Source organism: Dolichospermum sp. UHCC 0406, from assembly GCF_009712025.1.
Taxonomy (GTDB): Bacteria; Cyanobacteriota; Cyanobacteriia; order Cyanobacteriales; family Nostocaceae; genus Dolichospermum; species Dolichospermum lemmermannii.
Window position 1 is genome coordinate 57,672 of record NZ_VILA01000026.1, and the last position, 230,686, is coordinate 288,357.

217 protein-coding genes, 3 tRNA genes, 5 pseudogenes and 1 riboswitch (2 of these 226 only partly in view) are annotated in these 230,686 nt (G+C 38.3%); of the genes and pseudogenes, 126 read left to right on the top strand and 99 right to left on the bottom strand.

Annotation, left to right across the window (positions count from 1 at the left end; translation table 11 throughout):
* The 20 genes and pseudogenes from FJR09_RS20455 to FJR09_RS20555 form a co-directional block, all read left to right on the top strand.
* Window positions 1–525, top strand: the 3' portion of a protein-coding gene (locus FJR09_RS20455; RefSeq protein ID WP_015080501.1) for a DUF2887 domain-containing protein. It extends 459 nt beyond the left edge of the window; only the last 525 of its 984 coding nucleotides appear in the window; its start codon lies off the left edge, out of view; the stop codon is at window positions 523–525.
* A 734-nt stretch (window positions 526–1,259) separates the two neighbouring features.
* Window positions 1,260–2,123, top strand: a complete 864-nt coding sequence (locus FJR09_RS20460) for a DUF2887 domain-containing protein (protein ID WP_168654178.1) — start codon at window positions 1,260–1,262, stop codon at window positions 2,121–2,123.
* A gap of 955 nt (window positions 2,124–3,078) precedes the next feature.
* Window positions 3,079–4,086, top strand: coding sequence for a glycosyltransferase family 2 protein (locus FJR09_RS20465; protein ID WP_168652929.1), 1,008 nt, complete (start codon window positions 3,079–3,081; stop codon window positions 4,084–4,086).
* 11 nt (window positions 4,087–4,097) lie between these two features.
* A complete protein-coding gene (locus FJR09_RS20470) occupies window positions 4,098–5,357 on the top strand; it encodes a glycosyltransferase family 1 protein (protein ID WP_168652930.1) in 1,260 nt (419 codons plus the stop codon).
* Window positions 5,358–5,694: 337 nt separating this feature from the next.
* Complete coding sequence (locus FJR09_RS26270; RefSeq protein WP_168652931.1) at window positions 5,695–6,822, top strand: glycosyltransferase family 1 protein; 1,128 nt, start codon at window positions 5,695–5,697, stop codon at window positions 6,820–6,822.
* A 9-nt stretch (window positions 6,823–6,831) separates the two neighbouring features.
* The gene (locus FJR09_RS20480) at window positions 6,832–7,470 is read left to right on the top strand and encodes a methyltransferase domain-containing protein (protein ID WP_015080512.1); all 639 of its coding nucleotides are present in this window, start codon (window positions 6,832–6,834) and stop codon (window positions 7,468–7,470) included.
* A 34-nt stretch (window positions 7,471–7,504) separates the two neighbouring features.
* The gene (locus tag FJR09_RS20485; RefSeq protein ID WP_168652932.1) at window positions 7,505–8,566 is read left to right on the top strand and encodes a glycosyltransferase family 4 protein; all 1,062 of its coding nucleotides are present in this window, start codon (window positions 7,505–7,507) and stop codon (window positions 8,564–8,566) included.
* Window positions 8,567–8,576: 10 nt separating this feature from the next.
* Window positions 8,577–9,947, top strand: coding sequence for an O-antigen ligase (locus tag FJR09_RS20490; protein ID WP_168652933.1), 1,371 nt, complete (start codon window positions 8,577–8,579; stop codon window positions 9,945–9,947).
* On the top strand, window positions 9,944–11,134 hold the full coding sequence (locus FJR09_RS20495) for a glycosyltransferase (protein ID WP_168652934.1): 1,191 nt from the start codon (window positions 9,944–9,946) through the stop codon (window positions 11,132–11,134). Before FJR09_RS20490 ends, FJR09_RS20495 begins: the two co-directional genes overlap by 4 nt.
* An 11-nt stretch (window positions 11,135–11,145) precedes the next feature.
* Window positions 11,146–11,547, top strand: coding sequence for a Uma2 family endonuclease (locus FJR09_RS20500; protein ID WP_083881460.1), 402 nt, complete (start codon window positions 11,146–11,148; stop codon window positions 11,545–11,547).
* Between the two features lie 217 nt (window positions 11,548–11,764).
* Window positions 11,765–12,577, top strand: a complete 813-nt coding sequence (locus FJR09_RS20505) for a Uma2 family endonuclease (RefSeq protein WP_015080516.1) — start codon at window positions 11,765–11,767, stop codon at window positions 12,575–12,577.
* Window positions 12,578–12,598: 21 nt separating this feature from the next.
* Entirely contained in the window at window positions 12,599–12,883 is a 285-nt protein-coding gene (locus tag FJR09_RS20510) for a hypothetical protein (RefSeq protein WP_371260406.1), read from the top strand.
* A gap of 388 nt (window positions 12,884–13,271) precedes the next feature.
* A complete protein-coding gene (locus FJR09_RS20520; protein ID WP_371416391.1) occupies window positions 13,272–14,621 on the top strand; it encodes an acyltransferase family protein in 1,350 nt (449 codons plus the stop codon).
* A 44-nt stretch (window positions 14,622–14,665) separates the two neighbouring features.
* Window positions 14,666–15,469, top strand: a complete 804-nt coding sequence (locus FJR09_RS20525) for a glycosyltransferase family 2 protein (RefSeq protein WP_168652935.1) — start codon at window positions 14,666–14,668, stop codon at window positions 15,467–15,469.
* 5 nt (window positions 15,470–15,474) lie between these two features.
* Entirely contained in the window at window positions 15,475–15,735 is a 261-nt protein-coding gene (locus FJR09_RS20530) for a DUF2281 domain-containing protein (protein WP_174782883.1), read from the top strand.
* Window positions 15,732–16,118 (top strand): type II toxin-antitoxin system VapC family toxin, encoded by a 387-nt coding sequence (locus tag FJR09_RS20535; protein ID WP_015080521.1) that lies wholly within the window; start codon window positions 15,732–15,734, stop codon window positions 16,116–16,118. Before FJR09_RS20530 ends, FJR09_RS20535 begins: the two co-directional genes overlap by 4 nt.
* Window positions 16,119–16,321: 203 nt before the next feature.
* Window positions 16,322–16,501 (top strand): annotated as a pseudogene (locus FJR09_RS25555) (glycosyltransferase family 2 protein); the annotation flags it as partial.
* Window positions 16,502–16,513: 12 nt separating this feature from the next.
* On the top strand, window positions 16,514–17,149 hold the full coding sequence (locus tag FJR09_RS20545) for a YdcF family protein (RefSeq protein ID WP_168652937.1): 636 nt from the start codon (window positions 16,514–16,516) through the stop codon (window positions 17,147–17,149).
* Window positions 17,097–17,672, top strand: a complete 576-nt coding sequence (locus FJR09_RS20550; protein ID WP_168652938.1) for a WcaF family extracellular polysaccharide biosynthesis acetyltransferase — start codon at window positions 17,097–17,099, stop codon at window positions 17,670–17,672. Before FJR09_RS20545 ends, FJR09_RS20550 begins: the two co-directional genes overlap by 53 nt.
* 312 nt (window positions 17,673–17,984) lie before the next feature.
* Window positions 17,985–20,228: a polysaccharide biosynthesis tyrosine autokinase gene (locus FJR09_RS20555; RefSeq protein WP_168652939.1), complete on the top strand. Its 2,244-nt coding sequence runs from the start codon at window positions 17,985–17,987 to the stop codon at window positions 20,226–20,228.
* 505 nt (window positions 20,229–20,733) lie between these two features.
* Here FJR09_RS20555 and FJR09_RS20560 read toward each other — a convergent pair.
* From FJR09_RS20560 to lipB, 5 genes are all read right to left on the bottom strand, one after another.
* A tRNA-Leu gene (locus tag FJR09_RS20560) sits at window positions 20,734–20,817 on the bottom strand.
* Window positions 20,818–20,882: 65 nt separating this feature from the next.
* Window positions 20,883–21,980: an alpha-hydroxy acid oxidase gene (locus FJR09_RS20565; RefSeq protein WP_168651745.1), complete on the bottom strand. Its 1,098-nt coding sequence runs from the start codon at window positions 21,978–21,980 to the stop codon at window positions 20,883–20,885.
* 23 nt (window positions 21,981–22,003) lie between these two features.
* Window positions 22,004–22,879, bottom strand: a complete 876-nt coding sequence (locus FJR09_RS20570) for a M48 family metallopeptidase (protein WP_015080526.1) — start codon at window positions 22,877–22,879, stop codon at window positions 22,004–22,006.
* A 127-nt stretch (window positions 22,880–23,006) separates the two neighbouring features.
* Window positions 23,007–23,672 (bottom strand): peptide-methionine (S)-S-oxide reductase MsrA, encoded by a 666-nt coding sequence (gene msrA / locus FJR09_RS20575; RefSeq protein WP_168652940.1) that lies wholly within the window; start codon window positions 23,670–23,672, stop codon window positions 23,007–23,009.
* A 28-nt stretch (window positions 23,673–23,700) separates the two neighbouring features.
* A complete protein-coding gene (gene lipB, locus FJR09_RS20580; protein WP_168652941.1) occupies window positions 23,701–24,408 on the bottom strand; it encodes a lipoyl(octanoyl) transferase LipB in 708 nt (235 codons plus the stop codon).
* Between the two features lie 933 nt (window positions 24,409–25,341).
* On the opposite strand from lipB, the gene hpf reads away from it, so the two are divergent.
* Window positions 25,342–25,977 carry a ribosome hibernation-promoting factor, HPF/YfiA family gene (gene hpf / locus FJR09_RS20585; RefSeq protein ID WP_015080529.1) on the top strand — a complete coding sequence of 212 codons (636 nt, stop codon included), beginning with the start codon at window positions 25,342–25,344 and terminating at the stop codon, window positions 25,975–25,977.
* A gap of 49 nt (window positions 25,978–26,026) precedes the next feature.
* Here the strand turns inward: hpf and FJR09_RS20590 are convergent, their stop codons facing one another.
* The 5 genes and pseudogenes from FJR09_RS20590 to FJR09_RS26280 all read right to left on the bottom strand — a co-directional run.
* Complete coding sequence (locus FJR09_RS20590) at window positions 26,027–26,485, bottom strand: peroxiredoxin (RefSeq protein WP_015080530.1); 459 nt, start codon at window positions 26,483–26,485, stop codon at window positions 26,027–26,029.
* 24 nt (window positions 26,486–26,509) lie between these two features.
* Window positions 26,510–27,139 (bottom strand): hypothetical protein, encoded by a 630-nt coding sequence (locus FJR09_RS20595; protein WP_015080531.1) that lies wholly within the window; start codon window positions 27,137–27,139, stop codon window positions 26,510–26,512.
* A gap of 20 nt (window positions 27,140–27,159) precedes the next feature.
* Window positions 27,160–29,544, bottom strand: coding sequence for a cadherin domain-containing protein (locus FJR09_RS20600; protein WP_051155186.1), 2,385 nt, complete (start codon window positions 29,542–29,544; stop codon window positions 27,160–27,162).
* A 554-nt stretch (window positions 29,545–30,098) separates the two neighbouring features.
* Window positions 30,099–31,730: a dockerin type I domain-containing protein gene (locus FJR09_RS26275; RefSeq protein ID WP_371416392.1), complete on the bottom strand. Its 1,632-nt coding sequence runs from the start codon at window positions 31,728–31,730 to the stop codon at window positions 30,099–30,101.
* 1,410 nt (window positions 31,731–33,140) lie between these two features.
* Window positions 33,141–34,118 (bottom strand): annotated as a pseudogene (locus FJR09_RS26280) (choice-of-anchor L domain-containing protein); the annotation flags it as partial.
* Window positions 34,119–34,659: 541 nt separating this feature from the next.
* Here FJR09_RS26280 and FJR09_RS20610 point away from each other — a divergent pair.
* From FJR09_RS20610 to FJR09_RS20620, 3 genes are read left to right on the top strand one after another with little or no spacing between them, the layout of a single operon-like run.
* Entirely contained in the window at window positions 34,660–35,007 is a 348-nt protein-coding gene (locus FJR09_RS20610; RefSeq protein ID WP_168651048.1) for a helix-turn-helix transcriptional regulator, read from the top strand.
* 17 nt (window positions 35,008–35,024) lie between these two features.
* Entirely contained in the window at window positions 35,025–35,636 is a 612-nt protein-coding gene (locus tag FJR09_RS20615; protein ID WP_371260407.1) for an NB-ARC domain-containing protein, read from the top strand.
* Window positions 35,637–35,660: 24 nt separating this feature from the next.
* Window positions 35,661–36,791 (top strand): acyltransferase family protein, encoded by a 1,131-nt coding sequence (locus tag FJR09_RS20620; protein WP_015080534.1) that lies wholly within the window; start codon window positions 35,661–35,663, stop codon window positions 36,789–36,791.
* A gap of 51 nt (window positions 36,792–36,842) precedes the next feature.
* Here the strand turns inward: FJR09_RS20620 and FJR09_RS20625 are convergent.
* Window positions 36,843–37,112, bottom strand: a pseudogene (locus FJR09_RS20625) (Uma2 family endonuclease); the annotation flags it as partial.
* 166 nt (window positions 37,113–37,278) lie between these two features.
* Between FJR09_RS20625 and FJR09_RS20630 the strand changes: the two are divergent.
* Together FJR09_RS20630 and FJR09_RS20635 are read left to right on the top strand one after the other, a co-directional pair.
* Complete coding sequence (locus tag FJR09_RS20630) at window positions 37,279–37,719, top strand: HEPN domain-containing protein (RefSeq protein ID WP_015080535.1); 441 nt, start codon at window positions 37,279–37,281, stop codon at window positions 37,717–37,719.
* Entirely contained in the window at window positions 37,716–40,397 is a 2,682-nt protein-coding gene (locus FJR09_RS20635) for a P-loop ATPase, Sll1717 family (protein WP_015080536.1), read from the top strand. Before FJR09_RS20630 ends, FJR09_RS20635 begins: the two co-directional genes overlap by 4 nt.
* A 38-nt stretch (window positions 40,398–40,435) precedes the next feature.
* Here the strand turns inward: FJR09_RS20635 and obgE are convergent, their stop codons facing one another.
* Window positions 40,436–41,464: a GTPase ObgE gene (gene obgE, locus FJR09_RS20640; protein WP_168651050.1), complete on the bottom strand. Its 1,029-nt coding sequence runs from the start codon at window positions 41,462–41,464 to the stop codon at window positions 40,436–40,438.
* Between the two features lie 77 nt (window positions 41,465–41,541).
* The gene (locus tag FJR09_RS20645; protein ID WP_015080538.1) at window positions 41,542–42,216 is read right to left on the bottom strand and encodes a Mo-dependent nitrogenase C-terminal domain-containing protein; all 675 of its coding nucleotides are present in this window, start codon (window positions 42,214–42,216) and stop codon (window positions 41,542–41,544) included.
* Between the two features lie 248 nt (window positions 42,217–42,464).
* On the opposite strand from FJR09_RS20645, the gene FJR09_RS20650 reads away from it, so the two are divergent.
* Window positions 42,465–43,565, top strand: coding sequence for a glutamate--cysteine ligase (locus FJR09_RS20650; RefSeq protein WP_168652944.1), 1,101 nt, complete (start codon window positions 42,465–42,467; stop codon window positions 43,563–43,565).
* Between the two features lie 87 nt (window positions 43,566–43,652).
* On the opposite strand, the gene FJR09_RS20655 is transcribed toward FJR09_RS20650, so the two are convergent.
* The 3 genes from FJR09_RS20655 to FJR09_RS20665 all read right to left on the bottom strand — a co-directional run bounded on the left by FJR09_RS20655 (window position 43,653) and on the right by FJR09_RS20665 (window position 46,818).
* Window positions 43,653–45,485, bottom strand: coding sequence for a penicillin-binding protein 2 (locus FJR09_RS20655; RefSeq protein ID WP_168652945.1), 1,833 nt, complete (start codon window positions 45,483–45,485; stop codon window positions 43,653–43,655).
* Between the two features lie 56 nt (window positions 45,486–45,541).
* Window positions 45,542–46,213, bottom strand: coding sequence for a hypothetical protein (locus FJR09_RS20660; RefSeq protein WP_041458056.1), 672 nt, complete (start codon window positions 46,211–46,213; stop codon window positions 45,542–45,544).
* A 308-nt stretch (window positions 46,214–46,521) separates the two neighbouring features.
* Window positions 46,522–46,818 carry a hypothetical protein gene (locus tag FJR09_RS20665; RefSeq protein WP_015080542.1) on the bottom strand — a complete coding sequence of 99 codons (297 nt, stop codon included), beginning with the start codon at window positions 46,816–46,818 and terminating at the stop codon, window positions 46,522–46,524.
* A 357-nt stretch (window positions 46,819–47,175) separates the two neighbouring features.
* Here FJR09_RS20665 and FJR09_RS20670 point away from each other — a divergent pair, with 357 nt between their 5' ends.
* From FJR09_RS20670 to glgB, 3 genes are all read left to right on the top strand, one after another.
* Entirely contained in the window at window positions 47,176–47,853 is a 678-nt protein-coding gene (locus FJR09_RS20670) for a glutathione S-transferase family protein (RefSeq protein ID WP_168652946.1), read from the top strand.
* A gap of 60 nt (window positions 47,854–47,913) precedes the next feature.
* A complete protein-coding gene (locus tag FJR09_RS20675; protein ID WP_168652947.1) occupies window positions 47,914–48,228 on the top strand; it encodes a hypothetical protein in 315 nt (104 codons plus the stop codon).
* 185 nt (window positions 48,229–48,413) lie between these two features.
* Window positions 48,414–50,705 carry a 1,4-alpha-glucan branching enzyme gene (glgB, locus tag FJR09_RS20680; protein WP_168652948.1) on the top strand — a complete coding sequence of 764 codons (2,292 nt, stop codon included), beginning with the start codon at window positions 48,414–48,416 and terminating at the stop codon, window positions 50,703–50,705.
* A 213-nt stretch (window positions 50,706–50,918) separates the two neighbouring features.
* Here the strand turns inward: glgB and FJR09_RS20685 are convergent, their stop codons facing one another.
* Window positions 50,919–51,158: a hypothetical protein gene (locus FJR09_RS20685; protein ID WP_254433172.1), complete on the bottom strand. Its 240-nt coding sequence runs from the start codon at window positions 51,156–51,158 to the stop codon at window positions 50,919–50,921.
* Between the two features lie 186 nt (window positions 51,159–51,344).
* Here FJR09_RS20685 and FJR09_RS20690 point away from each other — a divergent pair, with 186 nt between their 5' ends.
* From FJR09_RS20690 to FJR09_RS20705, 4 genes are all read left to right on the top strand, one after another.
* Entirely contained in the window at window positions 51,345–51,824 is a 480-nt protein-coding gene (locus FJR09_RS20690) for a hypothetical protein (RefSeq protein WP_168652949.1), read from the top strand.
* Between the two features lie 3 nt (window positions 51,825–51,827).
* On the top strand, window positions 51,828–52,730 hold the full coding sequence (locus FJR09_RS20695) for a GUN4 domain-containing protein (RefSeq protein WP_168652950.1): 903 nt from the start codon (window positions 51,828–51,830) through the stop codon (window positions 52,728–52,730).
* A gap of 124 nt (window positions 52,731–52,854) precedes the next feature.
* Entirely contained in the window at window positions 52,855–55,410 is a 2,556-nt protein-coding gene (locus tag FJR09_RS20700) for an SPFH domain-containing protein (protein WP_168652951.1), read from the top strand.
* A gap of 93 nt (window positions 55,411–55,503) precedes the next feature.
* Window positions 55,504–56,781: a DUF4407 domain-containing protein gene (locus FJR09_RS20705; RefSeq protein WP_168652952.1), complete on the top strand. Its 1,278-nt coding sequence runs from the start codon at window positions 55,504–55,506 to the stop codon at window positions 56,779–56,781.
* A gap of 109 nt (window positions 56,782–56,890) precedes the next feature.
* Here the strand turns inward: FJR09_RS20705 and FJR09_RS20710 are convergent, their stop codons facing one another.
* Window positions 56,891–57,064, bottom strand: coding sequence for a copy number control protein (locus tag FJR09_RS20710; RefSeq protein WP_152608816.1), 174 nt, complete (start codon window positions 57,062–57,064; stop codon window positions 56,891–56,893).
* Between the two features lie 608 nt (window positions 57,065–57,672).
* On the opposite strand from FJR09_RS20710, the gene fba reads away from it, so the two are divergent.
* Together fba and FJR09_RS20720 are read left to right on the top strand one after the other, a co-directional pair.
* A complete protein-coding gene (gene fba, locus FJR09_RS20715) occupies window positions 57,673–58,746 on the top strand; it encodes a class II fructose-bisphosphate aldolase (RefSeq protein ID WP_015080551.1) in 1,074 nt (357 codons plus the stop codon).
* A 131-nt stretch (window positions 58,747–58,877) separates the two neighbouring features.
* Window positions 58,878–59,351: a DUF29 domain-containing protein gene (locus FJR09_RS20720; RefSeq protein WP_015080552.1), complete on the top strand. Its 474-nt coding sequence runs from the start codon at window positions 58,878–58,880 to the stop codon at window positions 59,349–59,351.
* Window positions 59,352–59,395: 44 nt separating this feature from the next.
* Here FJR09_RS20720 and FJR09_RS24830 read toward each other — a convergent pair whose 3' ends face one another.
* Entirely contained in the window at window positions 59,396–59,632 is a 237-nt protein-coding gene (locus tag FJR09_RS24830) for a hypothetical protein (protein WP_217361136.1), read from the bottom strand.
* Window positions 59,633–59,715: 83 nt separating this feature from the next.
* Window positions 59,716–60,513 carry a hypothetical protein gene (locus FJR09_RS20725; RefSeq protein ID WP_015080554.1) on the bottom strand — a complete coding sequence of 266 codons (798 nt, stop codon included), beginning with the start codon at window positions 60,511–60,513 and terminating at the stop codon, window positions 59,716–59,718.
* A 124-nt stretch (window positions 60,514–60,637) separates the two neighbouring features.
* On the opposite strand from FJR09_RS20725, the gene cobU reads away from it, so the two are divergent.
* Both cobU and FJR09_RS20735 read left to right on the top strand, forming a co-directional pair.
* Window positions 60,638–61,225 (top strand): bifunctional adenosylcobinamide kinase/adenosylcobinamide-phosphate guanylyltransferase, encoded by a 588-nt coding sequence (gene cobU / locus FJR09_RS20730; RefSeq protein ID WP_015080555.1) that lies wholly within the window; start codon window positions 60,638–60,640, stop codon window positions 61,223–61,225.
* 316 nt (window positions 61,226–61,541) lie between these two features.
* Window positions 61,542–61,919 carry a hypothetical protein gene (locus FJR09_RS20735; RefSeq protein WP_015080556.1) on the top strand — a complete coding sequence of 126 codons (378 nt, stop codon included), beginning with the start codon at window positions 61,542–61,544 and terminating at the stop codon, window positions 61,917–61,919.
* Window positions 61,920–61,927: 8 nt separating this feature from the next.
* Here FJR09_RS20735 and FJR09_RS20740 read toward each other — a convergent pair whose 3' ends face one another.
* Window positions 61,928–64,981, bottom strand: coding sequence for an Eco57I restriction-modification methylase domain-containing protein (locus FJR09_RS20740; protein WP_168652953.1), 3,054 nt, complete (start codon window positions 64,979–64,981; stop codon window positions 61,928–61,930).
* Window positions 64,982–65,010: 29 nt separating this feature from the next.
* The gene (locus FJR09_RS20745) at window positions 65,011–66,252 is read right to left on the bottom strand and encodes a lipid-A-disaccharide synthase (protein WP_168652302.1); all 1,242 of its coding nucleotides are present in this window, start codon (window positions 66,250–66,252) and stop codon (window positions 65,011–65,013) included.
* 258 nt (window positions 66,253–66,510) lie between these two features.
* Here FJR09_RS20745 and FJR09_RS20750 point away from each other — a divergent pair, with 258 nt between their 5' ends.
* Window positions 66,511–66,657: a hypothetical protein gene (locus FJR09_RS20750; RefSeq protein WP_158310534.1), complete on the top strand. Its 147-nt coding sequence runs from the start codon at window positions 66,511–66,513 to the stop codon at window positions 66,655–66,657.
* A 580-nt stretch (window positions 66,658–67,237) separates the two neighbouring features.
* On the opposite strand, the gene FJR09_RS20755 is transcribed toward FJR09_RS20750, so the two are convergent.
* A tRNA-Ala gene (locus tag FJR09_RS20755) sits at window positions 67,238–67,310 on the bottom strand.
* A gap of 422 nt (window positions 67,311–67,732) precedes the next feature.
* Here FJR09_RS20755 and FJR09_RS20760 point away from each other — a divergent pair.
* Window positions 67,733–68,743, top strand: coding sequence for a class I SAM-dependent methyltransferase (locus FJR09_RS20760; RefSeq protein WP_168634480.1), 1,011 nt, complete (start codon window positions 67,733–67,735; stop codon window positions 68,741–68,743).
* A 53-nt stretch (window positions 68,744–68,796) separates the two neighbouring features.
* Here the strand turns inward: FJR09_RS20760 and FJR09_RS20765 are convergent, their stop codons facing one another.
* Entirely contained in the window at window positions 68,797–69,156 is a 360-nt protein-coding gene (locus FJR09_RS20765; RefSeq protein WP_015080560.1) for a rhodanese-like domain-containing protein, read from the bottom strand.
* A 30-nt stretch (window positions 69,157–69,186) separates the two neighbouring features.
* Here FJR09_RS20765 and FJR09_RS20770 point away from each other — a divergent pair, with 30 nt between their 5' ends.
* Complete coding sequence (locus FJR09_RS20770; protein ID WP_174783359.1) at window positions 69,187–70,884, top strand: DUF3352 domain-containing protein; 1,698 nt, start codon at window positions 69,187–69,189, stop codon at window positions 70,882–70,884.
* A gap of 201 nt (window positions 70,885–71,085) precedes the next feature.
* Window positions 71,086–71,838 (top strand): serine O-acetyltransferase, encoded by a 753-nt coding sequence (gene cysE / locus FJR09_RS20775; RefSeq protein WP_015080562.1) that lies wholly within the window; start codon window positions 71,086–71,088, stop codon window positions 71,836–71,838.
* 24 nt (window positions 71,839–71,862) lie between these two features.
* Here the strand turns inward: cysE and FJR09_RS20780 are convergent, their stop codons facing one another.
* Entirely contained in the window at window positions 71,863–72,444 is a 582-nt protein-coding gene (locus FJR09_RS20780) for an Npun_F5749 family FMN-dependent PPOX-type flavoprotein (protein WP_168653286.1), read from the bottom strand.
* Between the two features lie 237 nt (window positions 72,445–72,681).
* On the opposite strand from FJR09_RS20780, the gene FJR09_RS20785 reads away from it, so the two are divergent.
* The 10 genes and pseudogenes from FJR09_RS20785 to FJR09_RS20830 all read left to right on the top strand — a co-directional run bounded on the left by FJR09_RS20785 (window position 72,682) and on the right by FJR09_RS20830 (window position 83,281).
* Window positions 72,682–72,927, top strand: coding sequence for a hypothetical protein (locus FJR09_RS20785; RefSeq protein WP_168652306.1), 246 nt, complete (start codon window positions 72,682–72,684; stop codon window positions 72,925–72,927).
* An 84-nt stretch (window positions 72,928–73,011) separates the two neighbouring features.
* On the top strand, window positions 73,012–73,311 hold the full coding sequence (locus tag FJR09_RS20790; RefSeq protein WP_039202596.1) for a hypothetical protein: 300 nt from the start codon (window positions 73,012–73,014) through the stop codon (window positions 73,309–73,311).
* 116 nt (window positions 73,312–73,427) lie between these two features.
* Window positions 73,428–73,817, top strand: coding sequence for a hypothetical protein (locus FJR09_RS20795; protein ID WP_168652307.1), 390 nt, complete (start codon window positions 73,428–73,430; stop codon window positions 73,815–73,817).
* A 16-nt stretch (window positions 73,818–73,833) separates the two neighbouring features.
* Window positions 73,834–74,190: a hypothetical protein gene (locus FJR09_RS20800; RefSeq protein WP_015080565.1), complete on the top strand. Its 357-nt coding sequence runs from the start codon at window positions 73,834–73,836 to the stop codon at window positions 74,188–74,190.
* A 258-nt stretch (window positions 74,191–74,448) separates the two neighbouring features.
* Window positions 74,449–74,847 (top strand): annotated as a pseudogene (locus FJR09_RS20805) (ribonucleoside-triphosphate reductase); the annotation flags it as partial.
* Window positions 74,848–75,582: 735 nt separating this feature from the next.
* A complete protein-coding gene (ltrA, locus tag FJR09_RS20810) occupies window positions 75,583–77,247 on the top strand; it encodes a group II intron reverse transcriptase/maturase (RefSeq protein ID WP_235082041.1) in 1,665 nt (554 codons plus the stop codon).
* 106 nt (window positions 77,248–77,353) lie between these two features.
* Entirely contained in the window at window positions 77,354–80,365 is a 3,012-nt protein-coding gene (nrdJ, locus tag FJR09_RS20815; protein WP_371416420.1) for a ribonucleoside-triphosphate reductase, adenosylcobalamin-dependent, read from the top strand.
* A 299-nt stretch (window positions 80,366–80,664) separates the two neighbouring features.
* Window positions 80,665–81,948, top strand: coding sequence for a valine--pyruvate transaminase (locus FJR09_RS20820; protein WP_168653287.1), 1,284 nt, complete (start codon window positions 80,665–80,667; stop codon window positions 81,946–81,948).
* A 5-nt stretch (window positions 81,949–81,953) separates the two neighbouring features.
* Complete coding sequence (gene rimM, locus FJR09_RS20825; protein ID WP_168653285.1) at window positions 81,954–82,664, top strand: ribosome maturation factor RimM; 711 nt, start codon at window positions 81,954–81,956, stop codon at window positions 82,662–82,664.
* Window positions 82,665–82,861: 197 nt separating this feature from the next.
* Window positions 82,862–83,281: a hypothetical protein gene (locus FJR09_RS20830; RefSeq protein WP_168654179.1), complete on the top strand. Its 420-nt coding sequence runs from the start codon at window positions 82,862–82,864 to the stop codon at window positions 83,279–83,281.
* A gap of 18 nt (window positions 83,282–83,299) precedes the next feature.
* Here the strand turns inward: FJR09_RS20830 and FJR09_RS20835 are convergent, their stop codons facing one another.
* The 4 genes from FJR09_RS20835 to FJR09_RS20850 all read right to left on the bottom strand — a co-directional run bounded on the left by FJR09_RS20835 (window position 83,300) and on the right by FJR09_RS20850 (window position 87,327).
* Complete coding sequence (locus FJR09_RS20835; RefSeq protein ID WP_015080571.1) at window positions 83,300–83,734, bottom strand: bacterioferritin; 435 nt, start codon at window positions 83,732–83,734, stop codon at window positions 83,300–83,302.
* 180 nt (window positions 83,735–83,914) lie between these two features.
* Window positions 83,915–84,943, bottom strand: a complete 1,029-nt coding sequence (locus FJR09_RS20840; RefSeq protein WP_015080572.1) for a helix-hairpin-helix domain-containing protein — start codon at window positions 84,941–84,943, stop codon at window positions 83,915–83,917.
* A 308-nt stretch (window positions 84,944–85,251) separates the two neighbouring features.
* Entirely contained in the window at window positions 85,252–86,256 is a 1,005-nt protein-coding gene (locus FJR09_RS20845; RefSeq protein ID WP_015080573.1) for a multicopper oxidase domain-containing protein, read from the bottom strand.
* A gap of 495 nt (window positions 86,257–86,751) precedes the next feature.
* Window positions 86,752–87,327: a Uma2 family endonuclease gene (locus FJR09_RS20850; protein ID WP_168652617.1), complete on the bottom strand. Its 576-nt coding sequence runs from the start codon at window positions 87,325–87,327 to the stop codon at window positions 86,752–86,754.
* Between the two features lie 158 nt (window positions 87,328–87,485).
* Between FJR09_RS20850 and FJR09_RS20855 the strand changes: the two genes are divergently transcribed.
* The 3 genes from FJR09_RS20855 (at window position 87,486) to FJR09_RS20865 (ending at window position 90,010) form a co-directional block, all read left to right on the top strand.
* The gene (locus tag FJR09_RS20855; RefSeq protein ID WP_027403169.1) at window positions 87,486–87,755 is read left to right on the top strand and encodes a hypothetical protein; all 270 of its coding nucleotides are present in this window, start codon (window positions 87,486–87,488) and stop codon (window positions 87,753–87,755) included.
* Window positions 87,725–88,171 carry an HNH endonuclease gene (locus tag FJR09_RS20860; RefSeq protein ID WP_168650514.1) on the top strand — a complete coding sequence of 149 codons (447 nt, stop codon included), beginning with the start codon at window positions 87,725–87,727 and terminating at the stop codon, window positions 88,169–88,171. Before FJR09_RS20855 ends, FJR09_RS20860 begins: the two co-directional genes overlap by 31 nt.
* Before the next feature lie 477 nt (window positions 88,172–88,648).
* A complete protein-coding gene (locus FJR09_RS20865; RefSeq protein ID WP_168652618.1) occupies window positions 88,649–90,010 on the top strand; it encodes a hypothetical protein in 1,362 nt (453 codons plus the stop codon).
* Window positions 90,011–90,272: 262 nt separating this feature from the next.
* On the opposite strand, the gene FJR09_RS20870 is transcribed toward FJR09_RS20865, so the two are convergent.
* A complete protein-coding gene (locus tag FJR09_RS20870) occupies window positions 90,273–90,560 on the bottom strand; it encodes a type II toxin-antitoxin system ParD family antitoxin (RefSeq protein WP_168652619.1) in 288 nt (95 codons plus the stop codon).
* 84 nt (window positions 90,561–90,644) lie between these two features.
* On the opposite strand from FJR09_RS20870, the gene FJR09_RS20875 reads away from it, so the two are divergent.
* The 7 genes from FJR09_RS20875 (at window position 90,645) to FJR09_RS20905 (ending at window position 96,954) form a co-directional block, all read left to right on the top strand.
* Complete coding sequence (locus FJR09_RS20875; protein ID WP_168650520.1) at window positions 90,645–91,007, top strand: hypothetical protein; 363 nt, start codon at window positions 90,645–90,647, stop codon at window positions 91,005–91,007.
* Between the two features lie 5 nt (window positions 91,008–91,012).
* Window positions 91,013–91,444, top strand: coding sequence for an HNH endonuclease (locus tag FJR09_RS20880; RefSeq protein WP_168652620.1), 432 nt, complete (start codon window positions 91,013–91,015; stop codon window positions 91,442–91,444).
* A gap of 243 nt (window positions 91,445–91,687) precedes the next feature.
* Entirely contained in the window at window positions 91,688–92,611 is a 924-nt protein-coding gene (locus tag FJR09_RS20885; RefSeq protein WP_168652621.1) for an energy-coupling factor ABC transporter permease, read from the top strand.
* Window positions 92,604–93,263 carry an energy-coupling factor transporter transmembrane protein EcfT gene (locus FJR09_RS20890; RefSeq protein ID WP_168652622.1) on the top strand — a complete coding sequence of 220 codons (660 nt, stop codon included), beginning with the start codon at window positions 92,604–92,606 and terminating at the stop codon, window positions 93,261–93,263. Before FJR09_RS20885 ends, FJR09_RS20890 begins: the two co-directional genes overlap by 8 nt.
* A 10-nt stretch (window positions 93,264–93,273) precedes the next feature.
* Window positions 93,274–94,038, top strand: coding sequence for an energy-coupling factor ABC transporter ATP-binding protein (locus FJR09_RS20895; protein WP_015080578.1), 765 nt, complete (start codon window positions 93,274–93,276; stop codon window positions 94,036–94,038).
* Window positions 94,039–94,116: 78 nt separating this feature from the next.
* Entirely contained in the window at window positions 94,117–94,611 is a 495-nt protein-coding gene (locus FJR09_RS20900) for a hypothetical protein (RefSeq protein WP_168652623.1), read from the top strand.
* Window positions 94,612–94,935: 324 nt separating this feature from the next.
* A complete protein-coding gene (locus FJR09_RS20905) occupies window positions 94,936–96,954 on the top strand; it encodes a hypothetical protein (protein ID WP_168652624.1) in 2,019 nt (672 codons plus the stop codon).
* 41 nt (window positions 96,955–96,995) lie between these two features.
* Here the strand turns inward: FJR09_RS20905 and FJR09_RS20910 are convergent, their stop codons facing one another.
* The 4 genes from FJR09_RS20910 to FJR09_RS20935 form a co-directional block, all read right to left on the bottom strand.
* Window positions 96,996–98,438, bottom strand: a complete 1,443-nt coding sequence (locus tag FJR09_RS20910; RefSeq protein WP_041458437.1) for an ATP-dependent DNA helicase RecQ — start codon at window positions 98,436–98,438, stop codon at window positions 96,996–96,998.
* Window positions 98,439–98,688: 250 nt separating this feature from the next.
* Window positions 98,689–99,633, bottom strand: a complete 945-nt coding sequence (locus tag FJR09_RS20915; protein ID WP_168652625.1) for an isoaspartyl peptidase/L-asparaginase — start codon at window positions 99,631–99,633, stop codon at window positions 98,689–98,691.
* A 367-nt stretch (window positions 99,634–100,000) separates the two neighbouring features.
* Window positions 100,001–100,156, bottom strand: a complete 156-nt coding sequence (locus FJR09_RS20930; RefSeq protein ID WP_015080582.1) for a DUF2256 domain-containing protein — start codon at window positions 100,154–100,156, stop codon at window positions 100,001–100,003.
* Window positions 100,137–100,307, bottom strand: a complete 171-nt coding sequence (locus tag FJR09_RS20935; RefSeq protein ID WP_162471197.1) for a hypothetical protein — start codon at window positions 100,305–100,307, stop codon at window positions 100,137–100,139. Before FJR09_RS20935 ends, FJR09_RS20930 begins: the two co-directional genes overlap by 20 nt.
* Before the next feature lie 113 nt (window positions 100,308–100,420).
* Between FJR09_RS20935 and FJR09_RS20940 the strand changes: the two genes are divergently transcribed.
* Window positions 100,421–101,560: a quinone-dependent dihydroorotate dehydrogenase gene (locus FJR09_RS20940; RefSeq protein ID WP_168652713.1), complete on the top strand. Its 1,140-nt coding sequence runs from the start codon at window positions 100,421–100,423 to the stop codon at window positions 101,558–101,560.
* A 195-nt stretch (window positions 101,561–101,755) separates the two neighbouring features.
* Here the strand turns inward: FJR09_RS20940 and FJR09_RS20945 are convergent, their stop codons facing one another.
* Window positions 101,756–102,496, bottom strand: a complete 741-nt coding sequence (locus FJR09_RS20945; protein WP_168651547.1) for a hypothetical protein — start codon at window positions 102,494–102,496, stop codon at window positions 101,756–101,758.
* 341 nt (window positions 102,497–102,837) lie between these two features.
* On the opposite strand from FJR09_RS20945, the gene mreD reads away from it, so the two are divergent.
* Both mreD and ribD read left to right on the top strand, forming a co-directional pair.
* A complete protein-coding gene (gene mreD / locus FJR09_RS20950) occupies window positions 102,838–103,455 on the top strand; it encodes a rod shape-determining protein MreD (protein ID WP_015080585.1) in 618 nt (205 codons plus the stop codon).
* A 5-nt stretch (window positions 103,456–103,460) separates the two neighbouring features.
* Window positions 103,461–104,642 carry a bifunctional diaminohydroxyphosphoribosylaminopyrimidine deaminase/5-amino-6-(5-phosphoribosylamino)uracil reductase RibD gene (gene ribD / locus FJR09_RS20955; protein WP_015080586.1) on the top strand — a complete coding sequence of 394 codons (1,182 nt, stop codon included), beginning with the start codon at window positions 103,461–103,463 and terminating at the stop codon, window positions 104,640–104,642.
* A gap of 17 nt (window positions 104,643–104,659) precedes the next feature.
* Here the strand turns inward: ribD and FJR09_RS20960 are convergent, their stop codons facing one another.
* On the bottom strand, window positions 104,660–104,878 hold the full coding sequence (locus tag FJR09_RS20960) for a hypothetical protein (protein WP_015080587.1): 219 nt from the start codon (window positions 104,876–104,878) through the stop codon (window positions 104,660–104,662).
* 393 nt (window positions 104,879–105,271) lie between these two features.
* Here FJR09_RS20960 and FJR09_RS20965 point away from each other — a divergent pair, with 393 nt between their 5' ends.
* Entirely contained in the window at window positions 105,272–107,461 is a 2,190-nt protein-coding gene (locus FJR09_RS20965; protein WP_041458060.1) for a DNA phosphorothioation-associated putative methyltransferase, read from the top strand.
* 10 nt (window positions 107,462–107,471) lie between these two features.
* Here FJR09_RS20965 and FJR09_RS20970 read toward each other — a convergent pair whose 3' ends face one another.
* Window positions 107,472–108,050 carry a hypothetical protein gene (locus FJR09_RS20970; protein WP_015080589.1) on the bottom strand — a complete coding sequence of 193 codons (579 nt, stop codon included), beginning with the start codon at window positions 108,048–108,050 and terminating at the stop codon, window positions 107,472–107,474.
* Between the two features lie 184 nt (window positions 108,051–108,234).
* Between FJR09_RS20970 and FJR09_RS20975 the strand changes: the two genes are divergently transcribed.
* From FJR09_RS20975 to FJR09_RS21005, 7 genes are all read left to right on the top strand, one after another.
* Complete coding sequence (locus FJR09_RS20975) at window positions 108,235–108,804, top strand: pentapeptide repeat-containing protein (RefSeq protein WP_015080590.1); 570 nt, start codon at window positions 108,235–108,237, stop codon at window positions 108,802–108,804.
* Between the two features lie 218 nt (window positions 108,805–109,022).
* Complete coding sequence (locus FJR09_RS20980) at window positions 109,023–109,775, top strand: winged helix-turn-helix domain-containing protein (RefSeq protein ID WP_168651551.1); 753 nt, start codon at window positions 109,023–109,025, stop codon at window positions 109,773–109,775.
* A 53-nt stretch (window positions 109,776–109,828) separates the two neighbouring features.
* Window positions 109,829–111,148 (top strand): cell wall metabolism sensor histidine kinase WalK, encoded by a 1,320-nt coding sequence (locus tag FJR09_RS20985; RefSeq protein WP_168653056.1) that lies wholly within the window; start codon window positions 109,829–109,831, stop codon window positions 111,146–111,148.
* Between the two features lie 138 nt (window positions 111,149–111,286).
* Window positions 111,287–111,955, top strand: a complete 669-nt coding sequence (phoU, locus tag FJR09_RS20990) for a phosphate signaling complex protein PhoU (protein WP_015080593.1) — start codon at window positions 111,287–111,289, stop codon at window positions 111,953–111,955.
* Between the two features lie 217 nt (window positions 111,956–112,172).
* Window positions 112,173–113,849: an iron uptake porin gene (locus FJR09_RS20995; RefSeq protein ID WP_168653057.1), complete on the top strand. Its 1,677-nt coding sequence runs from the start codon at window positions 112,173–112,175 to the stop codon at window positions 113,847–113,849.
* A gap of 264 nt (window positions 113,850–114,113) precedes the next feature.
* Window positions 114,114–115,400 (top strand): FAD-binding oxidoreductase, encoded by a 1,287-nt coding sequence (locus FJR09_RS21000; protein ID WP_168651554.1) that lies wholly within the window; start codon window positions 114,114–114,116, stop codon window positions 115,398–115,400.
* A gap of 64 nt (window positions 115,401–115,464) precedes the next feature.
* Window positions 115,465–116,814, top strand: a complete 1,350-nt coding sequence (locus FJR09_RS21005; RefSeq protein ID WP_015080596.1) for a (Fe-S)-binding protein — start codon at window positions 115,465–115,467, stop codon at window positions 116,812–116,814.
* A 95-nt stretch (window positions 116,815–116,909) separates the two neighbouring features.
* On the opposite strand, the gene FJR09_RS21010 is transcribed toward FJR09_RS21005, so the two are convergent.
* The 3 genes from FJR09_RS21010 to FJR09_RS21020 all read right to left on the bottom strand — a co-directional run bounded on the left by FJR09_RS21010 (window position 116,910) and on the right by FJR09_RS21020 (window position 118,206).
* Window positions 116,910–117,233 carry a DUF5615 family PIN-like protein gene (locus FJR09_RS21010; protein WP_015080597.1) on the bottom strand — a complete coding sequence of 108 codons (324 nt, stop codon included), beginning with the start codon at window positions 117,231–117,233 and terminating at the stop codon, window positions 116,910–116,912.
* A gap of 1 nt (window position 117,234) precedes the next feature.
* Window positions 117,235–117,453, bottom strand: coding sequence for a DUF433 domain-containing protein (locus FJR09_RS21015; RefSeq protein ID WP_168651556.1), 219 nt, complete (start codon window positions 117,451–117,453; stop codon window positions 117,235–117,237).
* Between the two features lie 90 nt (window positions 117,454–117,543).
* Entirely contained in the window at window positions 117,544–118,206 is a 663-nt protein-coding gene (locus FJR09_RS21020; RefSeq protein WP_168653058.1) for a class I SAM-dependent methyltransferase, read from the bottom strand.
* Window positions 118,207–118,355: 149 nt separating this feature from the next.
* On the opposite strand from FJR09_RS21020, the gene FJR09_RS21025 reads away from it, so the two are divergent.
* From FJR09_RS21025 to radC, 4 genes are all read left to right on the top strand, one after another.
* Window positions 118,356–119,576: a S8/S53 family peptidase gene (locus FJR09_RS21025; protein ID WP_168653059.1), complete on the top strand. Its 1,221-nt coding sequence runs from the start codon at window positions 118,356–118,358 to the stop codon at window positions 119,574–119,576.
* On the top strand, window positions 119,566–122,130 hold the full coding sequence (locus FJR09_RS21030) for an NACHT domain-containing NTPase (RefSeq protein ID WP_168653060.1): 2,565 nt from the start codon (window positions 119,566–119,568) through the stop codon (window positions 122,128–122,130). Before FJR09_RS21025 ends, FJR09_RS21030 begins: the two co-directional genes overlap by 11 nt.
* 116 nt (window positions 122,131–122,246) lie before the next feature.
* On the top strand, window positions 122,247–123,185 hold the full coding sequence (locus tag FJR09_RS21035) for a phosphoribulokinase (protein ID WP_168653061.1): 939 nt from the start codon (window positions 122,247–122,249) through the stop codon (window positions 123,183–123,185).
* Between the two features lie 246 nt (window positions 123,186–123,431).
* Window positions 123,432–124,163 (top strand): DNA repair protein RadC, encoded by a 732-nt coding sequence (gene radC, locus FJR09_RS21040; protein ID WP_015080602.1) that lies wholly within the window; start codon window positions 123,432–123,434, stop codon window positions 124,161–124,163.
* A gap of 5 nt (window positions 124,164–124,168) precedes the next feature.
* On the opposite strand, the gene FJR09_RS21045 is transcribed toward radC, so the two are convergent.
* Entirely contained in the window at window positions 124,169–124,330 is a 162-nt protein-coding gene (locus FJR09_RS21045) for a hypothetical protein (protein ID WP_174783358.1), read from the bottom strand.
* Between the two features lie 266 nt (window positions 124,331–124,596).
* On the opposite strand from FJR09_RS21045, the gene FJR09_RS21050 reads away from it, so the two are divergent.
* The 7 genes from FJR09_RS21050 (at window position 124,597) to FJR09_RS26015 (ending at window position 129,198) form a co-directional block, all read left to right on the top strand.
* Window positions 124,597–124,851 carry a SemiSWEET transporter gene (locus FJR09_RS21050; RefSeq protein WP_015080604.1) on the top strand — a complete coding sequence of 85 codons (255 nt, stop codon included), beginning with the start codon at window positions 124,597–124,599 and terminating at the stop codon, window positions 124,849–124,851.
* 16 nt (window positions 124,852–124,867) lie between these two features.
* Entirely contained in the window at window positions 124,868–126,490 is a 1,623-nt protein-coding gene (locus FJR09_RS21055) for a radical SAM protein (protein WP_168653062.1), read from the top strand.
* Window positions 126,490–127,314, top strand: a complete 825-nt coding sequence (locus FJR09_RS21060) for a DUF2887 domain-containing protein (RefSeq protein ID WP_168653063.1) — start codon at window positions 126,490–126,492, stop codon at window positions 127,312–127,314. Before FJR09_RS21055 ends, FJR09_RS21060 begins: the two co-directional genes overlap by 1 nt.
* Window positions 127,315–127,331: 17 nt before the next feature.
* Window positions 127,332–128,132, top strand: a complete 801-nt coding sequence (locus tag FJR09_RS21065; RefSeq protein ID WP_015080607.1) for a PhzF family phenazine biosynthesis protein — start codon at window positions 127,332–127,334, stop codon at window positions 128,130–128,132.
* Window positions 128,133–128,448: 316 nt separating this feature from the next.
* Complete coding sequence (locus FJR09_RS21070; protein ID WP_015080608.1) at window positions 128,449–128,889, top strand: DUF4332 domain-containing protein; 441 nt, start codon at window positions 128,449–128,451, stop codon at window positions 128,887–128,889.
* An 18-nt stretch (window positions 128,890–128,907) separates the two neighbouring features.
* Entirely contained in the window at window positions 128,908–129,054 is a 147-nt protein-coding gene (locus tag FJR09_RS25560; protein ID WP_174783361.1) for a hypothetical protein, read from the top strand.
* Window positions 129,055–129,069: 15 nt separating this feature from the next.
* Entirely contained in the window at window positions 129,070–129,198 is a 129-nt protein-coding gene (locus FJR09_RS26015; protein WP_256370278.1) for a hypothetical protein, read from the top strand.
* Here FJR09_RS26015 and FJR09_RS21080 read toward each other — a convergent pair.
* Window positions 129,184–129,798, bottom strand: a complete 615-nt coding sequence (locus FJR09_RS21080; RefSeq protein ID WP_015080609.1) for a TetR/AcrR family transcriptional regulator — start codon at window positions 129,796–129,798, stop codon at window positions 129,184–129,186. The genes FJR09_RS26015 and FJR09_RS21080 overlap by 15 nt on opposite strands.
* 150 nt (window positions 129,799–129,948) lie before the next feature.
* On the opposite strand from FJR09_RS21080, the gene FJR09_RS21085 reads away from it, so the two are divergent.
* Together FJR09_RS21085 and FJR09_RS21090 are read left to right on the top strand one after the other, a co-directional pair.
* Entirely contained in the window at window positions 129,949–131,526 is a 1,578-nt protein-coding gene (locus tag FJR09_RS21085; protein WP_015080610.1) for a pitrilysin family protein, read from the top strand.
* Window positions 131,527–131,692: 166 nt separating this feature from the next.
* Window positions 131,693–133,198: a pitrilysin family protein gene (locus FJR09_RS21090; protein ID WP_015080611.1), complete on the top strand. Its 1,506-nt coding sequence runs from the start codon at window positions 131,693–131,695 to the stop codon at window positions 133,196–133,198.
* 217 nt (window positions 133,199–133,415) lie between these two features.
* Here the strand turns inward: FJR09_RS21090 and FJR09_RS21095 are convergent, their stop codons facing one another.
* Window positions 133,416–134,873, bottom strand: coding sequence for an ammonium transporter (locus FJR09_RS21095; RefSeq protein WP_168652484.1), 1,458 nt, complete (start codon window positions 134,871–134,873; stop codon window positions 133,416–133,418).
* 519 nt (window positions 134,874–135,392) lie between these two features.
* Here FJR09_RS21095 and FJR09_RS21100 point away from each other — a divergent pair.
* Complete coding sequence (locus tag FJR09_RS21100; protein WP_015080613.1) at window positions 135,393–135,746, top strand: hypothetical protein; 354 nt, start codon at window positions 135,393–135,395, stop codon at window positions 135,744–135,746.
* Window positions 135,743–136,990 carry a hypothetical protein gene (locus FJR09_RS24845; protein ID WP_217356968.1) on the top strand — a complete coding sequence of 416 codons (1,248 nt, stop codon included), beginning with the start codon at window positions 135,743–135,745 and terminating at the stop codon, window positions 136,988–136,990. The genes FJR09_RS21100 and FJR09_RS24845 overlap by 4 nt, the downstream gene beginning before the upstream one ends.
* 35 nt (window positions 136,991–137,025) lie before the next feature.
* Here FJR09_RS24845 and FJR09_RS21110 read toward each other — a convergent pair whose 3' ends face one another.
* Both FJR09_RS21110 and FJR09_RS21115 read right to left on the bottom strand, forming a co-directional pair.
* Window positions 137,026–137,253, bottom strand: coding sequence for a type II toxin-antitoxin system HicB family antitoxin (locus FJR09_RS21110; RefSeq protein WP_168633284.1), 228 nt, complete (start codon window positions 137,251–137,253; stop codon window positions 137,026–137,028).
* The gene (locus FJR09_RS21115; protein ID WP_168633285.1) at window positions 137,250–137,474 is read right to left on the bottom strand and encodes a type II toxin-antitoxin system HicA family toxin; all 225 of its coding nucleotides are present in this window, start codon (window positions 137,472–137,474) and stop codon (window positions 137,250–137,252) included. The genes FJR09_RS21110 and FJR09_RS21115 overlap by 4 nt, the downstream gene beginning before the upstream one ends.
* A 186-nt stretch (window positions 137,475–137,660) precedes the next feature.
* Here FJR09_RS21115 and alaS point away from each other — a divergent pair, with 186 nt between their 5' ends.
* A complete protein-coding gene (gene alaS / locus FJR09_RS21120; RefSeq protein ID WP_168652485.1) occupies window positions 137,661–140,303 on the top strand; it encodes an alanine--tRNA ligase in 2,643 nt (880 codons plus the stop codon).
* 55 nt (window positions 140,304–140,358) lie between these two features.
* Here the strand turns inward: alaS and FJR09_RS21125 are convergent, their stop codons facing one another.
* Window positions 140,359–140,574, bottom strand: a complete 216-nt coding sequence (locus FJR09_RS21125) for a type II toxin-antitoxin system HicB family antitoxin (RefSeq protein WP_015080616.1) — start codon at window positions 140,572–140,574, stop codon at window positions 140,359–140,361.
* Window positions 140,575–140,741: 167 nt separating this feature from the next.
* Here FJR09_RS21125 and FJR09_RS24850 point away from each other — a divergent pair, with 167 nt between their 5' ends.
* The 6 genes from FJR09_RS24850 to FJR09_RS21150 all read left to right on the top strand — a co-directional run bounded on the left by FJR09_RS24850 (window position 140,742) and on the right by FJR09_RS21150 (window position 145,247).
* Entirely contained in the window at window positions 140,742–140,960 is a 219-nt protein-coding gene (locus FJR09_RS24850) for a hypothetical protein (protein ID WP_041458062.1), read from the top strand.
* The gene (locus FJR09_RS21130; protein WP_015080617.1) at window positions 140,960–142,243 is read left to right on the top strand and encodes a hypothetical protein; all 1,284 of its coding nucleotides are present in this window, start codon (window positions 140,960–140,962) and stop codon (window positions 142,241–142,243) included. Before FJR09_RS24850 ends, FJR09_RS21130 begins: the two co-directional genes overlap by 1 nt.
* A 124-nt stretch (window positions 142,244–142,367) precedes the next feature.
* Window positions 142,368–143,528 carry an ATP/GTP-binding protein gene (locus FJR09_RS21135; protein WP_168652486.1) on the top strand — a complete coding sequence of 387 codons (1,161 nt, stop codon included), beginning with the start codon at window positions 142,368–142,370 and terminating at the stop codon, window positions 143,526–143,528.
* 2 nt (window positions 143,529–143,530) lie between these two features.
* Window positions 143,531–144,169, top strand: coding sequence for a DUF3226 domain-containing protein (locus FJR09_RS21140; RefSeq protein WP_168652487.1), 639 nt, complete (start codon window positions 143,531–143,533; stop codon window positions 144,167–144,169).
* 153 nt (window positions 144,170–144,322) lie between these two features.
* Window positions 144,323–144,907 (top strand): Uma2 family endonuclease, encoded by a 585-nt coding sequence (locus FJR09_RS21145; protein ID WP_015080620.1) that lies wholly within the window; start codon window positions 144,323–144,325, stop codon window positions 144,905–144,907.
* A gap of 79 nt (window positions 144,908–144,986) precedes the next feature.
* The gene (locus FJR09_RS21150; RefSeq protein WP_015080621.1) at window positions 144,987–145,247 is read left to right on the top strand and encodes a hypothetical protein; all 261 of its coding nucleotides are present in this window, start codon (window positions 144,987–144,989) and stop codon (window positions 145,245–145,247) included.
* Here the strand turns inward: FJR09_RS21150 and FJR09_RS21155 are convergent.
* Both FJR09_RS21155 and FJR09_RS21160 read right to left on the bottom strand, forming a co-directional pair.
* The gene (locus tag FJR09_RS21155) at window positions 145,244–146,140 is read right to left on the bottom strand and encodes a 1-aminocyclopropane-1-carboxylate deaminase/D-cysteine desulfhydrase (RefSeq protein WP_168651209.1); all 897 of its coding nucleotides are present in this window, start codon (window positions 146,138–146,140) and stop codon (window positions 145,244–145,246) included. The genes FJR09_RS21150 and FJR09_RS21155 overlap by 4 nt on opposite strands.
* A 72-nt stretch (window positions 146,141–146,212) precedes the next feature.
* Entirely contained in the window at window positions 146,213–148,960 is a 2,748-nt protein-coding gene (locus FJR09_RS21160; protein ID WP_015080623.1) for an efflux RND transporter permease subunit, read from the bottom strand.
* 90 nt (window positions 148,961–149,050) lie between these two features.
* On the opposite strand from FJR09_RS21160, the gene FJR09_RS21165 reads away from it, so the two are divergent.
* Window positions 149,051–149,752 carry a phosphorylase gene (locus tag FJR09_RS21165; RefSeq protein WP_168633297.1) on the top strand — a complete coding sequence of 234 codons (702 nt, stop codon included), beginning with the start codon at window positions 149,051–149,053 and terminating at the stop codon, window positions 149,750–149,752.
* 35 nt (window positions 149,753–149,787) lie between these two features.
* On the opposite strand, the gene FJR09_RS21170 is transcribed toward FJR09_RS21165, so the two are convergent.
* Window positions 149,788–152,691 carry a DUF4114 domain-containing protein gene (locus FJR09_RS21170; RefSeq protein ID WP_168651210.1) on the bottom strand — a complete coding sequence of 968 codons (2,904 nt, stop codon included), beginning with the start codon at window positions 152,689–152,691 and terminating at the stop codon, window positions 149,788–149,790.
* Window positions 152,692–153,581: 890 nt separating this feature from the next.
* On the opposite strand from FJR09_RS21170, the gene FJR09_RS21175 reads away from it, so the two are divergent.
* On the top strand, window positions 153,582–154,019 hold the full coding sequence (locus FJR09_RS21175; protein WP_168654174.1) for a hypothetical protein: 438 nt from the start codon (window positions 153,582–153,584) through the stop codon (window positions 154,017–154,019).
* Here FJR09_RS21175 and FJR09_RS21180 read toward each other — a convergent pair.
* A complete protein-coding gene (locus tag FJR09_RS21180) occupies window positions 153,963–155,132 on the bottom strand; it encodes a glycosyltransferase (RefSeq protein ID WP_168653377.1) in 1,170 nt (389 codons plus the stop codon). The genes FJR09_RS21175 and FJR09_RS21180 overlap by 57 nt on opposite strands.
* 153 nt (window positions 155,133–155,285) lie before the next feature.
* On the opposite strand from FJR09_RS21180, the gene shc reads away from it, so the two are divergent.
* Both shc and FJR09_RS21190 read left to right on the top strand, forming a co-directional pair.
* Entirely contained in the window at window positions 155,286–157,199 is a 1,914-nt protein-coding gene (gene shc / locus FJR09_RS21185; protein ID WP_168653378.1) for a squalene--hopene cyclase, read from the top strand.
* A gap of 113 nt (window positions 157,200–157,312) precedes the next feature.
* The gene (locus FJR09_RS21190; protein WP_168650929.1) at window positions 157,313–157,738 is read left to right on the top strand and encodes a cobalamin biosynthesis protein; all 426 of its coding nucleotides are present in this window, start codon (window positions 157,313–157,315) and stop codon (window positions 157,736–157,738) included.
* On the opposite strand, the gene FJR09_RS21195 is transcribed toward FJR09_RS21190, so the two are convergent.
* The 4 genes from FJR09_RS21195 to FJR09_RS21210 all read right to left on the bottom strand — a co-directional run bounded on the left by FJR09_RS21195 (window position 157,735) and on the right by FJR09_RS21210 (window position 161,566).
* Window positions 157,735–158,088, bottom strand: a complete 354-nt coding sequence (locus FJR09_RS21195; RefSeq protein ID WP_015080630.1) for a phage holin family protein — start codon at window positions 158,086–158,088, stop codon at window positions 157,735–157,737. The genes FJR09_RS21190 and FJR09_RS21195 overlap by 4 nt on opposite strands.
* 21 nt (window positions 158,089–158,109) lie before the next feature.
* Window positions 158,110–158,880 carry a peptidoglycan-binding protein gene (locus tag FJR09_RS21200; protein ID WP_168653379.1) on the bottom strand — a complete coding sequence of 257 codons (771 nt, stop codon included), beginning with the start codon at window positions 158,878–158,880 and terminating at the stop codon, window positions 158,110–158,112.
* A gap of 158 nt (window positions 158,881–159,038) precedes the next feature.
* On the bottom strand, window positions 159,039–160,310 hold the full coding sequence (locus FJR09_RS21205; RefSeq protein ID WP_168633302.1) for a pitrilysin family protein: 1,272 nt from the start codon (window positions 160,308–160,310) through the stop codon (window positions 159,039–159,041).
* Between the two features lie 14 nt (window positions 160,311–160,324).
* Entirely contained in the window at window positions 160,325–161,566 is a 1,242-nt protein-coding gene (locus tag FJR09_RS21210; RefSeq protein ID WP_168650941.1) for a pitrilysin family protein, read from the bottom strand.
* A gap of 206 nt (window positions 161,567–161,772) precedes the next feature.
* On the opposite strand from FJR09_RS21210, the gene FJR09_RS21215 reads away from it, so the two are divergent.
* Window positions 161,773–162,507, top strand: coding sequence for a class I SAM-dependent methyltransferase (locus tag FJR09_RS21215; protein WP_168633692.1), 735 nt, complete (start codon window positions 161,773–161,775; stop codon window positions 162,505–162,507).
* Window positions 162,508–162,796: 289 nt separating this feature from the next.
* A complete protein-coding gene (locus FJR09_RS21220) occupies window positions 162,797–163,090 on the top strand; it encodes a hypothetical protein (RefSeq protein WP_168653380.1) in 294 nt (97 codons plus the stop codon).
* 19 nt (window positions 163,091–163,109) lie between these two features.
* On the opposite strand, the gene trmFO is transcribed toward FJR09_RS21220, so the two are convergent.
* Both trmFO and FJR09_RS21230 read right to left on the bottom strand, forming a co-directional pair.
* Entirely contained in the window at window positions 163,110–164,432 is a 1,323-nt protein-coding gene (gene trmFO / locus FJR09_RS21225; protein ID WP_015080636.1) for an FADH(2)-oxidizing methylenetetrahydrofolate--tRNA-(uracil(54)-C(5))-methyltransferase TrmFO, read from the bottom strand.
* Between the two features lie 42 nt (window positions 164,433–164,474).
* Window positions 164,475–164,660, bottom strand: coding sequence for a type II toxin-antitoxin system HicA family toxin (locus FJR09_RS21230; protein ID WP_083881465.1), 186 nt, complete (start codon window positions 164,658–164,660; stop codon window positions 164,475–164,477).
* Between the two features lie 199 nt (window positions 164,661–164,859).
* On the opposite strand from FJR09_RS21230, the pseudogene FJR09_RS21235 reads away from it, so the two are divergent.
* Window positions 164,860–165,087, top strand: a pseudogene (locus FJR09_RS21235) (ISKra4 family transposase); the annotation flags it as partial.
* Window positions 165,088–165,426: 339 nt separating this feature from the next.
* Here FJR09_RS21235 and FJR09_RS21240 read toward each other — a convergent pair.
* Window positions 165,427–165,503, bottom strand: a tRNA-Met gene (locus FJR09_RS21240).
* A gap of 60 nt (window positions 165,504–165,563) precedes the next feature.
* Window positions 165,564–166,517, bottom strand: coding sequence for an asparaginase (locus FJR09_RS21245; RefSeq protein ID WP_015080638.1), 954 nt, complete (start codon window positions 166,515–166,517; stop codon window positions 165,564–165,566).
* A 100-nt stretch (window positions 166,518–166,617) separates the two neighbouring features.
* Here FJR09_RS21245 and FJR09_RS21250 point away from each other — a divergent pair, with 100 nt between their 5' ends.
* Window positions 166,618–166,779 carry a hypothetical protein gene (locus FJR09_RS21250; protein WP_254433175.1) on the top strand — a complete coding sequence of 54 codons (162 nt, stop codon included), beginning with the start codon at window positions 166,618–166,620 and terminating at the stop codon, window positions 166,777–166,779.
* Between the two features lie 4 nt (window positions 166,780–166,783).
* Here FJR09_RS21250 and FJR09_RS21255 read toward each other — a convergent pair whose 3' ends face one another.
* The 5 genes from FJR09_RS21255 to FJR09_RS21275 form a co-directional block, all read right to left on the bottom strand.
* A complete protein-coding gene (locus tag FJR09_RS21255; protein WP_168653381.1) occupies window positions 166,784–167,284 on the bottom strand; it encodes a CGLD27 family protein in 501 nt (166 codons plus the stop codon).
* Window positions 167,285–167,289: 5 nt separating this feature from the next.
* Window positions 167,290–167,727 (bottom strand): ribosome silencing factor, encoded by a 438-nt coding sequence (gene rsfS, locus FJR09_RS21260; protein WP_015080640.1) that lies wholly within the window; start codon window positions 167,725–167,727, stop codon window positions 167,290–167,292.
* A 365-nt stretch (window positions 167,728–168,092) separates the two neighbouring features.
* Entirely contained in the window at window positions 168,093–169,142 is a 1,050-nt protein-coding gene (locus FJR09_RS21265) for a sugar transferase (RefSeq protein WP_168650935.1), read from the bottom strand.
* A gap of 1,077 nt (window positions 169,143–170,219) precedes the next feature.
* The gene (locus FJR09_RS21270; RefSeq protein ID WP_015080643.1) at window positions 170,220–170,861 is read right to left on the bottom strand and encodes a DUF3318 domain-containing protein; all 642 of its coding nucleotides are present in this window, start codon (window positions 170,859–170,861) and stop codon (window positions 170,220–170,222) included.
* A 78-nt stretch (window positions 170,862–170,939) separates the two neighbouring features.
* Window positions 170,940–171,497 (bottom strand): hypothetical protein, encoded by a 558-nt coding sequence (locus tag FJR09_RS21275; protein ID WP_015080644.1) that lies wholly within the window; start codon window positions 171,495–171,497, stop codon window positions 170,940–170,942.
* A gap of 265 nt (window positions 171,498–171,762) precedes the next feature.
* On the opposite strand from FJR09_RS21275, the gene glpX reads away from it, so the two are divergent.
* A complete protein-coding gene (gene glpX, locus FJR09_RS21280; RefSeq protein ID WP_015080645.1) occupies window positions 171,763–172,800 on the top strand; it encodes a class II fructose-bisphosphatase in 1,038 nt (345 codons plus the stop codon).
* Window positions 172,801–172,899: 99 nt separating this feature from the next.
* On the opposite strand, the gene FJR09_RS25565 is transcribed toward glpX, so the two are convergent.
* The 5 genes from FJR09_RS25565 to FJR09_RS25570 form a co-directional block, all read right to left on the bottom strand.
* Window positions 172,900–173,097 (bottom strand): hypothetical protein, encoded by a 198-nt coding sequence (locus FJR09_RS25565; RefSeq protein WP_254433176.1) that lies wholly within the window; start codon window positions 173,095–173,097, stop codon window positions 172,900–172,902.
* Complete coding sequence (locus tag FJR09_RS21285) at window positions 173,042–173,185, bottom strand: hypothetical protein (protein WP_254433177.1); 144 nt, start codon at window positions 173,183–173,185, stop codon at window positions 173,042–173,044. The genes FJR09_RS25565 and FJR09_RS21285 overlap by 56 nt, the downstream gene beginning before the upstream one ends.
* 32 nt (window positions 173,186–173,217) lie before the next feature.
* On the bottom strand, window positions 173,218–173,361 hold the full coding sequence (locus FJR09_RS21295; RefSeq protein ID WP_168654175.1) for a hypothetical protein: 144 nt from the start codon (window positions 173,359–173,361) through the stop codon (window positions 173,218–173,220).
* 32 nt (window positions 173,362–173,393) lie between these two features.
* The gene (locus FJR09_RS21305; protein ID WP_158310537.1) at window positions 173,394–173,537 is read right to left on the bottom strand and encodes a hypothetical protein; all 144 of its coding nucleotides are present in this window, start codon (window positions 173,535–173,537) and stop codon (window positions 173,394–173,396) included.
* 296 nt (window positions 173,538–173,833) lie between these two features.
* Window positions 173,834–173,977: a hypothetical protein gene (locus FJR09_RS25570; protein WP_168654176.1), complete on the bottom strand. Its 144-nt coding sequence runs from the start codon at window positions 173,975–173,977 to the stop codon at window positions 173,834–173,836.
* A gap of 94 nt (window positions 173,978–174,071) precedes the next feature.
* Between FJR09_RS25570 and FJR09_RS21325 the strand changes: the two genes are divergently transcribed.
* Window positions 174,072–175,358: a glutamyl-tRNA reductase gene (locus FJR09_RS21325; RefSeq protein WP_015080646.1), complete on the top strand. Its 1,287-nt coding sequence runs from the start codon at window positions 174,072–174,074 to the stop codon at window positions 175,356–175,358.
* A gap of 142 nt (window positions 175,359–175,500) precedes the next feature.
* The gene (locus FJR09_RS21330) at window positions 175,501–177,219 is read left to right on the top strand and encodes an asparagine synthetase B (RefSeq protein ID WP_168652555.1); all 1,719 of its coding nucleotides are present in this window, start codon (window positions 175,501–175,503) and stop codon (window positions 177,217–177,219) included.
* A 5-nt stretch (window positions 177,220–177,224) separates the two neighbouring features.
* On the opposite strand, the gene FJR09_RS21335 is transcribed toward FJR09_RS21330, so the two are convergent.
* The 4 genes from FJR09_RS21335 to FJR09_RS21350 all read right to left on the bottom strand — a co-directional run bounded on the left by FJR09_RS21335 (window position 177,225) and on the right by FJR09_RS21350 (window position 182,125).
* Complete coding sequence (locus FJR09_RS21335) at window positions 177,225–178,532, bottom strand: hypothetical protein (protein WP_168652554.1); 1,308 nt, start codon at window positions 178,530–178,532, stop codon at window positions 177,225–177,227.
* Window positions 178,533–178,629: 97 nt separating this feature from the next.
* Window positions 178,630–179,844, bottom strand: a complete 1,215-nt coding sequence (locus FJR09_RS21340; RefSeq protein ID WP_168652553.1) for a decarboxylase — start codon at window positions 179,842–179,844, stop codon at window positions 178,630–178,632.
* Window positions 179,808–181,502 carry an asparagine synthetase B gene (locus FJR09_RS21345; protein ID WP_168652552.1) on the bottom strand — a complete coding sequence of 565 codons (1,695 nt, stop codon included), beginning with the start codon at window positions 181,500–181,502 and terminating at the stop codon, window positions 179,808–179,810. Before FJR09_RS21345 ends, FJR09_RS21340 begins: the two co-directional genes overlap by 37 nt.
* A 2-nt stretch (window positions 181,503–181,504) precedes the next feature.
* On the bottom strand, window positions 181,505–182,125 hold the full coding sequence (locus FJR09_RS21350) for a DUF3859 domain-containing protein (RefSeq protein ID WP_015080653.1): 621 nt from the start codon (window positions 182,123–182,125) through the stop codon (window positions 181,505–181,507).
* A 254-nt stretch (window positions 182,126–182,379) separates the two neighbouring features.
* On the opposite strand from FJR09_RS21350, the gene bchD reads away from it, so the two are divergent.
* The 3 genes from bchD to FJR09_RS21365 all read left to right on the top strand — a co-directional run bounded on the left by bchD (window position 182,380) and on the right by FJR09_RS21365 (window position 185,305).
* The gene (gene bchD / locus FJR09_RS21355; protein ID WP_168652551.1) at window positions 182,380–184,401 is read left to right on the top strand and encodes a magnesium chelatase ATPase subunit D; all 2,022 of its coding nucleotides are present in this window, start codon (window positions 182,380–182,382) and stop codon (window positions 184,399–184,401) included.
* A 218-nt stretch (window positions 184,402–184,619) separates the two neighbouring features.
* Window positions 184,620–184,886, top strand: coding sequence for a ribbon-helix-helix domain-containing protein (locus FJR09_RS21360; RefSeq protein WP_028082199.1), 267 nt, complete (start codon window positions 184,620–184,622; stop codon window positions 184,884–184,886).
* On the top strand, window positions 184,883–185,305 hold the full coding sequence (locus tag FJR09_RS21365) for a type II toxin-antitoxin system VapC family toxin (RefSeq protein ID WP_028082198.1): 423 nt from the start codon (window positions 184,883–184,885) through the stop codon (window positions 185,303–185,305). The genes FJR09_RS21360 and FJR09_RS21365 overlap by 4 nt, the downstream gene beginning before the upstream one ends.
* 52 nt (window positions 185,306–185,357) lie before the next feature.
* Here FJR09_RS21365 and FJR09_RS21370 read toward each other — a convergent pair whose 3' ends face one another.
* Window positions 185,358–187,238, bottom strand: a complete 1,881-nt coding sequence (locus FJR09_RS21370) for an AAA family ATPase (RefSeq protein ID WP_168652550.1) — start codon at window positions 187,236–187,238, stop codon at window positions 185,358–185,360.
* Between the two features lie 497 nt (window positions 187,239–187,735).
* Window positions 187,736–188,737, bottom strand: coding sequence for a transaldolase (locus FJR09_RS21375; protein ID WP_168652549.1), 1,002 nt, complete (start codon window positions 188,735–188,737; stop codon window positions 187,736–187,738).
* Window positions 188,738–188,769: 32 nt separating this feature from the next.
* On the opposite strand from FJR09_RS21375, the gene FJR09_RS21380 reads away from it, so the two are divergent.
* Window positions 188,770–188,949, top strand: coding sequence for a hypothetical protein (locus tag FJR09_RS21380; RefSeq protein ID WP_148764746.1), 180 nt, complete (start codon window positions 188,770–188,772; stop codon window positions 188,947–188,949).
* Here the strand turns inward: FJR09_RS21380 and pyk are convergent.
* The 3 genes from pyk to FJR09_RS21395 all read right to left on the bottom strand — a co-directional run bounded on the left by pyk (window position 188,908) and on the right by FJR09_RS21395 (window position 191,896).
* Window positions 188,908–190,338: a pyruvate kinase gene (pyk, locus tag FJR09_RS21385; RefSeq protein WP_168652548.1), complete on the bottom strand. Its 1,431-nt coding sequence runs from the start codon at window positions 190,336–190,338 to the stop codon at window positions 188,908–188,910. The genes FJR09_RS21380 and pyk overlap by 42 nt on opposite strands.
* Before the next feature lie 144 nt (window positions 190,339–190,482).
* Window positions 190,483–191,508, bottom strand: coding sequence for a type I glyceraldehyde-3-phosphate dehydrogenase (gene gap, locus FJR09_RS21390; protein WP_015080659.1), 1,026 nt, complete (start codon window positions 191,506–191,508; stop codon window positions 190,483–190,485).
* Window positions 191,509–191,734: 226 nt separating this feature from the next.
* Window positions 191,735–191,896 carry a hypothetical protein gene (locus FJR09_RS21395; RefSeq protein ID WP_168633705.1) on the bottom strand — a complete coding sequence of 54 codons (162 nt, stop codon included), beginning with the start codon at window positions 191,894–191,896 and terminating at the stop codon, window positions 191,735–191,737.
* 63 nt (window positions 191,897–191,959) lie between these two features.
* On the opposite strand from FJR09_RS21395, the gene FJR09_RS21400 reads away from it, so the two are divergent.
* A complete protein-coding gene (locus tag FJR09_RS21400) occupies window positions 191,960–193,159 on the top strand; it encodes an RNA-guided endonuclease TnpB family protein (RefSeq protein ID WP_015080660.1) in 1,200 nt (399 codons plus the stop codon).
* A gap of 119 nt (window positions 193,160–193,278) precedes the next feature.
* On the opposite strand, the gene gmk is transcribed toward FJR09_RS21400, so the two are convergent.
* From gmk to hetZ, 5 genes are all read right to left on the bottom strand, one after another.
* Window positions 193,279–193,893: a guanylate kinase gene (gene gmk / locus FJR09_RS21405; protein ID WP_041458067.1), complete on the bottom strand. Its 615-nt coding sequence runs from the start codon at window positions 193,891–193,893 to the stop codon at window positions 193,279–193,281.
* Window positions 193,894–194,156: 263 nt separating this feature from the next.
* Entirely contained in the window at window positions 194,157–194,423 is a 267-nt protein-coding gene (gene remA / locus FJR09_RS21410) for an extracellular matrix/biofilm regulator RemA (protein WP_015080662.1), read from the bottom strand.
* A gap of 446 nt (window positions 194,424–194,869) precedes the next feature.
* The gene (locus FJR09_RS21415; RefSeq protein WP_254433178.1) at window positions 194,870–197,206 is read right to left on the bottom strand and encodes a DUF3488 and DUF4129 domain-containing transglutaminase family protein; all 2,337 of its coding nucleotides are present in this window, start codon (window positions 197,204–197,206) and stop codon (window positions 194,870–194,872) included.
* A gap of 261 nt (window positions 197,207–197,467) precedes the next feature.
* A complete protein-coding gene (locus tag FJR09_RS21420) occupies window positions 197,468–198,262 on the bottom strand; it encodes a PatU (RefSeq protein ID WP_168652546.1) in 795 nt (264 codons plus the stop codon).
* Between the two features lie 176 nt (window positions 198,263–198,438).
* Complete coding sequence (hetZ, locus tag FJR09_RS21425) at window positions 198,439–199,626, bottom strand: heterocyst differentiation protein HetZ (RefSeq protein WP_015080665.1); 1,188 nt, start codon at window positions 199,624–199,626, stop codon at window positions 198,439–198,441.
* A gap of 211 nt (window positions 199,627–199,837) precedes the next feature.
* Between hetZ and FJR09_RS21430 the strand changes: the two genes are divergently transcribed.
* Window positions 199,838–200,311: a hypothetical protein gene (locus FJR09_RS21430; RefSeq protein ID WP_041458069.1), complete on the top strand. Its 474-nt coding sequence runs from the start codon at window positions 199,838–199,840 to the stop codon at window positions 200,309–200,311.
* Window positions 200,312–200,440: 129 nt separating this feature from the next.
* On the opposite strand, the gene sds is transcribed toward FJR09_RS21430, so the two are convergent.
* Entirely contained in the window at window positions 200,441–201,412 is a 972-nt protein-coding gene (gene sds / locus FJR09_RS21435) for a solanesyl diphosphate synthase (RefSeq protein ID WP_015080667.1), read from the bottom strand.
* Window positions 201,413–202,239: 827 nt separating this feature from the next.
* Here sds and FJR09_RS21440 point away from each other — a divergent pair.
* Window positions 202,240–202,437, top strand: coding sequence for a hypothetical protein (locus FJR09_RS21440; protein ID WP_015080668.1), 198 nt, complete (start codon window positions 202,240–202,242; stop codon window positions 202,435–202,437).
* A 58-nt stretch (window positions 202,438–202,495) separates the two neighbouring features.
* Here the strand turns inward: FJR09_RS21440 and murI are convergent, their stop codons facing one another.
* Window positions 202,496–203,350 (bottom strand): glutamate racemase, encoded by an 855-nt coding sequence (gene murI, locus FJR09_RS21445; RefSeq protein WP_015080669.1) that lies wholly within the window; start codon window positions 203,348–203,350, stop codon window positions 202,496–202,498.
* A gap of 13 nt (window positions 203,351–203,363) precedes the next feature.
* On the opposite strand from murI, the gene FJR09_RS26020 reads away from it, so the two are divergent.
* Genes FJR09_RS26020 through FJR09_RS25580 form a run of 3 tightly spaced genes read left to right on the top strand, consistent with a single transcriptional unit; the run spans window position 203,364 to window position 203,725 of the window.
* Complete coding sequence (locus FJR09_RS26020; RefSeq protein ID WP_256370279.1) at window positions 203,364–203,498, top strand: hypothetical protein; 135 nt, start codon at window positions 203,364–203,366, stop codon at window positions 203,496–203,498.
* Complete coding sequence (locus FJR09_RS25575) at window positions 203,443–203,586, top strand: hypothetical protein (RefSeq protein WP_235081852.1); 144 nt, start codon at window positions 203,443–203,445, stop codon at window positions 203,584–203,586. The genes FJR09_RS26020 and FJR09_RS25575 overlap by 56 nt, the downstream gene beginning before the upstream one ends.
* The gene (locus FJR09_RS25580; RefSeq protein ID WP_168652343.1) at window positions 203,531–203,725 is read left to right on the top strand and encodes a hypothetical protein; all 195 of its coding nucleotides are present in this window, start codon (window positions 203,531–203,533) and stop codon (window positions 203,723–203,725) included. The genes FJR09_RS25575 and FJR09_RS25580 overlap by 56 nt, the downstream gene beginning before the upstream one ends.
* Here the strand turns inward: FJR09_RS25580 and FJR09_RS21455 are convergent.
* From FJR09_RS21455 to FJR09_RS21475, 5 genes are all read right to left on the bottom strand, one after another.
* Window positions 203,691–205,559, bottom strand: coding sequence for an N-acetylmuramoyl-L-alanine amidase (locus FJR09_RS21455; RefSeq protein WP_015080670.1), 1,869 nt, complete (start codon window positions 205,557–205,559; stop codon window positions 203,691–203,693). The two genes, FJR09_RS25580 and FJR09_RS21455, sit on opposite strands and share 35 nt — an antisense overlap.
* Before the next feature lie 241 nt (window positions 205,560–205,800).
* Window positions 205,801–207,654, bottom strand: coding sequence for an N-acetylmuramoyl-L-alanine amidase (locus tag FJR09_RS21460; RefSeq protein ID WP_168653521.1), 1,854 nt, complete (start codon window positions 207,652–207,654; stop codon window positions 205,801–205,803).
* Window positions 207,655–208,076: 422 nt separating this feature from the next.
* Window positions 208,077–209,495, bottom strand: coding sequence for a cation:proton antiporter (locus FJR09_RS21465; RefSeq protein WP_168653520.1), 1,419 nt, complete (start codon window positions 209,493–209,495; stop codon window positions 208,077–208,079).
* Between the two features lie 401 nt (window positions 209,496–209,896).
* On the bottom strand, window positions 209,897–210,418 hold the full coding sequence (locus FJR09_RS21470; RefSeq protein WP_254433179.1) for a hypothetical protein: 522 nt from the start codon (window positions 210,416–210,418) through the stop codon (window positions 209,897–209,899).
* Window positions 210,419–210,450: 32 nt separating this feature from the next.
* Window positions 210,451–210,756 (bottom strand): hypothetical protein, encoded by a 306-nt coding sequence (locus FJR09_RS21475; protein ID WP_168653519.1) that lies wholly within the window; start codon window positions 210,754–210,756, stop codon window positions 210,451–210,453.
* A 197-nt stretch (window positions 210,757–210,953) separates the two neighbouring features.
* Here FJR09_RS21475 and FJR09_RS21480 point away from each other — a divergent pair, with 197 nt between their 5' ends.
* Both FJR09_RS21480 and FJR09_RS21485 read left to right on the top strand, forming a co-directional pair.
* The gene (locus tag FJR09_RS21480) at window positions 210,954–211,274 is read left to right on the top strand and encodes a hypothetical protein (protein ID WP_148764726.1); all 321 of its coding nucleotides are present in this window, start codon (window positions 210,954–210,956) and stop codon (window positions 211,272–211,274) included.
* A complete protein-coding gene (locus FJR09_RS21485; RefSeq protein ID WP_168653518.1) occupies window positions 211,267–211,734 on the top strand; it encodes a type II toxin-antitoxin system YhaV family toxin in 468 nt (155 codons plus the stop codon). The genes FJR09_RS21480 and FJR09_RS21485 overlap by 8 nt, the downstream gene beginning before the upstream one ends.
* Before the next feature lie 85 nt (window positions 211,735–211,819).
* On the opposite strand, the gene pruA is transcribed toward FJR09_RS21485, so the two are convergent.
* The 4 genes from pruA to FJR09_RS21505 all read right to left on the bottom strand — a co-directional run bounded on the left by pruA (window position 211,820) and on the right by FJR09_RS21505 (window position 218,870).
* Window positions 211,820–214,804, bottom strand: coding sequence for an L-glutamate gamma-semialdehyde dehydrogenase (pruA, locus tag FJR09_RS21490; RefSeq protein WP_168652356.1), 2,985 nt, complete (start codon window positions 214,802–214,804; stop codon window positions 211,820–211,822).
* A 541-nt stretch (window positions 214,805–215,345) separates the two neighbouring features.
* Window positions 215,346–216,578, bottom strand: a complete 1,233-nt coding sequence (locus FJR09_RS21495; protein ID WP_015080676.1) for a tetratricopeptide repeat-containing serine protease family protein — start codon at window positions 216,576–216,578, stop codon at window positions 215,346–215,348.
* A 134-nt stretch (window positions 216,579–216,712) separates the two neighbouring features.
* On the bottom strand, window positions 216,713–217,900 hold the full coding sequence (chrA, locus tag FJR09_RS21500; protein WP_168653517.1) for a chromate efflux transporter: 1,188 nt from the start codon (window positions 217,898–217,900) through the stop codon (window positions 216,713–216,715).
* Entirely contained in the window at window positions 217,893–218,870 is a 978-nt protein-coding gene (locus tag FJR09_RS21505; protein WP_168653516.1) for a glycerophosphodiester phosphodiesterase, read from the bottom strand. Before FJR09_RS21505 ends, chrA begins: the two co-directional genes overlap by 8 nt.
* A gap of 62 nt (window positions 218,871–218,932) precedes the next feature.
* Between FJR09_RS21505 and ligA the strand changes: the two genes are divergently transcribed.
* From ligA to FJR09_RS21535, 6 genes are all read left to right on the top strand, one after another.
* Window positions 218,933–220,978, top strand: a complete 2,046-nt coding sequence (ligA, locus tag FJR09_RS21510; RefSeq protein WP_015080679.1) for an NAD-dependent DNA ligase LigA — start codon at window positions 218,933–218,935, stop codon at window positions 220,976–220,978.
* A 101-nt stretch (window positions 220,979–221,079) separates the two neighbouring features.
* On the top strand, window positions 221,080–221,628 hold the full coding sequence (locus FJR09_RS21515; RefSeq protein ID WP_015080680.1) for a fasciclin domain-containing protein: 549 nt from the start codon (window positions 221,080–221,082) through the stop codon (window positions 221,626–221,628).
* Window positions 221,629–221,887: 259 nt separating this feature from the next.
* Window positions 221,888–222,028, top strand: a riboswitch (cobalamin riboswitch).
* 24 nt (window positions 222,029–222,052) lie between these two features.
* Window positions 222,053–222,835 carry an energy-coupling factor ABC transporter permease gene (locus FJR09_RS21520; protein ID WP_015080681.1) on the top strand — a complete coding sequence of 261 codons (783 nt, stop codon included), beginning with the start codon at window positions 222,053–222,055 and terminating at the stop codon, window positions 222,833–222,835.
* Window positions 222,822–223,124 carry an energy-coupling factor ABC transporter substrate-binding protein gene (locus tag FJR09_RS21525; protein ID WP_015080682.1) on the top strand — a complete coding sequence of 101 codons (303 nt, stop codon included), beginning with the start codon at window positions 222,822–222,824 and terminating at the stop codon, window positions 223,122–223,124. The genes FJR09_RS21520 and FJR09_RS21525 overlap by 14 nt, the downstream gene beginning before the upstream one ends.
* A complete protein-coding gene (gene cbiQ / locus FJR09_RS21530) occupies window positions 223,121–223,933 on the top strand; it encodes a cobalt ECF transporter T component CbiQ (RefSeq protein ID WP_015080683.1) in 813 nt (270 codons plus the stop codon). The genes FJR09_RS21525 and cbiQ overlap by 4 nt, the downstream gene beginning before the upstream one ends.
* Window positions 223,908–224,738 carry an energy-coupling factor ABC transporter ATP-binding protein gene (locus FJR09_RS21535; protein ID WP_015080684.1) on the top strand — a complete coding sequence of 277 codons (831 nt, stop codon included), beginning with the start codon at window positions 223,908–223,910 and terminating at the stop codon, window positions 224,736–224,738. Before cbiQ ends, FJR09_RS21535 begins: the two co-directional genes overlap by 26 nt.
* 8 nt (window positions 224,739–224,746) lie before the next feature.
* Here the strand turns inward: FJR09_RS21535 and FJR09_RS26025 are convergent, their stop codons facing one another.
* The gene (locus FJR09_RS26025; protein ID WP_256370280.1) at window positions 224,747–224,881 is read right to left on the bottom strand and encodes a hypothetical protein; all 135 of its coding nucleotides are present in this window, start codon (window positions 224,879–224,881) and stop codon (window positions 224,747–224,749) included.
* A 208-nt stretch (window positions 224,882–225,089) separates the two neighbouring features.
* Between FJR09_RS26025 and FJR09_RS21540 the strand changes: the two genes are divergently transcribed.
* Entirely contained in the window at window positions 225,090–225,869 is a 780-nt protein-coding gene (locus tag FJR09_RS21540; protein ID WP_015080685.1) for a hypothetical protein, read from the top strand.
* 210 nt (window positions 225,870–226,079) lie between these two features.
* On the opposite strand, the gene FJR09_RS21545 is transcribed toward FJR09_RS21540, so the two are convergent.
* The 3 genes from FJR09_RS21545 to FJR09_RS21555 all read right to left on the bottom strand — a co-directional run bounded on the left by FJR09_RS21545 (window position 226,080) and on the right by FJR09_RS21555 (window position 227,868).
* Complete coding sequence (locus FJR09_RS21545) at window positions 226,080–227,105, bottom strand: serine hydrolase (protein ID WP_168653515.1); 1,026 nt, start codon at window positions 227,103–227,105, stop codon at window positions 226,080–226,082.
* A gap of 371 nt (window positions 227,106–227,476) precedes the next feature.
* Complete coding sequence (locus FJR09_RS21550) at window positions 227,477–227,749, bottom strand: nucleoside recognition domain-containing protein (RefSeq protein ID WP_041458070.1); 273 nt, start codon at window positions 227,747–227,749, stop codon at window positions 227,477–227,479.
* Window positions 227,746–227,868 (bottom strand): FeoA family protein, encoded by a 123-nt coding sequence (locus FJR09_RS21555; RefSeq protein ID WP_148279055.1) that lies wholly within the window; start codon window positions 227,866–227,868, stop codon window positions 227,746–227,748. Before FJR09_RS21555 ends, FJR09_RS21550 begins: the two co-directional genes overlap by 4 nt.
* Before the next feature lie 359 nt (window positions 227,869–228,227).
* On the opposite strand from FJR09_RS21555, the gene pyrE reads away from it, so the two are divergent.
* Entirely contained in the window at window positions 228,228–228,845 is a 618-nt protein-coding gene (pyrE, locus tag FJR09_RS21560) for an orotate phosphoribosyltransferase (RefSeq protein ID WP_168653514.1), read from the top strand.
* Window positions 228,846–228,935: 90 nt separating this feature from the next.
* Here the strand turns inward: pyrE and FJR09_RS21565 are convergent, their stop codons facing one another.
* Together FJR09_RS21565 and FJR09_RS21570 are read right to left on the bottom strand one after the other, a co-directional pair.
* A complete protein-coding gene (locus FJR09_RS21565; RefSeq protein ID WP_051155189.1) occupies window positions 228,936–230,246 on the bottom strand; it encodes a tetratricopeptide repeat protein in 1,311 nt (436 codons plus the stop codon).
* 96 nt (window positions 230,247–230,342) lie between these two features.
* A protein-coding gene (locus FJR09_RS21570) for a plasmid replication protein, CyRepA1 family (RefSeq protein ID WP_168653513.1) crosses the window boundary here: on the bottom strand, window positions 230,343–230,686 show its final stretch. 2,755 nt of this gene lie beyond the right edge of the window; the window shows 344 of its 3,099 coding nt (coding positions 2,756–3,099); its start codon lies off the right edge, out of view; its stop codon occupies window positions 230,343–230,345.

The window sequence follows — 230,686 nt, forward strand, 5'->3', positions numbered from 1 at the left end:
CAAGCTGCTCAAAACCTACTAGAAAGTAGTAAAGGTCAACCAGAATTTAGGCAAAAACTAGATTTAGTTGAAGCTATACTAGTAAATAAATTCCCTAACCTAAGTTTGGAGGAAATATTAAAAATGTTAAACCTAAAAACTGCTGATATTACCCAAACGCGTTTTTATCAAGATGTTTTTCAATTAGGTATTCAAGAGGGTAGACAGGAAGGTGAGCAAAAAGGTAGACAAGAGGGTGAGCAAAAAGGTAGACAGGAGGGTGAGCAAAAAGGTAGACAGGAAGGTGAGCAAAAAGGTAGACAGGAAGGGGAATTGAACCTGATTATCCGCTTATTAAACCGTCGTTTGGGAGTAGTTACCCCAAATCAAGAAAACCAAATTCGCAGCTTATCCCTTCCTGGACTAGAAGCATTAGGAGAAGCACTCCTAGATTTTACCAACCCCACGGACATAGATACCTGGTTAAATACCCACAGGAAACTGAATCCTCAGATACCCGACACATTCCCCGAAAATGATAGTTGAACAAGGCGTTGCTGAACTTCCCGCCTTGGCGTGAGGTAAAATCTTTATTAACTTTCTGCTGGAGTAAATTTAGAAGAGGAAAGTTTAGCTCAAGGAAGAAATAAAGAAGATGTGAAAAAATTTGGATACCGTTTTCTGGAAATTGCTAGAAACAGTCAGAAGTGAAAATGAGCGAAAATTGTCGAGCGATAGACAACTAAATTTTCGCCTTTAATCTATCCCCTAAGGCCAACTTATAATCGCCTGAGATATACTTTAGTTGATCTTGAAAGCGATCGCTAATTTATGAAATCTCAAATTAGTCCTTGGGGAAATTCTTTGGCCTTCACTCTATAAATAAAAGTAAGAAAATCAGATCCCCGACTTCTGAGAGAAGTCGGGGATCTGAAACTGTTGATCTTGAAAGCGATAGCGAAGCGCTGCTGCAAGCAGTTCGCTTGGTTAAATGAAACTATTATACTCAAAACGGGTAGAAGCTGGACTTTTTTATCATACAAAGAATAAGGTTCAACGCCTCTCCCTTACCCTCTTCTAAGAGGAGAGGGAAAAGGAATAACATTTAATACTGGAGAGGTTTACCAGAGGGGTTTCATATTTGGTTAAACTATGAACCGTTTGCAGTATAAAAGCTAATTAGCTCTTTACTATTTTGTAAAAAAATAACCTCTAGTATAGATTTAAAGGAATTATGAAACTGCTTAGTTAAAAAAATATTGTGAAAATTAGTTATATAAATGAAAACAGATAAATTATTTTACAGAATTTTCTTAAATCAACCAGATTTAATAGCAGAATTAATTCCTGGTATTCCTAGTGATTGTGAATTTGAGTATAGCGCACCTGTACTCAAAGAAAAAGAAACTAGGTTAGATGGGTTATTAACACCGATTAGTAATAATTCTGATGTACCGCTAATATTTCTCGAAGCACAAATGCAGCGAGATCCAAAATTTTATAGTCGCTATTTTCAGGGAATATTTAGCTATATTGACCAATATGAAATTAGCAGAAATTGGTGCGGATTACTAATTTTACTGAATAAACGTTTGGAATTAGGTTCAGAAATTCCACACAGGAACTTACTTAATAGTCAAGTAGAAAGGTTATATCTAGAAGATTTATTACATCAAGATGATTTAAGTCCTAATTTAGCTCTACTAAGATTAATAGTAACGCCTAAAGACCAAGCAGGATTAGCAGCTAGGAAAATTTTAAACAGTGTCAGCACAGAAGCAGAATTTCAGCTAAAATTAGATTTAGTAGAGTCCATATTAGTCAACAAATTTACACAACTAACCCTAGAGGAGATTCAAAAAATGCTTAATCTCAAAGAGGCTGATGTTACTCAAACACGGTTTTATCAAGAGGTGTTAGAAATTGGTGAGAAAAAAGGTTTACAACAAGGTTTACAACAAGGAGAAGCAAATCTAACTATACGCCAGTTAAAACGCCGTTGTGGTAATTTAACTGCTATTCAAGAGCAAAAAGTGCGATCGCTCTCCATTTCTCAATTAGAATCATTAGGAGAGGGATTATTGGATTTTCAAAGTATGTCAGATTTGGAAAATTGGTTTCAAGATAATCGCCGTTTATCTTGAAAGCGATCGCTAATTTATGAAATCTCAAATTGGTCAGTGGAGAAATTCTTTAGCCTTCACTCTATAAATAAAATAAGAAAATCAGATCCCCGACTTCTTAGAGAAGTCGGGGATCTGAAGCTCTAGAGTGGCGGCAATTGAGATATACTTTGTTTATCTTGAAAGCGATCGCTAATTTATGAAATCTCAAATTGGTCGTTGTTTATGATAAAATAAACAATTAAGGGGAAAAAATGAGCGAAAATTGTTGAGCGAACTGCTTGCAGCAGCGTTTCGCTATCGCCCTTAAAGAATATACTTGAGAAATGCCAGCAAGAAGATATATAGAACTATACCAACAGGTGAGGCGATCGCTTCCCTCGCAGTAGGCATCGCAACTGAATATATAATGTGATTATAGCCTCTAGTTCAACCCAGTACAGGCGATCGCTCAAAGACTTGAAAACCATCCCCGAATATTCATTTAGTCTATCAAATACCCTTTTGTCGTCTAGGGTGGCGGTAATTAAGATATGCTTTGTTTATCTTGAAAGCGATCGCTAATTTATGAAATCTCAAATTGGTCGTTGTTTATTTTAAGATAAACAATTAAGGGGAAAAAATGAGCGAAAATCGTTGAGCGAACTGCTTGCAGCAGCGTTTCGCTATCGCCCTTAAAGAATATACTTGAGAAATGCCAGCAAAAAGATATATAGAACTATACCAACAGGTCAGGCGATCGCTCCCCTTGGAGTAGGCATCGCAACTGGGTATATAATGTGATTATAGAGTCTATATCAACTAGTACAGGCGATCGCTCAAAGACTTGCAAACCATCCTCGAATATTCACATAAACCATCACGGACAATAATTAACAATATATTTTTCCGCGAGATGTGCCAGTAAAATCAAATTTCTTTTGAGAACAGTTGTAAGTCTAAAAGTTTTAATTCTAATAAGGAGTATAATAAGTATATGCGTTGTCCCACTTTAAGCGAACTTCCACCACCCCCAAGCGGTAAGACCGGCTGGCCTTGGACCCAAGCAAGTCCCCAACCACCTGATCAAATGCCCGATGGTGCAGAATGGCCTAAAATTAGTATTGTCACCCCTAATTATAACTATGGACGGTTTATAGAAGAAACTATTCGTTCTGTGTTGCTGCAAGGTTATCCTAATTTGGAATATATTGTGATTGATGGGGGGAGTACGGATGATTCAGTGGAGATTATCAAAAAGTATGAATCTTATCTAACTTACTGGGAAAGTAAACCTGATAGGGGACAAACTCATGCTATCAATAAAGGCTTAGAAAGAGCAACTGGTGAAATTTTCAATTGGATTAATTCTGATGATATTTTAATGCCGGGTGCTTTGCTTGCTATTGCCCAGGGTATTCCAGATTATGATGCTTTTGCAGGTGTGGTCAATAATTTCGATGAAGCAGGAAATCAAGAAAAAGTATTTCCACAAAATATCACCCCTGAAGGTTTATTAACTAGATTTAATACTACAAATAAACCAAGCAAAAGAGATACTGTTTATCATCAACCAGGATTTTGGTTTAAGACTCAATATTTAAAAAACATTGGTAACCTAAACGAAAATCTACATATTCAATTTGACTTTGATAGAGTAGTTAGATACCTATCTCACTATCCTAAAGTTAATTATTCTAAGCAAATATTAGTTAATTTTAGATGTCATCAAGAACAAAAAACCGCTCCGAGTAAGGTAAAACAAGAAGGTCAATATATTGTGCAAAGTCTTTTTGATGAACCAGAATATCAAAATTTACATAAACCTGCTAAATTATGGCTAGAGCGGTTACTATGGTATGAAAATCTAGCTAAAATTCATCAACAATCTAAAACAAATCGAATTATTAAAGTGTTAAAAGCACTGATTCTATCATGCAATAATCCCCAAGCTTATTGGACAAGATATACATTTGGTAGTATTCGTCAATTATTAATTAGATAGTATATAAAATCATGAAAGTAATATTTGATATTTCTTCGGTTGGTGATAACCCGAAAACAAGAACAGGTGTGGCTCGTGTAGCTTGGACATTGGCTAATTTCTTGCATCAAAAACTAGGAGACAACCTAACTTTTTCTGCTACTGGCTCTATAGAAGCATCACTTCAAACAGAAAGGCTACTTAATTCTGATCCTGATCTTCGTTCTGCTATATATCCAGTTAACTCCATTGCTAGAAGTGTCAACCAATTGAATACACAATTCAGTAAAAACTATTCTGGTAAGAGTATTTTTCAGAAAACCCAGCAGTCAACTTTAGTTAATATTTCTAGATTATTTAATATAATTAGGCAACCAATCGCGCCAGAAATACTAGCTGAAGCAGACATTTTTCATTCTTCTTACCCTCGTATTCCCAAGCAAGTGAGAAAAGCTCTTCCCAATCGTCATTTACAAACAGTTTATGACCTAACGCCTTTAATTTTAGATGAAAAATATTTTCTTCCAGGTCAACGTGGTATTACTAAAAGACTTATAGACACTATCCAGCCTGATGATTGGGTAACGACGATCTCAGATGCTACCCGTAATGATTTATTAAACAGACGACAGTTAAATCCTGAAAAAGTCGTTACAATTTATCTAGCTGCCTCTCCTGAGCTTTTTTACCCTGTTTCAGATAAATCCATTATTCAAGCCGCAAGGGAGAAATATCATCTTCCTGAAGGAGATTACTTTCTCTCTCTTCATTCTCTTGCTGCTCATAAAAATATGGATCATTTAATAGCCTGTTTTAAACAAGTTATTATGCAAGAAAAAAAGAAAGATTTACATTTAGTAATCTGTGGAGGTAATAAAGATGCGGCACTATCTATGATTAATGCTAATCAGTTAACAGAAGCTGAGTTAAAATTTATTCACTTTACAGGATTTGTAGATGACAAGGATTTAGCTGCAATATATAGTGGTGCAATTGGTTTTATTTTTCCTTCTCTTTATGAAGGATTTGGACTACCAGTTTTAGAGGCAATGCAATGTGGATGTCCTGTCATTAGTTCTAATACATCATCTTTGCCCGAAGTTGTGGGAGATGCTGGATTTTTAGTTTCACCCACGGATAAAGATGCTCTTTGTGAGTCTATACTCAAACTATATTGCAACTCTGACTTACGTGCCAAATACTCTCAGTATAGCGTGCATAGAGCGGCTCTCTTTAGCTGGGAAAAAACAACAAGTGAGACTTTAAAGTTTTATAGAAGTATAAGAAGCTAATCAGCATTTAATTTGCATACTAAGAAATGTTCTTGAATTATGCAATTTAAATATGTTTTAGCTTACAACATAACACCAACAGTTTATTATCTTAAACAAAAACAAAGGTAAATATGAATTTTTTCAAAAATGAATGATTGAGTATTGTGGCGACGCTTTAGAACTACAAGGTATAACCTTAAAAAGCTATGTTGATTCAATTATGAATTTTGGTTATATCCCAGTTCATTTTAACTTAGACAGGATTGAAAAAGCAAAAAATGGAACTTATCAGGCACAAAAAGAGATTTAAAATCTTCTTTTTGAAAAAAACACTTAATACATTTAATTTTTATTCGTGAACATTATCTCCTATATCCATCCCACCCGTACCTATTTACCCTGTACAGGTGCGGGAAGACATATCAACAACACTTTGCTGGGATTAGCATCCCAGGAGTCAATAAACTTACAGTTGCTATGCTCCCAACAATGGTTACAAGCAGATGGTAAACTTGATTTACGTTCTCCCCTGCGAGATATACCATTAAAAACATTCCCTTTACCGGAGAACCTCACCGAACGACTGTGGAAATTAACTCAATTTCCTAAAATGGATAAATACCTTTCTCCAAACACAGATTGGTTATTTACACCAATGGAAACCTATATTCCAGTTTCACGCTGTCCAGTAGCAGTTACAATCTACGATATTCAAGCATTTGAGACTGATTTACCTTGGTCAAATACCCGTCAACATCGTTGGTTTCGTTATAAATGGAGTCAGTGGATTTATAAGGCCTTAGCCAATTATCGTGCTATTTTTACTATTTCTGAATTTTCTAAACGCCGGATGGTTGAATTACTGGGAGCAGATGCAAATAAAATAGTTGTTGTCGGTTGTGGTGTAGAACAATCTTTTTATGATATTGCCTCAATTGATCCACTGAAGCTAGAAAAACCTGTCAACAATTCTTACACCTTCGTCATTGGTGGTTTAAGATTAAGAAAAGGTGCAGATTTTGTCCTCAATGTAGCCAAAGGTTTACTAGATACAAATTCTGATATCCAGATTGTCGTAGCTGGAGATTCAGAACCAGAATATATTGCAGCAGCTAAAGATTTACCTAATGTAAAACTATTAGGAATAGTACCAGATAATGATTTACCTCGGCTGATGCGTTGTGCTTCCTCACTGTTGTTTCTTTCCCATTATGAAGGTTTTGGCATTCCGGCAATAGAAGCAATGGTCGTAGGTACTCCCGCAGTAGTCAGTAACCGCGCTTCTTTACCAGAAGTAGTAGGAACAGCAGGTATTGTTGTTGAACCAGAAGATACAGCAGCCATTGTTGACATCCTCATCCAACTTGAGGAAAATTCACAACTGCGACAAGATTATAGTCAGCGAGGAAAAGAACACGCAAAACAGTATACTTGGTCACGCTGTGTTGATCTTGTCCAGAAAGCATTTTATGAGTATAACTAGGTAAAATATATGTTATCAGCCACAGAAGCTCGTTTTACTCAATTTGGTTGTGGACTTTGCGCTCCACCAACATGGTTAAATTTTGATGCTAGTCCAGCTATGCGCTTGCAAAAATTACCTGTTATCGGCAAGTTGGTTCCATCTGGTCCTTTTGGGCGCTATCCAGCAAATGTTAAATATGGTGATATCGTTCAAGGTTTACCAATTCCCGATGAAAGTATAGAGTTATTGTACTGTTCTCATGTTTTAGAACATATCAGCCTAGAAGAACTGCGTTATGCCTTAGCTAATTGTTATAGATATCTTCAACCAGGAGGTATTTTTCGCTTAGTAGTTCCAGACTTGGAAATTATGGCAAAAACTTATGTTAACTCTAATACTCCTGAAGCAGCCCATGAATTTATGAGAATTACTTGGTTGGGTAAAGAGCATCGGCAAAGAGATATACTTAGTTTTATCAAAGATTGGTTAGCTGGTAACACTCATTTATGGATGTATGATTACAATTCATTGTCTTTAGAATTGAACAAAGCCGGTTTCCAAAACATTCGCAGGGCTGAATTTGGTGATTCTGGGATTGATTTATTTAGCGATGTTGAAGACCCAGAACGTTGGAGATCAGAACTTGGTATTCAATGCCAAAAGTGATTAATTTTAACCCTTACATAACTATATATTATTCATGACTAAAGTTATTTTCTGCTGGTCTGATATTTCAGGCTACATGACAGCTTGCTGGCGAGCATTGCAAGATATACCTGAGATAGAAGTATTTGTCATTGCTTTTCAAGCTCGGACTCAAACTGCTTTTGCTGATGACTTAATGCAGGGTATTCCTCACCGTCTTCTAGATTTACAGGAAAGAGATAAACCAGAATTAATAGAGAAATTGGTAATTCAACACAATCCTGATGTGGTAGTTCTGTGTGGATGGTTTCATTCACCCTATCGTCAATTAGCTTTCTCATCTCAATTGCGCCATATAAAATTCATTATGTGTATGGATACTCCCTGGTGGGGTACTTGGAAGCAATATTTAACTCGTTGGATGTTGCATTCTTATTTACAGCGTATGGCTCATATTGTAGTTAATGGAGAGCGTAGTTGGCAGTATGCTCGCCGCTTGGGAATTCCATTGAAAAACATTTCTCCTTTGGGTATGTGTGGAATAGATTATCAAACTTTTTCTCCTCTTTTAGCAGCAAGAAACCAGTCATCTTGGCCACGTTCATTTTTATTCGTAGGACGGTATAGCCACGAGAAGGCAATAGATATTTTAGTAGCAGCATATCAACAGTATCGCCAAGCAGTTGAAGACCCTTGGAATTTGATTTGTTGCGGTAAAGGTGAATTAGAATCACATCTACAATCGCAACCAGGTATTGAAAACCGAGGCTTTGTGCAACCCAGCGAGATGAAAGATATTTGGCTCAATGCTGGGGCTTTTTTATTACCTAGTCGTTTTGATCCCTGGCCGTTAGCACTGGTTGAAGCTGCCGCAGCGGGTTTACCTGTTGTTTGCACTCAAGTATGTGGTTCATCGGTAGAAGTCATCCGTTCTGGATACAACGGTATAATTATTCCGGCTGATGATGCTCAAGCCTTAGCCCAAGCTTTACTCAAGATACATAATAATTATAATGATTTGCCAATCTGGGGACAACGCGCCCAACAATTTGCACAACCCTATGGAGCAGAAATATGGGCAGAGCGCTGGTTAACCATCATCAAATCTGTGCAGTAAGTAGGCATATATGAATTTTGTCAATCAATTACTTAATTTTATTGTCACACCTTTGGGTTTTATACTCTTAGGTGGTGGTTTATTCTTAGCTTTACAAGCGAACCAAAGTAGCCCCCGTTTGGGCTGGTTTCTGGTAGCTATCTTTGGTTTTGCTGCTTCCCTCAATAAATTTGCCAACGAATTTATCAGAGAACCCCCAGCCTTAGTTTTTCCCCTCCAGCAAATTCGTGAATTGGGACGACCATTAACGATAGTTTTGCTGGTGTTATTAATATTTATTGCTTTAAAGGCAAAGAATATCTGGCGGAAAAAAATCATGCCTCAGCCGCTTACTTATCTTATCTTAGTTCAAAGTGTAATTTTCTTCAAAATATTAGTTTATGGGAATTTAGGTTTTGCTTTTTTAAGTGCTGCTACCTTTGGGGGATTAGTGTTAATGGTGATTTTGGGTCCATCAAGATGGCTTCAGAATGAAGAGAATTTTCAACTAGGGGTATGGTCAATGGCTATGGTAGGGGTGATATTTGGTGTTGCTAATGGTTATCAGGCATTAATTGACAAATATGCCATTACATTCATTCATGGCTGGTTTTTGGGGACTACGGGCAATCCTCATCACGCAGCCATTTTGATTACTGCTACTATACCTGCCTTCTTATTCCTATTCTTTCATAATGAAAAACATTCCTGGATTAAGTGGATCTGGGTAGGGTTTTTAGCTTTGGCAATCTTCGGCTTATTGATGACCGCATCCCGCACAGGTACAATTGTGGCTGTTGTTTCAGTGCTGATTTTTTTCCGCCGTCAGGGTGGAAAATTATTGCAAATAGTATTGATTTTCGCAGTAATTGCAGCATTTGTTCTACCCTCCCTCAGTCCCACAGATCTAGATACACCAGGACTATTATCCGCAACCTCTTCCAAGTGGTCTAACTTAGACACCAGTACCCGTGACGGGGTTTGGAGTGGCTATTGGCGAATATTTCTAGAGTATCCCCTATTTGGAGCGCCCTTTGTAGGCGATCGCCTGCGCTTTGGCGAAAGTTCATGGCTGGGTGTCTTGGGAAGCATGGGTTTAGTAGGTGCGATACCAATGTTTATGTTTGGTTGGACTAGTTTACAAATGATATTCAAGCTGGATCATCTCTCCAAAATTAGACCAGACTATTATCTAAAATGCAGTGTAGTTATGGCTGGGTTGCTTTCTTTGTTAGTTGGTGGTATATCAGAAGCCTATCTATTAGGTAATTTGACATTCTCACTCCTTGCGGTTTTCTTATATCTTGTTCTCGGTAACTATTTGATTGAATTTGCACAGCGAGAGTATAATTCCTCAATCTCTCAGTATTACCACAATCATAAGCTTTCATTTAAATCATGAAGATTCTTCATGTCATTCCTTCCGTCGGTTCACACCGTGGAGGAGCAAGCCAAGCCGTCTTGGAAATGCTGCAATCTCTCAAAAATACCAAAGTTAACGTAGAATTAGTAACGACTAATGACAACGGAACTGATTTGCTAGATGTTCCATTATGTCAATTGACTCAGTATCAAGAAATTCCTACTAGGTTCTTTCCCCGCTTCTCTCCCCAAGTCTCTTTTGTTCGGGAATTTGCCTTTTCTTGGGAGTTAACCAAATGGCTATGGAAACATATTCATGAATATGATTTAGTACATATTCATGCTTTATTTTCTTATGCCTCAACTGTAGCAATGATAATTGCTAGATTTAAGCAAGTACCTTATATTAATCAACCACATGGTTTACTGTGTGAATGGTCTTTACAACAGAGTCAACTGAAAAAAAAGATATATTTATCACTGATAGAAAAAAGTAATCTTCAACATAGTCATATTTTACAACTAACTTCCACAAAAGAAGTTCAAGAAGTTGAACTGTTAGGGTTAGGAGTTCCACCCGTTATTATGCCATTAGGATTACAAATTCCGGCAGATATTCCCCAAGCTCGTCAAAAATTACGGGAAATGTTTAACATACCTCCAGAGCAAACAATTATCTTATTTATGTCACGGTTACATTATAAAAAGGGATTAGATTATCTAATTCCGGCTCTGAGTAAAGTAAAGAGTAAAGAGTTTACATTCATCTTAGCAGGTAATGGTTCTCCAGATTATGAAGCCGAAATCAGTGAAATATTGATTAATAATCAACTTGATCATTGCACCCATCGTCCTGGATTTGTGACAGGTGAAATGAAAGATATTTTACTACAAGGATCTGATATATTTGTTCTGACTTCTCATTCTGAAAATTTTGGAGTTGTTGTCCTCGAAGCAATGGCAGCAGGTCTAACTACTATTGTCACTCCTGGTGTTGCTTTAGCTTCTATGATTCAGGAGAATGATGTTGGTTACGTTCCCGAACTAGATATTGTAGAAATTACCAGCGTGATTGAACATTGTCTGAATCATTCTCAAAAATCTCAAGAAATGGGCGATCGCGCCCGGCAGTTTATATTAGAAAATTATACATGGGATAGGATAGCCCTAAAAATGATTTCAGTGTATCAAAATCTAATTAACTTTTCAAATTCCTCTAATTCTTAGAGAGGGTTAGGGTGGGTTCATATTTCAAAAATGAATGTATAATAAAACAACCTTATGGCAAATGGTATTTTTATGAGCAAATTTTAAGAATTCCTGTATATGTAATTTTCCATCCCCAAACAGGGACATTAGGTGTTTACCATTTAGTAGACGGTAAATATGAACAACAATCCCCAGATGAAAATAAGCGATTTTATTTAGAATCCTTAAACCTATTTCTAGGTGTATGGATCGGAAAAAAAGCGGAAATGGAAACCTCTTGGTTACGTTGGTGGGATAAATCAGGAAATTTATTACTTTGGGGAAGTGAATTAGTAGCACAAGAACGTCAAAGGGCTGAGGAAGCTGAACAAAAAGCTGCTAAATTAACTGAAAAACTTCAATCTATGGGGATTAATTCCGAGGAGATTTAGTAACCCTCAAGTTTAAATTTTCAGAATTTCTTAGATCATCCTCAATCAGCTAAAAAAAATGGGCGATTCCTAGGTCGCGCTTCGCTATCGCGCTCGTCAGTTTATATTGAATAATTATACATGGGATAAAATAGCATTAAAAATGGTTTCAGTGTATGAAGATATAATTTTTATATCCCCGACTTCTTGTTAAGATGAAACACAGGAGATAGTCATCATGTATCAAAGTGAAGCACCTCCGCACAAAAACCTGCCCACCATGTATGATTTACCCAGTGAGGATATTAATGAAGAATTAGACTCCACAATTCATCCCCGTCCACCATGGGAAACCATGCCAACCATGTATGACTTACCTAGTGAAAATCCAGAGAAGCCATGGTTGCCAGACGAATTTCATGACTTTCAACCGCAATTATTACGGGAAACCTGTCAATCTCCCGTTTATCCCAGGGAGGAAATGTTCATTGGTACAGATTTAAACTTATACTATGATCCTCGCCATTATTCATGGTATAAAAAACCAGATTGGTTTTTAGTGTTAGGAGTGCCTGCTTCTGAAAAACAGGAGGATATGCGCTGGAGTTATGTGATTTGGCAAGAAGGATTATTTCCATTTTTAATAGTAGAATTATTATCACCAGGTACGGAAGCAGAAGATTTAGGACAAACATTAAGAAGCGCGAATAAACCGCCGACAAAATGGCAGGCTTATGAACAGTATTTGCGATCGCCATATTATGTTATTTTCGATAGATATGAAAATCGTCTCCGAGTATTTCAACTATTTGGGACAAAATATCAAGCAGTGGAACTGTTAGAACCAAAATTCTGGTTTCCTGAGTTGGAATTAGGAGTAGGAGTTTGGGCGGGAAAATATCAAGGTACAGAAGGTTTGTGGCTACGTTGGTATAATCAAGATGGTGATTGGATTCCTACTTTTGCCGAAAGAGCAGAACAGGAGAAACAACGGGCAGACAAATTAGCTGAAAAATTGCGGGCTTTGGGAGTCAATTTAGATGAGATCTAAATAAAATTAACTGAAAAAAGCATTTCTGCAGGTATGCCAAAAGCGGAAAATTGGCATGAACAACTATTGTTACAAATGGCAGAAATTGGTGGAGAAAATCGTCCTCCTTTATGGCAAGGTTCACTATTATTACAATTAAATGATTCTCGCAAATTTAGACACTTAGCACGTCATAATTATAATCTGCAACTGCGAAAAGAAAGAGTATTAGAACTAGCCAAGCAAACAGAAGTAATTGTAGCAAAAATCCCAGCAGCGATCGCTCTTTTTAATCAATGGTTAGAATCTCCAGTAAAAGACTTGTAAGTTACCGAAACCAAGAATCCAGTTTACTTCAGGGGACTGAAAATTAATCTTTAGTCTACTTCAGTAGACTTGAGCTATTAGACAGGGAATTAATTCCCTGGCGGATTATGGGATAATCAGAAAGATGTGAATAAAAGACAAACATAAACCATCATAGCAAAAATCCCAGCAGCGATCGCTATTTTTAATCAATGGTTAGAATCTCCAGTAAAAGACCTAACTTACCAAATGATCTATTCAAACAAATGACTAACACACCTAACCAATACGAATATTCTTATCAAGATAGTCAAGCTGGACATCATCATGGTTATTTGCTAAAACCACTTATGGAAATAATGTCAGAAATGCTACCCCCCCCAATAAACAAAAACCTCGGATTTTAGATATTGGTTGTGGTAATGGTAGTTTAAGCAATTTCCTAGCACAACAGGGTTATGAGGTTGTTGGTGTTGAAGAATCTGAATCAGGTGTAAAATTGGCTAATCAAAGTTTTCCCAATTGTCACTTTATTCAAGGTAGCATTTACGATTTACCATACTCCGAACTAGGAGACAACTTTGATATTGTGATTGCTGTTGAGGTAATTGAGCATTTATTTTATCCTAAAGAATTAGTCAGAAGCGTAAAAATGAGTAGCCAAAATACTACATACGATCCCAATATTCGTCCCTATCAATTCCTCGATGTAGTTAAGGGATTAACTATTATCTGGATTTGCTGGTATCATATAGACCAGCTTATGTCTCCGGTAAGGTCAAATATAGCAAAATTTGGTTATTCGGGAGTAAGTGTTTTTATTATTTTAAGTGGATTTGGCTTAACATTTTCCATGCTGAAAAATGATATTTTATCTTCCAGTTTTAATAATAGATTATTAACTAACTGGAAGAATTTTACTTGGAAAAAGTTCTTCTTTAAAAGGTTTTTCAGAATTTACCCATTGTATATACTTGCCCATATTGTATTTTTGATAACTGGGTTTATTATGCGTAAATATGAAGATATGCCTTTAAATATAGGTCTATTACTAAGTATAACAGGCCTAAGAGTTTTTTTTAAAGATTATTTTTGGTATGGTCCTGATGCTTTTTGGTATGTTGGTTTGATAATTCAATTTTATGTACTATTTCCTTTTTTATTCTTTTTAATTAAAAGAATTGGCAATGTACGTTTTTTGATTTTAAGTGTAGTGTTTTGTTTAATATCAAGAATAGTTACAATTAGCTTGCCTGAACATTATACCTTAATGTTGGGTCTTTCACCTAATCGTCTGATGGAGTTTAGTTTGGGAATGGCTCTTGCATATTCAACCTTAATGAATAAAAATATGCAATTAAATTCTCTCAAAAATAAATATATTTATAGCGTTATTTTTTCTGGTACGTTAATCATAATCTTCCTAAATTTCCAAACGAATTTGTTGCTCAGAGAAATTTTTATAGATCCTATTATAGGTGTAGTAGCATTCGCTATTTTAACAATTATCTCTTTGTTGATAATGAAAATTAAAATAGTAAGTATTTATTTTGTATTTATGGGTAATATTTCTTATTCTTTTTACTTGCTTCATAGTCCTCCAATTCGTCCAGCATTTGCTGCATTTATGAAACTAAGTATTGATAATTATTATTTAATAACATTTCTGTACATAACAATTATTACAATAGTAAGTTTTGGTACTACATGGTTAGAAAGTAGACTCTTAAATATGTTATATTTTAAGAATAAAAATTAAAATTTACGAAACTTCGAGATTAAGTTTAAAGGATAATTATTTCAATGTTTTTTTTATCAATATCAGAATCAGAACAAATTACCCCCCTCATCCTTACCTATAACGAAGAAAATAACATTAATCGTACCCTGGAAAAACTTAAATGGGCAAGTAAAATCATTGTTATTGACAGTTATAGCACAGATACAACATTAGAAATTTTGTCTTCCTACCCTCAATTAGAAGTATTTTCTAGGAAATTTGATTCCTTCGCTAGTCAATGCAATTATGGACTGTCAAAAATTACATCAGAATGGGTACTATCTCTAGATGCAGATTATATATTAACCGATGATTTAATTCGGGAAATTACATCTTTGCCAATAGAGTCAGATATAAATAGTTATAGTGTCAGGTTCAAATACTGTGTTTTTGGTAAACCCTTACGTGGTACTTTGCTTCCACCCCGCAAAGTCCTTTATAAAAGAGAAAAAGCAATTTATCAAGATGATGGACACGCTCATAAAGTGATTGTACAAGGTAAATCCAGTCAACTATCAGCATACATCCACCACGACGATCGCAAACCATTGAGTCGTTGGTTATGGGCGCAAGATCGTTATATGGTAATTGAAAGTAAAAAACTTCTAGAAACACCAGAGCATGAACTTAGTATAGGCGATCGCCTTCGTAAACGCAAAATCCTCGCACCTTTAATAATCTTCATCTATTGTCTCATCCTCAAAGGCGGTATTCTCGACGGTTGGCATGGATGGTATTATACATTTCAGAGAGTATTGGCAGAAATATTGCTGAGTATACATATAATAGAAGCAGAGAAAATAGATATTGAGCGAACCCAAAAATAAAAAACATGAACCCCGACGGTAATATGACAACCCAAATCATCCCTAAGCCAGAGATACTACTCAACAAGATCCAAGCACTTCCTCCCGAACAGCTTCAGCAAATTGAAGACTTCATTGAATTCCTTACCCAAAAATATGTCCACCCAAACATTAAAGACATTATTCCCCAACCACCTCGGATTCTCGGACTTCAAGAAGGCAAAGGATGGATGAGCGAAGACTTTAACAATCCCCTCCCGGATGAATTTTGGCTAGGTGAAGAATGAATCTATTGCTAGATACCCATTCTTTCATTTGGTGCGGCATCTGTCCAGAGAAACTCTCTACAAGAGCCAGTAGCCTGATTTTAGACCGAAGCAATATCCTTTTCCTGAGTATAGCCAGCATCTGGGAAATGCAAATTAAACTCCAGTTGGGTAAACTCCGCTTTGATATGACCTTATCCGAACTGTTAGCCGTCCAGCAGCAGATTAATGACATCCAATTGCTGCCTCTTGAATTAGCCCATATTTGGACTTTAGGTAGCCTTCCCCCCCACCATCGAGATCCCTTTGATCGGATGCTCATAGCTCAGTCCATAGCCAGCCAAATGCCAATTCTCAGTGTAGATTCTGCCTTCGACAGCTACTCAATCCAAAGATTGTGGTAGACACAATAATTTGATCAGATTTTCCCTGTCGAGGTTTATTGTTGAGCGAATGAATCTTTCCAATTAGATACTTGCTTTAAAGTTTTTCTTGGGAAATGCGATAGCGTATCCCTGACGGGACTCGTTCGCATAGCGTTCCGAAGGAATAGAGATAGCGCGACCTAGGAATCGCCAAAATAAGATCATAACAGAAATCTAAATTAATCAGCGATCGCATCCGCAAAAAGAAAGTTTTAGCACCTTTAATAATTTTAGTCTATTGTCTGATTATCAAAGGTGGTATTCTTGACGGTTGGCATGGTTGGTATTATACATTTCAGCGAGTATTGGCAGAAATTCTCCTCAGCATACATATAATTGAAGCAGAGAAATTGAAACTTTAAGTAATATCTCTAATGAAATTGTTGCATTGCAAAATTGCAAAGTATGTAGTTTTTGCCTCCACAGGCTTGATCATGATATTTCTAAGTATTATACCCATCCGAATAGCGATCGCTTCCTACCAAGCCCCCTATCCCCAAGTTATCTTTACCCTTGGTGGTGGTTCAGACCGGGAAAAATTTACCGCAGAATTTGGTCAAAACCATCCCAATTTAGATATTTGGATCTCTAGTGGCGCTCCCCCAGCCCAAGCTTTTTCCATTTTCCAAGCTGTAGCTATTCCCACTTATCGCATTCACCTTGACTACCGTGCTGTTGACACTGTTACTAATTTTACTACGCTCGTTAAAGATTTCCAACAGCGCCATATTCAACATATTTACTTAATTACCTCTGATTTTCATCTGCCCAGAGCTAAAACTATTGCTACCTTAGTTTTAGGAAGTCAAGGTATTACTTTTACTCCTATCTCTATTCCCACTCAACAAGCTAGAGAATCTATACTTCGCATTGTTCGTGATAGTGGACGTTCCCTGTTGTGGATTGTCTCAGGTCGGACAGGAGCCAGCTTTAACCCACGTTTTCGCCCCCCATTTTATGCGTTTAGACAATTACACAGTCGGCAGCTACACACCCGGAGCGACATATAGTCAACAACTTTTATGGTACTTCATCGGTTCACCATTAGTTGAAAGTTATTGGCTACCTATCTCATCTATAAAAGTTTCGATACTGAGGCTTTTTGGAGCTAGTATCGGCAAAGGTGTGAATATCAAGCCTGGAGTCCGCATTAAGTTTCCCTGGCGCTTGACCATTGGTAATCATGTTTGGATTGGAGAAAATACCTGGATTGACAATCTAGCAACCGTAGTCATCGAAAATCATGTGTGTTTATCCCAGGGCGTTTATCTTTGTACTGGTAATCATGACTGGAATCATCCCAATTTTAAACTGATTCCTGCCCCCATTCATATTCAAGAAAGCAGTTGGATAGCAGCTAAATCAGTTATCGGTCCTGGTGTCACCATTGGTAGGGGAGCAGTTTTAGCATTAGGTAGTGTCACAGGAAGATCCTTAGAAGCTAATATCATCTACTCAGGAAATCCGGCTCAACCAATCAAAAAAAGGACAGAATGGGAAGATATTGCATCTCCCACCACCAAAAATGAATAGTTGCAAAAATTAGTATATAAAAAAATACTGTCTGTTTTGGCAATATATACAAATACTGGATGAGTAAGAGTATAATGTGCAAATACATTGTTTTTGGTATTCCAGAAGCTTAAAATAGTGGCATGACCTAATTATCTCTAAGTTTATACAAAATCTCAGGCATGAAAATTATACCAAGGTTTGGTTTATGACAAATTCCATTTAAGTATATCTTCCAGCTTAATTGAGTTGTTGAATTAACAAATAGCAATTTCTTCACAATAGTAAAAACGTTTATATATCATTCCCTTACCACTTACACAATAGAAATCAATGCTTAATAAGCAAATTACAAACCAGACCAATTCTATCAATAGCATCATTCCTACATCTGGATCATTTCCAGATTCTACATTTTCTCAGTTTGCTGAACAGGAACAGTCTGATGGTCTAAGTTTTAAGAGCTTTTTTGAACTTTTACAACGCCGAGCAATTATCATTGTAGCGGTTATTTCTGCTGGTATGACTGGTGTTACTTATTCAACACTGAATCAAGAACCTATATATCAAGGAAACTTTCAAATCTTAGTTGAACCTGTTAATAATGATGATCAAGTAGGGAAAATAAACCTGGAGGTAGAATCTACTTTTTCTAAACCTGGACTAGATTACGAAAGTCAAATTCAAGTTCTCAAAAGTTCAGAACTGCTAGAACCAATTATTAAAACATTGCAACAATCATATCCTGAAATTACCTATAATTCCCTTGTTTCAAGTTTAAATATTCGTCGTGTTGGAACAACAAAAATCATCGAAATCAGCTATCAAAGTAATAATCCTCAAGAAATTCAGTTCGTCTTGAATACATTTTCTCAATTCTATTTAAAATACAGCCTAGACAAGCGGCAAACCAAACTAAGTCAAGGCGTTAAATTTGTGAATCAACAACTACCCAATATCCAAAATCGGGTGACACAGTTGCAAAAAGAAATGCAAATATTTCGCCAAAAATACAATTTTATTAGTCCAGAAAGCCAATCTGGAATAATTACTGGAAAACTCCAATCTTTTGCACAACAACGACTATCTGTAAATCAACAGTTAGCCGCTGCTAAAAATAATTATCTGAGATTGCAGACACCAGAAGAACAATTGGCCATTCTCAATGATGCTCCTCTTTACCAACAGTTAATTGCCCAACAGCGCCAATTAGATACTCAAATATCTGGAGAATTAGCTCGATTTCAAACTGATAACCCAGTTATTCAAACCTTACAAGAGAAAAGAAACAATCTCTTACCTATTATCAATGCAGAAGCAAAACGAATTTTGAACACTAGAATAGCTCAAGCGGCTGTTCTCGTTCGGAAAGTAGAAGTAGATAATCAACAACTGACACAAGCAGAACAACAATTACAAAGCGAATTAAAACAACTACCAATTCTCTCTAGACAATACACTGACATTCAACTGAATTTACAACTAGCAAATGAGAGTTTGACGAGGTTTTTAGCTAAACGTGAACAATTACAAATAGACGTAGCACAAACAGAACTACCTTGGGAATTAATCCAAGCATTTACTCTACCAAGATATCCAATTTCCCCAAATGTTCCCCGGAGTTTACTATTGGGATTTGTGGCTAGTTCTTTGTTGGGCATAGGTGCTGCTTTTCTCAGAGAACAGACTGATGATACCTATCACAGTATTGAAAATGTCCAGGATAAGATGGGAGTGCCTTTATTAGGATCTCTTCCCTTTAATAAAAACTTAGTTGGGAGTCGATCTTTCAACCTGAGAAAGAGAGGAAAAGATCAAGAACCAGAAGTAGTTGTAGACCCTCTTATGGTAAGTGATGAATCTAACACTTCTCCTCGTCGTCCTTCCCGATCCAGCTATTATTATGGACAGGGATCATTTTGGGAATCCTTGCAAGTTTTATATAGTAATATTCAACTGCTTAATTCTGATCGACCAATTAAGTCTTTAGTTGTTTCCTCTGCTGTCCCCGGAGATGGTAAAAGTACGGTGGCATTTAGCTTGGCAAAAACAGCCGCGGTCATGGGGAAAAAAGTATTACTTGTAGATTGTGACCTCCGCAAACCCAAGGTTCACAAAATATCAAAATTAAATAATCTGTGGGGAATAACTAGTTTAATTTCTTCAGATATAGATGTAGAGCAAGTAATTCAAAAAGTGCCTGGATTTGATGATTTATCTGTGATTACCGCAGGTCCTGTACCACCCGATCCTGCCCGGTTGCTCTCATCAGATAAAATGAGTCAACTAATGGACTATTTCACCGATAATTTTGATTTAGTGATTTATGATACTCCTCCTTTGTCAGGATTAGTAGATGCTAGATTGGTAGCAGTTCATACTGATGGTGTGATGCTAGTTGTAAGAATTGATAAAACAGATAAATCAATCGCAAAGCAACTTGTTCATACGCTAAAAGCATCTCCCATCAATTTACTAGGATTAGTAGTCAACGGCGACAAATTCCGAGGACTCGGATATAACTATAATTATAGGTATAGTTCATATTACTATACTAAGAGTCAAGCGGTTAGTTAGGTTTGCTGATAGCGAGGCGTGGCTTAAGCCATGGGTGGGGAAATCTTAACTGTTTCACCTATCTGGATATCCTCAATTTCCTAGATCCGACAAGGAAAAATGCAACTGTTTTGAGACACCATAAACCAAAACTTTGCATTTTTTTGTTCTAAAAATCCACGAAACGCTTTTTAATAAACGGCTTTATACTAAACACGGTTGGGACATGGACTTTTAGGAAATTATGAAAAACCTAAATTTGTAGGGGTTTAGCACTGCTAAACCCCTACCCACAGAATCAAATGAATAAGCCGTGTTGAGTATAGCTTTATTCAGCCAGCCCTACTTAATTTCGGAATTATACAGCACTTCCCGGTGCTATGAGGTACATATCTAGCGGCTAAGATGCCCCCACCACCTTTGTACATCATAAGAGCGGAAACCGCTGTATTAAGCAAAGAAATATTCACGAGAAACCAGTCACAGACATTATTTCGTATCTGTGACTCGAATTTATTTTTCTAAATGGGCAGGAGGAGAATCGAACTCCTATGACCTCACGGCCGCCGCATTTTGAGTGCGGTGCGTCTACCAATTCCGCCACCCGCCCTTGGGTGTCACTTTTGTAAGTATAGCCTATTTTTTTTAGTTTGGCAAGAGGTAATTAGATTTAATTTAGAAATTTTTTGGTAATTGGCTCACCAAACTAGAATCAATATCCCCCAAACTGGCACAACCACTCAGAGCCATTGCCAAATTTAACTCATCTTGTAGTAAGGAAATGATGTGAGATACGCCAATTTTTCCAGCTACCGCTAATCCCCATAACACCGGACGGCCAATGAGTACGGCTTTAGCACCGTAAGCTAAGGCTTTGAGGATATCTGTACCCCGACGGATACCACCATCCAATAGGACTTCGGCTTTACCGTCTACTGCGGCGATAATATCAGGTAAAGCATCCAAAGAAGCGATCGCTCCATCTAATTGTCTACCACCGTGATTAGAAACTACAATTGCTTGCGCTCCATATTCTACAGCCCGCACAGCATCATCAGCCCGTAAAATTCCTTTCACTACCAAAGGTAGGGGACTCAGAGATTGTAACCATTCCAAATCCTTCCAAGTGACTGCGGGGTTAATTTGTTGAGCAAAATAAGTCAATAAACCAGATTCTCCTGATGCTTGGGGAATGTCCAAACCAGAGATATTAGTTAAATTAGCGGGATGCAAGCCAGGAGGTAAAGTGAACTCATTGCGCTGATCTCGTTCTCTTTTTCCCAACATAGGCGCATCTACAGTCAGACAAATTGCTTTGTATCCTGCGGTGTATGCTCGTTGCACCAAAGCCTGAGTTAAACCCTGATCTTTATGGATGTAAAGCTGAAACCATTGCAAACCATTGGCAACTGTGGCAACTTCTTCTAAACTCTTGGTAGCAAGGGTACTCAACACCATGCCCACACCTGCATCAGCCGCAGCTAAGGCTGTAGCAATTTCTCCTTCTGGATCAGCCAGACATTGAAAAGCCATGGGTGCGATTAATAGGGGTAATTGCAAAGATTCCCCTAAAACCTGGGTAGTGAGGTTAATGTTACTAACATCAACTAACATTTTCGGACGAAGTTTCACTCTTGTAAAAGCAGCGAGATTATCCCGCAAGGTCACTTCATCCCATGCACCACTGCTGTAATAATCAAAAGCCATCTGGGAAAGATGCTCTTTTGCTAGTTGTTCATATCCAAATAAATTAATCGCTGATAAAGAATTCATATCTTGATTGACTCTAGCAAAATCTACCAATTCCTCCATCCACCTTGAGATATAGTTTCACTTTTGTGATTAATGCCGTGATTTTGCACTAATTTTTGGTACTCTTGACTACCTGCCCAACGGTCAATTTCCTTCGCTCGTAATACGGGGACAGGATGACTTAATTGGGCTGTGCGGGCGGATTTGACCATTTCTCCCAATTCCGTTTTACTAATGTCATCATAGGCACGAGCTTGGTCAACAAAGGCATCTAAATTGAGTTGGGGGGCTAAACTGGGAGAACCGCCGGCTAACTTCATTAATACTGACATGACAACTTTCGGATTTTGGGTAGCTAACAAAGCGGCGCGATCGCAGGTAAACTCAGCACAGCGGACCCATTCTAATAATTGTGACTGAATAGCTTGAGCCAAAACAGCACCGACATTTGGGACAATGGCAGCAGCTAAAATCAATAAATTCACAGGTGTTAAATACACGCTATGATCACATTTAAGATGACCTAATTCATGGGCAATTACAGCCTGTATCTCTTCAGGGGTGAGGATTTCAATCAAGGATGTATGAATAACCACAAAAGGCTGTTTACCTCGCATGGCAAAGGTGTAAGCGTTAGGGGCTGGATGTTGACGCACATATAACTGAGGTGGATCAATATCCAGAATTTGACAAGCTTCTAATAGTAACTTGTGTAAATCAGGAAGTTGTTTTTCTCCTACCAAAATACTAGAAGCGATATTTTCCACATAGAAAACCTGTTCGGCCATGGGACCGAGCAAATTTCGCACCATCATATCTAAACCGGGAATTTGTTTGAGAGTTTTGGTGGCTTCCAAGTCCAGAGGATGACGGAATGAGTCTGCTTTTAAGCCTGTAAGCGAGGTTTTGAGTAAGGACATAGTATTTAAATTAATCAAAAATGTGAATTCTAGTGTTTTTGACATAACAAAATCCAAGATGATCGAGGATTTTGTTGGGTTTCCTTGCGTCAACCCAACCTACGATATGATTTTGATTTCTGGGGTTCTAACTAACTTGTGCTTCAGGAATACCTACGGGACAAGCTACGTTAGTACCACCTAAACCACAATAACCACCGGGGTTTTTAGCTAAATATTGCTGATGGTATTCTTCAGCATAATAAAATTCTGGTGCATCTAAAATTTCTGTGGTAATTTTGCCATACCCGGCACTGCTGAGGGCTGGTTGATAAGCGTTCTGTGATGTTACTGCTAGTTCTTTTTGCTCTTGTGAATAAACGTAAATTCCTGAACGGTATTGAGTACCAGCATCATTACCTTGACGCATTCCTTGGGTGGGGTTGTGACTTTCCCAGAACACTTTCAACAGTTGGGAATAAGTAATGATTTTGGGGTCAAACACTACTAATACTACTTCATTGTGACCGGTCATGCCACTACAGACTTCTTGATAGGTGGGGTTGGGTGTGTAACCAGCCGCATATCCTACCGCAGTGGTGTAAACTCCTTCTTGTTGCCAAAATTTGCGTTCTGCTCCCCAAAAACAGCCTAAACCAAACATGGCGGTTTCTAAGCCTTGGGGAAAAGGTGCTTGAAGACGATTTTTATTAACATAATGTTGTACTGATACTCGCATTACTTCTGCGCGTCCTGGTAAGGCTTGCTCAGGTGTAGGTAGGGCTGACTTTTTGCCAAATCCGAATATTCCCATGATTTTTAATTTGTATTATGTATGATTGCTATTCTTTTTTATTGTAAAGATTTTTGTAGCTAGTCGGAGATTTATCAACCTCAAATTCCACACCAAATACTTCTGCAAAACATTGATTGACAAAAGGACGGACTTGGTTACAGGTAATGTCAGGAATCCATTTGGCTAAACTGCTGACTGGTTTATCAATAATACCACAGGGGATAATTTGTTTAAATCCTGTCATGTCTGGACAAACATTTAAGGAAAAACCGTGCATGGTAATCCATTTACTCACTTTTATGCCGATGGCAGCAATTTTGTATCCTTCTAGCCAAACTCCGGTAAAACCAGGAATCCGTTCTCCTTTCAAGTCGTAATTTGCTAAAACGCGAATTAATACTTCCTCAAGTTGACGCAAGTACCAATGCAAGTCTTGACGGTAATGACGTAAGTTTAAAATGGGATAACCTACCAATTGTCCGGGACAATGATAGGTAACTTCGCCGCCTCTTTCAATGCGATGCACATCATAATCACTTTTGTCAAGATTAAATTTAATAAATTCTGGATTTGCTGCTGTCCCCAAGGTGTAGACGGGGGGATGTTCTAGTAGAATTAAGACATCATCTAGTTCTGGATTGTGAATGCGTTCTGCAACGAGCGATCGCTGCCACTGATGAGCGGTTTCATAAGGCATTACGCCAACATTATATAGTAAACAACGGTACGGGTTCAATTGAGTGCTAGGAATCATCAGTGAATAGGTGATAAGCAAGAAAGAGGCAAGAGGGAAGACACCCGATAAGTAAGTGGGCGTTAAAAAATGTAAAAATATAATATAAACCTAACCCCCCAACCCCCTTCCCTACCAGGGAAGGGGGAGTCAAAGCCTCTCCCCTGGTAGGGGACAGGTTTGGAGAGAGGTTTTATATTTAATTGTGCCAAGCTACTTACCTCTTATTTCCCAAAAATATAACGAACAAATGTCAAGCTATGCAAAGGATCTTAAAGGAACGTCAAGGAAATATATTTTATAAACCACAAGGTGCTAGTTTGAATATATAACCTGAATGGGCGTTGGGAGAAGAGCATTAAGCTAAGACAATACCAGCTAATTTACTGACTGATGGCAACTTAAAAATTTATTTGTATCAATCAGGATCAAATTTCCCAAAATGGTTGTATTCTCTATACAATAGTGAACAAGACTGGGGGACAAGAAAAGGGTTCCTTTTAGGAACTACGGTCAGAAACGGTAAGTTCTACCGAGATTGCCTGTGGAGCGGAAAAACCTCTTAGAAGCCATTCTAAGACCGTGATGAAGCAGGAAGTAAACACTAAGGTTATCGCTGTCCAGATGTGTCTAGACTTTGGTAATTTTGGGTAAGTTTTATAGAACGGCAAGCACTCCTATTTTGGTAAAGTTCCATAGAAGTAGGCGTTTAAAAGAAATATATCTCAAAAGGCCTAATTCAATAGTTTTGCTTCAAACAGCCAATTCCTTGGTAAACAGTTGGAAACAAGACGATAAATAGCGCAAACATGAAGATGTAAGAAGTGTTAAAAATGCTAAAAGGCAATGTCTTAGGGATAGGTGGCGATTTATGCTGGTGGCAGTGATAGGCCTTACCGCAATTTCTATTCCTAACTGAAAACATCACATATAATATTGAGCGGGAGAGTTTACATGAAGCTTGTCATCCACGGTAAAAATATTGAAATCACTGATGCAATTCGTGAATATGTGCATCAAAAGATTGAAAAGGCAGTTAGTCACTTCCAGAACATCACCAATCAAGTGGATGTCCATTTAAGCGTAGCTCGCAATCCCCGAATAAGTACGAAGCAAGCGGCAGAAGTAACTATTTATGCTAATGGTAGTGTTATCCGTGCGGAGGAAAGCAGCGAAAGCTTATATGCAAGTATTGACCTAGTTGCCGACAAAATTGCTCGGCAATTACGGAAATATAAGGAAAAAAGGCAGGATCATAAAACTCAACCTATATCAACTAACGAAGTAGTAGCGCCCGAAACAGTTGCAGCGGATTTAATAGGCGATCGCACCGCTGAATTACCCCAAGAGGTTGTTCGCACCAAATACTTCTCCATGCCACCAATGACATTGGCAGAAGCGCAAGAACAACTGCAACTGGTGGGACATGACTTTTATATGTTTCATAATGCAGAAAGTGGAGAGATTAACGTCATTTATGAACGTAATCACGGCGGTTATGGAGTAATTCAACCTCGTAATAACGGTAACGGCAACGGTAAAAATGGCAAATCTGCTCATGTTGGTGTAGCAGAAAAATCTAGAGTTTAATTATCGAGAGTCAGATCCCCGACTTCTCTGAGAAGTCGGGGATCTTAATTTATGCTGCTAGTTGTTGCAGGGTTTTCAATGCTTCTTCAACGTGGCCTTTAAAGTTCAACATGGAATCAAGTACATACTGAACCACACCATTTTTGTCAATCACATAGGTGACTCGGCCGGGAATAAAACCAAAAGCGGTAGTTGCACCATATTGTTTTCGGACTTTATCACCTTGATCACTTAAAAGTGTAAAAGGTAAATTGTATTTATTTGCAAACTTTTGATGAGAGTCGCTAGAGTCACCACTCACACCAATAACTTCAGCGCCAGCGGCTTGAAATACTGCATATTGATCTCGAAAAGCGCAAGATTCTATAGTACATCCTGGTGTATCATCCTTGGGATAAAAATAGAGAACAACGGATTTTTTACCCCGAAAGTCTGCCAAGCTAACATTTTCGCCGTTTTGGGTAGGTAGACTAAAATTAGGCGCGGTATCTCCAACTTTGATAGACATATTAAAATTATTAATTAGGGAGTGTCAAGATTTAGAATTGTCAGTGTATTTACGTTTAGCCCAAACACCAATACCAAAAAGAATTGTACTACCTAATATTGGTAGGGTATCAGTTTCCCAAGGAACAGCCTGAATTTGAGCATTACTTAGGGTGAGAGTTGATTGACCTGTTGAATCATTAACGTCAACAACCCCAATACCAACATTATAACTTCCCGGTGAAGTGAAGGCATAGTTATAAGTACCATTATTACCAGTTAAGGGTTGAATATTATTGGCAATCGTTACAAAAGCTTGATCTTGATCTGTGCTTGTAAAATCCCAGTTGAAGCTAAACACATCTCCAGAATTGATGTTAGTGAAGGTACTTTTAATGGCTGAACCATATTGATTGTCTGGAATAGCATTTGAAAAATTGTTCGGATCAATACTCAGAAATGCCTCTAAACTATCAGTACCACCACCAGTAATAACCGTATTCAATAAACCTGAGTAAATAACTGTTTTGTTACTACTAACATCTCCAATGGAGTTAAAAGTGTTTAAATTAACTAAGGTGATAGAGTAAGCAGGAGCAGAGATTGCCATGAAACTGATACCAGTGGACAAGGTTATACCGATGGTGATCAGAGGGTTTTTAAGTTGAGTCAACATAGAGGTCCTGATAGAAAATGTTAAAAGACAAAGTTATCAACGTTATTTAACTGGGTGGTAGTGATGTTGTCAATCTGAAGGAAGTTCTTAAATATGGCACTACCGGAAATCCCATCCCGATCAATTTGCAAAAAGGTACTACCAGTATTACTACCTGTTCCCGCTACAAATCTGATGTATTGATCCGCAATAGGATTAGTGCCATTATAACTTATACTACTGATTAATTTAGTAAGAACAATTTTGTCTGCTCCCACAGTAAAATCCGTAATCCGTTGTCCCACATCTCGAAGATCGGTAAATACGAACAAATCATTACCCGCACCTCCGGTAATGGTTTTTGCCCCTGGACCGCCTATAATGTAGTCAGAAACAGCAGTTCCTACAATTGGGTTACGTCCATTGTTAATTGAAGGATTACCAATAATTTCATTGAGATCATTAACACCAATAGTTAATTGTTTTTCATGACTTAACCCCCCTTGGTCTGTGGTTTTGACACGGATGCTGTAACTATTCTTAGTTTCAAAATCGGGAGAAGCATTAATTTTTAGTTGATTGCTACTAATGGTAAAGACATTATTATCCGTGTCTCCTGCACCGTTTACCAGGCTATAACTGAAGGTATTACCCGTATCAATATCCGTGGTACTGAAATCTCCGATTACAGTCAGAAGGGCAACATTTTCGTTAACACTGGTATTACTAAGGATGAGATTTGTTGGGGTTTCGTTAACATTATTAACACCAATAGTTAATTGTTTTTCATAACTTAACCCTCCTTGGTCTGTGGTTTGGACACGGATGTTGTAACTATTCTTAGTTTCAAAATCGGGAGAAGCATTAATTTTTAGTTGATTGCTACTAATGGTAAAGACATTATTATCCGTGTCTCCTGCACCGTTTACCAGGCTATAGGTAAATAATGTGTTACCTGCATCAGGATCTGTGGCGCTGAAATCTCCGATTACAGTGAGAAGAGCAACATTTTCGTTAATACTGTTATTGCTAAGGGTTAGACTTGTTGGGGCTTCGTTAAGATCATTGACCCCAATAGTTAATTGTTTTTCGTAACTTAACCCCCCTTGGTCTGTGGTTTTGACAAGGATGCTGTAACTACTCTTAGTTTCAAAATCGGGAGAAGCATTAATTTTCAGTTGATTACTACTAATAGTAAAGAGATTATTATCAGTGTCTCCCGCACCACTTATCAGAGTATAGGTGAACGTATTACCCGCATCAACATCCGTCGTGCTGAAGTTTCCAATTACAGTCAGAGGGGCGACATTTTCGTTAACACTGTTATTGCTAAGGGTTAGACTTGTTGGGGCTTCGTTAAGATCATTGACCCCAATAGTTAATTGTTTTTCGTAACTTAACCCCCCTTGGTCTGTGGTTTTGACAAGGATGCTGTAACTACTCTTAGTTTCAAAATCGGGAGAAGCATTAATTTTCAGTTGATTACTACTAATAGTAAAGAGATTATTATCAGTGTCTCCCACACCACTTATCAGAGTATAGGTGAAAGTATTACCCGCATCAGGATCTGTGGTGCTGAAATCTTCAACTACAGTCAGAGGGGCGACATTTTCGTTAATATTGGTATTGCTAAGGGTTAGATTTGTTGGGGTTTCGTTAACATTGGTAACTTGTATATTCAGTGCAGAGACAGTTAAACCCCTCAGAGTAGTCGTTGCCGGTTCCCCAAAATTATCGTGGGCTGTAATCTGCACCTCATAAATATTATCTTGATTACTATCAATGGGATTTTCAAAATCAGGAATACTATTAAACGTGAGTTGACCCGTTGTGGGATCAAGAGTAAATAAAGATTGATCCGCTCCCCCTGTAATAGCAAAGGTTACAGTATCTTGTGGATTAGGGTCAGAAACAGTGAGAATAATATTATTACTATTTTCTAAAAAAGCCCCTGGGGTGGGAATCAGGGGTGCATTATTTACATAATCATCGGTAAAAGCCAAGCCCGATAGATTAGGAATCAGGACAAAATCTGAAGCGGTAACATCTGCTTCGGCTAAAAAGTGAAGAGTAGCAAAGGGTTCTAGTTTATCAACACCTATTGCTTGACCGAAATCAAATGCAGGTAAAGCCCCCGCTTCTAAATCGCCAATCCGCCCAACAGTGTTATCTAAAGTACCACCAAAAACGGCGGGAAAGTTTGAGGTAATAACTTCATCAGGGTTAAAAGGATCATCCAAAGATTGTAGAATATTTGGATTCCATTGTATGGAAGACAAAAAACCAATTAATCCGACTGCATCACTACGGAAGTCACCAACTAAAATTTGTGCATAAAAACTGTTTCCAGCCATAACGCTATCAACAGCATCGCTGATAAGACCGTCATTATCAGCAAATAGTTGGATTTTAATACTGAATGCCATAATATTTTCTTCGACTTGTCTAAATGAATTCTGACAATAACTGTACACAACGGTGTCTTGACACTCTGCGGACTGAAGACACCTTAATTTATTGAGGTTTTCGGTTTATCGAGCAAGCCCTAAGTAATAGACATCTCCGGTAAAGATTGTAGAGACGTTCCATGGAACGTCTTTACAATGGTTTCAAACCACGCCCATTTAATTTTCGGAGATAGTCTAATAGGCAGGGAATAATTTCAGGAGTTAAGAGGTTGTTTGAAAAGTTTTAGGTTGTGATTTTAGGCACTTACAGATCCCCCCTAACCCCCCTTAGCAAGGGGGGAACTAGAGTCAAAGTCCCCCTTTTTAAGGGGGATTTAGGGGGATCTGAAAATATTTGATACACCATGAGGGACTTTTCAAACACCCTCTAAGGGAACACCAAAAAATAAATTACCCAATTTTGTGGGATGGGCATCCTGCCCGTCCTTGATGGTTAGCGGGCAAGATGCCCGCACCACAAGAAATTTTTGGGTATTTTTTTAATTGGAAGTCCCTAAGTAGACACCGAGAACTTAAACTGACAATTTCAGTTTGATGTCAGCAGTCAAAGCACTTGCATCAAGGGTATTAATAAAACCATCACCAGTGATATCAGCAGTGGCATCAAAAATTCCGTTATCAAAGTTCTTTTTTGCTTGGTTCAGTGAACCTAAATCACCAGTATTAACTTTGCCATCATAGTTGATGTCTGAGTTAAAGGTGGATTTACCGGACAAGGCGACCTCGTACTGAGACCAATTAGGAATGTTGGTAAACAATACCAGACCATTAGTAAGATCAAAGTTTTCCCCAGCCACCAAAGGATCATAGGTCAAGTTAACCCGTTGGCTCGAACCCGCATTCAGGAACAGGTCTTTATCCCCTGACAAATCCAGATTCACAGTAACCCCGCTGACATTAATCTGAATATCCGAAACTACCAGAACACCTGTCCCCGTATTGGTGATGTCAAAGTATTTGGTGGTATCAGCATAATTGGGGCGGACATAATCGCTGTCTTGGTAGCCCTTACGGAACTTGGATAGTTCTGTTGTGAATTTGATACTAGAATCATTGGCATTGCCTGAATTATCAGTAATAGCCAAATCTGGAATCACAAGATCAGCTTCGGAGTATGGGCTGAAGTAGGAATCATAACTATACCCATCTGCTGTGTAAGCATAACCGTATTCTGAGCCTAGCCCAGAACCGCCGTCATAGCTATAGAGATTGGTGGTCTCACCGTAACCAGTATCACCATCTGTGTAGCTAGTCACATAGACACGATTGTTGTAGGAACTATCCGTTGTTCCAGCGCTCTCTGAGTCAATGGTATAGTAGCCAGTATTTCCTGTCTCATTGGCATAACCATCCAATACTTGACCTGCTGTATAGGTTCCTGCTGCTGCGTAGCCATAACCACTATAACTATCGCCATTACCGTAGGTGTAGGTGTAGTTGAATAGTTGGTTCTGGATGTCAGCTTCGTAGTATTGGCTGAAGTAGGGGTCGGAACTATAGCCGTTTGCGTCATAGGCATAACCGTATTCAGAGCCTAAACCATAGTAGCCAGTTCCGCTACTAAGATAGCCTGCTGCACCAAAACCTGTATCACCATCTGTGTAGCTGGTGACATAGACGTAGCCGTTATAGCCTGCGTTAGTATTGCCTAACTCAACCGAGTCAATGGTGTACTGGCCACTCTGCCCCGCACCAGGATAGGATTGAAGCTCACCAGGATAATTAGCAAAGGTCGTATTTAATAAGGTTTGACCGTCTGAAGTATTGACAGTAAATTTGTCTGGACCGGCACCAAAAGTAGTACCATTCCCATCCCAACTGTTTATAATAAACAAGTCAAACTCTACGGTGACGCTACCGTTTAGAGCGACATCATTGAGCGCTAGGCTCACCGTATCGTTACCAAATTCACCGAGGAAATTGCGGGAACCAACAGGAGTTGTGGAACGGGTCGAGCTTGACCAACCAGTTACGGAATCGCTTTCAAAGTCATTGGAGTAATTGAAACCACCAGCAGTCACTTTGACATTATCCAATCCCCAACTTTCATCAGTGATTTCCTGTAGGCCAGAGCCTATAAAATTCAGGGTTAGGGCATCGGATACATTAGTAAAGGTATAGGACAGGTGGTAGACTGAATCCATACCCCAACTAGAACCAAGAGTATTGTTTTCAACCGCTCCTGTACCGCCAGGATAAAGATTGGTTTCGTTAGCAATGCCGCCAATGGTTTGACCTGCTGTATAGGTTCCTACTGCTGCGTAGCCATAACCACTGTAACTATCCCCATTACCATAGCTATAGGTGAAGTTATATTTCTGATTAGCCAGAATATCAGCTTCGTAGTATGGGCTAAAGTAGGGGTCGGAACTATTGCCACTTGCGTCATAGGCATAGCCATATTCAGAGCCTAAACCAGAGTAGCCATAACCGCTGATATTAGTTGTTGTTCCAAAACCTGTATCGCCATCGGTGTAGCTGGTGACATAGACGTGGTTGTTATAGGAACTATCTAAAGTAGTGGAGGCAATGGAGCCAATGGTGTAATAGCCATAATTCCCCGTTTCGTTATCAATGTTGCCAATGGTTTGACCTGGTGTATAAGTACCCTCCACAGCATAAACATAACCCGTATAACTATCGAGATTATCGAGATTACCGTAGTTATAGGTAAAGTTATATTGGTTGTAAACTGAACCTATGAAAATTGGTTGGGATGTTTCCACATCTAGAGAGTAGTAGGGATTGTCATCCGCTAAAGCAGCATTATCTACTGTGGTTGTGAAATAGTAAGTCCCGGTGGAATTTTCTGTTTGGAAGCGCAGAAGAGCAAAGCGTTCTAACTGATTCACTCCTATAGCTTGACCCAGTTCAAAAGCGGGGAGAGAACCGCCACTGAGGTTGTTAATCAAACCACTGCTATTGTCTACAGTTCCATCCTGTAATAGGGGGAAATTGGCGGTGATAATGTTGGTGGGGTCAAAGGGCGTATCAATAGATTCCAGAATCAGCCCATCCCAAGCTAAGTTAAGTCCTAAACCGTTAACTCCAGCCGCATTTCCACGCAGGTCTCCTACTTGTATTTCCACAAAGAAGGAACGATTTAGTCCTACTTGGTCATTGCTGATTATTTCACCAGCTATTCCATCGTTATCTGCCAGCAGATTCAGTCGCACTTGCAGGACGGCAGGCAAATCTGCTTCGTAATAGCTGTTGAAAAGAGTGTCTCCTGAATAGTTGGCATTGTAGGCATAGCCATATTCAGAGCCTAAACCAGAGTAGCCCCACAAGCTAATACTATTTGTTGTACCATAACCAGTATCCCCATCGGTGTAGCTGGTGACATAGACGTAGTTGTTGTTGCCAGTGCCAGCATTGTCAACAGAATCAATGGTGTAATAGCCGGGGTTGCCTGTTTCATTGGTGTAACCATCCAATACTTGACCAACCGTATAGGTTCCCTGTGCAGCATAGCCATAACCAGAATAGCTATCTCCATTACCATAGGTATAGGTAAAGGTATATTGTTGGTAAGTAGGCTGGACTTGAATGGAAACCTGGGCTATGCTGGTATTGCCTTGACTATCAGCTAGGGTATATTCAAATTGATCAACCCCAGAGAACCCTGTTGGCGGCGTATAAACTAACTGGTCATCGGCTAGGTTGTCTGGCGTTCCGTTGTCTGAAAGTGTGACAGACCCGCCGTTATCACTTACTTGTTGGAAATTAGAAATGCTCGGCGTTTCACCACTAGGAACAATATCGTTACCCAAGACATTAATCGTTATTGGTGTTTCTTGATATGTATTGGCAGCATCATTAACAGACACCAAAGGCGTAGAAATAAAACCGCCATTCTTAATGAATACCGCAGAGTCATAAACACTGTCACTATTATCAGCGATCGCTAACTTAAAATGATAGGTTTGACCTGGTGTTACACTTGCAACCGCTGTTAAAGGCGTAGTTAACCCATCGAATCCTATATTAAAGGGCGTATTCCCAAAACCATAGTCACTTGGGTCGTTGTTGCGGTAATACCCAGAATTGCTTCCCAGATTAACGTTATTGATGGCGATCGGGGTGTTTGTACCGGGGATAACCGCAATATTTTGCTTATTACCCTGAGAATCGGTTATAAAGAAGCCAAAAACATCGTTGAAACTAGAGTTGACATATTCGTTATACTCTTCAGAGGCAAACACATACTGGAAACTGATAAAACTCTCCGTCGGAGTAAAGTCAAATTCCAAAACCGCCGCATCTCTAGTTGCGCTAGGAGAAACCAACCCATTTAAATCAGTATCCCCATCAGTAGCGAATGCAGTGCCAGTGGAGTCGCTATTATTGGGACCATAAATATTGGCGACGTCACCAGTGCTGAGGATGATTCCTGAATCAATACCAATTCCCAGAGAGGGATCATTAAAGATGCCTGCGGCGCGGCTATCTCCAGTATATTCAGCATTCGTAACCTCAACACCTGAGCCAATAAGACTCGAAACCAAGTTATCCGTGTTTGGTGCTGTCATAAATATGACCCTGTATATAGTTGCTTTTTTGAGTATATACTATAAATGACTAAGTTCCGTACTGACTATTACTGACTTTGTACTGACTTTGATTGCACATATATTAAGTTTTTTAACAATACGCGAAAGTCCCCAGCCTCAATGTAATTTTATGCTGGGGATGAGTAGCGGGCGGTCTCTACAATCTTTTTCACCCCACCCTAACCCTCCCCTTGCAAAGGGGAGGGAACTGGATTTTCTTGTTTCCCCCCTTCGTAAGGATTAAGGGGGGTAATTTGACTTGTGTGTACACGATAATTGCAAAAGGGAGGGGATTAGATTCCGGTTTCCCCCCTTCACAACAGAAAACTTCGGAAAAATAAAAGAGGCGATCGCTCAACACCAGCCAAAATATCCTAAAATTAAATACAGTAACGGGAATTTAGACTAAAAGAAATTAAAAATTAAAGTCATAAATTACCTAAAATAGGCGGGTTTAAGCGTAAAAATGAACCATCATCTGTACGCTTTCATCATGGGAATAACCACTTAACAGAAATCAATGCCAAGATCACTATGCCTTCGTTATGACTGTATTGACAAGGTTAGGGTGGCTGTTACACGCAGTGGATATGCTAACCAAAGAGCCTTAGCTGATGATACCGGATTATCCTTAGCTACAGTTAGTAATTTCTTAACTGGTAAACCTGTTAACTATAGAACCGTTGAAGAACTATGTCGCAAATTAAATCTAGATTGGCAAGAAATTACCACTAGCAGCGATGAAGTAATATCTACCCCCCCCCCGCAATCCGGACAAATACGCAAAAAAAAAACAATTTCAATAAATTCCAAGACTGGGGAACAGCAATTGATATTTCACCATTTTACGGACGTAGGGAAGAACTGATACAGTTAGAATCATGGATTATCCAAGATAGCTGTCGGTTGGTAGGATTGTTCGGTATCAGTGGAATTGGTAAAACAGCTTTAGCTACTCAACTAGCAAAACAGATTGGGGGTGAGTTTGATTGCGTTTTTTGGCGTTCAGTGCCTACTGTTCCATCTTTTGAGAGTATGATCACTGACTTGCTATCTTTTGTCTCTAATCACAAAGAAAGCAAATCCGACATTAATCGAGTTATCCATTATTTGCGTACTCGTCGTTGTCTGATTATCTTGGATAATCTTGACCCGGCTTCAGATGTTAATTATATAAAATATACTCAACTAACCCAAATAATTGCGGAAACACACCATCAAAGCTGTCTCATTTTCACAAGTCAATCCAAACCTGCTGAAGTTGGTTTTATGGAGAAGTGGACATTATCAGTACGTTCTTTGGGATTATTGGGTTCATCAGAAATAGCTTTTTCCCTAATCCAATCAAAACAATTATTGGGAACTGATGAACAAAAATATGAACTATGCTATCTCTATGGAAATAATCCCCTCAAAATTAAAGTGGTTGTTAGTACCATCATTGACTTATTTGATGGTGACATTGGGAAGTTTCTAGAAGAAAAAAGTACCCGTTAGACTCTCAAATAGATTATTCCGCCTATGCGTCTGAGTTCACTTGATGTGTTTCGTGGTATCACCATTGCAGCGATGATTCTTGCTAATATGGCAGGAGTCGCAGATGATGTTTATCGTCCCCTCAGTCATGCCCAATGGCACGGTTGTACACCTACTGATTTAATATTTCCCTGCTTTTTATTCATTGTCGGTGTAGCAATGACCTTTTCTTTAGCAAAATATACCGCCCAGAACAAGCCCACCAAAGCAGTTTACTTACGCATCCTGCGCCGCACTGCGATTCTGTTTATATTGGGTTTAGTATTAAATGGTTTTTGGAATCAAGGTGTTTGGACTTTTGATTTAAGTAGTATCCGCTTGATGGGAGTATTGCAACGAATTGCTTTAACTTATCTTTTTGCATCTTTAATAGTTTTAAAATTACCTCGCAAAAGTCAATGGTTAGTAGCAGGAGGATTACTAATTGCTTATTGGTTGACAATGATGTATATTCCTGTTCCTGATTATGGTGCAGGAGTGCTAACGAGAGAAGGTAATTTTGGCGCATTTATTGACAGATTAATTATTCCCAAGGCACATTTATATAAAGGTGATGGGTTTAATTTCCTGGGAGATCCAGAAGGACTTTTCAGCACTATTCCGGCAATAGTTAGCGTTTTAGCCGGTTATTTTACTGGACAATGGATTAAAGATAAAAAACAAGCTACTTCACAAACTAGCATGGATTTAGTATTGTTTGGTTTGTGTTGTTTGGTAATTGCAATTATTTGGGATGTGTCATTTCCCATTAATAAGAAAATTTGGACGAGTTCCTATGTTTTATTTACCACTGGTTGGGCGTTAATGTTATTAGCAGCTTGTTATGAATTGATAGAAGTGAGGTTAATTAAACGCTGGAGTAAGCCTTTTGAGATCATGGGATTAAATGCGATCGCTCTTTTTGTGGCTTCTGTATTCCTGATTAAAATCACTGCCAAAACCCAAATCGGTACAGGTGAAACTGCCGTTAGTATCTATAATTGGATTTACCAAAATATCTTTGCATCTTGGGCAGGAAATTTCAACGGCTCATTTTTGTTTGCATTTGTTACCCTGTTATTTTGGTATGGTGTTGCTGTTTTGATGTATCAGAAACGTTGGTTTATTAAAGTGTAAATAAAACTTTTGTGGGACAGGCATCTTGCCTGTTCAAAGTCTGTAAGAAATTCATTCTTTTACTTCAAAATCTACCTTATCATAGATATCTTCCAGCAAAATTTGACAAGAAATAGCAGCTAAATTTAAAGAATCATGACTATCTGAATATTCCGAAAAAATCCATTTGTTATGATCAGTTTTGGAATATTGTTCAACGTGCATTGTATATTGGTCAATTAAAATATATTCTTGAAAATCAGGAATAGTTCGATAAGCTGCAAACTTTTCATCTTTATCATAACTTTTGGTAGATGTTGATAACACTTCAGCAATCATCACCAGTATTTAGTATAATGATATAGTCAATTTTATCAGCAAATACTATTGAGATTCTCTACTTTTGAGTAAAATATTCTGAAGCTTATATTTCAAATACATAAGTAATGCTAGATTTTTTGTTAAAATACTGAGATTATTTGACTATTTTACATTGTAAGGTATTTTAATGGATACTTATCATAGACAGTGCCAACTAGGTGCTTCTCGTCGTCGTCTCGAAGATGCTTTAAAATTGCATGAACAAAAACGTTGGACGGGTGCTATTTATCTAGGTGGTTATGCAGTTGAATGTGCGTTAAAATCTCTAATATGTTATGAACAAGGGAAAAACCACTTTAAAGAAACAACCGTTTTCCAGAAAATACAAGGCGCTAGGTTGCATAATTTAACAAACTTACTCAATGAGTTAAAATATATTGAAAAAAGTATACAATTAGATAGAAGTGGTATTTATAAAGCTGCATGGAAATTAGTATCATCAATGTGGGATAATGATGAATTAAGATATTCTGATAAATTAGGTGATGAAGAAGATAGTGAAAAATTTATAGCAGCAGTAAAAATTTTACACACCTTTTTTCTAGCAAGGCAAAACGAGGCATCATGATAGAGAATATAAACTTAACACCTGATATTATTTATCAACACTTACATGAAAATCTGAGCCGTGAAGACGAACAAGTAGAAGTGAGTGTCAAAAGAATTTCATTAGGTTGGATAAAAATTAGGATAGTTACTCAAAAATTTGAGGGTAAATTCTTAATTGAAAGAGAACAAAAAATAGATGAATTACTAGGAAATCTTGAACCTAATTTCAATCTTGGTCAATATCCAATATCCGGCTATGAATTACTAACACCAGCAGAAGCAATAAAACAACCTCCTGAGTATGTTAAAGTACCACTTTGGTCAGATATTTTAATGGCTCCCAAACCTGATCAAGCAGTGGAGGTAGATGAAGATATTCCTACTAAAAAACCTTTAGTTGTTACCTTTTATTCTTTCAAGGGAGGTGTAGGTCGCTCTACAGCTTTAGGAGTGGTAGCAGGTATACTAGCAACCCGCAATCGTCGCGTGGTAATGGTAGATTTTGATTTAGAAGCTCCTGGAATTTCAGTTATGTTTCAGCAGGATATAGAAAATACTACTGGAGAAAATTTTGGAGTTTTAGATTATCTACATCAAAGGTCTTTAACCCCTGAAGAAAATATTCCTAATATTGCTGATTGTATCCAACAGATAAATTTACAAACTCGCGGAGAACTATTTTTAGTTCCCGTGGGAGAATATGACGAAAATTATATTCATCGGTTAGCTGATTTAGATATGCGTTCTTTTTATCGGACTGCAAAAAATCCAGTTAAGCAACTGATAGAAGATATTAAAAAGCAACTAGAACCAGATGTAATTTTAATTGATGCGCGTCCTGGATTTAATGATGTAGCTGCAATTACACTTTTTGATTTAGCCGATACAGCAATAATTTGTTTTTCACCAACTGATCAAAGTTTTCAAGGATTACGTTGGGTGATCAAGGCAATTCTGAAACAAAAACAATATCAGGGTAAACCTGATGTTAGATTTCTATTAACTCCTATTCCAACATTACCTCAATATAAAGAATTAGTAATAAAAGTTGAAAAGTGGATTGATCAAAATTGCTATGAAGGTGATTTTGCTATATCTCTAGGTCCAAAAATTGATGAACTACATCATACAATTTTCTATAATCCTATTATTACGACTTTATCTAGTTTAGTTAATGATGTACCCAAAAGTTTATTAGATGAATATATACCAATTGCTGATACTATTGATGCCAGTTTACCGGATATCAAACCCAGTATTGTTAGTAAAACTATTGATGATCGGAAAAAGATCCTGAATGAATTAAAATTGGCAGCTACAGCACAAGAACTAGAACCAGAAAATATTTCCGAAATATTTCAACGTACAGAAGATTTTCCTAAATTTTTAAGTAATAGAATCTGGTTGATTCGTGGTGCTAAAGGAACAGGAAAAAGCCTATTGTTTAGACTGTTTGTAGAACAACCAACAGCAGCAAAAGAACTAGCTCAATCGGATGTTAATTTAGATCATGTTCACTTTGTTCCTGGTCATGGTCAACCTAGAGTATCAAGCACAATTTTAGATAGGTTTGACCTTCAAAGCTACGAAGATCAAGTTGGTATAAATGACTGGCAATTTTTCTGGCTCAATTATGCTCTTTTACAACTGTGTCATCATTTATCGGAATTACGTTCACTAACTGGTTTAGATGAAAAATTAGTTGCATTAAGTAATCAAGAAACCCCTGCTCACTCTGATATTGTTACATGGATGGTAGAAAGATCCAACTCACCAACCAAGAAACCACAAGCTGCCGATGAACTGCGTTTAATTGACAGAGTATTACAAGAGAAAAATCAAGTAGTATGGTTATTATATGATGAATTAGATGCAGGTTTCGGTTCTAGCCCAGAAGATTATACTCGACGTAGAAGATCCCTAGAATCCTTACTTGCATGGTGGTTAGAAAGTGGTACAAATCTCAAACAAATTGTCCCGAAAATATTTTTACGTGAAGATATTTGGAAGCAATTTAACTTTACTAATACAGGACATTATAGCGGACGTTCACTAGAATTACGTTGGGAGGAAGTTGATCTCTGGCGACTTGTACTGCGTCAAGCTCTTACAAATTCTTCATCTCTGAGCAAATCTTTGGGAGAAAAGTTAGGAGTTACTGTTGAAAGATTAGATATAATTGGGCTGGAACAGTTACGCCAAAGTCTTTATCCGTTGTGGGGTGAGCGTATGGGCAGTGGTAATAAAGCCTATACTTATAATTGGGTGATCACTCGTATTACAGATGGCCAAAAAAACTGTTTTCCACGCAGTTTAATATTACTTTTAGAAGAAGCTGTGAAAATTGAAAAAGGATTTTCTACAGAATATTCTTTAGATATAACATTACGTCCAAAAGCTTTAATTAATGCTTTTCCTAGTGTTTCTCAGCAGCGTGTAGATGAGGTACGTAATGAATATCCTGAATTGAAAGATTTTCTAGAAAGACTTCAAGGAGAACGCTCTCCCATTAATGAAGATAGGTTATCTGAGATATGGAATTTGCAGGGTGGTGAATTATCACTTCGTATTCAGGATATGGTTGACGCTGGTATTTTGACAGAACGCTCTCGTCCCAAAGATCCTCCTCCTCGCGTCTATGCAGTTACTGAATTGTACCTGTATGGACTGGGGATGGTTCGTAAGGGACAACGATAGCGAAACTGTACTTAAAAAAAACAAAATCAACCCATCAACTAAACCACAACCTCTTCCGCTTCCAACACATTAATCTCATCTAAAATCCGCCAAATTTCCTGCATCATTGCATCTAAACCAGTGCGAGTTACCGCAGAAATTATAAAAACTGGCGCTAAAGCCAGATGATTTAATTGCATAGCTAAAGCTTCCAAATCAACAGTTTCTCTATCAACAGCATCTATTTTATTTAAAGCTAAAATCTGCGGACGTTTAGCTAAACCGCGTCCATAAGCTTTCAGTTCTTCTTGAATAGTATGAAAATCAGCGATGATATCTTCACTTGTCGCATCAATTAAATGTAATAAAACCCTTGTCCGTTCAATGTGACGCAAGAAATCATGACCTAAACCCGCACCATGAGAAGCACCTGCAATTAAACCGGGAATATCAGCAAAAACAGTACCATCACCCGTGGGTTTTTTTACCACACCCAAATTAGGAATTAAGGTAGTAAAAGGATAATCAGCGATTTTCGGACGTGCGGCTGATAAAGAAGAAATTAAAGTAGATTTACCCGCATTTGGTAAACCAATAATTCCTACTTCTGCTAGCAATTTCAACTCTAAACGTAATACCTTTTTTTCTCCTTCCAATCCGGGAAGGGCATATTCGGGGACGCGGTTGCTATTACTCAAAAAATGTTGGTTTCCTAGCCCACCTTTACCACCTTTAGCAACCTGAAAACTTTGACCAGGTTCAACTATATCGCATAGTAAAGCACTCGTTGCCGCATCATAAACAGAAGTACCACAGGGAACTTCAACAATTAAATCTTTTCCACCTGCACCGGTACAATTATTCGGTCCACCACGTTCTCCATTTTGCGCCTTAAACAAATGCTTATATCGAAAATCTAACAAGGTTTGGAGGTTGCTATCACCTACAAAAATGATTGAACCGCCTCTTCCGCCATTACCACCGGAAGGACCACCTGCTGGTACATATTTCTCTCTGCGGAAAGCAACAATACCATCGCCTCCGTCACCTGCTTCTACTTCAATTACTGATTGGTCTATAAATTGCATAATTTAGTCAGTTGTCAGTTGTTAGTTGTTAGTTGTCAGTTGTCAATTACGCTAACAATTGACTACTAACAACTAATTTAAATATAAGGTGTAACATCCTCGCCACAGTCGTCTGCTAGGTAGGAAAGGGCGCGAAAGCGTAAACCTACCATTTGTTCATAAAGGGGGTTAATTTTACACAATGGCGGAATATGAACTATTTTCCGCCCGAATAGAGTTACATCTCTTTCAAAGGGACACTGGGAAGGAATCATCTTACACAAAAATTTCGCCAATCTGGGGTCTTGAATATCTAAACCGTCTAACCACTGACGCAAGGGACGTAAAGCGTCTGGGTGTGGGGCTTGAAGTCCAGTAGAGGGGAAATTGTTTGTTTGTGAGGTATCTTCTAGGGTCTGACGTAAAGCCGTGAGTAAACTTTCTTGCAGTTCTAATTTTTGACACAATTGCTGAAGTAGGTCATCTTCACTAGGTGAGTATATACCATCAGCGATCGCTACCATTACCGCTGTCCGCAAGAAATTTTCCGCTACAGGCGTACCTTTACCCAATATAGCCGCTAATTCATCTGGTTCAATTATCTCTAGAGTATTCCAATCAACAGCAGGGGCTAATTCATCTTTGGTCAGATTAGTAATTAATTCCTGTTCTTGAGTATCAAAGTTACCATCAGCCCAAGCAATAGTCAGTAATCCACGTAACCAAGCAATAATTTGTTCGCTACTGTAAGGAGTTTGAGCAGTAGTTGTCATAAAAACTCAGTCCTGTAATTTTTATTAGTCAATATTAAGTTACCTTGAAGATAACTAAATTTCTGTACATTTAATTGGTAAAAATAAAGTAAATGTAGTCCAACATGATCAGGAATTTTGTTGGGTTTCCTTGCTTCAACTCAACCTCCGAGATCAGGACTTTTTAGCCTGAACTAAGCAGTATTGATTCACAACGGCATAAAATATGGATATAATTGATTATATTTATCATTAATTAGGTATAAAGTATGTTCTCCTTTGGTATTGAACATGAAGTTGCTTTTCTCAATCATCAAGGAAAATTCGCAGATTTCCAGAATACAAAATTTGCAGATTTTCAGCAAATTGTTGACAAATTACCTATCTATCCCACTGACTACCCACAATTAAGAGTTGGTGATGCTGGGATTAAGAAAAAGCGGTGGTATATTGAAGGATTTGAAAGATTTAGCGACTCTGAAGAAGTAATTGACTGTGTAGCTAAAGGTATTGAAATTAGAACAACTATCCACTCTACTATTCAAGGAGCAATTGATGAATTAACCGCAAGTTTTATTTTATTACGTGATGTTGCTGCTAACTTTGGGTTTTCACCTGTTTTAGCCAGTTTTAATCCCTATACTTGCGTATTTAAACCACAACCCCCATTAAATGATTTTGAAATTAGGCAATTACAAGCTTATCCAGATGAACAAACTGCTCATATTTATATGGTTTCCTATGGACCAGATTTAAATATTTCTATGGCAAATTTATCTACTGAAAGGTTAATTGACATTGGTAAAAAGTTAACTTATTACAGCCCTTACATCATTCCTTTTAGTTATAGTTCTCCTTTTTATAATGGTGGTTTATGGGAAGGTTTATCAGTGAGGACATTTATTAGAACAGGAAAAAGATCCGCAACATTAGTTTTTTTAGAAACAGCAGAAGAACTGATTAAAAGTATTCCCTCATTAACAAAAGTTGCCCGCATTCCCTCAGAAGTAGGACGGATAGAATTTAAAGCTTGTGATAGTTGTGATAATTTCGCTATTTATGCAGGTTTATTAGCTTTATTAAAAGGTTTAGTATTAGATGAAACTTTACCAGGTAGAGCTATGATACCTGATGCTAATTTACACCAAATTTCGGCAAAATCAGGCTTTGAAAATGAAGACATTTTCGTTAACTCTTACAAACTTTTACAAGTTGCTGAAATTGCCCTGAAAGATGATCCTGATCTTGAATTTTTAACTCCATTAAAAGTCATTTTATCCGAGAAAAAAACAAAATCTCATGAATTAATTCAGTTGTTCCAAAATTTAGGTTCAATTGAAGCCACTCTCAAGAAAAGTTATAACAGGTAATAGGTAATATTTACCAATCACCAATCACCAATCACCAATCACCAATCACCAATCACCAATGACCAATCACCAATCACCAATGACGAATTACTTTTTCTTTTCCTCCTTTTCCTGACTAGGAGGAATTTGTTCAATAGGAATTAGTGATTCCATCACAGTTTTCACAATTGGTGCAGCTACTGTAGAACCATAGGCATTTTCTCCCTTTGGTTCATCCACAACTGCAAACACTACATAGCGAGGAGATTCCACGGGCAAAATAGCGACAAAACTGGTAATTCTTGCACCCTTAATATATCCACCATTAGGACTAGCTTTTTGGGCCGTTCCCGTTTTTCCACCAATGCGATATCCGGAAATTTTTGCAGCTTTACCAGTACCCACATTCACTACTGTTTCCATCATTTCCACAACCTTTTGAGTAGTTGTAGCTGAAAAAATTTGCCGTGGTTCTGGGAGAGTCAGTGAATAGTGCGTTACTCCTTGACTATCAATTAATCCTCGGACTACATGAGGTGTCACTAATTTGCCCCCATTAGCTAATGCACCATGTAGTTGTACCAGTTGTAATGGAGTTAGAGAAAAACCTTGTCCAAAAGATGTTGTGGCTGGTTCAATGGCTGAAGAGATAAATTGTTCTTGACTTTTTAGTTGACCCATAACTTCAAAGGGTAAATCCGTTTCAACTTTTTGTCCTAGTCCTAAACGTTCTAGCCAGTTGTAGTATATGGATGGTTTTAATCGTTGAATGATTCTCACCATGCCAATGTTACTAGAAGTTTGTAAAATCTCAGGAATAGTTAATCGGCGATAACCAGTTTTTTCGGCATTTTTGATCGTATGTGTCCCGATTTTAATCGAACCAGGATCTTCAAAAGTATCGTCTGGTTTGATTGCACCATTTTCTAGAGCGATTGCCACATTTACAGGTTTAAAAGTTGATCCCGGTTCATAAAGATCAGCCACAGTCCAATTTCTAAACAGAGAAATATCAGATTTAGCATATTGATTTGGGTTATAGGTAGGTTGGGAAACCAAAGCAAGTATTGAACCATCAACCGCATCCATGACAACCACTGCGCCCCGTTTGGCACTAAATTTAGTCATTTGTTCTTTTAATGCCCCACGGGCTACCCGTTGCACACGGCTATCAATAGTTAATTGCAGTTTTAAATCATCAAAATGCAGAAATCCCTCAGTCGCATAATCCGGCATCAATGACCCATTACCAGACTTACTCATCCGAACTGTTTGTCCAGAACGTTCTAGTAACTTCTCCTGACTATATTCCACACCAGCCTGACCACGACGGTCAAGATTAACATAGCCCACCACATCTGCTACCAAATCATCTTGGGGATAAAATCGAGAGTATTTTTGAATAAACTCGAACCCATTCAAGCGGAGTGATATCAACTTATCAGTAATATCTTCAGAAACACCAGAAGCTAGTAAAATTCCACTGCGTTTACTTTGGAATATTTTAACTAAATCAGCCTTTTCTCTGCCAATAACTGGAGCAATTTTCTCAGCAATTTCCTCCTGGGATAGATCAAATAACTTGGGATGGCTATAGACATTATAAACAGGACGGTCAATAGCCAATATATTATTACCCCGATCTACTACCGGACGACGGGGCATATAAGGGCGTAAATTGACCATTTGCTGGTTTCGTGCCTTTTGAGTCAGCTTTTTTCCCTGAACAATTTGTAACTGATATAAGTTAAATGCCAACCCTAGCATAGCAATCATTAACACACCCCACACAGCCAACAATCGTAATTTAATATTGGGTGGGTTTTCCGGTATTTTCGGATCAATATTTCCTATTTGAGTTTGTTTAGAGAACTTTCGTTGTCGTCTGAATTCTAAATTACGTAAATTTCTCAATTTTGTTTTAATTGATGACTTCACCATTAGAGCAACATATAAGTTAGGGAATAGGAAATAGAAAGAATTTGACCAATTACCAATTAATATCCTAATGGAGAAGGAGGTTCAGGTTGTAATTCTGGTTGAGAAGTTGAAAATGACGATTTGGGATAATTATTAGATGTTGGTGGTAAGAAAATTGTCCCTTCAGAAGTTGGTGATACCATTTCCGTCCCAGGCTGTTCGGCTTCCTGTGCCATTTTGCTAGTCAGTGTCGCATTGGCAGTATTTAACTGTCGCTCATGACGTTGTAAGCTTTGTAGTTTACGGTACGAGTCACTCCAAAGCTCTTGAGAATATACTGTACAACCATAAACTATTAATGTCGCTACCACTAATAAAAATGTGAAAACGGATGAATAGCGATTAACTGTATACATACGTAGCAACCATGTTGGCATAGTCGCAGCATTACTCATTTTATTTAGAGTAGCAGTTGATTGTTTATCGGTCCCGGTAGGTTGTTTTTTACTCGTTTCTAAGCTGGAAATGCGGGTTGCTGTCTTATTTCTGCGAGAACCTAAAAAATTTAAATTTATCCAAGCATTCCGGGAAATAGGTGATTTAACTGCTATCGGTTCACTCAGAAGTCGGGAGAAATTCTGTGTCTTTTTATTCGGACTTCGAGAACGTCGTCTATTCAATGACAAAGGAAACTTGCCCCATAACCAGGCATTTTTTGGGGAAACTGCTGATTTACGTTCAAAAACCATAATTTTTCTGATGGTAAATACTTTATTTTTGACTTGATTGAATTTTACAAGAAAGACTGGGAAGTTTGAAAGCCCCTGAATAAGCATTGCGTAGCAATGCCTTATATGCTTTAGACAGGGGATGAAAAACGACTCAGGTGGTTTTAACCTAAAGTTGCATTAATTAGATCAAGAATTTGAAGCTATTCTAACTCTTAATCATGATCTATTCGTGTTACATATAATCTACAAAAATGTTACAAAAAAGAATGAGTTGAAATATGTAATCAAAAAGTCCTAAAAAAAAATCAATAAATAAGGTATCTTATTCAACAGGCTGCATATTTTATTGCCACAATTGGTGAAAGAGGAGTTATGAAGACAAGAATTTTTGGTTTGGCTCTAATGTTAAGTCTGGCTACCATGCTTGGAGCTTGTGAAGGTGGTAGTGAACCAGCAGGTACTACCAGTTCTCCAGCAGCAACCACAGGTGGCGAACCAGCAGATACTGGTGCTACCCCTGCGGCGACAACCTCTCCTGCGGCGACAACCTCTCCTGCAGCGACAACCTCTCCTGCGGCGACAACTTCTCCTGCGGCGACAACCTCTCCTGCGGCTACTCCCAAAAAACCTTAGTATAGGGTAATACATCGCCCTCGTGATTAGTTGACTCTTTAAAAATTATTTTTCACAAAACTCTACTGAGAAAGTTAGGATAATTTGTGGATAAAGACTAAAGATTCAACTGCCTAATGGTATCAAGTTGGGTAAAAAACAGGAACATTCATCAGGTTTTGCTTCTGGGCTAGATTCAGTTCTCGCCCAGTTTGATTTTTTTTATGTTCGTTTTCACTTAGTCTAGAACCTAAAAGCTCTCCTTACGAGTAAGGTCAATCAGAGAGCGAATTATCAGCAATTAACGCTGTTTGACCAAGGTTAAACTACGTTACTTGTGTATCTCATTAACCAAGTAAGATCAATGTATGTTGTTACTGCAATTTAGTACATCTCATTATTGTCGCAAAGCCCGATTGGCATTGGGTTATAAGGGAATTAGTTATCAAGTTGAAAATTTAACTCCAGGGCTGCATATTTTAAAGGTCAAGCCCTTAACTGGGTTAACAACACTACCGGTACTGTTACCCCAAATTGTCGGACAACCCCAAACTATTGCTGACTCTACAGAAATTTTCAAATTTTTAGAAAGCTATCAACCTGAACCTGCTCTATTTCTACCCAATTCAGAACAGCAAACTCAAGCTGCGATGTTGGAAGATTGGTTAGATGAAAGTATAGGAACAGCTACTAGGTTTGTATATTATCAATTTCGCGCTAGTGAAGGTAAGTCAATTGACCCTTCGCTATTTAGCCAAATGGTGATTAAAATAGTTAGACAACAATATGGTATTAATGATACTACCGTTGAATTAGCGCGAAAAAGACTCGCCAATGCTTTGTTAGTATTATCTGCATATTGGCAAAAAAGTGATTATTTAGTGGGTAGCCGCTTGAGTATAGCTGATATTGCGGCGGCGGCTTTATTGAGTCCTTTAGCATTGATTCCCGATTATCGTCAGGAGTATCCACAGGTTTTTGAACGAATTATCAATATCCACCAGCTATGTGCTGAACCATTACCACCAGGACTTGAGAAATTATAGCAGGAGTCAGGAGTCAGGAGTCAGGAGTCAGGAGTTAGGAGTTAGGAGTTAGGAGTTAGGATGAAACGGATACTGCTGCTTATTTTGGGCGTTACTACTAGCATTTTAATCGTATTAGTGGGTCATAGTGGTAAAGCAGTGATGGCATTACCACCACAAGAAGATATACCAGAAGAGATATTGCGGACAGAGATTATTCTAACAGTGCGATCGCCCATTGATGGCAGAATCCTCACGCCCGCAGAATATGCCGAATTGCAAGCACAAATCCAAATAAGTCCACCACCACGTTTAGCTTCTGGTATCCGCGATAAAGTATTTTTGCTGCAACTACGCAAAACATTATTACAACTTTTCCCATTTTTAAGTATTTAATTAGGCAAGAGGGAACAGGGAACAGGGAACAGGGGAAGTTGGGGAAGTTGGGGAAGTTGGGGAGGAATTTATTTCTGACAACTGACAACTGACAACTGACAACTGACAGTGGCGACAAAGATGCAAGAATATGAATAGTTAAAAAGTAGATTTAGTTAATCACCATATATCACATAGGTAGCTTCATGTCCACAACCACAGTCGCCCCTGAACAGGTTAATCGCATTGTTGGCAATCAACATCACGATCCCTTTGAAATTCTGGGTTCTCATCTCATCGAGCAAAATGGTAAAACTGTCTGGGCTGTGCGAGCCTATCTCCCAAATGCCAGCGCTGCGTGGGTAGTAGTTCCAGAGGAACGGAAAGAATACCCCATGGATACAGTGCATAATCCACACTTTTTTGAATGCACCATTGAAACCCCAGAACTAAAAAATTATCAGTTACGCATTAAAGAAGGGGAACATGAGCGGGTAGTTAATGATCCCTACGCTTTCCGTTCTGCCAAATTAACAGAATTCGATCTACATTTATTTAGTGAAGGCAACCATCACCGCATTTACGAGAAATTGGGAGCGCACACCACAGAAGTAGATGGTGTCAAAGGCGTTTATTTTGCCGTTTGGGCCCCCAATGCCCGCAACGTTTCCTTATTGGGAGATTTTAACCTGTGGGATGGACGCAAACACCAGATGCGGAAAGGACACACAGGCATTTGGGAATTATTTATTCCCGAAATAGGTGTAGGAGAACATTACAAATACGAAATCAAAAATTTTGAAGGGCATATTTACGAAAAATCCGATCCCTACGGTTTCCAGCAAGAACCCCGGCCAAAAACCGCATCTATTGTCACTGACTTAAATTCCTACACCTGGAAAGACGAAGACTGGCTGGAAAAGCGGCGACACAGTGACCCCTTGAGTCAACCCATTTCCGTTTACGAAGTCCATTTAGGTTCTTGGTTACACGCTGCTAGTGCTGAACCTGCCAAATTACCCAATGGGGAAACTGAAGCTGTAGTTGTCGTTTCTGAACTAAAACCCGGCGCTCGGTTTCTGACTTATCGGGAACTAGCAGATAAACTCATTCCCTACGTTAAGAAATTAGGATATACCCATTTAGAACTCCTCCCAATTGCCGAACATCCCTTTGATGGTTCTTGGGGTTATCAAGTAACTGGTTACTTTGCGCCTACTTCCCGCTTTGGTACACCTGAAGACTTCATGTACTTTGTGGATGAATGCCATAACAATGGTATTGGTGTCATTGTAGATTGGGTTCCTGGCCACTTCCCCAAAGATGGTCATGGTTTAGCCTTCTTTGATGGTAGTCACTTGTATGAACACTCTGATGCTCGCAAAGGTGAACATAAAGAATGGGGGACTTTAGTTTTTAACTACAATCGCCATGAAGTCCGTAATTTCCTAGTGGCTAATGCCCTGTTCTGGTTTGATAAATACCACATTGACGGAATTCGTGTTGATGCGGTTGCTTCCATGCTTTACCTTGACTACTGCCGAAAACCAGGAGAATGGTTGACTAACGAATATGGTGGTCGAGAAAATTTAGAAGCGGCAGATTTTTTACGTCAAGTTAATAGCTTGTTATTTAGTTATTACCCTGGTGTGCTTTCCATTGCGGAGGAGTCCACATCTTGGCCAATGGTATCTTGGCCTACCTATACGGGCGGATTGGGCTTTAACTTAAAGTGGAATATGGGCTGGATGCACGATATGCTGGATTACTTCAGCATGGACCCTTGGTTTCGCCAGTTCCATCAAAACAATATTACTTTTAGTATGTGGTATAACCACAGCGAGAACTTCATGTTAGCTCTGTCCCACGATGAAGTGGTACATGGTAAGAGTAATATCATCGGCAAAATGCCCGGTGATGAATGGCAGAAGTTAGCTAATATCCGCTGTTTGTTTACTTATATGTTCGCTCACCCCGGCAAGAAAACCATGTTTATGAGCATGGAATTTGGTCAGTGGAGTGAGTGGAATGCTTGGGCTGATTTGGAATGGCATCTATTACAGTTTGAACCACACCGACAGTTAAAGGATTTTTTCCAGTCTCTTAATCATTTTTACCGTTCTGAACCAGCTTTATATACTCAAGATTTTGATCAAGCCGGGTTTGAGTGGATTGATTGTACCGATAACCGCCATAGTGTGGTTTCCTTTGTCCGTCGTGACAAGAATTCTGACGATTTTATGATTGTGGTTTGTAACTTTACACCTCAACCCCATTCGCACTACCGTATTGGTGTGCCAGAAAAGGGTTTCTACACTGAGTTGTTCAATAGTGATGCGCGTCAGTATGGCGGTAGTAATATGGGCAATTTAGGTGGTAAGTGGACTGATGATTGGTCTTTGCATAATCGTCCTTATTCCTTGGATTTATGTTTACCTCCTTTGGGTGTGTTGATGCTCAAGTTGGATAAACAGAAATCTGCACAGGTAATGGAATAATCCTGTAGGGTGGGCATTGCCTACCCTATATTGTTTTTATGATTTACAGCACTTCTCGGTATTATGAGGTATAAGAACCGCCCCCTAACCCCCAATTCTGGGGGAACAAGAATTTGAAAGTCCCCCAAACTTGGGAGATTTAGGGGGCGAAATAGGCACAAAACGAAGATAGATAGGACTTGTGTGTACACCGTAGCTTAGAAAGGGGGGAAATTAATCAAATGAACAAACTCCCAGTAATGTGCTGTTGGGCAAATGTACTAATCTTCCTCCACTCCCAACTGGTGGTGTCATGATATCGGATAATGCTTGAGGAATGGTTTCTTTAGATTCTGGGGGGTATTCTGTATAGTTAAAGTTTGCCCATTGTTGATCTAGAGTGTGGGTTTTTAGTTGTTTGATGGTGCGATTTAGAAAGAATTCGTTTTCACCAAAGTATAAGTATGTTGGCATGGTAGTACGGCAATTGTATTGTCGTACATGAGCGTTAGCTCTAAATCTATTATTTAGATTTTATTTCATAGCAAATCTCGATATGCGATCGCTCTTAAAGGCATATAAGGTGCATAATTCCTGTGTGGGAGAAAATGCGGAAGGTAGATTATACTATGATTAATAAACTTTACAGTATTAATGTCCATGACTGATCGCCAACGGTTAGTAGATTTAAAGGAACTCTTGGATCTGCTTTACGAAAAGTTAGGGGAGTTTCAAAAGGAGCTAATTGTTAACTCTCATACTCCTGCTAAATTTGAACTAAAGCAACATATTAAACGAGATATTTTACCTAGTATTCGCCAATACGAAGCTGAATATTGGGATATTTACCCAAAAGAAGCAATTGTAATTTCTGATGAAGAGGCTATAACTCAACTGGTTCATCTAGAACAAGCAGTCGAGTCTATTGAGTGCGTTTCCCCTAGTGAATACCCTTCCGAACTGATTCCATTATTACAAGACATCAGAACCAAGTTAAATGATTTGGACAAAACAGCCTCAGCTAAGTTGAAACTAACTTTACCGTTAATTCCGGCGATTGCTTCCTATGAATTGGAGATGGATACAGAGGGATTGATGGATCAAACTTGGAAGGCAATTCAAAGATTGGTTAGGAGATAGAGAATGTCAAAGGAAAGGCTAGAACAACTTTTAAGGGAGTTAGAGGAAGCTAAAATTACCAATTATGGAAAAATTGCCTCTTTTCAAAAGAAATTAGCATATATTTCTAATGCGCCTCAAGAATTTGAACTAAATCAAGAAATTAAGCTTGCTGAAAAAAAAATTCAGGACATAGACATCCAAATAGAGTCTTTGCGAAAAGAAATCGGGGATATGGAGGAGAGATTACGATCTCGAATTGTAATCCCTCCACTTCCACTTCCACCTCCAATTGGAAGTAGTACAATTTTGATTGATAGAATTACTGGTGATAATTTAACAAGCCCAAAAAAAGAGGAAAAATTTGAAAAAAAGGATGAATTAGATCACGAAATAGAAGATGGACGCAATCCATATCCTCTATATTCGGAGGCAAATAATCATATTAATTTGAGGGGTAACTACGATAAACTTAGTCATCTTCTTTTAAAAAAAAAAGAATGGAAAGCAGCAGATGTGGAAACAATGCAAGTCATGCTCCAAATTGCCAAAAAAACCAAAGAAGGCTGGCTAACATCGAAAGATATCCTCAACATTCCATCTGAAGACCTGAGAAAAATAGATTGTCTGTGGTTGGAGGCAAGCAACCAAAAGTTTGGTTATAGTGTGCAAAAAAATATCTGGCTAAAAATTCAAGCTGAATCTAAAAATTTTGATATTTCAATAAATTACAACCCTTCTTTATTTCTTAAATTTGCCGATCAAGTCGGTTGGCGAGTAAATAATAATTTACTGATGAATTATGATGAATTTGATTTTTCCTTAAACGCTCCTGATGGACATTTACCTACTTTTAGGTTTCCTTCCAGTACCGAGAAGTTAGGTAAATGGAGAGACAGTTTGCAATTCTTTTTACCTCGGTTGTAAAAATTGGTTAATAAAAAGGAAAAACAAAAAATGTTTTTTAGTAATGGACAAAAATTGAGGATGAATGATTTTAATTAAAACATAAAATAAAAAACTAGAAAAATAAAATAAGGAAGCACACACAATGGTTTTCATTGATATCAAAGAAGATGAAATTGGAATTATTTATAAAAGATTTGGTAGTCCCCTTCCTATGGGTCGCCGAGTTGCAATCAATGGAGAGATTGGTTTACAAGCTGATATTCTTCCCCCTGGACTCCATCTTAATTTGCCTAATGTTGAAATTCGCATAGTTAAGGCAATTGTGATCGCAGCCGATGAAGTTGGTCTAGTTGATGCCAGAGATGGTGCAAGTTTACCCCCAGGTGAAAACTTTGGAAAAGCAGTCGACTGTAATGATTTTCAAGATGCTAAGGCATTTATCAAGAATGGTGGACAAAAAGGAAAACAGCGAGCAACCTTAACTACTGGTACTTATCGTATCAATACTGAGTTATTCTCCGTTGAGATAGTGAATGTTATTCGTATACGCGAAGACGAAATAGGTCTCATTGAGGCCAGAGAGGGTAAACCCCTGCCGCCAGGTCAAGCTTTTGGCAAAGTCGTAGAATGCAATAACTTTCAAAATGCCCAAGCTTTTGCTGATAATGGTGGTCAAAGCGGTAAACAGTTAGCGATCCTAACCTCTAATACCTATCAAATTAATACCAATATTTTTAAAATAAAAAGAGTAAAGTCTGTTCGTATTGCAGAAGATCAAATAGGTTTGGTTCGGGCTACAAGTGGAAAGCCTCTACCAACAAGTCGAACTTTTGGTAAAGTCATAGAATGTAATAACTTTCAAGATGCTCAAGCTTTTTATAATCAAGGTGAAAGTGGTAAACAATTAGCCTTTTTAACACCTGGTACTTATCAAATTAATACCGATCTATTTGAAGTTAAGATTGATTCGGTCACGAAAGTTCCTCAAGGAGAAATAGGTTTAGTTGTTGCTAACGATGGTTTAACCAGACCTGAAGATAGAAACTTAGCTAAAGTTGTTGAATGCCATAATTTTGAAGATGCTCAAGCTTTTATTGAAAATGGAGGTGAAAGTGGCAAACAGTTGGCAATCCTACCGGCAAGAACTTATCAGATTAATACTGATCTGTTTACTGTGATTACTTCCGCTAATGCCGAAAAATACAATGTAAAACCTGAAGAGTTAAAGGTTTATACTGTAGGCAAAGACAAAATTGGTATTGTTACAACACTTGAGGGGAAAACACTTCCAGAGGAGGAAATTGCTGGGGCTATAATTGAAGGTCACAACAATTTTCAGAACCCGCAAAAATTTATCGAAGCTCAAGGTTATAAAGGTTTACAGCGAGAATTTTTGCAAGAAGGTTCTTGGACTTTAAATCCCTGGTTTGTTCGAGTTGAACAAGTTCCTCTGGTTGAAATTCTTGCCGAGCAAGTTGGCGTGATTATTTCCTATGTCGGCGAAACAGTAGATGACAAGTCGAAAAATGACTCTCGACTTGTAGAAGAGGGGTACAAAGGAATACAACGCAAGCCTCTTCCACCAGGAAAGTATGCGATGAACAGAAGGATTAAAAGTGTTCATGTTGTTCCCACCAACGAAATTATTTTAAATTGGTCTAAGTCGGAAGGGAAATCAGAAGAAAACTACGATAAAGTTCTTGAACCGTTGCAACTTCGATCTAACGATGGATTCGTGTTTCAGTTGGAATTAACTCAGACTATCTGCATAGCGGAGAATGATGCCCCTAAAATGATTCTTAAAGTCGGCGCTCAACCTATTGATTCTTTGAAAGCATACAATTCTAACCCTCTTGATGGTAACCCTCTTGATGGTAATAGTCAGAAAGTTGTCAAATCTCCCGCCATCAAAAATTTAGTAGGTAAAGTTCTAGGACCTATGATTGACTCTTATTTTCAGGTTTCGGCTCAAGGATATGACGCGCTTGATTTCTTTAACAAAACAGGCGAAATTCAAAGCAATGCAGCAGACTATATTAGAGAAGCTCTTAAATCTTATGGTGTACAGTCAATTCAGACTTTGATCACAGAAATTGATTTGCCGGATGAATTAGAGGCTCTATTAAGAGACCGTCAAATTCTGCAACAAAAAGCTGAAAACTATAAACAAGAAGAGTTAACAGAGCAACAACGTCAGAGTCTCATAAAACAACAGGAAATTAATAAAGCTCAGGCTGATGTTATAAAAGCCCAACAGAATCAGGAAATTACAAGTTTTAATACTCAAGCCTATCTTATCCAAGCACAAGCAGAAGCACAAGTACAACAAATGAACAATCAGGTTGACTTAGAGCGACAACAACAAGAATTGGATATGAAAGCTGCTTACGAGAAGCAACTTAAAGACATTAGTATTAACGAGTTTGCCGAGAAGGTTAAGATTCTCAGTCCTGAGATTTATGCCCAATTGGAATCAGACAGTAAATGGGCTGAGGCGTACGCTAACACCCAAATTACACTTCCAGAAACATTCATTAGTGGTGGGGGCAGCGGCGATAATTCTAGTGGAGGTGGAATCGTCGAAGCTAGTGCTATGCAGATGGCATTCTTAGAAATATTAAGAGAGAAATCAAAAAGAAGAAATGATCAAATTGGTATGTCACGAGAAAATGAAGCTTTACCTCCCGCTGATGACTGATGTTAGTAAGTGCTGGTGTTTCACTCATTATCTACTGTAGTGAGTGGGATTCAGTTTAATTTAATTATTCTAGTTTCCAATAAGGATATAAATGTGTCAAAAAAAGCCAATTTGAATACTTTACAAAAATTTTTAATCTGGTCTGCTGGTGCAGATCATGAAATCTTGGCGCGAGAAATTTGCTTAACAGAAAGATATAAATATGAATCAATTGGCACAACTGTCGTCTTAACCTCAATAATGGCTTTCTTCTCAGGAGGATATGCAATTTTTACTGTTTTTAGTTCTCTTCCAGTTTCAATTGCTTTAGGTACTGCTTGGGGCTGTACAATTTTCAACCTAGACCGTTTTTTTATACTAACTGCAAATCAGGAAAAATCTGCTTCAAAACGGCAGTTTTTCATGGCATCTATTCTTCGGCTAAGTATAGCAGTTTTATTAAGCTTGGTTGTTGCCAAACCCCTTGAATTAAGGCTATTCGAGAGAGAAATCAACCAAGAATTACAACAAGCAGAAATTCAAAGACGAAAAGAAGCAAGGCAGAACCGTCAAAAAGAATTGGAGGATAGTACGGAATCTCGAAGAATAAATCAAATAAATGTAGAAATTCAGTCTTTGATGGAAGAGGAAAAGCTGCGATCAGATCAGTTTTACAAAGCACGTTCAGATGTTATTCAAGAAGTAGAAGGTTCAGATGGAACACGTAAACCTGGACGAGGTAGTATTTATAAAGAGAAAGATGAGCTTAGGAAAGAATTAGAGCAAAAAATTAATATTTTAAGGACTAGAATACAAAAGCTAGATAGGGAAAAGGAAAATCTTATAAAACGGCGAGATTTAAGATTAGGAGAATCTGTAACTCCTTTGAACATTTCTTCGCCGCAACTGCCAGAAAGAAATATAACAATTACTGGTAGTCTTTTAGATAGACTTTCCACTTTAGAGAAATTATCCAAGAGAGATCCCACAGTTGCTTCAACAAACCTATTGATAACTCTTTTATTTATTATAATTGAAATTTCTCCTATTCTGGTAAAAATGCTCTCTAAGCAAGGACTTTATGAAGAACTTATTGAAACAGAAAATAAATATAAAACTAACCAAGAAAAACTTCATAGAATTAAAGAAAAAGAAATCTTAAAATTAGAAGAATTGAAGAATTTGGAGTTAAAAGTCGAGGTTCTAATTATAGAATATCTTCGACTCAAAGAAAGAAATAAAGAGAAGCTAGAAAATATAGGAATTGATGACATTCAAAGGATTAATAAACAGCATGAGCAATACAATACTATGTTTATTCAAATATGTAGAGATAAACTAGAGCATTATAAATATCTTGCGGATGAAGTTTTAGGTTCAGACATTGATTAAAATATTGTCCTAAACAGGTTTTGCTGAATAAAGCGAAACCTATTTAGTATAATCCCTCACTCAAAACAGACTCAACTGCTTTCCCACATCATCTTGAGGTTGGCGATCGCTAAATTTTCCCTGCTCTTTTTAATTCAGTTTCAACTAACTCAGTTATACGCTTACTCATATCCGTATTTTGTTCGGTGCAATATGCCTTAAACAGCCTACGGTAATCTTCTGGTAAGCTAACGCGGACTTGTACCATATCTGTTTTATTGACTTTCTCCTTGTTTTTATCCATAAGGGACTTCCAAGAAATAAATTATCCTGATTAACGAACCACAGAGGCGCAGAGGACACAGAGGAATAAGGGTTTGAGAGATTTTTGCATTAGGTTGTTGAGTATTTTTTTATTTGGAAGTCTCTAAGTATTTTCCTATATAGCCACTATAGCCACTAATTTCCAAAATAGCATTAGTGGCTACATAGCATTTTATTACCATTTAGCCAATAAAATATAAGAATTGTCTATATATCCACTATGGGTAAAACTGGATATAGTGGCTGTATTGAATATAAAGCCAATTAACGATTTATTACTGATTAATTAAGACTAGGAGTTACGCATTGACAAGAAACTTTAAATGACTGGTTTGTTGTATACGTTTGAACTGCAAATTGCGATCGCCCGGTAAATGCACAGGCTAACACTTAGTTTCTAGCTTTACAAAAACATTACATAGCCTAAGAATATCAGCCGATAAATTTTCTCAACAAAAGCACCCACTACTAGATATAATTTTCTGTAAGTTGAAAAAAACATTAAGATTAGCGTAAAAATTACATTAAAATAAAGATTACGCTTCTATTAAACTGACTAGCTAAATACCCAAATTAGGAGGAATATATATGGCTCTCGTACCAATGCGGTTGCTTTTGGATCACGCTGCTGAACACGGTTATGGTATCCCCGCTTTTAACGTCAACAACTTAGAGCAGATTCAAGCAATCATGAAGGCTGCGGTGGAAACAGATAGCCCCGTAATCTTACAAGCTTCTCGCGGCGCTCGTAACTATGCCGGGGAAAACTTCCTCCGTCACCTGATTTTGGCTGCGGTAGAAACCTATCCTGAGATTCCCATTGTCATGCACCAAGATCATGGTAATGCTCCTTCTACCTGCTATTCAGCTATCAAGAACAACTTCACCAGCGTGATGATGGATGGTTCTTTGGAAGCTGACGCTAAAACCCCTGCCAGCTTTGAATATAACGTGAGAGTTACCAGCGAAGTTGTCAACGTTGCTCACTCTTTGGGTGTCAGTGTTGAGGGTGAATTGGGTTGTTTGGGTTCTCTAGAAACCGGTGCCGGTGAAGCTGAAGATGGTCACGGTTTTGAAGGGACTCTTGACCATTCTCAACTATTAACTGACCCTGATGAAGCTGTTGACTTCGTAGAAGCAACTCAAGTAGATGCTTTAGCTGTTGCTATCGGCACAAGTCACGGTGCTTACAAGTTTACTCGTAAGCCTACAGGTGAAATCTTGGCTATTAGCCGCATTGAAGAAATTCACCGCCGTTTACCTAACACCCACTTGGTAATGCACGGTTCTTCTTCTGTACCTGAAGATTTATTGGCACTCATTAACCAATATGGTGGCGCTATTCCTGAAACCTACGGTGTACCTGTGGAAGAAATCCAAAAAGGTATCAAGAGTGGTGTGCGTAAGGTAAATATTGACACCGATAACCGTTTGGCTATTACTGCGGCTGTGCGTGAAGCGTTGGCTTCTAATCCCAAGGAATTTGATCCTCGTCACTTCCTCAAGCCTTCTATTAAATATATGCAAAAGGTTTGTGCTGACCGTTATCAACAGTTTGGTACTGCTGGTAACGCAAGCAAGATTAAGCAAGTTTCTTTAGAAGATTATGCTGCTAAGTATGCTAAAGGCGAATTAGCAATGAGAGCGGCTGCTAAAGTTTAATTTGGCAGTATGAGAATTAGGGCATAGCATTGCTATGCCCCTACAAGAATAAACCAGGTAACGTTAATGTTTCCTGGTTTTATTAATTAATGTGATAGACTTAAGTAATGGCATAAATAAGGCTATCTGTTATGACTACCAATTTACAATCTACATCCTTGAGTAGTTATCTTTATGAGCAGGATTATTGTTCGTGGCTAGAAACGACAGCTAAGTTATTGCGTAATCATCAATTAGATCACGTTGATTTTGAGCATTTGATTGAAGAAATAGAGGACATGGGGAAAGAGAAAAGACGTGAACTTAAAAACCGACTCATAGTTTTACTCATGCACTTACTCAAGTACCAATATCAACCTAAAAAACGTTCTTCTAGTTGGGTGAGGACAATTTGGGAACAATTTTATCAAATTGAGTCTTTATTAGAAGATAGTCCTAGCCTCAAACCTTATTATTTAGAAATATTTTCTGATTGTTATTTAAAAGCAGTTCGTGCGGCTAATACAGAAACTAAATTACCTATTGATTCTTTTCCCACAGAGTCTTCTTTTCTCCCTGATGATCTGACTAATCCTGATTTTATCACCATGCAATTAAGTTCATAAATTTAATCGCAAATCCAGTTTCTTTAATTGATTGCCTAAAGATACTAATAATAGTAAGATGTGAAATTTATTGATTGCAATGGGCAATAAATCTGTTGGGGAAAAAAGGCCAAAAAATAGGGGGAAGTTGAACTTTCCCCCTGTTTATCGTTGTGATGATCATTTGACTTTTGATTTTCTTTGAGTTTCTGTCTGAGCATCTGTCTTTGTTTTTTTAGTTGCCATTTTCTTGCAGCACCACCTCGGCCTTTATCGTTTCTGCCCTTGTAGAGACGTTCCATGGAACGTCTCTACGATTTTTTTCGGAGATGTCTACTGTATTTTGGATTCAGTGAGAAAATATTTCAATCTGCAAGTAATTGTTTTAATTTTGTTGAATATGACTATGTAACATCACCAAGGTTTCCGCTAATTGACTCAAGCGATTTTCTAGGTCTTGTTTGCGTCCTAAGAGTTGCCTTAATATTTGGTGACGAGCGATCGCTATACTGACACTAGGAACTTGTTCGACTGGACAGGGACGAGACCAGACCTGACCGGCTTTATCTACTCCACATAGTCGGTAGTCAGTATGTAGTGGTTTATGAGATTCTTTTTCACCATTAGCACAAATTTCTTCTACATAGTCCATGAGACGCTCTACTTCTGCATGGCGTAATGCTGCTGTTCCTACTGTTTCTGGCTCTTGGGCATTGGATTCCAACCAGCCATTAATAATTGGACCTTCTAAGTAAATATCTTGAATATTTTGGACTATTCTTTGTAATTCTATTTGCCAACTAGCAACTTTTTCTTGGATTTCTTGGAGCATATTCATCGCTAGGGCTGGGTTAGCGCCGTGACGATGATTGCTGAATGATGGAGTTTTAAATTTAGGCAGAGTTGGCGTTTTTTCTCCATTGTCTTGGGCTGGAAAAGCTGGGACAGAATCATGGTGGGGAAATAAATTTGCCTCTGGAATTTTATGATTAACTGGATCTGCTTCTAAGTTATTATTGGTTTGGGCGGTAGTTGGGGAATTTTCTGTAGATTCCTGGGGACGGATACTAATGCGAAAGGAAAAGGAACGTTTGGTTTCATCACCTATTTCTGTGGTGACTTCATCATTGCGAGTTCCTAAATCATGTAATGTTGCCTCGATCCGTTTTAACCCTGGTTTCATAAGAATATCCTCAAATTTATGGTCTTGATCAAGAAAGAATTCAGGAGTACAAAAAGGTGGCGATTGTGGGGATACTTGATTTAACTCGTGTATTCTTTCTGTTTAAATATTATATGATCAAATGATGAGTAAAGTGATTTTGGTGACTGGTGCAGCCCGTTCTGGTAAAAGTGAATGGGCGGAAGATTTGGCGATAAATTCCGGCAAAACTGTAGTGTACATCGCCACGGCTACACAAAATCCAGATGATCAGGAATGGCTTGCACGGATTCAAAAACATCAACAACGTCGTCCTCAAGATTGGATAACTCTGTCTGTACCTGGGGAACTGACTGCTGCGTTGGCTCAATCTCAGCCTAATACTTGCCTGTTGGTTGATTCTTTGGGAACTTGGGTGGCTAATTTTCTGGAAGAGGATGATTTAGTTTGGGAAAATACTGTGAGGGAGTTCCTGGAAATTCTGCCGTTAGTTGCGGCTGAGGTGATATTTGTGGCAGAAGAAACTGGTTGGGGTGTAGTTCCAGCTTATCCTATGGGGCGCAAATTCCGCGATCGCTTGGGTGCATTAGTTCGACAGTTAGGGACAATTTGTGAACCTGTTTATTTGGTTACGGGTGGTCATGTTCTGAATTTGAGTTTATTAGGTGTACCGTTACCAGCAAAGAATAGGACATTAAATCTTCAGACATCTATTGACATTTCTTCACAATAGGTTCATTATATTAAATATATACGAGAGTTTTGTAGTTAGTTAATTTAAAGTCAATAAATATTTTGAGTAACTATAATGGTTCCGAATAGACTTGAATGGCTACAAAGAAAATAAACCTTTCTTTTTGAAAACTTGGTAGTTCTAGAGAAAATTTGCGTATTGAACTCGTTGACAGACAATCAAGAGCCTGAGAACATAATTCTAAGGCATATAGGATACCACCTTCACTAACTCAGTTGGTGATGTTGTACTAGATATTCACGACATCTCAGATGTCGGGGAATGTCCCGGTTAAAAGTATCAGTTAACCCATGCCATGTTTGACATATTGCCTTTTCGCGTTGAATTAGATACAGTTGCCATCGCTGGAGCTTGTTTATGGGCTTTAGCATTATATTTGAGTTTTTCCCAAGTTAGAGAATGGGTAACGACACAACTCAATCGCTGGTTCAATTTTGCTGAACAGTCCCTTTATACCAGTCAGTCAGAATTTGAAAAGACACGCAAAGCCAGAGAAGCGCAAAATTCCTTCTATGCTTCACTGTTTAGCATTTTCCCGTTTTTAATATTTGGTGGTTTATCTAACTGGATTTTAGATATCAGTTTAGGTAATAGTTGGGGAATTAGCATTGGGATACTTGCTTGTATGGGTGCTGGTGTTTATGAACTAGGACGCAGACAAGGGGAAGAGTAAATTTAAGTTTATGTACTTTGAATACTTTCAATCATAGTTATTTCTGCATCAGTTAATTCATAGAGTTCATAAACTAATTGATTGATTTGTCTATCAGTGGCTTGAATTTGTTGCTGAATCATTCTCTTGGCTGGGGGTGTGTTTGCTTGATTGAGTTGTTGATGAAGATCAAGTATTTGTTGTACTAAATTAACAATTAAATCATGTTTTTGCTTTTCTGAAATTTGAGAATTATCAATAATTTTAATAGGAAGATTGCGAATAAACCGAGATTCAAAACTATAGTAACCACCTCTCATTGATGTAGATGATTTTTTGAGATAAAATTCTAGGACTTGACTATTTAACAATCCTAAAATGTATTCCCATGAATAAATAGATTTAACTAAAATTCCATATCCTCCAGCGACACCACCCGTAAAAAATATCTCCCCTGTTTTATCCCATGTAAATGATGAACCAGTCGCAATATCAGGAGTAAATATTTTTGGTAAAGCCATGACATTTAAAGCTTGAAATCTACTATATCCATACCAATTTTCTCCTAACATTTTACTATTTTCTCTACTTTCTAAATAATCTTTATTATCTAGTAAATAATTCCGGGTTAAAGGATATTCTTTTTCAAAGGTATTCATAGAAATTAATTCCATTGAACCATTATTTTTAAGCATATAGGGAAAAATAATCAACTTATTAGTTTTAGACAAATAATATCTTTTACTATCACCACCTTTAATCAAAGGATGTAGTAAATTAGATTCTAACCAGTATGTTATTTGTTTTTCTTTTGAAAAAACCTGGATTAAATTATCTTCCCGTGATAATTCTTCGACGATATATATTTTATCAGCACTGGTTTTAATTCCTTGAAAAATCCTTTCTGTTACATCTTCTAGTCTAGATTTAATTTGTTGTAATTTTGCAAATAAATTAGCATCTTCTCCCAAAATAAAATTCCATGCTAACCCAGAAACTAACGAATGATTAATAATTCCTGTTTGACTATTATGATTATTTTTCCAATCTATTAAATCAGTAACTTTTTCCATTTCTAAATCAGATTGTTGTGATTTTCTCAAGAAAAGCAAACAAGTATAAGTTGAAACTTTTGGAAACACTTGTTGATCTCCAAAATGCACTATTTTATGAAGATATTTACCTTCAGCAATTAATTTTCTGATAGATTCCCCATATTGAGCATTAAAAAACTTATGGGGTAAAATAAAACCTAAATAGCCATCTTTTCTTAATAGCTCTAATCCCTTTTCCACAAAGACAATATAAATATCATAGTTTCCCTTACTAGCAGAAACATACTGTTGTTTATAAAATTCAACTTCTAAAGCAGCCCATTCTTTTAAAGCTTGGATTCTAATATAGGGAGGATTACCAATAACTACATCAAAACCACCTCGTTTCATAATAACAGAAAAAGCCGATTTCCAGTCAAAAATATTAACTCTATAAGCCGTATTTTCGTCTAAAAAATTTAATTGAGTATGTTGATAAAATTCTGCGTCTATCAAGGTATTACCACACTGAATATTATAATCTAAATCAGGTAAAGCCCTTTCCTTAAATAGCTGTAATTGTCTGCTAATTGTTTCTCCTGATTCTCCTTCTAATACCTTTAATAATAAAGATAGTTTAGTTGTTTCTACCGCTTGTTGATCAATATCAACACCATAAATATGAGTTAATAAAATTTGCTTTCTCTCACTTGCGGTTAAACGCCATTGATGATCTGAAATTTGATAGAATTTATTTTTGTATTTCTTGGGATTTTGTAAATATTGTTCTAAATACCAATCTAGGAGAAATTGATAGGCCACAATTAAAAAAGAACCCGAACCACAAGCAGGATCAAGAATTGTTATATCTTGGATTTTATCTGGTTTCTTATTTTCTAAAACCTTACCAATAGTTTGTTTAATAATATAATCAACAATATAACTAGGAGTATAATAAACACCTCCAGCTTTTCTTACTTCCGGTTTATCTTCAATAACTGCTTGACGACTTGCAGATATTTGAATGACTTTACCTAAAAATTGTTCATACACTTGTCCTAAAATTTCCACAGGAATCACAGAAAATTCATAAGGACTTTCTGGAGGATAGAGTTTTCTAATAATTAATGTTAAAATAGCATCATCTATAGTTAAATTCAAAGTAAAATCATCAGGATTTTCTCGTCTTTTTTCACCTTGAAAATGGAATAAACCCGAATTATAGCGATAATCTGCATTGATAAATAACCGCCCTAATTCTTGATAAAAATTTTCAAACTTTAATAAATTATATAACTGTTGATAAGGTTCAATTCCTCTATCTTCACAAATGCGTAAAAAGACAATTCTATTAATCGTCATTTGGACAGCAAAATTTAACTCTCTTTGTTCAATTTGGGGATTTCTCCAAACAATATTAGCAGCTAAATTTTCTCGCCAAATTTCAATTTCTTGGAGAAATTTTTGATCAACAGTAATCCCAGCTTTAACTTTAGTTTCCGCAAATCTTTCTAAAGAACCATTTAAGACAGCTTCCTTAGAAAAAAGATCATAAATCTCTTGCCATTTTTCCACATATTTTGTATAATTAAAATGTTTGATTCTCGCTATCAATGGAGAATCATTTTTATTTGGCATAATTCGACAATCATAAACTGCAAATTCTTCAAAATCTGTTAAAATGCTTAAAGGTAATTTTGCAGACCAGCCATAACGTCTGACTTGAAAGGCTGCACTCATATTATTACCAACATTAACAGCGGGTTTTTTCGCTTCCACAAAAAACTTTCTGACTCCACCAACCCAAAAACTATAATCAGGTGCTTTGGCTTTGTTTGCGTCGCTAATTTTTAAAGAATCTTCATGAACAACGTCTTTATAAATATCAGAAATTTGTCGTTCATTATTAATATCCCACCCTAAAGCAGCAAAGAAAGGATTGATAAATTCAATTCTAGTTTGTGTTTCATTAATTCCCCCTGCACGATACAATTCTATCGAAGAGTGAAAATGTTCAACAAGTTTAATAATGGTATCAGGTGCTTTCATATTTGAAAAAATGTTAGTTTTATATAAATCTATAATAACTCTTTTTTGACCAAAATTGCCAACTTTTCCGCAGCCCCACCTTCACCCCTAACACTGCGTAACTTATCCCGAATAGCTGCTAATTTTTCGGGATTTTCTAACAAATCTAAAACCATTTTTCCCACAGTTTCGGGTTGCAATTTACCTACCAATTCTGGAACAATTTCTGCTTGCGCCCAAATATTCGGCCAAGCTAACAAACCCTTATTTTTTATCATCCACCAATTAATTAATTTAGCAAAACTAGAACCTACTCCCGGTAAATTTGCTAATATTCCTGGTAAACCATCCCAAGAACGCATAGCATCTAATTGTTGAGTTGGTAATAGGACAATCATCGGGACAGCTAATGCACCTAATTCTGCGGTATTTGCACCAACTGTAGTCAAACAAATAGAACATTGAGATAATAAATGATAAGCGGGATTTTCTGATTTTAATGCTACTATTAAACCTGTAGAAGTCACCAAATTATCACCTATTAAATCAGCACCTTGAAAGTTAAAAGCTTTAGCCAATGGGTTATTTTCAGGTTTAGCAAAATCAGCTAAAGTTGATAAATCTAAAGTTGGTGCAACAGGAATAAAAAACTTTGTTTGGGGTAATTTACTGTGAATATATTCAGCAATAGCTAAAGTTAAAGGTACACCTTGGGTTAATTTTGCTGCTTTTGAACCTGGTAAAATGCCAATAATGTTAATTTGGGATTTGGGATTTTCAATTTTAGATGTTATTTCATTCTCTGCTGCTTCTAACATTAAATCACCAACAACAGTGAATTTATCTATATATTTAGGAGAAACATTTTTCGCAACTTGAGCTTTCATAATTGCAAATTTATCTATAAAATTGTGCCAACGCGCTGACCATTCGGCGTAAACTACTGTTTTATATCCTAACTTCTTACCAATAATAACGGGAAAAAGTTGATCACCACCTAAAAATACCACTGCACCTTGATTTCTCCAATCCCAATTTTCTGCGGTTTTTCCCCATAGTAAAAATTGCCAAAAATCTGCTGCTGCTTGAACTCTATCAACCTCTGGGTAGCCCAACGCTATAGCAGTTTCTTTTCCACTAGCATGGGGACAAGGTGATAATATTACAGAAATTCTTACTTGAGAAATATCATGTCCTAATTGTTCTCTCAATGCTTTGACAACAGGACGTACCCAAGTTGTAACTTCTCCTGGTCCATTGGAAAGAATGAGAATATCTACCGATGAAGTCATTTAATTATTACCTGATAAGTTATAAAATTCGATTATACCGATATAATGAATGAAGAGAATAAAACAGAATCTAGAAGTGAGCATCTCAATTAAATCTAGTAACCGGGTATCTAAAGTTTTGTATCATAGTTAATTAAATTAATAACAAAATCAAATAACAATGTATCATGGTGGTTAGTAGTGTAAATGTTTAATGCTTTCCTTGCTGTTTTCAAAGGGTATCAGGTAAGCTACGCCCTGATTTACCAATAGCAGAATGTGGAAGCTTTAACGGGTAAACTTAGTTGGGTAATACTGATGTCTAAGGAAAAAAAAGGTAATAAAGAAACTAAAAAGCCTAAGAAAGATGCCAAGGACAAAAAAGAGAAAAAAGACCCAAACAGATATGATGGTTTAGGCAAGTAAGAAATAGCAAGCAAATTCCTGAGAATTTCTTGTAGGTATAAAGCGGTATGCACTTGAATGAGATACTAATTTTAATCACGGAGTCCCACAATATAAGGGTTTTACTCCTGACGGCTGACCGCTGAAAGCTAAAAGCTGCTATAACAAGGGTTTTGGCTTAACCGACAGAAGCCCCACGTCTGACCCGATAGGGCAGCGGGGGATGAATGGCGCGTGAATTGACGACGGTTTTCCGACCAACGCGACAGCAAGGAAGGAAAACATGGAGACAATTCACAAAATTTGTGTTATGAATTGAATATCTCGGCAAGGCGAGAGAATAGCGATAACCAAGCTAGATACATGATCATTTTTGTTGATTAACCTTGATTTTGCCTTTGGAACGAGGGGTCAGCCTATCGCCTTAACATCAGTCTTGTTGTTCTCGAAGAGCAAAAAGCTGTTAACTGGGTAGGAAGCCTATACTTACCCGCAAGGGAAGTGTAGGTAGTTCACGTTTATATGGCTAACTCCACGCTAATGAGTTAACCCTAAATAGACTTCAACTCTAACTACTAAACTTCAAAATATTATAATCTAATGGAGCTAAGCGGATTCGAACCGCTGACCCCCTCAATGCCATTGAGGTGCGCTACCAACTGCGCTATAACCCCGAAATTCCAATGCAGTAAGCTTTTTGGCTTATTGGTTAGTTTTTTTTATTTGTCTCTTTTGTGATTATACATTAATCTATGTCAATTCAGTCAAGAAAGTTATATTAAGAAATATTAAGCAGTAAATTAACCTTGACACCGATAAACCAAAACAAAAAAATAGATGTGGTTTTCAACCTAATTAATCTCCAACCGCCTAGAATCATGCTGGAGAACATGAAAAAAAGGCTATTACCGCAGTGCGGAATTAAAAATTAAAAATTAAAAATTAAAAAAGCAGATTACACAAGCTTTTGTCAAATTTTTAATGGTTGATTGACCTACGCCATTGTGTACTAGGGAAATGTTTATTTGATAGCTGAATGCTGACAGTTACGCAATAGGACTGCTATAGTAATTTAATCATATTTTTGCAAATACTTATGGCAGCAAATAAATTCTTGAAAAATATCATTATTAAACTACTGACTGGGGGATCAAAACCAGAGTATGCTCCACAGACTAGTCAACTAACTTTAGCAGATGCGATCGCCAAAATTGACGGGCTTTTTGATTGTGAGGCTGTTTTAAAAGAATTTGATGCAGATGCTACCATATCTTACTACACCCAAAGCGAGTGGGGTTATCAAATCTATCACTCTGGACAAGATGCTATCCACATGGCATTAAACCCTGATGGTATATTTGATCCAGATGGTTATTATGCTCAACCACGAGTAGTTGCTGAACAAATTCGTAAACTTGATGCCAAGACCGTTTTAGAATTAGGATGTGGTAAAGGATTTAATAGCTGTTTTTTAGCGCAGCAGTATCCAGAAGTACATTTCACTGGCATTGATTTAACACCATCGCATATTAAAATAGCACGTCGCAAAGCCGATAAATTTTCTAATCTATCTTTTCAAGAAGGTAACTTTAATCGCCTAAACTTCTTAGATCAATCCTTTGATATTGTTTTTGCCTTTGAGTGTTTATGTCACGCCTCTGAAGCAGAAACACCACTGGCAGAAATTTTTCGGGTGCTGCGTCCAGGTGGACAATTAATTATCTTCGATGGTTATCGTAAAATTAAGTTTACACAACTCCCTAAATTACTGCAAACCGCAACTCAACTTGTAGAAATATCAATGGCAGTTCGTCATGGATTTTCAGAAATTAATGATTGGAATGCTATCGTCCAATCAATTGGCTTTCAAATTCAAACTATTGAAGATATTTCTTTAGCAATTCAGCCGACATTATTAAAATTACAAAAATTATCCTGGAAACTTTTTTCCTTGTCTTGGCAAGTGAAAATACTTATTTATTTGTTACCTAAATATTTAATTAGAAATTCAATCGCTGGTCTTTTAATGCCTTTTACTGTCAGTCCTAAAGGGGAAGCTTTTGGATATTATAAATTAATCTTAGAACGACCTTTAGAAGAGAGTTAAACTCGATGAATTTGAACTTTGAGCGCAGATAATTCCTGCGCCCCTACAATTTCCTAATATTGTGGCACAGAAGGATCAACTAAAATCGAATAAGCGGAAATTCCACCCTTAATATTTTTAACATTTGTAAATCCTTGAGTAACTAACCACCCACACATCTGAGCAGAGCGGATACCATGATGACAGAGAACAAGAGTTTCTGCATGAATATCAAAGCGGATAGGCACTTGTTCACTCCATTGCTCATATTCACTCAAAGGAAGATTGACAAAACCATCTAGCCGTGATAAAGCAATTTCCTGGGGTTCACGCACATCTATTAACTGAAGCGTTCCTTCATTACTGGAAAGACGTTTGGCTAGTTCCTCAACAGTAATTTCGGAAAAGGGTTGATCAAATGATGTATTTGTCATGCAGTTTTTCTAAAAAATCCTATACTATTCATGTTTGCAGAAAAACTAAAAAATATAAAGAATGTGAACAGTCAACACTTAACAAAAAATATTAAACTTGGTTTCCTTATAGCTGGCATAATCACGCTTGTGCTAGTTTGTGTAGCTAAATTCTCCTGGTTTTCGGGGAAAAGTCCAGTTAGTCTTGTCGTTCGCAACTCTCAACCCGCTGCGGCTATATTTGTCTCCAAGTCTTCACCAGCAATGGTATCATTATTGGTCAATCCCGACGGGTTACAGACAATAGCAGCAAAAGGAGAATTTTCTCAACTCAAAAATAGTCTATTGGCAAAAAATAATATAGATTATTCAAATGATCTTAAACCCTGGTTGGGTGATGAAATTACCCTAGCTGCAACTACCATAGATATAGACCGTGATCCAGACAACGGACTACAAACCGGGTATTTAATGGCACTTGCAACTACAAAACCAGAGAAAAGCCGTGAGTTTTTGGAATTATTATTTTCTAACCGGGCTTTTAGTGGGACTAATTTAGGAATTGAACGTTACAAAGGTGTCAAGGTTATTTCTGATCATCCCGAATATGCACCAGACTTAAAAAACCAAAATAGTTTAGCAGGTGCAGTTGTTAATAATTTTGTTTTGCTGGCTAATCATCCTCAAGTTATCAAAGAAGCAATTAATAATTTACAAGCACCAGATTTAAACTTAATTAGTTCTCTAGAATATCAAAAAGCTACTCAACAAATCTCTAAAAATGCTGTAGCTGTGACTTTCTTAAATTTGCCCGAAGTTGGTAAATGGCAAGGATTAGAATTGGCAGAATCAACTTATAATAGCCAAATTCTCTCCTTCGTTTTAAATTCCCAAGGGTTGCTCACAGAAAGTACATTTTTAACAAATTCCCCAGTTGTACCTTCATCTTTACCCCTATCTCAATCTGTAGGAGCATTACAGTATATTCCAGAATCAACAGCTTTAGCGATCGCTGGCACAAATTTGAATAAATTAGGTAATAGCGATATAGCAAAACTGTGGAAACAAGTAACAGCAAGCATTTACGGTTCTAGTGAAGAAGGGATTTCTCGATTACTACAACCCTTCGTAAAAATCCAAAACAATTGGAATTTAAACTTTAGCGAAGATATTTTCAATTGGATAACAGGAGAATACGCTTTAGCCTTATTACCCAATTCAGAAAATACAACCCCTCATTGGTTATTTGTCATCGAAAAAACCCCAGAATTAGCAGCAGGAATCACACATTTAAATAATATTGCCAGTAGAAGTGGTTTTAACGTTAGTTCCCTAACTTTAGATCAACAAAAAATAGCAGCTTGGACAAAAATTACAGCCACAAGTGAAAATAACACATCTATTAATGTTGACACAAAAGTTAAAGGAGTGCATACAACCTTAGATAATTATGAAATTTTCAGTTCTGATTTAAAGACGCTAACAGCAGTTTTGAGTCAAAAGCAAAAATCTCTCCTAGAAAGTCCTCAATTTCAAAATAGTATTGCGACAATTCCCCAACCCAACCAAGGGTATATTTATCTAGACTGGGAAAATAGTCAAAATCTTCTCAAACGTCAACTACCCTTGCTTAAACTTGCAGAAGTATTGGGTAAGCCACTTTTTGATAATTTAAAATCCCTGACAGTGAGTAGTTATAGCAGCGAACCAGGAACACTTAAAGGTGGAGTATTCTTGCAACTGCATTAAAAAATCAGAATTAACTACACTTTAACAGTCCAGAAGCCTTAGATACTAAGGCATAGATGATTTAGTCCCCAATTAACAATCACCAATCACCAATCACCAATTACCAATCACCAATTACCAATCACCAATTACCAATCCCTAATTACCAAGTCACGATAATATGAGAGAGTAGCTTGTTGTGCTATCAAGGGTACTATCTCAATGTTCTCTAGACTCCGTACCGATTTTCGCATCATCTTTGAACGTGACCCCGCAGCCCGGAATTGGTTGGAGGTTTTGTTTTGCTATCCAGGTTTGCAAGCCCTAGTTTTCCACCGCTTTGCACACTGGTTGCGTCGTCTTGGTCTTCCCTTTTTCCCCCGCTTGATTTCTCACATTGCGCGGTTTTTAACAGGTGTAGAAATTCACCCAGGGGCTACAATTGGTGAAGGCGTATTTATTGATCACGGAATGGGAGTAGTAATTGGGGAAACAGCCATTATCGGTAACTACGCGCTGATTTATCAAGGTGTCACCCTGGGGGGAACAGGTAAAGAAAGCGGTAAACGTCACCCCACATTAGGCGAAAATGTCGTCGTTGGTGCCGGTGCAAAAGTTTTAGGAAATATCGAAATTGGTGATAATGTCCGCATTGGTGCAGGTTCAGTGGTGTTGAGAGATGTACCATCTAGTTGTACCGTTGTCGGTGTTCCTGGTCGCATTATCTACCGTTCAGGAGTCCGGGTTGCACCTCTAGAACACAGCAATTTACCAGACTCAGAAGCCCAAGTCATTCGCACCTTAGTTGACCGCATTGAAGCCTTAGAAGCACAAATTCAAGCTTTACAAACTCCCGCCAAAACTCCAGTTTTAGTTGGTAAATTCCTTCCAGAAGATGAATTACCAAAAGAACACAATTTTTGTAATATCCGAGATAAACAGATTCAGGAATTTTTTGATGGTGCGGGAATCTAGGAAGTTAAACACTAAAAATTAAAATTAAGGGTTTATTGCTTCAGTCAACCATTCTTGGTTTTCATTGCGGTGATAAACCCATCTATTTTGTGGTTCACCCCGCAATTGTAAATGATCTACTCTTACTGGTTCAAGTAATAATAAACAAAAATTTTCTAACGGTTGAATATTGTCTGGTGCTGGTGGTGTAAAAGCTTCCGGTGTTTGTACTCTCATCTCACCAGGAATAGGCCAAGCAAATTGTAACCTAGCTGCATCACTTAATTCTTGCCACATTTTAATTCTCGCAGGTTGTAAATGTGGGTGAGAATCAGCACTTATTAATATTAATTCTCCAGTAATCCGAAATTGTTCTCTAGTGTTGGGAAAATACCAGCAAATTTCCGCTGCGGATTGTTTTGATATTTGTTCAGCTTTTTCACTACGAATATCGGTAATAAATTTTAGCTGATTGGTATCGTCTAGAAAGCCGCGAAACACGACGGTACGATTAGCAGGAAAACCATTTTCCCGCACTGTTGCTAGTTGTACATAGCGGGCATAAACGAGGCTGCGATTTTTATGTAGGGCGCGGGTAATCAGACTTCGCCAAGGTGCTAGTGTCATTTTTAATTAATACCAATCAGTGAAAAAATTAAACAAATGACAGTATTACACAGATAGCCTATTTTCCTAAACCTATAGGTAAAACTTTGAGACTTTACTATCCTGGCAATGTACTTTCAGGGTTTTATACTTAACCAAAAAATTAGTTGTAATTTATACAAATACAGGCATGGTACTTTAATCCTAAATTTACTTGGCGTATAGTCATAGTTTGTCCGCAACTAATCATACTTTATCATGGTTCAATTACTTGAACGTCAACGTCAGGGTGCAACTTTTCCAGAACCTGCTCCAGCAGCCAATCCAGTGCTTTTTAGAACCTACAGCCGTCGGACAGAGACAGGTTTAAGAGAAACATGGGAACAGGTATGCGATAGCGAAGCGCTCAGTAGGAATCGCACTTTACGCAGTTTAGTAGAACTGGGAAAACTCTCCCGTGAAGAAACTGCCATTTTAGACAAGATGCAGCGCACTCCAACCTAGTCTTACTTTTCCAACGATACGCAAAAAAATTCCCTAGCTTCTGATCAAAGCTAGGGTCATTAAATACAAAATTCACCCATCATTATGAACCAAAAACCTGCCAATCAGACTGGAATTTTCCAGCCACAACTTCCGAATGTTAAAGATCAGTCATCTAGTATCATTGTTCAAAATACGCTGAACACCCCGCAAAAAGTGGACAATCGGCTGATAGCTGCTAATTCTACAAATACTCCTATACAACCCAATGCAGGAGAGATAATACCTGTACTCACCTATGGAGGTGTGTCTGTAGCAGTGATTATTGCAATGACTTGGTTCGTGAAGATATTGCTTGCCTCTATATCTGAATTACTGGAAGCAATGTCCAAACCTAAGAAATAATTTAATTTTGAGTAAGGGTTTAGCACTGCTAAACCCCTACCTCTACGCATCAAAAACTTTTCAACAGCAGTAGTAATCGCATTTGACAAACTCAAGTAAATAATTTAAGGAAAAAAATGAATAGTGCCGAAAAATCAGCCTTGATTGCCGAACTTGTCCAACTTGGCATTAAACATACTCCTGAAAAAATAGTTAAGATTGCTAAACAAGCTGACGGCAAAATAGTCTTTTTAGAAGAAGGAAAACCTGGTAAAAGAGGAAGTGGACTATTACACATTTTGGATAAACATCAAGAAGACTTTGCCAAACGGGGAATTTCTGAAGATGAAATTGCCGATGTTGTTATGGCTGCTGTAATCAGTGGAATGTTTCTTGGTTATCAAGGAACAGTAGAACCTCGAAGAAAAATCTATGAAGTAAACTTTAATGGAAAAAAGCAGTATATAGCAGTGACAGTAGGCGATAATGGTTATATAGTTGGAGCTAATCCAGCCTCATTACCATAATTCCACCGTAGTAGCTATGGCAATAAAAATTAAACTAATGGCTGATTATGGGTGCGACCCTTTATGGTGGGCAGATGCTGACAAAGTTGGTAACATTGACCCAGCCAAACTGCCCCTCAGCCAAGAAACCATTAACCATTTGAGAAAATGGGCAACTGCTTATAATGCCACATTAAATTGGCAAGATCCTGGTAATTCACCAGATTTGAGTCCAGAAGCAGCAGCAGCTTTTGAACAGGAAGGAATTAGTTTGTGGAAACAACTACAAAAAGAACTTGCACCTAATTATGAAGTTATCTATTTCAGTGAGCAATTAAATCAAGTTGTAACTAATACAAATGAATTGGCATCTTTACTTACTATCTCTGCTTGATGAATAGTCAACGCAAAAATTACACAAACAGCACTATTACATAGATAGCCTATTCTACGAAAACTGACAGATAAAAAGTTGAGATTCTATTACCCTGATAATGCACTGTCGGGGTTTTATACTTAAACAAAAAACAAAAATATAGTTATAATTGGCACAGACTAAGCTATAGCGCAAAGTAGTAAAATTTTCAATCTTTAATCTTAAATCTACTTGGCGTATAGTCATAGTTTGTCCATAAGAAATCATACTCAAATTATGCTTCAAGAACTTGATAGCCTGCGTGACGACGTAGGAGTCATACGTCAACGTCAGGGTGCAGCTTTTCCAGAATCTGCTCCAGCAGCCAATCCCGTGTTTTTTAGAACCTACAGCCGTCGGACAGATGCAGGTTTGAGAGAAACATGGGATCAGGTGTGCGATCGCACTTTACGCGGTTTAGTAGAACTGGGAAAACTCACCCGTGAAGAAGCTGCCATTTTAGATAAGATGCAGCGAAACATGAAATCCCTCCCCAGTGGGCGCTGGATGTGGGTTGGTGGCACAGATTGGTTAGCCAAACCCAAAAACTTCTCCGGTGCTTATAACTGCACCTCTACCAACCTTTTAGACTGGAGTGCCTTTGGGTTGATGATGGATCTAGCCATGATGGGCTGTGTGCGATTCGTTGGCTAGAAACTAAGCCCAGCAAGGGTTTTAGAGGATTAGCCGCAAGGTAACTTTACTCAAAAGGTAAGAGCCTTGACAACTTGATAGTCATGTTGGTGACATTGGATTATCAAAAGTTAGTACAGATAAATCATAGAAATATTCAATGGTTTGTTTGAAAAGCATAATAAAATCTGATGAATTCCAACCCCCTAAGTGCAAGGGTGAAAGCACTTTCCCCACGGTAGCGACTAGCCATCAATCCGTGAAGCGGGAATGAACGGTGGTAAGAAGCCAGTCCAGGCTTCGACTCCAACCAGCAAGAGAATATGGTTAGCGAAAGCAAATCTACGTCTGAATCATCGTGAACATATAAAACAGCTTAGTGGACTAACAGGCTGTGCCAAAAGGCAAGGGCAGAGTGACCAGAATACAACCGTCTGGTCTGCACCACTCGTAACCCCGGTGAACAGTAGAAACCTAAATTCTCAATCAATGACTATCAGGAACGAAGTAACCACATAGATTCTCTCAGGAAGGTCGATCCCTGAGTAGGTGCTAACCGGATGAACTATGTGGCGAGATTGAGTCAGAAGCTAACGCCTACGGTAATGCGTAGGATACGCTGACGGACTCACGGAAAACAGATATATGTAGGTACAATTAGCAATGAAGACGACTAAAACGAGTTTCAAGACTACGGTGGTATGGAACAACATCAACTGGAAGAAAATCCAGCGGATGGTGTTTAAGTTGCAAAAGCGCATACATAAAGCTGCTCAACGTGGTGATGTCAAAGCAATGCGAAGACTCCAGAAAACCTTAATGAAATCCTGGTACGCCAAGCTACTAGCAACGCGAACTGTTACCCAAGACAATAAAGGCAAGAACACGGCAGGGGTGGAGGTCGTAAAATCTCTTGGATATGCCCAACGTCTAGAATTAGCCAACAGTCTAGGAACTACTAGGAAGGTAAAGCCAACCCGTAGAATCTGGATTCCAAAGCCAGGAACAGACGAAAAGCGACCCCTAGGAATTCCCACAATGTCAGACAGAGCTAATCAGGCATTCGCCAAATTAGCCTTAGAATCAGAATGGGAAGCCAAATTCGAGCCAAATAGTTACGGGTTCAGACCAGGACGGGCAGTACATGATGCCATCGAAGCCATTTACTTAGCAATACACTGTAAAGCTAAATACGTGCTAGATGCCGACATCTCCAAGTGCTTTGACAACATTGATCATCAAAAGCTATTGAGCAAACTAAACACATACCCATCCATGAAACGGTTAATTCGTAGCTGGTTAAAAGCTGGTTTTATGGATAGGCGCGATTTATTCCCAACAAAAATGGGAACGCCACAAGGTGGAGTTATTTCCCCACTACTGGCAAACATTGCCCTTCACGGTATGGAAGAGGTCATTAAGGAATACGCCAATACCCTCCCTACTCGGAGGAACTATGGCAGAAAACAAAACCGCAATGCCCTCAGTTTAATTCGCTACGCAGACGACTTTGTGATTATTCACGAAGATATCAATGTTGTGTTAGGGGCAAAAGCTGTAATCGAAGGTTTCTTAAAAGACATTGGTTTGGAACTCAAACCAAGCAAGACCAGAATTTGTCACACCTTTGAAGAATATGAAGGGGAAAAACCTGGATTTGATTTTTTAGGTTTTAACATTCGACAATTTCCAGTCAACAATGGGATGAGCGCAAGGACATCAAGAGGAAAAACCCTTGGTTTCCAAACAATCATCCAACCAAGCAAGAAAGCGATACAAAGCCACTACAAAGTTATATCCGATGTTATTGACTCCCATAAGGCAGCACCACAAAAGGTACTAATCCAGAAGCTTAATCCTATCATTCAAGGATGGGCTAATTACTACTCATCTGCTTGCTCAACAGATGCTTTTAGAGACTTAAATAATAAGATTTATCTCAAGTTGGCATCATGGGCAAGATACAGACACCCCAATAAAGGGGCTAAGTGGGTGGTACAGAAATACTGGACGACCGTAGGTGGAGATAACTGGGTGTTTGGTTACATGAATCCGGACACCGAAGAAAGATATATTCTCTCAAAGCACACTTGGACAAAAATTGTCCGACATACTAAGGTTAAAGGCGAGGCCTCACCATTTAACGGTGATTTCGTTTACTGGGGAGCAAGAACTGGAAAAAGTAAAGAGATTCCCTCTCTACTTGCAAAAACCCTTCACAAGCAGAAAGGTAAATGTGTCCATTGTGGTCTAACGTTTACAACAGAAGACCAAATTGAACTAGATCACATTCTACCAATCAGCTTGGGCGGGAAAAGAAAGTTCAATAATATTCAAGCATTGCATAAACATTGCCATGACAAAAAGACAGCCACGGATGGCAGTCTGAGTAGTTCCTTTTGACAAGGGTATGTTTTCTGAGGAGCCGGATGAGGTGAAAGTCTCATGTCCGGTTCTGGAGACGAGTAGCATTCGTGAGAATGTTGCTTAGTTTAATGGGACAGGTGCGATCATCGAACCACAATATATTAATCAACTTCCCTCTATCCGTAATCGCCTCAATATCACCATCATAGGTGAAATTGGCAGCACACCCCAAGCACAGCGTCGTGAATTTACACAAACCCATATAGAAGCTAACACCGCTACTATCCACGTTGGAGACAGCCGGGAAGGTTGGGTAAAATCCTATCAAACCCTTTTAGAACTTTCTACGGATGAACTTTTTACAGGTGACGTTCAGGTAATTGTTGATATTAGCGATGTCCGCCAATCTGGGGAAACTCTCAAAGGCTTTGGCGGTATGGCTAATCCTGTGAAGTTGCCTGGATTGTATCAGCGTTGCGCCTCTATTCTCAATAAGGCAATAGGCAGACAATTAAACTCAGTTGAATGTTGTTTGTTGATTGATGAAGCTGCTGTAACAATTGTAGCAGGCAATATCCGTAGAAGTGCGGGCATGAGACAGTTCCTTTCTGAAGATGGACAAGGTGCGACTGCTAAAGATAACCTCTGGCAACAAGACGCACAAGGTAACTGGCGTATAGATCCAGAACGCGATTCTCTGAGAATGGCCAACCATAGCCGAGTCTTTCACCACAAACCAACCTTAGAAGAATCCATTGTGGCTGTACGTAAACAATACTATAGCGGTGAAGGGGCAATTCAATGGGCTGGTGAAGCAGTTGCTAGAGCGAATGTTGATTTATTAAATACACCAGAACTCAAAAAAGAATTTTTACAAGCTTATGAGCAAGGAAAAGTCGAGCAATGGATACAAGAACGCCACCCAGAAATTGATTCTCAAGAATTAGAGCATCGTTTGGGTAGATATGGCTTAAATCCGTGTCATGCAGGTGATACATTAGTATCTACTAATCAGGGATTAGTACCTATTAAAGATTTAGTGGGTAAACCATTTCAAGCATTAGTTGACTTACGTTCTGTAGGATTAACTGGAGTCAAATTAACTGATGCGATCGCCTTTTCCACAGGAGTACAAACAACTCATATAATTACCCTAGCAAATGGCCAGCAAATGAGATGTACTGCTGACCATCAACACTTTACCAATCACGGATGGGTAGCAACCAAAGATTTAACATCTGAGCATCATATCTATATCCAAAAAGGTGCGGGATATTTTGGTGAATCTACTATCACAGTTGAACAAGCGCAAATGCTTGGTTGGTTATACGGTGATGGCTCAATTTATCAAGGTTCAAGAGGATTAGACGCTGTATTTTACATCAATCAAAATGAATACGAAACCGTCTTTCCTATTTTGACTTCTGCTGTGGAATCTTTGACAGGCTACAGTCACAAGCCAAGCCTAGTTAAAGGTGTTTATACATTCCATAGTGGTTCACGTTTAATGGATTCATTTTTCAATAAACTAGGTGTACAGTCAAAAGACTGTTTACCAGATAGATTTTTCGCTCAATCAAAAGAGGTAATTATTGCTTTTCTACAGGGATTATTTTCCGCAGATGGTTGTGTCAATGTCAAAGGTAGAAATATAGAACTGCGTAACCGTTCACGGCAATTACTCAGTCAAATTCAGATCATTTTACTTAATTTAGGAATCAAAAGCAGCCTCCTAATCAAAGAAAAGCCAGGAAGTAAGGGAGTTCCATACACATTAAAAGATGGAACTCAAAAAGTCAGTCAAAATCGGGGTAGTTGGAGACTAATAATTTATTCAGGAGAGGAAGCCAGAAAATTTTGGGAATTCATAGGTTTTCCTCTAACACCTGATAAGCAAGGACGTTTAACAACACTGGCTACCAAACAGTCTTCAAGAAAATACAGCGAAGCTATTGTTAGTCGTAGGTTCAGTTCAAAGGTTCAAAGCATAGAAGAATTTGGAGAAGAGCCTGTTTATGATCTTCATGTTCCCCTCACTCATTCCTTTATTGCTAACGGATGTATTACTCATAACTGCGGGGAGATACTAGGTGTTAATTTTCACTGCAATCTTTCAGAGGTACACTTAAATCAACTCGACCCCGACAACTATAAAGAACAAAAAGAGGCATTTACCGCTGGTGCGCTTTCCGTCGTCGCCCTGTTAAATCACCAATTTCTCGAACCCCGCTATCAATACAGCCGGGAACTTGATCCCATTGTCGGTGTATCATTTACCGGTTTATTTGACTTCTTTGTTCATGCTTTTGGTACAGATTGGTTACGGTGGTGGGAAGCAGGAAGACCCGAAACTCCTGAAGGACTGATTTTTAAACGTGGTGAACAAAAATATCTCAACTTCTGGAAAGATGTAGTTCATAAAGTAGTGTGGGAATATTGCGATCGCCATCAGATCAAACGCCCCAACCGGTGTACTACCGTGCAACCAGCCGGCACCAAATCCCTCTTAACAGGAGCATCTCCCGGTTGGCATCCCCCCAAAGCTCAAAGATTCATTCGTCGGATTACCTTTGGCAAAAATGACCCCGTAGCCCTAGCTTGTATAGATTATGGTTACAACGTCATTCCTTCCCAATCTGACAAAGATGAAAACGGCAACTTACTTAATGATCCTTTTGATCCTCGCTGTACAGAATGGTTAGTAGAAATACCCGTCGCTGTATCTTGGGCTGATTTACCCGGTGCTGATGTCATTGATGTATCTCAGTTTTCCGTTTTAGCCCAACTAGATTTTGTGATGCAAGTCCAAAGTCATTACGTCACCCATAACACCTCAGCCACCCTAGAACTCCGTTCTGAAGAAGTTGAATTATTGGGAACACGTATCTATGAAGCTATCCAAAATGATGAAGGCTATATTTCTGCTGCGCTGTTAGCCCGGTTTGACGATTTGCAATCATTCCCCCGTCTTCCCTTTGAACCCATAGACAAAGCCACTTATGAACGCTTATCTAAAGAAGTCAAAGCCCGACGCAGAACAGATGATTTCTGTGGGGCGCTAAGTCGTTACGACTTGGGAGAATTATCAGAAGCAGGACCGAGTGGTTGCGACTCTGATAAGTGTATGTTCCCAGAACAGCCACCCACTTCATAAAATCCGTTTTCAAAGAAACAAGAATCCCCGTCCCTCTATAGGGCGGGGACTATCAGCAAGCCTAAATAATTGCTTGTTAACTCACCCAGCATATAGTACATTAGTACCTAATACAAAAGAAATCTCCCATTCTTGAAGGTGAGGCTTTATTGACTATCAGATTTTGTTAAAATCGCATTCACTGGTTTAAATTAGTTAAAGGCAGTGGCTGTTTTGGCAACTATAATAAATTTTGTCTTAGCTGCAACTACCTTTTAATTTAACCACTTTTGCGATTAATTCAGTCTGTAACAAACATGATAAAACCTGCCCTTACTAAAATTGGCGCTCAAATGTCCAACTTAACTGGCGTAAGAGCGATTATGAAAGATATTAATGAAACCCTCAGAGCTAGTAAGGGACAGGAATTATATAATTTGAGCGCTGGCAATCCGTTGATTTTACCAGAGGTAGAACAGTTATGGCGGGATTGTACGGCAGATTTATTAGCCAGTTCTGAATATGGTGAAGTTGTTTGTCGTTATGGTTCAAGTCAAGGTTATTCACCATTAATTGAGGCGATTGTTCAGGATTTTAACCAGCGTTATGGGTTAAGTTTAACTGAGCGGAATATTTTAATTACTGCGGGTAGTCAAACTATCTATTTTTACGCCGCTAATGCTTTTGGTGGCTATACTGAAGATGGCAATTTGAAAGAAATTGTGTTGCCGTTAAGTCCAGATTATACTGGCTATGGTGGTGTTTGTTTGTTCCCAGAAGCTTTGGTTGCTTATAAACCTACTCTGGATATTGATACAGCCGCACATAGATTTAAATATCGTCCTGATTTTAATCAACTTGCGATTACAGAAAATACCGGTTGTGTGATTTTTTCCCGTCCTTGTAATCCGACGGGTAATGTTTTGACTAATGATGAGGTAAATAAAATCACTGATTTAGCTGCACCCCATCATGTACCTGTATTGATTGATTCGGCTTATGCACCTCCTTTCCCAGCTTTGAATTTTACAGAAATGACTCCGATATTTGGGGAAAATATTCTCCACTGTATGAGTTTATCAAAAGCAGGTTTGCCTGGAGAACGGATTGGGGTAGCCATTGGAGATGAAAACCTGATTCAAGTTTTGGAATGTTTCCAAACCAATGTGGGAATTCATTCTTCTCGATATGGTCAAGCGATCGCAGCTAGAGCGATAGAATCAGGTACATTAGCAAATATCGCGGAAAATGTGATTCGTCCTTTCTATCAGCAAAAGTTTGATGTCTTAGAAAGTACCCTAGAAGCAGCTATGCCTAAGAATATACCCTGGTTCTTACATCGTGGTGAAGGGGCGATTTTTGGCTGGTTGTGGTTGCAAGATCTACCCATGACTGATTGGGAATTTTACCAGGAATTAAAGAAAGTGGGTGTAATTCTTGTCCCTGGTAGTAGTTTCTTCCCTGGTTTAAAGGAGGACTGGGAACACAAACACCAATGTCTGCGAATTAGTTTAACTGGTAGTGATCAGGAAATTACTATTGGTATGCAGCGTTTAGCAAAAGTTGCTGAACGGGTTTATCAAGTTGCGGCTGTGAGAGCGTAAGATAAATGAACCACGAAGAAGCGAAGAACACGAAGAAGAAGAAGGAAGGAAGCAGGGTGCAGGGTGCAGGGGGAAAAGCTCAAAAAGTACCTGTTCCTAATCACCAATCACCAATTCCCAATCACCAATTCCCAATTCCCAATCTTGATGATTGGTTGGAAATTGGCAAAATTGTCTCACCTCAAGGTTTAACTGGGGAGTTGCGGGTTTATCCTAATACGGATTTTCCTGAACGCTTTGAAGAACCGGGAAAACGCTGGTTGTTACGTCCTGGGGAAACGGAACTGCAACCTGTGGAGTTGTTAAATGGGCGATATCTTGAGAATAAGAATCTTTATGTGATTAAATTGAAGGGAGTGAGCGATCGCCATCAAGCTGAAAATATGCGTGATTGTCGGTTTTTTGTGCCTGTGAGCGATCGCCCAGAATTGGCAGAAGGTGAATTTCATGTGTTAGACTTGCTAGGGTTGCAGGTCTTTATGCAATCATCTGGGGAATTTGTGGGAACGGTGGTGGATATCTTACCTTCTGGTCATGATTTATTGGAAGTTAAATTTGATCCTGCTTTTATCACTAATAACGAAGAGTTGACAACTGATAAAGTACAAAAAACTGTTTTAATTCCTTTTGTGATGGAAATTGTTCCTGTTGTTGATTTAGAAAATCGTCGAGTTGAAATTATTCCTCCCCCCGGTTTATTGTCAATTAATAATTAGGGCTTGCGGAAAAAGTGGGAAAATGCCAGAAAAAAGATGACTAAGTAATTAGGAAATGTTAACTAGTACACTGTGGCGTAAGTGAACGAAGCATTTTCAAGCCTTGTAATCAATCAAATTTTCGGAGCTTTTAATGGTCATGTTATTTACGCCAACTTCTACTAGTTAGTTGTCAGTTATCAGTAGGGGCGAAGCATTTGGAAGATAAATTATCGGTCATTGCCAAAAATAGTTCTCCAAATGCTTCGCCCGTACAGTTGTTAGTAGCCGCGAAGCATTTGCAAGATAAATTATCGGTCATTGCCAAAAATAGTTCTCCAAATGCTTCGCCCGTACAGTTGTTAGTAGGGGCGAAGCATTTGCAAGATAAATTATCGGTCATTGCCAAAAATAGTTCTCCAAATGCTTCGCCCGTACAGTTGTTAGTAGGGGTGAAGCATTTGCAAGATAAATTATCGGTCATTGCCAAAAATAGTTCTCCAAATGCTTCGCCCGTACAGTTGTTAGTAGCCGCGAAGCATTTGCAAGATAAATTATCGGTCATTGCCAAAAATAGTTCTCCAAATGCTTCGCCCGTACAGTTGTCAGTTGTAGATTTTATTTCTCCTGAATTCTGACTCCTGACTCCTGCTTTATTAGCTAAAATCGCGTAACATTTTCTTGAGTTCGAGATTGTGCATCTCTTCTTGTCCGATCATACCACGGCTGAATTCTTCTAAATAAATACTGGCATTGTTGACAACTGCTAGAAGACTTTTGTACATATCTAAAGCTTTCTTTTCATGGGATAAACTTTCTTGCAAAATATCCTTAACGTTATGTTTGAAAGTTTCTTCCATTGGGGCGATTCTCAAAGTAGGATGTCCTTCTAAGCCTGTGAGAATTTCTCCTACTTGTTGAGCATGAAGTAAGGATTCTGTGGCTTGCGCTTTGAAGAATGCCACAATAGGTATACGATTTGGACCTGTTACCATTAAGGAATAATGGGTGTAGCGCACTACCCCTGCTAGTTCAAATTCCATAATGGAGTTGAGAATATCAATTGTTTTTTGGTGGTCGAGTTCTTGCATTAGTTGTTAAGTTGAGCAAAATTACATCAGGAGAGGATTTAGCTACCAATTATTAGTGAGCAGTTATACTTTTTTTAGGGTTTGAAAACCCAAACTATTCTCACTCTTAGTTTTTAACTATTTGCTCTCTTGTCTACTATTTTAAACTTCTTTTTCTGTACCTCCAATGGTGTGAAAATACTAACTTTGTGCTTTAGTGCTGGTTTTTTCTCGCACTTTTTGGGTATTTTCCTCGATGGTTTTCACTAGCTTGGTAACATCTTCTGGAGTGCTAACTGCTTGCGCTGGGGGGATAGCAGTAGGCCAAACTTTCACCAATTCCACAAAAGCTGTATCTATGGCTTTGTGTGCTTGAGGATGTTCTTGGGTCATTTGGCTAGAAATACTTTTATATAGCTCCTGAGAATAGACGACAAAGCCACGAGAATCTTGATATTCAATGGGGGCAGTAATTTTGCCATTCGCAATTGCTGCACCATATTCTGAGTTGGCTGCGTCTAGTAAACTGGTGATTACTTGCAGAACAAATTCGGGTTTACTGCGTTGTTCGGCTGGTAAAATTGCGATCGCACTATCCACAGCTTGCACAGAAGTGGTAAAGTTAGTTTTGATTTTGGCATCCTTGGGATTAGATTTCACTAAATCAGTTAAACTGACCAAATTACTTTTAAATTCTTTAACTTTGCGCTCATCTAATTGTTCTTCAATATCAATATAAATCTCCTCAACTGGATGTCCAATATGGGGTTGAGCTTGTTTGGGTTGATTTTGATCTAATAATTCTTTGGCTACTAAAAGATGTCCTTTCATTAACCCCAATTTGGTCATGTAGTCAATATCTTTAGCTTCACCTGTAAGTACCACTTCCTCAACTGTCACCATGTCTTTAATTTGGTTAAACTGTGGTTGAGTAATCACTTTTTTACTGACTAAATCCGTGGGATTAGCGTAGGGACGATTAGCTTGGATTTTGTTGGATAAAGCCGGAATTCCTAATGTAGCTTCTAATTTATCTAATTGGGATAAAATTGCATTATTGATATTAATTTTAGCTTTACCACTATGACCGCTATGGGCGCTGGTTTCTGCAACTTGGGCTGTACTTGGTGTTGATTTAACGTCTGCTGTCGGTGTATCCTGGGTACAGGAACTCAGGGAAATCATCGCACAAGCCGCGATAGATAAGAATAAATAACGGAATTTGATCATTTTTACTCCTGGTAAATTGAATAGTTCTAACTAGCTTAATAGCTTTTTTAATAACCTCTTATTTTGATCTATCACAAATGAGAGATTTTATCAAATAATTTATCTAGGATTCTAAATTATTTGCCTATATACTTATATTATTTTTTTACCAAAGAGCGTGTTTTTATGAGCATTGACGAAACAACTTGATGGATGAAAAAAGATGCAATTTTTACTAGTTATATAATATGGATATATAGAATAACTGATAAAAATTCTCAATACATAAACAAAAAAATAGGTTGAAGATCTAATGACCAAAGATTTATTTAGGTTTGCTTCTGGGTAATGACTTCAAACTGTCCCATACACCCGCTTTCAGCGATCGCATCTTGGTGAGGATGAAACATATATTTTCCTGGATAGCGAAAAGCAAACTCTAAAATGTGCCTTTCTGCGACACCCATTGTTAAAACATCGGTTTTTTCACTGGGAGTAATTGTCATTCCCGAACGATAAACATTAAAGAAATTAGCGTGAAGGTGAAACGTCACAGCAGGATCGAATTCAATAATATTAAGAACATAGACTCGAATTAACTGATTTTGATAAATTTGAATGGGATGGTGCATATAATGATGCGGCATACCATTAAAAGCATAATATTCATTGCGATTATCATCATTTATGTCATACCCAGACATGATTAAAACAATTTCATCAGCAGGGGGACGGGGTTTAGGAGGGTCAATAATAAACATCCCATATAAACCTTTAGCAATATGACGAGTAACCGGAGCAATGTGACAATGATACAAATGAACGCCATAGGGTTCGGCATCAAATTCGTATATAGTCGCTTTACCATTACCCACGGGTTTTATTCCATCCATTTCAGCGGGATGAACTCCGTGAAAATGCAGAGAATGGGAATGTCCAGCATTGTTGAGAAAAAGTATTCTTATTCTTTCCCCTTCTTTAGCCCGGAGTGTTGGTCCAGGAATCCGCCCATTTAAATCCCAAATGTTGTAGGAGACAGCACTATTAAGCTGAATGGTGGAAGTACCAGCAGTTAGCTGAAATTCGCGGACTGTACGCCCATTTTCCTGCTTAACTGTCCCATAATCAAAATCACGTAATACTTGCATGGGGTTAGTAGCACCATTAGATGCTGCCATTTCCATCGGTGGGATTCTAACACTGGCATGATCTTTGACATTCAATATCTGCCAAATTGCTCCCGCACCAATGACTCCAGCCCCGGATAATCCCAGTTGTAGCAATTGGCGACGACTCCAAATTTTATCTTTACTGAAAGTAAAGTTGTCAGACATGAGACTAATAGGGATATGGGTATGTAGGGAATTGTAAATAATTTGCAATTAGCTTTAGGTATCCTATCGAACTTAGAAATTATTGTCAATAACTTGGAAAAATAATTTTTAGGGGTTTTTGGTAGTGCGGGCATACTTCGACCCTTCGACAGGCTCAGGGCTTCGCTTGCTCAGTACAAGTCTTGCCCGCGTGAGCGAGACGCTCACACTACAGTCCATCATTTTTATCTTGACAAACTACTAGTACAGTACAGTGTAAGTAAGATAACCATTAAAAATCCCTAAAAAGGTTATACAATCTGCTTTTTTAATTTTTAATTGTTAATTTTTAATTCCGCCCTGCGGTACTAGTAAATGAAATAAGGTGCTAGGATCGCTCAGGTAAGTAATAAATTAGACTCAACTCAACTCCATTTACTTTAACTATAGCGGTTATCGGTTGAATGAAATACAGTTATAATATCCTGTAAATCCTTAAATCCTGGATATCCTGATTTAGACAAGAGGTAGCATCTGGGAAACTACAATTTCTAAATCAGGAAAATCTAAAGGAGATATGTTTTGATGTTCTGTGATAGTTTCTCGATTTTGATAACCTTCTTCTGTGGGATTTCTAAATACAATTAATTCGCGTTTCACTACATCTAATACCCAATAATCCTTAATTCCTGCTTGAGAATAAGCTTTAGCTTTGATTTCTGTATCTAGTTTTAAACTACTATCTGCAACTTCGATAATTAAATAAATTTCTGTTGGGGTAGGATGATGATCTGCATAGTCTAGCGGATCTATTTTCACTACAGCAATATCTGGTTCTGGTTCAGACCTTTCATTTAATTTTACAGGGTCTTGAATAGCTATACAAGCTTTATGACCAACTCTGTTTTCCAATAACTTATATGTTCTACCCACTGCTGAACGGTGGGCTGTTCCTTTAGCAATCATCCAGATTATTTTCCCCTCTAATAATTCTACCCGTTCATTTGGTTCAAATATTCCTGCTTCAGCCATTCTGTGGTATTCATCAACAGTCCACAGCCGCAATTGTAAGGGTGATTCTGTGGTTTGCATAGTTAATTAAGGTGAATATTTATTCACTATTATATGATATTTTTTTGTCTGATAGCGTAGCGTGGCGCAAGCCATATCAGGATATCCAGGATTTCAGGATTTCAGGATTTACAGGATTTTTTATGAGATAATAGAAATAAAGACACTGTGAACATACAATGGCTACTCAATTAATGGTTCAACCTTCGTCTTTAATATCTTCTGGTATGAAGATGAGTGAATTTGGTAATATTTATCTATTTAAATTTACCGAGGAACTACAGATACGTTTTGAAGAACTATTAGCAAAGAAAAAATCTGATAAACTGACTTCTGAAGAGGAAGCGGAATATGTAGGTATATCGGAGTTACAGCGAATATTTACCTTAATTAATGCTCAACTAGCGGCTAAAAGTAAATGGTGTCCGAACCAACTCGACGACTTATAAGAAAACGAGCTAAATTCTTATGTGAATATTGCCACTCTCCTGAATATCTGAGTCCCGACCGGTTTACCATTGATCATATTATGCCGCAGTCTTTGGGGGGTTCAGATGAATTGGATAATTTAGCTTTGGCTTGTCATCGCTGTAATGAGCGTCATTATAATTTTATAGTAGCTACTGATCCTAAAACTCAAGAGAAAGTTGCTTTATTTAACCCTCGTCGGCAAGGATGGTCAGAGCATTTTATCTGGACAAAAGATGGTATAAAAATTGTAGGTACAACGCCTACCGGGAGAGCTACTAGCGATCGCTTTGATTTCAATGATGAACGACGTGATGAGCCTTCTATTCAAGTTGCTCGGCATTTTTGGGTAGAAGCAGGTTGGCATCCACCACTATTAGATCCACGTCAAGAATAAAAATCAATTTCCTTAGATGTTGACTCTGACAGAACAGGAAAGACAAAAAAAGGAAAGATTGATAGAACAATTAAGGTTGTTAGGTGTTGAACCTGATATTTAATTTGTCTGAATCAGGATGTCCAGGATTTCAGGATTTACAGGATTTTTTATGAGATTATACAAATAAAGACACTGTGAACACACCATGACTACTCAATTAATGGTTCAACCTTCGTCTTTAATATCTTCTGGTATGAAGATGAGTGAATTTGGTAATATTTATCTGACGCAGCTATTAAGGATGTTGAATTGCGAGTGAAAGCGATCGCTTTGGACGATAATTTGATGGTGTTTGTTAACTTAACCTAAAAGCCTTGTAAAAAATGGGTTTCATTGTTCTCGTTCGCATACAGAATATGGGGACGATATTAGGAACATTACTTTAACATATTTATTGCGGCTACCGCCCCAGATTCATAGAATATCTAACTGAAAATGGTTTTTATTACATCACTAACTGAGAAGCTTGTAGGACGTGAGTTTGAAATAGAATGTTATGATATTGAAGTACACGGAATTGTAGATAACTGTCCTCCGTTATTTAAGGGACCAGGTGTTATCACTGGACAAAAAAAAGGAGCAATTTCATACAGAGTTCATAATCAGATAGAGATTTCAGCAGAAGCACGCCCCATAATTTTCAAGCAAGTAAAACAAGGTGAAGTTACGCAAGTAAGAATTTTTGCAAAAGATTACGATAATATTCATTGGACAGGAGGATGGTCTATCCCAAATGTTGAACTATCAACATCAGGAAAGTGTATAGTTCACGGTCAGTTTGACCAATTAGCTACAAGAGTTCAAAGACATGAAGCCAATAATCTAAATAACATTACTGAGTTAGTTTTCTCAAGTATTCCCGATCTACCACTCACTGAATTAGTAGAAGAAAAAATATTGCATCGTGGAGAACAGATATTTTCTCGATCATGGTATGACAGGCATGAACTAGAGTTTAATAAATCGAAAATTCATTTTTATAGCAGTAATTCTAGTAATTTGTTCTATGTTAGTGCGGAAAATAGTGAAAAATTTTCTGCACCGTATGTAGAGAATTGGATTCCAGAAGCTTTAACTCTCATAACAGCATCTCTAACATATCCGAGAATGGTAGTACGCCATTTTAAAACTGATGCTTTAATCTTTTTAAGAAATACGCCATCTGAAACATCGTCTAAAATGCTTCCAGCAATTATTGGATTTCCCAACTTGAGGAAAGAACTCTGGAAGATATTTACGACATATTTAGATGAGTGCGTAAGGTGTAATCAATTTGAACAGCTTGTTACAACAAAAATTTTTTCTGAAGTTATCATTGCAAGTACCGGAACGCTGCAAGCTTTCGTCTTATCTCTATCAGTATGTGTTGAGAATTTGGCAGGACAGTTAGCTGATGAATTCAGTATTAAAACTCTCGATAAAGAAGAGTCTAAAGCTCTGAAGACCTATTTGGAACAGTGGCAAGGAGATGAGGATATAAAAAACAGAGCTATTGGACTTTTATCAATGCTTGGCACAAGGTCGACATCTCAAGTTTTAAAAGCTTTAAAAGAAGAGAATGTGATAGGAAATGAACACATCAAAACTTGGAACAAAATCAGAAATTCTCTAGCTCATGGAGGAATAATAGAGTTTCCCGTAGATGAAGATTTTTGGCAAAAGCGAAATCTTTTAATTTCAATGGTCTACAGACTGATTTTACGCAAAATAGGTTATAGGGGACTGATAACTGATCATGCGTCCTCAGATATCAAATCAATCGACTTCCAATGGGAAAGAAAATGCCCAGTAGAATAATTAAAGTAAGAGTATTTACGTAGCAAGACGCGCATCATGTACTTGAATACCTGATAAGTTTTTACGCAGCTAAATTTACATCCGTTTTTTGTAGCTGGCCTTGTAGAAACATTCCAAAACTCAGCACAATTTTGGGGAGTAATTAACATTATATTTCCATCATTTTTCAGCTTTCTAACTGCATTTCTAATCACGGGATTTAATGGATCATTACGCTGCACAAGACGCAATAAAATATTCGTATCTACTAAATATTGCATTTTTAATCATGATCCTCATAAATACTCTGACGACTAACAGCATAATCTGACAAAATAGGCGCATTTTCACCCACCGAATCTGCAAAATTATCAGCTAATTCATCTAAAGTCTTTTCAAATTCTTCCTGAGTTATCAAAAACTCCTCTAAACTTGCTTTATTTTTCCTTTGTGCTTCTTGAATAATTAACTGTTGTAAATATTCACTCGCTGAACTATAACCACCTTCAACAATTTGGTGATCAATAAAACTTTTCAGTGATTCAGGTACAGAAATATTAATATTGGTCATAGTTTTGAACTTAGGTTTCACTAGGTTGCTTGTATATTAACATTTTAGCGTTACAATAAAAGAGAACAGTTTCATTTTATCAAAATGTCTGAAACTATCACCCTCCAACTACCGGAAACACTGGTGCAAAAAGCCAAAGAAATCGCTGCTTTCAGCCATCGTCGCCTTGAAGATGTATTATTAGAATGGATTGACCGTGCCAGCAATGAATTACCTGTAGAATCATTACCAGATGAGCAGATTTTGTCATTGTGCGATTTACAAATGGAAACTCAACAACAAGAAGTTTTTAGTGATCTTTTAGCACGTCAACAAGAAGGACAGCTAAATGATATAGAAAATAGCCAACTAGATGAACTTATGCAAGTTTACAGACATGGTTTAGTGCGGAAAGCAAAAGCCTTAAAAGTGGCTGTTGAACGTGGTTTGATACCTGCAATTAATTAATAGTCATGGCTCGATCTTATATTCCTATTGAAATAGAACGTCGTGTTCGGAAAGATGCTCAAAATCGTTGTGGCTATTGTTTGAGTCCTCAACGTTTAGTAATGGCACGTTTGGAAATAGAACATATTATTCCTATAGCGAAATGTGGTAGTAATAATGAATCAAATTTATGGTTAGCCTGTCCTATTTGTAATAGATATAAAAGCGATAAAACTACAGGTATTGATTCAGAAACAGGTGAGATAGTTAAATTATTTAACCCGCGTACTCAAGTTTGGTCTGAGCATTTTTTTTGGACAAAAGATGGATTGCAAATTGTGGGTAAAACACCAACTGGGAGAGCTACTGTTAAAGTTTTGCATTTAAGTGATGATGCAGATGCTTTAGAAGTTCGCAGTTATTGGGTACTTGCTGGTTGGCATCCTCCAGAAAATTAATAAATTCATAATCATGAACAATTATGAGAATATGTCATAAAGATTTATAAATGTTAACAATTCAAAAAACAAATATATAATTTGACGTATTTTTTATTAAAAAATTATCCTAAATAAAATCCCAAAAAATCCACCCATAGGGTATTGTCAAAAGAGATAAAATTTAGTTTGCTATTAATTTTGTTAGTCGTTATATTACTTACAATTAGTCTGCAAAAAACACATTAAAAAAACACCAATCTCATGCACATACCCGATGGATTTATTTCTGTGCCAGTTGCAGCCGCCACCAGTTTAGCCAGTGCAGCCGCCTTATTTGTAGCTTTTGAGCGATCGCAAACAGCCTTTGGCATTCGTCGCGCTCCCATTCTTGGCTTAACCACAGCCTTTATTTTCGCCGCCCAAATGATTAATTTTCCTGTAGCGGGGGGGACCAGCGGCCACCTATTAGGAGGGGCTTTAGCTGCCATTATTTTAGGTAGTCCTTGGGCGGGAATGCTATGTATTGCCACAGTTTTAATTATTCAAGCTGTGCTATTTGCTGATGGTGGTATCACCGCCTTGGGTGCAAATATTTTAAACATGGGAGTAATCGGCGTGTGGGTAGCGTGGGGATTAACCCAAACCTTACAACGACTATTGGGCGGTTCTCAACGGCGTTTACCCCTGGCAGCAGGCATAGCAGCCGGAGTGAGCGTAGTTGTCGCCGCTGTAGCTTGTGCCATTCAATTAGCCCTGTCTGGAACAGCACCAGCCAACATAGTTTTACCCACGATGGCAGGTGTACATATTTTGATTGGTATTGGAGAAGGATTAATTACCGGGGGTGTATTAACCTATTTAGCCACAGCCCGTCCAGATTTGTTACCAGGTGAAGAACACAAAGTTAGAGGCTGGTTAGTTCCCGTTGTCAGTATTTTGCTAATTTCAGGTGTGTTGTCTCTATTTGCTTCTGCTTGGCCAGATGGTTTAGAAAAAGTAGCAGAAAACGTGGGTTTTATCAACTTAGCTGAAAATGTGCGGGTAATTGTACCGACACCTTTGGCTGACTATGAGATTAAAGGTTTAGGACAAATTGGGACAAGTATTGCTGGTTTAGTGGGTTCTACAGCTTGCTTTGCTGTGGCTTTTGGAATTGCCAAAGTGATAAAACCTAAGAATGCTTAAAATTTCCTTGCCATTACGCTTGCAGTTATCCCTGATCATTGTGATTGGGGCAGCTTTTTTAAAACATCATACTTGGTCTAATTTACTAGTATATGGGGCGATCGCCCTTATTTGGGTTTGTATCTTACAAGTACCCATTCGCAAATTAGGCGGATTACTCGGTGCAGAATTAATTTTTCTATCATTGATGGCTTTACCATTGGGATGGGAACGAGCTAGTTTTTTGCTGCTGCGTTCCCTAATTTGTTTAATTGCCATGAATGGTTTTTTATTAACCTTACCCCCCCACAGTTTGGGTATCGCCCTCAAAAGCTTACCAATACCTGCACCATTAAAGGAAAACCTGATCTTAGCCGCGCAATATTTAGAAATATTACTTTTAGAAGTAACGCAAATGCAGCGCAGCGCCCAATTACGTGGTTTAAATGGTGCAGCAGGGTGGCTACGCTATGCCAGTGCTTCAATGATTGGGGCGTTGTATCTCCGCACCTTAGACAGAGCCGAAAGAGTTTATGCTGCTATGGTAGCCCGTGGATATAACGGACAATTACCCCTAGATTCCCCCCTCAAACCAAAAGAACGTTTTATCTTGTTAATAGCTGGGGTGACAGCTACTTGTTTAACCCTAAGTTCCTACCTTACTGTTATTTGAGTGGTGAATCTTGACATCATTAACTTCTAATCCCCAAATTTCCCTTTGTCAACCGCATACAAATGTCGTTGAAGTCCAAAATCTGGTATATGCCTATTCGCACCAGCAACCCGTGCTACAAGAAATTTCTTTTAGCCTACAAACAGGCGATCGCGTCGCTTTAATGGGCGCTACAGGTTCAGGTAAAAGCACCTTACTAGAAAACCTCATTGGCTTAAAACATCCTCAAAACGGCAAAATCTGGATTAACGGTATCCCCTTATTACCAGATACTTTGCCAGAAGTACGGCAACAAATTGGTTTTACGTTCCAAGATGCTAACGACCAATTATTTATGCCCACAATCCTCGAAGATGTTACTTTCGGACCTCTTAATTATGGTGTCTCATCTATAGCCGCTAAAGATAAAGCCCATCAACTATTAGCGGACTTTGGATTAGAGTCCTACGCCCATCGTTCCGCCCATGAACTTTCTGGAGGACAAAGACGTTTAGCCGCCTTAGCCGCAATTTTAGCCCTAGATCCTGCCATTCTCATCTTAGACGAACCCACCAACGGACTTGATCCAGCATGGCGACGACATTTAGCCCAAGTATTATTAAAATTGCCTGTTAAAGTCATGTTAATAGCTTCCCATGATCTCCAATGGCTAGGAAGAGTCACCCAACGGGCTTTAGTCCTCTCTACTGGTAAAATCCAAATAGACAGCGACATCCAACCACTGTTGCAAGATGGCAAAACCTTAGATAAATTAGGGTTGCCAGTAGATTGGTAAACTGCTCAATACAGAAATTCGTAATTGCGAATTAATGATCAATTGGCTTAATATTTAGGGGATTTTATTGCTCTTGGGATGTTAATGTTGTTTTCCCGTTATCCAGTTATTGCTCCTGTTAGTCTGAGCATTGCTTTGTTAATTACTAGTTGCAGTGAGACTAAAACCTCCCAATGTCAGCGATTAGTTACAGTTTTCAATCAGGGTACATCACTGATTGATATTAAAAAAGGTCAGCAAGCATCAACTAGCTTGCAATTATCCAAAGACTTGAAAAATGTCACCAAATCCATTCAGGAATTAAATTTAAAAGACCCCAAACTGCAAGAATTTGAAACCAGTTTTATCAAAATCTTTGATCATCTTAGTGAAGCCATAGCCAAGGCTTCTCAAGCTCTTGCAGATACTAAGAAAGCAGAAGCATCATCAGATGGTAGAGTAAAAGTTGAAAAAGCTAGAAGAGAAATTGATTCCGCACTGACAACCGCAGCTAAAACTGCTGGTAAAGAATCAGATGCTTTAGGCGTTCAATTAAATAAATATTGTAGCCAAGCAGAAGCAGCTAAGAATTAAAAATTGAGAATTAAAAATTAAAAATTCAAGAGTTAGATTCTTCACTCTTCTTTTTTTAATTTTTAATCTTGCTAAGACCTACAGACTGTACAAATTAATCATCCAGACAAATTTATCCGCATTACGAAAAGCATTAATATATTGTAGTGTGTTTTTGTATAATATTTAGGCACTTACTGTTGAAGTAAATGTATGGTAAGCTAGATCGAAAATGAGAATTTAAAAAGAAATGCTAAGTTAATTTAAATATCTAAACACATAAATAAATTTGTATATAGTATAGTAGAATGTAACAGATACGTAAATAACTAAACCCATTAAGTCATGGACATAAGTTTAGAAGGTAGAATTAACAACACTCCTTTAGCTGAGAATAAATGTTTATTGCCATTGTTTGAGTGTGTAGTAAATTCAATTCATTCTATTGAGGATTCAAAAATCAATAATGGATATATTGACATTATTCTTTTAAGGGAAGGTAATCAAACAGAACTCATAGAAGATGGAAATTTATCTCCAATACAAGGTTTTGTTGTTTTAGATAACGGAGTAGGATTTAATTATATTAACTATACGTCTTTTTGTACTTCAGACAGTACATATAAAAAAAGCAGAGGCTCAAAAGGAGTTGGTAGATTTTTATGGCTTAAAGCTTTTACAGAAATACTGATTGAAAGTGTTTTTGAAGAAGAAAATAATTTTTACAAACGTAATATAGAATTTAGCCTTTTTTGCAAAGGAGTTCAAGAAAATTCTAACCAGAAAATAGAATTAAATAATAAACAAGAATTTTATACAAAAGTTGAACTTAAAAATTTCTTAAATCCATATAAAGTAAAATGCCCTCAAAAATGTGAAACTATAGGCAAGCAAATTCTAGAACACTGTATTTCATACTTTATTTTAGAAACACCACCCAAAATTAGAGTAGTTGATGGAAAAAAAGAATTCAACATTAATACATACTTTAATGAAAATTTAGAATCATTCTCGGATAATGATGTAATTAAAATAAAAGAACATACTTTTAATCTTAAAGGAATTAAATATTACAACTCATCCGATTCAAGTCATAAACTTTTTTATTGCGCTAATCATAGAACCGTTATTTCTGAAAATTTACACAACTATATCCCTAATTTAATTGAAAAAAGAAAAATTCGTGACAGAGAAGGAAGGCTTTTTACCTATCTGGCTTTTGTTTCTAGTGAATGTTTAGATCAATATGTCAATCAAGAAAGAACTGATTTTAACCTAATTCATAATCATGAGGGTTTTACAGAAGATATTGGACTTATTTCCTATAAAGAAATACAAACTGAATTAATTTCTGTAATATCTAATAATCTTTCTCCATTTTTACAAGGATTACAGGAAGAGAAACAGAAAGAAATCCAAAAATACATTATAGAAGAAGCTGTAGAATATCGTCCGTTACTAAAATATGCTACAGATAAATTAGAGTCTATAAAACCTGGACTTCCTCCAGAAAAACTAGAAATAGAACTTCATAAAATAATGTCGAGCTATGAACTATCCCTGAAAGAAACGGGAGTAAGAATATTGAAAACTCCCCTAGAACACTTTGAGAGATTTCCTGAGTATAGCAAAGAATATTATAATTTTCTTGAACAGTATAATGATCTAGGGATGTCTAAGTTAGCAAAATATGTTATTCATAGAAAAATCATAATCAGTCTGTTTGAAAAAAATCTAATTCTTGATTCAGATGGAAGATATAGTCTTGAAAAAGATATACATGAAATAATTTTTCCAATGAGAACATCTTCTGATGAAATTAATGTTTTTGAGAAACAAAATCTCTGGATAATAGATGAAAGATTGTCTTATCATGAATATCTTTCCTCTGATCAATCCTTAAAAAGACTAGAAAGTTTAGATTCAGAAAGTAATGATAGACCAGACCTTTTAGTTTTCAACCATCCTATTGCTTTTGTACCAGATGAAGAACAGCCTTATTCTTCCGTCGTAGTAATAGAATTTAAACGCCCAATGAGAGAGGGATATTCTGCATCAGAAAATCCTATTGCTCAAGTTTATTCTTATATACGCCAGGTTAGATCAGGCAAACACAAGAATAAAGATGGTAGATTAATATCTCTTCGTGAAGATACACCTTTCTATGCCTATATTATTTGTGATTTAACAGAAGAAATACAAACTTTTGCTGTTAATTCTTCTCTGACTTCAACACCAGACCTTCAAGGTTTTTTTGGTTTTAACCCTGGATTAAAAACCTATATTGAAATATTATCATTTAACAAACTTGTTAAAGAGGCAAAACAAAGAAATAATATTTTATTTAAAAAATTAGGCATATAATCTAGGAATATCGTAATAATTATCTTTCCAGATTGTGTTTATTAATTTCCACAATTATCACAATGTCCACAACGCCAATTAGTCGTTGTTTCAAACCCAAAAGCATTTAATAAAAACTGCCAACGACATTTTTTAGTAGTAAGATATTCACTCATTTGTTTAGCAGCTTGTAATTGTGTTTTTGCTGGTTTTCCTGACGGCAAAGACATAGAATAATGAAAAGGATCAAGCCATTCTAGTTGTCCATTACTATGGAGAAGAGAAAGTGCCACAGCACTATTAGGAAATTCTTTAATTACAGTATTTATTTCTCCTTGGGGTGGTAATTGTTTCGCTAATTGTTGGGCTTTTTGTTGTTGCAATTTCATTTGTTCTTCAAAAAATTTCCGTCTTTGCTTATCCTCAGCATCTAAAAATCCCGTTGGTTCACTTACTAAAGTTAAAACATCAGCGGGTTTTCCATCTCTTCCAGCCCTGCCTATTTCTTGCACATATTCAGATAATAAATAGGGCGCATGAAAATGGACAACCCAGCGGACATCCGATTTGTTTATCCCCATGCCAAAAGCACAAGTACACACCACAAAAAGGATTTTTCCACCTAACCAACTAGCTTCAATATTCCGGCGTTCTCCTGGACTTAATCCTGCATGATAACTAGCAGTATGAAAGCCATTTTCTGTTAACCATTCCGTTAAATTTTCACTATCTCTTCGAGTCCGTACATAAATTAAACCAACTTGATTTGGTCGTTTTTGAATAAACTTTAATAATTGTTGTTTTCTCCCTTTAGGAGTCCAAGCAATTCGGACAATAGGATTTAAATTTTCCCGATAGGGATTAATCCGAAAAATCTCAGGTTTGTCTAATTTTAAAACTGTAGAAATAATCTTTTGGGCTAAAGGATCAGCCGTGGCTGTAAAAGCTGCTATACTAATTTTTGTTCCCGGTGGTTTTGATTTTAGTAACGCTTCACGCACAGCCCCTAAACGCCGATAAGCTGGACGAAAACTATCACCCCACTGCACTAAACAATGGGCTTCATCCAGAATTAAACCATTAATTTGCAGTTGGGGATTACATAACTTCTTCCACACTGCTGGACTGAGTAAGGTTTCTGGTGATAAATACAATAATCTTAATTGCTGTTTTTCCAAAGCTTGCAAAGTTGCCTGACGTTGAGATGTCGTTAATTCACTGTGTAAAAGTGCTGCTTTTTGTGACAGTTGACGTAATTCCTCAACTTGGTTTTCCATTAAAGCCACCAAAGGAGAAACTATTAAAGTTAATCCTGTTTGTAGTAGGGCAGGAAGTTGAAAACAAATTGACTTCCCCCCACCTGTGGGCATAATAATTAGTGAATCTTTTTGTGATATTAAACAGTTAACAATTTCTTTTTGAGGAGGACGAAAATCGTCATATCCCCAAATCGCTTTTAATGCTGCGCGAACATCTTGCCAAGATTGTGTTACTGGGAGATTCATTTTCTTATCACAAAAGCACAAAAAAGAATAAATGGGAAAATAAGGAAAATATTTATCTTTACTCTTCCCACTGACAACTGACAACTGTACGGGCGAAGCATTTGGAGAACTATTTTTGGCAATGACCGATAATTTATCTTCCAAATGCTTCGCCCCTACTGACAACTGACAACTGTACGGGCGAAGCATTTGGAGAACTATTTTTGGCAATGACCGATAATTTATCTTCCAAATGCTTCGCCCCTACTGACTACTGACCAATTAGTTCTTGATTATTCCATTCCAAAGTATCACCAATGCTTTCTCCATTATGGTAAGCAGCCAGTAATACTTCGCAGGTTTTACCATAGGATATCGCACCAGTGGCATCAAGAGCGATCGCTCCAAAATCCCGATTATTCCTCTTAGCTTCCGTAAATGATCGCTGCATAGCCTCCTGTAGTGACATTCCATCAGTAACGCGCACCACAACCTTAGCTGCTAAACACTCATCAATAATATCTTCCCCAATGCCCGTACAACTAACTGCTGCATGACTAGTTGCATAATTACCCGCTGGCATCGCCGAATCACTGACTCGCCCAATGCGTTCAAAGCCTTTACCACCTGTGGAAGTACCAGCAGCTAATTTACCATAGCCATCTAAAGCCACAACACCAATAGTCCCCCTACCAGCACTTTCCGCCATTTCTGGTTCTGCTACTACCCCAGCCATGGTTCTTTTAAAGTTATCCTGACGTTCTAGAGTCCACTCTTTCAAGCGCAAATCAGTTAGAGCATTATAACTAGGAAGTTGCAACTCCCGCGCCAACTCAGCCGCACCGTAATCAGACAAAACCCGATCATCAGCATCTTGTAAAAACAGCGCCATTTCAATCGGATTCTTCACCCGTGACACATTAATCACACCACTGAACCTCCCAGTCGTTCCATCCATCATGGAAGCACTCATGCGGATTTGTCCATCAGATTGCAGTACAGAACCAGTACCAGCATTAAACCGGGGTTGATCTTCCAACATCTGACAACCGCGAACTACTGCTTGAGCCGCAGTTGCACCCGTCAGCAAAAGAGCATAGACTTCCTCAACAATCTGAGAAAGAGAATTGCGGACTGCGATTAATCCCCCCTTACCTTGGAGAGAACTACCAGCACCACCATGAATAATTAATTTAGGTTGTATTTGTAATGTCATGTTATTTTGTCAGTTGTTAGTAGGGGCGAAGCATTTGGAAGATAAATTATCGGTCATTGCCAAAAATAGTTCTCCAAATGCTTCGCCCGTACAGTAGTCAGTTGTCAGTAGTGGCGAAGCATTTGGAAGATAAATTATCGGTCATTGCCAAAAATAGTTCTCCAAATGCTTCGCCCGTACAGTAGTCAGTTGTCAGTAGTGGCGAAGCATTTGGAAGATAAATTATCGGTCATTGCCAAAAATAGTTCTCCAAATGCTTCGCCCGTACAGTAGTCAGTTGTCAGTAGTGGCGAAGCATTTGGAAGATAATTATCGGTCATTGCCAAAAATAGTTCTCCAAATGCTTCGCCCGTACAGTTGTTAGTTGTTAATTTTTTGCGTGAGAACGACGACGACGACAACGTTCTGAGCAATATTTCACTTCATCCCAGCAATCTTGCCATTTTTTCCGCCAAGCAAACGGACGTTGACAGACTACACAGATTTTTTCTGGTAAATCAGATTTAGAACGAACACGCCCCATCATAATCAATACAAAGTTCAAACCATTCTTGAGGATAAGCAATAGTAGTTTTAATTAGTGAATAAAGTCTATCATCTTCTCTCAAATTTTGGATAAGTTGCCCCAAAGATATAATTTGTTGTTCAGCATCTTTAATTTTTTTTGCTGCCAATTTTGATCATTGTTTGACATAAGTTATAGTAATATATATGAAGATACCTGGTATACATTCCTAATAGATTTTAGCTTTGGTATCTGTTAATAATTGATAGATGTTACCCTAAATTGGATATTTATAAAGCATTAGTTAGTCATGTTCTATTTACTCTGGTAAAAACCGAACCGGAGTGGTTGCACAAACAAACCATCGGTAGTCTAAATTGGCTGTCGAAAGCCAGTTATTATCCTTCTACTAAATGGTTAAATAGCCTATTTCAGCAATATCTGTGTCTAAATGATCCGCGATTAGAACAAACCATACTGGGAATGAAATTTCCCAATCCTTTGGGGTTAGCGGCTGGATTTGATAAAGACGGTATTGCTGCTAATATCTGGCATAATTTTGGGTTTGGTTTTGCTGAATTGGGTACTGTTACTTATCACCCCCAACCGGGAAATCCTCCTCCTCGGTTATTTCGTTTGCCTTTAGATCAAGCGGCACTTAACAGGATGGGTTTTAATAATGCTGGTGCTGTCGCAATGGCCGCAAGATTAACAGAGGCAAAACAACATTTAATTTACCCAATCCCCCCAATACCGATAGGAATAAACTTAGGTAAGTCTAAGATAACATCCTTGGAACTAGCAGCGCAGGATTATCTAGAGAGTTTTCGATTACTGAAGGATTTGGGTGATTATTTTGTAGTTAATGTTTCCTCTCCCAATACACCGGGATTGCGATCGCTCCAGGATGCTACCATGCTCAGTCAAATCTTGGATATGCTACAGCAGGAAAATACTGCACGAAAACCCATATTTGTGAAGATAGCCCCCGATTTAGAATGGGAAGCAATATCTGACATTATTGCTCTGGTTAAAACCTACCGAATTGCTGGTTTAATCGCCACCAACACCACGATTAGCCGGGAAGGACTCAAAACCCAAATTATTGAAAAAACTGGTAAATCCCCCCAAGAGGAAGCGGGAGGAATTAGCGGAAAACCAGTGAGAGATCGCTCCACAGAAGTAATTCGCTTCATTTACCAACAAACCCAAGGGCAGATGCCTATCATTGGCGTAGGTGGCATATTTACTGCTGAGGATGCTTGGGAAAAAATCACAGCCGGAGCTTGTCTTATTCAAACTTATACAGGCTGGATCTATGAAGGACCAATAATGGTACGCCGCATCCTCGTCGGTTTATTAACCAAGCTAGAAGAAAGCGGACTAACATCCATCAGTCAAGCGATTGGGATTGGTCAGTAGGGGCGAAGCATTTGGAAGATAAATTATCGGTCATTGCCAAAAATAGTTCTCCAAATGCTTCGCCCGTACAGTAGTTAGTTGTCAGTAGGGGCGAAGCATTTGGAAGATAAATTATCGGTCATTGCCAAAAATAGTTCTCCAAATGCTTCGCCCGTACAGTTGTCAGTGGTAAAACTGCTCCCTGCTCCCTGCCTCCTATTCTTCCATGGGGAAAAACTCCTTAGACTTACGAGAATAGGACCAAGCAATACCATCAGGATCACGGCTACGACACCACTGGGCAAAATCTGGGTCATTGCGTCGCTTGTAAACCGTACTGGAATAGACATTTAGCCGTTTGGCTAATTCCGATTGAATCAGCGAACCAAAAACTAACTGTTCTTCTAGAGGTTTTCTCACTTCCTCGTGGGTAGGAACAGATTCAGATTTGGATTCAGACTTGGATTCAGATTGCGCTTCCTCCTCCTGGGGAATAGGAGGAGGTGGAGCTAAAAAAGAGCGGGCAATTTTGGTAACTGGTTGCGCGGGAAGTTTTTCTACCAATTCACTACTATCAAGAATATCGCCGAGAATACTGGCATTAATAAAATAGTACAATTGATCTTCTTTTTCCGAATCTAGGACACTAGCGCCAAATTCCTTAGCTTTACTATCTAAATAGCGTTTTGCCACCTGTCCCGAAAAATTACCCTTGATTGCCAAGTCCATGGGTCTAATTTGGCCATGATTTTCCTCAACTAATTCATAAAAGAGTGGGTTAACTTGGTTGCACCACTTTTCCCATCTAGATTGCTGCCAAAGGTTGAAAACCATTAATAGCCCTAAGATTACCAGTAAAACTTTCCAGGTATTAACCAGGAAAACAATCAAAAACGATATCGGCAAAATTAGAACGAGAAAACTTTTGCCTGGGCTTTCTATGGTTTTTTCACTCATACTGATTTTTGCCAAGGGAATTTTTACAAAATAATATCTCTATCTTGGCAAAAATTTGGCCATTTGTTTGTATCTTTCGGCAAAATTGTCGCTAATTATTCGGCAAAAGCTACTGATGCAATAAAAAAGTAACCAATTGTCTCAGTATATTTTTTCAAGCCTTTGAGAAATTGGTGTGTAGTCAGATTAGGTTCACAAAGATTAAAATTAAGCGATGATATAGCGGTATGCACTGGAATGAGATTCTAATTTTCACCCCAGAGGCTTACACCGAAAGGATTGTACTCCTAATTGCTGACCGCTAAAAGCTCCTATAATCATCAATCACCAATTACCAAACAATGAAGATACCTGGATTTCCTGGTGACAGAGATAAAAAATCAACTTCAACCGGACGAAAATCCTATTTTTTGATTCCCCCATTAGCACTTTGGCATCCTTGGTGGCATCAATTTATGGATTGGATGGTAATATTTTTAACTGTCATGTTATGTTTACTAATGTTGCCAACTCGTCTCCCCGGAATGGAATTATTAGGCATTGGTCCTAATTGGCTACTCATTTGGGTAGTGGCTTGGAGTGTCAATCGCTCAGTATTTTCTGGTCTGCTGTCAGGGATCATTTTGGGGCTATTACAAGACGCAATGACATCACCTGATCCAACTCATGCCTTGAGTTTGGGAATTGTGGGAATGTTAACAGCCCTGATGCAAAAACAGCGGTTTATTCAAGAAGACTTTATTTCCATTGCTTTAATTGTATTTGCGATGGCTGTAGTGGCAGACACTATTTTTGCTTTCCAGTTATCTTGGGTAGGAAATCGTCATGCAGCCAGTATTTGGACATATTACCAACGGGCTACCTTAGCTTCGGCAATTCTCAGTAGTTTGTGGGCGCCTGTGGTTTATTATCCTCTTAATCGCTGGTGGCAGCAGATGAAATTAATTCGTAATTCGTAAGTCAAATGGATAATTTTCCGGGAGTCTCTCCCAAATCTGCATCATTACCTCAAGATCCTCAACTTCTAACACAGCCTGTAGTCCCAGAAATAGTAGGTGATGACTTTGACTCTCGCATGATGGGAAGGTGTGTGGAATTAGCCCGGACTGCCTTAGGACGCACTTCACCAAATCCCTTGGTGGGGGCGGTGATTGTCCAAAATGGGGAGATTGTGGGAGAAGGATTTCATCCTTGTGCTGGTGAACCTCACGCCGAAGTTTTTGCCCTGAGAGCAGCGGGAGAACGGGCGCGAGGAAGCACTATTTATGTGAGTCTTGAACCTTGTAACCACTATGGACGCACTCCTCCCTGTTCCCAAGGGTTGATTAATGCGGGTGTGTCTAAGGTGGTAGTAGGGATGGTTGATCCTAATCCCTTGGTAGCAGGTTCTGGAATTGCGCGGTTACAGGCTGCTGGGATAGAAGTGATAGTTGGAGTAGAGGAAGCGGCTTGTCGGCGATTAAATGAAGGTTTTATTCATCGTATTCTCTATCAACGACCTTTAGGGATTTTGAAATATGCTATGACTTTAGATGGTAAAATCGCCACTACTGTCGGTCATAGTGCTTGGGTAACAAATCAAGATGCTCGCACTGAGGTTTATCAATTGCGAGCCGCTTGTGATGCGGTGATTGTTGGTGGGAATACGGTTAGAAAAGATAACCCTTATTTGACTAGCCATCAAGTTGAGGCTCATAATCCCCTGCGAGTGGTGATGAGTCGTAGTCTGAATTTACCAGAACAAGCTCGGCTATGGGATACTCAGGAATCTCCAACTTTGGTTGTAACGGAAGTTGGTAGTTCACAGGCTTTTCAAAAAATGCTGCGCGACAAAGGGGTGGAAGTGGTGGAATTTAGCTCACTCACCCCAGAAGCAGTCATGAGTCATTTATATGAGCGCGGGTTTTGTAGCGTGCTATGGGAATGTGGTGGTATTTTAGCAGCTAGGGCGATCGCTCAAGGCTCTGTCCAAAAAATTATGGCATTTATCGCCCCCAAAATTATTGGTGGAGATCATGCTCCTACACCTGTGGGAGATTTGGGTTTGACCAATATGACTGAAGCGTTACTTTTAGAGCGCGTCAGTTGGCGTGTTGTTGGTAATGATTGCTTGGTGGAAGGTTATTTACCACCCAAAATAAAATAAATAGCACAGATACTCAGCTATGATTCTTGGCGTTCATAAGCTAAATCACGAATCAGAGTTAGCCGAGATTGAATGTAATCACAGAGAAAATCAATTTCATGGGCATCTAAAAAGGCTTGATTCGTGATTTGTTTAACTAACCACTGTACCAAACTAGTATCATCAAGCTGCAAAAGCGTTACTGTGTGAGTGGCTTCAACGATAGACCAAAACTGACGCATGATTGTTGGACTCATTCGGCCTCTATTTAATCATTAATTTAGTTATTTTCAGATTATACAGTTCTGATATTAATTAACTGCCTAAATCTACAACTAGATATAACTATTATTAAAAATTTAATAAATGGGCAAATATTTTGCTGAAAATGAAGAAATGTCAAGTTATATGAATTAACTTAATTTTACTTAACTAAGATCACAATTGGTAATTGGTAAAAGTTTTTTTTGTTGTCTTTTACTCTTTTCACAAAAAGAAGGGAACAGGGAACAGGGAACAGGGAACAGGGAAAAATCAGAGTTTGAGCGGTTTTGGCTGGGAGATTAAAGTTTATTAACTTCCAATTTCAGATTTTTTGTATTAAAGTAAATGTAACCAGGTTATCTATATTTTTACAAGATGACAAAGTAATGGTTCAACCTGATAACATAAGGAATGCAGTTGCGGAAAACCCCCCAACGTTTCATTCTATTGATCTAAATAGTATAAATCAATATTGCCAAAACAATCCTGTTGGCAAAATGTTACCTGATGCGTTTTACATTCATATTTTAGCCTTACATACTCTTGACCCTTGGCTTCAGGAATATGAAAACCGCGCCCGTACTTGTACTGAGCGAACTTGTACTGAGCGTAGTCGAAGTAGTCGAACTAGTGCCTTACTTAAAGTTCAGTCTGCAACTTTAGTTAAATTTAGCACGAATAAACCCAAGATTTCCTATCTATTCTATCCTGATTTTGATACTGATCCTCATCCGGCTTTACAAGCTAGTATTCAGGTTGACGTAGAAACTCTAGAAGTTGGTTATCGGGATTACAGCGATTCGGAAAATCCCCCCATTCTGCACCGCAAAGAAACTTTTGTAACTCCAGAATATCCCCTCTATGAAGAGTTTGCAGCTTTAACTCGCGCTCAAGTCGCTTTAGGTTTACTTAATCATACTAGGGGAATTGGTACTAAGTTGGGTTGGGAACAACGGCTACAAGTTTTTGGGGTGGAGGTACAAGGACATAGCTTGATTAAACGCGAAAGCAGTTCTACAATTACAAATATAGTTCCCAAAATAGAACGCCACAAAGCCGCTATTATTCGTCCTGATTTATCCCGTCCTGTGCGTTTAGCCTTGGAGTCGAGCTTATTTAGTCCAGAAACTACCTTTTTTGATTATGGTTGTGGACATGGTGGAGACGTTACCCGCATTGCTGAACAGGGTTATACAAGTTATGGCTGGGACCCTTATTATTCTGCACATACACCGAGAATCGCTGCGGATATTGTGAATATTGGTTTTGTGATTAATGTCATTGAGCATCAAAGCGAGCGCCGGGAAGCTTTAATTCAAGCTTGGGAACTGACTCAAAAGGTGCTGTTAGTAGCCGCCCAAGTATTGATATCTGATATTAAGCGGGGTGTAATTGCTTATGGCGATGGCATCATCACTAACCGTAACACATTTCAGAAATATTATGAACAAGAAGAATTAAAAATTTACATTGACCAAGTATTAGGAGTTGACGCAATTCCTGTGGCTTTGGGGGTTTATTTTGTGTTTCGAGATGATGCTGAAGCGGAGTTATTTCGCGCTTCTCGGTTTCGTTCCCGGGCGACTACTCCCAGAATCCGTCTTTGTGTAAAACGGTTTGAGGAACATCAGGAATTATTAACGCCGTTGATGAATTTTCTGACGGAACGGGGAAGAATGCCTGTTAAGGGAGAATTACCTCAAGCAGCGGAAATTGCTGAGGAATTTGGGAGTTTACGCCGGGCTTTTAATGTCATTATACAGGCAACTGACACAGAAGAATGGCAAGCGATCGCTGACAAACGCCGTCAAGATTTGATGGTTTATTTAGCGCTGTGCAATTTTAGCCGTCGTCCCCGATTAGGACAATTATCCCCAGCAGTCCAAGAGGACATAATTGGTTTATATAGTAGTTATAAACAAGCTTGTTTAGATGCTGACCAAATGTTACGCAGCTTGGGAAATACAGAACTCATTATTAAACGCTGTCAAGAAAGCAAGGTTGGTAAAAAATTACCTAATTCCCTTTGGGTGCATATTTCCACACTACAAGCAGTTGACCCTTTATTACGCCTGTATGAAGGTTGCGCTAGTCGGACTCTGGGAAGATTAGAAGAAGCAAATGTGATTAAATTCCATCTGAAAACACCTAGGATCTCTTATTTATTTTATCCTGATTTTGATATTAATCCTCATCCCATTTTATCAAAAGTGATGACAATTGATTTGCGAGATTTGCACGTTACTTATCAGGATTATGATTTAGAAGATGATCCACCAATCTTACACCAAATAGATGCTTTAGTTACTTCTGATTATCCCCAATATGAGAAATTTGCTAAGTTAACTCGTCAAGAAGAAGATAGAGGACTTTTAGATAATTGGCACAGTATTAGTCATGTTTCTGGCTGGAAAAAATGCTTACAAGAAAATTGTACTGTTATTGATGGTTATAGGTTATTTTGGGTTAAAGATGCAGATGCTTATAAGTTGAAAGCACTTAAAGCAGCTTTGAGAACTAGACAAAGAAGGAAGAATATTTCTAACGAGTCACAGAGACACGGAGAGGAGGAATAGAGAGGTTTTTTTAAGTTTGTTTTGCTAGTTTTATCCAGTTTTCGATTCCTTTTTTTGTGGGGATTCCTGAGTTATTAAATGTCCAAATATCTCGTTTATGTTGTTGTCCATAACTAATGTGAATTGGTTGGTGGGGACTGTAAAAATACAGGGAATCAAAGGGTAGTTTTGTTTGTAATATCCATTCTACTAGTTCTGTGCTGGGTAAGTCTGTAATTAGAAAATCACAAGCTGCACCTAATCTTTTACAGTAGTATGTACCATTTTTGTTGATTTCATGGCTAATATGTTGGTCGAGATTGGGGGCTACACGTCCATTTTTTTGACCTGTAACTGGGTCTTTTTTCTCAAGATACTTTTTTAGGTCTGGAGAACAAAAACCGTAGGTAAGTTGAAATTTTTCTCTACTAAAATAATCTATAATTGGGTCAATGATAAATTTATTTAAATCCTGTAATGCGGGAATTACTTCTGGTAGATTTTGTGGATATGGGTTGATCTTTTGGGCATATTTATGATAGGTTTGTGTGCAGGTACAAAATTCTTCTAAGGTTAGATATTTTCCTAATTTTAAATTGTGAGTATTCATAAATACTGGATAGCAATGAGGCTGGTGATTTTATTGTAGCATTTGCTAAAGTTCTGGTTCATTAATTGCCCAGAAGTTAGAAAATGTGAATAAATTTATGTTTAGTTTAAATAAACAACAGGATTAATCAAGATTTAATTATATTTTAAATTTTGTCCGACTACTTACCAAGGTCTAGAAAAGTATGAATGTTCAAGAACTTTTAGCTAGATACGCGACAGGAGAAAGAAGCTTTACCTGTATTGCTTTACCAGGAGCAAATTTGCAAGGAGTCAATTTGGGTGGGGTGGACTTCGGTAGAGCAGATTTAAGAGGAGCAAACCTGACAGCAGCTTCTTTGAGTGGAGCTAATTTGAGTAAAGCGAATCTTCAAGGAGCAATATTGGCAAGAGCGCATTTATCCGAAGTTATTCTCTGTGGTGCTGATTTAACTCAAGCTACATTAACAACTGCTCATTTAAATGAATCAGACCTCAGTGGTGCATTGTTGAGTGGTGCTAATTTATGTGATGCTAATTTACACATGGCATCAATTTCCGCCGCAAACTTACAGGGTGCAAATCTCAGTGGTGCAAAAATGGGAGGTGTGAGAATGTGGAAAGCAGATTTACAAGGTGCGGACTTGAGTGGTGCTGATTTAAGCGAGGCTAATTTGTGCGAAGTAAATTTAACTGGAGCTAATTTAGATGATACAGATATGAGTGAAACTTTCTTAACTGGGGCGATTATGCCTGATGGTAGCATTCATAGTTGATGTTTGGCATTACTGATGCTGATCATTTCGCTTTTAGATAACTACTGGCATAAAAATTAATATTTACTCTTCGTGACTCTGCGCCTCTGCGTGTTAGCGAAGCGGGGCGAAGCCCGACAAATTCTTCTTCTTCACCACCAAGTCCAGAAAAACAAAATAAATCTATCATTGGTATGATTTCTAATATACTAGACTTTGTTATACACTGAAAAAAATTAATGTATACCAGTGAATTAGCTAAATATTCTGTGAGAACGGACATTGGACAAACCAACCGTATCCTCATAGTGGAAGACGAAGAACTGATTCGGGAAATGTTAGTTGTGGCCTTGGAAGGGGAAGGCTATGAAGTAATTACCGCTAGTGATGGCCGAGCAGCGATAGAATATCTGAAAAGTTGTGAAGATAATTCTGAAGAACTGCCTTTAGACTTGGTGTTATTAGATTTGATGTTACCGCAAATTAATGGCCTAGACATTTGCCGTTTTTTACGTCATCAAGGCAACTCAGTGCCAATTTTAATGTTGAGTGCTAAAGGTAGTGAAACTGACCGAGTCCTGGGCTTAGAAGTGGGTGCTGATGACTATTTGACAAAACCATTTAGTATGCGAGAATTGGTGGCGCGGTGTCGGGCGTTACTTCGTCGTCAACGTTTAAGTGCATTGCCACAAGTTCCGGTTCTGAAGCACAAAGATATAACTTTAAATGCTCAAGAGTGTCGGGTTATAGTCCGTGGAGAAGAGATAAGTTTGTCTCCCAAGGAGTTCCGACTCTTAGAATTATTTATGAGTTATACCCGTCGGGTATGGTCACGAGAGCAATTATTAGATCAAGTATGGGGTCCAGATTTTGTGGGGGATAGCAAAACTGTGGATGTTCATATCCGCTGGTTACGGGAAAAGTTGGAGGAAGATCCTAGTCATCCAGAATATATTGTAACTGTGAGGGGTTTTGGTTACAGATTTGGGTGATTGGTGAAAATAGTTGTTAATTTTGAGTAATAACACACCAACTAACGACTTCAATGCTTTTACTGGGATTTTCGCTGGGTTTAGCTGTCGGCCTGGGTTTTTGGGTTTGGCAACAGGTTCATTTGCACTGGTATTTAGAACAATTACTACAATCGCCAAGTTCTAATTTGCATAAAATTACCAATATTAAACTGCTGCTAAGACCTCGCTTACGGCAGGAAATATCTATGGTGAATAGACAGCAACAAAATTTGCAGCAATCATTGTCCATGTATAAGGAATTACTGGATTTTGCTCCGCTGGGATATTTGCAGGTAGACGAGGAAAATCAATTGTTGTGGTGCAATCAACAAGCGCGGGAAATCTTATATCTTCAAAGATGGCAACCTGGACAGGTGCGTTTGTTGCTAGAGTTGGTGAGGTCTTATGAATTAGATCAGTTAATTGAACAAACTCGTGATTGGCAAAAACCCCAGGTGCAGGAATGGGTTTTTCATCCCGCTTGTGAAGATGCTAAGGTGATGACAGAATTAAAGCCCATGTTTCTGCGGGCTTCTAGTTTGCCATTACCAACGGGACAGGTGGGAGTATTTTTGGAAAATTGCCAATCTGTGCTAGATATGAAGCAAGAACGCGATCGCTCTTTTTCCGATTTAGCCCATGAACTCCGCACCCCGTTGACGGCAATTCGTCTCGTGGTGGAAACTCTGCAAACCCGTTTAGAACCACCTTTAGACCGTTGGGTTAATAGGCTGATGCAAGAAGTTGACCGACTGATTAATTTAGTCCAAAGTTGGTTGGAGTTGACGCAAATGCAAAACAATCCCACCATGCAGTTAAATTTGGAAATGGTGGAAATGCGATCGCTCATCATCTCCGCATGGGAAACCCTAGAACCAATTGCCCAGAGTCATTCTCTCAGTATTAACTATTCTGGACTAGACAGCATCTGCATTCAGGCAGATAAATCTCGACTTTATCAAGTATTCGTCAATTTGCTAGATAATAGCATCAAATATAGTCCAGCCACCACAACTATTGACATTGAGACTAAAATAATCTCTACTGATAACGGTCAAATGTTGGAAATAAATATTATTGATTTCGGTGTTGGCTTTGCTGTTGACGACTTACCTCATGTATTTGAAAGGTTTTATCGCGGAGATAAAGCCCGGTATCGTTCACCAGTCAATGAAGTAAATTCGACAACGGGAATTGCTGGTAGCGGTTTAGGTTTAGCCATTGTCCAGCAAATAGTCATGGCTCACGGTGGTGTAATTAAAGCCATGAACCATCCAGAAACAGGTGGTGCTTGGATACAAATTCAATTTTCTCAAGTTATGACAAATTTACCTAGTAGTTTGTCAAGATAAAAATGATGGACTGTAGTGTGAGCGTCTCGCTCACGCGGGCAAGATGCCCGCACTACCAAAAACCCGTCAAAATGTCTTTGACAGACTACTAGTCAAGACTATAGTTAAGAAAATATACACACTTTTAATATAACCACTGTGAAAACTGTATTTGATCCTCCCAATCACGAAATACTACCAATAGAACGCTCCATTAGGCGTTTAGAACGGGATTTATTACGTATGGGGGCTTTAGTAGAACAATCATTTCGGCTGAGTCACCAAGCCCTATTTGCCGGGGACTTAATCGCAGCGGAACAAATACCCCGGTTAGATAAAAAAATTGATCGCTTTTATCGGCAAATAGAATCAGACTGCACAACTATTATCATTCGTCAAGTACCCACAGAAAGAGATTTGCGCTGTATAAGTGCTTTTATGCAATTGGTGCGTGACTTAGAACGAATTGGGGATTATGCCGAAGAGTTAGGGGAAATTGCCATTAAACTCTTCCCTTATCCTCAACATAGTTCCTTACCAGAAATTGCAATTATGTCCCAGCACGCCCAAGCAATGTTAGCAACTTGTTTAGTCGCATTGGCAGATTTAGACGAAACCAGTGGACAAAGAATGAAGCAGTTAGATGATGCTGTAGATAATGCTTATGAGCATCTTTATCAAACCTTTGCCCAACAGGAAAATATTTCTGGCGTAATTGAGCCAATTCTCTTGTTAACTTTAGCAATTCGTTGTTTAGAACGCATGGCAGATCACGCAACTAATATTGCTCAACGAGTTACATATATTGTTACAGGTCAGCGATCGTAAATTGGATATTGATCGCCATCAATACATACCATAGACAGGGTATAATCTCAAATTTATCAAATAATAAATAAATCATAACCTTGTATAAAAATTTTGATATTTAGTTGTTTTAATTGCCATTAATGATGTAGAATCACTAGAGAACATTTATGTATAAGTTCCCTTGGGACTTTACCATAGACTGGATTCATTATAGGTGTGAGAGAGATTGAAATTTATGAAAAAAGCTTTTTGGAATATCCTCAAGGTTAGCCCCGTCCTAGCTTTGACCTTACTAACTGGTAACAGTGCCTTTGCTGGTGAAGCTAACGAAAAAGTGACAAGTGTTGCTGAATTATCCCAAGAGTCCAACAGCTTGGGTCAAATAACATCCGTTTCTCAGTTTTCCGACGTACAACCCACAGATTGGGCGTTTCAAGCTTTACAATCTTTATTTGAACGTTATAGCTGTGGAGTTAGTGGTTATACTAACGGTACTTTCCGTGGTAATCGCGCCTTGAGTCGTTATGAATTTGCGGCTGGTTTAAATTCCTGCTTAGACCGCGTTAATGAACTCATTGCTACCGCAACTGCTGACATGGTAACCAAGCAAGATTTAGCTACCTTACAGCGCTTGCAAGAAGAATATTCCACTGAACTAGCAACTATTCGCGGTCAAGTAGATGCTTTAGAGGCTCGTACTGGCGAATTAGAAGCTAATCAGTTCTCCACCACCACCAAACTATCTGGAGAAGCGATTTTCAACTTCTCCCAAGCCTTTGGGGACAAGCAAGCAGTTGCTGACAGCCTTAATGCTAAGGATAACCCTGACTTAGACTCCAACGCTACTTTCTCTAACCGGGTGCGGTTGACCTTGAACAGCAGTTTCACAGGCACAGACCAATTGCAAACTCGGTTGAATGCGATAAATATCAACCCAAATAGTGTAGGTACTGGTGGTACTGGTACTGGCATGACTCGTTTAGGTTATGACGGTAGCACCACTACTGCCAATAATAATAACAGCATCACCATTGACAAACTCAACTACTCCTTCAACTTGAGCAAAGCAATCCGTGTCAAGATTGATGCTACTGGCGCTGAGTTAAACGAGAACGTCAATGTTTTCAACCCTGACTTTAGAAGTAGTGGTTCAGGTTCTTTATCTCGTTATGGACGTTTCAGCCCGATTTATCGTCTTGCAAATGATGGCACAGGTATAACTGTTAACGTTACACCTAGTGATAAATTTACTTTGAGCGCGGCTTATTTTGCCAGAGATAGAAATAGTGCTGCTGACCCCGAGTCTGGAAGCGGACTATTCGATGGTAGCAATACCATATTTGGTCAATTAGCTTTTAAGCCTAGTAAAGCCATTAACATTGGTCTAACCTACGCCCATAGTTATCAAAGAGGTGAAACCAATTTGTTTGGAGGCACAGGAAGTGCATTGGCTAATGCTGGGACTACTGATGACGATAGTAGAACTGAATCTAACAACTACGGTATCCAAGTTAGCGTACAACCTACCGCAAAAATTACATTAGGTGGTTGGGCAGGTTATACAACAGCTAGTTCCTTAGTCGGTACTCCTTCTAGTGCTGAAATGTTCTACTGGGCTAGTACATTGGGTATCAAAGACTTCGGTAAAGAAGGTAATACTTTAGGTTTGATCTTCGGTCAATCACCTAAAGTCACTGAAGTTACGAGTGAAGGGAAATCAGTTTTCAAGGATCTAAAAGATACGTTGAATTTGGAAAGAAGCAATTCTTATCATGTAGAAGGCTTGTACAAGGTGAAGCTTTCCGATAATATCCTTGTTACTCCTGGTGTATTGGTAATCTTCAATCCTGAGAATAACGACAAGAATAGCACCGAGTACGTTGGTACTTTACGGACTACCTTCACTTTCTAGAATCAACTGAGATTAGTAGTTGGGATTTAGCGAGTTTAGTCGCATGGTTAGGGGTTTAGCAGTGCTAAACCCCTACACTTATTTGTGAAATATCTCTCGTTCCCATACTCTGTATGGGAATGAATTCTATAAGGCTCTGCCTTTAATAATACAATTAGGCAGAGCCTACATCATGGCATTCCCAGTCAGAGACTGGGAACGAGATAACCTCTTAGCTTTACGCAAAATATAATTCATATTAAATTAAGAATAAAAAAGAGACTAATGAATTCAATAGCATCTACCTTAACTTCTATTCTCAGCACCGAAAACGCCGTTATATCCTGGGAAAATCTCAGCCCCACCCAACAGCATAATATCCAACAGGGAATAGACCCCAAAAGCCAGCCTAGTTGTGTCATTTATCCCCATAGCCAAGCAGAATTAGCCGCCGTTATCACCACTGCCCACAGTCACAAATGGCGTGTTCTAAGCTGTGGTAGCGGTAGTAAAATCAATTGGGGTGGTTTAGCTAAAAATATTGATATTGTTGTCAGCACCGAACGCATTAACCAACTCATAGAACACGCTGTAGGTGATTTAACTGTCACCGTCGCAGCAGGGATGAAATTTGCCCAGCTTCAGGAGATTTTAGCTAAACATCACCAATTTTTAGCACTTGATCCCGCTTTTCCTAATTCTGCTACTATTGGTGGTATGGTTGCTACTGCCGATACGGGTTCTCTGCGGCAACGTTATGGTGGTGTGCGTGACCAACTTCTAGGTATAACTTTTATCCGCGCAGATGGTCAAATCGCCAAAGCTGGGGGACGAGTTGTAAAAAATGTTGCTGGTTACGACTTAATGAAATTATTTACTGGTGCTTACGGGACATTAGGAATTATCAGCCAAGTCACTTTTCGAGTTTATCCCATTCCTGAAACTTCGGGAACAGTAATATTAACTGGTAAACCTGAAGCTATATCCCAAGCAGTGAGAACTTTACAAAGTTCGGAATTAACACCAACTCAAGTTGATTTATTATCAAGTAAGTTAGTTACTAATTTAGATTTGGGAACAGGAATAGGTTTAATTACCCGTTTTCAAAGTATTAATGAAAGTGTCCAAGAACAGTCAAAACGACTTTTAGCAATTGGCGAAAAGTTAGGTTTACAGGGGGTAATTTATTTGGGAAATCAAGAAGCTGATTTATGGCAACGATTACCAGAACAAATACATTCTCATGTGACAGAATCTACAATTACCTGCAAAGTAGGAGTATTACCAACTGCGGCTGTGGAGATTATCAATCAAATAGATATTGGTTTAATTCATATTAGCAGTGGTTTGGGTTTAGTCCGTTTAGAAAATCAAGATCAAATTTTGCCTTTGCGGAATTTATGTCAAGCAAATTCTGGTTTTTTAAGTATTTTATCAGCACCTGTTGAGTTGAAGGAAAGGTTTGATGTTTGGGGGTATAATGGTAATGCTTTGGCAGTAATGCGGGGAATTAAAACACAGTTTGATGGTAATTTTATTTTAAGTCCCGGTCGCTTTGTGGGTGGGATTTAAGTTTTAATTAAAAACGAACCGCAGAGGCGCAGAGGTCACAGAGGTTAAGAGGGGAGAAATATAAATGCAAGTTTCGGAAGGTTCGGTGAATAATACTGCTAGTATTAAGAATTTGCAGGGTTTTGATGGAAGTCATCCACCTGATCCTAAGTTAATTGATAGTTGTGTTCATTGTGGTTTTTGTTTGTCTACTTGTCCTAGTTATCGGGTATTAGGTAAGGAGATGGATTCTCCCAGGGGACGGATATATTTAATGGATGCTATTAATGAGGGTGAAATTGCTCTCAATACGGCTACTGTTGAACATTTTGATTCTTGTTTGGGTTGTCTAGCTTGTGTTTCTACTTGTCCTTCTGGTGTGCAGTATGATAAGTTGATTTCGGCTACTAGACATCAGGTGGAAAGAAATTATAATCGCAGTTTACCTGATAAGTTGGTTCGACAATTGATTTTTTCTCTGTTTCCTAATCCTGATCTTTTAAGAATTTTACTTTTTCCTTTATTAGTTTATCAAAAGTTAGGAATTTCTCAGGTATTGCAAGCAACTGGGTTAATTAAAGCCATATCTCCCCGGTTAGCAGCTATGGAATCTATTTTACCGGAAATTACTCTTAAATCTTTTCAGGATAATTTACCAGATATCATCCCAGCGAAGGGTGAAAAAAGATATCGGGTGGGTGTAATTTTAGGATGTGTGCAACGTCTGTTTTTCTCTGGTGTCAATGAAGCGACGGTGCGGGTTTTAACTGCTAATGGTTGTGAGGTGGTAATTCCTAAGTCTCAAGGTTGTTGTGCGGCGCTTCCTGAACACCAAGGACAAACGGAACAAGCGAAGGTTTTAGCAAGACAAATGATTGATAGTTTTGCTGATACTTATGTGGATTTTGTGATTATCAATGCTGCCGGTTGTGGTCATACTTTGAAGGAATATGGTCATATTTTAGCAGATGATCCAGAATATGCGGAAAAAGCTAAAGTATTTGCCGCGAAAGTTAAGGATTCACAGGAGTTTTTAGCTAATGTGGGTTTAACTGCAAAACTTTCACCTTTGACTGATAAAAATCTGACTTTAGTTTATCAAGATGCTTGTCATTTATTACATGGTCAAAAAATTAGTGTCCAACCTCGTCAACTGTTAAAACAAATTCCCGGTGTAACCTTAAAAGAACCTATAGACGCGGCTTTATGTTGTGGTAGTGCGGGGGTTTATAATATGTTACAACCGGAAGTTGCGGAAGAATTAGGTAAACAAAAAGCCCAGAATTTAATCAATACTGGTGCAGATTTAATTGCTTCTCCTAATCCTGGTTGTAGTTTGCAAATTAGTAAATATTTACAGGGGAAAACTATTTCTGTCATGCACCCAATGGAGTTATTAGATTATTCAATTCGGGGTGATAAGTTGGAGATCTAGAAAATTATAATATCCAGATCCCCGACTTCTGAGATTAATTTATAATGTATTTACAAGATCCAGAAAGAAGTCGGGGATCTTATTTCAGTTCATTATTATTCAAGACTAACAACTACAGCTTGACCTTTCACTAATGTAGATAAAATATCTAAAATCTTAGGAACTAAAGGTTTTAAATCAATTAATCTATTAGAAGATGCTTGTAAAACAACTACAGCAATATTAAACTGAGACAAATTTTGCTGAAAAGATAAATTTCTATCAACCGTAATAAAAACATCAAATTCCTGTTCTACTAAAGCCAGTAGTTTACCATTTTTAGTTCCCGCCCATCCCATTTGGGGAACTGTTTTGATTTCATAACCTACAAATTCCTTAGTTAACTTGCGGTCAATACATTCATCTAGAAGCAGTTTCATTTTAAGCTACCTTGTTAATCATTTCTTTTCCTGCTTCTTCTAAGAATGTAATGACTTGTTCCCTAGTAACAGTGGGAAAACCATCTAAAAAATCATCTATTGAATCTCCTGCTGTTAAATAATCTAAGAGTGTTTGTATAGGAACTCTTGTTCCCGTGAAAACAGGAGTACCACTCATAATTTCAGAAGAGACACTTATAACTGAAGGATGATTGGACATTGTAATTGTATTTGATATTTTCAAGTTATATTCCTAGTTTAGCTATAAATAGGAGTAAGCGTGATTCCTGCGCTGCGCTATCTATTCGGGCTAATTTTTCATAGCTAAGGTTAATCCGTCTGCTATGGGAACTAAACTCAGGGTAATTCGGGAATCTTCATGTAATTTGTGATTCAAATCCCGAATTTTGTTAGTTTGATTATCCTGTATTTCTGTGTCTGCAACTTTACCTGACCACAACACATTATCAATGGCAATTAATCCACCGGGACGAATTAATTCAAGACATTGCTCATAATAATTATCATAGTTACCCTTATCAGCATCAATAAACGCAAAATCAAATGTCCCCGCTTCCCCCACTGTCAATAACTTATCTAATGTTTCCAATGCTGGGGCAATATGCAGGTCAATTTTATCAGCTACTCCCGCTTCTTGCCAATAACGTCGAGCTACACTGGTATACTCTTCACTAACATCACAGGCGACTATTTTGCCATCTGCGGGTAAAGCCAACGCTACTACTAAGGAACTATAGCCAGTAAATACACCTACTTCTAAAGTTTTTTTTGCTCCTATCAACTTAATTAATAATGCCATAAATTGCCCCTGTTCAGGAGATATTTGCATGATAGACCTGGGCATTTGAGCGGTTTCTTGACGCAGTTGGGTTAAAATAGTTGGTTCGCGCAGGGAAACTGAAAGCAAATAATCATATAGGCTTTGTTCTAAGCCTAGTGTTTGTTTTGACATGATTTATATTAATTATTTTATGATAGTTCTTCCTTATCAATTTTATGATAACAAATTTAAAATCGAATGTCAACCCCCAAATCATCTTTTAAACCGACCGCTACCCTAGTAATATCTTTGTATAGCGATTTTCAGGTAAGGGGTTTTTGATGACTGTTTATATTATTCGTCCTAAGACGACATCGGTAGCACGTTCTTTAAAATTAGCATCGAGAAAATTCACTCCCGAAAGTCGTCCCTCACAAGTTGCAGAAGTGGTGAATTTTTGGCAAGAAGATTCTGGATATCAAGAAATAATTAGTTATTTGGAAGATACAGATACAATTAGCGAATATCCAACTTATTCAAATATTACAGGTGCTAAAATTGTTGATATACCTGATGAAGAGGTTGAACAACTACAGCAAGATTTACCTAATGCTTTAATTTTACGGGATTTGCCAATAGAATTAATTAAACCAGAAAGAAGTATAGCAGGTGCTAAAACCACTCTGACAACAGATGATCTTTGGCATTTAGAAGCTATATCTCTTCTTAAAGCCCGTCAGCAAGGATTTACAGGCACAGGTAAAGGAATAACTGTTGCAGTTCTCGATTCTGGTATAGACGCAAACCACCCAGAAATAAAAGGTAAAATAATTGAATCTTATAGTTTAAATCCCAGAACACAAGAAATCCAACCCGTACCATTTGAAGATACACATGGACATGGTACTCATGTTGCCGGGTTAATTTGTGGAAATAAAGTTGGTGTTGCACCCGAAGCAAAAATCATCAACAGTATTATGTTTCCGAACGGTATATGTAATTTAACAGATTGGATATCTTGGTTTAATTGGTTAGCACTACAACCAGAAATTAATATTATCAATCTTTCTGCGGGTGAACTTTCATTACCATCAGGTTATTTTGAGCTATTTAGTTCCTTAATTGATGACTTAATAACTGTAGGTGTACTTCCTATTTGTGCGGTAGGTAATGAAGGATTCAACCGTTCTCGTACACCTGGTAACTGTAAAGGTTCACTTTCTGTAGGTGCTATCAACAATAGACATCAAGTTGCATCTTTTAGCGGTAATACTACTATGACAATTAACTATCAATCTTATAATGTTCCTTATTTAGTTGCACCGGGAGAAGGTGTTTATTCATCGGTTCTAGGAGGAGGTTATGAAGCTTGGAATGGTACATCAATGGCAACTCCTATTGTTTCTGGTGTGGCTGCGTTAATATTAGAACGGTATAATAAAAGTATGTCGGTGCTAGATTTATTAAATGAAATTTTGACATCTTGTCAAGACTTGGGACTGGATAAGGAACGTCAAGGTCAAGGTTTAGTTCAAATACCAACTACACTATATGAACCTTAAAGAAGACCAAATTAGTAAAATTGACCCTTTGCTGGAAGAGGCGTTAATGAATGCAAGGGGTGATGAAAAGATGCGAGTAATTATGACTTTAGGTGATGAAAATCAACTCAGGAATAACCAAGCCTTACCAATGCTTGAACCTGCAAATTTTCCTTCACCTATTGCTTATAGACAAGCATTAATTGAACGGCGAAAAAATCAACTTTCTGAAGTTATAGGTAATACAATTCAAGAATTACGAAACTTGTCTTTAAAACCTCTAGGTGGAACAATGAGCCGTGTTGTATTTGTGGAAGGTTCAGCAACAGATATATTAAATTCATTAGAATTATCTGGCGTAAATAATGTTAGTTTAGATCAATTAGTGGGATTACCGGAAGTTGCACCTGATGAAGCAGTTAATCATTTTGCTCAATTGTATATTAAAATTTTAGGAAGTGACTTAGATCAGAAAACCAAAAAATTAATTTATCAAGCATCTAAACAATATATTCTTAATTATCAAAAGCGATATAATCGGTTGCGAGTTTTGGGAATGTCACAATCTGTAAATTTAGATGATATTTATACAGAAGTCCAATGTTTACAAACTGATGATATTCGCAATTTTGAATCAGTAACAGCATTAGAAGAAAATTATCGCCAAAATGGTAGTCGCAGATTGACTAATGAAAAATCTGCAAGACAAAATGGAATAACAATTGCTAACCAATATGCACATTTAATGATATTGGGACAACCGGGTGCAGGTAAATCTACTTTTCTAAGGAAAATAGGACTAGAAGCACTCAAAGGTAAATCTGGTCAAGTTGAAGGTGAATATATTCCTGCTTTACTAGAACTAAAACAATTTATTACAGATAAAGTTGATATTTACGATATTATTCAGCAAGAATTTATATCATGTCAATTGCCAATGGCAAAAGAATTTACTAATCAAGTATTACGACAAGGTAAATTATTACTTTTATTAGATGGCTTAGACGAAGTATCGAATAAAAATTTTGAACTAGTGATTGATGGGATACAAAATTTTGTTAAGCAATACAAGCAAAATAAATTTGTAATTTCCTGTCGTACTGCTGCCTATCGTCAAAAGTTCAATAACTTCAAAGAATTCATTATTGCAGATTTTGATGATCAACAAATTCAACAGTTTATTAATAACTGGTTTTATTCAGAAGTTGATAAACAATTAGGGACTGGGGAAAAATGCTGGAATAAAATAAACAGTGAAGAAGCTACTAGAGAATTAGCCAGAACTCCCTTATTATTAACTTTTCTTTGTTTAGAGTATGATGAGTCTCAAGATTTACCAAAAAAGAAAGCTACATTATATGGTAATGCCTTAGATATTTTATTGAGAAGATGGGCATCTGAAAAAAGATTACCTTATGAACCAATTTATCGTCAACTAGGCATTGATTTAGAAAAAATCATGTTGGCTGAAATTGCTTATGATAATTTTGCAGCAGATAAGTTATTTTTCTCCCAGCAAGAAGTTTTAAATCAAATTCAAAAATTTCTATCTAATAATGATAATGCACCGAAAAATTTAGATCCTGGGAAAATATTAGATGCTATTACTATTGAACAGGGAATTTTAGTCGAACGTGCTAGAGATGTATTTTCTTTTTCTCATTTAACCCTACAGGAATATTTAACAGCCCAATATATTGATGATCATCGTCTAATTGAAAAATTAGTGAATGAACATCTGACAGATGAACGTTGGAAAGAGGTATTTTTGTTAGTTGCGGGAGTCATGCGGGGTGGTACAGATGATTTGTTGTTATTCATGGAAAAGGAAGTACAAAAATATATCAATACCGGAAAATTACAGGATTTATTAAATTGGGCGGAAAATGTCACAGTAGGATCTCAAGGTGATTATAAACCAGTTGGGAAACGTGCAGTTGCGATCGCCTACGCCTACGCCTACCCCAACGCCTACGCCTACGCCTACGCCGTCGACTACGACGACATCACCTACGACAACGCCAACGCCCTCGCCAACGCCAACGCCCTCGCCAACGCCTTCGCCCTCGCCAACGCCAACGCCTTCGCCAACGCCCTCGCCAACGCCAACGCCTACGCCAGCGCCTTCGCTATTATTGAATCTATTAAATACAACGCCTTCGCTATTATTGAATCTATTAAATACATTGAGGAGATAGAAAAATTAAAAATATATAATCAAAACCTCAATTTAACTGCGTTACTTACTGAATTAAACCTCAATTTAACTGCGTTAATTACTGAATTAACCAGAATAAATGAATTAACCACAATACAAGCTACTATTCCTGATAGAAACCAACCGCAACAATCGTATCAAGATTTTGATTTTGCTGAAAACTTGATAGAAACCTTACTCAAAAGTTTTAATCTCACCCCAAAAATGGTTAATTTATCTGAAGAAGAAATCAAAGACTTAGATAAATACCTCTACGCGAATTACTTAATTATCCAATGCAAAGAAGCGGCGGTGCGGGTATCACCAACAACATGGGAAGGAATAGAAGCGCGGATGTTGTTGGTGGGGAATAATTAAAATCCAGGGAGTTTGTGTAGAGATGTTGCAAAGATAAGATTTTCTGAAGAAAGTGCTTATTGCCCTCTAAAATTGAAGATTATTCTATAAACTTACTCGCGTCAGAGGGGGTATTCATGAGCCGTCCAATTATTCTGGGTATTGTTGGTGATAGTGCTGCGGGGAAAACAACTCTGACTAGAGGGATTGCTCAGGTACTAGGTCTTGAAAATGTGACTATTATCTGTACAGACGATTACCACCGTTACGATCGCACACAACGGGCAGAAATCGGCATTACGGCACTCCATCCTGATTGTAACTATCTGGATATCATGCAGCAACATTTATCGCTGCTACGGACAGGACAGGCGATTCTCAAGCCGGTTTACAGCCACTCCACAGGCACATTTGAACCGCCGCAATATATCAAACCCACTAAATTTGTGATTATTGAAGGGTTACTAGGTTATTCTACCCGTGCAGCCCGTGATGCTTATGATGTCAAGGTTTATCTTGCCCCTCCTGAACCACTTCGCGCTGATTGGAAGGTGAAACGGGATACTCAAAAACGCGGTTATACTCCAGAACAGGTATTAGCGGAGTTAGATAAGCGCGAACCAGATTCAGAACAATATATCCGTCCTCAGCGGCAATGGTCAGATATTGTGGTCAGTTTCTATCCTCCCAATGATGAAATTGATAACACTAGTGGGCGTTTAAATGTGCGCTTGGTGTTGCGTCCTTCCATTCCTCACCCTGATTTTACGGAAATGATTCACGCTGGTCGTAGTGATTCCCAGTCAGCTATCCGCTTAGGATTGGATAGAGATATGGGAAAACCGGTGGATGTTTTAGAGGTTGACGGTCATGCTACTTTGGAACAGGTGAATAAAATCGAACGGATTATGTGTAACGATATGCCGCATTTAAATAGTGTGTGCGATCGCGAAAGTAATCCAGAATTGGGTAAAATTGCGGGTACAACTGGAGAAACACTGCAAAGTTATCCCCTCGCTCTAACTCAGTTAATTATTACTTACCATATGCTCAAAGCTACGCAAATTTACCAGTAAGTAATTCCGGGTAGTATCTACAAAAATTAAAGATATTGTCAAAAAGGAATAATTGTGTCCAAAAATAAGGGATAAATAATGAGTTAGCATTCAGCCCCCAGTCCTCAGCAATCAGCCTTAAAATCTGAAATACAGGTAATTAAATCAATACCCCCTCTTCTTTGCTATTTGCTATTTCTGCTTTTCGCTGATAGCTGATAGCTAAATGCTATGACAATTATTCCCAATTCAAAATTCCCAATTGGTATGACTTATTGCCTGAGAATAGCCGACTTACCGGAAAATGAACGCCCCCGTGAAAGGTTAATGACTCACGGACCGAAGATTTTAGCTACAGCGGAATTAATCGCTATTTTGCTGGGTACTGGACAAGGCCCTGGTAAATTATCCGCAGTTGGTTTAGGGCAATATATATTACAGCAATTAGGTAAAGGTCAGTGTGACCCCTTAGCTGCTTTACGAAATGTCTCCCCCGCTGAATTAATGGAAATTCCCGGTGTGGGACCAGCAAAAGCGACAACTATCCTCGCTGCAATTGAATTGGGTAAACGGACTTTTTTATCTCGTCCCTCCGACGGAACAGTAATTGATAGTCCTATTGCTGCGGCTGCGGTGCTGAGTCAAGACTTGATGTGGCAAAATCAAGAAAGATTTGCCGTATTATTATTGGATGTGAAAAATAAGTTATTAGGCACAAAAGTAATTACAATTGGGACGGCGACGGAAACGTTAGCCTCTCCCCGTGATATCTTTCGAGAAGTTATTCGTCAAGGTGCTACCAGGGTAATAGTTGCCCATAATCATCCTTCAGGGAGTTTAGAACCCAGTGAAGCAGATATAGAATTGACTCGGCAATTATTAGCCGGTGCGGAACTGTTAGCTATTTCCATTTTAGATCATTTAATCTTAGGTAATGGCACTCATCAGAGTTTAAGAGAAATTACAACTTTATGGGATGATTGTCCGCAAGTTGATTGATATTTCTACCTTTTTTGCTCTAGGTCTTCTACTGCTTTTTCTGTGCGGGTATTGGGGGTTTTGGGACGCTTAATATTAGGAAATAAGTCAATAGCAAAATTATTCAAAGCTATCCGGGTTTGAGTGCTGGATTTTCCCAAAGCACCTGGTAATACCTTATCTCCCACTGTTATAAAGAGAATAAAGGCAATAAAAAAAGGGTATGTATCGTTTCATCTTCAATTCCTCGCTAATTAGAGATTACAATTGATAACTATCCCTATAGAATGCCCAAATTATCATCAAAACAATAACTTACAAATAATATTTTTTCTCAATCTAATATTCAAATAACATGATCTCACAAAAATTTTCAACAGTTAATTTATACTATTTGCCTAAATATGTGCAATTAATGGCGTATAATATTTAAAATCAGGATGTATTGTTAACCATGGATTTTATCACCATTTTAGGATTAGTTGCAGGTGGATTAACCACTATTGCCTTTTTACCGCAAATGTTGCAAATATGGCGCACAAAATCAGCGAAAGATGTTTCTTATGTGATGCTCATTGTCTTCATGAGTGGTTTGTTTCTGTGGTTAGTCTATGGGATTATCCTCGGTGCTTTCCCAGTTATTCTCGCCAACGCGGTGACATTATGTTTTAACTTGATTATTCTATGGCTTAAAATTAAATATAGATAACTCTACTAAAAAAACTGTGACATCATCTGTATTTAACTCTGAACGCCTTCTGTTTACGCCCGCAACCCCCAATCACGATGCTATTCCCGTAATTTTCGCCTTTCCTAATGAGTATACGGTGGGGATAACTAGTCTGGGTTATCAGGTGGTATGGGCGACTCTGGCTATGCGTGAGGATTTGCAGGTAAGTCGCTTATTTACTGATATTCGGGAACAACTTCCTAGACATCCAGAATTATTAGGTTTTTCTATGTCTTGGGAATTAGATTATGTGAATATTTTTAATCTTTTGGAATCTTTAGAAATTCCGATTCGGGCTAATTCTCGCAATCAAAATCATCCTTTAATTTTTGGTGGTGGACCAGTTTTAACGGCTAACCCTGAACCTTATGCGGAGTTTTTTGATGTGATTTTATTGGGAGATGGTGAAAATCTGCTGGGTGATTTTATAGATACTTATAAAAAAGTCAGAAATGCTGATAGAGAAACTCAGTTAAGAACTTTAGCCCAAGTTCCGGGAATTTATATTCCTAGTTTATATGTAATTGAATATATCACACCAGATGGGGAAATAAAATCAATTAATCCTATTTCATCGGAAATTCCGCCAATTATCCAAAAGCAAACTTATCGAGGAAATACTCTTTCTGCTTCTACTGTTGTCACAGAAAAAGCTGCTTGGGAAAATATTTATATGGTGGAAGTGGTGCGAAGTTGTCCCGAAATGTGCCGCTTTTGTTTAGCGAGTTATTTAACTTTGCCTTTTAGAACTGCGAGTTTAGAAAATTCTTTAATTCCGGGAATTGAACGGGGTTTAAAAGTTACAAATCGTTTGGGTTTGTTGGGGGCTTCTGTTACTCAACATCCAGAATTTACAGAATTACTAGATTATATTAGTCAACCAAAATATGATGATGTCCGGTTAAGTGTCGCGTCGGTGAGAACCAATACAGTTACAGTTAAATTAGCTGAAACTTTGGCAAAACGCGATACAAGATCATTAACAATTGCTGTCGAAAGTGGTTCGGAAAAAGTGCGGAAAATTGTCAATAAAAAATTGGATAATGATGAAATTATCCAAGCAGCTATCAATGCAAAAGCTGGTGGTTTGTCTAGTTTAAAACTCTATGGAATGGTGGGAATTCCTGGGGAAGAAGCAGAAGATATAGACGCAACTGTAAAAATGATGCAAAGTGTCAAAAAAGCTGCGCCTGGTTTACGGTTAACGTTGGGCTGTAGCACATTTGTACCCAAGTCACATACACCATTTCAATGGTTTGGGGTTAATAAGCAAGCAGAAAAGCGGTTACAGTTATTACAAAAGCAAATTAAACCCCAAGGGATAGAATTTCGACCAGAAAGCTATAATTGGTCAATTATACAGGCTTTGTTGTCGAGAGGCGATCGCCGACTTTCTCAATTATTAGAATTAACCCGCGATTTTGGTGACTCTTTGGGAAGTTACAAACGGGCTTTTAAACAACTAAAAGGACAAATTCCCGACTTAGATTTTTATGTTCATAGTAATTGGTCAACTGAGAAAATTCTACCTTGGAATCACTTGCATGGACCATTACCTCAGTCTACACTAATTAAACATTTAGCAGAAGCTACCAACTCAGAATTAAATCATCAATAATGCACACAGATACAATATTCTATCAAATCTTCCTCACCTTCCATACTCTATTATTTGAACTACTGGGACAACCCCCAGAAAATGCGGCAGGTTATCAATTTACTTCTGTAGAAGTCAAAGAAAAAGCCTTTCGATTTGATGGGATATTCATGCCAAATAGTGAAGAAAAACCCATTTATTTTGTCGAGGTGCAATTTCAAAACAAACCAGAGTTTTACTGGGAATTAATTACAGAGATAAATATTTATCTTAATCAATATAAACCCGAACAAGATTGGCAAGCGGTAGCTTTATTTGCGAAACGGAGTTTGGATGTAGAGAAATTAACTAATTACCAACAAGAATTAGTCAATAGTGGTCGAATCAAACGAATTTATTTAGATGAAATACCATCAGGGTCAATAGGGATGGGATTAATTGAATTAATTGTCAGTAAAGAAAACCAATCACAGGAATTGGTGAAAAACTTGATGACAAGAACAAAGACAGAAGTTAGCAATGATAGTGAAAGACAAGGTATTATAGAATTACTGGAAAGTGTTTTGATGTCAAAGTTTTCACAATTAAGTCGTCAGGAGATAGAAGCCATGTTTTTAGTGAGTGATATTAAGCAAACAAGGGTATATCAAGAGGCAAAGGAGGAAGGTGAGAAAAACTTACTGCTGCGTCAGTTATCTAAAAGATTTGGAAAATTGGGAGATGCGTATATCAAAAGCATCAACAGCTTGACAATAGCACAGCTAGAAGACCTGGGAGAAGCATTATTAGATTTTGGAGAAATTAGCGACCTGGAACAATGGCTAAAATCTCACACAGAATCATAGATTTAGATAGTTTACAAATGACCCAAATTATTACTCAAGTAGACGCTTTCACTAATACTCCATTCAAAGGAAATCCTGCGGCTGTATGTGTTTTAGATAGTCCACAATCTGAAGCATGGATGCAAAATATCGCTCAGGAGATGAACTTATCAGAAACCGCTTTTTTAATTAAACAAGATGACGGTTTCAATTTGCGCTGGTTCACTCCGACAGTAGAAGTTCCCCTGTGTGGACACGCTACCTTGGCCAGCGCTCATGTATTATGGTCACAAGGGCATTTATTACCAAATCAAGAAGCGCGTTTTTATACAAAAAGTGGTGTACTTGCAGCGAAACTAGAAAATGATTGGATTCAGTTAGATTTTCCGGTGAATCTTTCTCAAGCTGTAGAATCACCTCCAGAATTAAGTCAAGTTTTAGGAGTGAATTGTAAATCTGTTGTCCAAAATTCTCTCGGCTATTTAGTAGAAGTAGAATCTGAGCAATTAATCAGAGAAATGCAGCCGAATTTCCAACAAATGAAAACTCTCACTAAGGCTGATATTATCGTTACTAGCATTGCTGATTCTGACTCGGAATATGATTTTGTCTCCCGCTTTTTTGCCCCCACTTTAGGGATTAATGAAGATCCGGTAACAGGTGCGGCACATTGTTGTTTAGCCCCATTTTGGCGGGATAAATTGGGAAAAGATGAATTTTTAGCCTATCAAGCTTCTAGTCGGGGTGGAGTAGTCAAAGTGTACTATCCTGGAGCAAACCGCGTCTTTATATCTGGACAAGCTGTAACAGTAATCCAAGGAAAATTAACTATAGGTTAAGAATATATGATATCCCGCAGATCCCCGACTTCTTAAAGAAGTCGGAGATCTTAGTAGACAAGGATTAAGTTAATATTTGTAATTAAATTTTTAGATTTCAGATGACACTTATCGGGCATTATTGACGGTGAACCTCCTTTAATGCAGGAAGTTGAGCAGTAAATAAATTGAGGTTTCCATTTTTTATAGGTGATAATGTTAGTAATACCGTCCTAAAGAGGGATGGTGATTTGATAAAAATGTTAGAGTTCAGAAGGAGAAATCCCTGTAAATACTGAATTTTTACATAAATTAACCCATACTAAAAACTCAAAAAATGACCATTAACCGTGCAGCTAATAGAAATTTACTTCAAAAATCAGATTGGCCTGTAAAAGATTTACCAGGATTGAGTGCAGAAGATCAAGCTCAATTAAAGAATTGTGGCATTAATACCACAGAAGAATTAATTAATAGAGGAAAAACTCCAGAAGAGAGAATAGTATTAGCGGGTAAATTACAGGTAAATATCCATTCTGTGAATAAATGGGTTGTTTTGGCAGGTTTAGCCCGTGTTCCCAGTGTAGGAACTCAGTATTGCGGTATATTGCTTCACTCTGGGGTTATTTCCATAGCCCAATTAGCCCAAACTCCGACTCACAGATTACATAGACAAGTTATGCGTTTGCAAGTAGCAACATTGCATAACCGGGATTTGTGTCCAGCAGTTGAATTAGTCCAACAGTGGAGTCATCAAGCGCAAGCAATGGGTAATTAGTCAGTAGGGGCGAAGCATTTGGAAGATAAATTATCGGTCATTGTCAAAAATAGTTCTCCAAATGCTTCGCCCGTACAGTGGTCAGTAGGGGCGAAGCATTTGGAAGATAAATTATCGGTCATTGCCAAAAATAGTTCTCCAAATGCTTCGCCCGTACAGTGGTAAGTAGGGGCGAAGCATTTGGAAGATAAATTATCGGTCATTGCCAAAAATAGTTCTCCAAATGCTTCGCCCGTACAGTGGTCAGTGGTAATAATTATTATTGCCTCTTGCCTCTTGCCTCTTGCGTCCTGCCTATTCTTTTGCTAAGACACCGTTAAGGAAAATATCCGCTAGTCCCTCCGCCATTTTTTGCATTTCTTGGGGGGAGGCGTTGGGTTCTATGAGGGTATGATCGGAGAAACCGGCGATCGCAAATAAACCTAAAAAAACTTTAGCTCCAAGTTTGGCATCCATCTGACGATAGATGCCTTTATCTATTGCGGTTTGAAAAAATGCTTCAGCAACGGCTGTCATTTTATCAATAACTTCTGTTTGAATGCGATCGCGCAAATCTGGATGAAATTGGACTTCCATAAAGCAAACGCGCATGATATCGGCGTTTTTTTGTAAATTCCACATCCGCCGGCGCATAACTTGATCGATCGCCTTATAGCTACCCATTTCGCTGAGTTCTGTCAGCAAATCTGTGAGAATATCTACCCAGCCGCTAGTAGCTACTTCCACCAAAATTGCTTTTTTATTGGCAAAATGACGAAAGAGAGTTCCTTCAGCTACCCCTGCGGTTTGTGCTAAATCACGGGTTGTAGTTCCCTCGAACCCTTTGGCTGCAAACAATCGTTGTGCTGCTTGCAAAATGCGTGTACGCGTCTGCATTTCTGATGATGGAGGAGAACTAAAAATCCGCATGGTAGTTATTTTGATATATTTAAAACAAGATTCGTAGCCCTATTGTGGAACATCAAATGCTAAAAATACAAAAAGCTTAATAGAAGATAACTCTCTTTTTGTTAAGTAGTCTATTTCTCAAGTAATGTAAATTTACTTTAACTTTTGCTTATGCACCAGACAATTTTAAATTTCTTCATGGGTAACGTTAAAAATTCCCCATTCCGGCGGCTATTAGCCACCACTTTGGCATTAATGGTATTTAGTGGAGGATTGATCCCAGAAACAGCTTTAGCCCTGCAAAAATCCCCAAATTCCATTCAACCTTATCTAGAACAAGTAATTAATCGTCTCACTGAATTTCGCCTGGATAATGGACTGAAATTCATCGTTTTAGAAAGACATCAAGCCCCAGTAGTTTCCTTTCTCACCTATGCTGATGTCGGTGGAATTGATGAACCAGATGGACAAACAGGAGTAGCCCACTTTCTTGAACATCTAGCATTTAAAGGCACAAAACGCATCGGGACTACAGACTATAAAGCCGAAGCACCACTTTTAGCCAAGTTAGAACAGTTAGATAACCAAATCAAAACTGCAAAAACTAATAGTAAAAAAGATGAAATAGCGCGGTTAGAAACTGAATTTAAATCAGTAGAATCCCAAGCCATCAAATTAGTTAAACAAAACGAAATGGGGCAAATTGTTGAACAATCTGGAGGTGTGGGCTTAAATGCAACTACTTCCTCCGAAGCTACTCGCTATTTTTACAGTTTTCCAGCCAATAAATTAGAATTGTGGATGTCTTTAGAATCAGATCGCTTTTTAGATCCTGTATTTCGGGAATTCTATCAAGAAAAAGAAGTAATTTTGGAAGAAAGACGGCTGCGAGTGGAAAATTCTCCTATCGGCCAAATGGTGGAAAAATTCATAGATGCTGCTTTCAAAGTTCATCCTTACCGCCGACCGGTAATCGGTTATGATCAAGATATTCGCAACTTAACACCAGAGAATGTTAAGAAGTTTTTTGATGCTTATTATGCTCCCAGTAATTTAACAATTGCGATTGTGGGAGATGTCAACCCTGCGGAAGTGAAAAAACTGGCACAAACTTATTTTGGGCGTTATGCAGCTAAACCCAAACCCCAACAAAAACTACCTGTAGAACCCCAACAAACTGCCACCAGGGAAGTTACTTTAGAATTAGCTACTCAACCTTGGTATTTAGAAGGTTATCATCGTCCTGCTGTGACTGATCCTGATAATGCAGTTTATGAAATAATTGGCAGTTTATTGAGTGACGGCAGAACATCAAGACTGTTTAAGTCTTTGGTAGAAAAACAAAGTTTAGCCCTAAATGCTCAAGGTTCTAGTGGCTTTCCAGGGGATAAATATCCTAATCTCATCTTCTTTTATGCTCTCACATCTCCTGGAAAAACAGTCGATCAAGTAGCGATCGCTTTACGCCAAGAAATTGATAAGTTGAAAACAGAACCTGTATCTGCGGTGGAATTAGCCAGAATAAAAACCCAAGCAAGAGCCGGATTATTACGCAGCCTTGATTCTAACTCAGGCATGGCACAACAGTTGTTGGAATATGAAGTCAAAACCGGTTCTTGGCGCAATTTATTTGGGCAATTAGAAAAAATTGCCGCAGTCACTCCTGAAGATATTCAAAGAGTAGCCAAGGCAACATTTACGCCAGAAAATCGCATAGTTGGGAAGTTGTTATCAAAACAACCAGGATAGTACCGCAGGGCGGAATTAAAAATTAATAATTAAAAATTAAAAAAGCAAATTATCCCAGCTTTTTGGAGATTTTTAATAATTTGTTGATTTACGCCGTGTTGTCCTAAAAATTCTTAAATTCAAAAAGGATTAATCTTTCAATCCTGAACCAAAATTGCAGACAAATATGTTGAGGTTAGATTTGAAAAGCAAAAAATTCCAGTTTGCTAAGGGACAAAAATTTGTTTTCACATTGGTGATTGTTGTTGCTTGTTTGCTCGTAAATTTGAATTTTTCTTGGGCAGCAACAACAGCAAAGCATTACGATGAGTTAAAATTTGCCCCCGTTTCCGCAATTAAATTACCCAAGTATGAGCGATATGCACTTAAAAATGGCTTGGTAGTTTATTTGATGGAAGATCATGAATTACCATTGGTAACAGGTACAGCATTGATCAGAACAGGTAGCCGTTGGGAACAACCCGAAAAAGCAGGTTTAGCTAGTTTGGTGGGTTCTACATTGCGAAGTGGTGGCACTAAAAAGCATTCCGCTGATGAATTAAATGAGATATTAGAACAACGGGCTGCGTCTGTGGAAACAGATATGGGAGAAGCTGCTGGTAGTGCTAGTTTTGAAGCCCTGAGTGAAGATCTAGAAATGGCATTTGGGCTATTTAGTGAGGTATTACGAGAACCGGCTTTTGCACAGGAAAAGTTGGATTTGGATAAAACTCAAATTCGGGGTGGTATTGCTCGTCGCAATGATAACCCTAATAGTATTGCCAGTCGAGAGTTGAGAAAATTAATTTATGGGCAAGAAAGTCCCTACTCCCGAACTGTTGAGTATGCAACTCTTGATAAAATTTCCCGTGATGATTTGCTGAAATTTTATCAACAGTATTTTCACCCCAATCAGATCATTTTAGGGATTGTGGGTGATTTTAATTCTCAAAAAATGCGATCGCTCATTCAAGCCAAGTTTGGTGATTGGAAAGCAAATACTCAAATTGCTAAAACCCCATTACCACAAGTCACACAAGCTAATTTAGGCGGTGTATTTTCTGTTAATCAACCCCAACTCACCCAAAGTAGCGTTTTAATTGGTCATTTGGGTGGAAAATTCGACAATCCTGATTATCCAGCTTTGGATGTCATGAATGGCGTATTAAATGGCTTTGGGGGACGTTTATTTAATGAATTGCGATCGCGTCAAGGATTAGCTTACTCTGTATATGGAATGTGGAGTCCCCGTTTCGACTACCCCGGAACATTCCTAGCTGGAGGACAAACCCGCACCGAAACCACAGTTCAATTCATCAAATCCCTGGAAACAGAAATTAAACGGTTACAAACTGCAAATATCACAACCCAAGAATTAAATAAAGCCAAAGACTCTACACTCAACTCCTTTGTTTTCAACTTTCAAGATCCTAGCCAAACATTATCTAGATTAATGCGATACGAATATTATGGTTATCCCGCTGATTTCCTATTTCGTTATCAAAAAGCCATTACTGCTACTACAGCAGCAGATGTTAAACGGGTGGCACAGAAATACCTGAAACCAGAGAATTTAGTGACTTTAGTAGTCGGAAATCAAGCTGCTATGAAACAACCATTAACTGATTTAGCAGCCAAGGTAACATCAATAGATATTACCATTCCCGGCACTCAACCAGCAGCTAGGAATTAATAGAATTTAATTTAGATCCCCGACTTCTTAAAGAAGTCGGGGATCTGGTTGTTTTTGTTATTAATTTAAAATAGTTCTTCCTCGTCAATTATATGATAACACACTGAAAATTTTTTGTCAACACCATAAAATCACTTTTTTCCGGTTGGTGTTTTTGTGTTAGCCAGAGGGTGGGTTAGCTTGCACCTTAACCCACCAACAACTGATTTCGCAAACCCTACGGACTTACTTGAGGATTTTTGGAGTTATTTTTTTCCTTCTCTAAAAGCTCCTCAACTGCATGAAAATCAGACCAGACAGTTGCACCGTGTTCATAGTTATCAATCCCCACCTTATCAGCTTCAGGATTAACACGCAGCTTACCAATAGCATTGAGTCCAGTGAACATTAAAAAGGCAAAAGCAATAGTAAAAACTGATGTTGCAACTACGCCCAAAATCTGCACACCCAGCAAATCAAAACCACCACCTAAAAACAGTCCAGCTTTTTTATTCAAAGTCAGTTCTGGTTGACCTAAAAAACCAACTGCCAGTGTACCCATCATGCCATTAATACCATGAACAGAAAATGCTCCCGCAGGATCATCAATTTTGCACGCTTCAATAATATCAATACCCAAAACTACTAAAATTCCCCCAGTTAAACCAATCACAACCGCCGCCCAAGGTGCTATAAAAGCACAACCAGCGGTAATACCTACCAAACCTGCCAAAGAACCATTCAGACAATAGACTAAATCCCATTTACGTGAACGACTATATTGATAAAACATCGCCGCTAACGCCCCAGCCCCAGCCCCCAGGGACGTATTCAGGGTGATTAAACCAATTAAGCCAGGATTACCAGTACCAAGGGTTGAACCGGGGTTAAAGCCATACCAGCCAAACCAGAGAATCATCGTTCCCAAAGCTGCCAAACCTAAGTTATGGGCTGGAGGAATCTGCCCCCAAGGAGTTCGTCCAGGGCGTGGCCCAAGTAAAAAAGCACCAACTAAAGCTGTCCAACCCCCAACGGTGTGAACTACCGTACTACCAGCAAAGTCATGAAAACCAATTTTCGCTAACCAGCCACTGGAGTTCCATACCCAATGTACAACTACGGGATAGCTGAATGCAGCCATGATGGCACTATAAATTAAATCACCGATAAAGTCCGTTCTCCCAGCCATTGCCCCGGTAGTAATTGTACTGGCAGTAGCAGCAAAGGCAAACTGAAAGAAGAACAAAGTATAAGCATTGAGTCCAGAAGCGATTCCGGGAACACCACCATTGGTAAAAGCACCATTAACGGGTAATTGACTCAAGAAAAAGGTATCTGTACCAATAAACCCACCAGCACTCGTACCAAAGGCAATGCCAAAACCCACACCCCACCAGATGAGAATGGTGACAGCGGCATCAATAAAGTTTTCCAATAGGGCATTTACTACACCTCTTCGGCGCAGCAAACCTGCCTCTAACATCGAAAATCCAGTCTGCATGAAGAATACTAAAAAGCCTGTGAGTAGTACCCAGGTAGTATCAATGGAAATTTGTAATTGTTTGGTTGTTGCGTCTAATGATTCCAGTGTCACAGGATCTGCGGCATGGACAACTGTGGGCGCGAAAATTGCCAAGACCATTGAACCTATAGCTAGTGCTAGAAGGCGATATAAGGGGCGAATACGTTTATTCATTGCTGTTTTTCCGGCTAGAAAAGCTCTAATTAAGTTAGGCTTTTTATCTGATGTTGATGGTTGTAAATCTGTTATGTCTGTTCAATATGGTTATCAAAAATAAACATAGAACAATAACAGAAACTTATTTGATAATTCCTGCTTTTAGTTAAGTGGAATATTTATCAACTTGAATTACATAATAAATCAGAATTAAATTCTGACTTCTGAATTATTTCTTCATAAAGCTGGTTAATTCTCTATTTAATGAGAAAAAATATTCTGTATCATAAAATACATTTTTTGTAATTAGGATAAATTATTCACTCTGCAAAAATACAGAAAGCTTGTGTATTCTTGACAATATCAGCATTTGCTGTGATTTGGATCTCTTAATTACGCCTGAAATCCTTTATATACAAAAATCTGATATTTATTGCGTAAATATATATGTAGTAATTATATATACATCTGCTCCAGTCTAATATCTATTTGTGGTAAAATTTGGGACAGTAAATTAGCTAGATTTCAGGGTTTGATATGTGCAGTTCCCAAGCATCATACCGTGGAGTAGTACAAGCTCAAGGAGATGATATAACAAAGAAAGGAGGATACACCAGTTCTTGGGCAGAAGATAAACCTGTTACTGATGAAGAGGGATTATCATTTCTTGCTAAGATTGAAGGGGAATGTAGCGACTCTCAAAAAGCACAAAGAAAAAATCCTTTTAAGAGAGCTAGACGTTTCGTTGAGAATGCCAGTAAACAAGGTGGTGTCGGACCCGAGTCCCAACCTCCATCATTTCAAGATCCTAAGCGTACAGTTGGCAATGCTCGTGTTGACATTGAAATTCGCTGCGGTATCACTTTTATTCCTACACAACAAGCAGAATGACAACTACTCTCACTAAAGTACAACAATTTTTAGACTCTGGCGATCGCGACGGAGCGAGAGAGGAAGTTGCAAAAATATCTGTTAATCTAAAAAAAGTAGATGAGACTGTTCGAGATTTTGCAACCTTGCTTGCATTAGGATCTCAGCAAATTGTAGAAATAGGTTTGGGAGTGTTGGGACGTGAACTTCTTAAAAAAGCTTCAGAAGAAGTCAACAATAATGTAATTTGGTTATTTCTCGCATCAATATTATCTCGACATAACATAACTTCTGATAGTCCATTAAGGATTAGTATTATTGGGCTTATATCTTGTATTAAAGATTGGGAATTACCTATTTTTGCCTTATTAAGTCCTGCACTAGATTCTTTTTTAAAGGTGAGTCTTTTTGAAAAAAATTCTCTTATTTCTGAACAAACTCTAGATTTTATATCTACTTGGGGAGAAAATTATGCAAAAGCTCCTCGCACAAGAAAGCAACTTAGAGAGTTTAAATCTCTGACTCAATCAGTATTAGATAAAGTAGATGATTTGGATATAAAAGAAGAATGGGCTGAAGGGCTGGAGAAATTTTTGCAAATAGGCAGACAAAAGAAATACAATAAATACTCATATCAATGTATTGGGTCAGATATTAGTAATTTACTCAAAACAATCTATAATCCTGCAATCTTAAATTCGGATACAGGTGCAAGTTATTATAAAGTGCAAGACAATATATGGCGATTAATTACTTCATGTCTTGCTTCATGGGGAACAATTGTTTATGGTAATGGCCTATCAATTGCAGTTCGTATGTATAGCCCTGAAAAAACAGAATCTCAGCCAGTTTTCCTTGATGAGTTAGCGCGACCATTTAGAGAAATCGAATATATGGCTGGTCATAATATAAGAGAAATTACACCATTTATATCAACACAGATAATACTAGAATCAGGGATAATCATTTTTTACATGGATCTAAAATCTAAGCAATCAAATTTTCTTGCTGAGGAGATTAAATCACTTTATGATGGAAAAGCTGAGGAGATTAAATCACTTTATAATGGAAAGCATGAAGAGAATAGAAGCAAACTGCGAATAAATTTAGCCATTTCTACTAATGCTCTAAAATTTGATTTTGATAACTTTATCTCTACCGAAAAGGTTCACGAATTTGTTGAAAATTCGACTTCGATAACTCTATCTTTACAGAAAATATCACCAACTTTTACGAGGTTAGTTCAGTTAATTAATTTGAGATAATATAGTACACCACTAACCACCTGATTATAAATCAATTAAGCCACATTAATCAATTGTTCTAAAGATTTAGCTAAAGGTAAAGGCTTTCCATATTCTTGATATTCAGCAATTAACATTTCTATCACTTCCTGAGCATTTTTCACAGCTTCTTCATAAGTATCACCATGAGTATGATATTTTTGAGTAGGAAATTCAGGTAAATGAACTAAATAACATTTATCTTCACTACTCCATTGAATAATGATAGTATAAGGTAAATTCATTCTTCTGACTCCTCCTCTTGAATTGATTTTAATTTAGCTAATTTTTCGTTAACTTCTTTTTCTATATATAGTTTAGCATCATCTCCATCTTTGCCAGAGATGGTAATAGGATCTTCTGGTAATAAAGGATGATACCAACGGGTATGACTTCCTTTTGCACAACGGTAAATAAACCCAGCTTTTTTGAGTAAACTTTTTAATTCTCTGATTTTTTTCGGCATTTTTCCACGGAAATATTATTAAGGTATATGAATTGACGTTAATTTGATACCAATCAGTAATGGGAAACTCTGACGAAAGATCCTGAAAGCTAACTATATTTCATATTTCCTGGCATAAGTTATAAATAGTAATGATGCTTTGTGCAGATTTTCCTAAATTAACTAAATTTGATTTCTTAAACACTCATGTCTTCAACTCCCCAATTTCTTAGCGGTAACGATATTCGTCAATTATTCCTTGATTTCTACGCACAACGGGGACACCAACCGCTTCCCAGTGCTTCCCTTGTTCCCGAAGATCCAACTGTGCTGCTGACTATTGCAGGGATGTTACCATTTAAGCCGATATTCCTGGGACAACGGACACCGGAATTTAAACGCGCTACGACTTCGCAAAAGTGTATCCGTACCAATGATATCGAAAATGTGGGACGGACTCAACGCCATCATACATTTTTTGAGATGTTGGGGAATTTCAGCTTTGGTGATTATTTTAAACCACAGGCGATCGCTTGGGGTTGGGAATTATCTACTCAAGTCTTTGGTTTCTCCCCCCAGAATCTCGTTGTCAGCGTGTTTGAAGACGACGACGAAGCTTTTGCAATTTGGCGCGATACTATTGGTGTAACGGAAAAACGCATCAAACGCATGGGTGCAGATGATAATTTCTGGGTATCTGGAATTACTGGTCCCTGTGGTCCTTGTTCGGAAATTTATTATGATTTTCACCCAGAACGCGGTGAAGATCATATTGATTTAGAAGATGATACCCGATTTATCGAGTTTTATAACTTGGTATTTATGCAATATAATCGGGATGCTGCTGGTAATTTAACCCCGTTGCAAAATCAGAATATTGACACGGGAATGGGTTTGGAAAGAATGGCGCAAATCCTGCAAAAGAAGCCGAATAATTATGAAACAGATTTGATTTTCCCGATTATTGAAACTGCGGCAAAAATTGCCAAAATTGATTATTACGAAAGTGATGAAAATACGAAAGTTTCTTTAAAGGTAATTGGTGATCATGTCCGTTCTGTTGTCCACATGATTGCTGATGGAATTCGCGCTTCTAATGTGGGAAGAGGTTATGTTTTACGGCGTTTAATTCGTCGCGTCGTCAGACATGGGAGATTAATCGGAATTTCTGGGGAATTTATTAACCAAGTTGCAGAAACCGCAATTTCTCTTTCGGAATCAATTTATCCCAATTTGCGACAAAGAGAAACTGCAATTAAAGCCGAATTGCAAAGAGAAGAAAGTAACTTCTTGAAAACTCTTGATAGAGGAGAAAAACTATTAGCAGAAATTATCCAAGAGGTAAAACAAAAAGGATTAACTTCTATTAGTGGTGAAAGTGCTTTTACCTTGTATGATACCTACGGTTTCCCATTAGAATTAACCCAAGAAGTTGCTGAAGAAAATCACATTACTGTTGATGTTGATGGTTTCAACGCAGAAATGCAAAAACAGGTAGAACGTGCAAAAGCTGCACACGAAACCATTGATTTAACTGTACAAGGTTCTTTAGATAAACTTGCAGAACATATTCACTCCACACAATTCATTGGTTATACCCAATTAACAACAACAGCAAAAATCGAAGTTTTATTAGTTGCTGGTGTTTCTGAAGAAGCCGCAGAAGCAGGAACAGAAGTACAAATTGTTCTCGATAAAACTCCTTTTTATGCTGAATCTGGGGGACAAATTGGCGATAAAGGTTATATTAGCGGTGATGGTGTTTTAGTCAGAATTGAAGATGTGAAAAAAGAATCTGATTTCTTTATTCATTTTGGATACATTGAACGTGGTACAATTAGAATTGGTGATGAAATTACCGCACAAATTGATCGGGGTTGTCGTCGTCGCGCTCAAGCTAATCATACAGCAACTCATTTATTACAAGCTGCTTTAAAGAAAGTTGTTGATGAGGGAATTTCTCAAGCTGGTTCTTTGGTTTCTTTTGATAGATTGCGCTTTGATTTTAACTGTCCTCGCGCTTTAAATGGTGAGGAAATTCAACAAATTGAAGAATTAGTAAATAGTTGGATTTCTGAAGCTCATTCTGCTACAATGGAAGAGATACCTATAGCAGAAGCTAAAGCGAAAGGTGCAGTAGCAATGTTTGGGGAAAAATACGGTGATCAAGTGCGGGTGATTGATTTCCCTGGCGTTTCTATGGAATTATGTGGGGGAACTCATGTTAATAATACTGCGGAAATTGGCGTTTTCAAAATCATTGCTGAAGCCGGAGTTGCTTCTGGAGTCAGAAGAATAGAAGCGGTTTCCGGGGCTGCGGTATTGGATTATTTGAATGTGCGTGATATAGTTGTGAAGGATTTGTGCGATCGCTTTAAAGTCAAACCCGAAGAAATACCCGACAGAATCACAACTTTACAAACCGAACTTCGCAACAACGAAAAAGAAATTCAAAGCCTGAAATCACAAATAGCAATAGTCAAATCTGACAGCTTATTACAAACTGCGGAAATAATTGGAGAACACAAAATCATTATTGCCCAAATGGAAGATATTGACGCAGAATCATTAAAAGCTGCTGCGGAAAGATTGCTGCAAAAAATCGGTAATGGTGCAGTAGTTTTAGGTTCTATTCCCGAAGCCGGAAAAGTGAGTATCGTTGCAGCTTTCAGTCCTGAAGTGAATAAAAAAGGTGTTCAAGCTGGAAAATTTGTTGGTAATGTAGCTAAAATCTGTGGAGGTGGTGGTGGTGGAAAACCCAACCTCGCGCAAGCTGGGGGACGTGACGCAAGTAAGTTACCAGAAGCATTAGAAACTGCGAAAAATGATTTGTTAGCAGCGTTGAAATAGGATTTAGATCAATATTTAGATCCCCGACTTCTTAAAGAAGTCGGGGATCTGGATTTTAGATCATCACTGCAACTTGACCTACTTTTGTAGAAGGTTTGGGTATAGGTTTTCCATCTTCTTTCAATACTTCCAAATACAATTCTATAGCTTCTTTAATTAGTTCTTCTGTTTCTTGTAGAGTATCACCACAAGCAACACATCCGGGTATATCTGGAACATAAGCAGAATAATTACTACCTGCCCATTCATAGACTACTGCATAATTTTTCATTGTTTGTCCTCCAGTTGTGCTTGGGAAAAAATACTCTTTCGAGTTCCTTCCGCTAAGTCTTTTTGAATATTTGGTAGAATATCTAGGCTTATCCTGCGGAATAGGAGTTAAATCTTCTGTTTGTATCTTTAGGCTGACTATTTTTTACCTAAAGGAAGGATTAGCTTATGCAAATACTGAAAGACCTCTACCAGAAACAATCTGAACTCGTTCAAACACTGGATTGGCAAGGACAACGTCGTGAAATTGAACAGTTGCGTGATCTGAGTGCGTTAGCCCTAAAAACTATGGGAAGAGTAAATGAGTCATTTAGAATGAACCATGAGACCATCGGTAGTTGGATTAATGGACAGTCTCTTCCTCTGCAATTGTACAACCTAGATTGATGGTTGACGTTACACCCAGTGAACTGAAGAAACCTCGCCCTTTTGGTATGCCCTTTCGTTCATTATGCCAAATGGCTGAAGTTGGGTATATCTATCTTAATTTTCGAGACTATGACTCGGATGCAAATCAAGATTTTAGAGAGCATATTCAAGTAGCTGAACGAATTGAGCAACTTTTTCAGCACGCAAAATCGCAACTTTATATTGGAAGTGCTTTGAGAAAGCCTATTTTCAACATTGCTCTTCAATCAAGTGGATATGATAATGATAACTACGAAAATTATTATCATGAAGCAATAAAATATCTAAGCAAAGCTCAACAATGTTTTCAAGAGATTAAGTCTGTACACCCTGACGCTGAATTTCGTACTGAAAAGCCTCATCTGGCGGCAGTTGCGTGGCATTGGGCATATTTGAACGCCATATCTCACTATTTACCTCTACATCTGATTAAGATTGACAGCCATAAGTATGAAGAAAATCCTAAGAGTGAACTTAATGCTCTGTTTCAGAAAGCAGTGCAATTAGGAGAAGAAGCTACAGCCAAACCAAATGAAACTGCTAAGTATAATGCTGCCAAAGCTTTTGTTAATCTGGCAAAAAGATTAAGAAGTTGCCACTTAAATTTTACTGCTCCCTTAACTGGGTCTTGGGGAACAACCTACAACATGACGGCAGAAGAGTATAAGCAGTCACAAGATGTTCGTGATTACTGGAGAGATGTACCATTCCAAGCAACGGATATAGAGGTTAATCGCTATGTTCTTTATTTACTACAAGAAGCAAATGACTCAGTTCATCCCAATTTTCGGGAAATAGGTTTAAACAATATGACCCTAAAAGAACAGGTGGATGACAATGTATTTATAGAGAAGACTATTGATAAACTTCTGCAAGTTCGTACTGCTAGGGGAAACAGTATCAATGAAGCGGCTAATATCCTGAAGGAAGTTAAAGAGATTTACACAATTAGGGGTCTTTCTGCTGATACACAGCGATTGCAAAAGTTTCTTAATGATTACAAAGCGATTGAAATTGAAAATCAAAAACTCTACATTAAAGCCCTTGAAGGCGTGTGGAACTATGTTCTATCTCCTGCGGTTGGTAACTTGAGTCCTCTAACCCAAGGAATTTTTCCCTGGCTTGTTCCTTTATGTTCTGATACAGTTAAAGCAAGTATCGCACCACTTGTAGATAAACTTGGTCGCCGACCAGAAGGTCACAGGCAAATTATCCGAGCAAAACGTAAGTTGACAGAAAGATTAGAGAAGCCTTTAGTCTGATATGTGAAGTTCTTGTTTGTTGCAAAATTAGTAATTTATATCCCCAACTTCTTGAAGAATTTGGGGATATATTTGCTATAATCAACGTAGTCATTATTTCTCTTTTGTCTCCATCTTAAAAATTATGTTAAAAAGTATAAAAATAGAGAACTTTCGAGGTTTCAAATCTTTTGAACTTCAACAAATAGGTAGAATTAACTTACTGGTTGGTGAAAATAATAGCGGGAAAACTTCAATATTAGAAGCTATTCAACTTTTATGTTCACGGACTAATCTTGAACCACTCGGCGAAATAATGATTAACCGAGGTGAGTATTTTTGGAGTGATGATCCAAGAGAAGAACGCGAACTTGATATTTGTCATTTATTTTATGATCATCAATTTGATATAGATAGTCAATTTTCTATTTCAGGAATTAACGACAATTTGAAAGAAGAATTTTCTGTCAGTATAGGAAGTATAAAGTTACATATTGATGCTGATTTAGAAGAGTTGGAGGAATTAGATGAAGAAAAAAAAAGAGAACTTATTGAAGAGTTATCAAGTAATTTCAAAAGTCTAAATTTCAGAGTAGTTTGGAAGAGAGAAGATGAAGCTAAAGAAATTGTAAATACAGCTTTATCAGATAATAATTGTTTATCTTTAAGATTTATTAAACGTTCTAGCCGAGACAAAAAAAATCAAGTGTCTAGGACAGTATTTGTTAATTCTTCTTCTTTAAATACCACAAATATGAAAGAATTATTTGAGGAAGTTGTCTTAACTCCTGAAGAAGAACTAGCAACAGAAGCTTTGAGAATTATTGATCCAAAAATTGAACGTATTGCTCCAGCCAATGTTCAAAAAGCTACTCAGATGTCGAGATTACGTTCTGCTGCTGATTCACATACTGGTTTTTTTGTGCGTCTTAGTGATAAAAAACAGCGTGTACCTATTGGTAGTATGGGAGATGGAGTTTGGCGAATTTTAGGACTTGCATTAGCTATAGTATCAGCTAAAGATGGATATTTATTTGTAGATGAAATTGATACTGGACTGCATTTTACGACAATGTTGGGTATGTGGAAAATGATTTGGGATACAGCCAAAAGATTAAATGTACAAGTTTTTGCAACTACACATAATAATGATTGTTGGAAAAGTTTAGCTGATATTGCAGAACAAGAAGATGTAACAGATGATGGTATTAGAATTCATAGAATTGAGAGAGGTAAAGAAAAAAGTATAGTGTTTAATGAAGCACAAATTGTTATTGCTGCTCAAAGAGAACTGGAGATACGATAGCAATGGTAAAAAAATTATTAGTCGAAGGTAAAGATGATTTACGAGTTATCCCAGAACTAATTGAAAAAACAGGGATTAATTGGATTGAAAATAAAAAACCGATTGTACCAATTGGAGAAATTGGAGGTAAAGACAATCTCACATCTGACCTTATCTCTACAGAGTTACAGGCCAGAGGATTAACACATTTAGGTTTAATGATTGATGCTGACGAAAATGTTTCTGACAGTTGGAACATGATTAGGAATGCTTGTTTGCACATTGAAAGTATTCCTACTCTTCCTGAACAAATTCCAGAAACAGGATTAATTATTAAGACACTAGATGATAAGAAATTTGGTGTTTGGATTATGCCAGATAATCAACTGAAAGGTATGTTAGAAACATTTTTAGCTTACATGATTCCAGATGAAAGCGAACCTCTTTGGCAATATACACAGGAAGTAGTAACAGAAGCAAAAGCTAGAGGTGCAAAATTTATAAATTCACATATTGATAAAGCTCGTATTTATTCTTGGTTAGCTTGGCAAAATCCTCCAGGAAGACAATTACATAATGCTATTCAGGAGAAAATTCTAGATCCACAACATCCCAAAGCACAAGTATTTGTTAAATGGTTTAAGGATTTGTATGATTTGTAATCTCAAAATTTAAAGATAACAATATCACCATAAGTTCTTTGTCCTTACCACTCATGTTTTATCAAATCGAACAAACTGCTAGACTATAATTATAACTGAGTTGAGAAATTTGTAGAAGCGATACCCAACCCATAAAACCTATAAATTAAAATTATGACTCTTGCACAAGAAACACGCTACTATTCCCCTGAAGAATACCTAGAATTAGAGGTAAACTCAGAAATACGTCACGAATATATCAACGGATTAATTATACCCATGACAGGCGGAACACCCAATCACAACCAACTTGCACTTAATTTCAGTGGTACACTCAATTATCTTCTCAAACGTCAACCTTATCAAGTCTTTGTCACAGATCAACGTCTTTGGATTCCCACCAGAAAAATTCATACCTACCCTGATATTATGGTTGTGAAAACTCCCTTAGAATATGAACAAGGAAGAAAAGACACCTTAGTAAATCCTGTGATGATTGCAGAAGTATTATCAAAATCTACCAAAAGTTATGATAGAGATGAAAAATTTGCAGCGTATCGGACAATTCCTAGCTTACAAGAATATATTTTAATTGACCAATACACAATGCACATTGAGCAGTATTTTAAAACCGATAGTAATAAATGGATATTTTCTGAATTTACAGATGAAGATAGTAGCTTAAACCTATCTTCTATTCCCTGCCAAATCTTGTTAACAGATATTTATGATAAAGTAGATTTCAACACCGAAGAATAAAAACTCAATCTTCCTCTTTGCGTCTTTGCGCCTCTGCGTGAGATAATCATAATTCTAAATACCAAAGGAGTCAATAAAAATGAGTCGCATTAATCCTTACACATTACAAATGCAAATTACCCAAATGTTTACTCAAGGACAATCATTTTTTGCCTTGACAAAAGTTCAAGATTGGTTAAAAGAACATAATCAAAACCCCTTAGACTACGAAATTCTCTTTCATAAAAAACCCGCACCTCCCGGTTCAAAAGAAGTCATGGTCATAGAAATAGAATTAAAACGCAAAGACGGACAACCTGTAGATCCTTGGTTACAAGAACAGGCTAATTTACACGCTTAATTCCCCTGTAAACCACCAGTATGGATTAATAGCAAAGATTCCGATTTAAAAAACCCTTTTGCAATTAAATCCATCACTCCATAAAACATTTTGCCTGTATATATATAATCTAAAGGTATATCATGTTGTTGTTGGAAATCTTGACAAAAGAGCTTTAATTTATTAGTTACCTTAGCGTAACCACCAAAATGATAATCAGATACAAGTTCCCAAGGTGCAGGAAAATTAACAGGTGTTGGTAAATCAGAAGCTAGATAATTTGTTAATAAGTTATTGATATCTTCCTTGAGAAAATCACCACCTTTCAAAACAGGAAAACCAATCACCCTTTGTTCTTGATTTAATGATAGTGTCATTCCTGCTAATGTTGTTCCTGTACCGCAAGCTAAACAGATAGTATCAAATCCTTTAACTGTTTGTAATATTTCTGTACAGCCACGCATACCATTTAAATTACAACCCCCTTCAGGAATCATAAATACTTCTCCAAATTGCTGTTTTAACTGATTTTGTAATTCTTCTGTATGGCGTTTTTTATAGGTCTGCCGATCAATATATACTAATTGCATTCCCTGTGCTACTGCAAATTCTAGAGTAGGATTTAAAGGAATATTTTCTTCTCCACGAATTACGCCAATAGTGCGAAAACCAAACAGATTTCCTGCGGCAGCGGTAGCATAAATATGATTAGAATAAGCACCACCAAAGGTGAGAATTGTCGATAATTTCCTCTCTTTAGCTTCTACCAGGTTATACTTGAGCTTAAACCATTTATTACCGTTGATTTGTGAGTGCATGAGATCCAGGCGTAATCCGAATAACTTAACATCTGCATTAGCACAGATTTCACTATTAATTTGTTGAATAAGTGGAGGAAAAAAAATTGACGACATTTTCAGGAAAAGTTAAGCTTTATAAAATACTAAGATCCCCGACTTAGCTAAAAAATCGGGGATCTGAAAGATTTATCCTTTCACCGTCTTCCTGGGAAACCAATCATCTAAAATGGCGTAGAATACCGGGACAACAAACAAGCTGAGAATAGTAGAACTTACCAAACCACCAGCTATAGATACAGCCATAGGCGATCGCAATTCCGAACCCGCACCTAAACCCAAAGCAATAGGAACCATCCCCAAAATTGTTGCCGCAGTTGTCATCATAATGGGACGTAAACGTACAGGTCCAGCTTTAAGAATTGCCTCAGTCCGTTCTAGTCCAGAATCCCGTAACTGATTAATATAATCTACGATTAAAATCGCATTTTTGTTAGTAATCCCCAGCAGAAACACAAAACCAATCAGAGATATCATCCCAAAATCACTTTTTGTAAATAGCAGTGCCAGCAACGCCCCAACCACTGCTAAAGGTAAAGAAAGACCAATAACTATGGGATCTACCCAACTTTTAAACAACCAAATTAGCACCACAATAATACAAAGTGCCGATAATCCCAGCGTTGTGCCAAAACTCCCAAAAACCTGATTTTGACGGGCAGAATCTCCCCCTAAATTCAAAGACACACCAGCCGGCATCACAGCTTTAGCTTCAGCTACGACTTGATCAGTTGCATCACCTAAAGTTAAATTTTGACCCAGGTTAGCACCGATATAAACTACTCGCTGATTATTCAACCTTTCAATTTGCAAAATCCCATCTTGTTGATAAGACGCACCTGTAATAGTCACATCAGCAAAACCAGATATTTTCTCAATTCGAGCTTTTACCGCTTTAGCTGCTGTCGTCAAAGCTTTGATATCATTACCTTGTAAAGCTATTTGTAAAGGTTTTTGTCCACCCGTATCAACAAACTGAATATCCTCTACACTTGTAGTTACACCCGCCAATTTTGGCAAAGCAGCACGGAGTTGGTCTTGTACTTCTGCCGTTTTCACTTCTCGCTCTGCTTTGAGCTTAACGTACAGCGTCCCCTTGTTTGGTTCACCTTCACGAGAACCCACAGTAGTAAATACCGTTGCCACAGCGGGGAACTTTCTCACTACTTCTTCCAGTTTCTTAGCAACATCCAAAGAATCGTTTAAAGGAATAGGAATAGGAATAGAAGATGATGAATCAGCCAAAGCCGCAGCAGATAAAGACGAATTTCCTAATTTATCTTTTTGTCCCATTTGTCCCAGTTGTCCTGCTTGTCCTCCTGGTTGTCCTAGTCCTCCTTGCACCCCTTGTGCTAGATCCCCAGGAAGACTAGGTAGAGGAGCAGTATAGACAATATTAAATTCTCCTCGGTCAAGTTTAGGAATAAATCCTTTGGGAATTAGGGGAATCAGGGCAAGACCAGCAATTAAACTACTTATAGCTAACCCAACAACTATCAAGCGGTGCTGCAAAGACCAGGCTAACAAGTTACGATAAGCTTGATCAAATTCTAGCCAAATTTTACTTTGCTTCTGAGGAGAACTGGATGGTTTAGCTTTAAGCCAATAAATAGCTAAGACTGGTGATAAGGTTCGGGCTACTAACATAGATGTCAGCATGGCAGCAGAAACGGTAATTCCAAAGGGTTTGAAAAACTGACCAATGACTCCACCCATTAAACCAATAGGCAAAAATACTGCTACCGCTGTCAAAGTAGCTGCGGTGACAGTTAAACCAATTTCATTAGTGGCTATCAAAGCGGCTTCGCGGGGGGTTTTCCCTTCTTCAATATGCCGCATGATGTTTTCTACATCAACTATGGCATCATCTACTATCGAGCCAATGACTAAAGCTAAGGCTAACAGGGTGATAGTTTCTAAGTTAAAGCCATATATCGCCATGACGATAAATGTTCCTAACAAAGATATGGGAATAGCTAAGGCAGAAATTAGGGTAGCTTGCCAATTCCATAAAAAGGGAAAGATGACGACAATTGATAAAATTATCGCTTCGATCAGGGCATCTATGGTGGAATGGGTGGCGTTGCGGATATATTCAGCTTGGGTAGCAGCTAAAGTGAGAGTAACATCTTTTAAGCTAGACCTTAGCTGTTGTACTTCTTTTTCTACCCGATTAACTACTTCCAAGGTATTAGCATCACCTTTTTTAATGACCTGAAAGGCTAAAGCCTGTTTACCATTGAACCTGACTAAAGTGCCGACTGGGGGTAATCCATTTGTTGCTGTTGGTGGTGGTGCATTCGTACTCACTTCCCCTAACAGAGAGACTTTCAGAATTCCTGGTAATTTAGCTATGCTAGGGACAATTTTATCTTTTACCAGTTGCCGTAAATTATCAATCTTCCCAGAAGAACTTTCAATGGCATAGCTAACAGCCGCTGATTCGTTCAGATTCAAAGGGATGATTTTTTTAGTGGCATTCTTAGGTAGATTTAATTGATTAACGATCTGAGAAATTTTATTAGTCGCAGTTTCTAAATTCGTACCCACCACAAAAGAGGAAACTACAGCAGTTTGACCAGGATAAGTTGATGAACGAATATCCTCAAGTCCTACCAGTGATTTGAGACTTTCCTCCAGTGGTTTAGTGAGTTTTTCTTCCGTATCTAAGGCTGATGTTAAAGGTGCTTGGACATTTACCACCACTACCGGAAAGGTGATATCTGGAAATAAAGCATATTTGAGGGAACTCAAGGCCAGGACACCAGCTACCGCTATACCTATCCAAAAACACACCGTCAACCAAGAAAACTTAATCGCTAATTTGGAAATATTGAAGCTTTCGCGGGCAGATTCTGAGTTATTAGTCTTTACCATCTGATAAAATTATTTAAGTCCTTGGTCATTAGTCATCGGTCTTTTGATCACTGACAACTGACAGGTTAGTATAGAACTTCTAGGATAACAATGGTTACGATCTTAGTCCCCCAGGGAGCAGAATATCAAGCCGTCTGTCGCGGATTAAGTCGCGTCCCCAGTTCCCAAGCCAAGGTATTAGCGATACCAATGGGAATCGAACCAGTGCGGAAATATTTACAACAGTTCACCCATGGTCAAGAGAATCGGATGCTGATGATGGGTTTATGTGGTAGCTTGAGCAAAAATTATCAAGTTGGAGATATTGTTTTATATCAAAATTGTCTTTATCAAGGAAATCTGCAAGAGGGCAATAATTCCTTCACCGCAGATATACATAATCAACTTGGTGATCGTGTATCTTTAGTCAAAGGGTTAACGAGCGATCGCCTCTTATATAAAGCCACAGAAAAACGCCAGTTATATGAACAATCCGGTGCTGACGTTGTAGATATGGAAGGATATGCTTTTCTAGAATTTTTCCAGCAACCAGTTTCTCCACAGGTACAAATAGCCATCCTGCGAGTAGTTAGCGATGATGCTCATCATGACATCCCCAATATCACATCAGCCATTGGTGCAGACGGTTCATTACAACCTTTACCCTTAGCTTGGGAATTCATCCGTCAACCCCTAGCAGCGACTCGATTAATTACAGGTTCATTAAAAGGACTCAAAACTTTAACAGCAGTCACACAATTATTATTTACTCCTAACAAGATCCCCGACTTCTCTAAGAAGTCGGGGATCTGATTCTGATGAATATTCTCAAACCTGAGAAATATCTTTTACGCTTGAGCCAAATTGACTTTAACAATCACATCATTAAAATCTTTATCACCACCACCACGTAAATCCTCAAAACCAAAGGTATTATCACCTAACATCCGCACATGATCTACACCATCTGAGTTCGCACCCAAGAAGGTAAAGTAAATATCTGGATTATTATTAGGATTACTATCAAGTAGGGCATCAGGTGTACCATTCACAACAAGAAATGGTACATATATAGAGCCACCTTGAAGCGTATTATTGAAATTTGCCGTTCCACCGTTGTTCACAGCTAAATTAATGTCAGAAAGACGACCATTAATAGCTGCTTGAACATAACCATCTTGTCCTGGGAGGATATCAGCCTTACCATCACCATTAGTATCAATACCGCCATTCGCATCAGTCACGCGATAGAAACCAACAAAATTGTTGTAACTTGCTTCTCGGTTAACCACAAAATTAGCGGTTACTGCGCCAGTAATACCTCGTAAATCCAGCGATTCGCCTTGTGGTTTATTTTGCAAAGTTGTACCCAAAGTTGTAGCTCGATCACTTGCCTGAATTGTTAACGGAAAATCCTCAAAGCCGCTAGGATTACCAGAACCATCTTCCCAATCTAGGGAATACTGATCAGATCCCAAATCTGTAATCTTGAGATTAGCAGGGTTGGCAAACAGGACATTGCCAATAGAGGTGTTATTACTCAGTACAGAATCGGTTGAACCGTCTTTGACCAAATAGAATCTCAAATTGTCATTGGAGTTAAATCTTAATAACCTGTCCAGGCTAGTAGGATCAAATCCAGCAGGAAGATTAGTAAGGGTAGAGAAAACTACCTGACCTTTTGCTAATGCTTTTTCTGCATAACCCGCTTCATCGGGGGCAATACCATCAACTTTACCAGACGCATCATCAACAGTAAATACTCCAATTTCATTGCGACCGGAATTGGGTCCTGTTAATTTTACTTCCAGTGTTGCCTTGCCGTTGTTGCCTTTGATATTGAAGACATTATCACTAACTAGCGTTAGGAAATCGCTAACAGTGCCGGTGCCAGTGGAAGTTGGATTAACATCAGGTGTACCAGCAGATGTGGCAGCAGGCGTTCCGAAGATCACATAGGCTTCACCTGCTTGAGAATTAGCCAAGGGAGCGCCAATAATCAAATCATTAACACCATCACCATTGACATCTCCAGCACCACTGACTGACTGACCTAAGTTACTATTTTCAGCACCATCAATGATAAAGCCCTTTTCACCATCGTACTCAGGTGTATCGAAAGTTGAGAGTTCAAAGGTAGCGCCAAAGCCTTGTTTGCTACCATAAATAACATAGCCTTGTCCAGCGTTATCAGTAGCCTTTTTTGCCCCAAGAATGATGTCATCAATACCATCATCGTTAAAATCTCCCAAACCACTGACAGACCAACCTGAGTTGTCAAGGGCGGAAATACCGTTGATGGTAAAGCCATTGTTGCCATTGAGATTAGCAACATCAAGAGTCTTACCAAAACCGTTTTTATTACCAAAGACTACATAGCTTCTGCCAGCAGATTCTTTGTCATTGGGATTGCCATCTTTTGCCCCAATAATCAAGTCTCCGATGCCGTCACCGTTGATATCTCCAGCTTTGCTAACAGAGAAGCCTGATTGATCTCCTGCTTGTCCGTTGATGGTAAAACCATCGCTGCTATTGAGGTTAGAGACGTTGATAATATTGGAAGTAAGGGGATTTGTGGAGTCAGTTTTCCGTCCATAAATAACAAAACTGCTTCCAGAATTATCACCATTGGTATTAGCAGAGGGCGCACCAAGAATGATGTCATCAATCTTATCACCGTTGATATCTCCCGCATCACTAACGGAATAGCCCAGGTTATTTGGGTTATCACTGATGATTGCCAGGATGTCTACGGTTGAAGCGAAATCACCATCTTTTTTCCCAAAGATGATATAGGCTTCTCCTTTATTAGCTGTTCCGTCATCACTAGGATGAGTTGCACCAATTAATAGGTCTTTAACGCCATCACCATTAAAATCGCCAGCGCTGCTAACAGCCCAACCTACATTATCACCAGACTGATTACCTTTCATGGTAAAACCCTGGCTAGGTTCAAGGTTGGAGAGTTCGATGGGATTACTGAAATAGTTAGGGTCTTTACTACCAAAGACGACATAAGCAGCCCCGGAATTATCTCCATTGATGTCAGAAAAGGGTGCGCCAATGACTAGATCATCAACACCGTCACCGTTAATATCCCCAATATTGCTAACGGAACGGCCTGAGTCATCACCAACTTCTGCCCCATTAATCACAAAGCCTGTAGTAGCATTGAGATTGGAAGGGTCTATGACTTGTTGAAAGTTCTCTTTGCTGCCAAAGACTACATAAGTTTTCCCGGAGTTAAATTTGTCATTAGGATCACTCAAAGGTGAGCCGATGATTACATCCCCAATTCCATCACCGTTGATATCACCAGCATTGCTAACTGAGTAACCTAATTGATCATCACTTGCACCGCTGATGACAAAACCATCGTTGTTGGCTGTGGGTATAATCTCGCCAGTTACAGGATCTATAAGGCTAGTCTCGCCAGTTATAGGATCTATAACGGTTAGGAATAAAGTTTCAATAGGTGTGGGATTTGTGGTGGAAGTGTTATCTACGTTGGAACTAATATCTACATTGGAGCTAATATCCTGTTCGGAGGTGGTGTCTACAATGGAGGTGGTATTTTCAAGAGGGATAGGATCTTGTTCGGATGTGGTGGCTACATTAGAACTAATATCTTCAATGGCAGTAGGATCTTGTTCGGAGGTGATGCCTACATTAGAACTGATATCTTCAATGGCAGTGGTGTCTTCAATGAGAGTGGTATCTTCGAGTGTAGTGACGTTAATATCTGGTTCCATGATGGTGTCGTGTTATTGGTTTTTTGAATGTTTGATAAATTTCGGTTAGAGCAAAGCAGGTGTAATAGGTTGTTCCACCTTAGTTACACAAACATTTGCTATAAATCTGCGTTAAGAAATAGCTCTAGGCTGTAGTTGAGTTGCTAGAGTTGGTGTTGATGATAATAATGGATAGAATTTCATACCCCTGGGGTAAATATGCGTGTTTGTTTCTAAGTTTGAGTCATTAGAGTAACTGGGTATGGAAATAGGGGAATAGTAGTTAATGCCCTGGTATGCTGAAATTTCTCTGGACTGTAGTTGTGTTACCAGAGTTGGTATAGATAATCTTTTTTGAGATGGTCAGATCCGGTTAACTTCTATGGGAGATCAAACCTTCATCATCCATCTTATATACAAAAGTTTTCACCTCTTATGATCAAATCCAGGTCTATTTAAGACTTGGGTTTTTGCCGACGACACCCAAACGAAGGAAGATGCTGAAGTTTATGCCTGATTTGATTTAAGGACTCTTAGCTTTTCACTAACGAGAAAGTTTACTTTGATTGCCCGAAAACAGTACAGCCTAGATATTGTGCTATTAGTTGTGAAGCTTCTGTGAACTTGAGGTCAATAACACGCAAATTTCTGAGTTTGGCTTTTATCATTGGCTGTAAACATGACAATCAAATTTAGTCTGCGGTATGATACTTGATGTTAATGGAAAAAATTTCTCTTCCCTGTTCTCAAGTCCCGCTTCCTATAACTTAATCCCTAATTGCTAATGTCCAATCCGGACTTCTTTTAAATATTCTGACTACTTTTGATCTACTGTCTTTACCAGTAATCCTAATGTGTGGGTAATGCTGGGGCTGGTGTTTAATGGGTGAGAATGGGAATTTGGGGAAAAAATGTCTGCTACTGGTTGTCAACGGGGTAAACTCGGGAAGAAGGAGTCACCGAGTCAGGAGTCAGGAGAAGAAGAAGGAGTCACCGAGTCAGGAGTCAGGAGAAGAAGAAGGAGTCACCGAGTCAGGAGTCAGGAGTCACCGAGTCAGGAGTCAGGAGTCAGGAGTCAGGAGTCAGGAGTCAGGAGTCAGGAGTCAGGAGAAGAAGAAGGAAGAAGAAGGAAGAAGAAGAAGGAAGAAGAAGGAAGAAGGAAGAAGGAAGAAGGAAGAAGGAAGAAGGAAGAAGGAAGAAGGAAGAAGGAAGAAGGAAGAAGGAAGAAGGAAGAAGGAAGAAGGAAGAAGAAGGAAATTTCTTTCTCTGCTTTTCTTGCTTCTCTTATCTTGTCAACGGGCATATACTCTACCTTTCCATGCACCTCCACGTCCTTGCCAATGTTGTAATGCTGAATCTATTGTCATAGAAGTATATAAAAAAGCAATGATGGGTAAGCTAAAAGCAAAAACTGGAGAACATTTATAAAAACGAATAATTGGGAAATAAGCAAAAGTCATCAGTAGATATCCGATGAAAGAAATCAGGGTAATTATCCAATTCCCCAATACCAGACCGAAAATAATTGCTATCGGTGGTAATAAATAAACTAAAGTCATTCCCAACAGGCTGCCTATTAGCAGGAAAGGGGAATAATTTAGTTGTGTGTAAGCACTTCTGGCGACCATATCCCAAATTGTTTTCAGGGAGTCGTAAGGACGTAAGCTATAGGTTAGGGTGCTTAATCCTAGCCAGATTTTTCCGTGAGTTGATTTAACGGCTTTGGCTAGGGAACAGTCATCAATTAAGGCTTGACGAATTATTTGCAACCCACCAATTCTATTTAGGGCTTCTGAGTGAATGAGAATACAACCTCCAGCAGCGGCAGCAGTAGCTTTTTTGGGATTATTTACCCAGGAAAATGGATAAAGTTTTTGGAAGAAAAAGACGAAAGCTGGTATTAATAGTTGTTCCCAAAAACTTTGACAGCGTAAGCGTACCATGATGGATACGAGATCTAATTTCTGTGCCTCGGCTTTGGCAACTAGGCGGCGGAAGTTGCTGGGATCATGTTCTATATCTGCGTCGGTAAGTAAAAAATAGTCTGGTGTCAAGGTACTGGCTGTTTGTAAACCTTGTTCCATTGCCCACAATTTGCCTGTCCAACCTGGGGGTAATGAGGTGCTGGTAACAATTTGTAGTTGTGGGGTTTTGTCGAGGTTGTGGGCTACTCCTTCGGCAATGTGGGCTGTACCATCGCTACTTTGATCGTCTACTAAAAAGATGGTGAAATTACCAGGATAGTCTTGAAGGAGGAGCGATCGCAAGCTAACAGGAATGACATCGGCTTCATTACGGGCAGGAATTATTACGCACACGGTCGGTAAGGTGTTGTTATCAATATCTTTATCTTGATTTGCTTCTAATTGGTGATTAACTCGCCAAAACTGCCCCCAAAATAAGAGTAAAAATATCCAAATGACTAAGGATAGAAGGGTCAAACTGAATATAATTGTTGCCATAACTGTTGCTGTACTCCAATTTAAAATTTAAAAGACAAATTTAATTCTTTTACTGACTTGGATAGAATACAATGTTTGCTGATTTTGCGGAAGAATTTTCTCGTAATTCGGTTATGTTATTTAAATATTGTTTGGTGCTGAGGTAGGTATTTGATGCAAACACAAGATAGAATAAAAGTCAAGCAAGTTGTTGATGCGATAGCCGCAAGTCAAAAACATCTACTTTCTATTCAAAATCCCGATGGTTATTGGTGGGCTGAGTTAGAGTCTAATGTTACCATCACTTCGGAAGCTGTTTTATTACATAAGATTTGGGGAACTGAGAAAACCAGACCTTTACATAAAGTTGAAAATTATCTCCGTTCTCAACAACGAGAACATGGAGGTTGGGAATTGTTTTATGGTGATGGTGGAGATTTAAACACAACTGTAGAAGCCTATATGGCTTTAAGATTGTTAGGTGTACCCGCTACAGATACCGCATTGCTGAAAGCGAAATCTCTAATTTTAGCTAAAGGTGGTATTAGCAAAACTCGGATTTTTACAAAGTTACATCTAGCTTTAATTGGCTGTTATAATTGGCGCGGACTGCCTTCTTTGCCACCTTGGGTAATGTTACTACCCGATAATTTTTTCTTCAATATTTATGAACTTTCGAGTTGGGCGCGTTCTAGCACTGTGCCATTATTAATTGTCTTTGATCGAAAACCAATTTTTAACATTGATCAGCCAATTAATTTAGATGAATTATATGCTGAAGGTGTAAATAATGTCTGCTGGGAATTACCAAAAAATGGTGATTGGTCAGATATTTTTAATATCCTTGATGATGGCTTTAAATTAGCAGAAAGTATTAATTTTGTTCCTTTTAGAAATGAAGGAATTAAAGCCGCAGAAAAATGGATTCTAGAACGTCAAGAAGTTACAGGTGATTGGGGGGGAATTATTCCCGCCATGTTAAATTCTCTGTTAGCTTTAAAGTGTTTAGATTATGATGCTAATGATCCGGTTATCGAACGGGGTTTAAAAGCAGTTGATAATTTCGCCATTGAAACAGAAAATAGTTACTGTGTCCAACCTTGTGTTTCTCCTGTATGGGATACAGCTTGGGCGATTCGGGCTTTGATTGATTCAGGTTTTGCCCCAAATGATCCGGCTATTGTTAAAGCTGGAGCATGGTTAATAGAGAAACAAATTCTCGATTATGGTGATTGGAATGTCAAAAACAAGCAGGGAAAACCCGGTGCTTGGGCGTTTGAATTTGAAAATCGTTTTTACCCAGATGTGGATGATTCGGCTGTGGTTGTCATGGCTTTACATCAAGCAAAATTGCCAAATGAGGAACTAAAAAAACAAGCTATTAATAGGGCTTTAAATTGGATTGCGACGATGCAATGTAAACCAGGTGGTTGGGCGGCTTTTGATCTTGATAATGATCAAGAATGGCTCAATTCTGTCCCCTATGGTGATTTGAAAGCGATGATTGATCCAAATACGGCTGATGTCACTGCTAGAGTATTGGAAATGTTGGGGGCTTGTAATTTATCAATTCAACCAGATAATTTAGAAAAGTCTTTAGATTATCTTTTGAAGGAACAAGAAATAGAAGGTTGTTGGTTTGGACGTTGGGGTGTAAATTACATTTATGGAACTAGCGGCGTTTTATCAGCTTTGGCTTTAATTAATCCTTTGAAATATGCTAGAGATATAAATCAGGGTGCAGCTTGGTTAGTGAAAGTACAAAATTCTGATGGTGGTTGGGGAGAAACTTGTTTTAGTTACAATGATCCTAATTTAAAAGGAAAAGGTGACAGTACAGCATCCCAAACAGCATGGGCTTTAATTGGGTTAATAGCAGCAGGTGAAGCTACGGATAAATTAGCTATTGATAGTATTGAAAAGGGGATTAATTACCTATTAGAAACACAAAAATTAGATGGTACTTGGGATGAAGAATACTTTACCGGAACGGGCTTCCCTTGCCATTTTTATTTGAAGTATCACCTTTATCAGCAGTATTTTCCTTTAATGGCTTTGGGACGATATCAAGCAAAATGTTCGAGTTAAATAGCAATACCTTTGCCATTTTTCTGGAGAAATATTATCAATCTTGTAGTGCGGGCATCTTGCTCGCTATTTTTACACCCCATTTATTAGTGTTGTCAAAGAAAGTGGATAATATGGTTATAAAAAAATTATGGGTAGGAATTGGTTGTCAAAAAGGAATTTCCCAACAATTAATTAATTTAGTAATCAAAAAAGTTTTTCAGGAAAATCAACTTATATATCATGAAATAGCTGGAATTGCAACTATTGATAAAAAAGCCTCAGAAATTGGTTTATTGGAATTTTGTAACTTAGAAAAACTACCTTTAAAAACCTTTAGTGCCGAACTTTTAAATAATGTATTTGTTCCCAATCCTAATAATACTATTACTAAGTTAGTGGGAACATCTAGCGTAGCAGAGGCTTCCGCGATTCTTGCAGCTTCAGAAATCACATCTACGGAAATAATGTTATTAGTTCCTAAACAGATTTTCCGATTACCAGAAGCACCAGCAACAATCACAGTAGCCGTTGCTAAAAGTGAAAACCTGATATTTTAATCAACTGCATTAACAATCTGATTAATAATACCAGAAACAATTGATAAAACAATTGAACCTAAAAAAGCAGGAATAAAACCCCGAATTTCAAAACCATAACCGGGAGTTATCGCACTGGCAAACCATAGCGTTAAGGCATTAATCACTAGGGTGAATAAACCCAAAGTAATTAAGGTGATGGGAAATGCTAAAATCTGCAAAATTGGTCGCACAATGGCATTTACTAAACCAATCACAACAGCGGCAATTAAGGCAGCAACAAAACTAGTGAGAATGATTCCCGGAACAATTTTAGCCGTAATTAATAATGCTACCGCAGTCCCGATCCAAGTTAAAAGAAAGTGCTTCATAGTTTGATGACGAGAACAAGATTAACGTGACTGGGAAGTGCGGTTCAAGAACACTTTCCATGTACCACCACCGACAACACCATCAGGTTTTAAACCATAACGAGTTTGAGCAGCTTTGACTGCGGCTTCTGTGGATCTTCCGAAATCTCCATCTATTTTACCATTTAAAAAACCCAGGATTTTTAGTTGTTTTTGCAATTTAATTACTTCCGGTCCACTTGTGCCTAAATGTAAAATTGGCCATCCTTGGGGAGTATATTGAATACCGGGCATTTGTTGATTGAGAGGAGTGGGTTGAATACTAGAATTAGGCTGATTGGTGGTGCGTTTAGTAGTCAGTGGTTTTGTGAATCTGGTCGGTTGGGTAGGAACAGTCGTAAAACTACTGGCAGCATTAGGTGCGGAAGTAATAATATTTGATGGGCTGGGAAACAGTTTTTGCCAAGTGATATTATCTACATTACCAGTGGGATTTAGGCCAGCAGCTTGCTGAAATTGGGCAACGGCAATAATGGTACTTTGTTGATATGTACCATCCACAGCACCTGAATAAAAACCCAAAATCGTCAAAGCGGCTTGAAGTTCTGTAACTCGTTCACCCTGACTACCTAAGTTTAGAGGAGGACGATTAATTTTAACTTCTGTGTTGACTTGGGCAATTTTAATCGCTGCTGCTGTTGATATAAAAGCAGAGGAACTAATTAACGCGGGTGTGGTGGTTAACAAGAGTAAGCAATACCAAGAATTTGCGCTCATGTAGTTGGGAATACTTGCTATCAAACTAAATTTCATAGAATTTTTGTATAACTTTCCGATGCTGATCTTACCCTGTGGCGATCGCTTTGTTTGCCTTTAATCTTTTTGGTGTGAAGATAAAACATAATCGAATATTTCCAAGACTTGATTTTGTTGGGTAACATACGTCAACCCAACCTACGCAATTTAAGGTTTTAGAAAGTAGCTGTCTGAATGGCTTCTTCTGGTCCAACGAGAGATAAGTAGGGTGCTTGTAAATATTTACAAGCGGTTGTCATTGCCTCCGTTGCAGTGACATTATTAATTAATTCGGGAAACTTTTGATCAAATTCAATTCCTAAACCCAAAATTTCATACCAACCATATATCTGTGCAATATGTCCATTAGTTTGTTTACCCAACGCATATTGACCGATAATTTTGTTTTTAGCAGTTTGTAATGCTTCTGCTGACAGTTCGGTGGTAGATAATAATTCTACTTCTTGGCGAAGTCCATTAAAAGCAACTTTGGTGTTTTCCGGTGCTGTCCCAATATAAACCACGAAGGAAGCGGGAAAAAGTCGAGTCGAATAAATAGCAGATACGTCATAAGCTAAACCTTGCTTTTCTCGCAATTCTACAAATAAACGACTAGAAAGACCATTCCCTAAATAGGTAGCAAGTAACTTGAGGGCTGCATATTCTGGGTTAGTTACTGATGGTCCTAAATAACCCAACATGATAATTGATTGTTGTGTATTTAAGGGTTTCAGGCAAGATTTAGGTGATCCAGTAATTGGTGGTAAATTAAGAGTAGGTTTGGTGGAATTTGGTATTTGCCAATCACCAAAGATCTTATTTACTAATTTCTCTGCTTGTGCTGGTGTAATGCGTCCAGCAATGCTAATGACAATATTATCAGGACGGAAATGAGTTTGATGATATTCTACTAAGTCATCACGGGTAATGCTGCTCATGGTTGTTTCATCACCTAAAACTGACATAGAGTAGGGATGATTTGGGTACATTACCTGACGCAGTTGTTCAAAAGCCAGTCCAAAAGGTTGCTCTTTTTGGGAACGAATATCTTGGATTGCTAATCGCTTTTCTAATTCTATTTGGTTTTCGGGAAAGGTAGGCGATCGCAATAATTGTCCAGCCAATGTTAAAATATCAATAAAATCAGCAGTTACTGTTTTCAACGATAGCAAAAAATAATCTGTAGCTGCATCTGTACCTAAACCAGCTCCCACAGATTCAACTTTTTCGGCAATTTCTAAACTCGATAAACCATCACATCCCTTTGTCATTACTGCTGATAACAAATGCGCTAAACCAGCTTTTTCTCGCTGTTCATGACAACTACCAGCGCGAATAAAAATCCGTCCCGCAATAATATCAGCAGCTTGATTTTCTGATACTAATAAAACAATGCCATTACTTAATACGGTGCGATGAATCAGAGAGCGACTATTAATAGTTTGCATTTTTTACTTAATAATTAACAAGGTTTGAGAATTGTCACAGCATAATTAGCTGGGGAAAGATATTGTTGAGCTAATTTTTGCAGTTCTTGCGGATTGAAAGACTGGATTTCTTGGGGATAGGTAACAGCTAATTCAGCGTTAGCAATGGTATGATAATAACCATAAAAATTAGTTAGCTGATCTGGTGTTTCTGTAGAAAAGGCATAATCATTACATAAAAACCGCTGAATGCGATTTATTTCTGGTGTGCTAATTTCTTGATTTTGCAATTCTTGTAAATGATCACAAATCAACTCTTCAACTCGTTCCAGATATTCTGATTCCAACCAAGCCGTAATTGTAAATAAACTTGATTCTTGTTGGAGAGAAAAATCACAGCATAAGTCTTGAACAAGTTGCTTTTCTTCCCGCAAATCAGATACTAATCGAGAAATTCTCCCTTCTCCTAACAGTGCTGATAATAATTCTAAACCATGAACAGCCCGAAATTCTTCTACTCCTGGCACTTTCCAACCCATAATTAACCGCGCTTGTTCCAGTCTAGGTAAAATTAACTCATGACGACGAATTCCTGAAATTACCGGTGCTGCAATTTTGGTAAATTGGGGACAATGATCACGTTGCGGAAAATCTACAAATGTCCGGTTTACCAAGTCCCTCGCAGCTTTTTCACCAATTCCCCCCACCACAACCACAGTCATATTTTCTGGTTGGTAATAACTGCGATAAAAACAGCGCATAGCTTCGGGGGAATGCTGCATTAATTCTGGCTCAGTTCCTAGCACAGAACGTCCGTAAGGATGGTTTTGGTAAATATTTTTAACAAGAGATTGAAAACCTACCCAATCAGGATCATCATTGTAAGAACGGATTTCTTCTAGCACCACATCCCGTTCTCTGATAAATTCATCGTCAGGAATGGCTGCATTCAGGAGTAATTCTCCCAAATGTGGTAGAGTATGCTCTAGGTAATTAGCAGCGGTTGTAATCGAATAATGGGCATAATCGTGGCTGGTAGCGGCATTACTCACACCACCAATTTTTTCAATATGATAATCAAATTCTCCAGGCAGCAAGTTTGGTGTACCTTTGAAAATCATGTGTTCTAGAAAATGTGCCATTCCAAACCAAGGTTCTGGTTCTAGGTTAGCTCCCGCACGCACCCAAACGTCAGCTACGACTACGGGTGTAGTGGATATTTCTTGGTGAATGAATGTCAAGCCGTTATCTAATTTGATAACTGAACCGGGAAACACGTTGTTAGTTAGTTGTTTTAGCAATTTTTTCTAGTTTCAAGCACAATTTAATGTTGTCATTCTAACCTTGAATTTAACGGAAAAGAAAGCCAAATTGTAGAGATTTAGTAAATCAACAAGTTTTATGGGTCAAAAAACTCATTTGAGAATTTGATAGATTAACTTTGAATTCAAGACCCAAGTTCTTTAAATAGCAGGATATAAAAATGACTAGTAACTATGACTCCATAGCCAAAGAGTATAAAGAATCCAAAGAATTGCCGATGCGTTTACATATAGAAGCATATACATATTTTAATATGCTTGGCAATTTGGCGGAAAAATCAATTCTGGATCTGGCTTGTGGAGAAGGATTTTATACCAGAAAGTTTAAAGATCAAGGTGCAGCAAAGGTTGTAGGGGTAGACATTTCCCAAAAAATGATTGAATTGGCAAGAGAAGAAGAAACTAGAAAATTTCAAAATATTGAATATATTCTTGGTGATGTACTTGAACTCGGTGAAATAGGCAGCTTTGATTTGGTAGTTGCTTCCTATCTCCTAAATTATGCCCGAAGTTCAGAAGAATTACTCAAAATGTGTAAAAGTATATTTGCCAATCTTAAACCTGGTGGTCGTTTTGTTACTATTAATAGCAATCCCTCTCAAGCACCTGTATCATATCTGAAAACTGAAAAATATGGATTTATTAAAAGTATAGATTCACCACTAATCGAAGGTACACCCATAAAATATACATTTATTAATAATCATAAATTCACCTTTGATAACTATTACCTCAGCATTCCCACTCATGAATGGGCATTTCAGAGTGTCGGTTTTAAAGAGGTTCGCTGGCAATTACCAATAGTCTCACCTGATGGAATAAAAGAATTTGGGCAAGAATTTTGGCAAGATTTCCTTGATTCTGTGCCAATAATTGGTATTGAATGTTTTAAGTAAATCTACAAAATCCACCATCGTTTTAATATCCATGTTTGCGTCTAACGGGGCGACGATGAAGCTAGGAATAAGACAGGATAAGCTCCATACCCCTTAAACCCCCTTGATGATACTTAGGGCTTGCTGAATAAGTTGTCTGTGAGGGCAGGGAACTCTTAACTGGGAACAGGGAAGAGGTTTTGGGCAACTTTACTTTTCCTGATATATTACTCTTCGAGAAGCCGCTCCGCGTCTACGGTTTTTTTTCCGTTCACCTACTTATAATAAACTAAAAATATTAAATGTTTTTATGAAGACACGCCCAGGAATTTTATTACTTACTTTAGCCATCCCTGGTTTATTGGTAGTATTGATATCCCTTTATTATTTTGGTACTGATTATGACGCACTAATAAAAGCTGAAAATTATTTAGAAAAATTGGTAAAAGAGGAAAAGCCTAATGAAAGAACTTTGCAATTTGCATATCATCGAGCTTTAGCCCATCGAATTAATGTTTTTGCTGATGCTACTTGGGGATTATTGGGAGGTGTGATTACAGCAGTGGGAATACATGGTTTAGTGATGTTGAAGGAGAAAGATTAAAACACTTCCTCCTATTAATTTAAACGGCTGAATTTTCCATTTTCCAAGTTGCTAAATCTGCTAAAGAGCGATCGCGGTAACGTCCGTATTTTTCCGGTTTACTCTTAATTTTCACACCCAAATCTGGCACAATTCCAAAATTAGGAGCCATCGGTTGAAAATGTTTTGGTGCAGCGGATCTGATAAACTCAAATAATGCCCCCATCATGGTTGTAATAGGTAAAATTAGGGGTTCTTTTCCTAAAGCTAATCTAGCTGCATTTGTTCCCGCTAACCAACCTCCCGCAGATGCTGCGGTATAACCTTCTGTTCCTATTAATTGTCCCGCAGCCAGTAAAGTTGGACGTTCTTTAAATTGCAAACTTGCAGACATTAACTGTGGTGCATTTAAAAAAGTATTGCGGTGCATTACTCCTAATCTGACAAACTCGGCTTTTTCCAACCCAGGTATCATTTGAAATACTCTTTTTTGTTCACCCCACCGCAAATTAGTTTGAAATCCGACCATATTCCAAAGTTGACCGGCTTTATCTTCTTGTCGTAATTGAATTACCGCATAGTTACGTTCTCCATTGCGAGGATCAGATAAACCCACTGGTTTGAGAGGTCCATAACGCATGGTATCTTCACCTCTTCTGGCCATTTCTTCAATTGGTAAACAAGCTTCAAAAAATTTCGCTGTTTCTTTTTCAAAGTCTTTTAATTCCGTTTGTTCAGCTTGACAAAGTGCTGATCGAAATTGTAAATACTGCTCTTTATTCATCGGACAATTTAGATAAGCTGCCTCACCTTTATCATAACGAGAAGCCATAAATGCAATATCTTTATTGATAGAATCTCCGACAATAATTGGACTCGCAGCATCAAAAAAGTTGAGATATTCCATCCCCGTAAATCGCTGTAAATCTGCGGCTAAATCGGGACTGGTTAAAGGTCCAGAAGCTAATACAACGATACCTTGGGGAATTTCTTTAACTTCACCGCGTCGGAAATCAATTAAAGGATGATTTGCTAAGGTTTTGGTCAAATCTTCGCCAAATTGTCCTCTGTCTACCGCCAAAGCCCCACCAGCAGGGACTGCGTGTTCATCTGCTTTGGAGATGACAATAGAACCGAGTTGGCGGAGTTCTTCGTGTAAGAGACCGGCGGCGCGATCGCTCGCCATAGCCCCGAAAGAGTTGCTACAGACCAATTCAGCCAAATTTTCCGTATGATGGGCAGGGCTGAAGCGTTTAGGGCGCATCTCGTGAAGAATTACAGGCACGCCGGCTTGGGCTATTTGCCATGCTGCTTCTGTTCCTGCGAGTCCACCGCCAATTACTTGTATCGGTTCTTGTGTCATAGTGATTTGAGATAGATTTTCGATAAAATTATGATAAAACTATTATTCACATAAAGAACGAGGTAGTTGAGATTGCCGAATAATTGACATTAATGTACCCAATTTAACAGATGAGTGATTAGGTACGATAGCAGTCAGAGTAGAGTCTTCTATTGCTTTTTGCATGACAATATGACTTCCTTTTTGTCTAACTTCTGTAAAGTCATTGTTTTGTAAAATTTTATAGATTTCTTTGCTAAACCCAGAATTTTACTTTTAAGATGGAGTTTATAGTAAAATACTATTAAAAGTTAGCAGTAATAATTTTCCAAAATATAAACAATGGTAGCACAAAATGGTTGATACTTTTCGTCATTATTCAATTCTAACTAATCCTTAATAATATCCTGATTTCCTCTTCCGCCAACTATTTGAAGAAATGGTGGATTGGTTAAGTTTGCTCCGCATTTTGAAAGGTCAATCTAGTTTGGTGGCTTCTGGTATGCGTCCTAGTGCTACCTGACATCAACTAAAAATTGAACAATGTTCTCCGGTGGATAAATGTGCTAATTATCTACTCAATCATGGTGCTTTTCTCAAATACGATGATTATTTGGCTGCGGGTTTTCCCATTGCGACTGGTGTGATTGAGGGGGCTTGCCGTTACTTAATTAAGCCTATAACGGTTATCCAGTCAAAGCTCAACAAAAATGTCAGAGGTAAATAAAATTTCTCTGGCTGGAATTTTTCAAAAATATCAATTATCTGGATATCCTCAATTTTCCAAATCTGACAAAGAAAAATGCATCTATTTTGGGACACCATCAGCCAAAACCTTGCACTTTTTTGTGATAAAAATCCGCGAAACCCTTATTAATAAATGGTTTTAGCTTTATTTAGCAAGCCCTAATTAGTTGTAAATGTAGTTTTTGTATACTACTTTTTGAAGTGCGGAATGTGGGATGCAAAATAAGTCCCCGTAATCTTTAAAAATTACAGGGACTTATTTTTTATTTGGTGGCGGGAAGTGGATTTGAACCACTGACCTTCGGGTTATGAGCCCGACGAGCTACCAGGCTGCTCTATCCCGCGTCGCTTTTGTCGCTTTTCTCTCGACTCCTTTAATATAGCGCGAAGTCAAAAGTTTGTCAACTACAAAAGCGATAATTCTCCAATTACTTCCAAACGCTTGTATTTCCCCAGGTTCATAAACTTTTCAGAGAGGCTTTGGGCAATACTGGGACTAATCCAACCCATTTGTTGGAGGATGTGAATAGCTACGGCATATTTAGCGCGTGTTGAGCCATCCATGACTTTAATAGCTAATCCCATGCCTTCACCAAGTCGGCCAATGCACTGTACCCCTTCCGCTCCAGATTTACTCACCAGTTCACCAGGAGTTAAGCGCATCAATTCTGTATCAAATTCTCCAACACCCGCCACCATTGTAGGATGATGATTCATGGCGCGGACAATTCGCTCCATATCCACGCTATTGCTAGAAGCTAATACAGCATATAAAGAGGCCATTTGACTGAGTTGCATCAGATATGTGGGTGCGCCACAGTCATCATGGGCGGTAAGAAATTCTGCTGCTGGCATTCGCAGCAATTCTGCTACTTTGGTGATAATTAACTGTTGGACTGGGTGTTTACGATCCAAATAGTTAGTTAACGGCCAATGGCGTTGCTGACAAACAGCTAACATTCCGGCGTGTTTACCAGAACAGTTATATTCTAAAGCACTACTCTTACCTTGAGGAATTGGGCAGTGCAGGGCATTGATGTCAATATCTGCTCGCCACAGGATGTTAAATACCTGTCTCACCTGTTCCATACTGCCTTTGTGGGAACTGGTGATAATTGCTAAGTCTTTATCGCTCAAACCATAACGTTCTAATGTGCCTGTGCTGGTGATAGCCAGTGCTTGAAATGGTTTGAGGGCAGAACGGACAAATGCGGCGGTTTCAGCGTTACCAGCAACGGAAAGTACCCGTCCCCGGTCATCACTAACTACAGCCTGGACTATATGCCGAGATTCGATAATGCCTTCACGCAGCAACCGGACTTCTAGTGCTGCGGCTTGAGTTCGTTTTCCCATTGTCATGGGTTTATATCTATTTTGTGAATTGTCAGTGGTCAGTGGTCAGTAGGGGCGAAGCATTTGGAAGATAAATTATCGGTCATTGCCAAAAATAGTTCTCCAAATGCTTCGCCCGTACAGTTGTCAGTGGTCAGTAGGGGCGAAGCATTTGGAAGATAAATTATCGATCATTGCCAAAAATAGTTCTCCAAATGCTTCGCCCGTACAGTTGTCAGTTGTCAGTTGTCAGTGGTTGGTTGTTTTACTAATGACTAATGACCAATGACTATTTACAAGAAATGCCAAACTATAGTACCAATAAGATACGTAAGAGCCAAGGCGGCAAAGGTAATTTGCAAGCGTTGGAAGATGGGTTTGATTTCGTAGGTAACAATTAACCGATCACGACTGATGACTTCTTGGGGTTTTGTCCAAGTGTGTCCGTCGTACCAACCAGATTCTTCGTAGAATACGGTGGGACTATAAAGGCGATCGCGCACATAGAACCAACCTAAATATAACCGGACTAGTAATAGCACTATACTTACACTAGCAGCACCAGATCCACAAAGGAGAAAATTAAAAATCTGCTTTTGGGGAGAAAAACTGGCTGCTGCCACAGGTCCTGCTACTAACCAAGACCAAGCCCAGATCCAAAAAATTTTCTTGGTGAAGTTAGCCCAGCTTAAGATACTATCTCGAAATAGCCAGGCATTTTTTAATTCTTCGTACTCATTCAGTGGTTGTTGTTCTGTAGGAACTGGGCAATTCTCAAGGGAGGATCGCATCATATCGGTTAACTCCCAACATTCTCGGCGTTTGGTAGGGAAATACGTTCCGCGTGTCCCCAGAACGCTTCTAAATTATAAAACTCCCGTTCTCTTGGCATCATGATATGGACGATGACATCACCATAATCTTGTAGTACCCAAGTTCCTTCGGCTTTGCCTTCTGTTCTGATGGGTCGTCGTTGCCAGTCAATTTCAACTTGTCCTTGAATTGCGTCAGCGATCGCCCTAACTTGCACCTTGGAATAACCAGTCATCATCACAAAGTAATCCGCGAGGGAAGAAATCTCTGCCACATTGAGCAAGATAATTTCTACTGCTTTGCGGTCTAAAGCTGCCTCAGCAATAGTTAAAGCTAAATTTTTACTCGTAGCTTCTGTGTCAGTTTTAGGGCTGCTCACAGGGTTTATTGTCAATGGTAAATTTCGGGGGAAAGATTCAGTCATTCAACCTCATGTGCGTTTTTTCTGTTGCCACTACTTATTCAACTTGCTTACAAATATCTCAAAATAGCTGAACTGCAATTGTGTGAATAGGTTTTTCCTGAATAGTAACATATTCTACAGTTGATCACTTTATCAACCAAGGGAATAGGGAATGGGGAACAGACGCGAAAAATTAGCCCCCAAGCCAGGTTTTCAGCCTCACCCCTGGTAGATAGCTTAGTTTCCCTGTTCCTTTCATAAAAATAAACCCAAGCCGATTTGTAACTTGGGTAAATTGAATGTTTTAACCTGGTGAATTTAGTTTAGTAGCAAGCATTCAGTCGTCAGTCGTCAGGTATTAGCTGAATACTGACGTTTAGCAGTGGCTAAACAGCCCCACTGTTTTTATTAAACAAAATAGTGATGGTTTTGAAAATTAACTTTAAATCGTAAACTAAAGTCCAATTTTGCTGATACTGTAAATCTAACCGAATCACATCTTCAAAACTCCGAACTTTAGAGCGGCCGTTAACTTGCCATTCACCAGTCATACCAGGTTTAACGTCTAAACGTTGCCATTCGGGGACTTCGTAGCGTTCTACTTCATCAGGTGTGGGTGGTCGAGTCCCGACTAAACTCATTTCCCCTTTGAGAACGTTCCAAAATTGAGGTAGTTCATCCAAACTGGTACGGCGTAAAAAGTTACCTACTTTAGTAATTCTGGGATCATTATCATTTTTAAAGAAAGCGCCTTCGACTTGATTTTTGATTTGGGATTTTCTAGCTTCTGCATCTACACACATAGACCGAAATTTCCAAATTGCAAACCGCTTACCCATCCAACCACAACGAGTTTGCCTAAAGAAAATTGGACCAGGATCGTCAATTTGAATGGCGATTACTATGGGAATAAACAAAATAAATGTAATTACTAAACCAACTAATGATCCCACAATATCAATCAGCCGTTTCATCCAAGATGCCACGGAATTATGAGTTTGAGGAAGTGGATCTACTTTGCGAGAAGTATTTTTTCCTGAGTTTGTAAAGTTATCTGTGGCTATTAGTGTGAGGTTGTGAAGAGACTCAATGGGAAACACCTGATCTAGCCCTGTCAGATTTAAAACTGCCATGACTTGGGGTGTAACATGACGCAGTGTTACTTTGATTCCCTTTTCTTGAGAATTTTTAAAGTTGCTGACTAGAGAACCTAAACCACTACTATCCATAAAAGTAGTATTTTGGAAATCAATAATAATTTGCCCTGGTGGTAAATCCGCTGCAATTAAGTTTTGGCAAGTTTGCTTAAAACTGACGGCCTCAAGCACAGTTAACCTCACTGGAACTTGCAAGATTACTGCGCTTTCTAAGTAAGTAACTGGAAAGTCTACTGGTGTGGTTTGACTACTCATAAAACTCTGGACTTTAATTGCCATATATAATCTAATTTGTTAACCGTAATTTTCTTCTGGAAAAACAATTAACCTGATTTTTAATCTGGATGATGAAGCACAAGCTGGGAGATTTTTAAAGATTAGAGAAAATATTCCCAATCCAGCTTCACAATAGCAGCAATTGTCAAAATTTTTGCTGTTGTAAATAGGTGAATCAACTTGTTATTTCTCATGATCATCTGATTACTAAAAATAAAGTTAATGTTACTGATACCTGATTTAAGTCTTTTTATGCAATTCAAGGGGAATATCTCAACGTCGGGATACGTCAGATTTTTATTTGTTTTGCTTTTTGTGATTTGCATTGTTACTTTTGTGACAGTTTTAACAATTACAATGCCCTTTTTAACTGCCAAATTGACTGTTTTCCTGAATTACGGGACTTTGCAGCTCATGCAAATTCTGGGCGATTATCTATAGGACTAGAATGGGTTGCCAGAAAAAACTTACCTTTGTCAACAATAGCATTAGCTTAACTCAAGGATATCCTCTGCTTCATGCACAATTTTTAGCAAAATTTCAGCCAGCAATAATATCACTAATTAACCTGCTAATTTATTGATAACCTGACGGATATTGGCCAAAACAGTTGGAAATAACTATCTCCTACTTAGACTCAGTAGGTCTAAATTTAAAATTTCTCAATGTGAGCAATAAAACTCATTATGAAGAAGATAAAAAATTCCTTTAACCAGCCTCTAACACTAAGTTAGAGCTATTTAAAAAAATAATTGTCTTCCAAAGTACAGTTGTTAAAAAGTTAAAATCGGCGGTTGATTAGTTGCAGATGTAAGTAAGGAGATTTCGCTATTTTTGCGACCTGTGACTTCCTAAACTTATAAAATATTCAACAAAGACGCGAATTTAAAAAGTTTTTATGAGCAAAATAAGAAGGTTTGATAAAGTTTTAATATTTTGTTAAATAGATGAATTTCTCGGAAATTTTTCTGAATATAAAAGTCTAATAGATAGATATTACTGATGTTCAAGGCTTTTAGTCCTGACTCTGACTGTATCTTTGTGGGTTGGGTGTGTCCCACCCCACTAATTGTCAAAATTTCACAATCCAGAGTCCTCATTCCGGGATTTAGCTTTGGCTTTGTTGGCGCTGCGTTTAAGAGCAGAAAGTCTCGCTTCATATCGAGAACGCTGATTTTTGCTAGGAGTGTTTTCCACTAAGGTTTTTAAGGCACTACCAAGACTTTTATAGGCGTTGGGTAAACTATAACCAAAGCGGGTTGCCAGAGCGATCGCTTTTTCGTCAGCATCTAGCAATTCTTTAACTTGTTTACCACCATTATTTTTTTGATATAATCGCCAACCAGAAACGCCACAGAGCGCCATAGCTAATACTAGCAATAATCCATCTTGTACCCATAATTCACCAACAGCACCACCTAAACCAATGGCTAGTGCGGCCATTTCCCAACCATCTTTGGGAATAGTGTCGTTTTGCACGCGAGCAACTTCGTGCCAAAACAGCAAATTCCGCTGGTCCATTGCCAGAGCATCCCATTTTACCAAGTCAATTTGAATTTCCACTTGGTCTTTGCCAATTTCTTCGCAACGAATCAGGGATGGATTAACCTCTGTTGTGCCTTCAACTGTTACCCAACTTTGTAATTCTGGGGGTAATAAGCTTTTTAACCGCCGGAGTTCACTCATTTCTGCTTTAGCAGAGGAGGTTGCATAGGATGTCATAAAAATCCAGCCTTACAAGATTTCAGTATATAATCAGGTTATCACTTTGCAGTTTAGTGATTTCAGTAGTGATCCGCTTTATTCATCAGACAAACTACCCCGCTTTTTCCGCGCTTCCATGGCTTTTTCCAGGAGTTCTAATAATCCAGGAGCTTGTTCTTGAATACTCAATAATAATCTTTCTCCTAAGTCCAGATTTCCCGGATCTTCTCCTGTTTCCATCACCTCTTGCAACCGCGGCAGGGCAACGGTATCCACGATTTGGATTAATCCGCTCAGACAACGGTTAAATTGTCTTTCGGTGAGCAGGGAGTCTTCCAGGGGAAATTCGATGATAGCGCGGATTTCACCATCGGATGGATCATATTCCCATTGCAGCATTTTAGTTTCCCAGGAAATAGCCAGCATCGTCTGGAGGATAGCGTCTTTGTAGGGATGGTCTTTTACTTCTGCCAAAACTTGGGGTGCAAATAGCCGAAAAAATTTTCCTTCCTCGTCCAGTTGGACAACTATCAGAAAATCTTCGATGTTTTCCGCTTCCACACCTGTAATAATCCGGTCTTCTTCTTCATCAAAACGGTAGTCCCAACCAAGATTATCTAGATACTTGGCTATTTGTTTGAGATTTGCTGCCATAAAAGCCTCGTAAGGAACAGTGGAGAGGCTGTCACCATAACTATTCTAACTTGCTAGGCGCATTTACTCAATTACTGTCAGCAATTTCTACTTTAACTTAACTAATATGAATGTACTGTAAAAACTCGCAATACTGCCTTAGTCGCAAAACTTAACATAGTTGCTAGTCAAGACTTTTTTCCATAAGTATCCTTGTTTTGGTAAACTTGAAAACTGAAATAGCTAATTAAACGACGCTAAGACAAGTAATTTAGAGGGGATACTCGTGGAAAATACTCTTGGGTTAGAGATTATAGAAGTAGTTGAGCAAGCAGCGATCGCTTCTTCTAAGTGGATGGGTAAGGGCGAAAAGAACATTGCTGACCAAGTAGCAGTGGAAGCGATGCGCGAACGGATGAACAAAATCCATATGCGTGGTCGCATCGTCATCGGTGAAGGCGAACGGGACGAAGCTCCTATGCTTTACATTGGAGAAGAAGTTGGTATCTGTACTCAACCAAATGCTGCCAGTGTCTGTAATCTTGAAGAACTTGTAGAAATTGACATTGCTGTTGACCCTTGCGAAGGTACTAACCTAGTTGCTTATGGTCAAAATGGCTCAATGGCAGTTTTGGCAATTTCTGAAAAGGGCGGTTTATTTGCTGCTCCTGACTTCTACATGAAGAAACTCGCAGCACCAGCAGCCGCTAGAGGTCATGTTGATATCAACAAATCCGCTACAGAAAACCTAAAAATCCTTTCTGAGTGCTTAAACCGTTCTGTTGAGGAATTAGTAGTAGTAGTGATGGATCGTCCCCGTCACAAAGACCTCATTCAAGAAATTCGCACCGCTGGATCTAGAGTAAGACTAATCAGCGATGGTGACGTTTCTGCTGCTATCTGTTGCGCTTTCTCTGGTACTAATATCCATGCTTTAATGGGTATCGGTGCTGCTCCCGAAGGTGTAATTTCTGCTGCTGCTTTACGCTGCTTGGGTGGACACTTCCAAGGACAATTAATCTATGATCCAGAAGTTGTCCAAACTGGCTTAATTGGTGAAAGCAGAGAAGGTAATCTAGCCCGTTTAAATGAAATGGGTATTACTGACGGAGACAGAGTTTATAACGCTAATGAATTAGCTTCTGGTGAAACAGTGCTATTTGCTGGTTGCGGTATTACTCCTGGAACTTTGATGGATGGTGTGCGCTTCTTCCACGGTGGTGCTAGAACCCAAAGCTTGGTTATTTCTAGTCAATCCAAAACCGCTCGGTTTGTGGATACAGTTCACTTGTGGGACGAACCTAAGAATATCCAACTGCGGTAGTAATTAGTCGGTAGTAATTAGTCGGTAGTCAGTGGTCAGTGGACAGTAGTCCATTGTTATTAGTAGTCTGTCAAAGTAAATTTGACAGGTTGTGAACATCTAAAAACTTTGTATTTTATAGTTTTTAGTCAATTTATATCCGTCAATCAGTTTTTGATAGTCTACTAACAACTGACAACTGACACCTGACAACTGTACGGGCGAAGCATTTGGAGAACTATTTTTGGCAATGAGCGATAATTTATCTTCCAAATGCTTCGCCCCTACTGACAACTGACAACTGTACGGGCGAAGCATTTGGAGAACTATTTTTGGCAATGAGCGATAATTTATCTTCCCAATGCTTCGCCCCTACTAACACCTGACAACTGTACGGGCGAAGCATTTGGAGAACTATTTTTGGCAATGAGCGATAATTTATCTTCCCAATGCTTCGCCCCTACTAACACCTGACAACTGTACGGGCGAAGCATTTAGAGAACTATTTTTGGCAATGAGCGATAATTTATCTTCCCAATGCTTCGCCCCTACTAACAACTGACAACTGTACGGGCGAAGCATTTGGAGAACTATTTTCGGCAATGAGCCATAATTTATCTTCCCAATGCTTCGCCCCTACTGACAACTGACAACTGTACGGGCGAAGCATTTGGAGAACTATTTTCGGCAATGAGCGATAATTTATCTTCCCAATGCTTCGCCCCTACTGACAACTGACAACTGTACGGGCGAAGCATTTGGAGAACTATTTTCGGCAATGAGCGATAATTTATCTTCCCAATGCTTCGCCCCTACTGACAACTGACAACTGTACGGGCGAAGCATTTGGAGAACTATTTTTGGCAATGACCGATAATTTATCTTCCCAATGCTTCGCCCCTACTGACAACTGACAACTGTACGGGCGAAGCATTTGGAGAACTATTTTCGGCAATGAGCGATAATTTATCTTCCCAATGCTTCGCCCCTACTGACAACTGACAACTGTACGGGCGAAGCATTTGGAGAACTATTTTCGGCAATGAGCGATAATTTATCTTCCCAATGCTTCGCCCCTACTAACAACTGACAACTGTACGGGCGAAGCATTTGGAGAACTATTTTCGGCAATGAGCGATAATTTATCTTCCCAATGCTTCGCCCCTACTAACAACTGACAACTGTACGGGCGAAGCATTTGGAGAACTATTTTCGGCAATGAGCGATAATTTATCTTCCCAATGCTTCGCCCCTACTGACACCTGACACCAAACCAATTACCTATTTAAAAAATGAATATTGCCGTGGTGGGGTTAAGCCATAAAACAGCCCCTGTAGAAGTTAGAGAAAAATTAAGTATTCCTGAACCTCAAATTGAAAGTGCGATCGCTCAACTTCTGAGTTATCCTCATGTTGATGAAGTTGCTATTCTCAGCACTTGTAACCGCTTAGAAATTTATATTGTTAGTAACGAGACTACCCAAGGAATTCACGAAGTTACCCAGTTCCTTTCTGAACATAGCAAATTGCCGATTATGTCTTTAAGACATCATTTGTTTATGTTGCTGCATACTGATGCTATCACCCATATTTTACGGGTTGCGGGTGGGTTGGATAGTCTGGTTTTGGGTGAAGGTCAAATTCTCGCTCAAGTTAAGAATACCCATAAACTCGGACAACAATTTAATGGCATCAAAACCATTTTAAATCGCTTATTTAAACAAGCTTTAACGGCGGGTAAACGGGTTCGCACCGAAACCAGTATTGGGACTGGTGCGGTTTCTATCAGTTCGGCCGCTGTGGAATTGGCACAGATGAAAGTAGAAAATTTATCTCCTTATCGGGTGTCTATTCTCGGTGCTGGGAAAATGTCCCGGTTACTTGTACAACACCTGATTTCTAAAGGTGCAACTCAAATTAGTATTGTTAATCGTTCCCGCACAAGGGCTGAAGAATTGGCGAAGTTGTTCCCAGAACAACCGATCCAAATCCATTTGCTGCCAGAAATGATGTCAGTTATTGCCGCTAGTGATATAGTTTTTACTAGCACTTCTTCCACTGAACCGATTTTAGATCGGGCGAAGTTGGAAACGGTGTTAGAACCCAATCAACAATTGATGATATTTGATATTTCTGTACCCCGAAATGTGGATGCAGATGTCAATGATTTGGCCAATGTCAAGGCTTTTAATGTTGATGATTTGAAGGCGGTTGTCGCCCAAAATTATGAAAGTCGCCGGCAAATGGCGCAGGAAGCTGAGAAGATTTTAGATGAGGAAGTTGAAGCTTTTGATATTTGGTGGCGGAGTTTAGAAACTGTATCTACAATTAGTTCTCTACGGAATAAAATCGAAACTATCCGCGAACAAGAATTAGAAAAGGCTTTATCTCGTTTGGGTTCGGAATTTGGCGAAAAGCATCAAGAGGTAATTGAGGCTTTGACAAGGGGAATAGTGAATAAGATTCTCCATGATCCGATGGTGCAATTACGCGCCCAGCAAGATGTGGAAGCTAGAAGACGATGTATGCAAACTCTGCAAATGCTATTTAATTTGGACGCTGAGGAACAGTTTAGCTGAAATTATCAAGAAACAGGGGTTTTTCCTGGTTCATATCCCCGACTTCTTTGAGATTGCTGCAAATTTCGCTGCTTAGATTTTAACGGGTAATTGGTAGTTGCTAATATTTTTACTTATTACCCCTTATCCAATACCCAAACTAATGCTATTTAATTTTTTTAAAAGTTCTCAGTCTGCCATTACAAATATTGAATTTAAGTCTAGTTGGTGTGTAGCTTACGGAAAATTAGATAATTTAAAAGAAGATGTAATTTGGCAAGATCAGCAATTTGCAGTTATTTCCACAGCAGATAAATTTGCCATAAGTCATAGCAAAAGATTTATAGTAGTTGGAGATATTTGGTTAAGTAATCGAGAAGAATTACTGCAAAAATTAGGAATTAAGATTAATCATAATTGCAGTAATCAACAAATAGTTGCACAACTTTGGGAAAAATATAATTCTGAATGTTTAAAGCTATTATTGGGAATGTTTGGGTTAGTAGTTTGGGATTGTGAAAAACAGGAATTATATTTAATTAGAGATGCCATTGGTGGTCGCACCTTATATTATACTACCACAGGTTTAACTTGTTGGATAGCCCCAAAATTAAGAACTTTAACACCTTATCGTTCTGATAATTTAGATTTAGTTGCATTACGAGATTATCTTTGTTGTGCATTTGTTCCGGGAGAAAGGACACTTTGGCAAGATATCAAGGAAATTCGTCCTGGTACTTTTCTGCAAATGCCATCACAACAAGTTTATCATTATTGGCAATTAAAAGAACAAATTATAGACAAAAATCAACCTTTAGCATGGTATGGTGAAAAATTGCGTTTTTTACTTGAACAAGTTGTTAAAGAATATTTACCCGAAAATCAACCGGTTGGTATTTTCCTATCTGGTGGTTTAGATTCTAGCAGCATTACCGCACTAGCAGCAAAATTACATTCTGCACCAATTCACACCTATTCTATTCATTTTGGGACCGAAACTGCGAACGAATTAGAGTTTTCTAATTTAGTTGCAGAACATTGTCAAACTCAACATCACATCTTAGAAATTACCTTTCGGGATATGTGGGAACGTTTACCAGAAACAATGGCTTATTTAGATGATCCTATTGGAGATCCTTTAACAGTTCCCAATTTATTAATAGGCAGAATCGCGCGGGAAAATGTGCAAATTACCCTCAATGGAGAAGGTGGAGATCCTTGTTTTGGTGGACCGAAAAATCAACCTATGTTAATTAATAGTTTATATGGTGCTATTAATAACCAGGATTCATTACAAGCATTTTTAATTTCTTTTCAAAAGTGTACTTTAGATTTACCGCAACTTTTAAAAGCGGAAATTTGGCAAAGTTTAAAAAATGGATCTTCAGTATTTTATGATGATTTAAATGCCGATGTCAATTATTTGAATAGATTAATGGCATTGAATATTAAATTTAAAGGTGCAGATCAGATTTTGACAAAAGTGAGTAATTTAACTCAAGCAGCAGATTTACAGGGTTTATCACCATTATTTGATCAGCGTGTAGTTGAATTAAGTATGCAAATTCCTCCAGAATATAAACTTTCGGGAGTTGAAGAAAAAGCAGTTTTGAAAAAAGCAGTTAGTGATATTTTACCAGATACTATTATTCATCGTCCTAAAAGTGGGATGATGGTTCCTGTACAATTGGGATTTAGAAAATATTGGCCAAGAAAAGCGCGGAAATTGTTGTTAAATAGAAATAGTCAGATATCAGCTTATATTAATCAGGATATATTGCGTGAATGGTTAGATTTTAAAGGGGATGTTTGGGGAAGATATGGTGTTAAACTGTGGTTATTGGTGAGTTTGGAAATTTGGTTACAGGTGAATAAAAAGTGAATAAATCAACCAAAACTTTCCACCATATAAATATCATTTCCTGAATTAATACCTGAATCACCAATTAAAATTATACTACTATCATCACTTTCTAAATTCAAGCTTCCAGAAATACCATGTCTGAGAACTTGAATTAATTTTTGTGGGGTAAAAGATTCTAATTCGACAAAATTACCAGTATCTAACCAAGCTAGTTCTTCAGCAGTTAAAGTCAGACGAATATCTACAGATAATTTTTTAGCTTCGTCTTTTAACTGTGAAGAAAACCGAGTAAACATTTTTCCCTGACTCGCAATAATTTGACGGGGTAAAAGTCCCAGGTCAATAATTGCCACATTGCTATTTAAAAACCACTTTTCACTGGTGCGGAGATGATGAACTAAACTGACACCTTTGGAACTACAATCATGAATAGCATAAACCTTTAAATCAGGGTTACGTCGTAACATTTCCATTGTAGTATTGAAAATGCTTTGAGGATAACCGGTAATACTGAGAATTGCACAATTATTTTCAAAGTGGAAATTATTAGCAATTAATAATTGTGCAATATTAGCACTATCACAAACTACTAATCTATCAAAACTATAAGCAGTGACATCAGGATTTATTGTCGCTGGTGTAATTTCTTGTCGTGGAGAAGGGAGAATTTTTTCAGGGACATTATTAATTTGTTCCCAACGATTTAACCATTCTTGTAATTGAGTTGGGGAAATTAAAAATTCTTGTTTTAATTGATCAACTTTTCCTAACTGTTCAGTTCCCCAAAATATGGAAAATATTCCGATAACGATGATAATTACAAATATAATAAATGACTGAACAACAAACATACTTGCAAATATTCCAATAACTAAAATTAAACCTCCTATGATTTGCAAGAATCTAGCACTTGATTTTCGACTAGCATTGTTTAATTTAGGAGAATTCGTTTGATTAAACAAATAAATAGCTACACAAATTTGATAAACTAAATTTCCCATTAACCATAACCTAGATCCGAATATCATGTTAGAGAAAAAGACTGTACACCAAATATTAAGGAATAGATATGAACCAACAAATCCTAATGATTGAAATGATTTTTTTCTGAGACGACTATCTAAAAAGTAAAGCAGTTGTTTTGGTGTAAAAAATAAAGTGTTATTAGCAGAAATATCATTAATAACTTTAGTAAACATAGGATCTGTAATTTTTACAGTTCCCATGGTTGTGGGTTCAAAAACAAAAGGATGATTGCATTTTAAACATCTTCCTTGATTTGCTGTTCTGTCTTTTAATTTATTATCAGTTCCGCAGTTAATACATTTCATGGTTTTGTTGGTTTTGATTTGGTTAAAAATTGTGGTCTTAGATACTCGACTTCTGTTCTTATTTTGGGAATTAATTAATAATTAAAGAAGTCGAATTTTAGATGATTTGATTATTAAGTAAAATGCTGTAATCTTCCCGTTTACGAATTAAATGATGTCTACCATTTTCTAATAATACTTCCGCAGGTTTAGGACGATGTAAAAAATGTGAAGACATAGCATAACCGTAAGCACCAACATCTAAAATAGCAATAATATCGTCAATTTCTAAAGCGGGAAGTTGACAATTTTTGCCTAAATAATCTCGTGAATATGTGGTATTTCCACAAACGTCAGTTAGATATTTTTGAGAAGTTGAATTTTTCAAAGTTATAATTTCTCGATAACCTCCATGTACAGAAATAACAGCAATATTAGCAATAGTAGAATCTACACCGATAATTTGTTTTTCTCCTTGCCATTTTACCGAAACAACTTTAACTAATAAAGTACCACAACCCGCTATAGCAGAGCGTCCTGGCTCAATCATTAAATTAATATTTTTGACAATTTCACTAATTTTATTAGTTAATTGATGTCCAAATAATTGCCAATCAAAAGCCAAATGATCATGATGATATGGATAACCAAAACCACCACCAAAATCTAAATATTGCCAATCTGGTAACTTTTTTGCAGTTGCTAAAATCGCATCAATTACATCAATAAAGGCTGTTGTTGCATTAGTTCCTGTACCGCGATAAAAATGTAAACCAGTCACCTTTAAACCCGCAGCCGAAGCAATAGAAACAGCCTCATCAAAATCAGCCGAACTAACACCAATACGACTATCCTCCGAAACATTCAACCGCAAACCAATATTTAACTTTGCGTCTTTGCTTCTCTGCGTCTTTGCGCGAAATAAAAAAACCTCACAACACAAACGCAACTGAGAAATACTATCTAAATTGAGAGTTGTTACACCCCAACCAAGAACCTGTTCCATTTCCTCCCAATTCAAATTACTACCGCTATATACGATATCACCAGCATAAAAACCCGCATTTAAACCCAAATAAATATCACCTGGAGTATTAGCATGAAGTCCCCAACCGGCGTTTTTAAATATTTTTAGTAATGCAATATTACTATTTGTTACACTAGCAAAATGAAACTGAGTATGGGGATAACTAATAGCTTTGGTAATATATGAAATAGTTTGGCGTAAAATATCGCCGTTGTAGACGTATAAAGGAGAACCGTAAACTTGCAATAACTCCTGTGCAAGTTCTAATTCTAAATTTGGGATTGCTGTAACTTTTTCCATAACCATCGAGGTAAAATAAATGGATGAGATAAAGACTTTTTGCCTAATTTAGAACCAAAAACATGATAATGCCAAAGTTGCCACATTATCAATAACCACAGACTTTCACCAATTCGTCGTCCTTGAATTTGTCCTCCTAGTTCACCTGTAACAATTTGTGACGCAATATCAGGAAAAAAACAGCCATCCGATTTTAGTATACCAGGATTTAACCAATTACCAAGATCATGCCAATAATCATTTAAACACCAAGAGGTTAAGGGAACACCCATACCGCGTTTTTGTCGCCAAACTATTTCTGAAGGTAGCCAATTTTCTGCTGCTCGTTTGAGGATATACTTCTCACAAGCACCGTTTAGACAGAGTTCCCCAGATAGCTGAAAAGTCCATTCTGCTAAAAGTAAATCACAAAAGGGCGATCGCACACCTAACCCATGAGCAAAACCCAACGCAGTCGCACGGGGATGAATATTTTGCGCTCCTTTTAACATCAAACTGGCACGACGGAGACGATGTAACAACGAAGGACAAAAACTAGCATCAAGAGCATTTAACAACCATTCCTGAGCATTTAAACCTTGAATCTGAGCATATATCTCCGGCTGATAAATCCTTGATTCATAACCCCAAAGACGGTGAAAAGTCCGCAGATATTGGTGAATAAAACTTTCTTCTTTATCAGGATGTTCAGATTGATAAATACCCGCAGCAATTAAAGGTTTATTAGTCCAACCAGCAAATAATTGATCACCACCTTCACCATTAAAAATCACTTGAGTTTCTTGACTAGCAACTTGATTGAGGAGATATAAAGGAACAGTCACACCGTCACCAAAAGGTAAATCTAAAGCTTTGATAGTAGGAATTAGAGCCTGTTTAATCTTACCAGGACTAGCATCAACTTTAACTAAAGGAATATTCAGAAACTTTGCAACTTGTTCCGCATAGGGATATTCAGAAATTCCCACCTTACCAAAATCCAAAGAGTAAGCACGAACTTTTATCCCAGCTTCTACCAACAAAGCCGCAACAATAGAAGAATCCAAACCCCCAGACAGAAAAACCCCCACAGGTTCATCTTTTAAATTAGAAATTTGTGTTTGAATAGAATTTTTCAGTAAAACTTGTAATTGAGAAACTGCTGTATTTTCATCTTGAATTTGTGACTTTGATTCACACCATTGATAAATACTATGAACTTGAGGATTATCAACATCTTTCCAAATAATCTCAGTTCCCGCAGCTACAGAAAACACCTCATTAACAGGAGTCAGAGGATTAGGAACATAAGAAAAACAACTATAACCATATAAACCAGAAATATTAACTTCCGGTTTTTCTATAACTTCTAAAAGTAATTGTAATTGAGAAGCAAACCAAAGCACCCCACCTTGTCGAGTCCAAAATAAAGAAACTCGTCCAAAAGCTTCCCTACCCAAAATTAACCTATCTTCCTCTACCCTTACCCAAACATCAAAAGCATCAGAAAATCCCCCAGCAGAAATACCCGCAATCATATTTTGCGGTAACACAGGTACAGACTCACAACCAACATAAATAACATCCCAAAAAAAATTTCCTTCCTCCTTTGCGCCTTTGCGCCTTTGCGTGAGAAACTCTTTTCTCCTATCACCCCAATAACCAATAAAATGAAAAGGAAACATAACTATTGCACCACAAAAGTTTCTTCACTAATTTTCCGACCTTGAAGCAACATTTGTACTTGCCAATTTCCCACAGATGCGGTAGGATTAATACTATAACGACAAACAGTATCCCAAACTGAAGTTTTTATTTCACGAGTTTGATATTGATTTTGTTTAACAACTTGACCATTTGGATCAATCCAATTACAAGAAAGATTGAGTTTTTTACCTATAGGTGCATTTTTCAAAGTCACACGATAAACAAGTTCTGAATTAGTTTGACGGGAGATATTTTTTAAATTTTCATTATTTGATGTTAGGGTAATTTTGTCTTGTTGTGCGGAAATATTAGCCAATAAAGAACTTTTTTGTTGATGAAAAAACACTGTTAATCCTATACCGATAATTACAGATGTCGCCACTACAAAACCAATTAATTTATTACGGCTTTGTTGAACTTCTAAAGCTTGTTTACGCCGAATTTGAATTAAGGCTTCATCTAATAATTCAGGTGGTAGATTTAAATCTTGTAAAATCTCTTTAATTTGCTGTTGATTAAGTTCTGATTCTTGACGTAATTGTAATGTTTGAACTTCAGCAATAATCTGGTTTAATTGTTCTTGGTTTAGTGGTTGGTTCATGATTTTTAGTAACTTTCGATTAATGTAGGTTGAGAAAACAGAGAAACCAGAGAAACCAGATCCCCGACTTCTTTGAGAAGTCGGGGATCTTAATAGACAGGAAAATTTCAGTGAGTTGGTGATATTCTTCTAAGGTGAAGCTTTTAACCTGAATTGTAGTCATATATCTTGCTCCTTGAGGAATTGCCATTATATATATTCTAAAATGTGCCAGGAATTGCTATGCTAAAACTATAATAACTATTAAGGAAACAATGCGATCGCCTACTCTTACCCCGACAATGACTGCTTTTCCCTTGGCTGCTGTAGTTGGTCAAGAAGCAATTAAAATAGCTTTGCTGTTGACAGCAGTAGATCCCGTTTTGGGGGGTGTGGTAATTGCAGGTCGTCGCGGTACGGCTAAATCTGTGATGGCGCGGGCTATTCACGCTTTATTACCACCTATTGAAGTTGTCAAAGGTTCTGTTAGCAACTGTGACCCCAACCACCCCGAAGAATGGGATGATAAACTTTTAGCGGAACAAAGACAGGAGATAGAAACGGAAATTATCCCTGCACCTTTTTTGCAGATTCCTCTGGGGATTACGGAAGACCGACTTTTAGGTTCTGTGGACGTGGAACAGTCGGTTAAACAAGGTGATACAATTTTTCAACCGGGATTACTGGCTACAGCTAACCGTGGGGTGCTGTATGTGGATGAAATCAATTTATTAGATGACCAAATTAGTAACCAACTCTTATCGGTATTATCGGACGGACGTAACCAAATTGAACGGGAAGGAATCAGTTTTCAACATCCTTGCAAAACTTTGTTTATTGCCACTTATAATCCAGAAGAAGGAGCGCTCAGAGAGCATTTACTTGATAGAATAGCGATCGCCCTATCAGCAGACGGAGTTCTGGGTATAGATCAAAGAGTACAGGCAGTTGAACAAGCGATCGCCTATTCCCAGTCTCCCACAGAATTTCTGCAACAATACAGCGAAGATATAGACTCACTCAAAACCCAAATCATCCTGGCACGGGAATGGTTAAAAGAAGTCACCATTACCCAAGAACAAATTACCTACCTCGTCAATGAAGCCATTCGCGGGGGTGTAGAAGGACATCGGGCAGAATTATTTGCAGTGCGCGTAGCCAAAGCCGCAGCAGCCTTAGAAGGACGCAGTACCGTCACCGCTGAAGATTTACGTCGCGCAGTGGAATTGGTGATAGTTCCCCGAACCACAATTATTCAAACTCCACCAGAAGAACAGCAACCACCACCACCTCCCCCACCACAAGAAAATCAAGACGAGTCGGAATCAGAAGAAGAACAAGAGGAAGAACAGGAAGAAGAGAAAGAAGAAGACCAAGAACAGCAAGAACCCCCAGACATTCCCGAAGAATTTATCTTTGATCCAGAAGGGGTAATTCTCGACCCAGAGGTGCTTTATTTTACCCAAATGGCACAAAAGCAAGGTAAATCTGGAAGTCGCAGTATTATCTTCTCAGACGATAGGGGACGGTACATTAAGCCGATGATTCCCAAAGGTAAAGCGAGAAGAATAGCCGTAGATGCCACACTGCGAGCCGCAGCCCCATATCAAAAAGCACGCCGGGCTAGACAACCTGATAAAAAGGTGATTGTCGAACAGGGAGATATCCGTTCTAAGCGGTTAGTGAGAAAAGCAGGTGCGTTGGTGGTGTTTGTTGTAGATGCTTCTGGTTCAATGGCTTTAAATCGGATGCAATCCGCTAAAGGTGCGGTGATGCAGCTTTTGACAGAAGCGTATCAAAATCGTGATCAAGTATCTTTGATCCCCTTCCGAGGAGAACAAGCGGAAGTTTTATTACCTCCTACCCGTTCCATTGCTTTAGCTAAGAATAGGTTAGAAAGATTACCCTGCGGTGGTGGTTCACCTCTCGCACATGGTTTAACTCAAGCGGTACGGGTGGGGATAAATGCCCAAATGGGTGGGGATATCGGGCAGGTTGTGATAGTGGCAATTACTGATGGACGTGGTAATATTCCTTTAGCTCGTTCTTTAGGTGAACCCATGGAACCAGGAGAAAAGCCGGATATCAAAGCCGAATTATTAGATATTGCCGGCAGAATTCGAGCTTCAGGGATGCAGTTGTTGGTAATTGATACGGAAAGTAAGTTTGTATCCACTGGCTTTGCGAAGGAATTATCAAAAACAGCCGGAGGTAAATATTATCACTTACCAAAAGCCACCGATAAAGCGATCGCCGCCATGACTAGAGGTGCTATAGCTGACATGAAGTCAAAGTAAGTTGACGGAAATCAACCCTTCGTAGTTGTGCTTTTAGTAGAAATTGCATAACTACGAAAAAACACCTTCATGCGGTACATTGTATGTTTCGACTGAATGAAATTGGAGCAGTTGGAAGAATATGATAGAGGGCAGCTATTTTTTGAAATTTATTTGATTAGATGCTAACGTAAATTTATAGATAGTTAGCCGTTAATTTTGCCAGTAGAGGTAATTTTATGCAATTGGAAATCCAACTTGATGATGACTGTGTTGAAAAACTTGCGTATATTCAGCAACAAACGAATCAAGATTTTAGTGAAGCTATTAAACAAGCTATTGAAAAATACTATAACCAAGTTCAGACTAATAACAAAACTCCATTAGCAATATTTAAAGAACTTGGTTTAGTCGGATGTTTTAATGGTGATTCTGATCTATCTGTTACTTATAAAACAAAAATGGCTAACTATCTTCAGGATAAACAAGAAAAAGAGCGATTATGATTATTGTTGATACTGGTGCTTTTTTAGCTTTGTTTAACCAAAGAGATACTTATCATTTTCAAGCACAAATTGCGTTTAATAGTATTTCAGAACCACTGATTTCAACTTATCCAGTAGTTACTGAAACTTGTTATATGTTAACACAATTTGCTAGTGATACAGCCTCATTCAATTTTTTGAAAAGTTTTTGTTTGGGTGCTTTTGAGATTTTTGATCTCGAAAAGTATCATGTTGAAAGGATGATTCAATTAATGGAAAATTACGCAAATTTACCAATGGATTTAGCTGATGCTTCCCTGGTTGTACTTGCTGAACATTTAGAAAATGGACGTATTCTTACTGTTGATAGAAGAGATTTTAATATTTACCGATGGCATAAAACTAATTCATTTGAAAATTTGTTCTTTTCACAATCATAAAAAACGAAAAGAGAAAATTTCTAAATTTATTAGCAACTATAGATATCAATTATTAATCTTTAAAATCCAAAATATTTACCAATAATTCCGCTATTTCTAAAAGTTGTTCTGGTTGATTATCAATTAGCCATTCAGTAAGCTTGACGGAATGTGTTGTTTTGGAAAAAGGTAATCGCGTTTCACAAAAATGTGCAAATAATTCCTTTAGCAGCTTTGCACCATCAACTTTACAAAACCAATCATTATCTGAAATTCCCTGAATTTTTACATCTTTTGGAAAATAATCAAGTTCGTATTTGTTTTTATCAATCCATTCTTTAACCTCTTCAATAGTAAGCTTTTCTTCACGGTTTTCGTCACATTCATTAATGACTGCTGTTATTGCTTCAGAATGAAGTAGATAATTTTCATACATACGTCTAGGCAGTAATTTAACAGGTTTCTTACTTCTTTTCTGCAACTCCTTCTCGTCATTATTCGATCTATTCTCACGGTCAAATAAGAATCCAATAGCAGGTGGAAATAAGCTTGAACCTCCACTAAGCTTGTCATAGATATCAAATATCAAACTAGCATTTTTATTATCTAAACGTCCTACATCCTGAACAGCCAAAATTGTAGTACCTAACAATGATTTTTCGGCTAATTTCTCTAAAATTAATGGAAAGCATATCTGTTCTGTTGGACCTTCTACCCAAAGAATATTATCAGCACCAAAAACGTCTGATAAACTCACACCAACTTCTGCTAAAAGTGACCGTTGTTCTCTTGCTTCTTTAGCATTTATCACTGATACTTTAGTTTCACAATCTTCATATTTAAGCATGATAATTTTAGAAGGATTAGCAGCATTAATTATCGTTGGTGAATGAGTAGCTATAAAATACTGGTGCTGTGGGAATTGTTTCAATATTTCAATTAGTTTTTTTGCTGCTCCTGGATGTAAAAATGATTGTGGTTCATCAATAATTATAGTTCGTGGTTCTGGTGAATTCATGACAACATATAGGATAGCTAATACTTGACCTATACCTGTACCGCAAGATGATAAAGAAACAGCTAAATCCTCCCTTTTGCTTTTCGGGTCTATATTCCAAACCATAATTTCTAACTGGTTATTATCTCTAGGTTCAACTGCTATCCTTTGAATATGCGAAAAAATTTGATTTATGTATTTGTTGTAATCATTAAAGTTTTCAGAGTTTCGACTTTGTAAACTATTTAAAACTTCAGCTAAATTAGATGCGTTTGGTGCTAAAATTGACTGGTTTCCAAAAGCGCACTTGCTAATATTTAATCTTTCGGCATAAAACCTGTATATACGACTTTGTAAAAGTCTAAATAGCTTACCTGCAATTATTTCAGAGGGTCTTGCAGATTGTATTGAATACAATTTTAATTCATCACTAACTGTTCGTTTAACATTGATAGAACGGTAAGTATTTTCACCATTCTGACTACCTGTTACTTGAGTCGTATGAGAATATATTCCAAAAGTTAAATCTGTATTAGCTACATCAATTACATTATTACTAGACAATGAAACTAAAAATTTTACATCATTGTCTTGATTCATCCATTCAATAAATTTATTTACTGTCTTCTCTGCTTGTTCTCCGTTAGCTTCCATGTTAGCTTCCATTGGAATTAATAATGGTAAATGCTGATCTATCATTAACCTTAATTCTTTTTTCTCAAGATATATATATATTTTGGATTTTGAGAGAGTATTATCCAATGTAGATAACGGTGTCTTTAAAGTTTTAATACTACGATGTGGGACATCACCAAAATTTAATGTAAGTGCTTCTAATAGTGCTGTTTTACCTGCATTATTCTGACCAACAATAATATTAATACCCGGTGTAAATTCCAGTAGACCAGAATCTTGAAAAGATTTGTAGTTGAAAAGTTGAAACTTTGAAGTGTGCATATAAATTAACCGTAGTGAATCTTGGTGATGTATGTTAAATAACTAAAATAATTATAATCGTGATTGTATTTTTTATTTCAGCAAAGTCAAATATTATTTATTTTCTCAATATTCTTGACAAATATCTCAATTTATCTGCATAAAATTCAACTGGTTTTGCGAAGGAATTATCAAAAACCGCTGGAAGTAAATATTATCACCTACCAAAAGCCACCGATAAAGCGATCGCGGCGATGACGATAGGTGCTATAGCAGACATGAAATCAAATTAAGTTGACGGAAAATTAATTGTTCGTAGTTGTGCTTTTAGCAAAGATTGCATAACCACAAAATTATCAATTTAGGGCTTATAGCAAAACACTAAAATATTAAAAATAGAGGCTCAAAATATGAATTAGCTAATCCGAAAACAACCCGTGAAAAGTAGATAGAGCAGGTAATAGGTAATAGAGAATAGGTAAGGATTTTACCAATTACCTATTACCCATCACCAATTATTAAGCAGTTACCTTTTCACTTTCTAAACCAGCCAATCTTTCGGCCAATAGTTTTTCCAAAGAAATCAAAGCCTTGGTAAAACCATCAATACCTTCTGCAAGTTTATCAGAAGCCATGCGATCGCCATTGTGCATTTGCTCAAAGGTGGCTTGATCAATAGAAATTTTGGCAATTGATAGATTTGCTACCTTAGCAGGATCAAGTTTGCGGGGTAATTCTGTGACAGTATTTTGCAATTCTGTCAACAACCCTGGAGAAATAGTCAGCAAATCGCAACCAGCTAATTCAGTAATTTCGCCAATATTGCGGAAACTAGCGCCCATTACCTCGGTTTTATAACCAAACTTTTTATAGTAGTTATAAATGGTAGTTACAGACAATACACCTGGATCTTCCGCTGCGGGATAGCTATCCCGGCCAGTATCTTTCTTGTACCAGTCAAGAATCCGACCAACGAAAGGAGAAATTAAAGTGATACCAGCTTCCGCACAGGCGATCGCTTGGTGCAGACCAAATAGTAAAGTTAAGTTACAGTGAATACCTTCTTTTTCCAAAATTTCTCCAGCTTTGATACCTTGCCAAGTAGAAGCAATTTTAATCAAAACCCGCTCCTTGGAAACACCAGCAGCTTTATACTGAGCGATTAAATCCCGTGCCTTAGCTACAGTAGCATCCGTATCATAAGATAACCGAGCATCTACTTCTGTAGATACACGACCAGGGATAATTTGCAAAATTTTCAATCCAAAAGATACCGCCAAACGGTCAAAAGCTAGAGATACCACCTGTGCTTGACTAGCACCAGCGCCAGCATCTTTTTTAGCTTTCAGTAAAGTCTGATCAACAATATCCTGATATTCCGGCATTTGTGCCGCAGCAGTAATCAGTGAGGGATTGGTAGTAGCATCTTGAGGTTTAAACTGTTCAATTGATTGGATATCTCCGGTATCCGCTACCACAACGGTCACTGCCCGTAGTGCTTCCAGTAAGTTCTTAGGCATAACATACTCCAATGTCAGTGGTCAGTTGTCAGTTGTCAGTGGTCAGTTGTCAGTTGTCAGTGGTTGGTTGTCAGTGGTTAGTTGTCAGTGGTGATAGAAATTGTTACCAATCACCAATTACCAATTACCAATTACCAATTACCAATTACCAACTACCCATTTTAGATGCGTCATGCTGTAATTGGCTGTCCAATAGAATGCACTTTAATTAAACTTGTTGTTCCAGATTGACCAATTGGGACACCAGAGGTAATCACCACCTTGTCTCCTTCCTGAACTAAACCACTATTTACAACAGTGTCTACCACATTCACAAACATTTCTTCAGCATTGTGAACAGGTTGAATCAGTAGCGGTTCTACACCCCAAGATAAAGCTAATTGACGGTAGGCGGTACAGTCGGAAGTAAGAGCGATAATTGGTGTGCTGGGACGATATTTAGAAACGAGTTTGGCTGTGCTTCCTGATGTAGTATTACAGAGAATCGCTTTTGCACCGGTTTCATAGGCAATGCGACAAACCGATTGAGATACTGATTCTGTCACCGTCAAACTACCCGCTTTCGGACTCCAAGAATGTCTATTTCCCTCTTGAAGTACGGTTTCTGTTCTTAATGCAATATTGTGCATAGTTTGGACAGCAGCTAGGGGATATTCACCCATTGCGGTTTCTCCAGATAACATTACCGCATCTGTGCCATCTAAGATTGAGTTAGCCACGTCCGTAGCTTCAGCGCGAGTAGGGTCGGGCGCGCTAATCATGGACTCTAACATTTGAGTAGCTGTAATCACGGGTTTACCAGCTTGATTACAACGACGAGCAATGTCTTTTTGAATCAGGGGGACTTCATAAATCGGTACTTCCACCCCTAAATCCCCACGAGCAATCATAATACCGTCAGCGGCTGCAATGATAGCATCTAGCTGTTCCACAGCTTCTGCCCGTTCAATTTTGGCAATGAGACGAATTTTTGAGCCAGCGCCTTCAATCATCCGGCGTGCGGGTTCGAGGTCTTGGGGCGATCGCACAAAGGAAACCGCTACCCAGTCTACTCCTAATTGTATCCCAAAACGTAAATCCATTAAATCCTTTTCTGTAATTGAACTTACAGGTAAAGGAGTTGCAGGTAAATTTACACCTTTATGAGAAGAAATCAAACCACCAATATTCACATGAGCGCGAATTCTATCAGCGTCTCGACTGGTAACAGTTAATTTCACCCGCCCATCATTAATTAAAATCGTTTCCCCACATCGCATCATAGCAAAGAGAGTAGGTAGAGGTAAGGGTAACTCATCAATAGTTTCACCCTTCTCTTGTAAAACAAAAGTTACCTCAGTCCCAGCTTCTAACATCAGTCCTTCCGGTGGTAATTTTCCCAACCGAATTTTTGGACCACACAAATCCTGCATAATCGCAATTGGCTTATGTAAATCCTTGCTAATCTGGCGCAGATGATGAAAAACCTGGGCGTGAGCCTCATAAGCACCATGAGAAAAATTTAACCGCGCCATGTTCATTCCCGCTCTTACCAAAGCTTCTAACTTCTCAGGTGAAGATGTAGCAGGTCCAATAGTACAAACAATTTTTGTGCGACGCATAAGTATGTAAGGAGTAACGTTAAGGTAGCACACTCCGTTAAGCCCTGGATTGGTCAGTGGTCAGTAGTCAGTGGTCAGTTGTTATTGGGAAGAATGTTTTACCAATTACCAATTACCAATTACCAATTACCAATTACCCATTACCTAAATCAATCCTTCTTTCTTGGCCATTGACAACATTAAATCAATGACGCGGTTGGAGTAACCCCATTCGTTGTCATACCAGGAGACAATTTTGAAGAAATTGGCATTGAGTTCAATTCCTGCACCCGCGTCGAAGATGCTGGAGTGGGAATCACCTTGAAAATCTGTAGATACTACTTCTTCATCTGTGTAACCTAACACACCTGATAAATTACCTTCCGCAGCTTTTTTCATAGCTGCACAGATTTCTTTGTAAGAAGTGGCTTTGGTGGTTTTGAAAGTTAAATCAACTACGGAGACATCGGGAGTGGGAACTCTCAAAGCCATTCCTGTTAATTTACCTTTCAATTCTGGTAACACCAAAGCCACCGCTTTAGCCGCCCCTGTAGCGGAGGGAATTATATTTTGTCCCGCACCCCGTCCACCGCGCCAATCTTTGCGACTGGGACCATCTACCGTGGGCTGAGTGGCTGTTGTGGCGTGAACTGTGGTCATTAACCCTTCGGCTAAACCGAAGTTATCATTAATGACTTTAGCAATGGGGGCTAAACAATTTGTAGTACAACTTGCATTGGAGACAATCAAGTCTTTTGCTGGGTCAAATAGGTGATGATTTACACCCATGACCATTGTTTTTACTTTCTCTGGTTCTTTTGTCGGTGCAGAAATCACAACCCGCTTTGCACCTGCTTTGAGGTGGTTTTCCGCCCCAGGATAGTCCGTGAAGAGTCCTGTGGATTCGACAACATAATCTACACCCAATTTACCCCAAGGTAATTCGGCGGGATTTCGCATGGATACGCAGGGGATAAAATAACCGTCAATAACTATCCCGTCTTCTCTGGCTGCAACTTTGCTTTTCAATCTTCCATGTGTAGAGTCGTACTTGAGAAGATAAGCCAGGTTATCGGGAGGAACTAAATCATTAATTCCTACAAATTCAATATTGGGATTAGTAAGACCAGCACGTAACACAAGTCTACCAATTCGACCGAATCCATTAATACCAATTTTCAACTTCGTCAAAATTAAACCTCCTGTGTTGGGAATTTCAGCAAAGGTTAACTGGCCCGGTTAATTCTAGTCTGACTTAGCTGATTCTTACAGTCACAAAAGGCATAAAGTTAATTTAACTGGCATATTTTAAGGTTTAGCTTTCCCGACAGAAGCCCCACGCTCACTATACCGGAGCGTGGGATGAATACAATACGCGCGAGTGAGGAATTGCCCAACAGGCGAAATTGAACGCAGTTCAATCAGGATCGTTGGTCAACGAATGAACATTTTCTGATTTAAGAGAATCTATCCAATCTTCTACTAAGGACGTAATAGTTTTATCTTTGGCGGCGGCGTAAGTTTGCAATATTCGCATTCTTCTTTCGCTCATTCTCAGGCTTAATCTTTTATTTTTCATAACGGGTAGTTAATGGCTATCCTTTATGTTATATTATAAACAGGTCGAAAGGAAACGAAAAATATGAGAACATCTTATCAATACCGATTAAAGCCAACAAGAGAACAAGCCAAAAAAATTGATAAAACATTAGATATGCTGCGGCATCAGTACAATTATCAACTGGCTCAACGCTTCCATTGGTACGAACAAAACCGTTCTCCTATTGATAGATGTTCCATTTTCGTTTGTCATTTACCAGAACTCAAGGATAAACCGAATTATTACAGCCAAAAAGCATCATTAACGCAACTTAAAAAAGACCGCCCTTGGTACACAAGTATTCATTCTCAGGTGCTACAGGAAGTCCCCAAGAAGGTCGAGATAGCTTTTGACCGATGGTTAAAAGGTGATGTGAATGGTAAAAAATCAGGCAAGCCTAGATTCAAAGGTGCGGGGCAATATAAAACATTTACCTTTCCTCAGTTCAAACGACACCACTTTACTAATAACAAAATTACGCTATCAAAAATAGGTGATATTAAAGTAATTGTTCACCGTCAAATACCCGGTGGGTTTGATATTAAAACTGTATCTGTCACTAAAAAAGCAGACGGGTATTATATCACTCTAAGCCTTGATGATAAAAGAGTTCCAACGGTTAAACCTGATTTTAATGCTAATAATATTGTTGGTATTGATGTAGGTTTAATAGATTTTATTGTCACCTCAGACGACGAAAGAATTGCCGCCCCTAAGTTTTTACGCAAGGCTGAACGCAAATTAAAATCTGCACAGCGTCGCGTATCTCGTAGGAAGAAAGGTTCTAATCGTCGTAAAAAAGCGATAAAAAAACTGGGTATTCAACATAAGAAAGTATCAGATACCCGCAAAGATTTCCACTTTAAAACTGCAAACAATCTACTCAAAAAGTACGATGTAGTAGCTGTGGAAAAGTTGAATATAAAAGGACTCGCTAGAACATGGTTGGCAAAAAGTATTAACGATGCCGGTTGGGGACAATTTATAACGATTCTTTCAAACAAAGCCGAGAATGCTGGTTTGAAAGTAATCGCTGTAAATCCAAACGGGACAAGCCAAGAATGCTCTAGTTGCGATGCCCTGAGCTTGCCGAAGGGTGGTCACAAAGTTAAAAAGCCGCTATCCCAAAGAACGCACAATTGCCCTAACTGTAAGGTCAGTTTGTGCCGGGATTTGAATGCTTCAATTAATATCAAGAACCGTGGGGCGCACGGTCTTAAAGCTCGGTCAATGTCTTCATAGAAGAGTCGCCGAGAAGCCCACACTCACCTGTATCCCTTACGGGACCGCAAGGCATAAGGGAGTGTGTGGAGTATGTCACCTATTGTTCATTGATTACTTGCATTAAAATCTTCGTGTCTTCATAGAGGAGACTCTGAACCAAAAATAGCTATCTCTATTTCCTTTAAAGCTTGCTCAAAATCATCATTGATAATTTTTATATCAAATTCGTTAGCAGCGGCAATCTCCTCTTCAGCACGTTGCAAACGACGAGAAATAGCCTCTTCCGAATCTTGTCCCCGTCCACGAATGCGGTTTTCTAGTTCTGCAAATGAAGGTGGCAAAATAAAAATACTCAGGGCGCTAGGGAATGTATGACGGATTTGTCTTGCTCCTGCTAGTTCAATTTCTAGCAACACCAACTTACCCAACTGAATATAGTTCAAAACAGATTCACGGGGCGTACCATAACAGTTACCAGCAAATTCTGCCCATTCTAAAAATTCGCCTTGAGTAACTAACTGTTCAAACTGACTCCGACTAATAAAGTTATAGTTTTTACCATTGATTTCTCCCGGACGAGGTGAACGAGTCGTTGCAGATACTGAATAATGCAATTCTGGATAACGCCGGAGAATTTCATTCATTAACGTACCTTTGCCGACTCCACTCGGACCGGTTAAAACAATTAGTTTGCCCAGAGGCGGACATTCTTTCGTATTTGCACCATTATGGGTAGGTAAAACTTGCATTATCCGTGAAAAAAGTGAATTAATAAATACAAATGATTCCTTAGTCTTGTTTTAGCGACTAAAATAACTAATACTATTTTGAATTTAGGACTTGAGATGGTTAAATACCTACGGTATCAGCCTCTGCGGCAGTATTTCTTATCCTCACTCTTCAAAATAGCATCAAGACTAAAGAATTTGTAGCACTGGTGACAGAAAACCAGTCTAATTCACATAGTACAGCCGATATGGTACAAATAGAGTTGGGTTGATAATTATGCCGATGATTAATTATCTACAACATGATGATCACGAGAAATCACAAACCGATTGGCTACGGTTTCTGGTTGAATCGCAGAGAGAATAACATGACTAGAATCAGTAATAATCACTGCCCTAGTCCGTCGTCCATAGGTAGCATCAACCAGTTGACCTCTATCCCTAGCATCGGTGATAATGCGTTTAATGGGAGCAGATTCTGGACTAACGATGGCAACGACTCTGTTGGCAGAGACGATATTACCAAACCCGATATTGATTAATTGAATTTCCATAAAAAAAATTTCAGCTAAACGAGAAATGAAAAGCTTGTAGCAAACTTATTTCCATGTTATCGCTAAAGAATGGGAGTTACAACGATTTAACCCCCGTTAATCTGAGTTTTTTCATAACTTATGCTTTTTTTAGCTGTGTTATCGGCCAAATCTCCTAAAAATACTCCCTATGATATATGCAAGATTATATCCATCTAAGCTAGTAAATGTTTCTTTGGAATTTAAAATAAGTATAGGTGAGATGAGCTTTTTGAAGTTGGGAATGGTTAAATTGCTAGTACTGCAGTACTGGATTGGGAATTAAAAAAGTAGATTACACAGGATTTACTATTATAGACTCAAAGACATCTTATTGGCAAGATTCAGGAGCAATAATTAATGGTAATTACCCAATCTTTGAGCCTAGAATAAAAGCCGTAGGGGCAATTCATAAATGCCCCAAATGATCAAGAAACGCGATTCCTTTTAACTTTCTTCAATGCTTGCCATCTTTGTTGTAATTGCTGCCAGTTTGGAGTATGTCTACCATAACGCCAACTCACATAAGCATGACAAATTTCATCTATTACTTTTGCTATTTCTGGAGAATGGTGTTGATATGAAAACTGGGCATATTCCAGAGGTGTTTGACTAGGATGCTTACCTAAACCCTGTTTAGCAGTCCATTGCAGCATTTGTTGGTAAAGTCTTTCCATTGGAGATAACTTCTTTAACAACCGGATATTAAGCCATTTGCGCCATTGTCCCCAAGTCAACCAACCGAAAAAAGCGGCGATTGTACCGACAATTAAACCGGTTAATATGCCTAACCAACCTTTGGTAAATAAAGCCAAAAACCAAGCTATTCCTTGAAATAACCAGCTAAATATCGTCCCAAATACAGTATTTAAAATAGCTGTAATTGGTGAAGGTAGCCAACCAGCCACCCAATTCCAAAATTGCCGCAGCACACTAAAAGTCTGATCTTCTTCTATCGAAGGGGGAATTAAAGGATGGCCAGGAATTGGATCAAAGGTAAACCAGCCATACTTAGGAAAATAAACTTCTGTCATCGCATAGGCATCAGTATTGCGGACGACATACATCCCTGTGAACGGATTAAATTCTCCTGGGGCAAATCCCGCCACTAGCCGTGATGGAATACCTACAGAACGTAGCATAATCGTTAATACAGTGGAAAAATGGTCTGGATAACCACCTTTATTTTTGAATAAAAAGCTTTCTACCAAGTCATCCTTTTCATTCAAATAAGGCAAATCTAAAGGATTTGTCGGTAGGGTGTAATTTTGTTTAACATACTGGGCTAAGTAAAGAGCTTTTTCATAAGCTGAATCTAGGCTTTTCGTCCCTGGAGAACGGGAAACCCTTTGTTGATCATAACTAGCCAGTATTTCTTCAGTTCGTTTGCGGACTTTATCGGCAATTTTTGGCGGGATTTGCAGGTAATAGTTTTTAATATTGGCTGGATATTTAGTTGATGCTTTACCTAATAAAGAGCGATCGCGGTAAGGAACATCCGAAACTACGGTATATGTTAGCCCTTCTGATAACTGTACTGGCGCACGTAAACCATCTTCTTGATCAACCGCTATCATTGGTGTGGGAAAGTACAAACCTTTGGGATAGGACATTGCTGGAATCAGATTAGGCAACTCTGTCACCAAATTATAGGTTTGCACTACCTCTTTGGTGAGGGTAGCCAAGGGTGGAAAATCAATAGAAATGCGGGAAGTCCAGGATGATTGTCTGAGGGTAGTAACTTGATCATTTCGGGAAATCTTCCAACCCTTACCCGTATAATTGTCAAAGGCCAGGACGCGCCAAAAACCTGCTGCTTGCGATCGCACACGCATCACCACCTTGGGTTTCATTTCCCCCCGCAGGTTTTGGTTAATCTCGCTATTGAAACCGTAATAAAAATTACTGTTTATTTTTCCTGGTTCACCAGCTTTTCCTGAGCCACTACCACTATAATTGCCATTACCTTGACCATTACCCTTGCCTTCACGGACATAACCGGGGTTAATAATACTCCGCCCCGTGAAATTTTCGGGAATTTTCAGGGGCGCACTCACAGGAAAAGACTGAATCTGATAACCAGGAACTCTGGGTAAAATTGCAAAAATCCCCAGTCCTAAAGCCACAATCAACAAAAAATTTACAATTAGAAATTTAAAATTGAAACTAGAATTATTCTTTTTGGCAGATTTTTCCCAAGTAGATTGCTTGAACCCTAGACGAGAACGGTAATCAAGCACTAAAGTGGGGAGAGATATTCCTAAAAATAATAGCAACACAGGTGCAAACGTCATAGTTTGGCTCAACGTCGCCGCCACACCCAGCAATATCAACCCAATCACAATCGAATAGCCCAAATCTTTGCGTCGGGGCGTATCAAAACTATGTAATAGCTGCAATTGAATCAATAACTCCGCCAAACTTAGCCGAGTATCATTCCAATTACCAATAAACCGCCCAAAAAAAGCCCCCAAAGCCAATAACATTCCCATCGCAATACAGAACTGCACAGGAATATTAGAACTACGGCGACGGTAGTAACTCCACCCGGTTCCTACCATAGTTAATGGTACTGTCCACAGACTAAATTGAGTTTCACCAGCAATATCCGTGGCCACAATCCCCAAAATTACCAAAGCCATCACCAGCACTCGTAAAGGAATTGAATCTTCCACTTCCCTTGTTGGAGATTTTCCTCTAGTTTGTTGCCACTGATTACCTACCGGTAAACGCCAAAACCGATTCATCCTGGATAAATTAAACATTTTCAAACAACCAAAGCTATGATGTAGACGCTGCGGACACAATGCTAGGTATGAAAACTATTATCTTGTCTTCACCCCCTTATCCTAGCCGTATACTCCCTAAGAGTACAAGTATCCTGCTCATAGCTAGGGTTCTAGATACACCGTTAATTAATATTGTTGATTCCCAAGAGAATTAAGTTTTAAAGCCAGAAAATTAATCAAGATTATTATACATCAGTTGCCATTGCTCCCATCTAATTCCTAGATATGGCATTTGCCTTAGATTTTCACCTGAATAGCCAACAATAAAGGCTGTTGATCCAATTCGGGAAACTCCACTGCCAAAGTATAAGTTGGCTGATTTCTATCAATTTGTAACTCTATCATCGGTATTTCTGAAGTCTCAGACCTCACAAATTCTTGAGTAGGATTACCCTGGAGTTGTAAAATCCCCGGTGTAGGTAATTCACCCTGAACCGTCAACTTCGTAAATTTACCTAAATTCCGTAATTCTACTCGAATGCTCAAAGTCCCCACCGTAGTGAGCCATTGTCTTTCTAGCAGTGGCTGATTAAATGAAATCGGCAAAGTTAGATTTTCTAACAGTTGCTTGGCTGCCATTAACGACAATGCCATTTGTTGACGTGGTAATAAATCAAAATAATCGCTCTCAACATCAGCCGTAGCTGTCAAAGTATCAGCAGAACGATAAGAGCTTCTCAACACTAACCCAGCCAAATCATTGATGACTTGAGTATCGGTAGGAAACATACTTTCTACCACCTGAACTAATTTAGCTCCCAGAGGTAGGGAAGATGTCAATAAAACCTGACATTTGGCCAACAATTGCCAAAAAACTTTTTCGGGCAAAGGAATCGGTAAATTTAACTTAGATTGGTGGACCGTCCACCCCCAAACAGGAACTAATCCCAGAGATTGTTCTTCTACACAGTCAGGATAGTCCACTGATTGTGTTTCCCAGGGGAACAACGGCGGATTTTTTTCTATTTGGTCTTGTAAACGACGCTTAAGAATAGCTTGGAAACGTTCTTGCACAGTAGGAATTTCTCCCAATTGAAAGGTTTGGGGCTTTTCTTGTCAATCTGAGTTCACCAATCATTTGGCTACCATCTGGAAATGAATGTCTACCCCGTCAATTTCCTCACATTATAACAAGCTGTACAAGTAGGTGCTGAATCTGTAATTTTTCAATACCCAAGCAAGTTGATGATTTTGTGAAGATTCACAAGTCACCATTCATGGGTAGATGCACTAGATCCGGACACTAAGGAATTCCGAATTTCCCAAGCCTGTTCCAAAATCTTAAACCAACGTTTCTGTAATTGTGCCATTGACAAGCCTAAAGTCTTAGATATTTCCTCATCAGGTTTTCCTGCTTGCTTCAAATCTAAGATGGATCTTTCTTTATTATCTAACTGGGCTGTATAAGTTTCCCATTGAATTGGAGTTAAACCCAAATTAGTTGGTAAAGAAACTTCTAACCACTCATGTACCAATTCCCAGCGATGTAAAAGAGCAAACCGAATTAAATGATATTTAAACCGTTGCTGTAAGTAATCACGCTGCCGAGATGTTAAACCTAAAATTGACTCAATTTCTGGTGCTGATAAATCCTGAAGACGAAGAGCAAAGTAATCAGCACAGTCAGATTGTTCTTTTTCTGCTAAATAGTCTATTAATTCAGTAATCACAACCGAGCGCAGGGTATCTTCTTCTGGTTCGGGCTGCATTGCCATAGCCGAGCGCAATTGGTGGATAGCTGGCTCTTCCCAAGAACCGTCAGACTCACCACCCCCACCAGATGATGCCTGTTCTATATCTACACTTGTTTCTAAAGGCTGCTGTTTAGAAAAAGTTTGCGCTCGCAGAATAATTAACTGTTGCTGCCTACCGGGGAGGGGAATCCGCCGTTTACCATATCGTTCGGTAAATGCCATGTATTCTCCCAATTCCAAGAGAGTATGGGGACGATAGGTAAGACCTAATTGGTTCTCCCTTCTAAAAGCATTTAAAGCCTCCAGATAAAAACTCTGGAGAAAATCTTCAATAATCGTCAACCGCCCTTGATAGCTTAATTGCTTGTGAGGGGGATTAATATAACGGTAAACAATGGCACTCAATGTGCTATGTAATTCTACCCTACCACGACTTGAACCTAACTGATAGTATCGGATACACTGTTGTAACCGATGTTTAGCTAGGCTCATGGCTGAACTTTCTACAGATCCGGAAGTTTGAATGCGTTTACTTTCATTACAAATCCGCAAAACTTCGTTAGTAATTCTCACAGATACATCGTGACAATTTTGCTCCGAAGCCTTAGTTGACTGTTGAAGTTCCTTAAATAGGAATTGAAAGATGACCTCCACGCTGATAGAAATTTTCCCCTGATTAGTTGCGATTGCTGTTGAATTCATAGTCCCAGTTCTCAAAAAGACCCTAACATACTTTGGACACGACTTGTCAGACTTTAGATAATAGCTGTATGGTTTTTGTGTACAAGTCAAACGCAAACCAATCTACAGTGAGGATATGTGGCGTAAGAAGATTGAACTTGTGAACCCCCATTTTGTGGGATATTTTGCGCTCATGTTTTAGCCATTATCCAAAAGTCATTTACAACTCATGATGGATTTAGAAGCACAAATTCAATTGCTGATAGACAATGCACCCCAGGATGGCGTGACACCACAGATTATGGTATCAATCGCTCCTGTATTAATCGCTATTGCCCAAAAGTTAAACCACTACCAATACTTTATTCTCCAAAATTCTGAGCAGGATTGGGTTTTAACTACATTGAGCAATCGCGCAAATCCAGGAATAGAAAAGCAAGTTATTTACGCTTTCCCTACCATACAAGATGTTTCCCTAATCTCAGATGATGGGCGTGACCCTCACTTGCTGCCAACCCTCATGGATGTTACTCAAATTTTATTCCAATTAGTAGCCCTGAAACCAGTACACAGCATAGTTTTTATCGAAACACCAGGAAATATAACAAATACTGTAGAAGTGCGGCGTTCTCAACTAGAAAGGCTGATTCAGCAACGATTACAGGAATTTAAAGGCAAAAAAATAATTCCTCCCAATATTGCCTAACTAGGAGTCAGGAGTCAGGAGTCAGGAGTCAGGAGGAAGAATTAGAAGGAGGAAGAATCCATAACTAAATTTGGGATTTTGGATATTAAATCTCCTCAATCCCAAACCTTAAATCGCCCTAAATTTTGCTTAGTAGAGACGACTTAGGACATAGTCGGTCAAATTCATCAGGGCTTCGCGGGATGCTGATGGTTCTAAAATACCAATATGCTCGGTGGCTAATTTGCCATGGTGAGCAGCTAACTCTCTAGCTCGCTGGATACCTCGACTATCATGAATTAGTGCCAATGCCTTTTCTAAATCCCCTTCTTGGGCAAACTCTCGGTTAATCAAGGCTGCCAAGTCAGGTTTTTCTTCCAAGGCAAATAAAGCTGGTGCTGTTAGGTTGCCACTTTTGAGGTCAGAACCCGCTGGTTTACCCAGGGTGTCTGTGGAACTGGTGAAATCAAGAATATCATCTACTATTTGGAAGGAAAGACCTAAATGGCGACCGTAACTGTACAAGTGTTCGGCAGTTTCTAGGGATGTTTCACTAATTAAGCCAGCAGCTTTAGAACTGTTGGCAATTAATGAGGCTGTTTTGTAATAGCTCTTTTGCAGGTAGGTTTCTGTAGAAAGATCAGCATCAAAACGATTTAACCCTTGTTGGATTTCTCCAGCGGCTAAATCCATAATCACTTCCGAAAGCAGTTTAACAACATCCAAATTATTGAGATTTGCTAAATACCAAGAGGATTGAGCAAAGAGGAAATCCCCGGCAAGTACAGCAATGCGATTACCAAACAAACTATGTACTGTCGGTACACCACGGCGGACATCTGACTCATCTACTACATCATCATGGACTAAGCTGGCTGTGTGGATCATTTCTGTAATTTCTGCCAGTCGTCGGTGACGCGGTGTAATATCTTCTTGTAGCATGGTTGCCCGCGATATCAGCAGCACTATCGCAGGTCTGATTCGCTTACCCCCAGCACCGAATAAGTGTTCGGCTGCGGCATAGAGAATGGGGTGGCGATTTCCAACTAGCTGTTTAAGGTTATCTGCTAGTATTTGCAGGTCTGCTTCCACAGGGGTAAACAGGGAGGTGGCTGGGGTCATGGATAGGCGGACTCTGGCTTAGGTTACGAAAGTTTACATATTCTTTAATTTTAAGATAACCCAGTGTCAGCGCAAAGTTTTCCTCTGGGAATCTGATTTTTAATATCTATTAAGTTATTCGGAGCTTGAATTAAAAATATGTTATCATAAATGCTCTTTTAATGTCGCTTCATTTCTTGTCACCCGAATTCTGCGTAGTTATCAAAGGTAGAATGTTAATAAAATAACGCGCATTACCAACAACCGCAAATTCGCTGTCAGCAACGAAAATTTTTTAAATTTAGTGAAAAAATTAGCTTCAAATTCAGGCTGGCTGTGTTAGGCTAATACCTAGAGATATTAAATTTTTCAGCTTATTCACTTCCTACGTAAAACCATTATTGAGTGATTTTACGAATTAGTGTTGTGGGTCTAAAATAACTCGTCGCCAAAGCAAAAATGGGAATAATTCCTAGATTCTCGGCGATAATCATGCCTTTTGAGTTGAATTATGCTTTTCCAGTTATGGAAGTAACTCAACGTATTCAGCGCACGTTGGGTATTGGCGTAGATCTATTTAAATGGGCGTGAAGTCAATAACACAGGCTAGGTAGACTGCTGATGAGCGCAGTTAAATTCTGCTATTTAGCAATTTTACTGCTGTCGGATGTATGGCCTGGGAAAGTTGATATTAAAGAAAATAAATTAATGGACCAGAGAAAATGTATTTTCTACTGGAAAGTTTAGTATAGCTAACTACAGTTATCAAGGGTGTGCTTGGATTAACTAAAGTTTCGCTAGTTTTGTGTGCAATTTTACCTTCCTTAGTAATTAAAGATGGGGGAACAATGATTTACGGAAATATGCCCATGATGATATTTATTTTAGCTGCTGGATACTTATTTAGTGTGTATTTATTATTAGCATTAGCCAAGCGAACGGGCAAAAAAGGTCTTTCTCAAAGCGATTCTGATGCTGTCCAAGATAAGTACAAGCAGCAAAGAGGATTAACGACAAATGTGACTGAAGCTATGAATAGTCACTGAGAGGGGAGAGGGGAGAGGGGAGAGGGAGAAATTTTCTTCTTTCTTCTTTCTCCCCTTATTATACGACAGCATCAGCAAAACAGACTTGTTCTACCATTGGGGTATAGCCTAACCACTGCCAAGCAGACTGGGTAAATTGCTGAGGACAACCGCTGACAGCGAAGCGGGTGGGCATTGGTGGATGAATATTCTTAATTCCTAGTATATCTAATTCTTGAGAGCAAGCAGCTACTACATGAACTGCTGGATCAATTAGTTTGACTTGGGTAGGGAGGAGCGATCGCAAAACTGGTGACAAATGGGGATAATGGGTACAACCATAAACTAAAGTATCTATTTCCTGCTTCAGCAAAGGTTCTAGATAAGTTTTGGCGATTTCAGTAGTATAAGGATCATGAATGCGATTTTGTTCAATTAGTGGCACAAATTCGGGACAACTGACCTGCCAAACTTGGACATGGGGTTGAATTTCTAAAATAGCCTGACGGTAGGCATTGCTTTGAGCCGTAGCTGGAGTAGCAATGACACCAATTCGCCGTCCTTGTTGAACTGCTGCCTTTGCCCCTGGTAGAATCACTCCTAAAATGGGGAAATTAAATTCTTGACGGACTATATCTAATGCCAGAGCCGAACTGGTGTTACAAGCCATAATTGCCATTTTCACCCGTTGCTGCTGCATCCAATGGAGGATTTCTCGGACAAATTGGAGAATTTCTGGTTGGGAACGAATACCATAGGGAAGGCGGGCTGTGTCCCCCACATAAATAATTGATTCGTTGGGGAGTTGTTGATAAATTTGTCGCAGTACGGTTAACCCACCGATACCACTGTCAAATACCCCAATCGGAGCGCGTTGAGGTTCTTGAGGGGAGAAAGTATCAAAATGACTATCAAAAATAGAAGATGAATACACAGCAAGTATTAATTTGGATTGTGGTCAGTGGTTAGTAGGGGCGAAGCATTTGGAAGATAAATTATCGGTCATGGCCAAAAATAGTTCTCCAAATGCTTCGCCCGTACAGTGGTCAGTGGTTAGTAGGGGCGAAGCATTTGGAAGATAAATTATCGGTCATGGCCAAAAATAGTTCTCCAAATGCTTCGCCCGTACAGTGGTCAGTGGTTAGTAGGGGCGAAGCATTTGGAAGATAAATTATCGGTCATGGCCAAAAATAGTTCTCCAAATGCTTCGCCCGTACAGTGGTCAGTGGTAAAGAAAAAACAACGAACAACTGACAACGAACAACAGACGATCATTATCTTTGTTTTAAATAATTCAGAATACCACTAGCTATGCCCTCAGCCATACGACTTTGGTATTCTGGTGATCCTAAACGGGGATTATCTTCTCGACCGGTCATATAACCTGTTTCTACTAAAATAGCAGGCATAGTATTTTTTCTCAGCACATAAAATCTAGCTTTACGAGTGCCTCGATTCTTGAGGGTACTAATATTTTGGAGAATGGCTTGCCGGACAGTGTCAGCTAAAGCATAGCCATTGTCGTAATAATAGACTTCTAAACCATTAACATCAGACCGATTATCCACGGAATTGGCGTGAATGCTGACAAATAAAGTAGCATTAACCCGCTTGGCTATATCCACTCGTCCTTGCAGTTCCACAAAAAAGTCAGCATCTCGCGTGAGGACAACTTGGATACCGTTTTGTTCTAAAATTCTCGCCAGTTTTGTACTAATAGGTAGAACGACATCCTTTTCTAGCAAACCACCCAGTCCAGGAGCGCCAGAATCTTTACCGCCATGTCCAGGATCAATAACTACTAAAACTTTGCCATTAGGAACTGGTAGACGGGGCTGGGATCTTGTTTGCGGTGGGTCTGTGCTAAAACTTGGAGGATCTAGTCGTGGGATAGAAGGGATAGGTGGTGTAATTAAAGGGCGTTGAGAGCGGAGGTTAGTTTGTAATTGTAGTGCTAATAATTGAGATGGGACTTGATTAAGTACCCCAAAGCTAACACCAGATGCAGGTTGAACAAGAACAACTACAGTATTGTCAGATTGGGGTTGGAGACGGACTTTCAGAATAGGGCTATTACTACTAAAAACCGGACCTTTGACCTGATTAGCTAACTTAGCATTGGGAATGGTGATGCGAAATAGACCGGAACTTCTATCCCAACCAGTGGTAGCAGATATGGCTTGATCTGCCCGAATTAGTAATTGTGTGCCATTACCACCGATTTCTACAGATTGAATAATTGCGGGGGAGTCACTCAGTGATGGTGCGGAGGATTGGTTATTATCAGGTAATTTGGCCAAACGATCTGGGATGACGACAAAACCGCTGTTACCACTAAGTAGGGCTTGCCAATTGCGACTATTGCTATCTAACTGCAAGGTCATGCGAACAGTAGATGGATTACTGGATGATTGGCTAAATTGGATACGACGGACTCCATAGCGATTAATCACTAGATCCCGTTGTCCCATATTTTGTGATAAGGCTGCGCCAATGATATCAATATTAACAGAGCGATTGTCTTGACTGCGATTAACTTGCAGTTGAGGATTTCCACCACTGGTACTAATAAAAAACCCATCCCCTGTAACTCGGAATTGATCAATTTGCACTACCCCTGGGGGGATTTCTCGATTAGATGGGGTAATCCGATTTGCTGTAACTACGTTGTAAATACTTCTGGGGTCTAGTGTTGGTTCAGATGATTGATCTGATGTTGGGGGTAGTGATGGTTCTCCAGTTTGCCCAGAAGCAACTTCTGGCTGTGGTAATTCTACTATCCAGCGTTTGCCATTGGTGGGAATAAATTTGACTTGCTTGGGGTTAAAGGTGTAACCAGGGGCTAGTTCGATAACTAAGCGTGTTGTCTGGTCATCAAATTGACCGATACGAATAGTGCGAATTTTGCCACCAATCTGTTGGGTTACGGACGGACGACCAAGTTCGGTTCCTGGTAAGTCAATTACCAAACGGGTGGGGTTAAAAATAAGTTGGGCTTGGGGTTGGACAGCGCTAGATGTGTTAATTTCTAAGTGATTTTGATTGGTATCAAACCGCCAAGATTCTAATTTCGCGGCAAAAGCGGGCGAAGATAGCATGAAGACCGTTCCAAAAGTGCTAGGTATTAACCAATGTAGTTTCACAATCCTTTCTCCTGATTCCTGTTGATGGGATTTGTCAATATCTCGACTTATGGGCTAATCTTCAGACCATCACCGCTGCCAATTTAACTTTGTGCAAGTAAAAGATTTTGGTGTTGGTAGTAAGACACGGCTAATGGCGTAGAATCGTAGCATATAATTGGTTTACTGTTGCCATTTGGTCAGCAAATTTATTTTTCTATGGTTGGTGATGAATCAGATAACAGGTGATAAAAGTTACTTTTTATCTGGATTTTAAATACTGAAGTATGCCTTGGGCGATCGCATCGGCCATTTGATTTTGATAAGCTGAAGTTCTCAGTTTGGCAGCATCGTCTCTACCGGTCAAGAAACCGGTTTCTACCAAAATTGAGGGCATAGAAGTTTTGCGAAGCACATAAAATCTAGCTTTCCGCACGTTTCTGTCTCTGACATTGAGACTTTGCAGAATTTTACTATGGACAATCTGAGCTAGTCTTAAACCACTATCATAATGATAAGTCTCTAAACCACTAACTTCTGGACGATTTGCACCTGCTGAATTAGCGTGGATACTGACAAATACATCAGCATTAGCCCGTTGTGCCATGGTCACCCGTCCCGGTAAAGTCACAAAGTAGTCAGAGTCTCTGGTCATAATTACTTGGATACCATTTCGTTCTAAAATTTCGGCAATCCTTTTCCCAATTGGTAAAATAACATCCTTTTCCAGCACTCCACCGATACCAATTGCCCCTGAGTCTTTACCACCATGTCCGGGGTCAATTATCACTACTATTTTGCCTTTACGAAGGGAGCGCCTTGGGGTAATTTGTGGTTGTCTGGGTTTAAGGTCAGGTAGTTGTTGTTTGGGTGGTAATAGGGGAGGTAAATTCATGGGTGGTCTAATCTGACGATATTGTTGCAGTTTTAGAGCCAGGAATTTGTCTCCTGCTTGATTGAGTACACCTAGTGTAACACCTGATGCAGGTTGAATCAAGATAACTACAGTATTTGGCGGTTGCGGTTGCAGACGAAGTTTGATAATAGGACTATTAGCATCAAAAGTAGGGCCTTTGACTTCATTGGCTAATTTAGCATTAGGAATGGTGATCCGGAACAAACCAGAACTTTTATCCCAACCTGTAGTAGCGGATATAACTTGGTCGGCTTTAATTAATAATTGTGTGCCATTGTCCGCAAGTTCTATAGATTCAATTGTCGCAATTGAGTCGTTATTGTTTCTGGTGGGGGGAAAATTATCAGTTTCAGGGGCATTAACCATTCCCCTGGTGGGAAGGATGATTAAACCGCTGCTACTAGCGGTTACTCGCCAATCAGGGCTATTTGTGGCGATTTTTAAGGTCATGCGGACAGATGTTGGTGTTGTTTGCAATTGAGTAAATCCAATGCTGTCCACACCGTGTTTATTAACGGCTAAATTTCCTTGTGTTAAATTTGCTGATAAAGTTGCATCAAGAATGTCAATAAATACCGTAGTTTGATCTCGACTTCTGATGATTCTAGTTTGAGGATTACCACCATTTGTCCGCATAAAAAACCCATCACCAGTAATTTGCAAACTCTCAATTTGAGTTGTTCCCCTCCTGCTGTTAGCAGTTTTAGAAATGGGTGAAAATTCAGGTTTTGACTGGGAGTCTATGCCGACTAAATTGTAATTATTATTATTATTGTTAGTGTTATTATTGGTGGCAGATGAGTTAGAATCAGATTCTAATTTTGGTAGTTGTACTGTCCAGCGATTAGCACTTTTACCCACAAATTTCACTTGTTTTGGATCTAGGGTATAACCAGGACTTAATTCTAAAACTATCCTGGTTGTTTGTTCATCAAATTGACCAATGCGAATTTCCCGAATTCCTCCACCTATTTGTTGAGTTAACTGGGAACGTCCGAATTTCACACCCGGTAAATCAATTACTAACCGAGTGGGGGTAAAAACTAATTGTGCTTCTGGTTTTACAGCACTATTTGTATTAATTTCTAAGAGATTTTGACTTCGATCAAATCGCCAAGATTCCAATTTTGCGGCTAAAGTCGGCGACGATAGCATGAGTACAGTACCAAAGGTAGCAGGTAGTAACCATTGTAGTTTCACGGCTTTTTCTCCTTAGCTAAATTAAATAATTAATAATGATATGGACACATACAAAAAACACCCACCACTGTCAATTACTGACATAGATTGGCGGGTTATCCTCCATAATTACTAAAAACATCTTTAAGCTGTAAAAACTGTCCTGAAAAAAAATAGGAATACAAAACATTATCAAGGCTACTAAAATGGGGGGAAAGGAAAGTTTTATAAAACCAAAAGAAAACCAAAAAGTAAATTTAATTAAAGGTAGAAATAATAACCATTTTTAAAATTAGATGGTTTCCAGATTCCAGGAGACGGAGATTGGATGAGAGAAGTTTCTTCCAACCTCCTGATATAGTAAAGGTAAAAACTACAGCAGAGAAAATTTTCAACTATCTTCTGTGATATCTACAGCAGAATTTGAGGTGAAATTCAAATTACTAATCATCTTTTGTAGTTACGAGAGATTGTGGTGTTTCTACTGCTAATGTTTTGCCAGAGTTGCTATCTAAATTTGCTGAGGTGTTTGATTCTGGAAATACAAATCTCAACAGGGGAGGAGCGATGAATGTGGTAATAATAACCATCATAATAATTGCTGCTCCTAATGGTTTTGAGAGGACACCACTAGCTGCACCGACACCAGCAAATACTAAGCCAACTTCACCTCTGGGAATCATCCCCACACCAATGGCCAAGCGGTTAATGCCGGGTTGACCAAATACTGTTAAGCCTGTCACTACTTTACCAATGATGGCGACTGTGATCAGGAAAGTTGCCATGATTAAGGCTTCCTGATTGGTAGGAATGGCTGGGTTTAAGACTCCCAAATCGGTTTTTGCCCCGACTGTGACGAAGAAAACTGGAACTAGCATATCAGCAATGGGGATAACTTGCTTTTGGAGTTCTTTGCGTTTGTCGGTTTCTTCGAGAACTAACCCGGCGGCAAAAGCCCCAAGAATGGCTTCTAAATGGATGACTGAGGCGAGGTAAGCCATGATTATGGCAAAAATGAAGGCAGGGATGACTAATTCACCTCTGGTTTTGAGTTGATCTGCGATCGCTACAAATGATTTATTAAAGACATTACCAAAAACTATCGCCCCAATGAGAAAAGCACTGGCACTAATAATCAGATAAATGACGTTACCCACATCAACTACACCATCTTTGGCTAAACTGGCAACTACCGCGAGAACGATAATTCCCAAAACATCATCAATAACGGCTGCACCGAGAATAATTTGCCCTTCTTTAGAATTCAAGCGTCCTAATTCGGAAAGAACTTTGGAGGTGATACCAATACTGGTTGCTGTCAAAGCTGCACCTGCAAAAATCGCGGGAATGGCACTAATCCCAAATATGGTCATTAATCCCACCGTACCCGCTGCAAAGGGGACTATTACCCCCACTGTAGCCACAACGAAGGCTTGAACACCAACAGCCATGAGGTCTTTGAGGTTGGATTCTAAGCCAATTTCAAACAGGAGGATAATCACACCCAATTCTGATAAAACTGAAACCACCTCAGACTGCGCTGCAAATACCTGTGGTGTGGCTTCTGGAGTTAATCCAGCGGTGAGTTGCAAGAAGGTCATGATTAAGGAATTAGAAGCGTCTGTACCACCTTCTGGGAAGACTAACAAATGGAGTACGGAAACACCGATAATTACACCACCGAGAAGTTCACCTAAAACTGCTGGTAAGCCGATTTTGTTGCATAATTCTCCACCAACTTTGCTGGCAAAGTAAATTACGACTAAGCTTAACAGGACAGCGGCTAATACCATGGAACTGTCTGCGGTGGCTGTGGCTGTGGCTGTGGCCAATAAGGGAATGGTTGCACTGATAAGCTGCATTGGTTATCTGAATAACAATTTCTTTATTTTTACTCTTTTTTTGACGGGAATTTATTCAGGTATATATACACCGCTAATAACAGCTATAAGTTGTGATATACAATTAGACCGGCGGTTATAAATCGCGTCTACATGGATAAAATACGCGCTTGCATTATGCTGAGAATTTAAGCGATGCTATAGATTTGGAGTCTTTGAATCTAGTAGAAAAGCGTTAATTCATTTTGATTGTAATTACGCTGATAAAAGCTTACCAGAGTGTCCTAAAAATAGATAATTAGTTTCAGATCCCCGACTTATTGAAGAAGTCGGGGATATATTAAAATGGATAGTCAGAATCAGGATATCCAGGATTTAAGGATTGACAGGATGTTGATATTGTCAGAATTAGGATGTCTAGACTAATAACGTTCATGAATTGATTTACATTCCCAAAACATTCCCGGACCAACGGTTAAAATTTGCTCATTTGGCATCATTAATTCCCAATAAGCAAGCCCAGAATCATCTTCTAAATCTCGTTCTAAAATTAGTTCGTAATGATCCTCAAATGATAAAGTGAGTTTAAAATTATTACTATCAATTACAAAATTAGTTAGTTTTTTATTTTCCAAACACTGTAATTGTATTTTAGCAAGTTCAGCAGCATTTTGATTATTTACGAACATAGATGAATGACAATGACTGAAAAGACTATTTCTTAGCATTAAATACCAAGGTGTAGCCCTGGTGTTAAGTCGCCAAGTTCCTTTGCGTAAATGTGATAATTTAGGATGGGAATAGGCAATCATTTCACCAAAATGTAACCGTAATTCATCCCCATAACTAAATGTAATTTGATGGCAAATTTCGCCGATAATTGGTTGAATAATTTGATTTATATCTAGTATTGAATTAGCAAGAGATGTTTTAGGAGTCATCATTAAGGAGAATAAAAACCTATATAAGTTGTCGCTCAAGAGATAGGAGCATTTTGTTCAGGTATGGAACTATAAACAGCTAAAAATTGCTTTGCGCGGGTAGCAGCTACATAAAACAGGGAACGTTTTTTTATAGGGTTTTGATCTCCTCCATCTGGATTAATAACATACACAATATTAGCATCATATCCTTTAGTATCCCAAACCAATGCAACATTGATGGTTTGCGGCTCAACTGCTAATTTCATGCGTTTTACTTGACTGCTAATATCCTCTCCACTACGACGGTTTACCCTATTACCAAACTTTGCATACAATACATTAGATATCTCTTGTACCATATTTTTGCTAAAACACTGGATTAATACACCTCCTTTCAGGACATTCTCTAAACCCTGAGCAGAAAAAAGAGGTTATTTGTGTAATTTTGTCTATAGTATAATATCATTTTTTACAAATCTTATATAGTCAATAACTACTGATAAATCACTATTTATTGTTTGTTATAATGTAATTACATCATGTACATACACCACAAATGAGTAACTCCTACAATATTCGTAGTACCAAAATTGGTAATAGTTCAGGGTTTCGACTTCCTGCTGATTTCTATCGTGAACATCCCCAATTTGCGAATGCAGATGGTTGGATTGAGGTTTTATCACCCGATACAGCAATTGTGCGAATTGTTCCTCAATTGCAGGATGATGAAGATGCAGAAGACTCTCTATTAATGCAGTTGTTTCTTGATTTTGCTACCACAGAAGCATTGAAAAATAATACATTACAACCTTATACAACAGAAATGTCTAAAAATGCTCATCAACTAATTGAAGGTGTGCAATTAGAAGATGAGTAAATTTGTTAGTAATAATTGGGAAATTTATTTCCATCCTCAATTATTTGGTAATCAATATCAAGCGTTATCAAATCGCGTTACTAATTTGCGAGAACAATTACCAGAAGCAGAGTTTAAAACTCATGCAACAGTGAAACTTTTTGCAGCAATTACTATAGCAATTGAAACCAAAATTACTTCTGATCCTTTTGCTAGTCATTTTGTCTTAACGGGTGCATTAAAACGCTATAGTCGAGTCAAAAAAATGGGTTTACCAGAACGGTATCGGCTATTTTTTCGCGTGTTTGATACTCCAGAATTAAAAGCAATTGTGATTTTATGGTTAGGGTTTCCGCGTAAAGAAGGTGCTAAGGATGACTGTTATGATGTGTTTACTAAAATGGTAACAAGAAGGACGTTTCCAGATAGTTTGGATGAGTTATTAGGAGATTGTGGGGTAAATGTGGATGAACTGGAGTAGTAACAGTAACTTGGGTTGAGAAACTGACAGGATTTAAAGATCCCCGACTTCTTGAAGAAGTCGGGGATCTGGTGATATCATCTAATTATTCAGCACCCTCAATTGGGGCAAAACCTTGACGTTGGATGTTTTCTGTGATATGGCGTGGTTCTAAGAATTGCAGCAAATAATCTGGTCCTCCTGCTTTTGAACCGACTCCAGAAAGCTTAAACCCACCAAAAGGTTGACGAGATACTATTGCACCAGTTATATTCCGGTTAATGTATAAATTCCCTACTTCAAATGACTCTTGCGCTTGTTCAATGTGGGAAGGGGTGCGGGAATAAAGACCACCTGTTAAAGCGTAATTTGTGTTATTGGCAACATCTATTGCTTCTTGAAAATCTTTAACTCGAATTACCGCTAAGACAGGTCCAAATATTTCCTGTTGGGCTATGACTCCATTTGCGGGTACTTCCGAAAAAATCACCGGACCGATAAAATAACCTTGACTGGGTGCGGGTAATTCTAAAGCGACTTTTGCTTCTTGTTTACCTTTTTGAATATACTCCAAAATGCGATCGCGCGAAATAGCATCAATTACCGGACCAACTTGGGTACTGGGTAACTCCGTCTCCCCAATATTCAAGGATTTTGTGGCTTCTACCAACCTTTCCACAAACGCATCATAAATGGGTTCAAGCACAATCACCCGTGAACAAGCAGAACACTTTTGACCACTATAACCAAAAGCAGATTGGACAACGCCGACAACAGCCTGGTCTAAATCAGCACTTTCATCAACAATGATCCCATTTTTGCCTCCCATTTCCGCAATTACTTTTTTGAGGTGCTTTTGACCAGGTTTGAGAATTGCGGCTTCTGCGTAAATTCTACAACCTACTTCTTGAGAACCAGTAAAAGCAATGACATGAGTATCAGGATGATTTACCAAATAAGCGCCGACTTGAGAACCCTTACCAGGAACGTATTGAAAAACACCTTTAGGGATTCCGGCTTCAATTAATATTTCTGTAAACTTCGCAGTAATAACAGAAGAAGTTTCCGCCGGTTTGAGTAAAGTACAATTTCCCGAAACCAAAGCAGCGACAGTCATACCGCAAGCAATAGCCAAAGGAAAATTCCAGGGAGAAATCACAATAGCGATTCCTTTGGGTTGGTAAATATAACGATTGGTTTCCCCAACCACATCATAAATTACACCCTTATCCAACCGTTCCATTTCCTCAGCATAATAAAGACAAAAATCAATAGCTTCCGAAACTTCCCCGTCAGCTTCCTTAACAGGTTTCCCCACCTCCAAAACTATCCAAGCGGAAAGTTCGGCGCGTCTTTGTTCCATTAACGTCCCAGCTTGACGCAAAATATCAGCACGTTGTTTGACTGGAGTTTTCTTCCAAGCAGGAAAAGCAGCTTTAGCAAATTTCATTGCTTCCTCAGCTTGTTCAATGCTAAGTAAACCCACCTTACCAACAACTTGACTAAAATTAGAAGGATTAAGAGAATCAACAAAAGTAGTTGTATTCACATATTCCCCATTCAGCAAAGGTAAATAAGTCTTACCCAACTGCTGACGGACATTTTCAAAAGCCAAACTCGACCTATTCCTTCTCTCCTCCTCCGCAAAATCCGTATCCGCAACACCAACAAAACCTTCCTTCTCTTCTTTGCTCCTTTGCGCCTTTGCGCGAAACATATCTATAATTGGAGGTGCTAACAACTCCTCAACGGGACGATTTTCTAAATTTTGGCGTAAAAACGAACTATTCGCCGTATTTTCCAACAACCGCCGAATTAAATAAGCCATTCCCGGTAACAAATCACCGTAGGGACAATAAACCCGTACGCGATAACCCTTATCTACCAAAGCTTTAGCTATTTTATCACCCATGCCGTACAGAACTTGCATTTCAAAGCGACGACGGGGAACATTGAGACTTTCCGCTATGGCTATGGCGCGAGATTGCGATCGCACATTATGACTTCCTATGGCAGAATAGACATACTCATGATTTTCGAGTAATAGTTGCGTAATCGTCTCAAAATTGGCATCGGTGGCAACTTTATCATTATAAACTGGTTGTGGCCAATGCTTTTGAGCAGCTTTAATAGTTTCCTGATCCCAATATGCACCTTTAACCAAGCGAATACTGAGAGGATAACCGCGTTGTTTTAACCAAGCAATGATATCTCTAGCGTCTTGTTCACTATCACGCAGATATGCTTGGATTGTCATCCCAATATCTGTGCGTTGACGAAATTCCTCTTCCAGTAACAGTTTTTTGAGAATGGTAAAAGTAATATCCTTGTAGGCATATTGTTCCATATCAAAATGGACTGCTGCACTCAGTTCTTGAGCGCGACGGAGTAAAGTCCGAATATGATTGCTGACTCTTGCTTCACTACCTTGAGCATCCAAAGGATCAAATTGGGAATAAAACGCCGTTAATTTGACAGAAACCTGAACTTTCGGGATATTTTCGCCGTCAGCTTCATCAATAGCGGGAATTTTCGCCCAATTTTTTGATGCTTCTACCAATTGCTGCATCAATTCCAGGTATCTTTCTAAATAAGATTGCGCTTCTACTTCCGTAATTACCGCTTCACCGAGTAAATCAATGGTGAAAGCCATTTTCTCTTTTCGCAGTCTCTCAACGGTTTTGATGACTTGCTTAATATTTTCGCCGGAAATATACTTGTGTGCTAAAGTTTCTACAGCAGTTCCCACGGTTGTCGCTGCTACCTGTGCGGGCATAGAATCGGGGTTAGCAAAATTTAAGATTGCTTTTAAAGCTGCGGGTAGTTCTACCGATTCATCTCCCAAATATTCTTGCATATGGGAGGCGATTTCTGATTTACTATGTATTGCGGGCAAAGTATCAATGAACCGAAATAATTGTACTCTTAAACCCGGATTACTCATAGCCCAATCGAGTAACTTATCATCCCAGCGCATTTGGTCCCGTAAAGCTGATAAAAATGAGCGATTTTCCTGACTAGCAGCTAAAACTTGTTTAGCAATTTCTTGGGTTTTCGCTTCGTATCCGCTGTTTTCTACTGATAATACCATAAGTTTGTTAGTTTCCAAACAATATTTTTTTGAAGTAATGTTGAATGATTGTGTGAAAATGGATTACGGTGTTATTTCTAACTTAGTTAACGCCATTTTGTAACCTTTCCTAGTAGTTTTGAATGTGGTTGTATTGAATATCTGGCAAAACCGGGCTTTAGTATCTTTGGTTATAAGTATATTCCGATTCAACGGTTGCACAATTGCCCGTATGACGTAAAGAAGCAAGCGATACTTGCGGTGGGTATAGCCATCGCAATGGGGAAATTCTAGCAGATAAAGCCAAAAAAAACCCGTAGTATCGGTGAAATTTAGTTATTAAGGGTGAGAGGACAAATGGTAAATTTTTTATACAAGGAATTTCGGACAGGTCTAATACTGCATTCATCAACTTTTACGCATTCACTTTTTTACCGAAAAGCCTGACTGCAAGGACTCTAGGCTACAAAATATTAAATTTAGCTACGTAACAGCTTAGTACAGCTTAGTAGTTGAAAATCTGAGAACCCGATTGTGAGCCTGTGGTTAGGGAATCCACCTATCAAAAATACCGCTGAAAAATCCTCAATAATTCTGAAACTTTTTGATACAACTTCTTATTTCCTTGCTGTGCAGATAGGTTTGCTGCTGTTTTCAGGTCAGCTATAGCTCCCTGTTTATCTCCCAATTCGTATCGGGCAATCCCTCGGCCTGCGTAGGCCCTGGCATCGTCGGGGTTAATTTTGATAACTTCATTGAAATCACGTATTGCTGCACGCCTATCTCCCAATTTATACCGAGCAATGCCTCTGACTGCGTAGGCTTTGGCATCGTCAGGATTAATCTTGATAGCCTCATTAAAATCAGCTATTGCAGCCTGCGTGTCTCCTAGAGCATAGTAACTAGAACCACGATTGCGATATAATAAGGCTTCGGCATAGTTAGGATTAAGGCGAATTACTTCATTATAAGCTGCTATTGCCCCACTATAGTCTCTTTTATGCAACTTATAGTCTGCTTGAACCAAATAATCATCCGCTTGTGGTGTCCCAGCATTCGGCACGTCAGGCAGACTAATTCCCAAATTTACACCAACTCCTGCGGACAATTTAATAAAAGTGTTAATGGGTATACTATAATTTCTACCTGCTCCTCTCACAGTCTCAAAAGAGGGATTTTCACCTTTACCAAAAATCCCTATCACTTCACCTTGTTCATTCAAAACTGCCCCACCACTCATCCCCGGCCGTGCAGAACTTTTATGAAATAAAGTATAGCCATCCTCTACAATTGTCTGAGTAGCATTAGCAATAACTTGTCCGTCGCGGCAATCATAAACGGGAGGTACTCTCACCCCTCCTCTCTTACCCGGAAAACCAGCTAGATAAATATTAGTCAGTCTTTTGACTGTATCAGAATTACCGATTTTAGCGACTGGATAATTTTGATTGCTGGTAAATTGTAAAACCGCTGAATCTATGTTATTAGTCGGCTGTTTGACGGTCTGATAATTGACTCGATAATGTTGACCATCAGGAGTAACTATTTGATATTGAGAATTAGGGTCTTTAACAACATGATAGGCAGTGAGAACCGTGTAAGTATTGCCGTTACGCTGAATAATTATACCAGAACCAGAACCGTTTTTTGCGCCACTAATTAATACTAATACGGTGATTTTTTTGGCAATGGCATCTACTTGATTATTACTACATATTGCTGTTACTGCTTGCGGCTGAAGTAGGGCTATTGATACCCCCATCAATACGGATGGTAGTCCATAATACCATTTCATCGTGAAATTTCCTGCTAACTTGTTGACGTTGTATAAAAGTTGTGAGTGCAAATGTGGGTTATATTCAGCATTTTACACAAAATGGCGGCATTTTTGACCCATCGTGGCAACAATCTTTGTAGTGAACAATATAACTACATAATCATATAGTTATACCCAAGATAACCGATCATGCTACCTCCCAAAATCAAGTAAGCGGTATTAATATGGTAACGAATAACTAAAATTGTGGAAATAACAGCAATTGCTAAACCTAACAAATCTATGGAATTAGCTTTGGGTAATATTAAAGTAGCTATTCCTAATTGAATTGTAGTTAATACCATTAAAGCTACAGCACTCACATTGACAGCATCTAAAAAAGGTCTTGTCCAAGATGAATTACGAATAGGATTCATGAAAGGATTTAAAGCAGCAACAAGTAAAAATGAGGGGAGAAAAATTCCCACAGTTGCCACAATTGCCCCCGGAAATCCAGCAATTATATAACCAATAAATGTCGCAGTAGAAAGTACAGGACCAGGAGTAAATTGCCCAATAGCAATAGCATCTAATAATTGTTGTTGTGTTAACCAACCGAATTCTTCTACTAATCCTCCTTGTAAAAATGCTATTAATAAATAACCACCACCAAACAGCACACTACCAACTTTGAGAAAAAATAAACCCAATTGCCACAAAGGTACAGATACATGATTATTTATAGCTGTATTCACAGTTGCAGTAGTTTGCAAAAATGTACTTGTAGTTAAACCAATTATCATTAAATTAATTTGATTACCACTGCGTAACCAAATCATTCCTAATATTCCTCCTAGTAATAAAGCCATAACTTCGTTAACTTTAGCAAACCCAGTAATTAAGCCAACTGCTATAGCAATGATGAGTAATTTTCGAGTTTTTACCGCTTTTTTTCCTAAACCCCAAATAGCATTCATAATAATTGCTAAAACAACAGGTTTAATTCCATAAAGTAAAGGTAAAACTTGGGGTAAAGTCCCATAATTGATATATAAATAAGCAAATAAACCTGTAATTAAAACCGCAGGGAAAATAAAACAAACTCCCGCAACAATTAAGCCTAACCACCCTGCATAAATGTATCCTATATGAATAGCCATTTCTGTGGAATTGGGTCCAGGAATTAAGTTAGTTACCCCTAATAAGTCTAAAAAATGTTCTTGTGTCAACCATTGACGACGTTTAACTACTTCATCTTCTATCATGGCAATATGGGCAACTGGTCCACCAAAACCAATAATGCCTAATTTGAGAAAAAGTTTAGCAACTTGAGTTAAGCGATTGAATGATAAATTATTCATTGAGTTTGACAGTTAAAGCTATATCTGGATAATCACTAAATACACCATCTATACCTAAACTAAAAAATATTTCATATTCTTTTTGCGGATTTCCTTGCAAGTCTAAAGGTAAGAAAAAATCCTCATTTCTAAAAGTCCAAGCGTGAACTTGTAAATTAGCCGCATGAGCATCTATAATTAAAGATGTCGGTGATAATAATTTACCATAATTATCTCTAGGAATCAATAAGTTTTTATGGACACCAATTGCTTGGGCATATTCCGCAATTTCTCTTAACCCTTTTTGCGTTAATAAATCTGCATAAGTCAGAGGATCATTCTCAATCACAAAATCATAAGGTTTACCAATATTATTAATTAATTGCACTAATGGCAAATCTGTTTTCTGAGATAATTCTTTCAGATTACTAACTTCAAATGATTGAATAAATATCGGTAAATTAATTTCCTGCAAATTCAATAATAAAGTGGCTTCTAATGGTAAACCAACAGATTGAAAATAACTGGGATGTTTGGTTTCTGGATAAATGCCAATATGGCGGCCAATTGTTTGACTTTTATGCTTTGCTAAATCAATGATTTCTTGAAAAGTGGGAATAGTAAATATGCCGTTATAAGCTGTATTTTGGGGACGGATTTGGGGAATGCGTTCTTTCGCTCTTAATGTTTTGATTTCTGTTATGGTAAGGTCTTCTGTAAACCAACCAGTTTTAATTTGATCATCAATAATTTTCGTAGTTTTTAAATGAGCAAATTCTGGATGATTAGCAATATCGGTAGTTTCTGATATTTCATTTTCATGACGGGCAATCAAAATACCATCTTTAGTTATCACTAAATCAGGTTCAATATAATCAGCACCTAAATCAATTGCTAACTCATAACTTGCTAAAGTATGTTCAGGACGGTAGCCACTTGCGCCGCGATGAGCGATAATGATAGGGGGTTGATATGTAAAAGTTTGAGTCATGATTGCTTACTACTTTCCTTATAATTAAAGTCCCACTGTTATTATTTTTTGCTATGAAACTCATGATGTCAACTCAACCTGAAACCAAACGTATAGAAGAACTACGATGTTTGCTACAAAAAGCAGGCTACGCTTATTATGTTTTAGATGCGCCAATTATGGAAGATACGGTTTATGATCGGCTGTATCGAGAGTTGCAAGAATTAGAAACTAACAATCCCGAATTAATTACTGCTGATAGTCCGACTCAGCGCGTCGGTGAAAGACCTGCTGCCCATTTTACCTCAGTCCGTCATAATATCCCCCTGTACAGCCTGGAAAATGCGTTTAATATTGAAGAATTGCAAAATTGGGATCAACGGTGGCGGCGACACTCACCAACTCAGTATAATGACGGAGAAATAGAATATGTATCTGAGTTGAAAATTGATGGTGCTGCTTTAGCATTAACTTACGAAAATGGAGTTTTAGTCAGGGGGACAACGAGAGGAGATGGGGTAATGGGTGAAGAGATTACCCAAAATGTGAGAACTATTCGCTCAATTCCCCTGCGTTTGAATTTTGACGGTTTAGAAAATATTGCTAAAGTGGAAGTACGGGGAGAAGTGTTTCTACCTTTACAGGTGTTTAAAGAAATTAATCAGAAAAGACAAAAAGCCGGTGAACAAATATTTGCTAACCCGCGCAATGCTGTAGCAGGTACGCTCAGACAATTAGATTCTCGCATTGTCGCACAACGACAGTTAGATTTCTTTGCTTATACTTTGCATATTACCGGGTTGGATGATTCCAGTATTGCCAATACCCAATGGGAAGCTTTGGAATTATTGCAAAGACTTGGTTTTCGAGTTGATACCAACCATAAACTCTGCCATTCTATTGCTGAAGTTGTTGAATATTACCAATATTGGGATACAGAACGGCTGAATTCTCCCTATATGACAGATGGTGTTGTCGTCAAATTAAATACTTTTAGACTGCAAGAACAATTGGGGTTTACACAGAAGTTTCCCCGCTGGGCTATAGCCTTAAAATATCCCGCCGAAGAAGCCCCCACCCGTGTAGAAAAAATCACTGTTAACGTTGGCAGAACCGGGGCATTAACTCCCTTAGCGGAAATGTTGCCCGTACAATTAGCGGGGACAACAGTTTCCCGTGCTACCTTACATAATAGCGATCGCATTGAACAATTAGACATCCGTATTGGCGACACCGTGATTGTTCGCAAAGCCGGGGAAATCATTCCCGAAGTAGTCCGGGTAATCAAAGAACTACGTCCCGTTAATACCCAACCTTTCATTATGCCTTCCCATTGTCCAGCCTGTGGACAGCTAGTAGTCAGGGAAACTGGAGAAGCAGTTACTAGATGTATAAATGCTTCCTGTCCCGCCATTCTCAAGGGTGAAATTGAACATTGGGTCAGTCGTGACGCGTTAGATATTAAAGGTGTCGGGGAAAAGCTAGTGTATCAACTTGTAGATAAAAGCTTAGTCCATTCCGTGGCTGATTTATATGACTTGCAAATAGAAGACTTGTGTGCATTAGAACGCATGGGAAAAAAATCGGCGGAAAAATTGATCAATGCGATCGCCCAATCAAAAACGCAACCCTGGGCTAGAGTATTATATGGTTTAGGCATCCGTCACGTTGGCAGCGTCAACGCCCAATTATTAACAGAGAAGTTTACCACCGTCGAAGACTTAACAGCCGCCAGACAATCGGATATTGCAGGTGTTTATGGTATCGGTGCAGAAATCGCCCAATCAGTCTATCAATGGTTTCGTACTCCAGCCAATCAAACCTTAATATCCCGTATCCAGGCTATTGGTTTAGAATTAGCAAACAGCACAGCAGCCCAGTCTGTGGGCGAAATTAATCAAAAATTTGCTGGTAAAACCTTTGTTGTTACTGGCACATTACCAACTTTAAAACGCGATGAAGCCAAAGCTTTAATTCAAAAATCAGGCGGTAAAATTACTGATTCAATTAGCAGAAAAACAGACTTTTTAGTTGTAGGTGCAGATGCCGGTTCTAAGTTAGAGAAAGCGCGGAAGTTGGAAATTAGCCAATTGACTGAGGCGCAATTATTGGCAATGCTGACAGAATAGTTATCAACAGACATAAATTGTTAAATTCTGTTACAGTTTCTATTGTGAAGATAAATTAACAAGAATTTTCACATCTTAAACACTTTTAACCGTGAAAAACAATGAATTCCCTATTTACCAAAACAGTTAGTATTGCCATTGCAGCCACAACTCTTTTCGTCAGTGTTCCCGCTTTCGCTGGAACTAAGCCTGTGGCAAAACCTGCTACACCCCATACCAGTACAAAGACTGTTGGGACAATTGTAGAAGTAGCCAGTGGTAACAGTTCTTTTACAACCTTAGTAGCAGCTATCAAAGCTGCTGGTTTAGTCGAAACATTATCAGCTAAAGGACCATTCACCGTATTTGCACCTACAGATGCCGCATTCAAAGCTTTACCAAAAGGAACTTTAGAAAAACTGTTGAAGCCAGAAAACAAAGCCACCTTAGTCAAGATTTTGACCTATCATGTAGTTCCTGGGGAAATTACTGCTAAAAGCATCAAGGCTGGTGATGTCAAAACAGTTGAAGGTGCTTCAGTAAAGATTCAAGTTAAGAAAGGTCGAGTCACTATAGGTAATGCTAAAGTTACCAAAGCAGATGTCAAAGCTAGTAACGGCGTAATTCATGTAATTGACAAAGTGCTGCTTCCCCCTGACGTGAAGTTGTAGAATTTTTTTTCAAGCCAATAATTTGTGGGATGATTTGCAGAATAGTCTTGAGTTCTGGGGTGAGTAAATCAAACTCCAGAACCCATTGTTTTTACCGACGTGGTAAATTTCCAAAACGGTATTCAGTCTGTTGAGTTTCAACTTAGGTGTAACACAACTTTTAATGATTTGTAAGTAGTTGGGTAAATTGACACTAGATTTATTTTGCCACCTTGCAGATTAACAACGTGATATTGTGATTTATTTCTTATTTTTATGTGATATAGTTACCAAAATCGGTTCTGATGGGGAACAGCCATTGGACGTGAGGGGGAAAGTCTGGTGCAAATCCGGCGCTGTCCCGCAACTGTGAGCCATAATATGGTGAGTCAGGATGCCCGCCGATAAAAAAGAAAAGACGTTTATATAAATCTGCGAGGTACAGATGATATCTAGGAAAAAACCGGGGTTAGTTAATCTCATCTTCATGGCTGTTATTAGTTTTTACCTAGTAGTTAATTTTCCCAAACCTGCCTACGCAATGCACATTATGGAAGGGTTTTTACCTGTGCAATGGGCGATATTTTGGTGGGTTGTGTCATTACCATTTTTTATGTTAGGATTGCGGAGTTTGACTCGCATTACCCAAGCTAACCCAGAATTGAAACTTTTGTTAGGTTTGGCTGGTGCTTTTACCTTTGTGCTGTCAGCGTTGAAAATCCCTTCTGTCACAGGTAGCTGTTCTCACCCCACAGGAACAGGGTTAGGTGCGGTGCTGTTTGGACCCCTGACCATGACAGTTTTGGGTAGCTTAGTATTGTTATTTCAGGCTTTGTTACTGGCACATGGTGGATTAACTACCTTGGGTGCAAATGCTTTTTCAATGGCGATCGCTGGCCCATTCGCAGCTTATTGGATCTATAATTTCACAATGCGCCTGAGTGGTAAACAAAAAATCGCCATATTTTTAGCCGCAGCTTTGGCAGATTTACTCACCTACATTATTACTTCTATCCAACTTGCCTTGGCTTTTCCTGCACCTGTGGGTGGATTTATCGCTTCATTGATCAAGTTCGCGGGAATTTTTGCTATTACTCAAGTACCCTTAGCAATTAGTGAAGGATTATTAACTGTCTTGGTTTGGAACTGGTTACAATCTTATAATCCTCAAGAATTGGAACTTCTGCAATTAATTAAGGGAAAAAATCACAGTCATGAACCAATCTAAAAAAAGTTTAAATAACTGGTTTTTAATATTAGGCGTTTTAGCTTTAGCAGTTGCACCATTAATATTTGTGCGTAATGGAAAATTTGGTGGTTCTGATGACAAAGCTAAAGCCGCTATTACAGAAATACAACCTGAATATAAACCTTGGTTTAAATCAATCTTTGAACCAGCTAGTGGGGAAATAGCAAGTTTATTATTTGCTTCTCAAGCAGCTTTAGGTGCGGGAGTAGTTGGTTATGCAATTGGTGTATATAAAGGACGTTCTCAACAGCCAAAACGTGAAGAATGACTCTACAATTAGATACCCTAGCTTACACTAATCAACTAAGAAGATTACCACCGGAACATAAACTAATTTTTGCATTTACGACATTGGCTATTTCTCTTTCTACCCATTCACTAGTACAAATTTTGATGGTGATATGGATGAGTATTTGGACAGTAATTTATGCAAAAATTCCGGCTGGTGTTTATTGGCGATTGTTAATGTTTACCATAGTCTTTTGTTTAACAAGTTTACCCGCACTCATGGTAAATGGAGTGGCAATTACTGATTTGCCAATCGTTCAATTAGACTCATGGTATGGAATGACTTTTGGACAATTCTATCTTTACATCAGTCGTAGTGGTAGCATTCAAGCATGGGAAATTGTCACTAGATCATTAGCCTCTGTTTCTTGTTTATATTTTCTCATGTTAACTGTCCCGTTCACAGAAATTTTGCAAACTTTACGTTGGTTGAGATTTCCAGCACTTTTAACTGATTTGCTATTACTAATGTATCGGTTTATTTTCATTTTGCTCAAAACAGCTAATGAATTATTGACAGCACAAAATTCTCGTGGTGGCTATTCTAATTGGCAAACTAGCATGAAAAGTTTAGCATTATTAATTGGACAATTATTACAGCGAACTCTACAACAATATAGTCAATTTTCTCTAGGATTGCAAGCAAGGGGTTTTAGTGGTGAATTGCGATTTTGGCATCCCCGACGTTATCGTCCATCTCCACGATATACCATTGAAGCAATTTGTGGCTGTGTATTATTAATAGGATTAGAAATTTGCCAAAATGCAGGAATATTTACTCGAATTTGAGGAAGTACATTACACGTATCCAGGTTCACAAAGGCTACAACAATCAGCTTTGAATGGTTTAACCATGAAGATTCCTTCTGGAAAAAAGTGTGCCTTAATTGGACAAAATGGTTGTGGAAAAACCACACTTTTCTTATTAGCTAATGGACTTTATAAACCAAATTCTGGTATTGTCAAATGGTGTGGTGAACCGTTAATTTATAATCGTCAACATCTCAGTAAAATTCGCCAAAAAGTTGGTTTAGTATTTCAAGATCCAGAACAACAATTAGTAGCTTCTACGGTTGAGGAAGATATTTCTTATGGTTTGTGTAATTTAGGTTTACCGGAAACAGAAATCAAGAATCGAGTCGAACAAGTTTTAATTGAGTTTGGGTTAACTGATTTAGCAGAAAAGCCAGTACATCATTTAAGTTTAGGACAAAAAAAACGAGTTTCTATAGCTGATGTAATGGTACTACAACCACAACTTTTAGTATTAGATGAACCCACTGCATATTTAGATATTAAGCATACTCGAAACTTGATGAAAACTCTGAAAAAAATTCATGAAGATGGCAATACTCTATTAATGGCAACTCATGATTTAGATTTAGTCTATCGTTGGGCAGATTGGGTTTTTGTCATGGATAAAGGACAATTGATGCTAGAAGGAACACCAGAAGATGTATTTAGCCAAAGTCTACTTTTAGAAGAATTAGAGTTGGGTGTACCATTAATATATGAAATGTTAGTTAATGGGTTATCTCCTGAAGAGGGAATAATTATAGAACGAGTCCGACAACGAATATTAAAAGATGGTTGAAAATGGATTTAACCGTATATATTTTTGTGAATATATTGTAGTAGTCTGTCAAGAACTAAATGACGGGTAAATAAATTTTCCTTCTTCCTTCTTCCTTCGCGCTCTTTGCGTCCTTCGTGGTTCATTTCTTCTTTATGCGTCAAAATGTCTTTAACAGACTAGTAGGTTGGGTTAAGCGACAGCGCAACCCAACAAAATTCCGACAATGTTGGGTTTCCTTGCGTCAACCCAACCTACTTGTAAGTTAAATGTCAAAAGACAGTCTGTCAAACATTTATTATTATGTTGAAAAGATAAAAAAGGGATTCTTTACAGTAAACTAACTAATTAATCTCTTTGCGGAAATTGGATATGCAGCTTCAAGAAGTCTCTAACGTTGCAGTCATTGTTGGTGAAAATGCCGTTACCCTTTCTCAACTACCTTCTGTATGGCAAGATATCGCTAAAGGTAGAGCAAACGTCAGATTCAGTAATCCACAAATTTATGTGGAAATGGCGCAGTTATTTCAATATAAACTGCAATATGGTGATGTTGATTTGTTTAATGAACGCCCCCATTTATCTCATTTAATACCGTCATTTTCCCAGCTATTTGGACAAATGGCACAGGAAACTCTGGAATTTTATGGACATGACTTTATGGTTCACAACTATCCGAACTTTGGAGAAGTTCTACATAATTTTGAATCAAAGGGTTCTGAATACAATAACGAAGTAAAAGTAGCTCGTATTGGTTTAGAACTTTTTGATGAATTTGGATATGATTTACCAGCTAGTTTCTATCATGTACATTTAGCTCCAATTTATCGAGATCATGTGTTTGAAGAACGGGCTTTAAGATTTGATCAACGGGATATAGAACATAAACGTTCTTGGGATGCTATTCTCCACGCAGGTAAGGTATTTGCAATCCAAATGAAGGTACAAAGTATCGCCTCCAAATACGGGTTTACCTATCAACATGGCTGTGGTTGTAACTCTCATTTATCTTCCATTGATGAATCTTCTGGTGCATTTGCGTATGAATTAAGTTTGGAAAAACGTCAACGCTGGATTCGCAGTTTTATCTGGACAGCTTGGTATGAGTATGCAATATTTCCCATTGTGCCAAATACCAGTTATCTTGTTTAAGAGAAGCTAGTAATAATCTGTTGGGGTAATGGTGGATTTATATCTCCCATTCATTATTGGATCTGATGATGTTTGTAATCGCGTGAAAGATCCAAAGTTTTAATCACTTCATATAAAGAATAATGTATAGACACATCTTTATATGAAGTGACTTTCCAACAAACTTGTTTAGATTTAGAAATAACTTCTACTGTAATTTGTGCAGATTTACTAGCTTCTTTGGGTACTTAGTTTTGGTTGGTCAAAATAACCATAGACTACCTGAGAAACTTGACGAATAAAATCTTTTGCTCTAGCATCATGATTCGGTCTTCGCACGAAAATCCCTGCTAAATAACGCTTACCTGATGACGTTTCAATGATACCTGCATCTCCTAATATAAACCTAAGTGTTCCTGTTTTGTGCGCTATCTTCGCCCCAGAACCTAAACCAGAAGGTAATAAACTTCTATTCCGACAACCATTCATAATACCTATTACTTGTAATTCACTTGTATTGGAAACTAACTGATTATTTTCCATCAAAGCTGATAGTTTTACCAAATCTTTAGCGCTGGTTTTATTAGTTCCTTTAAAATCTCCCAGTCTGTTTCGCATAACAGTATTTTCCAATCCCCAACTGCGAAATTTTTGATTTAATTGAGTAATCCCGCCTAAACGATCTATGATCATATTCGTTGCAGTGTTATCGCTAATAGTCATCATCCTAGTTGCAGTTTCTAAGAGACTAAACTTACTTCCCACCTTTGCATATTGCATATTTCCAGAGCCACCAACTATATGTTTCCTGCCCATTACTAAAGTTTCATCTAATTGAATTTCTCCAGCATCTACTTGCTGAAACAAAGCAATTAAAATCGGATATTTAATTGTACTAGCAGCCGCAAAAGATTTATCTCCATTAATGCTTAAATAATCCCCTGTTTCCAAGTCCATAAAGAAAATTCCAGGAGAGAGAAATTTGTAGCGAGCCATTAATGTTTTAATGGGAGTTTGTAGTTCTGAAATTTCTCTTCCTAAAGGCAATATACCAGTGAAGTTACGAGTATCTGTTGGACTGATATTGCTGACAGAATCAGGGGGAATAAATTTAATTTCTGGCAATTGTACATTTGATTTATTTAAACTCCAGCGACTTGGGTTCTCAAGCTGGTTGTTATCAGAATTTGCCTTAACTGGTAAAGATAATAAAAGAGTAGTTGTGATACTAAATAGGAGTAATGAACGTAGTTTCATGTAGTTTTGTGAGGAGAGGATTGAAATTACTTACAGATACTTTCTAAACAAGTAAATGAAATCAGGATTGATTGATTTAGGAATTTTTTTCAGCAAGTCATTCTGGTTAACTTTCTTTTGATAATTCCCAAATTTAGATTCCATAAAACAAATTAGCACTCAAAAATTGTCCGGGTAAGAAAAAAGTCACTTTTAAGGCATTAAACAGCACGAATCTTTATTTTACTTACAAATAATGCGTTGGCAGTTATGGTATTCCCATACCGTAGCATCCATTAAGGAAAATTAGCAAATAAGCAACTAGTTACTTGCCTCACCGTACCAACGACTACTATACCACCATTATGCAACTCCGAAAATTGCTATAAAAATTAAAATCCTAAAGCTCTTGCACTTTGATAGAAAATAAAACTTGCTACCCAAGCTAAACCAATAGACCAAACTACAGATATAACTGCAAATTTCCAGCTTTTCGATTCACTTTTGATCACGGCAACAGTTGACAAACAAGGGACATAAAGCAGAGTAAATAACATAAAACTATAAGCCTGTACCCAGTCTATTTGATGGGCAATAGTCCCCATTAAATCTGCACCCTCAGCCTTACCAATCTTGATTTTTGCCATCATCAAATCTACTGTCATCCCCGACGCAACATCACAATTTGCCTACCGGTGCGGAAACCCATTGCTAGAAGGCGCTGTTGTAATCCAGATTCACTGTGCAGTTGAGTAATTGTGGCAATTTGACCAGGCTGTAACAAGCCAAGATGATTTCGTAGTGAGGGCTTCAGCCCTCAAATGAGGAATAAATTCCTCACTACAAACTTTGAATTGTTCAAGCGGTTCTACTTAACTCCTTTAAAGAGTATGGAACTTTTATCTAATACCGTAGCGATTATGTTGTTTTACAACATCTACAATTACTTTATCTTTCGAGGTAAGGTAGTCATCAGCGAAGAGGGAGATTGACACTCTCAGCGCGAAAGCCAAGCTCGTTTCTGCGGACAGAATTAAATTAATTTAATTCTCGCTAGGTTTTGGGTGAATCTTAATTTATGCTTAATAAATATAACTCTATTGAGTTTCAATTTTGGTTTAACACAACTTTTAATTGTTTGTAATGTCTTATTCCACTCAAACCTCTAGCAACTCAGATATTTGGGCAGTTACCACTGATTTAACTACTCTCCGTCAAAAGCTACTAGATTTATTTTGCCAGCTTGCGTATCAAGAAGGTGATTTTGTTCTTTCCTCTGGACAACGTAGTTCTTACTATATTAATGGTAAACAAGTCACACTCCATCCTCAAGGTGCTTTGGCTATGGCCAGGTTATTGTTACCACTCTTACCTGAAGATACTCAAGCTGTAGCTGGTTTAACTTTAGGTGCTGATCCGATTGTATCAGCAGTAAGTGTAGTTTCTGTGTATGAAAATAGACTGATACCAGCTTTAATTATTCGTAAGGAAACAAAGGGACACGGGACAATGGCTTACATTGAAGGTCCCAGTTTACCCCAGGGCGCAAAAGTTGTGGTTTTGGAAGATGTGGTAACGACTGGACAATCTGCGCTCAAGGCTGTGGAGCGGTTACAGGCGGCTGGTTATACGGTAGACAGGGTAATTTCCCTAATAGATAGATTGCAAGGTGGTGGGGCGTTATATGAGTCGGCTGGGTTACAGTTTGAGGCTTTATTCACGATTCAGGATCTTCAAAAACGCTATCGAGAAATTAACTGAGGAGTCAGGAGTCAGGAGGAAGAAAGAAGAAAGAAGAAAGAAGAAAGAAGAAAGAAGAAAGAAGTTTCTCCCCTGTTCCCTGTTCCCTATTCAAGTCTGAGACATTTTGGCAATCAGATTGGTAATTTCCTGATAATATCGCGTGTTTCCTGACTGAGAATAGAGATCAGCAGATTTACGGAAATCAGCGATTGCGTCTAGCTGATTCCCTAAATGTCTATGTATGTCTGCTCTAACTAAATAAGCTAAAGGATAGCGTGGTTGTAATTGGATAGCTTGGTTTAAATCTGCTAATGCGGTATTTAATTCTCCTAGCAGAAAGTGACTACGACCGCGATTAAACCAGTCTTCAGCTAAATTAGGGTTAATGCTGATGGCTTGAGTATAATCTGATATAGCTTTTTGATACTCCTTTAGGGCATAACGAGCATTAGCGCGATCGCTATAAAATACAGCAGACTGGGAATCTAATCGTAAAGCTTCAGTAAAATCACTAATTGCTCCTGTAAAATCTTTAGCTATATAGCGACTACTTCCTCGATGATAATATGCTGCTAAAGAATCAGAATCTATCTTTAATGCTTGGTTATAGTCTTGAATAGCTGTTTGTATATTACCTAACAACTTGTAAGCATCTCCTCGCTTACAGTAAGCTGAGGCAAATTCTGGAGATACTTCTATAGCTTGAGTATAATCTGCAACTGCACCAATAAGATCTTGTATAGCTTCTCGTACCATGCCCCTTCCATAGTAAGCTGTTGCTAAATGAGGATCAATTTGTAATGCTTGATTATAATCAATAATCGCATTTTCATAATTTCCCAGGTGGTGATGTGCATTTGCTCGAAAACCATATACTGAAACTAATGTAGGATTAATTTGTAATGCTTGGTTGTAATCTTTAATGGCATTTTCATAATCTCCCAAATTACTATGGACTAAACCCCGTTCATAGTATGCTTGAATATCATCAGGAACTATTTTTAATGCTTGATTAAAATCAGCAATTGCTTGATAATAATCTTGGATACGGGCATAAACTAAACCCCGATTGTAGTAAGCTGCACCAAATTTAGGATTAATTTCTAGAGAACGATTATAATTAGAAATTGCACTTTGATATTCTTGCAAAGCATAATAACTGTTACCCCGATTATGGTAAGCTTCAGGAAAATTAGGATTGATTTTTATACATTGATTATAATCAGCAATAGCTTTTTGATAATTACCTAAAATATGAAAAATATTACCTCGATTAATATAAGCCATTGAAAAATTAGCATATAATTCTAAAGCCGCATCAAAATTAGCCAGTGCTTGTTGATAATTACCATCATGATAATGATCTAAACCCTGTTGGTGTAAAGCATTAACAACATCAAAATCAATATTTTTATTCATTTTGTAACTTGTAAGCACACAAAATAGATTTTACCACAGATAGATCAGATATATCCCCGATTTCTTTGAGAAGTCGGGGATCTGTTTTTTTGTTGTTTAACTTATCAGTACAGCTTCCTGTTGAGACTTTTTAGATAAATCTACAATTTCACATTCCATATTATGTAAAGTAGTTAACATCAAATCATCACGGTGTTGCCAAACTGCAAATATTTTATCTCTACCATCATTTAGAGTGTCTAAATCAATTTTATAACCATCATTGACTTGCTGTAATTTCAAACCTAACAAACCTAAAAGTCGGCTTAATAACTTAATTCCCGCAACAGATTCTTTACCTCTAACTAAATCAATACCTAAAGCGCGTTTAATATGTCTACTACTTTGTCCAGCTACATTTTTTAGCCAAATTAAATCAGCGTCATTTTCACTAAATACTC

Excerpts from the sequence above, each read along its gene's own strand:
- FJR09_RS21345 (WP_168652552.1), bottom strand. The coding sequence starts at position 181,502 with ATGTTTCCTTTTCATTTTATTGGTTATTGGGGTGATAGGAGAAAAGAG.
- FJR09_RS20635 (WP_015080536.1), top strand. The coding sequence starts at position 37,716 with ATGATAGAGAATATAAACTTAACACCTGATATTATTTATCAACACTTA.
- FJR09_RS20835 (WP_015080571.1), bottom strand. The coding sequence starts at position 83,734 with ATGCAAGAACTCGACCACCAAAAAACAATTGATATTCTCAACTCCATT.
- remA (WP_015080662.1), bottom strand. The coding sequence starts at position 194,423 with ATGGAAATTCAATTAATCAATATCGGGTTTGGTAATATCGTCTCTGCC.
- FJR09_RS20725 (WP_015080554.1), bottom strand. The coding sequence starts at position 60,513 with ATGAAACCAGGGTTAAAACGGATCGAGGCAACATTACATGATTTAGGA.
- FJR09_RS21030 (WP_168653060.1), top strand. The coding sequence starts at position 119,566 with ATGAACCTTAAAGAAGACCAAATTAGTAAAATTGACCCTTTGCTGGAA.
- FJR09_RS20690 (WP_168652949.1), top strand. The coding sequence starts at position 51,345 with ATGACTGATCGCCAACGGTTAGTAGATTTAAAGGAACTCTTGGATCTG.
- FJR09_RS20460 (WP_168654178.1), top strand. The coding sequence starts at position 1,260 with ATGAAAACAGATAAATTATTTTACAGAATTTTCTTAAATCAACCAGAT.
- FJR09_RS21325 (WP_015080646.1), top strand. The coding sequence starts at position 174,072 with ATGAATATTGCCGTGGTGGGGTTAAGCCATAAAACAGCCCCTGTAGAA.
- FJR09_RS20970 (WP_015080589.1), bottom strand. The coding sequence starts at position 108,050 with ATGAATACTCACAATTTAAAATTAGGAAAATATCTAACCTTAGAAGAA.
- trmFO (WP_015080636.1), bottom strand. The coding sequence starts at position 164,432 with ATGACACAAGAACCGATACAAGTAATTGGCGGTGGACTCGCAGGAACA.
- FJR09_RS20965 (WP_041458060.1), top strand. The coding sequence starts at position 105,272 with ATGGTTCAACCTGATAACATAAGGAATGCAGTTGCGGAAAACCCCCCA.
- ligA (WP_015080679.1), top strand. The coding sequence starts at position 218,933 with ATGATGTCAACTCAACCTGAAACCAAACGTATAGAAGAACTACGATGT.
- FJR09_RS20980 (WP_168651551.1), top strand. The coding sequence starts at position 109,023 with ATGTATACCAGTGAATTAGCTAAATATTCTGTGAGAACGGACATTGGA.
- FJR09_RS20530 (WP_174782883.1), top strand. The coding sequence starts at position 15,475 with ATGAACCCCGACGGTAATATGACAACCCAAATCATCCCTAAGCCAGAG.
- FJR09_RS20675 (WP_168652947.1), top strand. The coding sequence starts at position 47,914 with ATGAAACGGATACTGCTGCTTATTTTGGGCGTTACTACTAGCATTTTA.
- FJR09_RS21285 (WP_254433177.1), bottom strand. The coding sequence starts at position 173,185 with ATGCTTCGCCCGTACAGTTGTCAGGTGTTAGTAGGGGCGAAGCATTGG.
- FJR09_RS20535 (WP_015080521.1), top strand. The coding sequence starts at position 15,732 with ATGAATCTATTGCTAGATACCCATTCTTTCATTTGGTGCGGCATCTGT.
- FJR09_RS21365 (WP_028082198.1), top strand. The coding sequence starts at position 184,883 with ATGATTATTGTTGATACTGGTGCTTTTTTAGCTTTGTTTAACCAAAGA.
- FJR09_RS21480 (WP_148764726.1), top strand. The coding sequence starts at position 210,954 with ATGAGTAACTCCTACAATATTCGTAGTACCAAAATTGGTAATAGTTCA.
- FJR09_RS20785 (WP_168652306.1), top strand. The coding sequence starts at position 72,682 with ATGGTTCAATTACTTGAACGTCAACGTCAGGGTGCAACTTTTCCAGAA.
- FJR09_RS20485 (WP_168652932.1), top strand. The coding sequence starts at position 7,505 with ATGACTAAAGTTATTTTCTGCTGGTCTGATATTTCAGGCTACATGACA.
- FJR09_RS21220 (WP_168653380.1), top strand. The coding sequence starts at position 162,797 with ATGAAGACACGCCCAGGAATTTTATTACTTACTTTAGCCATCCCTGGT.
- FJR09_RS21010 (WP_015080597.1), bottom strand. The coding sequence starts at position 117,233 with ATGAAACTGCTTCTAGATGAATGTATTGACCGCAAGTTAACTAAGGAA.
- FJR09_RS21340 (WP_168652553.1), bottom strand. The coding sequence starts at position 179,844 with ATGGTTATGGAAAAAGTTACAGCAATCCCAAATTTAGAATTAGAACTT.
- FJR09_RS20745 (WP_168652302.1), bottom strand. The coding sequence starts at position 66,252 with ATGACTTCATCGGTAGATATTCTCATTCTTTCCAATGGACCAGGAGAA.
- FJR09_RS21415 (WP_254433178.1), bottom strand. The coding sequence starts at position 197,206 with ATGTTTAATTTATCCAGGATGAATCGGTTTTGGCGTTTACCGGTAGGT.
- FJR09_RS21305 (WP_158310537.1), bottom strand. The coding sequence starts at position 173,537 with ATGCTTCGCCCGTACAGTTGTCAGTTGTCAGTAGGGGCGAAGCATTGG.
- FJR09_RS21095 (WP_168652484.1), bottom strand. The coding sequence starts at position 134,873 with ATGAATAAACGTATTCGCCCCTTATATCGCCTTCTAGCACTAGCTATA.
- FJR09_RS21090 (WP_015080611.1), top strand. The coding sequence starts at position 131,693 with ATGTTGAGGTTAGATTTGAAAAGCAAAAAATTCCAGTTTGCTAAGGGA.
- FJR09_RS24830 (WP_217361136.1), bottom strand. The coding sequence starts at position 59,632 with ATGGAACGTCTCTACAAGGGCAGAAACGATAAAGGCCGAGGTGGTGCT.
- FJR09_RS21070 (WP_015080608.1), top strand. The coding sequence starts at position 128,449 with ATGACCATTAACCGTGCAGCTAATAGAAATTTACTTCAAAAATCAGAT.
- FJR09_RS21145 (WP_015080620.1), top strand. The coding sequence starts at position 144,323 with ATGACTCTTGCACAAGAAACACGCTACTATTCCCCTGAAGAATACCTA.
- FJR09_RS21115 (WP_168633285.1), bottom strand. The coding sequence starts at position 137,474 with ATGCCGAAAAAAATCAGAGAATTAAAAAGTTTACTCAAAAAAGCTGGG.
- FJR09_RS21265 (WP_168650935.1), bottom strand. The coding sequence starts at position 169,142 with ATGGCAATTAAAGTCCAGAGTTTTATGAGTAGTCAAACCACACCAGTA.
- FJR09_RS21195 (WP_015080630.1), bottom strand. The coding sequence starts at position 158,088 with ATGAAGCACTTTCTTTTAACTTGGATCGGGACTGCGGTAGCATTATTA.
- FJR09_RS21275 (WP_015080644.1), bottom strand. The coding sequence starts at position 171,497 with ATGGCAGCAAATCTCAAACAAATAGCCAAGTATCTAGATAATCTTGGT.
- cbiQ (WP_015080683.1), top strand. The coding sequence starts at position 223,121 with ATGACTCTACAATTAGATACCCTAGCTTACACTAATCAACTAAGAAGA.
- FJR09_RS21200 (WP_168653379.1), bottom strand. The coding sequence starts at position 158,880 with ATGAAATTTAGTTTGATAGCAAGTATTCCCAACTACATGAGCGCAAAT.
- FJR09_RS20735 (WP_015080556.1), top strand. The coding sequence starts at position 61,542 with ATGTTTGACATATTGCCTTTTCGCGTTGAATTAGATACAGTTGCCATC.
- FJR09_RS26275 (WP_371416392.1), bottom strand. The coding sequence starts at position 31,730 with ATGGATTCAGTCTACCACCTGTCCTATACCTTTACTAATGTATCCGAT.
- FJR09_RS21005 (WP_015080596.1), top strand. The coding sequence starts at position 115,465 with ATGCAAGTTTCGGAAGGTTCGGTGAATAATACTGCTAGTATTAAGAAT.
- FJR09_RS20620 (WP_015080534.1), top strand. The coding sequence starts at position 35,661 with ATGCGTCTGAGTTCACTTGATGTGTTTCGTGGTATCACCATTGCAGCG.
- FJR09_RS21295 (WP_168654175.1), bottom strand. The coding sequence starts at position 173,361 with ATGCTTCGCCCGTACAGTTGTCAGTTGTTAGTAGGGGCGAAGCATTGG.
- FJR09_RS21110 (WP_168633284.1), bottom strand. The coding sequence starts at position 137,253 with ATGAATTTACCTTATACTATCATTATTCAATGGAGTAGTGAAGATAAA.
- FJR09_RS20865 (WP_168652618.1), top strand. The coding sequence starts at position 88,649 with ATGGTTTTTATTACATCACTAACTGAGAAGCTTGTAGGACGTGAGTTT.
- FJR09_RS20610 (WP_168651048.1), top strand. The coding sequence starts at position 34,660 with ATGCCAAGATCACTATGCCTTCGTTATGACTGTATTGACAAGGTTAGG.
- FJR09_RS21470 (WP_254433179.1), bottom strand. The coding sequence starts at position 210,418 with ATGATGACTCCTAAAACATCTCTTGCTAATTCAATACTAGATATAAAT.
- FJR09_RS21180 (WP_168653377.1), bottom strand. The coding sequence starts at position 155,132 with ATGGCAACAATTATATTCAGTTTGACCCTTCTATCCTTAGTCATTTGG.
- FJR09_RS21495 (WP_015080676.1), bottom strand. The coding sequence starts at position 216,578 with ATGAAATGGTATTATGGACTACCATCCGTATTGATGGGGGTATCAATA.
- FJR09_RS21270 (WP_015080643.1), bottom strand. The coding sequence starts at position 170,861 with ATGACATCCTATGCAACCTCCTCTGCTAAAGCAGAAATGAGTGAACTC.
- FJR09_RS21035 (WP_168653061.1), top strand. The coding sequence starts at position 122,247 with ATGAGCCGTCCAATTATTCTGGGTATTGTTGGTGATAGTGCTGCGGGG.
- FJR09_RS20600 (WP_051155186.1), bottom strand. The coding sequence starts at position 29,544 with ATGGCATTCAGTATTAAAATCCAACTATTTGCTGATAATGACGGTCTT.
- FJR09_RS21155 (WP_168651209.1), bottom strand. The coding sequence starts at position 146,140 with ATGTCGTCAATTTTTTTTCCTCCACTTATTCAACAAATTAATAGTGAA.
- msrA (WP_168652940.1), bottom strand. The coding sequence starts at position 23,672 with ATGGGAATATTCGGATTTGGCAAAAAGTCAGCCCTACCTACACCTGAG.
- FJR09_RS20740 (WP_168652953.1), bottom strand. The coding sequence starts at position 64,981 with ATGAAAGCACCTGATACCATTATTAAACTTGTTGAACATTTTCACTCT.
- FJR09_RS20650 (WP_168652944.1), top strand. The coding sequence starts at position 42,465 with ATGTTCTCCTTTGGTATTGAACATGAAGTTGCTTTTCTCAATCATCAA.
- FJR09_RS20875 (WP_168650520.1), top strand. The coding sequence starts at position 90,645 with ATGTCTGAAACTATCACCCTCCAACTACCGGAAACACTGGTGCAAAAA.
- FJR09_RS20565 (WP_168651745.1), bottom strand. The coding sequence starts at position 21,980 with ATGAATTCTTTATCAGCGATTAATTTATTTGGATATGAACAACTAGCA.
- FJR09_RS21515 (WP_015080680.1), top strand. The coding sequence starts at position 221,080 with ATGAATTCCCTATTTACCAAAACAGTTAGTATTGCCATTGCAGCCACA.
- FJR09_RS20570 (WP_015080526.1), bottom strand. The coding sequence starts at position 22,879 with ATGTCCTTACTCAAAACCTCGCTTACAGGCTTAAAAGCAGACTCATTC.
- rsfS (WP_015080640.1), bottom strand. The coding sequence starts at position 167,727 with ATGACTGAATCTTTCCCCCGAAATTTACCATTGACAATAAACCCTGTG.
- FJR09_RS20795 (WP_168652307.1), top strand. The coding sequence starts at position 73,428 with ATGAATAGTGCCGAAAAATCAGCCTTGATTGCCGAACTTGTCCAACTT.
- FJR09_RS25575 (WP_235081852.1), top strand. The coding sequence starts at position 203,443 with ATGCTTCGCCCGTACAGTGGTCAGTGGTTAGTAGGGGCGAAGCATTTG.
- FJR09_RS21395 (WP_168633705.1), bottom strand. The coding sequence starts at position 191,896 with ATGAAAAATAAAAGATTAAGCCTGAGAATGAGCGAAAGAAGAATGCGA.
- FJR09_RS20655 (WP_168652945.1), bottom strand. The coding sequence starts at position 45,485 with ATGGTGAAGTCATCAATTAAAACAAAATTGAGAAATTTACGTAATTTA.
- FJR09_RS20885 (WP_168652621.1), top strand. The coding sequence starts at position 91,688 with ATGCACATACCCGATGGATTTATTTCTGTGCCAGTTGCAGCCGCCACC.
- FJR09_RS21370 (WP_168652550.1), bottom strand. The coding sequence starts at position 187,238 with ATGCACACTTCAAAGTTTCAACTTTTCAACTACAAATCTTTTCAAGAT.
- FJR09_RS20770 (WP_174783359.1), top strand. The coding sequence starts at position 69,187 with ATGTTTGCAGAAAAACTAAAAAATATAAAGAATGTGAACAGTCAACAC.
- FJR09_RS21000 (WP_168651554.1), top strand. The coding sequence starts at position 114,114 with ATGAATTCAATAGCATCTACCTTAACTTCTATTCTCAGCACCGAAAAC.
- FJR09_RS21020 (WP_168653058.1), bottom strand. The coding sequence starts at position 118,206 with ATGTCAAAACAAACACTAGGCTTAGAACAAAGCCTATATGATTATTTG.
- FJR09_RS20790 (WP_039202596.1), top strand. The coding sequence starts at position 73,012 with ATGAACCAAAAACCTGCCAATCAGACTGGAATTTTCCAGCCACAACTT.
- FJR09_RS20845 (WP_015080573.1), bottom strand. The coding sequence starts at position 86,256 with ATGTCTGACAACTTTACTTTCAGTAAAGATAAAATTTGGAGTCGTCGC.
- FJR09_RS20905 (WP_168652624.1), top strand. The coding sequence starts at position 94,936 with ATGGACATAAGTTTAGAAGGTAGAATTAACAACACTCCTTTAGCTGAG.
- FJR09_RS20840 (WP_015080572.1), bottom strand. The coding sequence starts at position 84,943 with ATGATCAAATTCCGTTATTTATTCTTATCTATCGCGGCTTGTGCGATG.
- shc (WP_168653378.1), top strand. The coding sequence starts at position 155,286 with ATGCAAACACAAGATAGAATAAAAGTCAAGCAAGTTGTTGATGCGATA.
- FJR09_RS21190 (WP_168650929.1), top strand. The coding sequence starts at position 157,313 with ATGGTTATAAAAAAATTATGGGTAGGAATTGGTTGTCAAAAAGGAATT.
- FJR09_RS21205 (WP_168633302.1), bottom strand. The coding sequence starts at position 160,310 with ATGCAAACTATTAATAGTCGCTCTCTGATTCATCGCACCGTATTAAGT.
- FJR09_RS21175 (WP_168654174.1), top strand. The coding sequence starts at position 153,582 with ATGTCTGCTACTGGTTGTCAACGGGGTAAACTCGGGAAGAAGGAGTCA.
- FJR09_RS20710 (WP_152608816.1), bottom strand. The coding sequence starts at position 57,064 with ATGGATAAAAACAAGGAGAAAGTCAATAAAACAGATATGGTACAAGTC.
- FJR09_RS20470 (WP_168652930.1), top strand. The coding sequence starts at position 4,098 with ATGAAAGTAATATTTGATATTTCTTCGGTTGGTGATAACCCGAAAACA.
- FJR09_RS21125 (WP_015080616.1), bottom strand. The coding sequence starts at position 140,574 with ATGAAAAATTATGCAGTAGTCTATGAATGGGCAGGTAGTAATTATTCT.
- FJR09_RS21535 (WP_015080684.1), top strand. The coding sequence starts at position 223,908 with ATGCAGGAATATTTACTCGAATTTGAGGAAGTACATTACACGTATCCA.
- FJR09_RS20760 (WP_168634480.1), top strand. The coding sequence starts at position 67,733 with ATGGCAGCAAATAAATTCTTGAAAAATATCATTATTAAACTACTGACT.
- FJR09_RS21165 (WP_168633297.1), top strand. The coding sequence starts at position 149,051 with ATGGTTACGATCTTAGTCCCCCAGGGAGCAGAATATCAAGCCGTCTGT.
- ribD (WP_015080586.1), top strand. The coding sequence starts at position 103,461 with ATGGATAATTTTCCGGGAGTCTCTCCCAAATCTGCATCATTACCTCAA.
- FJR09_RS24850 (WP_041458062.1), top strand. The coding sequence starts at position 140,742 with ATGCAAATACTGAAAGACCTCTACCAGAAACAATCTGAACTCGTTCAA.
- FJR09_RS25565 (WP_254433176.1), bottom strand. The coding sequence starts at position 173,097 with ATGCTTCGCCCGTACAGTTGTCAGTTGTCAGTAGGGGCGAAGCATTTG.
- FJR09_RS21375 (WP_168652549.1), bottom strand. The coding sequence starts at position 188,737 with ATGCCTAAGAACTTACTGGAAGCACTACGGGCAGTGACCGTTGTGGTA.
- FJR09_RS21335 (WP_168652554.1), bottom strand. The coding sequence starts at position 178,532 with ATGAAATGTATTAACTGCGGAACTGATAATAAATTAAAAGACAGAACA.
- lipB (WP_168652941.1), bottom strand. The coding sequence starts at position 24,408 with ATGATTCCTAGCACTCAATTGAACCCGTACCGTTGTTTACTATATAAT.
- FJR09_RS20550 (WP_168652938.1), top strand. The coding sequence starts at position 17,097 with ATGCGTTTAGACAATTACACAGTCGGCAGCTACACACCCGGAGCGACA.
- FJR09_RS20480 (WP_015080512.1), top strand. The coding sequence starts at position 6,832 with ATGTTATCAGCCACAGAAGCTCGTTTTACTCAATTTGGTTGTGGACTT.
- FJR09_RS20545 (WP_168652937.1), top strand. The coding sequence starts at position 16,514 with ATGAAATTGTTGCATTGCAAAATTGCAAAGTATGTAGTTTTTGCCTCC.
- fba (WP_015080551.1), top strand. The coding sequence starts at position 57,673 with ATGGCTCTCGTACCAATGCGGTTGCTTTTGGATCACGCTGCTGAACAC.
- FJR09_RS20660 (WP_041458056.1), bottom strand. The coding sequence starts at position 46,213 with ATGGTTTTTGAACGTAAATCAGCAGTTTCCCCAAAAAATGCCTGGTTA.
- FJR09_RS21245 (WP_015080638.1), bottom strand. The coding sequence starts at position 166,517 with ATGACAATGGGAAAACGAACTCAAGCCGCAGCACTAGAAGTCCGGTTG.
- obgE (WP_168651050.1), bottom strand. The coding sequence starts at position 41,464 with ATGCAATTTATAGACCAATCAGTAATTGAAGTAGAAGCAGGTGACGGA.
- cobU (WP_015080555.1), top strand. The coding sequence starts at position 60,638 with ATGAGTAAAGTGATTTTGGTGACTGGTGCAGCCCGTTCTGGTAAAAGT.
- FJR09_RS21440 (WP_015080668.1), top strand. The coding sequence starts at position 202,240 with ATGATTTACGGAAATATGCCCATGATGATATTTATTTTAGCTGCTGGA.
- FJR09_RS21100 (WP_015080613.1), top strand. The coding sequence starts at position 135,393 with ATGTGCAGTTCCCAAGCATCATACCGTGGAGTAGTACAAGCTCAAGGA.
- FJR09_RS20720 (WP_015080552.1), top strand. The coding sequence starts at position 58,878 with ATGACTACCAATTTACAATCTACATCCTTGAGTAGTTATCTTTATGAG.
- FJR09_RS21150 (WP_015080621.1), top strand. The coding sequence starts at position 144,987 with ATGAGTCGCATTAATCCTTACACATTACAAATGCAAATTACCCAAATG.
- pruA (WP_168652356.1), bottom strand. The coding sequence starts at position 214,804 with ATGGTATTATCAGTAGAAAACAGCGGATACGAAGCGAAAACCCAAGAA.
- FJR09_RS20870 (WP_168652619.1), bottom strand. The coding sequence starts at position 90,560 with ATGACCAATATTAATATTTCTGTACCTGAATCACTGAAAAGTTTTATT.
- FJR09_RS20555 (WP_168652939.1), top strand. The coding sequence starts at position 17,985 with ATGCTTAATAAGCAAATTACAAACCAGACCAATTCTATCAATAGCATC.
- FJR09_RS20975 (WP_015080590.1), top strand. The coding sequence starts at position 108,235 with ATGAATGTTCAAGAACTTTTAGCTAGATACGCGACAGGAGAAAGAAGC.
- FJR09_RS20525 (WP_168652935.1), top strand. The coding sequence starts at position 14,666 with ATGTTTTTTTTATCAATATCAGAATCAGAACAAATTACCCCCCTCATC.
- FJR09_RS21250 (WP_254433175.1), top strand. The coding sequence starts at position 166,618 with ATGCTTCGCCCGTACAGTTGTCAGTGGTCAGTAGGGGCGAAGCATTTG.
- FJR09_RS21350 (WP_015080653.1), bottom strand. The coding sequence starts at position 182,125 with ATGAACCAACCACTAAACCAAGAACAATTAAACCAGATTATTGCTGAA.
- FJR09_RS20855 (WP_027403169.1), top strand. The coding sequence starts at position 87,486 with ATGGCTACTCAATTAATGGTTCAACCTTCGTCTTTAATATCTTCTGGT.
- FJR09_RS20985 (WP_168653056.1), top strand. The coding sequence starts at position 109,829 with ATGCTTTTACTGGGATTTTCGCTGGGTTTAGCTGTCGGCCTGGGTTTT.
- FJR09_RS20630 (WP_015080535.1), top strand. The coding sequence starts at position 37,279 with ATGGATACTTATCATAGACAGTGCCAACTAGGTGCTTCTCGTCGTCGT.
- FJR09_RS20595 (WP_015080531.1), bottom strand. The coding sequence starts at position 27,139 with ATGTTGACTCAACTTAAAAACCCTCTGATCACCATCGGTATAACCTTG.
- radC (WP_015080602.1), top strand. The coding sequence starts at position 123,432 with ATGACTTATTGCCTGAGAATAGCCGACTTACCGGAAAATGAACGCCCC.
- pyk (WP_168652548.1), bottom strand. The coding sequence starts at position 190,338 with ATGCGTCGCACAAAAATTGTTTGTACTATTGGACCTGCTACATCTTCA.
- FJR09_RS20960 (WP_015080587.1), bottom strand. The coding sequence starts at position 104,878 with ATGAGTCCAACAATCATGCGTCAGTTTTGGTCTATCGTTGAAGCCACT.
- FJR09_RS25570 (WP_168654176.1), bottom strand. The coding sequence starts at position 173,977 with ATGCTTCGCCCGTACAGTTGTCAGTTGTTAGTAGGGGCGAAGCATTGG.
- FJR09_RS20765 (WP_015080560.1), bottom strand. The coding sequence starts at position 69,156 with ATGACAAATACATCATTTGATCAACCCTTTTCCGAAATTACTGTTGAG.
- FJR09_RS20930 (WP_015080582.1), bottom strand. The coding sequence starts at position 100,156 with ATGGGGCGTGTTCGTTCTAAATCTGATTTACCAGAAAAAATCTGTGTA.
- FJR09_RS20700 (WP_168652951.1), top strand. The coding sequence starts at position 52,855 with ATGGTTTTCATTGATATCAAAGAAGATGAAATTGGAATTATTTATAAA.
- FJR09_RS20915 (WP_168652625.1), bottom strand. The coding sequence starts at position 99,633 with ATGACATTACAAATACAACCTAAATTAATTATTCATGGTGGTGCTGGT.
- FJR09_RS21050 (WP_015080604.1), top strand. The coding sequence starts at position 124,597 with ATGGATTTTATCACCATTTTAGGATTAGTTGCAGGTGGATTAACCACT.
- FJR09_RS20800 (WP_015080565.1), top strand. The coding sequence starts at position 73,834 with ATGGCAATAAAAATTAAACTAATGGCTGATTATGGGTGCGACCCTTTA.
- pyrE (WP_168653514.1), top strand. The coding sequence starts at position 228,228 with ATGTCTTATTCCACTCAAACCTCTAGCAACTCAGATATTTGGGCAGTT.
- rimM (WP_168653285.1), top strand. The coding sequence starts at position 81,954 with ATGAACCACGAAGAAGCGAAGAACACGAAGAAGAAGAAGGAAGGAAGC.
- FJR09_RS21485 (WP_168653518.1), top strand. The coding sequence starts at position 211,267 with ATGAGTAAATTTGTTAGTAATAATTGGGAAATTTATTTCCATCCTCAA.
- FJR09_RS20465 (WP_168652929.1), top strand. The coding sequence starts at position 3,079 with ATGCGTTGTCCCACTTTAAGCGAACTTCCACCACCCCCAAGCGGTAAG.
- FJR09_RS21255 (WP_168653381.1), bottom strand. The coding sequence starts at position 167,284 with ATGATGCGATCCTCCCTTGAGAATTGCCCAGTTCCTACAGAACAACAA.
- alaS (WP_168652485.1), top strand. The coding sequence starts at position 137,661 with ATGTCTTCAACTCCCCAATTTCTTAGCGGTAACGATATTCGTCAATTA.
- FJR09_RS20850 (WP_168652617.1), bottom strand. The coding sequence starts at position 87,327 with ATGCAAACCACAGAATCACCCTTACAATTGCGGCTGTGGACTGTTGAT.
- FJR09_RS25580 (WP_168652343.1), top strand. The coding sequence starts at position 203,531 with ATGCTTCGCCCGTACAGTGGTCAGTGGTTAGTAGGGGCGAAGCATTTG.
- FJR09_RS20945 (WP_168651547.1), bottom strand. The coding sequence starts at position 102,496 with ATGAGTGAAAAAACCATAGAAAGCCCAGGCAAAAGTTTTCTCGTTCTA.
- FJR09_RS21135 (WP_168652486.1), top strand. The coding sequence starts at position 142,368 with ATGTTAAAAAGTATAAAAATAGAGAACTTTCGAGGTTTCAAATCTTTT.
- FJR09_RS21430 (WP_041458069.1), top strand. The coding sequence starts at position 199,838 with ATGGATTTAGAAGCACAAATTCAATTGCTGATAGACAATGCACCCCAG.
- FJR09_RS20505 (WP_015080516.1), top strand. The coding sequence starts at position 11,765 with ATGTATCAAAGTGAAGCACCTCCGCACAAAAACCTGCCCACCATGTAT.
- hetZ (WP_015080665.1), bottom strand. The coding sequence starts at position 199,626 with ATGAATTCAACAGCAATCGCAACTAATCAGGGGAAAATTTCTATCAGC.
- FJR09_RS20695 (WP_168652950.1), top strand. The coding sequence starts at position 51,828 with ATGTCAAAGGAAAGGCTAGAACAACTTTTAAGGGAGTTAGAGGAAGCT.
- FJR09_RS21360 (WP_028082199.1), top strand. The coding sequence starts at position 184,620 with ATGCAATTGGAAATCCAACTTGATGATGACTGTGTTGAAAAACTTGCG.
- FJR09_RS20645 (WP_015080538.1), bottom strand. The coding sequence starts at position 42,216 with ATGACAACTACTGCTCAAACTCCTTACAGTAGCGAACAAATTATTGCT.
- FJR09_RS21130 (WP_015080617.1), top strand. The coding sequence starts at position 140,960 with ATGGTTGACGTTACACCCAGTGAACTGAAGAAACCTCGCCCTTTTGGT.
- FJR09_RS21140 (WP_168652487.1), top strand. The coding sequence starts at position 143,531 with ATGGTAAAAAAATTATTAGTCGAAGGTAAAGATGATTTACGAGTTATC.
- FJR09_RS21545 (WP_168653515.1), bottom strand. The coding sequence starts at position 227,105 with ATGAAACTACGTTCATTACTCCTATTTAGTATCACAACTACTCTTTTA.
- bchD (WP_168652551.1), top strand. The coding sequence starts at position 182,380 with ATGCGATCGCCTACTCTTACCCCGACAATGACTGCTTTTCCCTTGGCT.
- FJR09_RS21565 (WP_051155189.1), bottom strand. The coding sequence starts at position 230,246 with ATGAATAAAAATATTGATTTTGATGTTGTTAATGCTTTACACCAACAG.
- FJR09_RS20495 (WP_168652934.1), top strand. The coding sequence starts at position 9,944 with ATGAAGATTCTTCATGTCATTCCTTCCGTCGGTTCACACCGTGGAGGA.
- glgB (WP_168652948.1), top strand. The coding sequence starts at position 48,414 with ATGTCCACAACCACAGTCGCCCCTGAACAGGTTAATCGCATTGTTGGC.
- sds (WP_015080667.1), bottom strand. The coding sequence starts at position 201,412 with ATGACCCCAGCCACCTCCCTGTTTACCCCTGTGGAAGCAGACCTGCAA.
- FJR09_RS20880 (WP_168652620.1), top strand. The coding sequence starts at position 91,013 with ATGGCTCGATCTTATATTCCTATTGAAATAGAACGTCGTGTTCGGAAA.
- FJR09_RS20685 (WP_254433172.1), bottom strand. The coding sequence starts at position 51,158 with ATGCCAACATACTTATACTTTGGTGAAAACGAATTCTTTCTAAATCGC.
- FJR09_RS21215 (WP_168633692.1), top strand. The coding sequence starts at position 161,773 with ATGACTAGTAACTATGACTCCATAGCCAAAGAGTATAAAGAATCCAAA.
- hpf (WP_015080529.1), top strand. The coding sequence starts at position 25,342 with ATGAAGCTTGTCATCCACGGTAAAAATATTGAAATCACTGATGCAATT.
- FJR09_RS21025 (WP_168653059.1), top strand. The coding sequence starts at position 118,356 with ATGACTGTTTATATTATTCGTCCTAAGACGACATCGGTAGCACGTTCT.
- FJR09_RS24845 (WP_217356968.1), top strand. The coding sequence starts at position 135,743 with ATGACAACTACTCTCACTAAAGTACAACAATTTTTAGACTCTGGCGAT.
- mreD (WP_015080585.1), top strand. The coding sequence starts at position 102,838 with ATGAAGATACCTGGATTTCCTGGTGACAGAGATAAAAAATCAACTTCA.
- FJR09_RS21085 (WP_015080610.1), top strand. The coding sequence starts at position 129,949 with ATGCACCAGACAATTTTAAATTTCTTCATGGGTAACGTTAAAAATTCC.
- FJR09_RS21550 (WP_041458070.1), bottom strand. The coding sequence starts at position 227,749 with ATGACAGTAGATTTGATGATGGCAAAAATCAAGATTGGTAAGGCTGAG.
- FJR09_RS20910 (WP_041458437.1), bottom strand. The coding sequence starts at position 98,438 with ATGAATCTCCCAGTAACACAATCTTGGCAAGATGTTCGCGCAGCATTA.
- FJR09_RS21080 (WP_015080609.1), bottom strand. The coding sequence starts at position 129,798 with ATGCGGATTTTTAGTTCTCCTCCATCATCAGAAATGCAGACGCGTACA.
- FJR09_RS21060 (WP_168653063.1), top strand. The coding sequence starts at position 126,490 with ATGCACACAGATACAATATTCTATCAAATCTTCCTCACCTTCCATACT.
- FJR09_RS21065 (WP_015080607.1), top strand. The coding sequence starts at position 127,332 with ATGACCCAAATTATTACTCAAGTAGACGCTTTCACTAATACTCCATTC.
- FJR09_RS21015 (WP_168651556.1), bottom strand. The coding sequence starts at position 117,453 with ATGTCCAATCATCCTTCAGTTATAAGTGTCTCTTCTGAAATTATGAGT.
- FJR09_RS21520 (WP_015080681.1), top strand. The coding sequence starts at position 222,053 with ATGATATCTAGGAAAAAACCGGGGTTAGTTAATCTCATCTTCATGGCT.
- FJR09_RS21525 (WP_015080682.1), top strand. The coding sequence starts at position 222,822 with ATGAACCAATCTAAAAAAAGTTTAAATAACTGGTTTTTAATATTAGGC.
- cysE (WP_015080562.1), top strand. The coding sequence starts at position 71,086 with ATGTTCTCTAGACTCCGTACCGATTTTCGCATCATCTTTGAACGTGAC.
- FJR09_RS21475 (WP_168653519.1), bottom strand. The coding sequence starts at position 210,756 with ATGGTACAAGAGATATCTAATGTATTGTATGCAAAGTTTGGTAATAGG.
- FJR09_RS21505 (WP_168653516.1), bottom strand. The coding sequence starts at position 218,870 with ATGACTCAAACTTTTACATATCAACCCCCTATCATTATCGCTCATCGC.
- FJR09_RS20780 (WP_168653286.1), bottom strand. The coding sequence starts at position 72,444 with ATGACACTAGCACCTTGGCGAAGTCTGATTACCCGCGCCCTACATAAA.
- FJR09_RS20590 (WP_015080530.1), bottom strand. The coding sequence starts at position 26,485 with ATGTCTATCAAAGTTGGAGATACCGCGCCTAATTTTAGTCTACCTACC.
- chrA (WP_168653517.1), bottom strand. The coding sequence starts at position 217,900 with ATGAATAATTTATCATTCAATCGCTTAACTCAAGTTGCTAAACTTTTT.
- FJR09_RS21330 (WP_168652555.1), top strand. The coding sequence starts at position 175,501 with ATGCTATTTAATTTTTTTAAAAGTTCTCAGTCTGCCATTACAAATATT.
- FJR09_RS21540 (WP_015080685.1), top strand. The coding sequence starts at position 225,090 with ATGCAGCTTCAAGAAGTCTCTAACGTTGCAGTCATTGTTGGTGAAAAT.
- FJR09_RS20995 (WP_168653057.1), top strand. The coding sequence starts at position 112,173 with ATGAAAAAAGCTTTTTGGAATATCCTCAAGGTTAGCCCCGTCCTAGCT.
- FJR09_RS21170 (WP_168651210.1), bottom strand. The coding sequence starts at position 152,691 with ATGGAACCAGATATTAACGTCACTACACTCGAAGATACCACTCTCATT.
- FJR09_RS20860 (WP_168650514.1), top strand. The coding sequence starts at position 87,725 with ATGGTGTCCGAACCAACTCGACGACTTATAAGAAAACGAGCTAAATTC.
- FJR09_RS20490 (WP_168652933.1), top strand. The coding sequence starts at position 8,577 with ATGAATTTTGTCAATCAATTACTTAATTTTATTGTCACACCTTTGGGT.
- FJR09_RS21400 (WP_015080660.1), top strand. The coding sequence starts at position 191,960 with ATGAGAACATCTTATCAATACCGATTAAAGCCAACAAGAGAACAAGCC.
- FJR09_RS20890 (WP_168652622.1), top strand. The coding sequence starts at position 92,604 with ATGCTTAAAATTTCCTTGCCATTACGCTTGCAGTTATCCCTGATCATT.
- FJR09_RS20900 (WP_168652623.1), top strand. The coding sequence starts at position 94,117 with ATGTTAATGTTGTTTTCCCGTTATCCAGTTATTGCTCCTGTTAGTCTG.
- FJR09_RS21160 (WP_015080623.1), bottom strand. The coding sequence starts at position 148,960 with ATGGTAAAGACTAATAACTCAGAATCTGCCCGCGAAAGCTTCAATATT.
- FJR09_RS20670 (WP_168652946.1), top strand. The coding sequence starts at position 47,176 with ATGTTGTTACTGCAATTTAGTACATCTCATTATTGTCGCAAAGCCCGA.
- FJR09_RS21465 (WP_168653520.1), bottom strand. The coding sequence starts at position 209,495 with ATGCAGCTTATCAGTGCAACCATTCCCTTATTGGCCACAGCCACAGCC.